The sequence below is a fragment of the Psychromonas sp. MME2 genome, assembly GCF_040566515.1.
GTDB lineage: Bacteria > Pseudomonadota > Gammaproteobacteria > Enterobacterales > Psychromonadaceae > Psychromonas.
The window spans coordinates 807401-991489 of sequence record NZ_JBEWXI010000002.1; the positions used below are offsets into that span (position 1 = coordinate 807401).

At 40.4% G+C, this 184089-nt stretch carries 161 protein-coding genes, 9 tRNA genes, 2 rRNA genes, 13 pseudogenes and 1 riboswitch; of the genes and pseudogenes, 121 read left to right on the forward strand and 64 right to left on the reverse strand.

Annotation, left to right across the window (positions count from 1 at the left end; genetic code table 11):
- Positions 1 to 4 precede the first annotated feature (4 nt).
- Positions 5 to 981: pseudogene (locus AB1A03_RS17310) on the forward strand (diguanylate cyclase).
- A 118-nt stretch (positions 982 to 1099) separates the two neighbouring features.
- A complete protein-coding gene (locus tag AB1A03_RS04045; RefSeq protein ID WP_354623287.1) occupies positions 1100 to 1468 on the forward strand; it encodes a PH domain-containing protein in 369 nt (122 codons plus the stop codon).
- A gap of 54 nt (positions 1469 to 1522) precedes the next feature.
- On the opposite strand, the gene mutS is transcribed toward AB1A03_RS04045, so the two are convergent.
- Complete coding sequence (gene mutS / locus AB1A03_RS04050) at positions 1523 to 4093, reverse strand: DNA mismatch repair protein MutS (RefSeq protein WP_354623288.1); 2571 nt, start codon at positions 4091 to 4093, stop codon at positions 1523 to 1525.
- A gap of 41 nt (positions 4094 to 4134) precedes the next feature.
- Here mutS and AB1A03_RS04055 point away from each other — a divergent pair, with 41 nt between their 5' ends.
- The 19 genes and pseudogenes from AB1A03_RS04055 (at position 4135) to luxS (ending at position 21114) form a co-directional block, all read left to right on the forward strand.
- Complete coding sequence (locus AB1A03_RS04055) at positions 4135 to 4623, forward strand: CinA family protein (protein WP_354623289.1); 489 nt, start codon at positions 4135 to 4137, stop codon at positions 4621 to 4623.
- An 88-nt stretch (positions 4624 to 4711) separates the two neighbouring features.
- Positions 4712 to 5758: a recombinase RecA gene (gene recA / locus AB1A03_RS04060; RefSeq protein WP_354623290.1), complete on the forward strand. Its 1047-nt coding sequence runs from the start codon at positions 4712 to 4714 to the stop codon at positions 5756 to 5758.
- Positions 5759 to 5976: 218 nt separating this feature from the next.
- Positions 5977 to 7590, forward strand: a complete 1614-nt coding sequence (locus AB1A03_RS04065; protein ID WP_354623291.1) for a mechanosensitive ion channel family protein — start codon at positions 5977 to 5979, stop codon at positions 7588 to 7590.
- A 243-nt stretch (positions 7591 to 7833) separates the two neighbouring features.
- Positions 7834 to 10435: pseudogene (gene alaS / locus AB1A03_RS04070) on the forward strand (alanine--tRNA ligase).
- 55 nt (positions 10436 to 10490) lie between these two features.
- Positions 10491 to 11723, forward strand: a complete 1233-nt coding sequence (locus AB1A03_RS04075; protein WP_354623292.1) for an aspartate kinase — start codon at positions 10491 to 10493, stop codon at positions 11721 to 11723.
- Between the two features lie 93 nt (positions 11724 to 11816).
- Positions 11817 to 12005 (forward strand): carbon storage regulator CsrA, encoded by a 189-nt coding sequence (csrA, locus tag AB1A03_RS04080; protein ID WP_354623293.1) that lies wholly within the window; start codon positions 11817 to 11819, stop codon positions 12003 to 12005.
- 226 nt (positions 12006 to 12231) lie between these two features.
- Positions 12232 to 12324 (forward strand) — tRNA-Ser (locus AB1A03_RS04085).
- 18 nt (positions 12325 to 12342) lie between these two features.
- Positions 12343 to 12419: transfer RNA gene (locus AB1A03_RS04090), tRNA-Arg, on the forward strand.
- A gap of 65 nt (positions 12420 to 12484) precedes the next feature.
- Positions 12485 to 12561, forward strand: a tRNA-Arg gene (locus AB1A03_RS04095).
- A gap of 65 nt (positions 12562 to 12626) precedes the next feature.
- Positions 12627 to 12703 (forward strand) — tRNA-Arg (locus tag AB1A03_RS04100).
- Positions 12704 to 12780: 77 nt separating this feature from the next.
- A tRNA-Arg gene (locus AB1A03_RS04105) sits at positions 12781 to 12857 on the forward strand.
- A gap of 358 nt (positions 12858 to 13215) precedes the next feature.
- Positions 13216 to 13947 (forward strand): sugar phosphate isomerase/epimerase family protein, encoded by a 732-nt coding sequence (locus tag AB1A03_RS04110; RefSeq protein ID WP_354623294.1) that lies wholly within the window; start codon positions 13216 to 13218, stop codon positions 13945 to 13947.
- A gap of 649 nt (positions 13948 to 14596) precedes the next feature.
- Positions 14597 to 14848, forward strand: a complete 252-nt coding sequence (locus AB1A03_RS04115) for an oxaloacetate decarboxylase subunit gamma (RefSeq protein ID WP_354623295.1) — start codon at positions 14597 to 14599, stop codon at positions 14846 to 14848.
- 28 nt (positions 14849 to 14876) lie between these two features.
- Positions 14877 to 16655: a sodium-extruding oxaloacetate decarboxylase subunit alpha gene (gene oadA / locus AB1A03_RS04120; protein ID WP_354623479.1), complete on the forward strand. Its 1779-nt coding sequence runs from the start codon at positions 14877 to 14879 to the stop codon at positions 16653 to 16655.
- 12 nt (positions 16656 to 16667) lie between these two features.
- Positions 16668 to 17797: pseudogene (locus tag AB1A03_RS04125) on the forward strand (sodium ion-translocating decarboxylase subunit beta).
- A gap of 145 nt (positions 17798 to 17942) precedes the next feature.
- Entirely contained in the window at positions 17943 to 18281 is a 339-nt protein-coding gene (locus tag AB1A03_RS04130) for a YqaA family protein (RefSeq protein WP_354623296.1), read from the forward strand.
- A 120-nt stretch (positions 18282 to 18401) separates the two neighbouring features.
- Positions 18402 to 19927 (forward strand): annotated as a pseudogene (gene gshA, locus AB1A03_RS04135) (glutamate--cysteine ligase).
- A 23-nt stretch (positions 19928 to 19950) separates the two neighbouring features.
- Positions 19951 to 20565 carry a transglycosylase SLT domain-containing protein gene (locus AB1A03_RS04140; protein ID WP_354623297.1) on the forward strand — a complete coding sequence of 205 codons (615 nt, stop codon included), beginning with the start codon at positions 19951 to 19953 and terminating at the stop codon, positions 20563 to 20565.
- Between the two features lie 39 nt (positions 20566 to 20604).
- A complete protein-coding gene (gene luxS, locus AB1A03_RS04145) occupies positions 20605 to 21114 on the forward strand; it encodes an S-ribosylhomocysteine lyase (RefSeq protein ID WP_354623298.1) in 510 nt (169 codons plus the stop codon).
- A 238-nt stretch (positions 21115 to 21352) separates the two neighbouring features.
- Here luxS and AB1A03_RS04150 read toward each other — a convergent pair whose 3' ends face one another.
- The 5 genes from AB1A03_RS04150 to AB1A03_RS04165 form a co-directional block, all read right to left on the reverse strand.
- On the reverse strand, positions 21353 to 22627 hold the full coding sequence (locus AB1A03_RS04150) for an HlyC/CorC family transporter (RefSeq protein WP_354623299.1): 1275 nt from the start codon (positions 22625 to 22627) through the stop codon (positions 21353 to 21355).
- Positions 22628 to 22905: 278 nt separating this feature from the next.
- On the reverse strand, positions 22906 to 23304 hold the full coding sequence (locus AB1A03_RS17315) for an efflux RND transporter permease subunit (RefSeq protein WP_502945913.1): 399 nt from the start codon (positions 23302 to 23304) through the stop codon (positions 22906 to 22908).
- Complete coding sequence (locus AB1A03_RS04155) at positions 23301 to 26051, reverse strand: efflux RND transporter permease subunit (RefSeq protein WP_502945914.1); 2751 nt, start codon at positions 26049 to 26051, stop codon at positions 23301 to 23303. The genes AB1A03_RS17315 and AB1A03_RS04155 overlap by 4 nt, the downstream gene beginning before the upstream one ends.
- Positions 26052 to 26059: 8 nt before the next feature.
- Positions 26060 to 27181, reverse strand: a complete 1122-nt coding sequence (locus tag AB1A03_RS04160; RefSeq protein ID WP_354623300.1) for an efflux RND transporter periplasmic adaptor subunit — start codon at positions 27179 to 27181, stop codon at positions 26060 to 26062.
- Between the two features lie 12 nt (positions 27182 to 27193).
- Positions 27194 to 27766 carry a TetR/AcrR family transcriptional regulator gene (locus tag AB1A03_RS04165; protein WP_354623301.1) on the reverse strand — a complete coding sequence of 191 codons (573 nt, stop codon included), beginning with the start codon at positions 27764 to 27766 and terminating at the stop codon, positions 27194 to 27196.
- A gap of 216 nt (positions 27767 to 27982) precedes the next feature.
- Between AB1A03_RS04165 and rep the strand changes: the two genes are divergently transcribed.
- Positions 27983 to 29992: a DNA helicase Rep gene (rep, locus tag AB1A03_RS04170; protein WP_354623302.1), complete on the forward strand. Its 2010-nt coding sequence runs from the start codon at positions 27983 to 27985 to the stop codon at positions 29990 to 29992.
- A 107-nt stretch (positions 29993 to 30099) separates the two neighbouring features.
- On the opposite strand, the gene AB1A03_RS04175 is transcribed toward rep, so the two are convergent.
- Positions 30100 to 31626, reverse strand: coding sequence for a diguanylate cyclase domain-containing protein (locus AB1A03_RS04175; protein WP_354623303.1), 1527 nt, complete (start codon positions 31624 to 31626; stop codon positions 30100 to 30102).
- Between the two features lie 158 nt (positions 31627 to 31784).
- Positions 31785 to 33140 carry an outer membrane channel protein TolC gene (gene tolC, locus AB1A03_RS04180; RefSeq protein WP_354623304.1) on the reverse strand — a complete coding sequence of 452 codons (1356 nt, stop codon included), beginning with the start codon at positions 33138 to 33140 and terminating at the stop codon, positions 31785 to 31787.
- 109 nt (positions 33141 to 33249) lie between these two features.
- Between tolC and nudF the strand changes: the two genes are divergently transcribed.
- From nudF to AB1A03_RS04205, 5 genes are all read left to right on the forward strand, one after another.
- Entirely contained in the window at positions 33250 to 33870 is a 621-nt protein-coding gene (gene nudF / locus AB1A03_RS04185) for an ADP-ribose diphosphatase (protein WP_354623305.1), read from the forward strand.
- Positions 33871 to 34059: 189 nt separating this feature from the next.
- A complete protein-coding gene (cpdA, locus tag AB1A03_RS04190; protein ID WP_354623306.1) occupies positions 34060 to 34887 on the forward strand; it encodes a 3',5'-cyclic-AMP phosphodiesterase in 828 nt (275 codons plus the stop codon).
- A 158-nt stretch (positions 34888 to 35045) separates the two neighbouring features.
- The gene (locus AB1A03_RS04195; protein ID WP_354623307.1) at positions 35046 to 35615 is read left to right on the forward strand and encodes a YqiA/YcfP family alpha/beta fold hydrolase; all 570 of its coding nucleotides are present in this window, start codon (positions 35046 to 35048) and stop codon (positions 35613 to 35615) included.
- A 44-nt stretch (positions 35616 to 35659) separates the two neighbouring features.
- Entirely contained in the window at positions 35660 to 37549 is a 1890-nt protein-coding gene (gene parE / locus AB1A03_RS04200; RefSeq protein WP_354623308.1) for a DNA topoisomerase IV subunit B, read from the forward strand.
- 44 nt (positions 37550 to 37593) lie between these two features.
- Positions 37594 to 38742 carry an ABC transporter substrate-binding protein gene (locus tag AB1A03_RS04205; RefSeq protein ID WP_354623309.1) on the forward strand — a complete coding sequence of 383 codons (1149 nt, stop codon included), beginning with the start codon at positions 37594 to 37596 and terminating at the stop codon, positions 38740 to 38742.
- A gap of 181 nt (positions 38743 to 38923) precedes the next feature.
- Here AB1A03_RS04205 and AB1A03_RS04210 read toward each other — a convergent pair whose 3' ends face one another.
- The 15 genes from AB1A03_RS04210 to mutY form a co-directional block, all read right to left on the reverse strand.
- Entirely contained in the window at positions 38924 to 40084 is a 1161-nt protein-coding gene (locus AB1A03_RS04210) for an energy transducer TonB (protein WP_354623310.1), read from the reverse strand.
- 15 nt (positions 40085 to 40099) lie between these two features.
- On the reverse strand, positions 40100 to 40504 hold the full coding sequence (locus AB1A03_RS04215) for an ExbD/TolR family protein (RefSeq protein WP_354623311.1): 405 nt from the start codon (positions 40502 to 40504) through the stop codon (positions 40100 to 40102).
- Complete coding sequence (locus AB1A03_RS04220) at positions 40501 to 41409, reverse strand: MotA/TolQ/ExbB proton channel family protein (protein ID WP_354623312.1); 909 nt, start codon at positions 41407 to 41409, stop codon at positions 40501 to 40503. The genes AB1A03_RS04215 and AB1A03_RS04220 overlap by 4 nt, the downstream gene beginning before the upstream one ends.
- A gap of 230 nt (positions 41410 to 41639) precedes the next feature.
- Positions 41640 to 42434, reverse strand: coding sequence for an ABC transporter ATP-binding protein (locus AB1A03_RS04225; RefSeq protein ID WP_354623313.1), 795 nt, complete (start codon positions 42432 to 42434; stop codon positions 41640 to 41642).
- An 11-nt stretch (positions 42435 to 42445) separates the two neighbouring features.
- On the reverse strand, positions 42446 to 43483 hold the full coding sequence (locus AB1A03_RS04230) for a FecCD family ABC transporter permease (RefSeq protein ID WP_354623314.1): 1038 nt from the start codon (positions 43481 to 43483) through the stop codon (positions 42446 to 42448).
- Positions 43476 to 44480 carry an ABC transporter substrate-binding protein gene (locus AB1A03_RS04235; protein ID WP_354623315.1) on the reverse strand — a complete coding sequence of 335 codons (1005 nt, stop codon included), beginning with the start codon at positions 44478 to 44480 and terminating at the stop codon, positions 43476 to 43478. Before AB1A03_RS04235 ends, AB1A03_RS04230 begins: the two co-directional genes overlap by 8 nt.
- A 27-nt stretch (positions 44481 to 44507) precedes the next feature.
- On the reverse strand, positions 44508 to 46439 hold the full coding sequence (locus AB1A03_RS04240) for a TonB-dependent receptor plug domain-containing protein (RefSeq protein WP_354623316.1): 1932 nt from the start codon (positions 46437 to 46439) through the stop codon (positions 44508 to 44510).
- A gap of 219 nt (positions 46440 to 46658) precedes the next feature.
- A riboswitch (cobalamin riboswitch) is annotated at positions 46659 to 46962 on the reverse strand.
- A gap of 116 nt (positions 46963 to 47078) precedes the next feature.
- The gene (locus AB1A03_RS04245; protein ID WP_354623317.1) at positions 47079 to 49160 is read right to left on the reverse strand and encodes a GGDEF domain-containing protein; all 2082 of its coding nucleotides are present in this window, start codon (positions 49158 to 49160) and stop codon (positions 47079 to 47081) included.
- A 25-nt stretch (positions 49161 to 49185) separates the two neighbouring features.
- On the reverse strand, positions 49186 to 50391 hold the full coding sequence (locus tag AB1A03_RS04250) for a sugar ABC transporter substrate-binding protein (protein WP_354623318.1): 1206 nt from the start codon (positions 50389 to 50391) through the stop codon (positions 49186 to 49188).
- Positions 50392 to 50588: 197 nt separating this feature from the next.
- Complete coding sequence (locus AB1A03_RS04255) at positions 50589 to 53102, reverse strand: TIM-barrel domain-containing protein (RefSeq protein WP_354623319.1); 2514 nt, start codon at positions 53100 to 53102, stop codon at positions 50589 to 50591.
- 153 nt (positions 53103 to 53255) lie between these two features.
- Positions 53256 to 53331, reverse strand: a tRNA-Phe gene (locus AB1A03_RS04260).
- 23 nt (positions 53332 to 53354) lie between these two features.
- Positions 53355 to 53430: transfer RNA gene (locus AB1A03_RS04265), tRNA-Thr, on the reverse strand.
- 81 nt (positions 53431 to 53511) lie between these two features.
- Positions 53512 to 53587, reverse strand: a tRNA-Phe gene (locus AB1A03_RS04270).
- 231 nt (positions 53588 to 53818) lie between these two features.
- Complete coding sequence (locus AB1A03_RS04275) at positions 53819 to 54097, reverse strand: oxidative damage protection protein (protein WP_354623320.1); 279 nt, start codon at positions 54095 to 54097, stop codon at positions 53819 to 53821.
- The gene (mutY, locus tag AB1A03_RS04280) at positions 54090 to 55172 is read right to left on the reverse strand and encodes an A/G-specific adenine glycosylase (RefSeq protein ID WP_354623321.1); all 1083 of its coding nucleotides are present in this window, start codon (positions 55170 to 55172) and stop codon (positions 54090 to 54092) included. Before mutY ends, AB1A03_RS04275 begins: the two co-directional genes overlap by 8 nt.
- Before the next feature lie 206 nt (positions 55173 to 55378).
- On the opposite strand from mutY, the gene trmB reads away from it, so the two are divergent.
- A complete protein-coding gene (trmB, locus tag AB1A03_RS04285) occupies positions 55379 to 56110 on the forward strand; it encodes a tRNA (guanosine(46)-N7)-methyltransferase TrmB (protein WP_354623322.1) in 732 nt (243 codons plus the stop codon).
- 129 nt (positions 56111 to 56239) lie between these two features.
- Here trmB and AB1A03_RS04290 read toward each other — a convergent pair whose 3' ends face one another.
- Positions 56240 to 57610, reverse strand: a complete 1371-nt coding sequence (locus AB1A03_RS04290; RefSeq protein WP_354623323.1) for an NCS2 family permease — start codon at positions 57608 to 57610, stop codon at positions 56240 to 56242.
- A gap of 25 nt (positions 57611 to 57635) precedes the next feature.
- Here AB1A03_RS04290 and AB1A03_RS04295 point away from each other — a divergent pair, with 25 nt between their 5' ends.
- The gene (locus AB1A03_RS04295) at positions 57636 to 58508 is read left to right on the forward strand and encodes a carbon-nitrogen hydrolase family protein (protein ID WP_354623324.1); all 873 of its coding nucleotides are present in this window, start codon (positions 57636 to 57638) and stop codon (positions 58506 to 58508) included.
- 9 nt (positions 58509 to 58517) lie between these two features.
- Positions 58518 to 59261 (forward strand): metallophosphoesterase family protein, encoded by a 744-nt coding sequence (locus tag AB1A03_RS04300; protein WP_354623325.1) that lies wholly within the window; start codon positions 58518 to 58520, stop codon positions 59259 to 59261.
- A 46-nt stretch (positions 59262 to 59307) separates the two neighbouring features.
- Here AB1A03_RS04300 and AB1A03_RS04305 read toward each other — a convergent pair whose 3' ends face one another.
- Positions 59308 to 60402, reverse strand: a complete 1095-nt coding sequence (locus tag AB1A03_RS04305; protein ID WP_354623326.1) for a peptidase C39 family protein — start codon at positions 60400 to 60402, stop codon at positions 59308 to 59310.
- A 74-nt stretch (positions 60403 to 60476) separates the two neighbouring features.
- On the opposite strand from AB1A03_RS04305, the gene AB1A03_RS04310 reads away from it, so the two are divergent.
- From AB1A03_RS04310 to AB1A03_RS04335, 6 genes are all read left to right on the forward strand, one after another.
- Positions 60477 to 61928, forward strand: a complete 1452-nt coding sequence (locus AB1A03_RS04310; RefSeq protein ID WP_354623327.1) for a RimK family ATP-grasp domain-containing protein — start codon at positions 60477 to 60479, stop codon at positions 61926 to 61928.
- Positions 61929 to 62261: 333 nt separating this feature from the next.
- Entirely contained in the window at positions 62262 to 62879 is a 618-nt protein-coding gene (locus tag AB1A03_RS04315; protein WP_354623328.1) for a PEP-CTERM sorting domain-containing protein, read from the forward strand.
- Between the two features lie 277 nt (positions 62880 to 63156).
- Positions 63157 to 63660, forward strand: a complete 504-nt coding sequence (locus AB1A03_RS04320) for a PEP-CTERM sorting domain-containing protein (RefSeq protein ID WP_354623329.1) — start codon at positions 63157 to 63159, stop codon at positions 63658 to 63660.
- A gap of 379 nt (positions 63661 to 64039) precedes the next feature.
- A complete protein-coding gene (locus AB1A03_RS04325) occupies positions 64040 to 64294 on the forward strand; it encodes a hypothetical protein (protein WP_354623330.1) in 255 nt (84 codons plus the stop codon).
- A 237-nt stretch (positions 64295 to 64531) separates the two neighbouring features.
- A complete protein-coding gene (greB, locus tag AB1A03_RS04330; protein ID WP_354623331.1) occupies positions 64532 to 65023 on the forward strand; it encodes a transcription elongation factor GreB in 492 nt (163 codons plus the stop codon).
- A 137-nt stretch (positions 65024 to 65160) separates the two neighbouring features.
- Positions 65161 to 65544 carry a DUF3461 family protein gene (locus tag AB1A03_RS04335; protein WP_354623332.1) on the forward strand — a complete coding sequence of 128 codons (384 nt, stop codon included), beginning with the start codon at positions 65161 to 65163 and terminating at the stop codon, positions 65542 to 65544.
- Between the two features lie 349 nt (positions 65545 to 65893).
- Here AB1A03_RS04335 and AB1A03_RS04340 read toward each other — a convergent pair whose 3' ends face one another.
- Together AB1A03_RS04340 and AB1A03_RS04345 are read right to left on the reverse strand one after the other, a co-directional pair.
- Complete coding sequence (locus AB1A03_RS04340; protein ID WP_354623333.1) at positions 65894 to 66265, reverse strand: PilZ domain-containing protein; 372 nt, start codon at positions 66263 to 66265, stop codon at positions 65894 to 65896.
- Complete coding sequence (locus AB1A03_RS04345; RefSeq protein WP_354623334.1) at positions 66228 to 66647, reverse strand: flagellar brake protein; 420 nt, start codon at positions 66645 to 66647, stop codon at positions 66228 to 66230. Before AB1A03_RS04345 ends, AB1A03_RS04340 begins: the two co-directional genes overlap by 38 nt.
- Before the next feature lie 560 nt (positions 66648 to 67207).
- Here AB1A03_RS04345 and AB1A03_RS17320 point away from each other — a divergent pair.
- A pseudogene (locus AB1A03_RS17320) lies at positions 67208 to 67556 on the forward strand (DUF5610 domain-containing protein).
- A gap of 72 nt (positions 67557 to 67628) precedes the next feature.
- On the opposite strand, the gene AB1A03_RS04355 reads toward AB1A03_RS17320, so the two are convergent.
- Complete coding sequence (locus AB1A03_RS04355; RefSeq protein ID WP_354623335.1) at positions 67629 to 67946, reverse strand: hypothetical protein; 318 nt, start codon at positions 67944 to 67946, stop codon at positions 67629 to 67631.
- A gap of 41 nt (positions 67947 to 67987) precedes the next feature.
- Positions 67988 to 68995 carry an EF-P beta-lysylation protein EpmB gene (epmB, locus tag AB1A03_RS04360; RefSeq protein ID WP_502945921.1) on the reverse strand — a complete coding sequence of 336 codons (1008 nt, stop codon included), beginning with the start codon at positions 68993 to 68995 and terminating at the stop codon, positions 67988 to 67990.
- A 37-nt stretch (positions 68996 to 69032) separates the two neighbouring features.
- Here epmB and efp point away from each other — a divergent pair, with 37 nt between their 5' ends.
- Positions 69033 to 69602 carry an elongation factor P gene (efp, locus tag AB1A03_RS04365; RefSeq protein ID WP_354623337.1) on the forward strand — a complete coding sequence of 190 codons (570 nt, stop codon included), beginning with the start codon at positions 69033 to 69035 and terminating at the stop codon, positions 69600 to 69602.
- 181 nt (positions 69603 to 69783) lie between these two features.
- On the opposite strand, the gene frdD is transcribed toward efp, so the two are convergent.
- The 4 genes from frdD to frdA are packed head-to-tail and all read right to left on the reverse strand — an operon-like array spanning position 69784 to position 73086.
- Positions 69784 to 70161 (reverse strand): fumarate reductase subunit FrdD, encoded by a 378-nt coding sequence (gene frdD, locus AB1A03_RS04370; RefSeq protein ID WP_354623338.1) that lies wholly within the window; start codon positions 70159 to 70161, stop codon positions 69784 to 69786.
- Positions 70162 to 70173: 12 nt separating this feature from the next.
- A complete protein-coding gene (locus AB1A03_RS04375) occupies positions 70174 to 70563 on the reverse strand; it encodes a fumarate reductase subunit C (protein WP_354623339.1) in 390 nt (129 codons plus the stop codon).
- A gap of 10 nt (positions 70564 to 70573) precedes the next feature.
- A complete protein-coding gene (locus AB1A03_RS04380) occupies positions 70574 to 71311 on the reverse strand; it encodes a succinate dehydrogenase/fumarate reductase iron-sulfur subunit (protein ID WP_354623340.1) in 738 nt (245 codons plus the stop codon).
- Positions 71311 to 73086 carry a fumarate reductase (quinol) flavoprotein subunit gene (gene frdA, locus AB1A03_RS04385; protein ID WP_354623341.1) on the reverse strand — a complete coding sequence of 592 codons (1776 nt, stop codon included), beginning with the start codon at positions 73084 to 73086 and terminating at the stop codon, positions 71311 to 71313. The genes AB1A03_RS04380 and frdA overlap by 1 nt, the downstream gene beginning before the upstream one ends.
- A gap of 315 nt (positions 73087 to 73401) precedes the next feature.
- Here frdA and AB1A03_RS04390 point away from each other — a divergent pair, with 315 nt between their 5' ends.
- From AB1A03_RS04390 to AB1A03_RS04415, 6 genes and pseudogenes are all read left to right on the forward strand, one after another.
- Positions 73402 to 74682: an alpha/beta hydrolase family protein gene (locus AB1A03_RS04390; RefSeq protein WP_354623342.1), complete on the forward strand. Its 1281-nt coding sequence runs from the start codon at positions 73402 to 73404 to the stop codon at positions 74680 to 74682.
- Positions 74683 to 74695: 13 nt separating this feature from the next.
- Entirely contained in the window at positions 74696 to 75469 is a 774-nt protein-coding gene (locus AB1A03_RS04395) for an MlaA family lipoprotein (RefSeq protein ID WP_354623343.1), read from the forward strand.
- Positions 75470 to 75481: 12 nt separating this feature from the next.
- Positions 75482 to 76675 carry an amino acid ABC transporter substrate-binding protein gene (locus tag AB1A03_RS04400; protein ID WP_354623344.1) on the forward strand — a complete coding sequence of 398 codons (1194 nt, stop codon included), beginning with the start codon at positions 75482 to 75484 and terminating at the stop codon, positions 76673 to 76675.
- A gap of 94 nt (positions 76676 to 76769) precedes the next feature.
- A pseudogene (gene epmA, locus AB1A03_RS04405) lies at positions 76770 to 77749 on the forward strand (elongation factor P--(R)-beta-lysine ligase).
- 1 nt (position 77750) lies between these two features.
- Entirely contained in the window at positions 77751 to 77975 is a 225-nt protein-coding gene (locus AB1A03_RS04410; RefSeq protein ID WP_354623345.1) for a hypothetical protein, read from the forward strand.
- A 54-nt stretch (positions 77976 to 78029) separates the two neighbouring features.
- On the forward strand, positions 78030 to 78290 hold the full coding sequence (locus AB1A03_RS04415) for a DUF4404 family protein (protein WP_354623346.1): 261 nt from the start codon (positions 78030 to 78032) through the stop codon (positions 78288 to 78290).
- Positions 78291 to 78386: 96 nt separating this feature from the next.
- Here the strand turns inward: AB1A03_RS04415 and rpsT are convergent, their stop codons facing one another.
- Positions 78387 to 78647, reverse strand: a complete 261-nt coding sequence (gene rpsT / locus AB1A03_RS04420) for a 30S ribosomal protein S20 (RefSeq protein ID WP_354623347.1) — start codon at positions 78645 to 78647, stop codon at positions 78387 to 78389.
- A gap of 306 nt (positions 78648 to 78953) precedes the next feature.
- On the opposite strand from rpsT, the gene murJ reads away from it, so the two are divergent.
- The 13 genes and pseudogenes from murJ (at position 78954) to AB1A03_RS04485 (ending at position 93023) form a co-directional block, all read left to right on the forward strand.
- Positions 78954 to 80534, forward strand: coding sequence for a murein biosynthesis integral membrane protein MurJ (murJ, locus tag AB1A03_RS04425; RefSeq protein ID WP_354623348.1), 1581 nt, complete (start codon positions 78954 to 78956; stop codon positions 80532 to 80534).
- 65 nt (positions 80535 to 80599) lie between these two features.
- Positions 80600 to 81541, forward strand: coding sequence for a bifunctional riboflavin kinase/FAD synthetase (ribF, locus tag AB1A03_RS04430; RefSeq protein ID WP_354623349.1), 942 nt, complete (start codon positions 80600 to 80602; stop codon positions 81539 to 81541).
- Between the two features lie 28 nt (positions 81542 to 81569).
- Positions 81570 to 84403, forward strand: a pseudogene (ileS, locus tag AB1A03_RS04435) (isoleucine--tRNA ligase).
- A gap of 68 nt (positions 84404 to 84471) precedes the next feature.
- On the forward strand, positions 84472 to 84993 hold the full coding sequence (lspA, locus tag AB1A03_RS04440; RefSeq protein WP_354623351.1) for a signal peptidase II: 522 nt from the start codon (positions 84472 to 84474) through the stop codon (positions 84991 to 84993).
- Positions 84994 to 85003: 10 nt separating this feature from the next.
- Entirely contained in the window at positions 85004 to 85441 is a 438-nt protein-coding gene (gene fkpB / locus AB1A03_RS04445; protein ID WP_354623352.1) for an FKBP-type peptidyl-prolyl cis-trans isomerase, read from the forward strand.
- Between the two features lie 9 nt (positions 85442 to 85450).
- Complete coding sequence (ispH, locus tag AB1A03_RS04450) at positions 85451 to 86395, forward strand: 4-hydroxy-3-methylbut-2-enyl diphosphate reductase (RefSeq protein WP_354623480.1); 945 nt, start codon at positions 85451 to 85453, stop codon at positions 86393 to 86395.
- Between the two features lie 337 nt (positions 86396 to 86732).
- Positions 86733 to 87305 carry a type IV pilus modification protein PilV gene (pilV, locus tag AB1A03_RS04455; protein WP_354623353.1) on the forward strand — a complete coding sequence of 191 codons (573 nt, stop codon included), beginning with the start codon at positions 86733 to 86735 and terminating at the stop codon, positions 87303 to 87305.
- The gene (locus AB1A03_RS04460) at positions 87302 to 88309 is read left to right on the forward strand and encodes a PilW family protein (RefSeq protein WP_354623355.1); all 1008 of its coding nucleotides are present in this window, start codon (positions 87302 to 87304) and stop codon (positions 88307 to 88309) included. Before pilV (AB1A03_RS04455) ends, AB1A03_RS04460 begins: the two co-directional genes overlap by 4 nt.
- 18 nt (positions 88310 to 88327) lie before the next feature.
- Complete coding sequence (locus AB1A03_RS04465; RefSeq protein WP_354623356.1) at positions 88328 to 88750, forward strand: hypothetical protein; 423 nt, start codon at positions 88328 to 88330, stop codon at positions 88748 to 88750.
- A 54-nt stretch (positions 88751 to 88804) separates the two neighbouring features.
- Positions 88805 to 90925: a pilus assembly protein gene (locus AB1A03_RS04470; RefSeq protein WP_354623357.1), complete on the forward strand. Its 2121-nt coding sequence runs from the start codon at positions 88805 to 88807 to the stop codon at positions 90923 to 90925.
- Positions 90913 to 92241, forward strand: a complete 1329-nt coding sequence (locus AB1A03_RS04475) for a pilus assembly protein (RefSeq protein ID WP_354623358.1) — start codon at positions 90913 to 90915, stop codon at positions 92239 to 92241. The genes AB1A03_RS04470 and AB1A03_RS04475 overlap by 13 nt, the downstream gene beginning before the upstream one ends.
- Before the next feature lie 45 nt (positions 92242 to 92286).
- Positions 92287 to 92694: a type IV pilin protein gene (locus tag AB1A03_RS04480; protein ID WP_354623359.1), complete on the forward strand. Its 408-nt coding sequence runs from the start codon at positions 92287 to 92289 to the stop codon at positions 92692 to 92694.
- Positions 92695 to 92705: 11 nt separating this feature from the next.
- Entirely contained in the window at positions 92706 to 93023 is a 318-nt protein-coding gene (locus AB1A03_RS04485) for a TapY2 family type IVa secretion system protein (RefSeq protein ID WP_354623361.1), read from the forward strand.
- 106 nt (positions 93024 to 93129) lie between these two features.
- On the opposite strand, the gene AB1A03_RS04490 is transcribed toward AB1A03_RS04485, so the two are convergent.
- Positions 93130 to 93624 carry a GspH/FimT family pseudopilin gene (locus AB1A03_RS04490; RefSeq protein WP_354623362.1) on the reverse strand — a complete coding sequence of 165 codons (495 nt, stop codon included), beginning with the start codon at positions 93622 to 93624 and terminating at the stop codon, positions 93130 to 93132.
- A gap of 128 nt (positions 93625 to 93752) precedes the next feature.
- On the opposite strand from AB1A03_RS04490, the gene AB1A03_RS04495 reads away from it, so the two are divergent.
- Positions 93753 to 94091, forward strand: a complete 339-nt coding sequence (locus AB1A03_RS04495) for a P-II family nitrogen regulator (RefSeq protein WP_354623363.1) — start codon at positions 93753 to 93755, stop codon at positions 94089 to 94091.
- A gap of 72 nt (positions 94092 to 94163) precedes the next feature.
- Here the strand turns inward: AB1A03_RS04495 and AB1A03_RS04500 are convergent, their stop codons facing one another.
- A complete protein-coding gene (locus tag AB1A03_RS04500; protein WP_354623364.1) occupies positions 94164 to 94934 on the reverse strand; it encodes an outer membrane protein assembly factor BamD in 771 nt (256 codons plus the stop codon).
- Between the two features lie 153 nt (positions 94935 to 95087).
- Between AB1A03_RS04500 and rluD the strand changes: the two are divergent.
- The 4 genes and pseudogenes from rluD to AB1A03_RS04520 all read left to right on the forward strand — a co-directional run bounded on the left by rluD (position 95088) and on the right by AB1A03_RS04520 (position 100450).
- Positions 95088 to 96052 (forward strand): annotated as a pseudogene (gene rluD / locus AB1A03_RS04505) (23S rRNA pseudouridine(1911/1915/1917) synthase RluD).
- A gap of 2 nt (positions 96053 to 96054) precedes the next feature.
- Complete coding sequence (pgeF, locus tag AB1A03_RS04510) at positions 96055 to 96795, forward strand: peptidoglycan editing factor PgeF (RefSeq protein WP_354623365.1); 741 nt, start codon at positions 96055 to 96057, stop codon at positions 96793 to 96795.
- 143 nt (positions 96796 to 96938) lie between these two features.
- Positions 96939 to 99512, forward strand: a complete 2574-nt coding sequence (clpB, locus tag AB1A03_RS04515; RefSeq protein WP_354623366.1) for an ATP-dependent chaperone ClpB — start codon at positions 96939 to 96941, stop codon at positions 99510 to 99512.
- 65 nt (positions 99513 to 99577) lie between these two features.
- The gene (locus AB1A03_RS04520; RefSeq protein WP_354623367.1) at positions 99578 to 100450 is read left to right on the forward strand and encodes a hypothetical protein; all 873 of its coding nucleotides are present in this window, start codon (positions 99578 to 99580) and stop codon (positions 100448 to 100450) included.
- Between the two features lie 48 nt (positions 100451 to 100498).
- Here AB1A03_RS04520 and AB1A03_RS04525 read toward each other — a convergent pair.
- Positions 100499 to 102095 (reverse strand): annotated as a pseudogene (locus AB1A03_RS04525) (ABC-F family ATPase).
- 404 nt (positions 102096 to 102499) lie between these two features.
- On the opposite strand from AB1A03_RS04525, the gene AB1A03_RS04530 reads away from it, so the two are divergent.
- The 11 genes and pseudogenes from AB1A03_RS04530 to AB1A03_RS04580 all read left to right on the forward strand — a co-directional run bounded on the left by AB1A03_RS04530 (position 102500) and on the right by AB1A03_RS04580 (position 110906).
- Complete coding sequence (locus AB1A03_RS04530; protein ID WP_354623369.1) at positions 102500 to 102934, forward strand: GspH/FimT family pseudopilin; 435 nt, start codon at positions 102500 to 102502, stop codon at positions 102932 to 102934.
- Positions 102935 to 102967: 33 nt separating this feature from the next.
- The gene (pilV, locus tag AB1A03_RS04535; RefSeq protein ID WP_354623370.1) at positions 102968 to 103450 is read left to right on the forward strand and encodes a type IV pilus modification protein PilV; all 483 of its coding nucleotides are present in this window, start codon (positions 102968 to 102970) and stop codon (positions 103448 to 103450) included.
- Positions 103451 to 103524: 74 nt separating this feature from the next.
- A complete protein-coding gene (locus AB1A03_RS04540) occupies positions 103525 to 104520 on the forward strand; it encodes a PilW family protein (RefSeq protein ID WP_354623371.1) in 996 nt (331 codons plus the stop codon).
- Positions 104521 to 104529: 9 nt separating this feature from the next.
- Complete coding sequence (locus AB1A03_RS04545) at positions 104530 to 104829, forward strand: pilus assembly PilX family protein (RefSeq protein ID WP_354623372.1); 300 nt, start codon at positions 104530 to 104532, stop codon at positions 104827 to 104829.
- A 29-nt stretch (positions 104830 to 104858) separates the two neighbouring features.
- A complete protein-coding gene (locus AB1A03_RS04550) occupies positions 104859 to 105053 on the forward strand; it encodes a hypothetical protein (RefSeq protein WP_354623373.1) in 195 nt (64 codons plus the stop codon).
- A gap of 28 nt (positions 105054 to 105081) precedes the next feature.
- Positions 105082 to 106200, forward strand: coding sequence for a vWA domain-containing protein (locus tag AB1A03_RS04555; RefSeq protein ID WP_354623374.1), 1119 nt, complete (start codon positions 105082 to 105084; stop codon positions 106198 to 106200).
- Positions 106169 to 106840, forward strand: coding sequence for a pilus assembly protein (locus AB1A03_RS04560; RefSeq protein ID WP_354623375.1), 672 nt, complete (start codon positions 106169 to 106171; stop codon positions 106838 to 106840). Before AB1A03_RS04555 ends, AB1A03_RS04560 begins: the two co-directional genes overlap by 32 nt.
- A gap of 59 nt (positions 106841 to 106899) precedes the next feature.
- Positions 106900 to 108450 (forward strand): annotated as a pseudogene (locus tag AB1A03_RS04565) (pilus assembly protein); the annotation flags it as partial.
- Positions 108451 to 108472: 22 nt separating this feature from the next.
- Positions 108473 to 108958 (forward strand): type IV pilin protein, encoded by a 486-nt coding sequence (locus tag AB1A03_RS04570; RefSeq protein WP_354623376.1) that lies wholly within the window; start codon positions 108473 to 108475, stop codon positions 108956 to 108958.
- 179 nt (positions 108959 to 109137) lie between these two features.
- On the forward strand, positions 109138 to 110424 hold the full coding sequence (locus AB1A03_RS04575) for a DEAD/DEAH box helicase (protein ID WP_354623377.1): 1287 nt from the start codon (positions 109138 to 109140) through the stop codon (positions 110422 to 110424).
- An 8-nt stretch (positions 110425 to 110432) separates the two neighbouring features.
- On the forward strand, positions 110433 to 110906 hold the full coding sequence (locus tag AB1A03_RS04580) for a LabA-like NYN domain-containing protein (RefSeq protein ID WP_354623378.1): 474 nt from the start codon (positions 110433 to 110435) through the stop codon (positions 110904 to 110906).
- Here AB1A03_RS04580 and AB1A03_RS17325 read toward each other — a convergent pair.
- Together AB1A03_RS17325 and udk are read right to left on the reverse strand one after the other, a co-directional pair.
- Positions 110903 to 111022 (reverse strand): hypothetical protein, encoded by a 120-nt coding sequence (locus AB1A03_RS17325; protein WP_502945915.1) that lies wholly within the window; start codon positions 111020 to 111022, stop codon positions 110903 to 110905. The two genes, AB1A03_RS04580 and AB1A03_RS17325, sit on opposite strands and share 4 nt — an antisense overlap.
- Complete coding sequence (gene udk / locus AB1A03_RS04585; RefSeq protein ID WP_502945922.1) at positions 110977 to 111540, reverse strand: uridine kinase; 564 nt, start codon at positions 111538 to 111540, stop codon at positions 110977 to 110979. The genes AB1A03_RS17325 and udk overlap by 46 nt, the downstream gene beginning before the upstream one ends.
- A gap of 195 nt (positions 111541 to 111735) precedes the next feature.
- Between udk and bamJ the strand changes: the two genes are divergently transcribed.
- Positions 111736 to 112182 carry a BamJ family beta-barrel-assembly machinery protein gene (gene bamJ / locus AB1A03_RS04590; protein ID WP_502945923.1) on the forward strand — a complete coding sequence of 149 codons (447 nt, stop codon included), beginning with the start codon at positions 111736 to 111738 and terminating at the stop codon, positions 112180 to 112182.
- A 21-nt stretch (positions 112183 to 112203) separates the two neighbouring features.
- Here bamJ and AB1A03_RS04595 read toward each other — a convergent pair whose 3' ends face one another.
- The 6 genes from AB1A03_RS04595 to queG form a co-directional block, all read right to left on the reverse strand.
- The gene (locus AB1A03_RS04595; protein WP_354623380.1) at positions 112204 to 113577 is read right to left on the reverse strand and encodes an L-serine ammonia-lyase; all 1374 of its coding nucleotides are present in this window, start codon (positions 113575 to 113577) and stop codon (positions 112204 to 112206) included.
- A gap of 22 nt (positions 113578 to 113599) precedes the next feature.
- Positions 113600 to 114226: a LysR substrate-binding domain-containing protein gene (locus AB1A03_RS04600; RefSeq protein ID WP_354623481.1), complete on the reverse strand. Its 627-nt coding sequence runs from the start codon at positions 114224 to 114226 to the stop codon at positions 113600 to 113602.
- Positions 114211 to 114504 carry a LysR family transcriptional regulator gene (locus AB1A03_RS04605; protein ID WP_354623381.1) on the reverse strand — a complete coding sequence of 98 codons (294 nt, stop codon included), beginning with the start codon at positions 114502 to 114504 and terminating at the stop codon, positions 114211 to 114213. The genes AB1A03_RS04600 and AB1A03_RS04605 overlap by 16 nt, the downstream gene beginning before the upstream one ends.
- Before the next feature lie 26 nt (positions 114505 to 114530).
- A complete protein-coding gene (locus AB1A03_RS04610; protein ID WP_354623382.1) occupies positions 114531 to 114932 on the reverse strand; it encodes a DUF2750 domain-containing protein in 402 nt (133 codons plus the stop codon).
- Between the two features lie 68 nt (positions 114933 to 115000).
- Positions 115001 to 115330, reverse strand: a complete 330-nt coding sequence (locus AB1A03_RS04615; protein ID WP_354623383.1) for an antibiotic biosynthesis monooxygenase family protein — start codon at positions 115328 to 115330, stop codon at positions 115001 to 115003.
- 71 nt (positions 115331 to 115401) lie between these two features.
- Positions 115402 to 116586 (reverse strand): tRNA epoxyqueuosine(34) reductase QueG, encoded by a 1185-nt coding sequence (gene queG, locus AB1A03_RS04620; protein WP_354623384.1) that lies wholly within the window; start codon positions 116584 to 116586, stop codon positions 115402 to 115404.
- Positions 116587 to 116610: 24 nt separating this feature from the next.
- Between queG and AB1A03_RS04625 the strand changes: the two genes are divergently transcribed.
- The 18 genes and pseudogenes from AB1A03_RS04625 to AB1A03_RS04710 all read left to right on the forward strand — a co-directional run bounded on the left by AB1A03_RS04625 (position 116611) and on the right by AB1A03_RS04710 (position 136181).
- Positions 116611 to 118167 carry an NAD(P)H-hydrate dehydratase gene (locus tag AB1A03_RS04625; protein WP_354623386.1) on the forward strand — a complete coding sequence of 519 codons (1557 nt, stop codon included), beginning with the start codon at positions 116611 to 116613 and terminating at the stop codon, positions 118165 to 118167.
- Positions 118101 to 118559, forward strand: coding sequence for a tRNA (adenosine(37)-N6)-threonylcarbamoyltransferase complex ATPase subunit type 1 TsaE (gene tsaE, locus AB1A03_RS04630; protein ID WP_354623387.1), 459 nt, complete (start codon positions 118101 to 118103; stop codon positions 118557 to 118559). The genes AB1A03_RS04625 and tsaE overlap by 67 nt, the downstream gene beginning before the upstream one ends.
- Positions 118556 to 121438 (forward strand): LysM peptidoglycan-binding domain-containing protein, encoded by a 2883-nt coding sequence (locus AB1A03_RS04635; RefSeq protein WP_354623388.1) that lies wholly within the window; start codon positions 118556 to 118558, stop codon positions 121436 to 121438. The genes tsaE and AB1A03_RS04635 overlap by 4 nt, the downstream gene beginning before the upstream one ends.
- A gap of 23 nt (positions 121439 to 121461) precedes the next feature.
- Positions 121462 to 123327 (forward strand): DNA mismatch repair endonuclease MutL, encoded by a 1866-nt coding sequence (mutL, locus tag AB1A03_RS04640; protein ID WP_354623389.1) that lies wholly within the window; start codon positions 121462 to 121464, stop codon positions 123325 to 123327.
- Positions 123320 to 124237, forward strand: a complete 918-nt coding sequence (gene miaA, locus AB1A03_RS04645; RefSeq protein ID WP_354623390.1) for a tRNA (adenosine(37)-N6)-dimethylallyltransferase MiaA — start codon at positions 123320 to 123322, stop codon at positions 124235 to 124237. Before mutL ends, miaA begins: the two co-directional genes overlap by 8 nt.
- Positions 124238 to 124462: 225 nt before the next feature.
- Positions 124463 to 124690: an RNA chaperone Hfq gene (hfq, locus tag AB1A03_RS04650; protein ID WP_354623391.1), complete on the forward strand. Its 228-nt coding sequence runs from the start codon at positions 124463 to 124465 to the stop codon at positions 124688 to 124690.
- A gap of 139 nt (positions 124691 to 124829) precedes the next feature.
- A pseudogene (gene hflX / locus AB1A03_RS04655) lies at positions 124830 to 126121 on the forward strand (ribosome rescue GTPase HflX).
- A gap of 101 nt (positions 126122 to 126222) precedes the next feature.
- On the forward strand, positions 126223 to 127398 hold the full coding sequence (gene hflK, locus AB1A03_RS04660) for an FtsH protease activity modulator HflK (RefSeq protein ID WP_354623392.1): 1176 nt from the start codon (positions 126223 to 126225) through the stop codon (positions 127396 to 127398).
- Complete coding sequence (gene hflC / locus AB1A03_RS04665) at positions 127398 to 128264, forward strand: protease modulator HflC (protein ID WP_354623393.1); 867 nt, start codon at positions 127398 to 127400, stop codon at positions 128262 to 128264. Before hflK ends, hflC begins: the two co-directional genes overlap by 1 nt.
- 738 nt (positions 128265 to 129002) lie before the next feature.
- Positions 129003 to 129437, forward strand: coding sequence for a carbohydrate porin (locus AB1A03_RS04670; RefSeq protein ID WP_354623394.1), 435 nt, complete (start codon positions 129003 to 129005; stop codon positions 129435 to 129437).
- Positions 129385 to 130260, forward strand: a complete 876-nt coding sequence (locus AB1A03_RS04675) for a carbohydrate porin (protein ID WP_354623395.1) — start codon at positions 129385 to 129387, stop codon at positions 130258 to 130260. The genes AB1A03_RS04670 and AB1A03_RS04675 overlap by 53 nt, the downstream gene beginning before the upstream one ends.
- An 88-nt stretch (positions 130261 to 130348) precedes the next feature.
- Positions 130349 to 130516 (forward strand): hypothetical protein, encoded by a 168-nt coding sequence (locus AB1A03_RS04680; RefSeq protein ID WP_354623396.1) that lies wholly within the window; start codon positions 130349 to 130351, stop codon positions 130514 to 130516.
- Positions 130513 to 131325: a MalM family protein gene (locus AB1A03_RS04685; protein WP_354623397.1), complete on the forward strand. Its 813-nt coding sequence runs from the start codon at positions 130513 to 130515 to the stop codon at positions 131323 to 131325. The genes AB1A03_RS04680 and AB1A03_RS04685 overlap by 4 nt, the downstream gene beginning before the upstream one ends.
- 294 nt (positions 131326 to 131619) lie before the next feature.
- On the forward strand, positions 131620 to 133014 hold the full coding sequence (locus AB1A03_RS04690) for a sodium-dependent transporter (RefSeq protein WP_354623398.1): 1395 nt from the start codon (positions 131620 to 131622) through the stop codon (positions 133012 to 133014).
- Between the two features lie 81 nt (positions 133015 to 133095).
- Positions 133096 to 133707, forward strand: coding sequence for a DUF6198 family protein (locus tag AB1A03_RS04695; RefSeq protein WP_354623399.1), 612 nt, complete (start codon positions 133096 to 133098; stop codon positions 133705 to 133707).
- A 135-nt stretch (positions 133708 to 133842) separates the two neighbouring features.
- Complete coding sequence (locus AB1A03_RS04700; RefSeq protein ID WP_354623400.1) at positions 133843 to 135189, forward strand: magnesium transporter; 1347 nt, start codon at positions 133843 to 133845, stop codon at positions 135187 to 135189.
- 30 nt (positions 135190 to 135219) lie between these two features.
- Positions 135220 to 135627 (forward strand): CorA family divalent cation transporter, encoded by a 408-nt coding sequence (locus tag AB1A03_RS04705; protein WP_354623401.1) that lies wholly within the window; start codon positions 135220 to 135222, stop codon positions 135625 to 135627.
- Between the two features lie 29 nt (positions 135628 to 135656).
- Entirely contained in the window at positions 135657 to 136181 is a 525-nt protein-coding gene (locus AB1A03_RS04710; RefSeq protein WP_354623402.1) for a CorA family divalent cation transporter, read from the forward strand.
- 13 nt (positions 136182 to 136194) lie between these two features.
- On the opposite strand, the gene AB1A03_RS04715 is transcribed toward AB1A03_RS04710, so the two are convergent.
- A complete protein-coding gene (locus tag AB1A03_RS04715) occupies positions 136195 to 137046 on the reverse strand; it encodes a LysR family transcriptional regulator (protein ID WP_354623403.1) in 852 nt (283 codons plus the stop codon).
- 147 nt (positions 137047 to 137193) lie between these two features.
- Between AB1A03_RS04715 and rimK the strand changes: the two genes are divergently transcribed.
- From rimK to AB1A03_RS04730, 3 genes are read left to right on the forward strand one after another with little or no spacing between them, the layout of a single operon-like run.
- Positions 137194 to 138099: a 30S ribosomal protein S6--L-glutamate ligase gene (rimK, locus tag AB1A03_RS04720; protein WP_354623404.1), complete on the forward strand. Its 906-nt coding sequence runs from the start codon at positions 137194 to 137196 to the stop codon at positions 138097 to 138099.
- Positions 138100 to 138105: 6 nt separating this feature from the next.
- Complete coding sequence (locus AB1A03_RS04725; protein ID WP_354623406.1) at positions 138106 to 139134, forward strand: succinylglutamate desuccinylase/aspartoacylase family protein; 1029 nt, start codon at positions 138106 to 138108, stop codon at positions 139132 to 139134.
- Between the two features lie 26 nt (positions 139135 to 139160).
- Positions 139161 to 139505 (forward strand): ATP-dependent zinc protease family protein, encoded by a 345-nt coding sequence (locus tag AB1A03_RS04730; RefSeq protein WP_354623407.1) that lies wholly within the window; start codon positions 139161 to 139163, stop codon positions 139503 to 139505.
- A gap of 190 nt (positions 139506 to 139695) precedes the next feature.
- On the opposite strand, the gene AB1A03_RS04735 is transcribed toward AB1A03_RS04730, so the two are convergent.
- Positions 139696 to 140079: a hypothetical protein gene (locus AB1A03_RS04735; protein WP_354623409.1), complete on the reverse strand. Its 384-nt coding sequence runs from the start codon at positions 140077 to 140079 to the stop codon at positions 139696 to 139698.
- Complete coding sequence (locus tag AB1A03_RS04740) at positions 140061 to 140552, reverse strand: mechanosensitive ion channel domain-containing protein (RefSeq protein WP_354623410.1); 492 nt, start codon at positions 140550 to 140552, stop codon at positions 140061 to 140063. Before AB1A03_RS04740 ends, AB1A03_RS04735 begins: the two co-directional genes overlap by 19 nt.
- Positions 140553 to 140767: 215 nt before the next feature.
- On the opposite strand from AB1A03_RS04740, the gene AB1A03_RS04745 reads away from it, so the two are divergent.
- On the forward strand, positions 140768 to 141013 hold the full coding sequence (locus AB1A03_RS04745; RefSeq protein ID WP_354623411.1) for a DUF2960 domain-containing protein: 246 nt from the start codon (positions 140768 to 140770) through the stop codon (positions 141011 to 141013).
- A 73-nt stretch (positions 141014 to 141086) separates the two neighbouring features.
- Here AB1A03_RS04745 and ovoA read toward each other — a convergent pair whose 3' ends face one another.
- Both ovoA and leuA read right to left on the reverse strand, forming a co-directional pair.
- Positions 141087 to 143204 (reverse strand): 5-histidylcysteine sulfoxide synthase, encoded by a 2118-nt coding sequence (gene ovoA, locus AB1A03_RS04750; protein ID WP_354623482.1) that lies wholly within the window; start codon positions 143202 to 143204, stop codon positions 141087 to 141089.
- A 204-nt stretch (positions 143205 to 143408) separates the two neighbouring features.
- Entirely contained in the window at positions 143409 to 145154 is a 1746-nt protein-coding gene (gene leuA / locus AB1A03_RS04755) for a 2-isopropylmalate synthase (RefSeq protein WP_354623412.1), read from the reverse strand.
- Between the two features lie 248 nt (positions 145155 to 145402).
- Between leuA and AB1A03_RS04760 the strand changes: the two genes are divergently transcribed.
- Together AB1A03_RS04760 and AB1A03_RS04765 are read left to right on the forward strand one after the other, a co-directional pair.
- A complete protein-coding gene (locus tag AB1A03_RS04760; protein ID WP_354623413.1) occupies positions 145403 to 145879 on the forward strand; it encodes an Lrp/AsnC family transcriptional regulator in 477 nt (158 codons plus the stop codon).
- A gap of 135 nt (positions 145880 to 146014) precedes the next feature.
- Positions 146015 to 146347 carry a rhodanese-like domain-containing protein gene (locus AB1A03_RS04765; RefSeq protein ID WP_354623414.1) on the forward strand — a complete coding sequence of 111 codons (333 nt, stop codon included), beginning with the start codon at positions 146015 to 146017 and terminating at the stop codon, positions 146345 to 146347.
- 23 nt (positions 146348 to 146370) lie between these two features.
- On the opposite strand, the gene AB1A03_RS04770 is transcribed toward AB1A03_RS04765, so the two are convergent.
- The 5 genes and pseudogenes from AB1A03_RS04770 to AB1A03_RS04790 all read right to left on the reverse strand — a co-directional run bounded on the left by AB1A03_RS04770 (position 146371) and on the right by AB1A03_RS04790 (position 150603).
- Positions 146371 to 146580, reverse strand: a complete 210-nt coding sequence (locus AB1A03_RS04770; protein ID WP_354623415.1) for a hypothetical protein — start codon at positions 146578 to 146580, stop codon at positions 146371 to 146373.
- 21 nt (positions 146581 to 146601) lie between these two features.
- The gene (locus tag AB1A03_RS04775) at positions 146602 to 146895 is read right to left on the reverse strand and encodes a hypothetical protein (RefSeq protein ID WP_354623416.1); all 294 of its coding nucleotides are present in this window, start codon (positions 146893 to 146895) and stop codon (positions 146602 to 146604) included.
- A 22-nt stretch (positions 146896 to 146917) separates the two neighbouring features.
- Positions 146918 to 148031: pseudogene (locus tag AB1A03_RS04780) on the reverse strand (SO_0444 family Cu/Zn efflux transporter).
- Positions 148032 to 148091: 60 nt separating this feature from the next.
- Positions 148092 to 148871 (reverse strand): phosphatase, encoded by a 780-nt coding sequence (locus AB1A03_RS04785; RefSeq protein ID WP_354623417.1) that lies wholly within the window; start codon positions 148869 to 148871, stop codon positions 148092 to 148094.
- A 136-nt stretch (positions 148872 to 149007) separates the two neighbouring features.
- Positions 149008 to 150603 (reverse strand): alkaline phosphatase, encoded by a 1596-nt coding sequence (locus tag AB1A03_RS04790; protein WP_354623418.1) that lies wholly within the window; start codon positions 150601 to 150603, stop codon positions 149008 to 149010.
- A gap of 427 nt (positions 150604 to 151030) precedes the next feature.
- Between AB1A03_RS04790 and glgC the strand changes: the two genes are divergently transcribed.
- Positions 151031 to 152323 (forward strand): glucose-1-phosphate adenylyltransferase, encoded by a 1293-nt coding sequence (gene glgC, locus AB1A03_RS04795; protein WP_354623420.1) that lies wholly within the window; start codon positions 151031 to 151033, stop codon positions 152321 to 152323.
- 60 nt (positions 152324 to 152383) lie between these two features.
- On the opposite strand, the gene AB1A03_RS04800 is transcribed toward glgC, so the two are convergent.
- Positions 152384 to 152644 carry a DUF2999 family protein gene (locus tag AB1A03_RS04800; protein WP_354623421.1) on the reverse strand — a complete coding sequence of 87 codons (261 nt, stop codon included), beginning with the start codon at positions 152642 to 152644 and terminating at the stop codon, positions 152384 to 152386.
- A 242-nt stretch (positions 152645 to 152886) separates the two neighbouring features.
- Between AB1A03_RS04800 and ltaE the strand changes: the two genes are divergently transcribed.
- Together ltaE and speG are read left to right on the forward strand one after the other, a co-directional pair.
- Positions 152887 to 153900, forward strand: coding sequence for a low-specificity L-threonine aldolase (ltaE, locus tag AB1A03_RS04805; RefSeq protein WP_354623423.1), 1014 nt, complete (start codon positions 152887 to 152889; stop codon positions 153898 to 153900).
- 2 nt (positions 153901 to 153902) lie between these two features.
- Complete coding sequence (speG, locus tag AB1A03_RS04810) at positions 153903 to 154412, forward strand: spermidine N1-acetyltransferase (RefSeq protein ID WP_354623425.1); 510 nt, start codon at positions 153903 to 153905, stop codon at positions 154410 to 154412.
- 61 nt (positions 154413 to 154473) lie between these two features.
- Here the strand turns inward: speG and AB1A03_RS04815 are convergent, their stop codons facing one another.
- The 7 genes from AB1A03_RS04815 to AB1A03_RS04845 all read right to left on the reverse strand — a co-directional run bounded on the left by AB1A03_RS04815 (position 154474) and on the right by AB1A03_RS04845 (position 158345).
- Positions 154474 to 154971 (reverse strand): CreA family protein, encoded by a 498-nt coding sequence (locus AB1A03_RS04815; RefSeq protein ID WP_354623426.1) that lies wholly within the window; start codon positions 154969 to 154971, stop codon positions 154474 to 154476.
- A gap of 23 nt (positions 154972 to 154994) precedes the next feature.
- Positions 154995 to 155771: a Zn-ribbon-containing protein gene (locus AB1A03_RS04820; RefSeq protein WP_354623427.1), complete on the reverse strand. Its 777-nt coding sequence runs from the start codon at positions 155769 to 155771 to the stop codon at positions 154995 to 154997.
- A 2-nt stretch (positions 155772 to 155773) separates the two neighbouring features.
- A complete protein-coding gene (locus tag AB1A03_RS04825) occupies positions 155774 to 156103 on the reverse strand; it encodes a hypothetical protein (RefSeq protein WP_354623429.1) in 330 nt (109 codons plus the stop codon).
- A 35-nt stretch (positions 156104 to 156138) separates the two neighbouring features.
- Entirely contained in the window at positions 156139 to 156453 is a 315-nt protein-coding gene (locus AB1A03_RS04830) for a DUF3301 domain-containing protein (protein ID WP_354623430.1), read from the reverse strand.
- Positions 156454 to 156469: 16 nt separating this feature from the next.
- A complete protein-coding gene (locus AB1A03_RS04835; RefSeq protein WP_354623432.1) occupies positions 156470 to 157510 on the reverse strand; it encodes a DUF3549 family protein in 1041 nt (346 codons plus the stop codon).
- 290 nt (positions 157511 to 157800) lie between these two features.
- Positions 157801 to 157935 carry a PEP-CTERM sorting domain-containing protein gene (locus tag AB1A03_RS04840; protein ID WP_354623483.1) on the reverse strand — a complete coding sequence of 45 codons (135 nt, stop codon included), beginning with the start codon at positions 157933 to 157935 and terminating at the stop codon, positions 157801 to 157803.
- Complete coding sequence (locus tag AB1A03_RS04845; protein ID WP_354623434.1) at positions 157914 to 158345, reverse strand: hypothetical protein; 432 nt, start codon at positions 158343 to 158345, stop codon at positions 157914 to 157916. Before AB1A03_RS04845 ends, AB1A03_RS04840 begins: the two co-directional genes overlap by 22 nt.
- Positions 158346 to 158901: 556 nt before the next feature.
- Here AB1A03_RS04845 and AB1A03_RS04850 point away from each other — a divergent pair.
- Genes AB1A03_RS04850 through AB1A03_RS04875 form a run of 6 tightly spaced genes read left to right on the forward strand, consistent with a single transcriptional unit; the run spans position 158902 to position 163213 of the window.
- Positions 158902 to 159252, forward strand: a complete 351-nt coding sequence (locus AB1A03_RS04850) for a YqcC family protein (RefSeq protein WP_354623435.1) — start codon at positions 158902 to 158904, stop codon at positions 159250 to 159252.
- Between the two features lie 34 nt (positions 159253 to 159286).
- Entirely contained in the window at positions 159287 to 160018 is a 732-nt protein-coding gene (truC, locus tag AB1A03_RS04855; RefSeq protein WP_354623485.1) for a tRNA pseudouridine(65) synthase TruC, read from the forward strand.
- A 1-nt stretch (position 160019) separates the two neighbouring features.
- Complete coding sequence (locus AB1A03_RS04860) at positions 160020 to 160814, forward strand: hypothetical protein (protein ID WP_354623436.1); 795 nt, start codon at positions 160020 to 160022, stop codon at positions 160812 to 160814.
- Between the two features lie 8 nt (positions 160815 to 160822).
- The gene (locus tag AB1A03_RS04865) at positions 160823 to 161557 is read left to right on the forward strand and encodes a 5-oxoprolinase subunit PxpA (protein WP_354623437.1); all 735 of its coding nucleotides are present in this window, start codon (positions 160823 to 160825) and stop codon (positions 161555 to 161557) included.
- A gap of 8 nt (positions 161558 to 161565) precedes the next feature.
- Positions 161566 to 162261, forward strand: a complete 696-nt coding sequence (gene pxpB / locus AB1A03_RS04870) for a 5-oxoprolinase subunit PxpB (RefSeq protein WP_354623439.1) — start codon at positions 161566 to 161568, stop codon at positions 162259 to 162261.
- Entirely contained in the window at positions 162254 to 163213 is a 960-nt protein-coding gene (locus AB1A03_RS04875) for a 5-oxoprolinase subunit C family protein (protein WP_354623441.1), read from the forward strand. The genes pxpB and AB1A03_RS04875 overlap by 8 nt, the downstream gene beginning before the upstream one ends.
- A 63-nt stretch (positions 163214 to 163276) precedes the next feature.
- Here AB1A03_RS04875 and AB1A03_RS04880 read toward each other — a convergent pair whose 3' ends face one another.
- Positions 163277 to 164344 carry a DUF4382 domain-containing protein gene (locus AB1A03_RS04880; protein WP_354623443.1) on the reverse strand — a complete coding sequence of 356 codons (1068 nt, stop codon included), beginning with the start codon at positions 164342 to 164344 and terminating at the stop codon, positions 163277 to 163279.
- A 126-nt stretch (positions 164345 to 164470) separates the two neighbouring features.
- Between AB1A03_RS04880 and AB1A03_RS04885 the strand changes: the two genes are divergently transcribed.
- The 14 genes and pseudogenes from AB1A03_RS04885 to AB1A03_RS04950 form a co-directional block, all read left to right on the forward strand.
- The gene (locus tag AB1A03_RS04885) at positions 164471 to 164926 is read left to right on the forward strand and encodes a GNAT family N-acetyltransferase (RefSeq protein WP_354623444.1); all 456 of its coding nucleotides are present in this window, start codon (positions 164471 to 164473) and stop codon (positions 164924 to 164926) included.
- Between the two features lie 40 nt (positions 164927 to 164966).
- Positions 164967 to 165488: a thermonuclease family protein gene (locus tag AB1A03_RS04890; RefSeq protein ID WP_354623446.1), complete on the forward strand. Its 522-nt coding sequence runs from the start codon at positions 164967 to 164969 to the stop codon at positions 165486 to 165488.
- 374 nt (positions 165489 to 165862) lie between these two features.
- Positions 165863 to 167104 carry a malic enzyme-like NAD(P)-binding protein gene (locus AB1A03_RS04895; protein ID WP_354623447.1) on the forward strand — a complete coding sequence of 414 codons (1242 nt, stop codon included), beginning with the start codon at positions 165863 to 165865 and terminating at the stop codon, positions 167102 to 167104.
- A 209-nt stretch (positions 167105 to 167313) separates the two neighbouring features.
- Positions 167314 to 171873: pseudogene (locus AB1A03_RS04900) on the forward strand (ATP-binding protein).
- Positions 171874 to 171953: 80 nt separating this feature from the next.
- Positions 171954 to 172718, forward strand: a complete 765-nt coding sequence (locus AB1A03_RS04905) for a class I SAM-dependent methyltransferase (RefSeq protein ID WP_354623448.1) — start codon at positions 171954 to 171956, stop codon at positions 172716 to 172718.
- A 377-nt stretch (positions 172719 to 173095) separates the two neighbouring features.
- Entirely contained in the window at positions 173096 to 175084 is a 1989-nt protein-coding gene (locus AB1A03_RS04910) for a methyl-accepting chemotaxis protein (protein WP_354623449.1), read from the forward strand.
- A gap of 409 nt (positions 175085 to 175493) precedes the next feature.
- On the forward strand, positions 175494 to 175829 hold the full coding sequence (locus tag AB1A03_RS04915; protein ID WP_354623451.1) for a hypothetical protein: 336 nt from the start codon (positions 175494 to 175496) through the stop codon (positions 175827 to 175829).
- Positions 175830 to 175912: 83 nt separating this feature from the next.
- Positions 175913 to 176557, forward strand: a complete 645-nt coding sequence (locus AB1A03_RS04920) for a DHH family phosphoesterase (protein WP_354623453.1) — start codon at positions 175913 to 175915, stop codon at positions 176555 to 176557.
- Positions 176497 to 176829: a DHHA2 domain-containing protein gene (locus tag AB1A03_RS04925; RefSeq protein WP_354623486.1), complete on the forward strand. Its 333-nt coding sequence runs from the start codon at positions 176497 to 176499 to the stop codon at positions 176827 to 176829. Before AB1A03_RS04920 ends, AB1A03_RS04925 begins: the two co-directional genes overlap by 61 nt.
- 103 nt (positions 176830 to 176932) lie before the next feature.
- Positions 176933 to 178282, forward strand: a complete 1350-nt coding sequence (gene mpl / locus AB1A03_RS04930) for a UDP-N-acetylmuramate:L-alanyl-gamma-D-glutamyl-meso-diaminopimelate ligase (protein WP_354623454.1) — start codon at positions 176933 to 176935, stop codon at positions 178280 to 178282.
- Complete coding sequence (locus AB1A03_RS04935; protein WP_354623456.1) at positions 178282 to 178896, forward strand: flavin prenyltransferase UbiX; 615 nt, start codon at positions 178282 to 178284, stop codon at positions 178894 to 178896. The genes mpl and AB1A03_RS04935 overlap by 1 nt, the downstream gene beginning before the upstream one ends.
- 568 nt (positions 178897 to 179464) lie before the next feature.
- Positions 179465 to 181009 (forward strand): 16S ribosomal RNA (locus AB1A03_RS04940).
- A gap of 142 nt (positions 181010 to 181151) precedes the next feature.
- A tRNA-Glu gene (locus AB1A03_RS04945) sits at positions 181152 to 181227 on the forward strand.
- A 527-nt stretch (positions 181228 to 181754) separates the two neighbouring features.
- A 23S ribosomal RNA gene (locus AB1A03_RS04950) occupies positions 181755 to 184089 on the forward strand; the annotation flags it as partial.

The window sequence follows — 184089 nt, forward strand, 5'->3', positions numbered from 1 at the left end:
GACCATTCAATTTTTTTATGATTTGGTGTTAGAGGAAAAATTGGATAGCCTTACCGCGAAGGAGTATGCCAAGGATGTTTTACACGATATTCGCTTTGGTAAAATGGGATATATCTGGATAAATAGCGGTGAAGGGGTGCTATTAATGCAACCTAATACCCCTCAATTAGTTGGTCTTAATCAACTAGACCGGACGGATATTAAAGGAAACTTTATTTTCAAACAATTTATAACGGAGGCTAAAAAAGGCGGCGGCTGGGTTAATTATTATTGGCCTAAACCGGGGGGGAAACCGACTATTTAAAAATTTCCTATGTTGCTTATTTTGAGCCGTGGGATTGGGTAGTTGGGACGGGGGAGTATCTTGATGAAATGCAAGGCAATATATTAAGTGTTGTTTTTAATGCCTCTGCTTGGTTGTTGTCTGCTTTTATTGCTTTTGTCGTTATTCTATTTTTGGCTATTAATTATTACATTAGACAGTTAAGGGAAAACTCCTGTCATGACGGCCTAACCCTATTATATAACAAGCGCTTTCTGACGGAAATGCTCCCTAGAATATTAAAAAAACAGTTACGTCTTAGCGACCAACAGCTTGTTGTAACCTTCATTGATATTGACCATTTTAAGCAGATTAATGACGCCTATGGACATGATTATGGCGATAGGGTTTTAAAAAATTTGGCTGCATTGATAACGAATAAGACAAGGCCCGATGATTACTGCATTAGATATGGGGGCGAAGAGTTTGTTATTGTCGGTTTTTATCAGAACAAAGAATCGGCCTTTCATGCAATGGAACGACTGCGGAAGGCTGTCTCTCGGATGGTGTGCTTTACTAAGAAAAAAAAATTCTCGATTACCATTAGTGCCGGTATTGCAATTCATGATAATAAAAATGACTTTGATGTCACGATGAAACAGGCTGATGAAATGCTTTATCTTTCTAAAAAATCGGGACGAAACTGCACTTCATTATAATGTAATAATTATTAAGTGGTTAATTGCAAATGGTTAATGTATTAATCTGCTGTCGTTGCTATAAATGCCAAGCGCTTATATTGATAAGCTTCTACTCATTCATTAAAAAGGATACGCCATGATTGATTTTGACAATAAAGGTTTTTTTAAATTAAAACAAAAGTCTGAATATGCTGAAAAGGTACAAGAGCTATTATTAGAAGATGAGCGAATCATTGATGCGTACAAATCGATGCGAGATGGGGTGGTCTTCACCAGTAAACGTATTATTGCGATTAATGTACAAGGAATAACGGGCAGTAAAAAAGATTTTACCTCTTTACCCTACAAAAATATTGTTGCTTATTCCGTGGAAACATCGGGAACATTTGACATTGATGCTGAATTAGAAATATATTTTTCTGCAATTGGTAAGGTGAAATTTGAATTTACCGGCAAAACATCCATTTTGGAAATTTCTAAAGTCATATCGGGTTACGTATTGTAATCGTTGACCATTTTAATGCGTTGGGGGAGATATGACTCTCCCCCATTTGCAACATTACAGCATATCCCGTAATTGATAGATTAATGCCAATGCTTTTTTCGGCGTTAATTCATCGGGATCAATCTCTCCAAGCGTTGTTAACACAGGGTTTTTTGCTGCCTCTGTAAAGTTCATAACCGTTTGTTCTGGTATGGCTGGATGGTTTGCCATTACGGGGGCACCTAACTCCAATTGTTGCAGCTTACGTTTAGCATTGTTGACTACCTCTTTCGGGACGCCCGCTAATGAGGCAACCTGTAAACCATAACTTTTATTTGCCGCTCCTTCCTGTACAGCATGTAAAAAGGCAATGTTATCATCATGCTCTACGGCATCCAGGTGGACATTAACGAGCTCGGGAATGGTCTCTGGTAGTTTGGTTAGTTCAAAGTAGTGGGTTGCAAAAAGTGTATAGGCTTGGATCTTTTTGGCTAACTGTTCCGCACATGCCCATGCCAGTGATAAACCATCAAAGGTGCTGGTACCACGCCCGATCTCATCCATTAAGACTAAACTATTGCTCGTTGCATTATGAAGAATATTAGCGGTTTCCGTCATCTCAACCATAAAAGTTGATCGCCCGCTAGCAAGGTCATCGGATGCTCCAATACGGGTAAATATTCTATCCACTGGGCCAATTTTTGCACTTTGGGCTGGGATGTAACTGCCGATGTGTGCCATCAATACCATCAGCGCGACTTGGCGCATATAGGTCGATTTCCCCCCCATATTGGGTCCCGTTATGATAAGCATGCGACGCTGTTCATTAAGGCTAATAGGGTTCGCAATAAAGGGGGTTTTACTGACTTGCTCTACCACTGGGTGGCGTCCCTCTTCAATATAGATACCGTTTTCGGCTTGCAAGGATGGACGAACATAATTAAGTGTTAATGCACGTTCAGCAAGATTATTTAATACATCTAATTCAGCTAATGCTTGTGCAGTGAATTGCAATTTTTGTAGATGCGGTAAAAGTAGATCAAGTAACTCTTCGTAGAGTTTTTTCTCAAGTGCGAGTGCTTTACCTTGGCTCGATAGGACTTTATCTTCGTGCTCTTTAAGCTCAGGAATAATAAAACGTTCGGTATTTTTTAAGGTTTGTCGACGCACATAGTGGATCGGTACGATATCCGATTGTGCGCGACTTGTTTCAATATAATAACCGTGGACGCGGTTATAGCCGACTTTTAAGGTCGCAATACCCGTGGCTTGCCGCTCTCTTATTTCTAATTGTTCCAGGTAATCGGTCGCCCCTTCTGCGAGGTTACGCCATTGATCTAGTTCGGCATTATAGCCCTGTGCGATAACACCGCCATCACGAATGATAACGGGAGGATTATCAATAATCGCTTTTTCTAATAGCTCTAAGAGTTCTGGATAGGTGCCCATCTCTTTACTTAATTTCACGACCAATTCAGAGGGCATATCGGCGATTAAGTGTTGCAGTTCTGGTAGTAATGCAAAGGCACAGCGTAAACGTGTTAAATCACGCGGGCGTGCCGTGCGCAGTGCTAAGCGTGCAATAACGCGTTCCACATCCCCAATCTGTTTTAATGGTGCAGCTAAATCGTCAGTTAACTCTAAATCAATTAAGGTTTGAATCATCGTTTGGCGATAATTCAAGGTATTAAAGTTACGGATGGGCTGGTGGATCCAACGTTTTAATAAACGGCTACCCATAGGAGTTACTGTCTGATCAAGTACCTGAGCGAGGGTATTATCAAAACCACCAGAAAGATTTTGCGTTAACTCTAAATTTTTACGTGTTGCCGCATCTAAAATGACACTATCAATATTTTGTTCAAGTTTAATGGACTGGATATGCGGTAGTGCGGTGCGTTGCGTATCTTTGATATATTGGAGTAATGCGCCTGCTGCGCATAGCGCGACTTCCGCTTTTTCAACGCCGAAACCGATGAGATCTTTAGTTGAAAATTGTTGTGTTAATATTTTTTTGCTAGTGGCTAATTCAAATTCCCATTCTGGACGACGGCGAATTGTCGTGAGATGGTCAATTAATGCTATTTCGGTAAAATTTTCAGGATAAAGTAATTCTGCCGGGTTCAGTCGTTGTAACTCAGCCTGTAATGTTTCTCGCTGTTCAAATTGATTGATAATGAAGCGTCCACTGCCAATATCCAAAGAGGCGATGGCAAAGGTTTCTTGATGTTGGTAAACCGCACATAACAAATTGTCTTGGCGGTCATCAAGCAGCGCTTCATCGGTGATTGTGCCGGGGGTGATAATGCGGACAATTTTGCGCTCAACGGGTCCTTTAGAGGTCGCTGGATCACCTATTTGCTCACAAATTGCAATTGATTCACCCATGGCAATTAATTTTGCTAAATAACCTTCTACACTATGATATGGAACGCCTGCCATTGGTATAGCGTTACCGCCTGTTTTACCACGTTGTGTTAGGGATATTCCTAATAGTTGTGAAGCCTTGCGTGCATCATCAAAAAAAAGTTCATAAAAGTCGCCCATCCGATAAAATAGAAGAGTGTCGGGCACTTCACTTTTGATGGTTAAAAATTGTTGCATCATCGGGGTATGTTGTTGTAACTCTTGTGCCGTTAGCTTCATAATGAATACACTTAATCAAAATTAATTGGTGGAGAAAAACTATGCTTACTGAAAAAACCGTGCAAGAACTTGCGCAAGTATTAGGTGAAAAACTTACCCAAGCAGGGTTTGTTGTCGCCACTGCTGAATCCTGTACCGGTGGAGGCGTAGCATACGCTATTACGGAAATTTCTGGAAGTTCGTTATGGTTTGATCGCAGCTTTGTTACCTATAGTAATGCAGCTAAAACAGAGATGCTTGGTGTAGATTATGATTTGATCCATGAAGTTGGCGCAGTATCTGAACAGGTTGTAGAGCAGATGGCTATCGGTGCAGTGCAACATTCCGATGCCGATATAGCCGTCGCTATTAGCGGTATTGCAGGGCCTGATGGTGGTAGTTTAGAAAAACCGGTTGGCACTGTCTGCATCTCTTGGTATAACGCTCATTCCGGTAGCAAAACGGCAAGTTATCTGTTTGTCGGAGATCGTTCCGATATACGAGTTCAGGCGATACGTCTTGCATTACATGGTCTGATCGAAATTATTTAAAAGAAATGCAAAAAAAACTTGATACTGTATAGTTGGACAGTATACTGTTTGGTTATACAGTAAGGCACCTATTTTATTTGGAGAACACATGAGTCAGGATACAAACAAAGATAAAGCATTAGCTGCAGCACTTGGTCAGATTGAAAAGCAATTTGGTAAAGGATCAATTATGCGTTTAGGCGATGGTTCAGCGGCAATGATGGAGATTGAATCTGTTTCAACTGGCTCACTCGGTTTAGATGTCGCATTGGGTATAGGCGGATTACCATTTGGACGTGTTGTGGAAATTTATGGCCCAGAAAGTTCAGGTAAAACTACATTAACATTACAAGTGATTGCCGAAGCGCAAAAAATGGGTAAAACCTGTGCCTTTATTGACGCGGAACATGCACTTGACCCTATCTATGCTAAAAAATTAGGTGTCGATACTGATAGTTTACTTATTTCTCAGCCAGATACCGGCGAGCAAGCACTCGAAATTTGTGACATGTTAGTCCGTTCGGGCGCGGTCAACGTGGTGATTATTGACTCCGTTGCAGCTTTGACACCCAAAGCTGAAATAGAAGGGGATATGGGTGATTCACACATGGGCCTACAGGCTCGTTTGATGTCACAAGCATTACGTAAATTAACGGGTAATATTAAGCAAACAAACTGCTTGGTTATCTTTATCAACCAGATTCGTATGAAAATAGGTGTGATGTTTGGTAACCCTGAAACAACAACCGGTGGTAATGCACTTAAATTTTATGCCTCGGTGCGCTTAGATATTCGTCGTATTGGCGCAATTAAAGATGGTGATGAAATAACTGGTAATGAAACTCGCGTTAAGGTTGTTAAGAATAAAGTATCTCCACCGTTTAAAGAGGCTAATTTTCAAATTCTATATGGCGAGGGTATTAATCATACCGGTGAACTTGTTGACCTTGGTGTTAAACTTGATTTTGTCGAAAAATCAGGATCTTGGTATGCTTATAATGGGACTAAAATTGGTCAAGGTAAGAATAATGCCTGTAATTATTTGCGAGAAAATCCGGAAATTGCTAAAGAACTTGATACGAGAATACGTGAAGCGTTAATGCCGAAGGTTGAGAAAACGGAAAAAGCGCCAGGAAAAGAGGCCATCACAGAGTAATAACTGTTTTAAACATAGGCGTGATAGGTCACGCCTATGTTGTATATAAATTTGCTATTCATTGCTCTAAGCCGCATAACCTTCTTATTACCACACACTCTTTTTTACGCTTTATAAAAATCAGTCATGCCCCTCATAAATTGTAAATGGTTTGCACATTTTCTACGATCTAGCCTAAAATTGTTATCTATGCGATTCTTAATAGTTGATGGAAGACGATGAAAAATAGCCACTTTTACCTAATATTAACCCTCTTTTTTTGTTCCTTTTCGCTGTTTGCAGAAGATTCTGACCTCTTCTATGAAACACAATCTTCATTATCGTTACAGCTTGCCGAAATTGAAAGAGCAGATGATGCCGATAAATCATTTTTAGAGGATGTGTTAAGGCGCAAAAACAGTGCCTTTAGGGAGCAAATTGCCCCGCTAGTTAAAACTGAATTGCATGATCAACAGTTAAATAAGATTGTTATGATGCAATTGAAGCTGCTAGAGGCGTTATTATCGCAGGGGCATCATCAGTTAACGGATTTGATGAAAAAAAGCCGTCAAGTAAGTGGTGATGATCGGCTTGAATATATACTGCAGGCACAAAAACGTAGTAATACGATGGACATTGACTATCAGCAGCTCGCACAGACCTTGCAGTGGGCTGATCTGCGTAAAATGGAAGTCGTTGATGATGCAAAGATGATGCATGATGAGCTGGTAAAAAGAGCTGATTTTTTAACCAATACTATTTTATATATCCGTTCACAACAAGAGTACATCGAACGTCGCTTAAAACTTGTTAGTCAGGAAGACGCCGCAGAGTTACACCTGGATATGGCTCGTTATAGAGAGCGTATTGGTATGCTTGTGGTCAGTTTAAGTAAAAGTGTTGAGCTGATGGGTGCGTTGGATATTGATAGTACCGAATATAAGCAGTTACTGCTTTCTGTCACTGGGGATATCAATGCCGATGTATTAGATTATGATGTGGCATTAGGGATCTTTGATGAGTGGGTAACTAACTTTAAAGCGTGGCTTTTTGATAATTCGCCTTCCATTGTCGTTAAATCATTTATTTTTGTTTTTATCTTGTATATCGCGCATTTATTTTCAAAAACGTTGAAAAAAATTGTGCGTAAAAGCATCGTACATTCGAAGATGGATATCAGTGTCTTGATGCAGGACTTTTTCTCTTCGATTATATCTAAAATGATCATGTTCATCGGCCTGCTGGTGGCTTTATCGCAATTGGGTATCGAATTGGCCCCCTTGTTAACTGGCTTCGGTGTCGCGGGGTTAATCATCGGTTTTGCATTACAGGATACGCTATCAAATTTCGCTTCTGGGTTGATGATCTTAATTTATCGTCCCTATGATGTTGGTGATATGGTTAAAGTCGCTGGGTTTCAGGGCATAGTGAAAAATATGAGCTTGGTCTCTACTACAATTCAAACTGTTGATAATCAACGTTTAATTATTCCAAATAATAAAATTTGGGGAGATGTGATTAATAATATTACCGTTGAGAAAGTGCGTCGTATCGATCTGGTGTTTGGGATTGGTTATTCAGACGATATTGATAAAGCTAAAAAAGTATTAACAGAGATATTAACTGAACATGAAAAAGTGCTGGATACGCCAGCAGCGGTGGTTAAATTGCATACATTAAACACCTCTTCAGTCGATTTTGTGGTTCGTCCTTGGGTGAAAACGGATGATTACTGGAATGTTTACTGGGATATTACAGAAAGTGTGAAGAAGCGTTTTGATCAGGAAAATATTTCCATCCCATTCCCACAACAGGATGTACATTTGTATAAGCATGAAATTAGCGAGTTATGATTATCCTTTGTCGATAGAGTTCCTCGAAAGCCTTGCCTAGGAATTTATCTAGGTAAGGCATACAGCCCGTTATAATTTTTACTTCGTCGTAACAATTACTTGAAATTAAATAAAAGTGATGTAGATCGATACTTTCCACTCTTCTAGCTCCGTGTTATATTGGCAGCCTTTAAAATTTAACCCATTTGCTGTTTTATTGAACGCTTGTAAAGTAGCGAACTAGATTTGGAATCACTCATGACCATGATTAAATCGACGTCTGAAATTCGCCAAGGATTTTTAGATTTCTTTGCTAAAAAAGGCCATCAAACTGTCAGCAGTAGCTCACTAGTGCCAGATAATGATCCTACCTTGTTATTTACCAATGCAGGTATGAATCAATTCAAAGATGTATTCTTAGGTACTGATAAACGTAGCTATACCCGTGCAACATCAAGCCAACGTTGTGTGCGTGCTGGTGGTAAGCATAATGACTTAGACAACGTCGGCTACACGGCACGCCACCATACTTTTTTTGAAATGCTAGGAAACTTTAGCTTTGGTGATTATTTTAAACGTGATGCGATTAAATTTTCATGGGAATTTCTAACAGAAGAGTTGAAGTTACCTGTGGAAAAATTATGGGTGACGGTATTTGATGAAGATTTAGAAGCAGAAAAAATTTGGATCGATGAAATTGGTGTTGATCCTGCGCGTTTATCTCGTATCGGCGCAAAGGATAATTTCTGGTCAATGGGCGATACCGGGCCCTGTGGCCCATGTAGCGAAATATTTTATGATCATGGTGAACATATTTGGGGAGGGCCTCCAGGTACACCAGAAGAAGATGGCGATCGCTACATTGAAATTTGGAATTTAGTTTTCATGCAATTTAATCGTCACTCAGATGGGACGATGGAAAATTTACCTAAGCCTTCCGTTGATACTGGCATGGGCCTTGAGCGTATTTCTGCAATTTTGCAAAATGGGCACTCCAATTATGATATCGACCTATTCCAAGGTTTAATTAAAAAAGTAGCGGAAGTGACTGGAGCAAAGGATTTACAGGATAAATCATTACGCGTTGTTGCCGATCATATTCGCTCCTGTGGTTTTTTGATCGCCGACGGTGTGATGCCTTCGAATGAAGGGCGCGGATATGTATTGCGTCGTATTATTCGCAGAGCGGTACGTCACGGTCATAAATTGGGCGCGCCAGACGTTTTCTTTTTCAAAATATACGAAGAACTTATTACGCAAATGGGTGATGCCTACCCAGAGTTAAGTAAGCAACGTGTTTTTGTTGAAAAAATATTACGTTTAGAAGAAGAACAGTTTGCTAAAACGTTGGATCGTGGCCTGCAGATCTTAGACAACGCGTTAGAAAACCTTGAAGGTAATGTGATCCCCGGTGATGTGGTGTTCAAACTTTATGATACCTATGGTTTTCCTGCTGATTTAACCGCAGATATTGCCCGTGAACGCGAGCTTACCATCGATCAAGCTGGTTTTGATAAAGCGATGGATGAACAACGAACTCGTGCACAACAGGCTAATAATTTTGGCACTGATTATAACAATGTGTTAAAGATTGAAGAGCAAACTGAGTTTGTTGGTTATCAAACTTTAGCAATATCAGGACGAGTAATTAAACTGCTTAAGGATGGCGAAGTTGTTAATGCCATAGCAGCAGGAGATAACGCGCAAGTCATTCTTGATAACACCTCTTTTTATGGAGAGTCGGGTGGTCAATCGGGAGATATGGGCGAGCTTATTTTTGATAATGGGGTCTTCGTTGTTACGGATTGTAAGAAAGCGGCTGATGCAGTATTACACATCGGTTATTTAAGCAGGTTCATTAACTGTGCAGGATACGGTTAATGCGCAGGTTGACCAAGAAAGACGAAAATTGATTGCCCTTCACCATTCAGCGACTCACCTATTACATGCTGCATTACGCCGTGCTTTGGGTGAGCACGTGACACAGAAAGGCTCTCTCGTTGAAGCAGATAAACTGCGTTTTGATTTCTCGCATTTCGAAGCATTAAGCGAAGGGACTTTAGCGCAGGTAAGCTTTTTAGTGAATGAAGCGATTCGTAATAACTTTGACATTGTTACTCAATCGATGGATATCGAAGAGGCGAAAAAAACCGGAGCAATGGCGTTATTTGGTGAAAAATACGATGACTTGGTTCGCGTAGTACAGATGGGTGATTTTTCAACAGAGCTTTGCGGCGGTACACATGCTCAGCGTACAGGTGATATGGGCATGTTTTTAATTCGCTCGGAATCTGGTATCGCAGCGGGTGTTCGTCGTATTGAAGCTTCTGTTGGTGCTCCTGCTGGTGAGGTTGTTGCCGACATTTTAAATGAAGTAAGTAAAGCCTGTAGCTTAGTGAAGGGTGATCATTTTACATTGGGCGAAAAAATCACTCAGGTATTAGACCGTAGTAAACTACTTGAAAAAGAGATTGCTCAGTTAAAAGCTAAAATAGCGAGCTCTGCCGGTGCTAATTTGACTGATAACGCATTAGAAATTAATGGCGTGAAAGTGGTGGTCGCCAATATGGAAGGTATTGATCCCAAATCGTTACGTGATAGTGTCGATGAGATAAAGAATAAATTACAATCTGTTATCGTATTGTTAGCGACAGCAGTCGGTGAAGATAAAGTCAGTATCGTTGCCGGAGTGACAAAAGATTTGACTGCAAAAGTCAAAGCTGGTGACTTGGTTAATTTAGTTGCCACTTGCGTTGGTGGTAAAGGGGGCGGTCGCCCAGACATGGCTATGGCGGGTGGTACTAACCCACAAGCGCTCAATGATGCATTAGCATTAGTTGAACCTTGGTTAGCAGAACGTTTATAGCAAAATAGCTGCCTTTAACCGGGCAGTTAACTAGTAGAAAGGCTGAGAAATAATCATGGCGTTAATAGTTCAAAAATACGGCGGCACTTCAGTTGGTAATGTCGAAAGAATAAAAATAGTTGCTGAAAAAGTAAAAGCAATGAAAGAAGCGGGTAATGATCTCGTTGTTGTATTGTCCGCAATGTCAGGTGAAACCAATCGTATGATTGCATTAGCTAAAGAGTTGCACCATACACCAAGCGCAAGAGAGATGGATGTGCTACTGACTACGGGTGAACAAACCACCATTGCGTTATTGTCAATGGCATTGCATAGCATCGGTGTTGATGCGGTATCGATGACGGGTGATCAAGTTCGCCTAAAAACCGATAGTAGCTTCAGTAAGGCACGTATTTTAGATGTTGAAACCAAGAATATCGAGGGGCATTTAAAGCAAGGGCGTGTCGTTGTAGTTGCTGGTTTTCAGGGGCGTAACGAAGATAACCATATAACAACATTAGGACGTGGTGGTTCTGACACTTCTGCGGTGGCTATTGCTGCTGCTCTTAAAGCAGATGAATGCCAAATATATACGGATGTGGATGGTGTTTATACAACCGACCCTCGTGTTGAACCTAATGCACGTCGTCTAGATAGAATAACATTTGAAGAGATGTTAGAGATGTCTAGTTTGGGCGCGAAAGTATTACAGATTCGTTCAGTGGAGTTTGCTGGTAAATACAATGTGCCATTGCGTGTTTTATCCAGTTTTAAAGATGGTGGCGGCACATTAATTAGTTATGAGGAAAATAAAATGGAATCTCCAGTAATTTCAGGCATTGCCTTTAATAGAGATGAGGCGCGTTTAACACTATCTGGTGTGCCAGATCAACCGACGGTAGCGGCACAAATTCTTTCACCAATTGGTGAAGCGAATATCGATATCGATATGATTGTTCAAAATACCGTCGGTAACGGTAAAACAGATTTCACATTTACTGTGCATCGTGATGATTATCAACAAGCTAAGGAACTTTTAGAAGCTGTGTGTGTCTCATTAAAAGCAAATGCAGTGCAAGGCAATAATGAGATAGCAAAAGTGTCTATTGTTGGCGTTGGAATGTGGAACCACCCTGGCGTTGCGAAAACAATGTTTGAGACCCTAGGTCAAGAGGGAATTAATATTCACCAAATAGCAACCTCTGAAATTAAAATATCAGTACTTGTTGATAGTAAATATTTAGAGTTAGCTGTTCGTGCGTTACACAATGCATTTAATTTGGCCAACGAACCAATTGAAGAGAAATAATTTAATTTTCTCCGCAAATAAATATGAATTTTAGAATAGATTAGTCCATACTAAAAAGCTATTTAGATGGATAATATAATATAGGAGCAGGATATGCTGATATTAACTCGTCGAGTTGGTGAAACTTTGATGATTGGGGATAATGTTACCGTTACCGTTTTAGGTGTAAAAGGTAATCAGGTACGCGTCGGTGTAAATGCGCCAAAAGAAGTATCTGTTCACCGTGAAGAGATCTATATGCGTATACAAGCTGAAAAAAATGCGAGTTCATATAGCGAATAACACGCTGTGAATTAAATATTCTAAGAGCCTACGGGCTCTTTTTTTTTGCCTAGAGAATGGTTTTACCGTTCGCTCTAATTGGCTGTTGCGATTGAATACAGTGCAATTACAAAAAAAATGGTTTAATAGTAGCTTATTTGTTTATTTAACCATCAAACGGAAAAGAGTCATTAAAAAAAGTTTGACTTGTTTTCATAAGACAGTAATATGTGCGCCACAAGACGACGGTGGGGTGGCCGAGTGGCCGAAGGCGCTCCCCTGCTAAGGGAGTAACGGGTTTATAGCCTGTTCGAGGGTTCGAATCCCTCCTCCACCGCCATTCTTGTAGATTCTTAAAGCGGGTGTAGCTCAGCTGGATAGAGTACCTGGCTACGAACCAGGCGGTCAGGGGTTCGAATCCCTTCACCCGCACCATCTCTTTTGCAGGATATGGTTAGCGCTAAGAATCGAATGTAAAACAAAAAATAAAGAATATCGCGGCGGGTGTAGCTCAGCTGGATAGAGTACCTGGCTACGAACCAGGCGGTCAGGGGTTCGAATCCCTTCACCCGCACCATCTCTTTTGCAGGATATGGTTAGCGCTAAGAATCGAATGTAAAACAAAAAATAAAGAATATCGCGGCGGGTGTAGCTCAGCTGGATAGAGTACCTGGCTACGAACCAGGCGGTCAGGGGTTCGAATCCCTTCACCCGCACCATTCTTATAAGCTTACTTCGGTAAGTTTTTTTGTTTACAGAGCTCAATAATATTAATCCCATTAATATTATGCACCATGCGGGTGTAGCTCAGCTGGATAGAGTACCTGGCTACGAACCAGGCGGTCAGGGGTTCGAATCCCTTCACCCGCACCATATTTTCTTTTGCCACACCAACCCCTATTAATCCCCTTTGCTAACATTTCAATTTGCTACACGTAATGGCGCATCCTATAATAATACCAATCGGAATAAATAGCTGATCTATTTTACTGGTTAAAATAACTTACTTTTTTGTTGTAAGTTTCGCAAAGGGAACAACCATTTGTGTCAACTTACGCCTCAAATTAAGCCATTTTTCCTGCGCAAAATTTAGATCACATACTTAATTATTCAATGATGCGCCTTGCTCTCCATCCTTTTTCCCTGCAAGCCATGACCATCCTATTATGCGAATAGGTATGAGTCATTCATCGGTTTGGCGCAAATGGTTCTCTTTTGATAAGGAAATTTAATGAATTTAGGTGCGCAGTTATATGGCTTTAAAGAAGAAGAGTTGAAAATGAGGCCGGAAAAAGTGTTTAAGGCTATTGCTGATATCGGTTATCAAGCTGTGGAAATGCCTTTTGTACTTGAAGCTTCTTCATTATTAAATGAGTACGATTTAACATGTTCTGCCTTGCATATCGGCTCAGAGGGGCTGTTAAACTATGTTGAACTTCTCGACTATTTGGACCGCCATGATTGTGCTAATTTATGCGTTTCTGGTCCATTAGGTTGGCATGATTGTAGTTTAGAAAATTTTAGCGCGACATGCTCCATTATTAACAAGGCGGCAGAAGAATTTAAGGTTGCGGGTGTTAAGGTGCATTATCATAATCATGACTTTGAATTTTTAAAGTCGACGCGTAATGATATCACCCCCTTTGATATTCTTAATAAGGAGTTAGATATTACCAATGTGGGATTATGTGTCGATATCGGTTGGTTGCATTTAACGGGAATCGATCCCGTTCTCTTTTTAAAAGAGCATGCGAGTAGGATTTCATATTTACACCTAAGAGATTTTGCTCAGGGGCGATCTGTTGCGTTAGGTGAGGGGGAGGTTAAGCTTCTTCAGATAATGAAGACTTTTGACTTACTGAGCGATTTGCAGTGGTTGATGGTCGAGTTTGAACCAACGGATAATGCTTATCAATATTTTGCAAGGAGTGAGCGTTTTTTACGTGCGAATCATATTTGTTAATATCAATTAGTGGATATATTGCACGAGGGGAATTACCACGCAGAACTGGTTTTGAGCTAGCACCCCGTAGGTGAAGAAAAATAGCACCAATCTGCTTTGTTATAAAATCTCGATGTAGAATAACTATGCTGCAAATTTTTGCCTCGCATCTCGGCACTATTTTTCCTTTTATAGATTATTAGTAAAATTGAATGGTGAATATTTATTTGTTTTTATTGCATACTTGTTTTGTTTTTTTGTGTCTCAATAATATTCTCCATGTCTACTAATGTCTGATCTTTATTCGTGACAATCATCACCTAATTACAACATAAATTTGCTTTTTTCAAAGTAATCATTAGCTTTAAAAAAGCTTGTAATTGTTAATGTTTTAAGCTCTTTGAGGCTGTTTTATCTATACTTCCAATTTAATAGAAAATCCCGTATGATAATTTGTTTTTGAAACTCAGTTTAATTTCTTAATTCTTATTTTTTATAGGGTTATTAAGAGGTTAAGGTATGTTTATTAGGCTTTTTTAGCCTAAAAGTGGTGAGTTAGCTTTTTTATTCACCCTTTATTGCAGGTGATATTGTAGAGGAAGTGTGAATAATTATTCATTCACCTCTGTTTGTTAACAGGCATTTATTATGTACAAAAAGGATAATTACTATGGATGTTACTGAGTCATTATTAGAAGCATTAGTGTTAATGGGCTTAGGTATGGGCTTTGTGTTTCTGTTTTTAGGTTTATTGATGGTTGTCGTTAGCTTGATGGCAAAATATACGCCCGCAGATCTGCCCGTGACGAAAAAGGCCGTGCAAGGTGGTAACAATACCGCTGCCAATACGCAAATTAGCCCTCAATTAATTGCAGCAATGACTACGGCTGTGCAGCAATATCGCAAATCAACTGCACAATAAAGGAATATGAACTATGGAGAACGTGAAAATGGCGAAGCCTTTAGCAATAACAGAAGTGGTGCTGCGTGATGCGCACCAATCATTGTTTGCAACCCGAATGCGTATCGATGATATGCTACCGATTGCAGAAAAATTAGACAAAATGGGGTACTGGTCTTTAGAGACTTGGGGCGGTGCAACATTTGATTCGTGTATTCGTTATTTAGGTGAAGATCCATGGGATCGTATCCGCGCATTAAAAGCGGCCATGCCAAACACGCCACAGCAAATGTTATTACGCGGTCAAAATCTATTAGGTTACCGTCACTATGCCGATGATGTTGTTGAAAAATTTGTCGAACGAGCACATAAAAATGGCGTCGATGTGTTTCGTATCTTTGACGCGATGAATGATGTTCGTAATTTTGAAACTGCGATTAAGTCTGCCGTTAAAATTGGCGCGCATGCACAAGGTACAATTTCTTACACAACCAGCCCTGTTCATACTATTGATAACTGGGTTGATATGGCGAAACGCCTTGAAGATATGGGCAGCCATTCTATATGTATTAAAGATATGGCGGGTCTGTTAAAGCCATATGAAGCAGAAGAGCTAATTACAAAAATTAAAGCGAGTACCAATATACCACTGGCGTTGCATTGTCATGCAACGACGGGATTAAGTCTTGCTACACAGCAAAAAGCGATTGATGCGGGTATTGATATTATCGATTCTGCAATTTCTTCAATGAGTATGACCTATGGCCATTCGCCAACGGAAACACTTGTTTCAATTGTTGAAGGGACAGAGCGAGATACCGGACTTAACCTTCCTCAATTAGCTGAAATATCATCATATTTCCGAGAAGTACGTAAAAAATATGTGAAATTTGAAGGGGAATTAAAAGGCGTTGACCCACGTATTTTAATCGCTCAAGTTCCTGGCGGTATGCTGACAAATATGGAAAGCCAACTTAAGCAGCAAGGTGCTGCAGATAAGATGGATGACGTATTAAAAGAGATCACCGTTGTACGTAAAGATCTGGGTTATATTCCCTTGGTTACACCAACATCACAAATTGTTGGCACACAGGCGGTTATTAACGTTTTAATGGGTGAGCGCTATAAAAATATCACTAAAGAGACTGCTGGTGTATTAAAAGGCGAATATGGTGCCGCTCCTGCTCCATTTAATGCCGAGCTTCAAGCTAAAGTACTTGACGGTGCCAAGGCAATCACTTGTCGTCCTGCTGATAATCTTGCACCAGAGATGGATCACCTTGTTAGTGAGCTCAAAAAAGTGGCTGCTGAAAAAGGTATTACATTAGCGAAAGAAGAGATTGATGACACGCTAATTTATGCTTTATTCCCTGAAATCGGCCTCAAATTCCTAGAAAATCGTAATAACCCAGATGCTTTTGAACCTGTACCAAGCGCGGATGATCTATTACCAGCTGCGCCAGTGAAGAAAGGTAAAGCGGAAACTTACTCCGTTGCTGTTGATGGTCAATTATACACCGTACAGGTTGGCCCTGAAGGTAGCATTAGCGGTATCACTGCTTCAGCTGCACCAGCACCTGTTACTAATGTTGCATCTGCATCAACGAGCGGTACAGGTGAAGATCTTCCTGCACCACTTGCGGGTAATATTTTCAAACTACTTGTTAAGCAAGGCGAACAAGTTAATGAAGGTGATACGCTGCTCGTTATGGAAGCGATGAAAATGGAAACAGAAATTCGAGCAACTAAATCAGGCATAGTACAAGCCATTTTAGTTAAAGAAGGTGATTCTGTTGCAGTGGGTGAAGCCCTCTTTACAATAGGTTAAGGAAGTAATTAAGTGGATGGATTAACGACACTTTGGAATGATACGGGCATTGCTCACTTTGAGTGGCCCGGATTAGTTATGATGGCAGTTGGTGCTTTACTGTTATATTTAGCAATCGTGCGGAAGTTTGAGCCTTTATTATTATTACCTATTGGTTTTGGCGCAGTATTAGCCAATATTCCCAATGCCGGTTTTACTGAAGAAGGTGGTATGCTTTATTACATTTATCATGTGGGTATTGAAACGGGTGTATTTCCGTTAATTATCTTCATGGGTGTTGGGGCATTAACTGATTTTGGCGCTTTGATTGCTAACCCTAAAACTTTGCTATTGGGTGCTGCTGCGCAGTTTGGTATCTTTGCGACCCTGTTTGGCGCGATTTTACTTAATCTTGTACCAGGTTTTAATTTTAGCATGGCTGATGCGTCGGCTATTGCAATTATTGGTGGTGCCGATGGCCCTACGGCGATATTCTTAGCTTCAAGACTTGCACCCGATTTACTCGGTGCGATTGCGGTTGCTGCTTATTCCTATATGGCATTGGTACCAATCATTCAGCCCCCTATCATGCGTGCATTAACGACACCAGCGGAGCGTGAAATAAAAATGGAACAGTTGCGTCCAGTAAGTAAAAAGAGAAGATCATTTTCCCACTTGCTGTACTTTTTTTAACTATTCTATTTTTACCCGCAGCAACGCCATTAGTCGGTATGTTCTGTCTTGGTAATTTAATGCGAGAATCAGGGGTTGTGGATTGTTTAAGTTCCACCGCTCAGAATGAGTTAATTAATATTGTAACCATTTTCCTAGGCTTAGGCGTGGGCTCTAAACTATCTGCAGATAAGTTTTTAAACTTAGAGACCTTAGGTATTTTGGGATTAGGTGCAATAGCCTTCTCTATTGGTACGGCTTCTGGCGTGTTAATGGCGAAAGCGATGGGGCGCTTTTCAAAAAGTCCTATCAATCCTTTAATCGGTGCGGCAGGTGTTTCTGCTGTGCCTATGGCTGCGCGTGTAGCTAATAAAGTTGGATTAGAAGCTAATCCCCATAACTTTTTGTTAATGCATGCAATGGGGCCTAATGTAGCAGGGGTGCTTGGTAGTGCCGTTGCTGCTGGTGTATTGCTAGCGCTAGTTGGCTAAACGACTATTAAATATCGGTTAGTGTAAAAGGCCACTTAATAAAGTGGCCTTTTTTATTGGAGTTTGAATGTGTGGTCTGAATATATCACTCTCTTTTTTAGTGGTTTAATTTCATCAACACTCTTTCCGGTGGTTGGAGCTATTGTTGATTTATTATGTAAAAAACGCACCACAGCATGCCTTTGGATATTTATTAGCGGGAAGTATTGGTAATACATTGGGGGCGGTTATTACCTATTTTATGGGGTATTATTTTTATTGGGGGCGGGATAAAGCTCAACATAAATATATAAGATTAACGGCATTTTGTCGACGTTATGGTGCTCCTGCGCTATTACTTAGTTGGTTACCCGTTATTGGCGATCTATTACCCTTAATTGCAGGGTGGTTTAAGCTGCGGATAATGCCCTGTTTGATATTTATTTTTCTTGGCAAAGCGCTACGATACGGCATAATTATAGTTTCGACACTATATTTTCTATAAAATTGCATATTAGCTGCTTTTTAAAGTATGCTGAGATTTATTTTAACCACCTGAAAGGGGTTTACCTTGTCTCTTGATTTTCAGCAAAAATTAGCTTTTCTAGCTCAACAACCAGAAGCATTGAGTCAATTTGGTCGCGGTATTGAGCGTGAAGCATTACGTATCAAATCTGATGGCAAATTATCTTCAGATAAACATCCCGATGCCTTTGGTAGCGCCCTTTGCCATGAATCAATCACCACTGATTTTGCCGAAAGTTTAATGGAATTTATCACGCCTGTTGCCAAAGATGTCCCGCAACTATTTAATTACTTAAATGATATTCACCATTACAGTGCTAAAAATTTAGCGGCAGATGAGATGCTCTGGCCTATTAGCATGCCCTGTTATGTTGAAAAGGAAGATAACATTGAGCTTGCCCAATACGGTAGCTCTAATGTAGGTTTAATGAAGACAGCCTATCGGCAAGGGTTGAAAAATCGTTATGGCTGCATGATGCAAGTGATTGCAGGTGTGCATTATAATTTTTCATTACCGAGCGCATTTTGGCCTGTTTGGTCACAGATGCATGGCGCTGATTTAACGCCGCAAGAGGCGCAGTCAGCGGGGTATTTTGCTTTAATCCGTAATTATATGCGTTTTGGTTGGATCATTCCTTATCTGTTTGGTGCATCACCTGCGATTTGCAGTTCTTTTATTCAAGGCAAAGAAACACCTTTACAGTTTAAAAAGTTGGCTAAAGGGACTATCTATTTACCCTATGCAACCTCTCTACGTTTGAGTGATTTAGGTTATACCAATAGTTCGCAATCTTCTTTAAATATTTGTTATAACAGTTTAGAAAATTATCTTGCTAGTGTTTCCGAAGCTTTACATAAAAAGTCCCCTGAATTTAAAGCATTAGGAATTAAGAAAAATGGCAAATACATTCAGCTAAATGACAATGTACTGCAAATAGAAAATGAGCTGTATGCATCGATTCGTCCTAAAAGGGTGCAAAAAAAGGTGAAACACCATCACAGGCTTTGCATGCTCGTGGTGTCGAATATGTTGAAATTCGCTCTTTAGATGTCAATCCATTTTCTAAAGTAGGGATCACCGAAGAGCAAGTGAACTTTTTGGATTTATTTTTAACTTGGTGTGCGATTACCCCTTCTGATGAGATAAACGAGGCGCAATCAACCCATTTACGCACTAATTTCAGTCAAATAGTGACTGAGGGGCGTCAACCCGATTTACGGCTTGCCATTAATGGAAAAGAGCAAAGTGTATCGGCGTGGGGCGCGGAGATAATGGCGCAATTAATGGATCTGGCCAGCGTTTTTGATAAGCAGCAAAATGTCAGCCACTACGAGCAAGCCATTGCGCATATCGCAGAGTACTTCCGTCAGCCAGAATTAACTAATTCCGCGCGAGTATTAGATAAACTGCTAGCGGCTAATGTTGATAATGGTATCTTAGCTTTGTCGCTGGCAAAAGAATATAAAATAGCGTTATGCGAGCAGGGGTATCAGCTATGGTCGGATCAATATTTTGAGCAACAGCGTTTGGCTTCGCTTGAAAAACAGCAACATATCGAGCAGCAGGATACGCTTAGTTTTGATCACTATTTGCAACAATATTTTACGAATGCAGAAACATATTAATTGATAATAGAATAGGTTTAAATATGGTAAATAAAAAGATCCTTTTATCTTTACTCTTGACCCTCTTTGTGACGGCATGTGCAACGCCGCCACCGAAAAATCCGGATAATATTTGCCATATATTTTTTGAAAATCGCGATTGGTATGAAGCCTCCAAGGATATGAATAAAAAGTGGGGGACACCGATCCACGTACCGATTGCGATGATGTACCAAGAGAGTAGTTTCAAGCATGATGCTGCACCTCCCATGCAATATTTTTGGTTTATTCCAATTGGTAGAGCAAGTGATGCCTATGGTTATGCGCAGGCTAAAACGATGACTTGGGATGATTATAAACGTGAAACGGGGAGTTCATGGGCAAGCCGTGATGATTTTGCCGATGCCGTTGATTTTATGGGCTGGTTTACCAGTAAAACGCATAAAGTTAATGGTATTTCAAAGTGGGATGCCTATCGCCAGTATCTTAATTACCATGAAGGCTGGGGAGGTTATAAAAAGCAAAGTTATAACAAGAAACCTTGGTTAATTAAAGTAGCTCGTAAAGTAGATAATCGTGCAAAACAGTACTCAAGCCAATTAAAGGGTTGCCAAGAGAACTTAGATTCAAGCTGGTTATGGCGACTGTTTTTTGCCTAACCCGTGACGGATATTCATTCATTAAAAGAAGGAAATGAGATGCCATTACTCGATAGTTTTACTGTTGATCATACAATTATGAACGCTCCAGCAGTACGCATTGCTAAAAAAATGCAAACACCTGGAAAAGATACTATCACTGTCTTTGATTTACGTTTTACAACGCCCAATAAAGAGATGCTTTCTGAAAAAGGTATTCATACACTTGAGCATCTATATGCGGGCTTTATGCGTGATCATTTAAATGGTGAGCACGTTGAAATTATTGATATTTCGCCAATGGGATGTCGTACAGGTTTTTATATGAGCTTGATTGGTTCGCCTAGTGAGGCTGATGTTGCTTCTGCATGGTTAGCCTCTATGCAGGATGTGTTGAAGGTGCAAGATCAAAAAGATATTCCTGAGTTAAATGAATACCAATGTGGTACCTATTTAATGCACTCGCTCGAGGAGGCGCAAGCAATCGCTCGCGCTATTATTGAAGCGGGTATTGGTACTAATAAGAATGAAGATATTGCCTTAAGTGAAGCGCAGTTACAGCAGCTATAATTTCATTAATCGTACTTATACCAATCCCTATTATTGTCTGATTGCGTAATAAGTACGATTTTCATCTCAGGTGAAGTAGCTTTAAGTATGAGATCTAAATTTTGCGCAGGAAAAGTGACTTAATTTGAGGCGTAAGTTGACGCAAATGGTTGTTCCCTTTGCGAAACTTACAACAAAAAAGTAAGTTATTTTAACCAGTAAAATAGATCAGCTATTTATTCCGATTATATGGTATTACTTATTCATCATCCTTATATAGATGCGGGAGCACTTTGACTAACTTCACCATATTATTTTCTACTTCTAAAATTTCCATCGGATAGCCGCAAATACGGGCACTAATTTTCTCGGTAGGAATCTCTTCTAAATGTTCTAAAATCAAGCCATTGAGTGTGCGAGGGCCATCGGTAGGTAAAGTCCAACCCATCTCTTTGTTGATGTCTCGTAAACCTAAGCTACCTTCGATAATATAAGAGTTATCGTGTTGCTTATAGATCTCTTTAGAATTAACAGGAAGATGTGTTGTCGTAAAGTCGCCAACGATTTCTTCTAAAATATCAGCGAGCGTGACTAACCCTTGAATATCACCATATTCGTCTACCACTAGGCCTATGCGCTCTTTATTTTGTTGGAATTTTATGAGCTGTGTATTTAGAGGCGTACCTTCTGGGATAAAATAGAGCTCTCTCACACTACGTAATAGTGTTGTTTTAGTGAAATCTTCCCTTAATAAAATCAGCAAACAATCACGTGCATGGATAAAGCCTATCGCATCATCGATGGTGTCGCGATAAAGCAAAGTCATGGTATGTGTACGGTGCTTTAATTGCTTAAGAATGACATCCCACTCTTGGTTGATATCGATTGCAGCAATTTCATTACGTGGGATCATAATTTCATCGACGGTCACTTTTTCAAGCTCAAGAATACTTAGCAGCATCTCTTGGTGGTGAACCGGTATCATTCCGGCAGCCTCTCTCACAACAGAGCGCAACTCATCGCTCGAAAGAGCATGGTCACTATTGTGAGTAACGTTCACACCAAAGATACGTAATAAGCCGTTGGAGATACCGTTAATCAACCATACACAAGGGCTAAGTAACACTTGTAATGGGCGTAACAAAAAGGAACTTGGAAAAGCAATTTTTTCAGGGTAGAGAACAGCTAATGTCTTTGGTGTTACTTCTGCAAAAATTAAAATAACAAAGGTTAATACCCCTGTTGCAATGGCAATGCCGGCATCCCCGTAAATTCGTTGGCCAATGATAGTGGCTAATGCTGAAGCGAGGATATTAACAAGATTGTTACCAATCAAAATAAGGCCGATCAGTTTATCTGGCTTATTAAGTAGTTTTTCAACACGTAATGCTACTTTATTCTTGTCCTGTGCAAGATGGCGTAGGCGATAACGGTTGAGAGACATCATGCTCGTTTCTGAACTCGAAAAATAAGCAGAGATTAGAATTAAAATAACAAGCGTAATTAGTAAAGCACTGGTTGGAATGTCGTTCAATGTATTCTCTTTTGTATGGGTTACTATTTATTAATGAATGATACTAACGAAGAAAATGTATAAAAAAAAGTTAATTAGTCGATTATATTTAGTAATTATCAATAAATTGTACTCAATTAAAGACGTTAAGGGGGTAGATTAACGTTTTTACATATAAAACTCAATGCTAGTTAGTTTGTATATAAAATATACATTAAATTAATTTAACATGAATAAAAAAAGACCTTAGCAATATTCGCTAAGGTCTTAATTAACTAATACAACAAAATGGATGTTTCTTAGCTGTTGTAATTAATCTCTTTGGCTTTGAGTTTTAATGTTTCATCAAACTCTTTGATCGGTTTATGAGTACTGGCGACAAAAGAGTAGATGACGGGTAAAATAAATAGCGTAAATAGAGTGCCTAAGGATAAGCCTGCCACGATCACAACCCCAATACCAAAACGACTAACAGCGCCTGCGCCACTCGCAAAAAGTAATGGAATAAGACCAGCAACCATTGCCGCAGTGGTCATCAAAATAGGGCGTAAACGAATGGTTGCTGCTTTTTGTACCGCTTCGATACGATTTAAACCATGGTGTAATTGCTCCTCTTTGGCAACTTCAGCAATCAAAATACCATGCTTAGTGATTAATCCTACGAGCGTTATTAGACCGACTTGCGTGTATATATTCATCGTAGGGGGGTGCAGAATCCTCCCGTAAACCCAAGCATCATTGCGCCGATATTAATCAGCGGGCCTGAGGCCATCACCACCAGAGCGCCACTGATAGCAAGCGGAACGGTCATTAAGATAACTAATGGATCGCGAACACTTTCGAATTGACTAGCCAGCACTAAAAAGATGATCAAAATAGCCAAGATAAAGGTCATGTAAAGCGCATCGCCTTCGCTAACGAACTGTCGTGCCTCCCCAAGATAGTCATGGCGGTAACCTAAAGGTAATTTACTAGTCGCGAGCTCTTCAAAGAAGGTAATGGCATCGCCCATCGCAAAACCGGGGGCTAAAACAGCACCGATAGATGCACTATTTAACTGGTTAAAGTGTGGTAATGAACGTGGCTCAGCAACCACATCAATAGTGATTAAATTGCTCAGTGGTAACATGTCTCCATTTTTAGCGCGTACGTAAAAATTACCTAATTTATCTGGCGATAAACGGTATTTCCGTTCTACTTGTGCGATTACTTCATAACTACGCCCATGGAGGTCGATGCGATTTAGGTAGCCATCACTTAATAGAGTTCCCAAGGTGATACCTATATCTTGCATGGTAACGCCATACGCACCTGCTTTATCGCGATCTATTTTGATTTTCATTGTCGCTGAATCAAAGGCAAGATCAAGTTCAGAATAGACAAAGTTAGGGTTTGCCTGTGTCGCTGCGAGTACATCACTGGCGATACTAACTAAGCTCTCAAATGGATTTGCTGTTGATATAACAAACTGTACCGGTAAGCCACCTGATGAACCCGGTAACTCAGGCATTTGGAAAGCCGTGGTCGCGACCGCGGGAAAATCATTAAATAACGGTGCTAAGGCCGTCGCAAGCTGTTTAGGATCTTTATCGCGCTGACTCCAAGGCTTCATGATTGCAATACCAAAGGCTTGATTGGCATTTGGTCTGCCAGAAATACCGAGGGTACTTTGTACCTCGGGTTGCTTCGCTATTTCAGCGGTTATCTTACCTATGCTGTTTTCAATGTAGTCGAGATTGGCATTGGCTGGCGCCTTAGCCATCATCATTAATGCCCCTTTATCTTCTTTGGGAGCTAGTTCCGCAGGAATAAATTTAAATAGGAAAGGCAAAGAGATAAAAACTAAAATTGAAAAAAGGATCACAGCTGGACGACGAACCATCAACTTTTCAAGCAGGCGCGAATAGCGTGAGGTAACACCTGAAAGCGTGTTTTCAACGGCTTGTTCGAAACGATTTGCCTGATGGTTGCTTTTAAGCATTTTACTACACATCATCGGCGATAGTGTTAATGCAATAATACCGGAAACAAACACTGAGCCTGCCAAAGTTAATGCAAATTCAGTAAATAGTGATCCCGTTATTCCCCCCATTAAGGCAATAGGCGCATAAACAGCTGCCAGTGTTATCGTCATCGAAATAACGGGGACGGCAATCTCCCGGGTTCCTATAATGGCCGCGCGGTAGGGATCTTCTCCGGCTTTAATATGGCGATCAATATTTTCTACCACAACAATTGCATCATCGACTACTAAACCTATTGCTAATACCATTGCCAGTAATGTCATTAAGTTAAGGGTAAAGCCAAATAGTTGCATCACAACGAGCACGCCAATCAGTGACAATGGAATGGTAATGATAGGGATAATCACCGCACGCCATGAGCCTAAAAATAGCACCATCACCACTAATACGATTAAACCGGCTTCAGCGATGGTTTTAATGACTTCTGAAATCGACTCTTCAATGGCGATAGTTGAGTCATACAACACCTCCATTTGTATTGAACTTGGATTGTTTTTAGCTAAATCGGGTAAAATGGCATTGATTCCCGCGGTAATATCGAGCGGATTTGCCGTTGGTGCCGCATCAATTGCGACAACCACCGCTTCATTACCGTTAGCCATGGTGCGAGTGGTATCATGACTTTTTTCCAATGAAACGCGAGCGATATCCTGTAGGCGGATCACCTTGCCATTTTCACGCGTCGCTATGATCAGGTTTTCTAACTCAGCCGCTGTTTTCACTTGCGTTTCACTACTACCATTAAAAAGGGTGTAATAGCTGTTGGCTTGCCCCGTTGCCGATTGGATATTGTTGGCTTGTAAAATTTGTACAACATCTTGTGTGGTTAGTGAAAAACCAGCCATTCGCTCAGGATCGATCCAAATTCTTAGCGCAAATGGCGTTCCACCATATAAGTTCACTTTAGCTACACCATTGATGCTAAATAACTGCGGTTTAATAACGCGCTCTAGATAATCGGTGATTTGACTAGCGTTCAGTTCTGCGCTTGAAAATGAGATATAAATAACCGATGTTGTTGAACCGGTGCTCATATCGATAGTCGGATCTTCAGCTTCACTCGGCAGTTGTGAGCGCACACTATTTACTTTAGCAAGGATATCAGCAACCGCGCCATTGGGATCGGTATTGAGTTTCATGAAGACTGTAATTGTTGAGTTGCCCATAAAACTTTGCGACGTAATAAAATCAATGTTATCTGCTTGGGCAATGGCTTGCTCGATGGGTTGAGTTATAAACCCTTGAATCAGATTCGCATTGGCACCGTAATAACTCGTCGACACCGTCACTACGGTATTTGTCATGCTCGGATACTCGCGTACTTGCATCGTGCTAAGGGCTTGTAGTCCTAATAGCACTATCAATAAACTCAGCGATATCGCAAGTATCGGGCGGCGTATAAAAATATCAGTAAATTTCATCTGCTCACCTATAGTGCTGGAGTGGTCGAGGGGATGTCTAACGCGTCAGACTCTGTGATTTTTACATGTGCGCCATTGCTTAAACGGACTTGACCACTGGTAACTATCTGTTCGCCTTCCTTGAGCCCATCGAGTATGCGGATCATGCCATTTTTACTTTTACCTAGTTTAACAATACGTTGCTCGACTTGTAAGAAGGTTGAATCATCACTATTTTTTTGCTCCGAGATCACATACACGGTTTCACCATATAGTGTGTAGTTAATCGCGGTTTCCGGAATAATAACCTGTTGATGTAATGTTGGTAGGATAATACTTGCTTTAGCAAACATGCCTGAACGTAGCTTTTGCTCTTGATTAGGAATGTCTGCTTGCACTTGAATGACGCCACTTTGGTAATTTACTGCAGGTTCAATCGCTGAAATAGTCCCTGTAAAGGCAACCCCAGGCTCAGCATCCACGGCGATATTCATTGCTTGGCCAATAAAAATTTTATTAAGATCATTTTGTGGCACAATAAAACGGATTTGCATTTTGCTAACATCTTCTAAGCGAACGATATCGTGACCCGCTTCTAAATAATCGCCTAAGAAGATATTTTTAATACCAGCAATGCCATCAAAGGGAGCGCGAATAATACGGCGACTAATAGTTGCTTGATAGCTTTCTATTTGCCCCTGTAATGCCAAATATTCAGCCTCTGCATCATCTACCTGCCCCTGTGAAACAGAACCTTTAGTTAACAGAGAACGCATCCGTTGATAGTTACTTTTTACTGACGGCATGCGCCCCTGCGCCGCTTTTAAATTGGCTTCTTCGATTTCTGAGTCAAGGTAAACGAGTGCTTCACCTTCGGTTAATTTTTGCCCTGATTTGAAATTTATTTTAACCACTTTACCGGCGACTTCATTGGCAATATCAACGCCTTGAATAGGTTCAATAAAGCCAATAGCTCGAAGGTGTGGGGTCCAATCGTTAAGTGTAATGTTGCTGCTAGTAACGGCAAATTCAGGAATTGGGCGATTGGCTAAGAACTCCTTCACCTTTGCAGCTTTCATTATGTTAAAGGCAATAACAGTACCAAAAATTAGTATTGCTAATACTATTGCCGAAGCGATCCATTTTTTCATTTTATTACCTTATTATTTTAATGATGATTGTTGAATAATTAACCAAGAAGCATCTCTTACTTGATTTATTTGTTGTTCACTCGTTTCAAAACGTTGCCTTAACTGTTTTTTGGCCAATTCAATGGAAGTGTCAAAACTTAGAGTGATCAGCATTGGTATTTGCCATGGCAAGAAACGTCCTTCATCTATACCCTGTTGATAAAAGTCGATTAAAGGAGCAAAAGCGACATCTTCAAAAAGTGTTATCTCTGCTTGTTGTTCATTAGGGATAAAATAGAGCATATCGATCACCGTTAAACGTTGCGGATTGCTCAGTACGGCATCGAAGGCGTTACGCCAAAGTAGATCATATTTTTGTTTCGGTGTTTGCTTGTTAGACCAGCCTTTAAATATTGTTTCCGCGGCCTCCTTACGAATATGCTGATGCAATTGCGACATTAGCATATCTTTGCTATCAAAATAGCGATAGATGGTGCCTGCGGCAACACCCGCTGTTTTTGCCAACATTTTCATGGATAATCCATAAAAACCATGAACGGCGAGCAATTTTTCAGCAGCAGCCAATATCCTTATACGCTTGTCCATAATAGTCCCGTAAAATGAATGAACGTTCATTATCGTTTATTGTCTCTATAAAATACAACAATAATTGGAATAAATTCATTAGCTGTGAATATTCTTTATTTATTAGCTATGAATAACTTTTATTCATACGTTATGAATGACCATATAGATTGGTATTCAACTAAAACTACCGTAAAATTGAGATGCAAGTCATCATTATTATCAATTAGGAAAAACATGAAGCTAAATCCCGGTCAAGATGCCGCTGTAAAAATGATTTCAGGCCCCTGCCTTGTGTTAGCGGGTGCGGGCAGTGGTAAAACGAGGGTGATCACCAATAAAATCGCTCATTTAGTGCAAAATTGTGATTATTTAGCTAAACATATCGCCGCCGTCACATTTACCAATAAAGCCGCTCGAGAGATGAAGGAGCGTGTTAGCCAAACCCTTGGCCGTAAAGAGGCGCGTGGCTTAATGGTCTCCACATTTCACTCCTTGGGATTGGATATCATTAAACGCGAATATAAAGTATTAGGTATGAAGGCGGGATTTAGTCTGTTTGATGATCAAGATACCTTAGCCTTGCTAAAAGAGTTGACTGCTAAGCAACTGCAAGAAGATATGGATTTGTTAAAGGCGTTAATCACACAAATATCGAATTGGAAAAATGCCCTGATACTACCAGCACAAGCGATAAAACAGGCGCGTGGTGAGCGCGATGTGCTATTTGCCCACTGTTATGACCTTTATCAGCGCCAATTAAAAGCTTACAACGCACTCGATTTTGATGATTTAATTGTGTTGCCAACTCTGCTTCTAACGCTGAAAGAAGAGGTGCGTTTGCGTTGGCAGAAAAAAATACAGTATTTATTGGTAGATGAATATCAAGATACCAATACGAGCCAATATGAGTTAATTAAAGCGTTAGTGGGCGAACGTGCACGATTTACAGTGGTAGGGGATGATGATCAGTCTATTTACTCATGGCGAGGAGCGCGTCCAGAAAACTTAGTCTTGTTACAAAACGACTTTCCGCAGTTAAAAGTGATTAAACTTGAGCAGAACTATCGCTCTAGTCAACGTGTTTTAAAGGCGGCGAATGTACTGATTGCTAATAATCCCCATGAATTTGATAAACGCCTGTTTAGTGAATTGGCCTATGGTGAGTCAATCAAAGTGTTGTTTGCCAAAAATGAACAACATGAAGCAGAGCGTGTGGTAATGGAGCTTTCAGGCCATAAATTTATGAATGGGGCTTCCTTTAGCGATTATGCGGTACTTTACCGTGGTAATCATCAAAGTCGCTTGTTAGAAAAGGTGATGATGGAAAATCGCATCCCCTATCGCATTAGTGGTGGAACCTCTTTTTTTGCACGCAGTGAAGTGAAAGATATCATGGCTTATCTTAAGCTATTGGTGAATCAAGACGATGACAATGCCTTTTTACGTGTTGTTAATACACCGCGTCGTGGTATTGGTCCGGGGACATTAGAAAAACTCGGTAGTTATGCCAATATGCGCCATACGACATTGTTTGCTGCCAGTTTTGAATTGGGATTAGAACAAACCTTGTCAGGTAAAGGGTTACTTTCCTTACAAGCGTTTACGCGCTGGTTAGTAGAGCTCAATGATCGCCTAAAACGAGAGGATAATATCGATGTGGTGCGCGATCTGATCCGTGATATTGGTTACGAAGATTGGTTATATGAAAGCAGCCCAAGTCCGAAAGCTGCGGAAATGCGCATGAAAAATGTGTCGATGCTGTTTAAATGGGTGACGGAAATGCTCAAGGGCGATGACCTTGATGAAGAGATGACGCTTGAGCAAGTTGTTGCACGTTTAACCCTGCGCGATATGCTTTCTCGTAATGAAGAAGAAGAGGAGCTTGACCAAGTACAGTTAATGACCCTGCATGCATCTAAGGGGCTTGAGTTTCCCTATGTTTATATGATTGGTATGGAAGAGGGGATTTTGCCGCACCAAGTGAGTATTGATGAGGATAATGTTGAAGAAGAGCGCCGCCTTGCCTATGTTGGGATTACTCGTGCACAAAAAGAGTTAACCTTTACGCTTGCTAAGGAGCGCAATCAATACGGTGAAACCATCAAACCCACTCCGAGTCGTTTTTTATTTGAGTTACCTCAAGATGATCTCGATTGGGAGAGTGGGCCGAAAAAGAAAAGCGAAGAACAAAAGAAACAACTTGCAGAAAAGGGGATCGCTAATTTGCGTGCTCTGTTTGACTAACAAAATAGCGATGCCTCGTTAGCATCTATTTATTCCTACACTTAAATAGACTTCATAATTACAGGAGTTGCTATAAAAGCAATCTTTGCAAGGGAAGGATATCAGTTTCACTGTTTTGCAAAGGTGTAGTTATTTTTCCCTTGTTTTTTGACCTTATACATCGCTTTGTCGGCTAATTTAATTAACTCGACAGAGTTATCTCCATGGTCTGGATATATCGCGATACCAATGCTAGCGCCAATGTTTATCTGGGTATCTTCGACGTCATAGGCGAGCGTAATTGTTTTAATTATTTTGTCAGCGATTACCGAAATAGCCTTTGAGTCTGCGATGTCTGTTAAAAAAATCCAAAATTCGTCACCACCAATACGTGCAACGGTGTCAACTTCACGAACCGTTGAGCAAAGCCGAGCCGCTGTCTCCTTAAGAACAAAATCCCCTGCATCGTGCCCTAGGGTGTCATTGACGTTTTTAAAACCATCGAGATCTACAAACATCACCGCGACTTTTGTTTTATTGCGTTTAGCCGTGGCTATATATTTTTCGAGACGATCCATTGAAAGTCGACGGGTCGGCAATCCGGTCAATGCATCGTGATTTGCCATTTCAAAGATACGTTGTTTAGCATTTTTTAGCGCGGTAATATCTTCTTTTATAGCAATATAATTACTAATGTAGCCATTTTGTTGTTTAACGGGGGTGATTGAGGCGATTTCCCAGTATAGCTCACCATTTTTTTTACGGTTATGGAGCTCTCCTCGCCAAGTATCTCCGGCTGTTAGGGTCTCCCATAGCCCTTTGTATATCTCCGTATTTATTTCACCTGATTTTAAAATACGTGGATTTTTCCCTATCAATTCATCTTTTGTATATCCCGACTTTTCTATAAAAGCGCGGTTAACATACTCAATTGCCCCTGTTGTATCGGTAATAATGATTGAAGATGCCGATTGTTTTACCGCCATAGAAAATAGTTGTAACTCAGCTTTTAACGCAGCTTGGCTAAAAAGGGTCAGGGTTATGGCGCTGCCGCCAATGGTAAGGATTCCTGCTATGAAGACTAATGTTGTCGAAGTACTTGTGGACATGAACGTATTGTCATAGGGGGTGAGTAAAGCAACCGTTGCTCGTATTGCGTAGGCTAGCGCGAAAAAGCCAAAGATAATTGCAACGGGCGTTCCAGCGTGTCTCCAGGCCGTATAATTATTATGAATCAATGTAATGACAATCGCGGAACAGATCATGACTAATGCGATGGAGAATAGGGTGATTCTTATCGTTAAATCATTTTCAAAGTAAGTAAAGTAGTAAAAAGTGAGTGCGACTATTGCTGGGAGAATGAAGTCAAAAAATAGTAGTGTAGGGCGTTTTATAAAAATGCATATACCGCGCAAGATTTGTGAAAATCCAATAATCATCACTGTATTGGCAATAATAATAGAGATAAAATCAGGAATCGAGCCGCGGCCAGACAGCAAAAAACTGGCAAAAGTGATAAGGGTCATACCCGACGCCCAGAAGCCTGCTCCATTATGTCGAGGTTGCGTACGCCATAGAGAAAAGAGTGCGATAGTTGAGCCGATAGAAATAATGGCGGTGACGACCAGTAGTGTACGGGTATCTAATATAAGCATGTTAGAGATACTCTAATCTCAAATAATTCGCCATCGCTAAAATTCCTTTTTCTTTAACGTTTTAACTCTAATGTTAATGGAATAAAAAAGGAAAGCTAGTTACTTTCCTTTTTTTGGGGAAAAACAGAGAGAATACTACTGGATTTCACATTGTTTGCTTAGATATCTGGTGAAGTATCATCAGGTTGTTTTGCTGGATTCGGATCTTTTTCGACCAAGCCTGCTGATATATCGATAACATCTTGCTCCGATAAAGTACCTGCTGAATATTTTAGTTGTAGCACACTGACAATGTAATCGTAGCGTGCATTGGCGAGTTGATTCTCTGCGGAATACAATTTTCGTGTTGAATCCAGTACATCAACGATTGTACGAGTGCCGACTTCAAAACCTGCTTCGGTTGCCTTAAGGGCGCTTTGTGAGGAGACAACGGTCTGTTCGTAAGCTCTAATGGAGCTAATTGAAGCGCCTACATCATTATAGCCTCGGCTAACTTGTGACTCGATTAAGCGGAAGGATTCAACTAACTCTTCGCTCATATAGACATAGTTATATTGCGCTTGTTTCACTTGTGAAGTGAGTTTGCCACCAGTATAGAGTGGCACGCTAAATTTTAGTCCGATCGAGCCTGTGCTTGCATCACCGCTACGAAAATCATCTTTATCATAATCAATATCACGATAGCCTACATCGGCCACTAAATCTAAGGTGGGATTATGTCCTTTTTCAGCTAAATCAATTTGCATTTTTGCTATTTCTTTAGCGATCCGCTTGCTATGTAAATCTAAATTTTTATCAATGGATGTATTGCGCCATACTTGTGCATCACCATTCAGTGGTTGTGTCGAAAATGTTTTAGTATTTAAAAATGAAATATTGCGAATATCTTCGCCAGTGATTTCACGTAGCGCATAATAGGAGTTATCCAGATCATTCTGGGCAATAATCTCACTAGCGACGGTTCTATCATATTCCGCTTGAGCTTCGTGAACATCGGTAATGGCAATCAAACCCACCTCAAAGCGTTGCTTGGTTTGTTCTAGTTGACGCGACACCGCGCGTTTATTGGCTTGCACAGATTTCACCGCTTCATCGGCACGCAATATTGCAAAATAAGCTATGGATGTTCTTAGTATTAAATCCTGTGCGGCATTACCGTAGATAGCAGCAAATTGCATTGCCTGTTTCTCAGCAATATCAAACTGTTGCCAATAGTTTCCATTATAAATTGATTGGCTTAAGGAAATATTTCCGCCATAGTTGGTGTTGTCTGTTGCATTTTGGCTGCTGTCTACATAATTGCTATCTAAACCAAATCCTATTTGTGGTAATAATGCAGCCTTGGCATCGGTGATTTGCTCAACTGCATTATCATAACGTGCCTTGCTCTTCAAAATAACAGGGTCTTTGAGTTTAGCTGATTGATAAACTTCTAATAGTGAATCGGCATTCACGGAGTAGCTAGATAGTGATAGTGCCACTAATGAAGCGATCATGCTGTATTTTATGGTCATGGGTAGAAATCCTATTGAAATTGCAGAATGCATAGTCACCTAAGTGTATTATAAAATAATTGTATATATAAATTTATTTTGATAATTGTGCAAAAATAAGGATGATTCAATGAAGAGTGATAGTGAAATAGTTAGTTATCAACAGCATGACGTAGAGGTGCTGAACAAAGAAGTATTATATAAAGGTTTTTTTAGTTGTAGTAAATACACACTAAGACACAAGCTTTTTTCAGGGCAGTGGAGTTCAGAATTGCAACGCGAATTTTTTGAACGTGGGCATGCGGCTGCGTTATTGCCCTATGATGCAGCAAAAGATTGTGTCATTTTGCTCGAGCAGTTTCGTTTTGGTGCTATGCATACCGATCAATCTCCCTGGTTACTTGAGTTGGTTGCTGGAATCATTGAAGAAAATGAGAGTGCAGAAGAGGTTGCTAAGCGAGAGGCGACTGAGGAAGCGGGATTAACCGTTAGTAAATGTCATTTTATCAATAAGTTTTTAGTCAGCCCTGGGGGAACGACGGAGCAAATTTCGTTGTTTGCTGCCGATATTGACAGTAGCGGTATTGGTGGTGTGTATGGTTTAGCCGATGAAGGCGAAGATATTCGTGTGCATGTAGTACCTAGAGAAGTTGCTTATCAATGGGTTGTTGATGGCCGTATTAATAATGCGACAACAATTATCGCCTTACAATGGTTGCAGTTAAACTGGAACAATGCGCTGTACTTTTAATCTTTTTGATTATTTATAAGGCTGTTACCGCAGTTTAAAAAAATAAATTGAGGCATTTGCAGCATTTTTTGCTTTTAATTGTTAATTTTGGCCATGTAATTGTTAAAATAGCAGTGTCTGTAGGCTAATAAATTTTTGCTTTATTTATAATTACCAACGCCTGCTAAAAATATTAAATGAATGGGTATTATGAATAGAGACGTTGCACAATTGAAAGCAAATAATCAGGGAGATTTACCCCTGTTACAGATTACCGACATGCATCTATTTGCTGACGGTGGAAAAGATTTGCTGGGCATTAAAACAGTCAATAGCTTTCAAGCTGTTGTTAAGCATGCCATGCGTTATTCTCAAGAGTGCCTTTCTGTATTATGCACGGGTGACCTATCTCAGGATCATTCGGCGCAATCTTATATTGATTTTACTACCCATATCAAAACATTAAATATGCCCTGTTACTGGTTACCCGGCAATCATGATATTCAGGCTATTATGTTACCGAGTTTATTGAAACAAGGATTAGCGCAAACCAGACAGATAGTCAGTGAATATTGGCAAATTATTATGCTTGATTCACAGGTTGAAGGGGTACCCTACGGAAGTTTAAGTGAAAGCCAGTTACATTTTTTAGAGAGTGCATTAAATCAATATCCCGATAAACATACTCTAATTTGTGTTCACCATCATGTTTTACCCGTTGGTTCAAAGTGGCTTGATCAGCACATTTTAAAGAATAATCAGCAATTATTAGCGTTAATCTCTGAATTTGATAATGTTCGTGCTGTTTTGTCTGGCCATGTTCATCAGGCTGGGGATACCATGAAAAATGGTGTTTATTTTATGACGACACCATCAACCTGTGTGCAATTCAAACCTAATTCAGATGATTTTGCATTGGATTCCGAAGCACCAGGCTATCGTTATTTGTCACTCAACAAAGAAGGGGATATTAGCACCCATATTGAGCGTATTGAAAAAGGGGAGTTTACCGTCGATGCTAATGCGACAGGTTATTAATTAAGTTATATCCCTTTATTCTACATAGAGATTTTATGACAACGCAGATGGGATCTATTTTTCTGCACTGATATCCGACTAGTCCCTGACAATGCATTTGAGGTAACCGGGATATACGTTCTCCTTTATTGTGATGCACAGTTTTATTCGGGGTTATAATGAGACAAATATTATTAGCGTTGCATGGATTCCACAGTTCACCTGCTTCTTTGAAAGCGCAACAAATGTCAGAGTATGTTGCTCTGTATCATCCAGAAATAACATTCATCTGTCCGCAACTCCCTTGTTTTCCCGAGCAAATGTGGGCATCTATAACCTCTATTTTTGCACAGAATGAAGGTGCGGAAATTGCTGTGATGGGCAGTTCGTTGGGGGGATTCTTAGCAACAAAAATTGCCCAACAATATCAAGTTAAAGTCCTATTAATTAACCCCGCGGTTCACCCCGATCGTCTGCTTTCGCATGCGGGTGTGCAAAAACATCCCTATACGCTGGATGAGTATGTCATTGACGAGCACTATTTACAGCAATTATTAACATTAAAGGTTGATTTTAAAGGTAGTCCAGAGCAATGTTGGGTACTATTACAGGAAGCTGATGATGTGTTAGATTATCGTCAGGCGCTGCAGCAATATAAACATTGTAAAATAACCTGCGAAGAGGGGGGCGATCATAGCTTTATTGGCTTTGAACGCTATCTTCAAGATATTATTAAATTTTTATTTTAAAACAATGCGTGTTTTAAATTATCCCATTTTAAATAGGTGTAAGCATGAGTAACCAATACAATTCCGATTCCATTGAAGTATTAAATGGTCTTGATCCTGTACGTCATCGTCCGGGGATGTATACCGAAACCTCACGCCCGAACCACCTTGGCCAAGAAGTCATCGATAACAGTGTCGATGAAGCTTTAGCTGGGCATGCAACCTCAATTCAAGTTATCCTGCATGAAGATCAATCACTAGAAGTGATCGATGATGGTCGCGGTATGCCCGTTGACATTCATGCTGAAGAAGGGATTTCTGGCGTCGAACTTATTTTTTGTAAACTCCATGCAGGGGGGAAATTCTCCGGTAAAAACTACGAAATATCTGGTGGTTTACATGGTGTTGGTATTTCCGTGGTCAATGCCTTATCGAAACGGGTTAACGTGACGATTCGCCGCGATGCACAAATTTATGAAATCGCCTTTGAAAATGGTAATAAAGTTGAAGAATTGCATGTAACTGGTAGCTGTGGAAAGCGAAATACGGGGACTAGTGTCCACTTTTACCCTGATCCAAAGTATTTCGATAGCCCGCGTTTTTCCGTCTCTCGTCTGCTGCATTTATTAAAAGCTAAGGCGGTTTTATGTCCCGGCTTAACGATCAAATTCAAAGATAAAGTAAATAAAAATGAGTATAACTGGTGCTATCAAGATGGCTTAAATGATTACTTGTTGGAAACGGTAGGCGAAAACGAACTATTACCAAGCAAACCCTTTGTCGGCACATTTACGGCGAATAGAGAAATGGCCGACTGGGCGATAGTTTGGTTGCCTGAAGGCGGTAATTCCATTTCTGAAAGCTATGTGAACTTAATTCCGACCGTGCAAGGTGGTACGCATGTTAATGGTTTTAGGCAAGGTTTACTCGATGCGATGCGTGATTTTTGTGATATTCGTAATTTGTTGCCGCGTGGCTTAAAGTTAACCCCCGAAGATATCTGGGATAAATGTGCTTATGTACTCTCTGTGAAAATCAAAGAGCCGCAGTTTGCTGGGCAGACTAAAGAGCGTTTATCCTCGAGAGAGTGTGCAACCTTTGTCTCCGGTGTGGTCAAAGATGCCTTTAGTTTATGGCTTAATGCGCATGTCCAAGAGGCGGAATTGCTTGCCGATTTTTGTATTAACAATGCACAAACGCGAACAAGAAAAAGTAAAAAAGTCGCGCGGAAAAAGATCACGCAAGGGCCAGCATTACCTGGTAAGTTGACCGATTGTTCGACGCAGGAGCCCGAGCGAGGTGAACTATTCTTAGTCGAGGGGGATTCTGCTGGTGGTTCGGCAAAACAGGCGCGAGACAGAGAATTTCAAGCGATCATGCCACTGCGCGGCAAAATCAAAAACACTTGGGAAGATGAATCCGATATTATTTTAAGCTCCGAAGAGATACATAATATATCCGTGGCGATTGGTATTGATCCGGCTTCCAAGGATCTTTCTGGTTTGCGTTACGGAAAAATTTGTATTCTTGCCGATGCTGACTCCGATGGATTACATATCGCCACCTTGATTTGTGCTCTATTTGTACAGCATTTCCGCCCCGTTGTTGAAGCAGGCCACTTTTTCGTTGCTATGCCACCATTGTATCGTATTGATATTGGGAAAGAAGTTTATTACGCCCTCGATGAAGCTGAAAAAGACGGTATATTAGATCGTATTGAAGCAGAGAAAAAGCGCGGCAAAGTCAATGTACAGCGCTTTAAAGGTTTGGGTGAAATGAACCCATTACAACTGCGTGAAACAACCATGGACCCTAACACTCGTCGGTTAGTGCAATTAACTATCGATGATGCCGATAACATGTTTGCTGTGATGGATATGCTGCTTGCGAAAAAGAGAGCGGGTGATCGTAAAGATTGGCTAGAAGCTCGGGGTAATATGGCATCTATCGACTAATACTAATAAAACAGTCAACAGATAAATAAAGCAAGGCGTTTACTATGAACAAATTTGTTCAACATGTAGCACTTCAATTTATTCCTAAGAGGAATAACAACTCTTGCTTACTTTTTTTTAAGGACTATTTGTTCAAAACGATATTTTTATTGAGTTGTTTATTGGCCGCTGTTTCAGTACAAGCGGTGACTAATCCATTATATATAGACTTGATGTTTTCCAGTGGTAAACAGAAAACCATCTTTCACAATCTAAGTAAACAATTCGCTAATGAACATCCTGATATTACCGTTATAACACGCTTACATGAGCAGGAAAAGTATAAAGAAAAGGTTATTTCACTCTTAATGTCGGGCAGCTCTGATGTTTTATTTGGCTTTGTCGGCGCTCAGTTTACGAGTTTGGTGGCATTAGGTGAGATAGCGGCGATTGACGACCTATGGCAACAGCAACAGTGGGACAACGATTTTAGTCAAGCGGTTAAATCGGCTGTGATGGTGGATATGAAACACTATGCACTGCCACTTTCCTACTATCAGTGGGGCTTTTATTACCGTAAATCTATTTTTAATAAATACAACCTTCTTCCACCGACCACTTGGCAGGAATTTTTACAAGTCGGACGGGTGCTTAAAGCAAATGGCATTACCCCCATCGTATTAGGTTCAAAAGATTTATGGACGGTAGCTGGGTGGTTTGACTATTTAAACCTGAGAATTAATGGGTTGCAGTTTCACCGTCGTTTATTACTTGGTAAAGTCCCTTACAATGATGAACGTGTAAAACGTGTATTTAGTTATTGGCAAGAACTTTTACAATTAGGGTTCTTTGCAGATAGACACGATCAATACGACTGGCGGCAATCCTTGCCTTATTTATATCGAGGCAAAGGGGGGATGTTGTTAATGGGCAATTTTGTTGTGCCACAACTACCTGAGAAAATAATTGAGGATATAGGTTTTTTCCGTTTTCCTAAAATTAACGAAAAAATCCCTTTCTACGAAGAGGCACCTTTAGATGTGCTAGCTATCCCACAGCGCGCAAAAAACAAAGCTGCAGCAAAAAAATTTCTAGCCTTTATGGCCCGTAAAGATATTCAAGAAAAAATGAATCAACAGATGGGGATGATCTCGCTAATAAGCACGCAGCGCAAGGTGAGGATGTTTTTATTCAAGCTGGTGCCGATATTTTAGCGCAAGCTGATGGGATTTCTCAGTTTTATGATCGCGATACACCACCAGAAATGTTTGTACCCGGTATGAGTGCAATGAGTGAGTTTATGAAAAACCCTGATGATATTGATAACATCCTCGATAGGTTAGAAACCGAGCGTCAGCGCGTTTTTAAATAGAACACGCTGATATTTATTCATTATCATTTTAACTGAAAGCGGAATGAAAATATTTGCTCTGAGGTTATTTTCTCTTCTCCCTGCAGTGCGGGCATAAACTGTTCGTTATTAATAAACGCTAGCACCGCGTTATCTAAAATATCATGCCCACTCGAGGTTGTTATTTTTGCATCTTTAGGCTTTCCTTTTCTGGTCACCGTTAAAGTAACGACGACGCGTCCTTCTTTGTTACGCAAGATAGCCTGTTTGGGATAAATGGGCTTATTACCAGAAACCACGATAGCCTCTTGCAGCGCACCCGGATTTTCACTGCTTGGAAGGCCGTTTTCAGTCGCGCTGTTTAGCGCTTTTTTAAATACTGGTTTATTCACTTTCTTTGTTTCAGGGAGCTTGCTTTTACTGCTATTCTTGTTTGTTTTCTGTTGTGTCTTTTGTGATTCGGCTGCGCTGGTTGATTCTAGTTTGACTCGCTCATCAAATAGCGCTCCTTTGATGGTGGCATCATTAATAGCAGGGGTTTCTTGAATACTTTTTTGTAGTTTCTGATTGGCATCTTGTATCTCTTTTGCCGCTTTATTGGTCTCCTGTTGTGCAGTTGTGGCTGCCGCAGCTGGTTCGCTACTCGCTATTTCTGGCGATGCTGATTGCGCCTCTGTTTCATTTTTAACAACTTGGCTAACGGGAGTGGCTGCTGACGACTCAGGTGGCGTTTTTACTTCGACCTTGTTAACTGACTCATTTGTTGTTAGCGGGTCATTACTGGTCGGTTTTTTCGGGGTTATTTTTATTTTTGCACTGCTTATTTCTGCTGCTTGTTCTGTTTTAGTTGGCTCTGTTTGTACTGGCGTGCTGGCTGGTGCATCGCTTGCTAATTGATCCGCTGCCGGTTTCTCTGCAACATCCTCTTTGATAAGTTCTTCAGTAACAGTTATCTCGGTCTCTTTAATGACTTCTTGGCTCTGTGCGTCGTCGGATTCAGCTGTTTTAATCGGCTCTATGGCATTTTCGGTCGCTATTGGATGGTCCGTTGAGGGGAGTTCCATGAAGTCGACTTGTACAGCTTGCTGACCGGAGTTAATTAATGGTTTTTCTATAATAGTTGCCTCTTTATGTTTAGAAAAGAGTAAACCATAGAGAAATAGGGTAATTAGAATGAAAGGCAAATAGTTACTGATATATCTCATAATGCGTTGTTATCCTTATGCATTTTTTTCTGTTGCGAAAATGACATGGTCAAATCCTGCTGACCGCAACTTATCCAAAATTGTCAATGCGACGCCTAAGTCGGAGCGCTTATCTCCTCGTATTAAAATGGCTAACTTATGGGCTTTTTGTAATTCAATCACGCGTGCTATTAATTGGTCTTGATTGCTTGGCTGGTCATTAATATAAATAGCATTATTCGCATCAATACTAATGGTTAGCATCTCTTGGGTTTGCTGCTGTTGCTCGACTAACTGAGGTAAATCCACTTTTATGCCGCTGCGCATGGTCATGGTTAACATCACAAAGATAAAGAATATGAGCAGTAAAAAAATGACATCAATAAGTGGTAGTAGCTCAATACGTGCAGCTTGTTGAGTTCGCGAATTTTTTAATTTCACTCTTTGCTCCCAGTGGAAAAGAAATCTTTCTTTTCTGGCTCTGGAGAATATAACTCTTGTACCGCAGCACGACTTGCTTCACGCATGTCTTCCCTATTATCACGTTTACTTTCCTTAGATTTATTCTGATTTTTAGCAAAGGGATAACGGTAAAATGGTTGACTACTATTTTCTTCCATCGCAAATGGAGATGTGTGTTGGTTCGCGCTGTTTTGTACTTCCCAAGTGGGGTTGCGAAATAGGCTTTTTTGCTGGCAAATATGGTTAAAATCACTGCCGATATTTTCTAGGCGCAGTATTAATTTATTAATAAATGAGCGAAATAAATTGTAAGGTAGCAATGCCATTAGTGCAACGCTGAGCCCCATTGCCGTTGAAATTAGTGCTTGTGCTATTCCCCCTACGACGGCGGTAGGGTTATCAACACCCTGTAAGCTTAAAATATTAAATGATTCAATAATACCCAATACGGTACCTAGAATGCCTAACATAGGAGAAAGGGTGATGACCGTATCGAGCAAGGCTTGACCGCGAGACATCTGATTAATTTGCTGCTCTGCGTAGGATTGCATTTTATCCGTAGCGGGAAAGGGTAATGATAAAATGCCATGCTCTAGCATTTTTGTCGCAGGAGTATTGAGCTGCTGGACAAAGTATATTGCGTTATTAGTCTGTTTTTGCTGCAATGCATTAAAGCATTTTGTAATGGCAACATCATCACTTTTTAAGGCGTAGTAAGCCCACATAAAAAGCCGTTCAAGAGTCACCGTTGTGGTTAAAAAAGAGGCTAGTAATAATAACCACATAACGATACCACCTTGCTGAAACCATGTTGGCATTGCCTGTTGGATATCTGTAAAAATTGATATAGTAGCAAAGCTGTTTGATACACTATCCATCGCCATTTATCTGTTATTCCTATCGTTTTATGAGGGGCACAGTTTACCGTTTTACCCAGAACCAATCAAAAATGATTGCAGGGTAAGCACTCATTGTGTGCTCTGAGTGACATTAATGAGCGATCCTATCAAGATCGCCCCATTAATGGTTGTTATTTATTTTGCAATTCGAGTGACTGCAATCAATGTCTCGCTATTATCCAATTGAATAGATCATATAATTAAAGGCGTTGCTATTACGATTTCAAGGGGGTGATATTAACTAAATTTATGCCATTCTCCGATTTAATTATATCCGCTTCAATAGAAAAACAGTGGCGTAAATTTTCCGCGTTAAGGACCTCTTGGGCACTGCCATCGGCAATGACAGAGGTTGTATTGTGGGCATCTTTGCCGAGTAAAATAATACGGTCACAATAACGTGCAGCGAAGTTTAGATCATGAAGCGCAGTGATCGCTAACTTACCATTTTTGCTGAGTGACTCTATTAATTGTAATGTTTCGATTTGATGGCAAATATCTAAACTGGCGATGGGTTCATCGAGTAAAATAGTGGGTGATTGCTGTGCGAGGGCTCGGGCAATAATAACGCGTTGTTTTTCACCACCGGAGAGGGTGTTAACAATTCGATTACGAAGGTGAATAATATCTGTTTTATGTAAAGCTTGTTCGATCAACCTAAGATCTTCTTTGTTGAGTAATTCAAAGGCGCCTAAATAGGGATTTCGTCCCATAGCCACGATCTCTTCAACGCTAAAGGCGTAGGGTAGCTCCGTTGATTGTGGTACAAATGCGATCTTTTTGGCTATATCTCGACGTTTCTGTGCTTGCAGGTCAATATCATCGACCATGACAACTCCCGATTGCGGCTTCAACAGTCCGAGTAAAAGTTTTAGTAGTGTGCTCTTACCCGCGCCATTTGCACCGATTAAGCCAACAAACTGCCCCGATTGAAAGGTCAGGTTAATATTTTTTAGCACTGCTTGTTTGTTATAGGAAAAGGTTAAATTACGACAAGATATAGGTGACATAGCCATCTCCACTAATTGATAACAAAACGTTGCTTGATCAATAGGAATAAAAAGAACGGCGCACCGCATGCGGCCGTGACGACTCCTAGTGGAATAGCTTGTTCAGTGAAAAAGAGGGTTAATAAAAGGTCAGCACCGAGTAAAGCTATAGCACCGGAAAAAAGGCAAGCTGGTAATAGGTAGCGGTGTGCTGGCCCTAATAATAGACGTAAGATATGTGGCACCACTAAGCCAATGAAGGCAATCCCCCCCACGACAGAGACTGCCGCAGCAACCATTGCTGAACTAATAATTAATAGATTACGCCTTGTTCTTTTTACATCGACCCCGACAGACATTGCATGTTGTTCACCGAGTAATAAGAGGTCTAACTGTTTAGCGTAAAAAAGTAATAGGATGAACCCGCTTGTGACAATGGGAACAATGATCAATACGTGATCCCATGTGCGCCCATCAAGCCCGCCCATGGTCCAATAAATAATCATTCGTGCAACATCCCAATTATTAAGTGATAAGGCGAGTAGCAATGAAATCAGCGATACGTTTAATGCACCAATGGCTACGCCTGAAAGAAGTAAAGTTGCCACACTTATTTGTCCGCGACGGACAGAAATTCGATAGACGAGGGCAAGTGAAATAATCGCCCCAATAAAGCCGAAAAAGGGGATAGCCCATGCACTGAATAGTGATGCACCGAGATAGATAGCGATAACCGCGCCCAATGATGCGCCTGAAGAGACGCCCAAAATAGACGGGGAGGCGAGTGGATTACGAAACATACCTTGCATGACTAAGCCACATAAAGCCAAACTTGCGCCTGCAAAAACAGCGATCAACATACGTGGTAAGCGAACATCCAAAATAATACTACTTTGCCATGCTGGTACATCGCTGTGTTGATTTAAGAGCAGAGCTTGTTTAAATATAGTTGTAATTTGAGTCAGGGATATATGCACCGGACCTTGTAAAATTGCTAATATAATCAATGCGATAAATAACGCGATTAAGAAGCTAAATAGGGGCTTTTTAGGTAGTAAATGATCACTCATTGAGTGCCTCGTTATCTGTTTTTATTTCAGGGTGCAGGTATTTCGCCACTGCTTCAACGCCATGAATTCGGTGCTGTGATACGCTGCGCAACCATTTAGCCGGAATAGCGTAAACTTGCTTTTTCTTTATCGCGGGTACGTTAGCCCACGCTTTTTTATTGAGTAAAATATCAATTGCGGAGGCATTTTCTGACGGCTGATCGAGCTCCGATTGATTGATAATAATGACATCAGGTTGTAGCGAAATAGCTTGCTCTACACTGATTTTATTTTCACCATCGGGGAGAATTTCCGCTGCGACATTAATGCCTCCGGCTAAACGTATGGTTTCATCCATCAGTGAGTGAGCCCCGGTGCTATAACCATCTAAATTATAATAGAGCACTCGGAGTTTAGGTTTTCCCTGTATGGCCTTTTGTATGTTATGTAGTCGTTTTTTTATATTGGTAATAATAACCTGTGCGCGTTCTTTGCTGTCCGTTACCTGTGCAATCATATTAATATTATTAAAAATATCCGCGAATGAATTTAATGCACCAAGGCGAACCACCGCAATCTCGCTGCGTAGTAAATAACGCACCGTTTCAGGGTTGCTATAGGAAGCGATAAATACCAAATCCGGTTGCAGAGCAAGCATTGATTCAATTTCCCCCTGTGTGCGGGCAATATTGCTATCGTACAAACCGATAACATTAGACATATTTGGATAATCGACATAGCTGCTGACGGCAACTAGGCGTTTGGGATCGATTAAACCAGCCAGCATGTGATCCGTTGCCAAGGTCGCTGAAAGAATTCGTTGCGGTGGATTATCGATGACAAATTCAATCCCAGTGGGATCATGAAGGGTTTTAGGGAACGCTTGTCCTGATATTTCTGTGCTCAGATTTTTTTTACTGGGTTCAAGAAGGAGAAATAAAGGGCCCTTATTAAAGTTAATGAAAATAATAAAGATGATTAAAATAAGGGTAAAAAAGAATAATTTACGATTGTTCATTTTTACCCTTAGTCTGTTGTCGCAAAATTAGTGAATGGTAAAGCCGATATAGAGCGTAGCAGAATCGGTACCATAGTCGCTGATTTCAACGTAATCTTTATCGAATAAATTATCAATACGCGCGTTAAGCGCTAAGTTATCATTTACTTGATATGCTGCAGCAAGATTGACGATGGTGTGGCTTGGTAACTCTCGGTCCCCGTAGTCTGAACGTTCGCCAACATAACGCAGCGCTAAATTGCTACTGAAAGCCGGACTGAACATATAGTTCATATTAACACTGGCACTATGTTTGGGACGGCGTAATAACTCATTTTTTTGTGCCGTACCATCGTGCGTTTTCATATAGGTATATTGGCTATTGATACGCAGTGCCGAGGTTAAATTTGCAAATGTACTGACTTCAATACCTTTACTATCTTCATCTTGATTGACATATTCCCCCCAAGCACCAGCGGTTGGATCCCAACGGATGGCATCTTCATAGTTGGCATCAAAATAAGTGACATCAATATAACCATCCATGCTAGCGAAGTTATATTCTAACCCCGTATCCCAACTTTTACTTTTTTCTGGATTTAAATTTGGTGTTGAATAAGCACCATAAAGTTGGCTAAAAGTGGGGTTTCTCACACCACTACCTTGGCTCGCGTGGAAACGAAAGCCATCACTTAACCATGCTGTTAATGCTACTTTATGAGTATCGGTATCATCAAAATCACTATTAAAGTCATGGCGTAATGAGGTAACTAAAAAGATATTTTTTGCCCAATCAATTGCATATTCGCCGACGATTGCTGAGCTATCCATCGTCTGTTTGTCGTCAACGGACCAAGGTCTAAATGTAGAGTGTTCCGTTTCACCTAACACAGTGATTCGATGGTTTAAATCATGACTAGTTGCAAAAAAGTAGTCGCTTTGCATATCAATGGTAATATCGTCCCCAGAATTTTTAGTATAGGGGCCATAGTATCCCTGAGGCTCAAAATTTTCTGAATGGGTATCGGAATAGGCGATAGAGAGACGATTTTTCCAGCGCGCATCTAACAAATTTAAGTAGGCGTTTACTTTCCCTGAGCGCTCCCGTTTCTTTGAGTAATTGTTGTCGTTGTTAATGCCAGAATCAACGGGAAATAAGTTAACATCATATTCAGATTTCACCTGTGTGTAACGAAGCGCCATATCAAGTGAAAATTGTTTCGTGAGCTGCTGACCGCCACGAAAGGTCACATTCTGATTTTTATAGCTATCATCGTCGGGATCATCCCATCTGCCCGTTTTGCTGCTGATACCATCGGTTGAAACATTATAAGCGGAAAGTGAGTAATTATTTGTAGAGGTAGCACCATTAACATTAAAGCTTTGCTTATTGTAATTATGTGCGCCAAACTCGATATGGGCGCGGCCATTTAAATCACCACGCCCTTGTTTGGTGATAATATTAATGACACCACCCATTGCATCGCTGCCCCAAATTGCACTTTGAGGGCCGCGCAGTACCTCGATTTGCTCAATATCATCACTGAGTAGATTGGCAAAATCAAACCCGCCATTGGACGATGATAAATCACTGACTTTGACGCCATCAATAATGACGACGGTGTTTTGTGAGCTCGCACCACGAAGAAATACAGAGGTTTGTTTGCCGAATCCGCCCGTCCTATTAACACTCACTCCTGGGACATCATGAAGAATCTCCGCTACACTACGTGCTTGATTTTGTTGCAGGTATTTAGCGTCTATAATCGTCACTGAGCTGCCACTTTCAATCCGTTTTGTCGGCACTCGGCTTGCGGAAATAATGATGTCTTCTTTTCTGTTGTTATGTTCATTTAGCGTTTTTGTTGCGCTATTTTCTGTCTCGCTACTCTCACCGTTGGTTGTTTCTGCTGCATTAGCATAGAGACTAAATAGGCTGGTAAAAATCAAAGCATTAACTGCTGTGTGTAAACGTGGCATGGTTCTTCCTTGTTATATAAATATCAATATAATAAGAAAGCCTTATTTGAGCTCATTTGTATTAGGTAGATACCTAGCATAATTAGCGACGCTGTGAAGGCTTTCTCTGGCTCGCCACCATTACGATAGTATGCTACCCAAGACACTCAACTCTATTTTGCAGAGATTATCTAACTAAGTGCAGAGGTATTCCGTTCCATTAAGCCGACCCGCGGAATGGACAGTGACGTTTTTTATGCTGGTATCTGACTTATTTCGTACGTAATACCAATCGTATTAAGGATGTGATCTAAATTTTGCGCAGGAAAAATGGCTTAATTTGAGGCGTAAGTTGACGCAAATGTTGTTCTATTTGCGAAACTTACAACAAAAAAGTAAGTTATTTTAACCAGTAAAATAGATCAGCTATTTATTCCGATTGGTATAATTGTACAAGTTCACAGTTGCGGGGGCAGTGCATGCTTACATGCTTCCCATTTAATTCTCTGTGGGTAACAGAGAAACATAAAGAGGGCGATTATAGATAAATGTTATTGGCTGTCAATAAGTGTTTAAAATCAACGGAGAGCGTTTTTAATGTTGAACGAATAAATTGCCTTTATTTTTGATCCCGTTACTGCTGAGGGGGTAAACAAAGTTTTATTTTCGTCTATCTCTGTTATTTCGATAGTAACTTTTTTTGTCTAGGTACATACGCTTGTCAGCGACGCTATAAAGAAGTGCTATGCTGCATTCATCACTCGATGCGCATCCAAAGGAGAAGCTCACATTATATTCACCACTATTGGTGCTTTTTTGTTTGATGAGAATTTCGGTTAATTTTTGTTGTGCTATGCATTCATTTTCATTAAGAATGATGGCAAATTCATCACCGCCGACACGAAAAACGTGCTCTGTAATTCCCTCTGTTGACTCGTATAAAACCTTCCCCATCCTTTGTATCAGGGCATCACCTTGTTCGTGTCCTTGTTCATCATTAATCGTTTTTAATCCATTTACATCAATGACATATAAAACACAGGTGGCATTTTTCTGTAACTCCAAATTTGTTAAGAATTGGTCAAAGGACTTTCGGTTTTTTAATCCAGTTAAAGAGTCAGTCGAAGCAAGATAGGCTAAATTTTCATTCAAATGGCGCATCATTAAATAGCTTTGTAGCTCGGCGATAAATAATTTAATCCAGTTGCTATTCTCTTGGCTATTATTACTTTCTTTGAGTATCACCCAGCCTAATAAGTTATTACCCACATTAAATGTACAGAGATGATGTTGATGGTTTTCAAACATGATGCAGTGGATAGATGTGGGTGATTTCCCCAATGTTAGGACAATATCATTAATAGCCGATGGTATAATATAGGCCATGTTATCTTCAATAAAGGTACTTTTATGCTGATATTGTTCAGGAAGATAGAGGGCTATTGATGAGTTATCTTGGCATTTGTTGATACTGTCTATAAAAATGTTAGCGATAGCTCGATTGCTTTTGCGCGTTTCTAGGGTGCGTCTGAAATGGGTTAGTTCCTCTAGTATAAAATGACTATGTGCTAATGTGTCGAGTGTTTCTTTTAGCTCAATGGTACGTGAACCGACTTTTTCTTCTAATTGTGAATTTAACTCTCTCACTTCAACCAAATATTTTTCTCGTTGTTGATCGACTTTCGCTAATTCGTTGTTTTTGCTTTTTAAGGAATTTACCTGTTGGGTGATCGTTGTACTTAATTCATGCAGCAATTTGCTAACATCATTAAACTCACTGATTAAGAAGCCCTTCGATAGAATATCGCCATTAAATTTGAAGGTTTTGATTAATGTATTGAGTTGATTAAAGGAATTAGCCAAAATATTTGCCACGAACAGGGAGATTATGAGCAATATAATCAACAAAATCGCACCCGTGGTTAATATTGGAGATAAAACATGATTAATCGTATGGGTGATCTCTTCTGTTGGTTCTGCGATATTCAAATCAAGTTGAAAATGTACCCGCTCTGGATCTCTTAGTAAGCTAAATGCGTCATTTTTATTGATGAAATGTTCACTGATAACAGGCTGTTTTCCATAAATGACTTTGCCATTCATGGCAAAACTGACATCGCTTGTAGGGCTTTTAAAGCTATTTGCGATGGCCATAATATTGCGCATGGGAATGACCGCGACTAAGGCACCCTGTACATGTGTTTTGGTAATTGTGCGTACTCTTTTTACTGGAATGGTTAAGGCAAAACCATGCGCTTCACCCTCGCTATTAAGCAGGAATGAATTATCAAAATAGTCGATCCAAAGTGCTGGAACGGGGCGATTTTCATCACTGTTTTTAGTTAAAAATCGCTGCACAATTTCGGACTCTTCTAGAGCTGGAATATTTCCTGAATAGGATTCAATGACAAAGCCATCACTATCAATCAGGTATAAAGATTCAACTAATGAAGAGTTCATCGCAAACTCAGCAAGTGCATCAGATGCTAAGCGAGAGTAATGAAGATCGCTAATTGCGGAAACTAATATATCCTGCTGTGAAAATTGTGTAATACGAGTAGATAACAGTTCAACCTGATGAATAATATGCTCCTCTATTTGTTGGGTCATCCTCTCTATTTTTTGATATACAGAAAACTCAGTCATTTGATATGCTTTTTGATAAATAGCCACAGACAAGCTCAAGCTTGGGACTAGGACAAGCAGTACCGATAGGGTTAAAATGAGTTTTCTTAATGTCACAACGGTTTCTCGCCCATATTAAATATTATTTATCGATCGTTTTATTTTGGCGAGACAACTCTTTGCTAGCCGTGCGTTGCATGAATAAAGCGGTTTGTTCCGGCGTATAGTTGTGTTCCATTAAGCGAACAAAGCCTCTTTTCATTGCAAACCATGCTACGGACATGTTTGGACTCGTCGGGAGTGGGTGAGTAAAATTAATCTGTTCCATTACCGCTTTTTCATTGCTGTTCATACGTGTATAGGCATCCGCTAATATTTTATCATTAACGGGCATTAAACCACCTTCATCTAACACCAATTGCTGGGCTTCGAGGCCTTGTGTATATAGTGCGAATTTTTCGAGGATTTTATATTTTTCGCTATCTTCTTGTAAGTTAGGGAAAGCGAGTACATAACTGCCAAACATCGGATACATAGTTTGCCCTTCGACTTTAGGTAGAGTGGCAATACCCAGTTTATTACCCATCTCTTTTTCTAAAGTATGAATGATCCAATCGCCATCAATTAAGTAAGGTGATTGACCATTTTTAAAGTTGGCAACACTACAGGTATGGTCACAGTTAGGATCAACTAGCTTATCTTTAGCTAGGTTTTGGTAGAAACGCAGTGCTTTGACCATTCCAGGGGTATTTAGGGTGACATTGTCGCCAACCATCGGCCAGCTTTGATAAGCTGAAATAAAGGGAATTAACCAGTACATTTCACTGTAATGCCAGGTAATTGGAAAGGTTACCTGATCGCTAAAAGAACGGCTCTGTTCCTTTAACTGCTGCCAATCCGTTATTGGGGTTGTAACCATCTCGCGATTATAAAAGAGCATCAGATGATTACCTTGAAAGACGGGAATACCGTAGCTTGTTTCATTAATTTTGCTAATGGAACGTATTTTCATACTGAGATGTTGTGAAAACCACGAACTAGGGATGGGGGATAGCTTGATTTCATTGTGCATACCCACGAAGTCTGAGGGGATATAAAGCATATCCGGTAGTTCTGCTGTACGTGCTAATGTAACGACTTCATCGCGTAAATCTTCAGCAAGGAATTGGTGTAGCTCTATCTCTATTCCATGATTTTTTTCAAAATTGCTAATAATATTATCTAAATAGTCGTTATGTTGTTGAGTTGTCCAAAAGACTATCTTAGACGCTGCGATTAAGTGCGTAGAAAAGAGAAGCATAAACAGTGGAAGGGCCATTAGTTTCAGTAATCGCACTATGTTTTGCATCGATATAGACTCCTAATTGGGGATATGATGAATAAATTTAATCGAAACAACTATCCATAATAACATTTTCAATTATTTAGCATACTTTTACTGCCTGACTTAGGTCACTTTTTTTGATAATAGTGACCGTTATCTCCATGCGCGATATAAGCTTATCCTTGATAGCCTCTCTTTACGAGAGGCGAGGTGGATAATGATTAAAATTTAAGTTTTATATTCAGCTCATCATCAATGCTAGGTAGTGTGATCGTGACAACGTTACCCTGCTGTGAAAAGGTTAAATCACCACTGTTTGAGCTAACTGATTTAATCTTCATTTGCTTGGGTAATAGCCAAACTAAGCGATCAATATTCAAGGTGCTTCCGTTCACTCTAGATAACGCCACTTCTTGCTGTTTGCTTTGTAATTGGATTTTTTGATAATCGCCCTGCAGATATGCGGTGCTGGCACCATCATCGTCATACCAAGCAAATTGTTGTTCACCGAATCCGAACACTTTTAGTATATTTAAGTTATCGACATGTTCAGGGATTAATGAACCTTGTTGTGCAAATAGCGGTAGAGTTAACCGTTCATTAACATACAGATCTTGTGTTATCCACTGCCCTTTAGAGTCGATGCGCTGTGCCGTTCTAAAATCAAACCAAACGCCTTTAGGTAAGTAAATTTTTGCCAATTTTTGTTCGGCTTTGGCAACACCTGAGCCTACTAAAAAGGGGCCAATCATTTTAACTTGCCCTAAGTTTTTAGCTTGCATGTCATTATCATAGTAATATTCTAAGGATGGAAACATCGGCTCGCCATCTAAAGTCGCTCGATGGGCGAGTGAATAGTAGTAAGGTAATAACTGATAGCGTAAATTAATATTGGCGCGATTACTTGCTAGATCACCGACTCTATCGGGTGCTGTTTCTTTGCAGTTACAAAGGTTTTCCGTGTGTGCGCGCACGGGTACTTCAAATAGGCTTGCATAAGCAAACCATTGCGTGAACAACTCGTCCATCGCTTGCTCTTTAGTTTGTTCTGTACCAATGTGCTGAAGCGCCTTACGATGGAAGCCACCGACATCTGAGCTGTAATAGTCTATTCCTGACCACATCATGTGTGCTTGCTGCGGCATTTGTGAAGCGAGAGAGGCAAAATCACTGGCGATATCTCCAGACCAAATAACCGCACCTAAAGCTTGCATGCCCATGCCGCCTGAGCGAGACATCATGAAGGGACGTTTTTCTGGCGTATTGCGTAAGTAGCCGTCATAAATACCCTGTAACCACTCAATATTATAAGAGTTATGTATCATTTCATGGTCTAACTCTTTGGAATATTTAAAGTAGGGATTATGCATTTCTGGTTCACCTAAATCAGTCCAGTGCCCTACTATGCCTGCATCAATGAGTGCTTGACGGCGATAATCATGCCAAAAATCACGTCCTTTTTTATTCGTCCAATCAAACATGCCTCCATGCCCCCACCAGGCTGGATCTTCCGTGGTATCTAAGCTTTTTCCATTTTCATCGTGAGCAAGGAACCCTTTTTGATCAAGGAGTTGATACTCTTCTAAGCCTTTACTTATATAGGACTCTTCAATGACGATCATATCGATATTTTGTTTTTTGTAGTCGGCAATTTTTGCAACGGGATCTGGGAAGTTTTGCACATCCCATGTAAGGCTACCCATTTTGCTTTTTTCATCTTCACTGATGCCACCAAACCACTGCAGATCCATCACAACACCACTTAGTGGAAATTTATTTTTCTTTAGTGTGGTAATTTTGTCGTCCAATTCAGACCAATTATCAAATCCATATTCAGATAACCATAAACCAAAGGCTGATTTTGGTGGTAATAGCGGTGTTCCTACTAACTGCATATATTGGCGACGAATCGTGGCTAAGTCCTTGCCAGTTAATACATGTAATTTAAAGTCACCGCCTGCGGTGTGAAGCGTGTAAGGTGTGCTGCTAAAATCCCAGTTTTGTGGATAGCGGTTATCGAGAATAAGGGCAAAAGGCGGTTTATTTTTATTGTTAGGAAACTCAAAATAGGCTATTGGAAATAGGGTGTTACCATTAAACCCTTTATTAAATGGGGACATAGTATTTTTCCCTTCACGTACTTCACCAAATCGGTTTGCCTTGGTCTCTCCGGGATTTTTAAATTCTTGTCCTAAGCCCAAGATAGATTGGGCTTCAGTTTTTAGTAGCGCACTGGTTTGCTGCCCGCTTTTATTTCCTGCACATAGCTCAAATAATGCATGTTTGCTTGCAGATACTTGTAGGCATTTATCATTAAACTTGACACTGAGTTGTTCAGAGGGGGCAAGCTCGGGTAACGTTAACCAACTTCTTTGCGTAAATTTATTTTCATCTTGGTGATGCTCTGCATCACTAATGATTAAGCTTAATAACGATTTTCTCGATTCAGCCCCATAACTAATGGCTGGTTGTTTTGCTTTTTCGATAAGTGATGCGGTGAGCGCCTGATCATCTCCAATATTGTTACTGAGTGCTTTTTTAAAATCATTGAGATTATCAAAGGGGACATTACGTATGTTGGATAGTTGTTGTCGTTGTTCTTTGCTTAACTCTTTGCGCATTTTAAAGAGGCTTGCTGCACTTAAGTTATACTCCTGTTCATCAGCGAGCCATTGTATTTCAGCCCATAAATGGCTAGAAAATATGAGAGAAAAAAATAATAGCAAACCACGCATTACACTGTCCTTATGTTTTAAATGATAAGCAAAGATAATATTTTTGCTAATAGAGTGCAACTATTGATAGTTAAGCGAGTCTGTAGGTCACGTTTGTGGGGAACAATATAAACAAAAAAGCCACAACTAAAGATTTAGTTGTGGCTTAAATGATGGTGCTTCGTCTCGGAATTGAACCAAGGACACGAGGATTTTCAATCCTCTGCTCTACCGACTGAGCTAACGAAGCAAAACTGGTACTACAATAATAAATGGTGCCGACTACCGGAATCGAACTGGTGACCTACTGATTACAAGTCAGTTGCTCTACCGACTGAGCTAAGTCGGCACACGAAACCGTGTGCTGTTATAGCTGGCATTTTTGCTATAACTTTTGTTTTAGTGAATTACTATTCATTAAAACTAAATATGGTGCTTCGTCTCGGAATTGAACCAAGGACACGAGGATTTTCAATCCTCTGCTCTACCGACTGAGCTAACGAAGCGGAACGAGGCGTATTAAATAGATTTTCCTACACTACGTCAACCTGTTTTTATTATTTTATTGTTATTTAATACTGTTCGCTTAAGCTTTGTGCGTAATTTGACTTATTTTTATTCGCTTAATCTGATTTGCCTAGATTTATCTCTTATTGTTGAGCTGCAAAGAAAATCATATGGCTTATTTGCTGCAATATTAAGCTTAACTTATCAGTCTTAAAAAAGAACATAACAGGTTATTTATCTTCTTTTTTCGGGGTGTAACCTTCAATTTCCAAACCTTTATTTTCAAATAGATAGCCAATCATTACTTTTTCGATATATTTTCTATCTTCAAGTTGCATTAGGTTTAATTTTTTTTCATTGATAAGCATGGTTTGTTTTTGTTGCCATTCCGTCCATGCCTCTTGACTGATGTTATCAAAAATACGTTTGCCCAATTCCCCTGGAATAATTTGAAAGGCAAGACCGGGGGCTTCTTTTTTTAAAAAACTACAAAATACAGTTCTAGGCATTATTTGTTTCCTTTTTATCGATTTTACTAACAGCGTTTAATATTTTTTTTGTTGCTGTTGCAAGTCCCACTTTTTGTGGGGTGTTGAGATTATACCAGAGTGTATTTTCTTCTCTGATTTGTTGGTATTCGATACTACCTACTTTAATTAACACAGGAGAAATATCAAAATGGTAATGGCTAAAAGTATGACGGAAGCTAGGTAATAAAATTTGTTTGTATTGCGTTACTCCCATATCTTGCAATAATTCTTGACTGGACTCAAGTTTGCTTAGTTCTGGGAAGCACCACAGCCCCCCCCAAATACCCGCTGGTGGACGTTTTGTGAGCTGCACGGATATCTGTTGATCGGTTACGGTGTAAAGCACTAACATAAAAGCATGTTTAACTGGAATTTTCTTTTTTGCCTTTGCCGTTGGGTAACAACTCATCGTATTACTTTGGTAGGCTTTACAATCACTATTAACCGGGCAGGTGGTGCATTTCGGTTTGCTGCGAGTGCAAATCATCGCCCCCATATCCATCATTGCTTGATTGAATATATGGCATTGTTCGCTCGGTGTTACTTTTTCTGCAAGCGTCCAAAGTTGATTTTCAACGCGTTTTTCACCCGTCCAACCTTCAATCGCTTGGTGGCGTGTTAGTACCCGTTTAACATTACCATCTAAAATTGCAAAATGTTTACCTAGCGTTAACGACAAGATAGCCCCAGCGGTAGAGCGGCCTATTCCCGGAAGTGCTAACACTTGTTGGAAATCTTGCGGAAACTCTCCGTTAAAGTTATCGCGAATGAATTGTGCAGCCTTGTGTAAATTGCGTGCTCTAGCGTAATAACCGAGCCCCGTCCAATGGTGTAATACTTCATCAATCGGAGCATTGGCAAGATAACTGATAGTCGGGAAAGCGCGCATAAATTTTTTAAAGTAGGGAATGACCGTCGCCACTTGTGTTTGTTGCAACATCACTTCACTGATCCATGTTTTATACAGACTTTTATCTTGCTGCCATGGTAAATGATGGCGGCCATGTTGCTGCTGCCATTGAATGATGCGCTGGCTAAAATCTTCGTTACTCAAAACCGACCCTCTATCACTAAAAATGGTCAGCATAGCAGAGTTATTTAAAAAAATAACATTACAAATATTACGCGATTGTTGTCTGCTAAGCGGTGACACTCAAAGACCAGGCTGATTAATGGACACGTTCACAGAGGGAATGATATTAGCTTGTTTTGCGTATATAATGCGCCAGTAAAATACCTAAACACAAGCAAAGGTCAAACATGACAGAACAACAAAACAGTAATGCCTCCGAAAGTGCACAGCCCGAAGGTAAAGAAAAATATATGCGTAAAATCCGTTCTTTTGTAAAACGAGAAGGGCGCATGACCAATAGGCAGCAACATGCTATTGATAGCCTGTGGGCGACAATGGGGGTTGATTACCAAGAGAAAATGATCGACTTCACCGAGTTATTTGGTCGCGATGCACCGGTGGTGCTTGAAATTGGTTTTGGTATGGGTAAGTCATTAATCGAGATGGCGCAACGCTCTCCGGAAAAAAACTTTTTAGGTATTGAAGTACATGGCCCGGGTGTTGGTGCATGTCTAGCCGATGTCGGTGAAGCTGGGGTAACTAACTTACGTGTCATGAATCATGATGCGGTGGAAGTCTTAGAGCATATGATCCCGAATCAAAGTTTGGCCACTTTCCAACTTTATTTTCCTGATCCTTGGCATAAAGCGCGTCATCATAAACGTCGCATCGTACAGCCTGAATTTATTGAAAATATGCGTCCGAAATTGGCGATTGGTGGCGTTATCCATATGGCAACCGATTGGGAAAACTACGCAGAGCACATGTTAGAAGTATTAAACGCAGCAACAAATTTCAAAAATTGCAGTGGTACAGGTTATGCCCCTCGCCCAGAATGGCGACCTCTGACGAAATTTGAAAACCGTGGTAATAACTTAGGTCACGGTGTATGGGATCTACTATTTGAGCGCATTAGTTAAACATTATTTGATTAATGAATGGTCACGGTCATTTTAGTTGGAAACCGCCAATCTAGTTGGAAACTCTTAAAGCAAAAAGCGAACCATAATAGGTTCGCTTTTTTATTTAATGGAGGTTATCTGCTGGAGTTAAATCGCCCACCCACCAACGTAAAATACGATCAGTGCAATCGTAATCGAAATGATACCCATATTTAATTTCTTCAACTCGCCTGCAAAAATACGTCCCACTAAGAGTGTGGTAAAACCAATCATGATCCCCGTTACGATGTTTGCTGAGAGTATAATAAACACCGCGCAGACAAGCCCAGACAGTGCATCCACAGAATCATCAAAATCAAGTTTAGAGACATTACCTAACATCAATAAGCCAACGTACATTAGTGCAGGCGCCGTTGCGTAAGCGGGGACTAAATAGCTCACCGGTGAAAAGAAAATCATCACTAAGAAAAGTAAGCCGACAATAGTGGCAGTTAAGCCTGTTTTGCCGCCAGCAGCTGTACCCGTTGCCGATTCAATATAAACTGCGGCAGGTGCCCCACCGACGGCTCCAGCAACGATCGAGCTTACCGAGTCAGCTGTTAACGCTTTACCACCGTTAATGATTTGTCCATCATTATCTAATAAATTTGCTTGCCCTGCTAGTGCGCGAATGGTGCCCGTTGCATCAAAAACTGCCGTCATTACTAATGCAATGACCACGGGGAGAATAGTGGGGGTTAAGGCGCCCATTATATCCATTGAACCTATTAGTGTGTCACCCTGTGCGGTTTCTAAGCTAGGTAACGCGAAAAATCCATTATAGGTGACATTGGGGTCAAAAAGTAAGCCAATGATAGAAATAGCAATAATGACTAATAAAATACCGCCTGGTATACGTTTTTTCTCCAAGCCGAAAATAGCCGCAAGGCCAAGTACAGACATCACCGTAGAAAAGGAGTTAATATCACCAAGGGCGATGGGTAAACCTGCATGACTATTTTTAACAATAAGCCCAGAGCTATCGGCAGCAATGAGTAATAGGAATAAACCGATACCAATCCCTGTTTCGTGGGCGATGCCAAGGGGTAAATTAGTTAATATCCACTGGCGAATGCCCGTAACTGTGATTAATGTAAAGACAACGCCCATGATAAATACCGCGCCCAGTGCAACTTCAACACTGACCCCTTGGCCTATCACTAAACTGAATGCAGTAAATGCCGTTAATGATATTGCACAGCCGATAGCCATTGGTAGGTTTACCCATAGCCCCATTAATAATGAACCAAATGCTGCGATTAAACAGGTGGCGATAAACACCGCACCGGCATCAAAACCTGCGGCGCTGAGCATACTTGGTACAACAATCACCGAGTAAACCATTGCCAAAAAGGTCGTTAAGCCAGCGATTAATTCTGTTTTTATGGAACTACCTCGCGCTTTTATTTTGAAAAAATTATCGAGTTTATCCTCTAAGCTTGTTGTTTTTTTTATCTGTGCTGGATTGTCCTGAGACATTGAAATATTCCTTAATTGGCTTATATTGACTGAGAAGTTTTTGTGCGCGCATTCTCACATAAATAGAGTTAAATATAAATACGCTACCGATAGCAGAGCGCATTTTGCTCAAAGCGATGAAATTTTAAGGATAAATGTTGGAATGTTGAAATCAATGGTTACGATTAGCTTGGCTCAGGTTCCTGTGATTAAGGGTAATTTGGTCGAAAACCTTGCCAATCATCTTGAAATGATTGAGTTATCATCAAATCTTAGGGCTAATGTTGTCGTCTTTCCTGAGTTATCATTGACAGGTTACGAGCTTGAATTAGCTCAACAGCTTGCTTTTAGTCAGTCTAGAGATAGCTTTGTGGAACTATCGTGCGCTGCTATTGAACATAATATTATTATTGTTGTTGGTTGCCCTCTCGTAGCTAAAAAAAATGCTAAACCAACGATAGGTTCGGTAATTTGCTTCCCAGATGGCAATGTTGAGTTTTATTCGAAACAATATCTGCATGACTCGGAGGGGGAATATTGCTCTTCAGGCAGTGTTGATTACCTGTTTAATATTAATGGTTATCGAATTGGATTAGCTGTGTGCGCTGATTTTTCATCTCCTCAGCATTCGAGCCACGCTGCCAATGGTGGCGCTGATATCTACATTGTGAGTGCGTTAATTTCCGAATCAGGTTATCAGTGCGATGCTGAAATATTAGCTAATATAGCCACAATGTATAGGTTTCCTGTGTTATTGAGTAATCATATTTCTCAAACAGGTGGCTGGCAGGCTTGTGGTAACAATACGGTTTGGGATGCAAATGGTCAGATTGTATTTAATTCTGATTCAAAAGATCCCTGTTTAGTGTTAACGACTTTGCTTGGTAATGAAGTAAGTGCGGTGAAAGTTAGTATATAAGGAGATGGTATGCGGATAGCCGTTTTATCTGATATTCATAGTAATGTTTATGCGCTCGGAGCTGTTTTATCGGATGTTCGCCGCCGTGGTGTGGATTTTTCCGTTAATTTAGGAGATATTCTATATGGTCCGATCGCACCGCGGGCAACCTTTGATCTTCTCATGGAAAACGAACTCATCACCATCAGGGGGAATCAGGAACGGCAAATTTATGAGGCCAAAGAGAGTGATATAGCATCGAACCCTACGCTGCAGTTTATTCTAAATGAGCTGGGTAATCAGCCGCTAAAATGGATGAAACAACTACCTTTTAACTATCAATTAAACGAAAGCATCTTTCTTTGTCATGGAACGCCCGTTGATGATTTGATCTACCTGTTAGAAAATGTCGATAGCGGTTATGCCAAGGTGCGTTCCGATCAAGAAATAGTCGCACTGCTTAATGGGCAGAGTTCAGAAGTTATTCTTTGTGGGCATACACATACAGCCAGAACTTTATTCACCAGTACGCAGCAATTAATAGTCAATCCTGGCAGTGTTGGATTACCCGCATATCGTGATGATCAACCCGTTAAACATGTAATGGAAAGTTTTACTCCTCATGCTACTTATGCGATTGTGGAATGTTACAAAAATAGGTGGTCAGTACAGCATATTAAAATAGCCTATGATTACGAAAAAGCGGCAAATGAAGCGCTAAAGCGAAACCGAAATGACTGGGCTTATTGTTTAACAACTGGCAGATCTTTATAAAGTTAACCGTACCAGTTGTCGATAGCTCTTTTTTTAAATTATTGACTTATTCCTGCTGTGATTTAATGACAAGGCAGGAGACCTGTTTTTGTTTGCCGTATTGTATAACTTGTATTAATTCCGACTGACTAATGGGCACATAGACGGAGTTGATAGCATCTTTTTGTACTTCGACAAAGGGATCGTGAATAAACATGAACTGTTCGTTATAGCCGTTTAATATAATCCAATGTGGCCCTTTTTCGCCATCAAAACGGTAGGTACTGATCATCAGTAGCACCGCATAGTCTTGATCTATCCAATCGCGTAACTGTGTAAGGGTAGGGATGCAGTTATTAATCTGCACGCCCTGCTCGGTAAGTTGCTGGCAAAAATCGTTGTGCACGATGCTGATCACCTCTTTTTTATTGCCATCGCGTACACTATCGATAAAGGGGATTGAATTTGAACGACTGTACATTTCAATGTGTAAACCGCGTTTTATCGCTGCGAGTGCGAGGCCATGTACGCTGCAACCCCCATGACCGCTGGTCATAAATATAGTGGTCGCTTCACGCCAAATACGTAATTCATCAATGCGGCTCGGTTGATAGCTTGGATTGACTGCGCTGATGCCCATCATGACGCACGCAGCCCCACAGGTAAAGGGGGTTGTCTGTACGTATAATGGCATCTTAATCACTTTACTCGGTCCGGGGGGATCTAAGCGTTTATGCATACGCACACCATCGGCGAGGTCATCATAGTAATGTACGAGTGTTTTCAGTACTTTATAGCCCATTTTTAGATAAAGATTTTTGCCTGCTATATTGTCGTTTCGCACTTCTAGGCGTAAGATAATAAAGCCTCGTTCGACCACGATTTGTTCACATTTTTTTATCAGTTCAAAGGCGAAATTACGCCCCCTGAATTCGGTACTAACGGCAAGTGAATAGAGTCGTGCTAGACGCGTTCCTCGATGAAACAAGACTAGGGCATAGCCTGCCAGTATTCCATCCACCTCGACCACTAATAAGTAGTCCAGTGGTGAGTTGATAAAACGTTTCATTTGTCGAGGGCTGATTTTATCACCGCTAAAAGCGTTGTGTTCGATCAGGTTAAGTTGAGGCAAATCGCTTGATATAGCTTGACGAAGTAGCATGAGTAGGCTCTAGTTGGCAATCATAACAGTAGGTTAATTTACACGCTAAACCCCACAAGAGGCAATAGATATTTATGGCTCAGTTTTTAATTGTTACCGATGATGTTAATGATTGGCGACCTTATTTACCCAGTGACAAGATGGTTACCGTTCATGACTATTTAGAGATGGGTGCTTTTTCCGAAAAAAATGCCATGCAAGTGGTCAATTTGTGCCGCAGTTATGATTATTTAAGCACAGGTTATTACTGCTCTTTGATGGCTGAAGCCCGTGGTCATCGGGTTATTCCACGAGTGATGACGATTAATGATTTATCTCACGACCATTTCTTTAGTTTGCCACAAGCGGGATTAAATAAACTTTCCGATGAAGTTCATGAAATATCAATGAAGCTTTATTTTGGATTTTGTGACAATCCATTGCTGGAACGCCTTGCTCGTAAAATATTTGAACGTTTTTCAGTGCCAATTTTACAAGTTCGTTTGTTAAAAATTTCTGATAAATGGCAAGTGGATCTGATTGAACCTGCTGCGTTTCAGGATTTAACCGATTCAGAACAAGATTTATTTGCTAAATACCTTGAGGTGTTTTCACAAAAGGTCTGGCGTTTACCTAAACCCTCTAAACGTTATCGTTATGAAATAGCGATGTTGGTGGATGAAAATGAAAAAATGCCGCCATCGGATAAAGGTGCTTTAAAGCTATTTACCAAAGCGGCTAACCGTATCGGTATGGACTTAGTACAAATAGGTGCTCATGATCTCGGTCGTTTAGGTGAGTTTGATGGGTTGTTTATCCGTTCCACCACTAATATCAGTAATTTTACCTACCGTTTTGCTAAAACGGCGGAAAAACTGGGGTTAGTGGTCATGGATGATCCCGAATCTATTATGAAGTGTACGAATAAGGTGTTTTTAACTGAGTTATTGAATAAGCATAATGTACCCGTGCCAAAGAGCTTGATATTTAAAGCTTCTGATCAAAACTGGGTTGATAATGTTATTGATAGTATCGGATTACCTGTGGTGCTTAAAGTACCCGATGGTGCATTTTCACTCGGGGTTGTGAAAGTTAAGGATCGACAGACCTTAATCGAACAAGCTGAAAAAATATTCTTGCATAGTGCCCTTATTTTGGCGCAAGCCTTTATGCCTACCGACTATGATTGGCGTATTGGTGTGTTAAACCGCCAACCCATTTTTGCTTGCCGTTACTTTATGAGTCGTGGTCATTGGCAGATTTACCAACATCATCAAAGTGGTCGCGTTAGCAGTGGGGATTTTGATTGTGTAGATTTAAAAATGGTGCCACAAAATATAGTGGATGCAGCGGTTAAAGCTTCTAATTTAATCGGTGCTGGTTTGTATGGTGTCGATTTAAAAGAGATCGACGCTAAAGCTTACGTCATCGAAGTCAATGATAATCCGAGTATCGACCATGGTGTCGAGGATCTATTTTTAGGTGATTTAGTTTACGATCGTGTTATGACTGAATTTTTAAGAAGGATCCAGCTTCGCGGCTTGTAGTACATCAAGAGGTTGCGCTATTGATTATCCATCTTAATTGTTATGGTTAGCGCAACTCTTTTGTTAAAGTGTAAATCAGACCTACCGTACAAATTAATCTTTAATAGAAAGGTGCTTGTTGGTAGGGATGAGCCAGTCATCAATGTATCGATATTTTCGATTGTGCTCCTCTATGCCTAATTTGTACTCATCACCTAATTAGGCTAAGTGTCAGTAATTTTTACATTGTTATTTTTGTTTTTATAAAAATTCATTTCAAAACAATTACTTATTTTGTTGGTGTGATTTTTGCTATGCGCTTGGTGTATGTCAAACTTAATCCAAGGAACGGAAATGAAAAAAACAGTAATATTAGTGACAATGCTTTTCGCAGCAGGGAGTGCAAATGCGGGGGTAATCGATTTTAATAGCAATTCAGATTATAACTATTGGCAAACAGCTATCGTTTCTAATGGTTTTACCTTTACCGATGTTACAGGTCAGGGATCTCTTGGAACGGCAAGGAATCTTGATAGCGAAAGCGTTGATAATGGTAGCGTTCATTTAATGGACTGGGTTAATGGTGGGAGTTTATCCTCTGTTAAAATGGAACAAACAGATGGGGTACTTTTTGATTTGAATAGCTTTGATTTTACCAGTGGTTACTTAAATGGTGGAAATATTGCGTCAGAGTTATCTGTGAATGGTTTTGATGCCGGTGGGAATCTTATCGCAAACTCATTGTTTACCGTTGCTGATTATAACCAATTCTCATTTACTACGTTAAACCTATCACAGGCTTTTCAAGCGCTAAGTTATGTCGTATTTGATGCGCTAGGTTACCGTAACCGCGTTGGATATGATAATATTGTTGTCAATGAAAGCGTCCCTGTTCCAGAGCCTTCTACATTGTTAGTGCTTGGTCTTGGCTTAGCTGGCGTTGCTTTTTCAAGAAAGAAAAAGTCTCGTTAATCAAATTAAAAGTTAATCTAATTGATAAGTAATAGCTGCATTACATTTAATTGCAATGGACAGCTATTACTCGATCATACGCCTTGCTTTACTTCATTTTTCTTCAACAAGTTATGGTCACAATATTCGAATTTTCCTGTCAGTTTTTTTTACAGTTGTGAGTTATATATAAATTGGTTGTTTTGTAAGTGTTTGTTTTTGGTTGGTTATTTGTGGTTGGCATAAATTGTGCTTTATTAAAAATACCTTTTGTGGTTAATAGTAATAGGGAAATACTATGTTAAAAAATATTAAAATGCTTTCTACTGCTGTTGTAATTTCTACAGCGCTAATGGCGAACACAGCACAGGCCACGCTTATTGATTTGACGACAGCGACTACTTCAGGGGTCACGTCAATATCTAGTAATAATGCGTTGTTGAATGCAACCTCTTGGATGTCTGTTGACGTTACCGATGCGTTATCATTTGAGTGGTATTTTAAAGCAAATGATTATCTTCCTTATGATGATTATGGTTATTTTGGTTTAGATGGGGTAAAAACAACATTGGCTTCGGTGAGTAGTGTGGGTGATTATGGAAATTCAGGTTGGATGACTTATCAGTTTGACTCTGCTTTCACTGGCGCACTTACCTTTGGCGTGCAAAATGTTCTTGATAATGGTTTTAATAGTCAACTTACTGTGAAGAATGTGACTGTTCCAGAGCCTGCTACATTGGCTATTTTGGGGTTAGGTTTGGCTGGTTTGGGCTTTAGCCGTCGCAAACGTTCTGCCAAATAAAAATTTCATTTTTATAATTTGAAATGATGAACTTGAGTTTTTTAAGTTCATCATTTTTTGCTTTTCTGCGTTACTGAAGTAATACTAATCCGCATAAGTAGACGAGCTATTTTGCTGGTTAAAATAACTTACTTTTTTGTTGTAAGTTTCGTAAAGGGAGTAACCATTTACGTCAACTTACGCCTCAAATTAAGACATTTTTCCTGCGCAAAATTTAGATCACATACTCAATCATGCGCCTTGCTATTCCTCATTTTTCCTCAACAAACTATGATCATAATATTATGCGGATTGGTATAATAATATTTATTAAATAGTTAAGAATATCTTACACGTGCCGATACACTAACTAAGCGTATTAATAATATAAGGAGGTAATATGAGTCAGCATTTAATCGTCGATTTTATAAACCGTGCTTATGTGTTTAAGCCTTCTAATGATGCGAAACTTGTTATTCATAAAGTGAAAGAGTATCAAGCATCTAACCGTAAAAATAATTTTTCTCCCGAAATGGCTGAAGAAAGCACCCATTCTCTTCACTCGATTAAAGTAAAAAAAATACAACCGGCCAGCGATAATCAGCAAGAGTCACAAGATGTTAAGCCTGATGGGCATATTGATATTACTATTTAACACTTTTAAAAGTGTAGGGTAAGGGAGGTGACTACCAGTAGCTAGTAGTAACATGCTTATTTAATGTAATACCAATCAAGTGACACATATCCTCTCCTCTATTATCCAGATATATTCGCTGCCATTTTATTCCTCGTGGAAGTGCACATTTATATTCTTAATAATTTACTACACCAGCACATACCCGTTATCATTGACTGACTTAAAATAACATTGTTAATGAGATGGAAAGCGATTTTGAGAACTAATTTGATCACCCCTGAAGGGTTTAAAAAGTTACAGAGTGAATTGGATTATTTATGGAAAGAATACCGTCCTGAAATTACACAGAAGGTCACCTGGGCTGCTAGCTTAGGAGATAGATCTGAAAATGCAGATTATAAGGAAAATAAACGAATTTTAAGGCAGATAGATTCGCGTATTCGTTTTTTAACTAAGCGCCTTGAACAATTGCAAGTGATTACGCCACAGTTAGCGCAACAAGGTAAAGTGTTTTTTGGTGCATGGGTTGAAATCGAGAATGAAAATGGTGAACAGAAGCGCTTTAAGATTGTAGGGCCAGATGAAATTTATCAGCGTGGGGAGTTGCAGCAGCGTAAAGATTATATTTCAGTTGATAGCCCGATGGCTCGTGCACTATTAAAATGTGAAGTTGATGATGAGGCGATAGTTATAACACCCGCCGGTCGTGCTTGCTGGTATGTTAATAAAATTGAATATGATTTTTAAACGTTTTTAATTGTAAATTATTTGAACTGTCCGCTTACTATTTTTATCGGCATAACTTATTTCCTAATAACATAGGCTAAGCTTATGTTATTGCTAAGCTGAACTGGCTTGACTGGAATCCATGATAAGGATCTATTATGTATCAAAATTTACAAAGTATTGGCATAACAAATGTTGATGAAATTGAGCGTTATAGTATTCGTCAGGAAGGTGATAACGATATTTTAAAGATCTATTTTAAAAAAGATAAAGGAGCACATCAATTTTTCTCTCGTAGCGTTAAATTTAAATTTCCTAGGCAGCACAAAAAAATAAGCGCAGATCATGGGGGGCGTGGTTTTCGTAATGTATATGAAATAAATAGTTCACTACGTTACATTACTCAAGAGCTTGATACATTAACGGTACAGGTAAAAAGTGAAAAAGAGTTGAAACAACAAATATTAAACGATTTAAAACATTTACAGGCGGTTGTCGCAAGCAAAATAGCTGAGATAGAATCAAAACTCGATAAGTTATAATATTGATACAATGAAAGTATCACTTATACCAACTCCGGTAAGTATGTGATCTAAATTTTGCGTAGGAAAAACAGCTTAATTCAAGGCGTAATTTGACGTAAATGGTTATTCCCTTTGCGAAAATTACAACGCAGCAGTAAGTTGTTTTAACCAGTAAAATAGATCAGCTATTTATTGGAATTGGTATTATACCCATGCTACTTCAAGATGCAAAATCAACAGAAAAAGGGTGCCGAGATGTGAGGCATCAAATTTAAGTGTAGTTATTCTACATAGAGATTTTATAACAACGCAGATGGCTATAGTTATAGCCCTGACTTTATAGTTGATTGCTTATCAGGGCTGTAATTTACGGTGCAATTTCACTTTTCAATACGAATTTAGTGCCATTAAACTTCATATTACTAAGTAATATTTTCACGTGATCTTGGCCTGCTAGGTCGAATCTTAAACCGTATTTGGAGTAGTGAAGCGAGCTCTGTAAATTACATAGACGACCACTGAGCGATAGCTGATTTTGTTTTTTCTTCGGATCAGTAAAAATATCAATCGTGACTTCTTCACCAATCTCGATGTTTTTGGCTAAGGCTGAAATAATAAAACGACAGCCACCCTTAGATAGATCGCGTATTTCGGTTTCCACTTTTTTCCCGTTAACTGTTGCATACCCCGTTAAACTCACCTCATATCTCGGCTCTTTTCTTAATTGACGAAGTTTCATTACCCCTGAAGTTAGAGATAATTATCATTGGAATAACACCACTGAGTATATGCATTATTTGGCTGCGAAATTGAATGATTCCCCCTTCGCCTTTTTGAGAAATTGCACGGACATTCATCAAAAATCCTTCTTGAAAAAAAGCATTTTTTTTGTCTTCAGAAATATTGGGAACTTCAAGTAGTATGAGGTTGTTAGAGTGATAACCTATAAATTTAGTTTTACTCATCAATTTCATGCCAACAGGTGTCATGATATTGATTGTAAATTCGCTACCATGGCTTATCATATCAATGCCATCGCTACTGTTAATGGTCGTTTCAACTCCTTTTTTAGGAGAAAGTGTGGAAACTAGCTGACTATCTAGCTGACTATCCTTGTCCAATGGTTGCTCCATTTATTCGCTCAATAACGATATTGTAGTTGTAAAAATTGCCATTAATAGTTGTTATTAGGATTAGTAACAGAGAATAGGTTGTTTGGCAAACGAAGATTAATGCCGTTATTTTTTTGTATGGTATAAAATATAAAGATGCAGATTAAAGTTTTGCTTAATTTGGTCGATATATAAACAAAATAGGTATTGTATTAATTTATCATCGAAGTGCTCTATTTTGTTGGGCATTACTTATTATTCAATCGTTATAAAGAGGGCGTGTTATGGTTTCTTCAATCAATTCTAATGCTTCTTTCGGCCAAGCGGTAAGTACCCTGGCGAAAGAAAATGGTAATAAAGATCACGCTTCCCTCGATAAACATGTATCAGAGAATGCTAAGTCTGATAAAGCGCAAAAAATAGATCCATCTGCAATTGCGATTAATAAAAAACAGCTCAATGCCGCTATTTTGCAATCATCTTTGCAATTTAATGAGACTATCGCCAATAGACCCAATACCTTAGTTTTAAAAGCGGCTTTGCAGGGTATTAACGACGTATTGAAAAATATGGGGGTCGAGAATACGGTTGAAGATACCTATCAAAAATCTGACATTGATTTTAGTCCCGAAGCGACCGCGGAGCGTATCCTTTCGTTTAGTACGCAGTTTTTCTCGGCTTACCAAGGGCAGCATCCTGAAATGGATGAGCAGGAAGCGAAACGTTCTTTTGTTGAGCTTATTGGGGGGGATAGATCAAGGTTTTTCTGAAGCCCGGGATGTCCTAGGGGGGTTAAAAGTATTAGAAGGAGAAATTGCCGATAATATTGACAAAACTTACGAGATTATTCAAAAGGGATTAGAGGATTTTCTTAAAGGCCCCGATGATGCAGAGCAGGTTGAGGAAAAAGCCGAGTAGTAGCTATATTGACGGTGGTTTGTTGACCCGTTACTTGCAGTAACGGGATTCGTTTAAAATGGGAACGAGCGATTAAGCTTTTAGATTCTCTTTAAATGCATTGAGAGTTTTAAAAAGTAACTCAATTTTGACCACAATTGCAGGGAGCAGTGTTTTAAAATGGTCTTCATTATCTGTTTGAATCTCCTGTAGATTTGCCGCTAACTCCTCGACATAGGGGAGAAAGGTGGTGGAATGATTTTTAAAATCACTATCCGCACTAAAAATTTGTGCAAAAGCGGCTTTATCTTGCTTGCGCAGCAATTCAAGTTGTTTATCGGCATCAACGGCTTTGTGATAAATTATTTTTATATTCTCTTTTAACTGCTCAAGTACGCGTTTTTTAGACATTTTTGATCCTATTGATGGTTATTTACTCGGAAATGATTTCATTATAGCGAATCAATAACCGTTTTACTTGGCTGACCTGCAATTTCTCGACTTAGTCTAGGTACTAAATAACCTGGCAAGGCGATACTCATCTCTTTCATTAAATGTTGTGCACTTTTTTCTTCTATATCAAAATGGCTAGCACCCTGTACTTTATCTAATAAAAAGAGGTAGTAAGGGAGGATGTTGGCTTCATTGAGTTTCTCACTGAGCGCAATCAAAGCTTGGCCATTATCATTAACCCCTTTTAATAGCACACTTTGATTTAATAGTTGAATACCAGCTTGATGGAGTTTAAGCAGTGCTATTTTTAACGCATTATCTATCTCATTGGCATGGTTAATGTGTAATACCATGATCACCTTTAACCTTGTATTCTGTAACATGCTTATAAGCGAGGCAGTGATTCGGTTAGGAATAACAACTGGTAAACGGGTATGAATTCGTAAGCGACGTAATTGTGGTAACTGTTCAAGTTGCGTAATGACATGTTGTAAAAATTCATCTTTACTCATTAAGGGATCGCCACCGCTTAAAATGACTTCATTAACTTCTGGGTGCGCTTTTATGTAGGTAATAATTTCCTGTAGCTGCTGCTTATTAATATTATTGTCTTGATAGGGAAAGTGTCGTCTAAAACAGTAACGACAATTAACCGCACAACCCGATTTTAAAATAAGTAATACACGGCTTTGGTATTTGTGTAATAAGCCTGACAAACCATTGTCATGCTCCTGTAAAGGGTCAATTGAATAACCGTCAGCAATGAACTCTTCATCAGTGATTGGCAACACCTGTTTAAGTAGCGGATCGTTAATATCTCCCTTTACCATTTTTTTAACAAAGGGCATTGGCACTAACATGGGGAATGCTTTCTTCGCTTTTAGACTAAATGGTGCGATTTCACTGGAAATATCTAATAATTGTAGGAGTTGAAGCGGGTTTTTTACTGCATTAGCGAGTTCCTTTTGCCAAGACGCTAACTCATCGGTATTATTCACGGTAATTATTTGTGCCATTTTTAAAATAAATTATATAGAGGTTAATATGGGAACGTATAGTACCAGTGAATTTAAAGCAGGGCTAAAAATCATGCAAGATAATGAGCCTTGTGCAATTATCGAGAATGAATTTGTTAAACCGGGTAAAGGTCAGGCATTTAGCCGTGTTAAAATTCGTAAATTACTGTCAGGAAAAGTAATCGAAAAAACATTTAAGTCAGGCGAATCGGTTGATTCTGCGGATGTGATGGAGATTGACCTTGCTTACCTCTATAACGATGGTGAATTCTTTCATTTCATGAATAATGATACATTTGAGCAAATTTCGGCGGATCAGAAAGCCGTTGGTGATAATGCGAAATGGTTAATCGAGCAAGACATGTGCACAATCATTACTTGGAATGATAATCCAATTGCGGTTACTCCACCTAACTTTGTTGAAATTGAAGTGACTGAAACAGATCCTGGTCTAAAAGGTGATACGGCTGGAACGGGCGGTAAGCCTGCGACATTAGCAACGGGGGCAGTGGTTCGTGTGCCGTTGTTTATTCAGATTGGTGAAGTCGTTAAGGTTGATACACGTAGTGGCGAATATGTTGGTCGTGTGAAGAAATAAGCATTATATACCCATGCCCTATGGGCTTTAGCTCGAAAATCAGTCCGGCGTTGTAACAGTTGAAAAGTGAATAACAATTACTTCATGTTGCGCCTTGCTCTGTTATCCGAGCTACTGCCTGACAAAGCATATTGAGGTAAAAAAATCCCCCTGTTTAGTTTGGCTAAACAGGGGGATTTTTTTATGACATCTGCAATAGTATGGTAAATACAAAGACACTCACCGCAAATGCAAAGCCATAGCTGATAACCTGTTGCCAATCACGTCCCCGTTTAATGCCCAGGTCATGTAACGCGTGAAAAATGCGATGTAAGGTATGCCATAACGGTAATGCGACTAAAATGAATACAATTACTGCCCCATACCAAGTCGTGGCAAAACCGTGTAATTTTTCGTAGCTTAGATTTTCTTGATTGATAATGCCTAGTGGCACCAATATACCTGTAATTAAGATCATAATCGGTGTTATAAATGCGGTCAACATGCCGCCAGCACCAAATAACCCCCAAAAAATGGGCTCATGGGAGCGTATATATTGCTTTTCTCTGTTATCTGTCATTTGTGCCTCCAATTATAGGGTGATCACCAATAAGAAAAATACCGTTGTGATAGCGAATATTGCATAGTGTGCAGCAACAATGGTTTGATCTTCAAGCTTCTTGCCTTTAATCCATAAATCTGCGGCCTTGGGCGCTAAAGAGAACCAAGTCACCGTATGGTAGAGCGCAAAAACAAGCATGATCAGATGCAGCAAAATAGCAAAGGGGTTGTGCAGGGCTTCTAACCACGCATTGAAGGCTGCTTCACCTTGGCTAAGACGTAACACGCCCCAAGCTAAAATAAGTGAATATATGGTGATTAACACACTGGTGCCCTCACGAATCATATATTTAGTGTAAAAGAGTTGCTTCATCCACCAATCATTGGGGAGCTCTCGTACATAGGGTTTACGTTTACTCATTATTTTCTCCTTAATCGGGTTTGAACATGCCAATTAAATAATCTTTACTGCTTTCAACTTTTAAGAGTTGGATTGCAGCAGCAGGATCAACATCTTTAGGGCAAACAACAGAACAATAACCGACAAAGGTACAGCCCCAAACCCCTTCTTCTTGATTAACTATTTTCATGCGCTGCGCTTCGCCATTATCACGACTATCACGATTGTATCTTGCCAGTAATGCTAAGGCTGCGGGACCTGTAAATTTATTGTCTAACGCATATTGTGGACAGGCTGCGTAACAGAGACCGCAATTAATGCACATTGAGAATTGTTTGTATTTGTCCATCTGCTCAGGTGTTTGTTGGTAAGCTCCTTCCGATAAGCATTTATCATTTTCAGGGATAATATAGGGCTTAACCGACTCTAATTTGGCAATAAAATCATCCATGACGACAACTAAGTCGCGTTCAATCGGAAAGTTAGCTAGAGGTTCTAAACTCACTGTATTGGGATAATAGTCGCGTAAAAAAGCCTTGCAGCCTAATTTAGGAGTGCCATTGACCATCATTCCACAACTGCCACAAATCGCCATTCGGCACGACCAGCGGAAACTAATGCTGCTATCGAGATGATCTTTGATGTATTGCAATGCCTCTAGTACTGATAAGTCTGCACTGTAGGGGATTTCAAAGCGTTGTTTAAAGGGCTCGTTATCCATTTCAGGACGATAGCGAAGCACTTCAATTTCAATAGTTTGTTCACTCATTAAGCTTTCTCCTGCGCTTTGTCACCTGCTGCACCGTAGGCTCTTTCTGCCGGTTGACTGGTGGTGATTGTGACCGATGAATAGTCTATTTTAGGGGCCTTGTCAGCTTGATAATAGGCTAGTGAATGTTTTAAGAAATTAACATCATCGCGTTTTTCAAAGCCATCAATGCGTTGATGAGAGCCACGCGACTCTTCGCGTAAAATCGCACTATGAGCCATCGCTTCAGCGGTATCAAGTAGATAACCGAGTTCAATTGCATACAAAAACTCAGTATTAAAGACACTGGATTTATCGTTGATTTGAATATTTTTATAACGCTGCTTCAGTTCTGCTAGTTTTTCTATGGTTGCTTGCATCGATTCTTTGGTGCGGTAAATACCAACGCCTTGCTCCATGCTATCCCCCATTTCTTTGCGAATGTCGGCCATTTTTTCGCTACCATTGCTGTGCAGCAGCGCTTCTGTCTTGGCTAGGATATCTTCAGCTTGTTTACGCAGAGGTGTTATTTTTTCATGTTTAGCTTCACGTGCATAGTTAGCTGCTTGCTCTCCAGCAAGTTGACCAAACACCGCTAATTCAGTTAACGAGTTTGAACCTAAGCGGTTTGCACCGTGTAAGCCGACGGAAGCACATTCACCAATCGCATATAAGCCTGCTAATTTGGTCGCGGTTTTGGCATCGGTTTCAATTCCACCCATGGTGTAATGTACAGTAGGCCTAACTGGAATTGGTTCATTGACAGGATCTACGCCAACATAGGCTTTTGCTAATTCACGAATAAAGGGGAGACGTTCATTAATTTTGGCTTCCCCTAAATGACGTAAATCGAGGTAGACAACATCACCGCGTGGGGTATTGACGACATTGCCTTTTTGTTGCTCTTGCCAAAAACATTGGCTGAGTTTATCGCGTGGGCCTAATTCCATGTATTTATTTTTAGTTTGCCCAACCGGAACTTCAGGTCCGAGACCATAATCTTGTAAATAGCGATAGCCGTCTTTATTGGTTAAAATACCCCCTTCGCCACGACATCCTTCTGTCATCAGAATACCGCTTCCGGGCAATCCGGTTGGATGATACTGCACAAACTCCATATCACGTAGTGCAACACCATGACGATACGCAAGTGCCATACCATCACCAGTTACAATGCCCCCATTGGTGTTAAAGGTATAAACTCGACCAGCCCCACCGGTTGCCATAATCACAGATTTCGCTTGGATAAGTTTGGCTTCACCTTCGGCAATATCAAGGATAAGTACACCTTGTATCTTGCCATCATCAACGAGTAGGTCTAAACAAAAATGTTCATCATAACGGGTGATTTTAGGGTGCTGTAGAGACGTCTGAAAGAGAGTATGGAGAATATGAAAACCACTTTTATCGGCAGCGAACCAGGTGCGTTCTATTTTCATCCCACCAAAAGCGCGAACGTTAATGGATCCATCCTCTTTGCGACTCCAAGGGCAACCCCAGTGCTCTAATTGGGTTAATTGTTTGGCTGCATTTTCGACAAAATATTGCACAACATCCTGTTCACAAAGCCAATCACCACCAGAAACGGTATCATGAAAGTGGTTTTCAAGAGAGTCATGATCTTGGGCAACGCCTGCAGCCCCTCCCTCCGCTGCAACCGTATGACTGCGCATTGGGTAAACCTTCGAAATTAAGGCTACTTCAAGATCTGGATGATTTTCTGCAATTTCAATTGCAGCCCGTAATCCTGAACCACCCGCACCTATAATAGCTACATCAGTTTTAATTATCTGCACACCTTACCTCCCATCAAATTTTTATGATAATTGAGTGTATCACCACACCTGCTATTTTCCGTGAGAAATGTAAGGTTTTCAATAAGTAGGTTTAAATAGGAGTTATTTTGCTGAAAAAATATAAATATCTGTTCATATTGAAAAATAAATTTAATATATAATTATTGCATAATATACCCATGCTGCTTCAAGTTGCAAAGTCAGGAAGTGATCGATGTAATTCACTTCCATAGTGGTTATAGCTTACAATTAATGACGCAAATAGGATTTTTTGCTGAAGGTGCTGAGGCATTAAATATAAAAAGGATTATATCAATGAACAAGGTAGTTACATTATTGTTACTCGGATTGTTTTCAACAATCTGTTACTCGAATCAGGATAGCTATTATTTTCCTACATTGGGTGCGCAATACAGTGCCTATGAAGCGACGGTAGTCGGTACGCTACCAGAGGTGCAGGCTGATCTTGCAAAAGAAAGCCCATTGGTAAACCAACGCATTACGATATTTCCCGAGAGAGAGGTTCCCGAACCGTTTTTTTTCGATGATCAGTTAAATTACTCTACGGCTTGGCAAAAAAATCCCGCTCCATTAGTTTTTCTGATTGCAGGTACTGGCGCCTCCCATAATGGTAGAAAAAATATCGATATGGCACGAGCCTTTTATCATGCAGGCTTTCATGTGGTATCACTCTCGTCTCCAACCTACATGAATTTTATTGTTGCGGCATCTAAAAACGGTGTCCCAGGCAACGCCTATGAAGATGCGAAAGATTTGTACCGTGTTATGGAAGCTATTTGGAGTCAAGCCAAGCAGGATATTAAAGTCTCTGATTTTTATCTGACTGGTTACAGTTTAGGTGGTTTTAATAGCGCTTTTGTTAGTAAACTTGATGAAGAACGTCGGATTTTTAATTTTCGCAAGGTCCTATTAATTAACCCACCAGTTTCATTGTATAACTCGATTTCACTGCTTGATCGAATGAGTCAAAACATTCCCGGAGGACCTGATAATTTCAATAAATTCTTCGAAGGTTTGTTGCAGGAAATTGGTCATGTTTATAAAAAAAATGATGGTGTTGAGATGGATAGTGAATTTCTATTTCAAGCATATAAAGCGGTTGACCCTACTAATGAAGAGCTTGCCGCGCTAATTGGCGTATCATTTAGAGTTTCCTCGGCTAACTTAATTTACACCTCTGATATTATGACTAAAAGTGGTTTTATAGTGCCTAAGAATGTCACTATGGGGATAAATAGCTCGCCGGGACATTACGCAATTGTTTCCTATCAACTTGGCTTTACGGATTATTTCCATGGTTATTTTTATCCTTATTATAAAGCTCAATATCCACAGTTAAATAGGGATGGTTTTACGGCGTTAATGAATTTACATGCACTGGAATCTTATTTTAAAAATAGTAGCAAAATAGAGGTAATGCACAACGTTGACGATATTATTCTCGAGCCAGGGGAAATAGATTTTTTCATACGGGTTTTTGGTGATAGAGCAAAAATTTACCCTAAAGGGGGGCATTGCGGCAATATGGCGCATAAAGATAATGTCGCGCACATGGTTAGTGTGTTTAAGCAGTAAAAGGATGATACAGATGAATGGAAACACAATAACTCGGTCATACATACATTTTATTTTAGCGCTACTGACGCTGTTATTTATTTCTGCTTGCAGCAGTGTGCCGCAAGTAGAAGGGGATAAACCTGAGCCAGCCTATTTTGACTCAGCCAGAACAGTGAGCGATGATCACGATTTCGTCTTAGCTGATGTATACGATCCATGGGAAGGATTCAACCGCACAATGTATCGCTTTAATTATCGGGCTGACCGTTATGTGCTGCTACCCGTTATTGAAGGGTATCAATATGTTACACCAGAGCTGATGCAAGATGGCATTCATAATTTCTTTGAAAATATCAGAGAAATCACCACTTTTATCAATAGTCTATTGCAATTGGAGCTAACCAAAAGTTACCAAACTGCAGGGCGATTTTTAACTAATTCAACGGTAGGTCTTCTTGGCACGATTGACGTGGCCAGCTATTGGGGAATACCGAAGCACAGGGAAGATTTTGGACAAACCATGGGATATTGGGGCTCAGGCTCTGGTCCTTATTTAGTATTGCCATTATTAGGCCCTTCATCTGTGCGTGATAGTATCGGGCTTGGTGTAGATTCTATTGTGATGAGTAATCTTCGCGACCAATTAAATATGAAATGGGAAGAGGAGCTGATTTGGGATGCACTTAACGCGGTTGATACGCGCTCTAATATTACCTTTCGTTATTATCAGACAGGATCTCCGTTTGAGTATGAGTTAGTACGCAAATTATGGACCGCTAAACGTCAGCTTGATGTTGAAAAATAAGGAATAAGCAGAATGATATTTATCTATAGAAACACCATAAAATTTATCATCTTTGCGGCGTTAACAGTGACTGTATTCGCGATGACGGCAAGTGCGGCACCTAATAATAAACTGATAAAAGTCGGTGTGACCGCATCGCTCTCTGGCGTGTATCAAGAGCAAGGAGAAAATTTGCTCAGAGGCATAAAAATGTGGGCGAATGATGTTAATGCTAGAGGTGCTTTACTTGGCAAAGATATCGAAATAATCCATTATGATGATCAATCCGATCCAGAACAAAGTGCTAAATTATACGAGCGCTTGATTAATGTCGATGGCGTTGATTTATTGATTGGTCCCTACTCATCCGATGTCACGCTCAGAGCAAGTGATGTTGCCGAGAAATATAAAATGCCGATGGTATCAGGGACGGCTGCAGCATCGCAAATTTGGAATAGAGGCTATCAAAATATATTTCAGGTGGATTTACCTGCTGAACAGTATTTAGTTGATGGTTTACGTGTGGCAAAAGCCCGTGGCTTAAAAACACTAGCGATCGTTTTTCAGGATAGTGTTTTTACCAGTGAGGTCGCAATGGGGGCGAAGAAAGCGGCAGAAAAAATGGACATTGAACTACTTGTTTTTGAACAATATTCAAGTCTGCGTAGTGATTTTTCAGAACTGATTAAAAAACTTGTCCAGAAAAAACCGCAACTTGTCTTAGGAGCAACTTACTTTGACGATGCCATTGCGATTGTTCGCGAGAGTAAAAAACAACATTTTAGTCCACTGGCATTTGGCTTTACTTCAGGTCCGTCTCTCGCTGCATTTGGTGAAGCGTTAGGAGATGATGCAGAAAATATTATTGGCTTTACACCATGGATACACGCGGTAAGGGTTCCGTTGGCATTTGATTTTGACTTTCGTTATCGACATATTTATGGCCACGCTGCGGATAGCAATGCCGCTGGTGGTTACGCCGCAGGGGAAGTCCTCGAGGCGGCTGTACGTTTAGCCGGAACACTTGATCAAGATAAAATGCGCAAACAGTTACAAAGTATGAGTTTTCTCTCTATTGTTGGTCGTTATCGCGTTGATTCAACGGGCAAGCAAATAGGTAAAGCAATGTATGCGTTACAGTGGCAGAATAATCAAAGACGTTTAGTGCTGCCCTATATTTTTGCGGAAGCGCAAATTAATTTTTTACTTCCATGGGAGGAACGTTAATTCGTTCTTTCTTATACAAGTAACTGAAACGCTATCTGTTTTTATTTCCGAAACATTCGTTATTGAGTAAACTAGGGCGAACAAAGGAGATAAAATGAATTGGTTACCGAGCGCAACTATAGAACAGCTGCAACAGCGTGCAAAAATAGTACAAGCCATCCGCTATTTTTTTGTGGAACGAGGCTTATTAGAAGTAGAAACTCCCGTATTAAGCCAAGCGGGGGTGACGGACATTCATCTATCTTGTTTTAAAACGCTATTTAATGGCCCAGCTATCTCTGATGGTCAAAGCCATTCCTTAGGCGTACCGCTGTACATGCAAACATCGCCAGAATTCCACATGAAAAGGCTGTTGTCAGCTGGCAGTGGCTCTATCTTTCAAATTAGTAAGGTATTTCGTAATGAGGAATCGGGGCGCTTCCATAATCCAGAGTTTACATTACTGGAATGGTATCGAGTCGGGTTTGACCACTTTTTATTAATGGATGAAATGGATCAGTTATTGCAATTATTGCTCAATTGTCGATCTGCACGCCGCTGTACCTATCAAGATGCTTTTCTTGAAGTATTAAATGTTGACCCATTAGCAGCTACGATTCCTCAACTAATTGAGGCTGGGCAATGTCTCGAATTAGGAGATGTATTAAATAATGAACGCGATCGCGATACTATTTTACAGTTGCTATTCTGTGTTGCGATAGAGCCCGTTATTGCACAAGAACAGCCTTGTTTTGTTTATAATTTTCCAGCTTCTCAAGCGGCGTTAGCAAGAATATCTGAGCATGATTGCCGTGTTGCTGAACGTTTTGAAGTCTATTACCAAGGTATCGAACTGGCTAATGGTTTTCATGAGCTTAGTGATGCCTGGAACAGCTCAAACGGTTCCAAGTTGATAACCGTTTACGTAGCGAAAAAGGGCTCGATACGATGCCGATAGACCATCACTTCATTGACTCTTTAGCGAATTTACCAAATTGTGCGGGCGTAGCGTTGGGGGTGGATCGATTAATTATGTTAGCAACGGACAGTAAACACATTAAAGATGTGGTCAGTTTTACCATTAGTGGAGCATAAAATGGGTAAATTATGGTTAACCGATAGACGTTATCATCTACTGGGCTATTTGCTGCGCATTGTTTACTGGCTAGTCGCTATTTATATCTCTTCTCTCTATTTGCAACATTATGCTGCCGATGAATGGTTTAAATTGGGTTTGATGTTACTCAGTTTATTTTTTGTCGTAGGATTTTTAGTTTTAGCACGTTTGTTGGATCATGTTTTTAAAATAGTAAAAAATTAATCTGTTATTTCAAGCTACACTATTGATAAGTCCTAGTAATTAATCGAGGTTTTTATGGCAATAAACAAAGTAAAATCTGAATTTGAAAAGTTATCTGCAATTTTAGATGAAGGTTTGATTGCGGATGAGTGTACTGCAGGTGAATTAAAACAGGTACATGATCAATTGCAAAAGGCTATAGCGGCTAGAGACCCTGCTCAGCATATTAGAGATAAAAAAATAGCGCAGCAGTTAGTGCTGTTTGAAGAGAGTAATCCTATTGTAGGTAAGGTCGTTAAAGATTTATTAAACGCATTATCGGGAATGGGGATTTAGTTTTTAATAAAAATAAAAAAACCGACATTAAGTCGGTTTTTTATTAAAAAGCTTTATTTTACTTACTTCAATAGAGGCTTAAAAACCTACTATTAATTAAAGTGCTTTAATTTTTGCAGCAAGACGGCTTTTCTTACGAGCAGCTGTGTTTTTGCTAATTAAGCCTTTAGTTGCATAGCTATCTAAAACTGATTGCAATTTTACAAATGCAGAAGTAGCTACTTCTTTATCTGCAGCTTCAATTGCAGTAACAACTTTCTTAATGAAAGTACGCATCATTGTACGACGACTTGCGTTGTGTTTACGGTTATTTTCAGCTTGTAAAGCACGTTTTTTAGCAGACTTGATATTAGCCAAGACCTTAACTCCTAAATTCTGTATAACAAGGGATAATCAAAGGTCGAGGAATATGCCTTGTAACACGTATATTGTCAAATGGTTTCTTTTTAACCGCTGAAAAAACTGGTAAGAAACCGATCAGATGGTTAAACTGCGCACATTTTATACCCAAAGCCCCCACAGATGCAAATTTGATAATGTTTTAAAAGGCAGTTAATTACTTTTTAACTTTCCATTAAAGTAATATGTCATTGTTATTTATTTTATTAATTTTGCAAAGGTAGCCGATTCGGGCGGTTTCTATTCAATTTTAGGGATGATAGTGTGAGCAAAAAATTATTGAGATCTGGTTTGATAGTCAGCTCTATGACGTTGATCTCGCGTGTATTAGGCTTAGTTCGAGATGTTGTTATTGCGCACTTAATGGGGGCAGGGGCCGCCGCTGACCTTTTCTTCTTCGCAAATAAAATTCCCAATTTTTTACGTCGTCTATTTGCCGAAGGCGCTTTTGCTCAAGCTTTCGTGCCAGTGCTGACTGAATATGAAAAAACTAAATCACCGGATCAAGTAAAAGCACTTATCGCTAGTGTCTCGGGAACATTAGGTACAATTATCACTGTTGTTACTATTCTGGGGGTGTTAGGTTCATCGGTTATTACGGCCTTATTCGGCTTTGGTTGGTTTCTTGAATGGTGGAATGGTGGTGAACAGGGCTATAAATTCGAACTGGCCTCTTTGCTACTTAAAATTACCTTCCCCTATTTGTGGTTTATTACATTTACAGCATTATCGGGCGCTATCTTAAATACCTTGGGTAAATTTGCCGTGGCAGCATTTACACCGGTGTTCCTCAATATTGCTATTATTAGCTGTGCATTATGGCTTGCACCAAATTTACAGCAACCTGAAATAGGATTAGCGATCGGCGTCTTTTTAGGTGGGGCTTTGCAGTTTTTATTTCAGATTCCATTTTTACATAAAGAGAAATTGTTAGTGCGACCTACCTGGAATTGGTCTGATCCCGGTGTGGTCAAAATTAGAACATTGATGATTCCCGCTTTATTCGGTGTTTCAGTTAGTCAAATTAATTTGCTATTAGATACTTTCATTGCCAGTTTTCTACAAACAGGATCTATTAGTTGGTTATATTATTCTGATCGTTTGTTAGAATTTCCATTAGGCCTATTTGGTATTGCAATTGCGACGGTGATCTTGCCAAGTTTATCCTCCTCCCATGTCACTAAAGATAATCACTATTTTGCTAAAACCTTAGACTGGGGGATGCGCATGGTATTCCTGTTAGGTTTTCCAGCAATGGTTGGATTGATTGTGCTGGCTGAGCCTATGTTACGTGTTTTATTCATGCGTGGTGAGTTTGATATACAAGATGTATCAATGGCTGGAATGAGCTTATGGGCCTATGCCAGCGGTTTACTAAGCTTTATGTTAGTGAAAATACTTGCCCCAGGCTATTATTCTCGACAGGATACTAAGACGCCCGTTAAATATGGGATGATTGCGATGCTTAGTAACATGCTACTTAATATCATTTTTGCGATCCCCTATGGCTATGTTGGACTGGCTATTGCGACGTCGATATCGGCCACGCTGAATGCATTTTTACTCTGGTTTGGTTTATATCGTAGTGGTGTTTATAAAATACAAAAAGAGAGCATATCCGTCTACTTGCGTATTATTTTCTCCGGAATATTGATGGCGGTGGCGTTGGCACTATTCACTCCGACATTGCAGGAATGGGCACAGTTTTCTTTATTTAAATCAGCGCTTACCTTGTTGCTATTAATCGCGGGTGCCGTGATCACCTATTTTATTATGTTGTTATTGAGTGGCATCCGGGTACATCATTTTAAGGTTTCCACGGATAATGATAAAAATGAGGGCTGATAAGTTGCGCTGCTTACTATATAATCCACTTTTTGCATTTTCATAACTTATCTAAAAGTAAAATAATGGAACTAATACGGGGTATTCATAATCTACAACCTCAGCATCAAGGCTGCGTGTTAAGTATTGGAAATTTCGACGGCATTCATCTTGGCCATAAAGTTGTGTTGGCAAGATTGTTAGTTGAAGCTGAACGTTTACAAGTTCCGGCAACGGTGATGACCTTTGAGCCGCAGCCCGCTGAATTATTTGCCGGAAATAATGCGCCTGCGCGTTTAAGCCGATTACGTGATAAGTTTGTGCAATTAGAAAAACAAGGCATCAATCGCCTGTTATGCGTCTCTTTTACGCATCAATTTGCTAATTTGAGTGCACAAGATTTTATTACTGAGTTATTAATCAAGAAGCTCGGAGTGCAATTTCTCGTGGTGGGTGATGACTTTCATTTTGGCTATCAGCGCCAAGGTGATTTTGAATTATTGAAAGCTGCGGGTAAAAAGTACGGTTTTGTCGTGGTCGATACGAAAAGTTTATTGCAACAGGATAAGCGTATCAGTAGCAGCCGTATTCGTGACTTTTTAGCGGTAGGTGATTTAGCGCAAGCGGAGCAGATGCTGGGAAGAAAATACAGCATTACAGGGCGTGTTGGCCATGGCCGTAAATTAGGGCGAACCATTGGTGTACCAACGGCTAATCTACTATTAAAACGCCGTGTCTCACCTGTTTCAGGGGTTTTCGTTGTGTCCATATTAGGCCTTGATGAAAAAGTGTATCAAGGGGTTGCTAATATTGGAAAGCGTCCAACCGTGCATGGTGTTCGTCAACAGTTAGAAGTACACCTCTTTGATTTTAATCGCGACTTATATGGTGTGCAATTAGAGGTGGTGTTACTAGCTAAGTTACGCGATGAGGTACGCTTTGACTCATTTGCACAATTAAAGATACAAATTGATAAAGATATAAAGCAAGCCAAACAGTGGCATCAACTGAATTCAGATAAATCGTAATTAAACATTATGTTAATGGAAAATAGAAATGAGTGACTATAAAGATACGTTAAACTTACCTAAAACAGGTTTTCCGATGCGTGCAAATTTAGCAAATCGTGAACCTAATATGTTGAAAAATTGGTATAGCAAAGATCTTTACCAACAGATTCGTAGCGCTAAAAAAGGTAAAAAGACATTTATTCTGCACGATGGCCCTCCCTATGCGAATGGTGATATTCACATAGGTCACTCCGTTAATAAAATTATTAAAGATATTATTATTAAGTCTAAAACATTATCTGATTTTGATGCGCCTTACATCCCAGGCTGGGATTGCCATGGGCTACCAATTGAATTAAAAGTAGAGCAGAAGCATGGCAAACCTGGGGCGAAATTGACTGCCGCTGAGTTTCGTATTAAATGCCGTGAATATGCTGCGCGTCAAGTTGACGGTCAACGTAACGACTTTAAACGTTTAGGTATCTTGGGTGAGTGGGATAAGCCCTATCTCACGATGGACTTTAAGACCGAAGCCAATATTGTCCGTGCCTTGGCAAAAATCATTAAAAATGGGCATCTTCATAAAGGTTCTAAACCTGTTCACTGGTGTACTGATTGTGGTAGTGCCTTAGCAGAAGCTGAAGTGGAATACGAAGATAAAAAATCACCTGCAATCGATGTCGCATTTACTGCCGTTGACGATGCAAAAATATTAAGCAGCTTCAACCTTGTTGGTGATGATGAAGGTCATGGTGCGATTGCTGTGGTTATTTGGACAACCACACCTTGGACACTGCCTGCTAACCGTGCGGTTGCTTTGGCGGCTGCCGTTGAGTACTCATTAGTGCAAGCCGATGATCGCCGCTTTATTTTAGCTACTCACCTCGTGCCTGATTGTATGGCGCGTTATGGCGTGAGTGAATTTAAAACCCTCGCTATCTGTTCCGGACTGGATTTAGAAAATCAACTTTTTAATCATCCTTTCTTAACAATAGAAGTGCCAGCGATTGTCGCCGATCACGTGACCACTGAAGCTGGTACGGGTATTGTTCATACTGCTCCAGGACACGGTCAAGACGATTACTCAGTCGGGCTGCGTTATAATCTAGAGGTTGCTAACCCCGTTGGTGATAATGGTGTATTTAGGGAAGATACAGAATTTTTTGCTGGCTTACATGTATTCAAAGCGAATGATCGTGTTGTTGAAGTGTTACAGGAACGAAATGCACTATTATGTCATAAGCCATTGCTACATAGTTACCCACATTGTTGGCGCCATAAAACCCCGATTATTTTCCGTGCAACGCCACAATGGTTTATCGCGATGGATCAGAAAGGACTGCGTGATAATGCATTAAAAGGTATTAAAGAAGTGCAATGGATCCCAAGCTGGGGACAAAATCGTATTGAGAAAATGATCGAAAACCGTCCTGATTGGTGTATCTCTCGTCAACGCACTTGGGGTGTTCCATTACTTTGTTTGTTAATAAAGAAACGGATGAACTGCATGAAAATAGCGTTGAGATGATGGAGCTTATCGCGCGTAAGATTGAAAAAGAGGGCATTCAAGCTTGGTGGGATCTTGAGCCAGAGACGCTGCTTGGTTTTGAAGCCGAAGAGTTCCGTAAAGTGACGGATACCCTCGATGTTTGGTTTGATTCTGGTACAACGCACTCTGCTGTAGCGGCGGTACGTGAAGAGTACAGACAGGAAAATGGTGAGCAAGCACCGGTTGATATGTATCTTGAAGGTTCAGATCAACATCGTGGTTGGTTCCAATCATCGCTAATGACTGGCATGGCCATTAATAATGTCGCACCATATAAAGAAGTATTAACACACGGGTTCGTGGTTGATGGTCAAGGCAAAAAAATGTCTAAATCAGTGGGGAATGTTTTATCCCCACAAACGGTCATTAACAACCTAGGGGCAGATGTGCTGCGTTTATGGGTTGCCTCTACGGATTATACGGGTGAAATCACTGTCTCTGATGAAATCTTAAATCGTAGTGCCGATAGCTACCGTCGTATTCGTAATACCTCTCGCTTTTTACTGGCAAACCTTAATGGTTTTGAGCCAGCTACAGATATGGTTGCACCTGAAGAGATGGTGGCGTTAGACCGTTGGATTGTCGCGCAAACATTAACCTTGCAAAATGAAGTGGTTGAAGCTTATGAAAGCTATAATTTACATGTGGTTTATCAAAAATTAATGCATTTTTGTTCCATTGAATTAGGTAGCTTTTACTTAGATATCATTAAAGATTGTCAATACACAGCCAAAGCTGAAAGTAATGCACGTCGTAGCTGTCAAACTGCTTTATACCATATTGCCGAATCATTAGTGCGCTTAATGGCTCCGATTCTAAGCTTCACTGCCGATGAAATATGGGCTCGTATGCCAGGTCAACGTAGTGAATTTGTCTTTTCTGAAGTGTGGTATGAAGGTTTATTTGCCTTATCTGATTATGAAGCACTTAGCAATGAAGCGTGGGCTAGCTTAATTTCTGTGCGTGCGGAAGTGAACCGTGCTTTAGAGTTGGCACGTAAAGATAATGTTATTGGTGGTGGATTGGAAGCACAGGTAACACTGTATGCCGATGCAGCTTTAAGTGAGCTGTTAACAAGTTTAGAAGATGAGTTACGTTTTGTCTTAATTACTTCATCTGCCACTGTTAAAGCGTTGGCTGATGCTCCTGAAAATGCACTGGCAACTGAGCTTAAAGGGTTATCGGTTGTCGTTGAGAAAAGCTCCGCAGAAAAATGTTCACGTTGTTGGCACCATAGCGCTGATATCGGACAACATGAAGCGCATCCTGAGTTATGTGGGCGTTGTGTTACCAATATTGATGGTGCTGGCGAAATACGTAAATTCGCTTAGTTTTTTCAGTCCGTTTTATCGCAATGTTAACGCCTTAATTATTTAAGGCGTTTTTTTAGGATCATAAAATGCAAAATATAGAGACCAAAGAAAACTCTGGAATACGTTGGTTATGGTTAACGGCGATCGTTTTTATTATCGATCAAGTCACTAAATATTGGACAGTACAGGCATTAGAGTTACACGAATCTTATCAAGTGTTCTCTTTTTTTCATTTCACCTATGCGCGTAATTACGGTGCTGCATTTAGCTTCTTGAGTGATGCAGGGGGGTGGCAAAAGTACCTATTTACGGGCATCGCAGTGGTTGTTTCTGCCTATTTAATTTATGCATTGAAAAAAAATAGTGCCACACAACGTTGGTCAAATATTGCCTTCGCTCTCATTTTGTCTGGAGCGATTGGTAATGTAACGGATCGATTACTGTTTGGTTACGTGGTTGATTTTTTAGATTTCGATTTAGGTTTTTACCGTTGGCCAACCTTTAATGTGGCTGATATTTCTATTTTTATTGGGGCGGCAATGATGATTTTAGAATCTTTATTCACTGATAATAATAAAAAAGAGTCCTCAGAGAGCGACGAGTCGTAGGAATTGAATTATGGCTAAAATGATTAATGGGCAAAGTGAAGTATTGATGCATTTTTCTATCTGTCTAGCGGATGGATCTGCCGTTGATAGTAGCAAGGTAAATAATAAACCTGCTAAATTTGTGATGGGAGATGGCAGCCTGACGCCCGGTTTTGAAGCTTGTTTGCTCGGTTTAAAAGAGGGACAATCGGAAACATTTACCCTTGCCCCTGAATCGGCTTTTGGATTACCCGATCCTGATAATATCCATTATCTTGAGTTAACGAAATTTAGCGCGGATGTACCAGCAGAAATCGGCTCGATTATTACCTTTACACAACCCGATGGCAGCGATATTCCTGGTATTATTCGCGACGTGGTGGGGGATAGTGTCACGGTTGATTTTAACCATCCATTAGCTGGACAAACGTTAACCTTCTCCGTTGATGTTTTAGAAGTTTTAAATTAGAGGTCAATGATGAAAATTATTCTAGCTAATCCGCGTGGTTTTTGTGCTGGTGTGCATCGCGCTATTGCAATTGTGGAACGTGCTTTAGAGCTTTTTCCTGCGCCCATTTATGTTCGCCATGAAGTTGTTCATAATCAGTATGTGGTTGATGATTTAAAGGCGCGTGGTGCTATTTTTGTCGAAGAGCTAGATGAAGTGCCAGATCATAACATCGTTATTTTTAGTGCCCATGGTGTAGCACAGAGTGTACGTAATGAAGCGAAGCGTCGTACTTTAAAGGTGTTTGATGCAACTTGCCCGCTAGTAACGAAAGTGCATATGGAGGTGACGCGTGCTAGTCGTCGTAATCAAGAGTGCATATTAATTGGTCATCATGGTCACCCTGAAGTGATTGGTACGATGGGGCAATACGACAGCATTGAAGGGGGCATCTATCTCGTTGAATCTCCTGAAGACGTTGCTAATTTACAGGTCAAAAACCCGAATAGTCTCTGTTATAGCTCACAAACCACCTTATCCGTTGATGATACCGCGAATGTCATTACTGCCTTGCGTAACAAATTTCCGCAAATTGAAGGCCCTCGTAAAGACGATATTTGCTATGCCACGCAAAATCGCCAAGATGCCGTTAAAGATTTAGCCCAAAAGAGCGATTTAGTGCTAGTGGTGGGATCGCCTAATTCATCTAATTCGAATCGTTTACGTGAAAAGGCAAGTAGCGTTGGTGTGACTGCCTATTTGATTAATAATGAAGCCGATATTGACTGTGCTTGGTTTGACAAAGTCCAGACCGTGGGGGTTACTGCTGGCGCATCCGCGCCCGATATTTTAGTGCAGGCGGTTATAGACAAGCTACAGTCATTCGGTGGCTCTATGGTCATCGAAAATCCGGGTGTAGAAGAAAACACGGTTTTTGAAGTGCCAGCTGAATTACGCGTTAAGGCAATAGATTAATTGCGGAATAACCATCGTTTTTAGATAAAATGGTAAATGTCACGCATTTATCATTTTTTAATTTTTTTTGATACCCTTCAATAATGCTCAATAAATACTCTTTTGCTTACTGTAGATATGCACCTTTACAGCTATACTTTTAAGTTAGGTTAGCGGGTATGTAGCATATGTTACTAAGTTATATGGATTGATGTCAGCTAGGTAATTGTTATTTATAACCTTATTGTTTGATATGGCAATGACTTTGGTATTCCTCTCATTTTTTCGCCTATTGCTTCTATGTTTATCGCATACCTGATTGATTTCCTTTTATTGAATATATTGTCGGATGACTTGTATGAAAATGGATGGTTTTAGTTTAATCGAAATAATGATTAGTAGCTTTATTTTAGCTTTAGGGCTTTTAGGGCTAGCTGGTATGCAATCGACAGCCCTTAAATCAACCATTGAAATTCAGCAGCGTACCCTTGCCAACTCACTGATTGCAGACATCAGTGAACGAATGCAGTTAAACCGACAGTGGTTAAAAGAGCCCTCCAATAGTTACGCCATCGCCAGCTTAATGAATACCGACTTATCTGCCCCTAGTTGCGTCTCTTCAACAGGAGTCTTTACTAATTGTAGTGGGGAAGATATTAAGAAAAATGATCTCTTTGAATGGAAAAATAAATTTATCGGAGCCAATGTCAGCAGCAGTAATGGGCTAAATCATGGGTTAGTGGAAGCTGATGCCTGTATTGAAGTCGATAGTGATGGACGAAGTGTGATTGTGGTGAGTTGGTATTCAACGCTAAAAAGTAAAGATGCGGCGGCAGGAAAGGCGCTCACAGATTTGGCTGCTAAATGTGGCACTTCAGGGGCCTCTCGTCGGCAAATTGTAATGAAAACATTGGCAGGGAAGTCGCTATGAAAAGATCCCCTCATCATCCCCCGTTAAGTATGATGCAGCGCGGCTATTCCATCGTGGAATGGATGATAGTAATTTTTCTAACGCTTTTTCTGACCGCAGGTCTGTTGACTGTATTTGTCTCGAGTAAGCGGGCGACGGATGATTCATTAAATAGTAGTGAACGGCTAGAAAATGGCAGCTTTGCCTTGCAGTTATTAAGCGAAGATTTAAAGCAAGCCTATTTTTTTGCGCAAGCAACCGGTGAAAATAAAAATTTATGGGATTTAAACGGTGCAATTATTGCTAATAGTGCCGACTGTTTAGATGACGAAAATAGTGCGACTTTTCCTAACTCGGGGAATTACAGGCAGCTTTGGGCTGCGACTATTCCTACTAGTATTGCTAATTTAAAAATGGACTGTATTAACGACAATGATAGTAACACTACGCTAATTGCCAATAGTGGTTACATAGATATTAAACGGGTTAAGGGGTTGGCGCAGGTTAATAATTTTCGTGACGACCGCTATTATTTAGATATTAATCCATCAGGCATTAGCGTTTATCAAGGGGATGCCAGCGCGCTACTTGATGGTAGCGTATCGCCAGTGTGGGAATATATACGCCATGTTTACTATTTAGATGAGCAGGACGATATTCCTCGTTTGCGCCGATTGAGCTTAGAAAAAAATGGTATGAAGCGAGAAGATGTACTCGTTGAGGGGATTGAAAATATGCAATTTATGTTTGCCCTAGATAAATTAATTGCCAGTGAACGAGATGGTTCTATTCATGCTTTTGTTGGTACATCACAGGTTACTGCAAATGATTGGAATACTGGGCGAGTTATTGGTATCAAAATTCTTTTGTTGGCGAGGTCTTTAAAAAATACCCCAGGATATGAAAATACCGACACTTATCAATTAGGAGATTTCTCTTTTACAGCGCCAGGTGATGGCTATAAAAGAGAATTAGTTTCCCATGTATTAACATTCCAAAATAGCGTGGTATTAGTCGATGATTAGTTTAAAAAACAACGAGGAATGAGCCTATTTATTGCCATGCTACTGTTACCCCTATTGTTGGTATTGGGGATGTTGGTGATGAATAGCTCTTTCTTGGGGTTAAAAATTATTGATACTCGGGTTATGCAGGGAGAATCTAATCTAATTTTAAATAGTGCTGCACAACATATATTAGATCAAAAAGATAACGCTCAGCACTTTGCTGCGGCAGTCTCCTCTAGCACGTTTACTTCAAGTTTATTCACTGATGTTGATGGTAGTGTCACTTTAAATGGTGAGTTAACTTGCCGACGCAGAATGCAAGCAAGTGGTAGTAACTTTAAGTGCAAATATATACAACTAGATTTAAAACACGCCTATGGTCGAGAAACGGCGGGCGGTGCTAAATGGGCGCTTAACTCAATGGGGGTTGGTGTTGAGCAACCCATTATTGTTGAGTAGTGATTCGCTCTGATAATCGATGGATGATTATCCTAAAAGTGATGGAGAAAGGTTATGTTTGTAAAACGTTATGCAATTTTATTGCTTATTTTATTAAGCACTTTAGCAAAGGCTGCTGATACTGAACTTTATGTGGCCGATGTGAGTGCTCAAAATGGTATTCGTCCACAGGTACTGATTGTTTTTGATACATCGGGGAGTATGACGAGTTCTGAGCAGATTGTGCTAGATGCTTTTGATCCAAGCCATGATTATGGGGCGGGTAGCAAAGAAAATAGAATTTATTGGACAAAAGAAGGGGGAGATGTGCCAAGTACGGGGAGTAGTCAATATTTCCTCGTTAGCCAAAATAACTGTCAGGCTTCTTTAGCTAAATTAAGCTCAACGGGCGTTTACAATGGTAACGTGCGCCGTTGGGAAGTAAATGATAAGAAGAGTTCTCGCTCTCGTTGGAAAACATTATCGGGTAATAGTGGTGTTTATTTTGAGTGTAAAGAAGATATCTTAAATGCAGATCCAAGTAACCCCGCCTCTGCTGGCTTACAAGGTTTTCCTATTGATGGTCGTCCCGGACCTTACATTAGCAGCGTCAATAACGTCTTTGCAGGTAACGATGCCGTCACCCTGTACAGTGCTAATTATGTCCATTGGTACAGTAGCAGTGGCACGACCTATAAAAGCCGTTTGTTAATTGCTAAAGAGGCGATTGAAAGCTTAATAAAAAGCACCCCTTCGGTGGATTTTGGCTTACAAGTTTTTAATTATAATAGTGGTGATGCGAGTAGTGCAAAAAACGGTGGTCGCATAGTTAATAAAGTGGCCACTCGAGATGTAGCTGAATCGCAAATCTTGATAAATCAAATCAAAGGGTTGAATGCAAACGGTTGGACGCCGTTGTGTGAAAGTATGTATGAAGCCTATCGTTATTATGCAGGACTCTCTGTTTATTACGGTGATGATGATAGCGACTCAAATCCATATCGTGATAGTACCGCTGAAGAAGATGGGAAATATATTACTCCATTTAAAAATTGCCAAGAGCGCGCCTATGTTATTTTAATGACCGACGGTGAACCAACCAATGATGGTGCGGCTAATTCATTAATTTCCACATTGACGGAAAAATCGGCTATTGAAGGGAGTTATATGCCCACATTAGCGGAATGGATGAATCACTTTGATATTGATGGTGATGTCGATAATGGTGAGCAACATATCACCACCTATACCATTGGTTTTGGGCAAAGCGCTGTGGATGATGCTGGACGATTATTAACGGAAACGGCACAACGAGGTGGCGGTGAGTATTATCCTGCCGCAGACTCTTTAGCGCTGCAAAAAGCTTTTCAGGCAACGATTCTAGATATTTTAAATAGTTCATCCAGTTTGTCCTCTCCTGCTATTGCCAATAATAATTTTGATAGAACGCGCAGCTTAGACTCCGTTTATTACTCCATGTTTATGCCGAGTAATAAATCGGTATGGCAAGGTAACATTAAAAAACTAACGATGAATAGTGCGGGTATCTTGGTGGATCGGTTAGGTAAGCCTGCTATTAATTCCGATGGCAATATTAAAGATAGTGCATCGACCTATTGGGGGGGCGATCAAGATGGTAATGCCGTTGCAGAAGGAGGGGTTGCCGCGATGTTAGGTGATGCCACTAACCGTAAAATATTAACTAATCTTAATACTGATATTAATGCTAAATCAGTCACTTTACAGGAACCAACGCTTAGTAACTTAAAAACTTATTATAGTGTCGCAAGTGATGACCTTCTGGCTGATGAGCTTGGGGTCGCTGCTTTGGAGTTAACGGATTCATTAAGTTGGTTAAAAGGATTGGATGTAGATGATCAAAATCTAAACGGGGAAACCAGTGATTATCGTAGTGATATTTTTGCCGATCCGCTTCATTCAAAGCCCCTTGCCATTACCTATGTTGAAGGGGGTAAACAAGTCGTTCGTTTATTGGTGGGCACTAATGCCGGTTTTTTACACATGTTTACCGATAATGGCGATACAGTCTTAGAGAATTGGGCGTTTATTCCCTCGCAATTATTGCCCTATGGTTTATCGCTAAGAGATGCGCCTGATTCTAGCGAACATCAATATGGTCTAGATTGTCGCCGATCGCAATCAAGGTTATTGAATCTGATTCAGTGCAAAAAATAATTGCTATCGTCGGCATGCGTCGCGGTGGAAGCAGTTATTTCGCCTTAGATATCACCGATCCGAATGCGCCGAAATTGGCTTGGACTATTGATGCTAGCATGAGTGATTTTACTGAACTAGGGGAAACCTGGTCGATGCCAACGGTAGGCATGTTTTCATATATGAAAGGCGCAAATTTAACCGTTAGCCCTGGGGTGGTGATGGGGGCTGGTTATGATATTAATAAAGATAGCTGTATTCCTTCTAGCAGCGAGTCTTGTCATGATAGTGTTGGGCGTGGAGTCTATGTGGTTAATGCCATAACAGGTGATAAGATATGGTCCGTCAGTGGTGCCATTTGTGCCAGTAATATTAGTGATGCTCATTGTATTCGCGATAGCATTCCTAGCCAAGTCGGTCTTTTAGATAGTGATGATGATGGCTTTATTGACCGTATTTATACGGGGGATACTGGCGGGAATTTGTGGCGAATGGATTTAATCGGTAGTGATACGACTAAGTGGTCAACGATCAAGTTAGCGAGTTTAGGTGGTAATACGCAGGCGACACAGAGGCGTTTTTTTACCGCACCTGTTATTGTTCGTACCTTTGAAAATCATGTGACTAAAAATGAGGAACAGTTCACCTATAATAAAGTCCCCTATGATGGCATTTTATTAGGTTCAGGAGACCGTACCCATCCCGCTTCAAATGTCGCTGTTGAGGATGCTTTTTATAAAATTCATGATTACAACATTAATCCTACACTCTTCGCACAATTAGGTTTCCCTGATAAGCCCACCCCGATTAACGTTAATAATCTCTATGATATTACAGCAGATCCTATTAGCTCCTATACGGGTGAGCAAGTATTAAATGTCTTTGCAGAAATGAGTGCCTTTTCAGGTTGGCAATACCGTTTTACCTCACTAGGTGAAAAATCATTAGGGCAAGGTGCCGTGCTTGAAGGGAGTGTTTACTTTACCTCCTTTGTCCCGAACTCCACGGTGAATATTGGCTGTGGTGTTGGTGATTTGGGTACAGGGTGGCTCTATGCGGTTGATTTACATTCAGGGCAAAAACGTCTGCAGGATGAGAAAGGTGAGTTAGTCGCTAAAAAAGATATTGGTTCGCGCGTACCTGACTCATTAGTTATCCATGCAGGAGAAGACGAAGAGGGCAATAGTGTGATCCGTTTACTGGGGGTTGGACAGGGAGATCAAATTACGGTAATTGATGAGGAAACCGCGAAGGAAGAGGTTGTGCATACCGGGACGGTTGACACACAAACGGATATGATGCCAAGGCGTATTTATAGCTTTTTTGAAGAGAAATAGAGTGTCTAATGCGTAGTATCGCAAATGTTTTTAAGGATTAGATGAATGAAAAAGAGCGGATTTACATTAATTGAATTATTGATTAGCATCGCCATTATTGCGATTCTAGCAGGTGTCGCCTATCCAAGTTATATGCAGCATGTGTTGAAATCGAAACGGAGTGAGGCACAATCAGCACTCGTTGATATCGCTAATCGTCAAGAGATGTATTATCTTGACCATCATCAATATGCGACCAACCTCGCTACTGATCTTGGTTTGTCAGCTAATCCTTTTATTACTGATAATGGTTACTATCGTATCGTCACAAGTTCAGCGAAAGCGACGGTTGATTTTACATTAACTGCAACTGCGATTGGTACCCAGGCCGCTGATAGTGAATGTGCAACGCTTACTATTACGCAAAGCTTAGCTAAGAGTGCATCCACAGGTGGCGATGCCTGTTGGAAATAAAGGGGATAGGGATGAATATTAAATCAACTATATTATTGTTAACACTGTTTATTAGCCCGATTGTTGCTGCAAAAGATGGCACACAAAGCGAATTGCGTGTCCGTTATAAGTGTTATCTTAATTTAAGCAATGACAGCGTGGTTGTGCACCATTTTGTCAGTGATAAAAATAAACGGCAAGAATTTGAAAAAAGTTTATCTTCACGTGTTGTATTTGCCGCAGATGGCATAACATCTTGGCAAATTAAGGATATCTATGAATGTGTACCTGCAAAGCAAGTCTTTGCAAATAAAAAGGCTAGAGAACTTGAAGCCAAAACACCTTTTTAACTATCCGCATTGGCTATTTTATTAAATAACCTTAGGTCGGGATAATTAGCTATGCAGTATCTATTTGCTTATCGCGAGTTAAGCTTAAATAAGTAATGTGACTCTTTTATTCACAATCACTTACTTCTACGATTTTTGCGCGCCCACTGTAAGCGACCTTTATACCGATGGCTTTATCACCACTACAATAGCGAAATAGCGCAGAACTCCCGTTTAGGTGGCCATCGGGTGCAAATGTGATACCTTGGTTTTGTGAAAAAAGTAATTTATCTGCGCTATTAAATTTGTGCCCAGATTTGAGTAATTGATCACCGCTGTCGTAAATTTTGTTTTTATTATGATCAATAAATATATCAAGGCCATTTATCCAATTATTGGTGCAATTATTATTGACTAACGGGCAGATCGTCACGAAGTTAATTAGGCTTATCGACTGACTTCTTGCAAAAGATAGTTGGTTTTGTATATTGCTGGCGGTGCTACTTAAACGATTATTTTGTATTAAAGTGTTAAATCCAGGGATCCCAATAGTGATCAGTAGCATGCTAATGATTAATACAATGATTAATTCTAAAAGTGTAAAACCTCGTTTAGCCTGCATTTTTATCTCCCACTGGTAACATGGGTATAAGTGTAATATTATTTTATAAATTCTACCTGTATATTTTTCTCAATTGTATTACAGTAGACAGTTATTATTCTTCGTTTAAAATCATATAAAGGATCAAGATGAAAAAAATAGAAGCGATTATTAAACCATTTAAAATGGATGATGTTCGAGAAGCGCTTGCTGATATCGATATCACAGGGATGACGGTTTCCGAAGTGAAAGGTTTTGGGCGTCAAAAAGGGCATACCGAGTTATACCGTGGTGCTGAATATATGGTCGATTTTTTACCTAAAGTAAAAATTGAGTTGGTTGTTAAGAAAGAAGATGTTGATCGTTGTATTGAAGCGATCATGGCAACGGCGCAAACAGGTAAAATCGGTGACGGTAAAATATTTGTCACACCGGTGGAACGAGTTATTCGTATTCGTACTGGTGAAGAGGATGGCGAGGCCGTTTAGTAGACGAATAGCAGAATTAAAAAAAGGAGAGTTGCGTGTTACAGCGAGCTCTCCTTTTTATTTGTTGGGTGATTAATTGCTTGAATAAAGCAAATAATTATTGGGAAAATTAAGTTTTAATACGGCCAATGCGTTTTGTTTTGGCTCTTCAAGTTTTAGCGCTTTATAGCCTTCAATCATTATTTCTAACGCATTTTCAACAGAGTCCGTATCTGAATAGTTATTTAATACTATTTTGCTTCGATTAATTGCAGCGATAAATGCTTCTCGTTTTATATACCACTGTGCTATGGATATTTCGTAACGTGCTAATCTATTTTTTATATAGATTAGTCGTTGCAAAGCATCGACTGCATATACACTGGTCGGATAGTATTGTATTAAATAGTTAAAATCTTTAAAGGCTTTATAGGAGTTGGTTGGGTCGCGGTTAAAGCGATTGACTCCGAATAGGTCTTGGAAAAATTGCGCATCACTTTCCATGTAGGTTAAACCGCGCATGTAATAAAGATAGTCAAGATTTTTATGGGTTGGATTCAGGCGCATGAAACGATCTATATGAGCTAAAGCTAATGGCGTTGCTGTGCGTTTGTAGTAAGCATAAATAAGGTCTAACTGTACTTGATCCGATTGCGGGCCGAATGGATAACGGCTGTCAATCGCTTCTAAGATTTCACTGGCTTTTTCAAAACTTCCTGTGCTTAGTAGTGCTTTGGCATCGGCATAAAGCAGTTCCGGTGCTTTATCTGCAACTTTGGGTTTTTCACTTTTTTTAGAAGAGCAGCCCGTCGTCAATAAAACAATAAAAAGAGAAGTAATTATTAGTCTGAGGATTTTATTCATAAGTGTTATAATGCCAATGCAGATAAAAAGCACAGTATCTTCTATCGGTTAAAAAAAGAAAAGTTAATTAAGAGAAAATGTGACAATATTGTAGCTTAAAGCAAAAAATTTAGTTTATTTATCCGTAATCGGACAGAGAAAGAGAAAAATTATATGAGTCAACAGTTAAAGCTCAGTGCAGAAGTTACTGATGAACAATTAGGCTTCCGTTTAGATCAGGCACTCGCTTCATTATTTCCTGACTATTCACGAACACGTATTAAAGAGTGGATTTTGTCGGAGATGGTCAAAATTGACGGTGAAGTCATGACTCGCCCTCGAGAAAAAGTGTATACCGGGCAACTGCTTGATGTCGATGCTGTTTTAGAAGATGAAGTGGTATATAAAGCAGAAAATATTAAATTAGATATTGTGTATGAAGATGACCATATTCTCGTGATTAATAAACGGCAAAGTTACGTTGTCCATCCAGGAGCGGGGAATGCCGATGGTACGGTGTTAAATGCATTATTACACCATTATCCTGCGATTGTAGAAGTACCTAGAGCGGGTATTGTGCATCGTTTAGATAAAGATACGGCTTAATGGTGGTGGCTAAAACGATTCCTGCGCAAACCCACTTAGTGGCGAGTTTGCAAGCGCGTGAAATTACGCGTGAGTATGAGGCAATTGCGATGGGCTGCTTCACGGCGGGTGGTCGAGTAGATGCGCCTATTGGTCGTGATAAAGTTAATCGAGTCAAAATGGCGGTGACTCCAACCGGAGGCAAGCAAGCCGTGACGCATTATCGTGTTGCTGAAAAGTATCGAGCTCACACCCGTTTGCGCCTACGTTTAGAAACAGGGCGAACGCATCAAATACGTGTCCATATGGCTCATATTGGGCATGTTTTGGCTGGCGATCCTGTTTATGGTGGACGACCTCGTCCCCCTAAAGGAGCTTCGGAAGAGCTGGTTAATGTACTGCGCAAATTTAAACGTCAGGCATTGCATGCAACGATGCTTCGTTTAGTGCACCCTGTGATAGGTGAAACAATGGAATGGCATGCGCCAGTGCCAGATGATATGGCTGAGTTAGCGCGTGTTTTACGTGCCGATACACTTTTTTATGCAAAATAATCATGCTCAATTTGCTTAAACCTAATTGGTCTGCACCTAGCTCGATTCATGCCTATTCAACAACACGTTTGGGTGGTGTGAGTACGGGTGTTTACCAAGGTTTAAATTTAGGTATGCATGTTGATGATATGCCAGCGAATGTCCTGGAAAATCGTCAGATATTGAATAATGTATTAAAGCTGTCTTCACCTTTATACTGGTTAACGCAAACGCATAGTACGCGATTGTTAAAGCTTGAAGATAATCCACAATGCAACGAAGCAGATGCCGTTTGGACTTCGCTGCAACGGCGTGCTTGTGTGGTGATGACCGCTGACTGTTTACCGATTTTAGTGACGGATACAAAGGGCTGTTTTGTCTGTGCAATTCATGCTGGTTGGCGTGGGCTTTGTGACGGTATTATTGAAAAATCACTGCATGCAATTTGTACTGATCTTGCTATTCCTAGCTCACAACTATTGGTTTGGTTAGGCCCTTGTATTAGTTCACAAGCGTTTGTTGTAGGCAGTGAGGTGCGCAGTCAATTTATTGCTGAAAATAGACTCGCAGAATCAGCGTTTACTGCACATCAAGATCGTTATTTGGCCGATCTACATCAACTAGCTCGTTTACGTTTAGCGCCATTCAACGTGGCAGAAATAACCGCCAGTGAACACTGCACCTTTAGTGAACCAGAACGCTTCTATTCCTACCGTCGAGATGCAAAAACGGGCCGTATGGCTAGTTTAATTTGGATCGATTAAATTATTGATCTGTTGTGATAAATAACCACTAACTCAAAAATATATCTCCTTTGTATTATAGTTTTAGCGCATGATCCTCAATCTTTTTAAAATGGCACCATCTTATACTTATAGATAGATATAGGTATTTTTAAGGTGGCGTTATGCGTTTAGATAAATTAACCAGTAAATTTCAATTAGCAATCTCTGATGCGCAATCTTTAGCTTTAGGGCGTGACCATCAATATATAGAGCCAACGCATCTGATGTTGGCGATGTTAAACCAAGATGGTGGTTCAATTAGGCCTATTTTAGCTGATTTGGAAGTTAATCTAAATGTGCTGCGTTCGCAGCTCTCTGCTGCACTTGATAAAATAGCCAAAGTCTCTGGTATCGGCGGAGATGTGCAATTCTCTTCCTCGTTAGGGATGCTGTTTAATCTGTGCGATAAATATGCGCAAAAATCAAAAGATAAGTTTATCTCCTGTGAGCTATTCTTGCTTGCTGCCTGTGAAGATAAAGGCGCATTAGGGGAAATATTAAAGCAACTGGGGTTAAATAAAGAAAAAGTACGTAAGTCCATTGATAAAATCCGTGATGGACAAAAAGTCGATGATCAAAACGTTGATGGTCAAGAGCAGGTGTTAGCCAAATATACTGTCGATCTTACCGAGCGCGCTGAGCAAGGAAAATTAGATCCTGTCATTGGGCGTGATGATGAAGTGCGCCGTATGATTCAAGTATTGCAACGTCGCACCAAAAATAACCCGGTCATTATTGGTGAACCGGGAGTCGGGAAAACGGCGATTGTAGAAGGTCTTGCGCAGCGAATCATTGATGGTGAAGTGCCGGAAGGATTAAAAAACAAGCGAGTATTATCCCTTGATATGGGCTCCTTAATTGCAGGAGCTAAATACCGCGGAGAATTTGAAGAGCGTTTAAAAGCGGTGTTAGCTGAACTTGCGAAGGAAGAGGGGCAAGTTATTTTATTCATCGATGAATTACACACCATGGTTGGCGCAGGAAAAACTGATGGGGCGATGGATGCGGGGAATATGTTAAAACCCGCACTTGCGCGAGGTGAACTGCATTGTGTTGGCGCAACCACGCTCGATGAATATCGTCAATATATTGAAAAAGATGCCGCTCTTGAGCGTCGTTTTCAAAAAGTGCAAGTCGATGAACCGACCGTTGAAGATACGATTGCTATTTTACGTGGTCTAAAAGAACGCTATGAATTACATCATAAAGTGGAGATAACCGATCCCGCTATCGTTGCCGCTGCATCCTTATCTCACCGTTATATAGCGGATCGACAACTGCCCGATAAAGCGATTGATCTTATTGATGAAGCAGCCTCGAGTATACGTCTGCAAATGGATTCCAAACCGGAAGAGTTAGATAAACTAGAGCGTAAAATTATTCAACTTAAGTTGGAACAAAAAGCGTTACAAAATGAGCACGATGAAGCGAGTGTTAAACGACTTGCGGATCTAGAAGAAACGCTGGATGAAAGAAATAAAGCTTATCAACTGTTAGATGAAGTGTGGAAAACAGAAAAGGCGGCGTTATCTGGCACACAAAATATTAAGCAAGCACTAGAGCAAGCGCGTTTAGATTTTGATGTGGCTAGTCGCGCAGCCGATTTAACGCGCATGTCTGAATTACAATACGGTAAAATTCCAGAACTAGAGAAACAGTTAGATTTAGCTACTCAAGCTGAAATGCAAGATATGTCACTGCTAAAACATTGTGTGACAGAAAATGAGATAGCAGAAATATTGGCGCATTGGACGGGGATTCCCGTTGCAAAAATGCTAGAAGGTGAAAAAGATAAACTGCTGAAAATGGAAGAGCACCTTCATACTCGTGTGATAGGGCAAAATGAAGCGATTGATGCCATTGCGAATGCCATTCGTCGCAGTCGAGCAGGGCTTAGTGATCCCGGTAAACCGATTGGCTCCTTCCTATTTTTAGGTCCAACAGGGGTTGGTAAAACAGAATCCTGTAAAGGGTTGGCTAACTTTTTATTCGATAGCGAAGATAATATGGTGCGTATTGATATGTCTGAGTTTATGGAAAAACATTCTGTCTCGCGTTTAGTGGGCGCACCTCCGGGCTATGTCGGCTATGAAGAGGGTGGCTATCTCACCGAAGCGGTACGTCGTAAACCCTACTCGGTGATTTTATTGGATGAAATTGAAAAAGCGCACCCCGATGTCTTTAATATTTTACTACAGGTGTTAGATGATGGGCGTTTAACCGATGGTCAAGGGCGCACGGTTGATTTTAAAAATGCCGTTATCATTATGACATCGAATATTGGCTCCGATATTATTCATGACTCCTTTGATAAATTAAGCTACGAAGAGATTAAGTCGCAATTATTTGATGTGTTAAGCGGACACTTTAAGCCTGAATTTTTAAATCGTATTGATGAAACAGTGGTCTTCCATCCACTGGGTAGAGAGCATATTCAATCAATTGCTAAGATCCAACTTGAAGCATTACAAAAACGCCTTAAAGCGCGCGATTATCTCATGACCTTTAGTGAACAGGCGATTCAGTTACTGGTGCAAGCGGGATACGATCCTGTCTATGGCGCAAGGCCTTTAAAACGGGCCATTCAACAATTGCTTGAAAACTCGTTAGCGCAAGAGATGTTATCTGGTCGATTACTACCCGGTAAAGAGATTGTGGTCGATGTTGAAAATGAAAAAATTCATTTTACCCAGTAAGTGGGTTTCATAGTGCTGTTAATCAAAGAGCCCGTTTAGTCGGGTTCTTTTTTAAGGAATGGTAGATGCTTGATGCTATCTGTAATTTTGATCCAGACAATATTAAAATTTACTCTATTTTTGAGTTTAAACGGCTACCTGAGTCAGAGGTAGATAAATTACGCTATCACTTGCTTTGTCCTGTCTGTCAACAACGCGCTTATTTCCGTCGGGCATCAAAGGATGGTAAACAAGCCTGCTTTGGCTCTCGTTATCATCACCAAGATTGTTCGGAATTTAATCCCTCTAGCACTAAAACTGAAGAAGAACGTACAGTGACTGAGGTCGAAGAGATAGTGCATCAATCGGATGCATTGCTGATTGATTTTAGTAAAGTGATGACGGCCAAAAAAAGCATCAAAGCAAGTGATAGCGATAGCCAAGATACGATTGCTACCATTAAGAAACAGAGTGCATTAACGAGGGGGGGGGGGGCTGTAAAACCTGACGATGCTGATATCAAAGCACAGCCTCTCCTTGCCAAACAAGGTTTAGCGGCATTACTCACGACTCTATTGCGTGGTAGTTCACTTGCTAGCTCAGACCTTTGGATCTACACCAGTGCGACTCATAAATGGCGTGCGAAAAATCTATTTGTTAATGTGGCTGATGCCAAGCCGACCGAAAATGGAGCACCGCGAATGTACTGGGGAACACTTTCCCATGCCGATAAAGAGTTACTCTGGTTTAATCCTGCAGAAGAGGTGAATACTGGTATTCCCATTGCGAAGTATCAGCAAAAGTTATTCAGTCGTTTCAATATTGAATGTGGCGCAGATATAGAGGGGGCGGGATTTATTATGTTTGCAAAGTGCATTGCGAGTCGTGATAAAAAACGTCAATACTTGCAGTTGTGGGATAACGACCTGCAATATATCCATCTGAGTAAAGCGAAGTAGCAATCGAGAGCAGCGTATCGCTACCGCTGCTCTCTTTGATTGCAATGATTAACCTTCAGTAATACCTTGGCTTTTTAGGTATTCACTGTATGGTCCATGGAAATCAACGACTTCATTCTCTTTGATTTCAATAATACGAGTTGCTAGTGAAGATACAAATTCACGGTCATGGCTGACAAAGAGTAGAGTACCTTCGTAGTTTTCCAGTGCTAAGTTTAATGATTCAATGGATTCCATATCTAAGTGGTTAGTGGGTTCATCCATTAATAGAATATTTGGCTAATCCATCATTAATTTACCAAATAACATACGACCCTGTTCACCACCCGAGATGATTTTAACGGATTTGCCGATATCATTTGAACCAAATAATAGGCGGCCTAATGTACCACGTACGAATTGCTCGTCATCACCAGGTTTCATCCATTGTCCCATCCACTCCATGAGCGTTTGCTCTTTTTCAAAGGCGTAGGCATGATCCTGTGCATAGTAACCAAGGTTTGCATTTTCAGACCATTTAAATTCACCGGAATCAAGAGCGACTTCGCCCATTAAAGTACGCAAGAGTGTTGTTTTACCAACACCATTTTGTCCAATAATAGCAATGCGTTCACCGACTTCAACCATTAGGTTAAGATCTTTAAATAGCGGTTTGTCAAACGATTTACTTGCACCCGTCACTTCTAGTGCATTACGGAATAATTTTTTCTCTTGTTTGAATACAATATAAGGATTAACTCGACTTGATGGTTTTACTTCATCAAGCACGATTTTATCCATCTGTTTAGCACGCGAGGTTGCTTGTTTAGCCTTTGATGCATTGGCAGAGAAACGGCTTACGAAGCTTTGTAACTCTGAAAGCTGCGCTTTTTTCTTGGCATTATCAGCCAATAAACGTTCACGAACCTGTGTTGCTGCGGTCATATACTCATCGTAGTTACCTGGGTATAAACGTAATTCACCGTAATCGATATCGGCCATGTGAGTACAAACAGAATTTAAGAAATGACGGTCATGGGAAATAATTACCATGGTACATTGACGTGCTTTTAATTCATTTTCTAACCAACGAATGGTATCGATATCCAAGTTATTGGTTGGTTCATCAAGTAACATAATCTCAGGGTTAGAAAATAGTACCTGTGCCAATAGCACACGGAGTTTCCAGCCGGGGGCAACTTCAGACATTAAGCCGTAATGTTGTTCTAATGGAATACCAACGCTCAGTAGTAACTCCCCTGCGCGCGAGTCTGCTGTGTAGCCATCCATTTCTGCAAATTCAGTTTCTAAATCGGCAACCTTCATGCCATCTTCTTCACTCATCTCAGGCAGGCTATAGATACGGTTACGTTCCGCCATTACTTGCCACATCTCTTTGTGGCCCATTAATACCGTATCAAGTACCGTGAACTCTTCGAATGCGAACTGATCTTGATTCAATTTAGCGATACGCTCATTAGGATCTTTGGCAACATTACCCGCACTCGGTTCTAAGATCCCCCGTTAAAATTTTCATAAAAGTGGATTTGCCGCAGCCATTAGCGCCGATCAGACCATAACGGTTACCATTGCCAAATTTCACTGAAATATTTTCAAATAGGGGTTTTGCACCAAACTGCATGGTGATGTTGTTAGTTTGTAGCACTCGCGATACCTTTATTAAATTGCTGACTGAAAATTTGAGGTGGAATATAACATGTGAGATATGTCACGTCACTGTTGAATTATCGAACAATTGTTTTTTCATTACGGATTTGCCTGTACAGCGGGGAAAATCCGTAGCTATTGTATATTTCAAGTGAGGATCACATTTGGTGTAAAAAAATGCTTATGAATATAACTGGGAAAAGTAAAATCTTGCTGTTAAAAAAAAATACGGTAAAGTATGCTATCGCGGTTGTTTTGTGTGCAATTTCGCTTAATTAAGCCGTTCGTACAATTAAATAGTATCTTTTTGTATAACAAGTCTAAACCTTGTTTACACTCATATTTAAAGAATTGAAATCTAACTTAGGTTATTTCGGGATTGAATAAATTTAAGAGCATTTTATGAAAAAGTCAGGTTTTACTATTACCGAAATGGTAGTGACATTGTCTATATTGGCAATATTATTAGCCATCGGTGCCCCCAATTTTAAAGAATTCATTAGTAACGGCAATATGGTCTCTAATACCAATGGTATGATCGGAGCCTTTAACTATGCGCGGATGGAGGCAATTAAACGTGGTACTACTGTGCATTTAGGGCAGCTTGATGGCAGCTGGGCCAGTGGTGTAGTTGTCTGGGCGGATAGTGATGGAGACGTTACTCGAGATGCTGGAGAAGAGCTGCGTTTATGGCCCGCCTTTGATAGCGAAAGTACGGTAACTAGTGGGCGTACTGCTTTCACTTTTCGTGCTAGTGGTGAAGTTGATAACGATGGTCAATTAACCATTTGTGATAATCGCACTGGAGAGCAGGGAATGAAATATTTCTTATTCTAATCTCCGGTGCCGTGATTGCTGAGAAGGTGACCTGTGCATAATAACAACTTACTTAAACGCTGCCAGAAAGGTAGCTCATTAATCGAAATATTAGTAGCGATCTTTATTCTTGCTGCAGGTTTATTAGGGCTTGTATCTGTACAGATGTTCAGCCTTAAAAACGTCAACAATGCTCAGTTTCAATCCATCGCAACGACCTATGCCTATGATATGGCGGAGCGTATGCGATCTAACCGAGACGCCGTATCCAACGGTGCCTATAACAATATTTTATCGACTATCACCGACCCCAACTGCTCTCCCTGTACATCGACACACATAGCACAGCTTGATGGATTTCAATGGAACCAACAAATCCAAGCCAATGTTAATGCGGGAGGTTTACCAGGAGGTAAAGGGACTGTCACTAAAACTGGCAATATTTACAAAATAACCGTAGCTTGGAAAGAGCAGCAACGCAGCAGCGCAGGTGGTAGCGTTGGTGATGCAAGTTTCACATTAGATATACAAATTTAAAACGACCAAAACGTTAAAGCAACTAACAAAGAGGATTAAGGGGCTGATTATATAGCTACCTAATAGAGGGAACTATGCAGGTATTAAGTAAAAAAAGTGGCTCTTTGTCATTACAACGTGGCTTCTCATTAATCGAGATGATGATCGCTATTCCCCTTGGCTTATTGGTGATGTTAGCTGTACTGCAAATTTTCACTAGCAGTCTGCAAGGCGTACATCTGCAAAATGGCTTCGCGAGGGTGCAAGAGAGTGGGCGCATGGCCACCGAATTAATGATTCGTGATATTCGCGGTGCCGATTACTGGGGCTGTGCAGGTGATGTGAGTCAAATAACCAACCATTTGGATACCACGGATGCTAATTATAACCAATCAATTCTACCGACAGCGGGGGCTGGTCTTGCAGGAAGTAATAATGTCACTTCAGCAACCATCGGTGGGATCAGTGTTAAAGATGCAACCGATACCCTTACCCTTCGCGGTGCAGGTAGTTTATCTGGTGTCAAAGTTACCCCCCCCTTTATGCCAACAGTAGCTGCTGTCATTCATGTTGATACCACTACGACTATCCCTAAGGGGCAGGTTATTTTGATCAGTGATTGTCGGGAAGCAGATCTGTTTAGCAATAGCCAAGAGACCAAGGCAAATGACGGAGCAAATAGCAATATTGCCCATGCAACAGGTAATATTGTGGTTAGTGGCGCAATAGATAATGCCACAAAAGATCTTTCACATACCTACGATGGTAGCGCGCAAATTCTAAGCCCATTCGCCAAAGTCTATTTTATTGGAGTGAACGCTTCTGGTACTCATTCACTTTATCGCAGCGATAATGGGGTTGCCAAGGAGTTGGTGAGAGGAATTAATGATTTGCAGATAATGTATGGTGAAGATACCTCGGATAATGGTTCTGCCGACACCTTTGCCGACGCAGCTTCCGTGACGAATATGGATAACGTTCGCTCTGTCCGTGTCGCCCTAACGGCTGAAAGTGGTGAGAGTGCATCGGGTACAGCGCTAGAAAAAACTTACCAAGTCACAGCTAACATACGCAATAGAACATTGCCATAGGTACATAACATGATATTAAAAAAACAGTCTGGAGCCGTTCTTGTCATCAGCTTGATTATTGTCATTACTTTAACGCTGTTAGTGCTTTCTGGTACTCAGTCCACACTTATGCAAGAGAAAATGACATCAGCGATGCGTGAAGCCCATGTTTCACTAGAAGTAGCTGAATCCGGTGTCAAAGATGCAGAGAGTATGATTGAAAACCTGACTGGTGTTAGCGGATTTAGCGACACAGGTGCGGGGGGAAATATAGCGAAGGGAATGGACCCGCGGATCTTTTTGACGATGCGATTTGGGGGGGGAATTTAACCAGTGCGGGAGTAACCTCAGTATCTGGTATGGTATCCCGTTATTTTGTTGAATATTTAGGTGAGTTGGCTCTCGAAGAGGACTTATCTGGTTTGAATATGACGGGCTATGGTGAAACAACTGGCGGTGGCGATATTCATGGATTTAAAATTGTCGCGCGTGCAGCCGGTAAAGATGGCAATACAGAACGTGTCATAGTGAGTTATTACGGCAAACGTTTTTAGTGCGAAAAATAATTAAAGGAATATGATAATGAACAAGTTATTTACTCGGCAATTGGTTGCTGATTTGGTTATTTTTACGATTGCAGCTTACTCAATTGCGCCGGTTGTTAGTGCAGCAGAGCTCACCTTGCCAACAGCGCCGTTAATCACCACTAAATCCGTTAAGCCGAATATGATGCTATTGCTAGATAGCTCAAGCTCAATGTACAGTATTGTACCGGAAGCCCCTTATGATGAGTCTGCGACTTATTATAGTTGCCCATCTGATAAGGAGTTGACAGATAATCAGTATTCGATGCGTATACAATCCGATGGTGTAGTTTATTTAAATAAAAATAATAATTCTGGTAATCCTAAGTATTATTTTGGAAAGGGAAGTGGTCAGCGCTGTTTCAGGGATAGTAAAACTTATACTGTGCGCCTGTATACCGATATTGAAAATAATGATGGTTTAAAAACAACGAGTAGCTATGGCGCTGCACAATATAGTGGCCATTATTTAAACTGGTATTTTTCTGAGGGGAGTTTTGATACCTATCGTAAGGCGGGAACGCGTAGCCGTATTGAAATGGCGCAGGATGCAGCCGTTGATTTAATCACTGGGTTGGAAAATATACGTGTTGGTTTAGCAATTTATGATAACTCCAATGATAGTGATGGAACCCAACAAGGCGCTGGAGCTAAGGTGTTGGTTAATATTGCAGATATTGGTAAGGTAGCTGATACTGGCGCTACCGCGACACAACGTGCAAATGTTATCAGCGAAATTGAAGCTATTGTTGCTGTTGGCTTTACTCCCTTGGGGGAGTCGTTAATGGATATGGGGAAATACTTCACGTTAAAAAATGGGGATGAAAATAACTTAATACTTCACCCCGATGGTGCATCGCAAAGTAGAGCTGCATCGGAGATATTTATCAATGGTCCAGTTTATAAAAATGGCATTTCCGCCCCTGAAGAGGTGGTGGAAAATTGGTGTCAAGATAGTTTTGTTGTCGCCATGACCGATGGTCTCCCTTCAAACGGGCGAGATAATAACATCAGTACTTACTTGCAAAATTATGCCAGTGATGATGGAACCAGCGAATTTGCTGATGATGTTGTTAAGGGCATGTTTGATATGGATCTTACCCGACCTAACAAATAGTGATGCCGTGTATAAAAATAACATTACGACCTATATGGTTGGCTTTTCTGAACCGCAAGTAATGAATTCATCCTTAATAAATAATATGGCGGATTTCGGTGTAGGGGCTGATGCAGATACTGGACACCTTCTAACTGCATCGAGTGGTGAGGAGCTAGAAAGTGCATTTGCAACCGCAACCAATAACATTTTTGCTAAAGTAGCTGCTGGATCAGGGCTCGCCTTTAATACGAGTAGACTCAGTGCGGAGAGTTCTGTGTATGCAGCCAGCTTTAATAGCGCCAAATGGTCAGGCAGCTTGCAGGCATTTGAATTGTCCGATACCGGTGATGTTGCTAAAACGGCTAGTTGGGATGCGGCAATTAAACTCGATGCGATGGATTACACCGCTAGAAATGTCTTTAGTTATAATGGGGCAACGAAAAAAGGGATTGTATTCGAGAAAGGTTCTCTAAGTCCAACGCAATCAGCGGATCTTCAGGCTGGGCCTAAAGGTAGTGCTGGAGTTGATAGTCTCATTAATTACATTAAAGGGGATCGTAGTAATGAAGGTGTCGCTGCGACAGATTATCGAACCCGTGCTAGCGCACTTGGTGATATTGTTAATTCAACGGTGATTTATGTTGGTAAGCCTAGTTAAATTGGCCGAGTTATGATGCTGCTGCTGAGGTTAAATTTGGAAGCTCTACGGCGAGTTATGCGACATTTAAAAGTAATTATAGTGATAGAAAATCGATGCTTTATGCTGGGGCCAATGATGGCATGTTACATGGATTTATTGCCGATAAAACCGATGCGAACGTTGGCCAAGAAAAATTTGCTTATATACCCGGAATAATCGCATCAACGGAAGAGGGGAAAGGGCTTCACTATTTGGCAGAGTCTGACTATGCACACCAATTTTATGTTGATTTATCGCCGACCGTTAGCGATGTTTTCGTCAATGATGCGTGGCGTACGATACTCATTGGTGGCCTACGTAGTGGTGGTAAGGGCTTATTTGCACTTGATATAACAAATCCAGCTAATTTCACTTCATTGGCTGCTAATGCTCAAAAGCTTGCCTTATGGGAATTTAGTAGTGCTGATAATGCTGACTTTGGTTACAGCTATAGCAAACCAACGGTTGCGATGATGGCCAATGGCAAATGGGCAGTGATTGTTGGCAATGGCTATAATAATAGCGGCGATGGCAAGGCTAAATTGTTCATATTATACATTGATCAAGGCACCGATGGGACTTGGACCGTTGATACCGATTACAAGGTGATAGATACCAAGGTCGGTAGTACTGGAACACCAAATGGACTATCTACACCTCGTGCCGTCGATATTGATGGCGATAGTGTCGTGGATCGCATTTATGCCGGTGATTTACAAGGTAACATGTGGGCGTTTGATGTTGGTGATAAGAATGCTACAAAATGGGAGGTTGCTTATGGCAGTAAGAGCACTCCAGCGCCTCTTTTTACCGCGAAAGATAGATTGGGCAATGCTCAGCCTATTACCACTGCACCTATTATTGCTAAAAATGTTAATACACCGACAGGTAATAGCAATGAGCCGAATCTATTGGTCTTTTTTGGTACGGGGAAATATATAGAGCAAACAGACAAATCGTCGCTTAGTGAAATGAGTTATTATGGCATATGGGATAACCAGTCTGGGTCAAAAACACGTACAGATTTAGCTGAAAGAAAATTAATAACTAGCGGCAATAGACGAGTTATCAGTGGTGCAAGTATTGACTGGACTGATAAAGAGGGGTGGTATTTTGATTTGGTTAATCGCACCACGCTATCTAATACTAATGGCTCAGCAATAGGCGAGCGAATTATTTCTGATTCGCTGATTCGTAATGGTGTGCTGCTATTCAGTACCGCTATTCCAAATGTTGTCAATTCAGATCCCTGTGTTTCTAATAGTGAAAGCTGGCTAATGGCTGTCAATATCAATACAGGTAAAGCACCTTTATATGTTGTTTTTGACACTAATAGCGATGGAGAAATGGATTCAGGTGATACCACTTCTAGTTACGACAGTAATGGTGATGGTGTGATAGATGCAAAGGATAATGTCAGTTATGGTGGCACAAAATCCGAAGGTTCGATGATTGTCGGGGATGTCTCTATTCTAGGTGATAATGTTTATAGTAATGATGTTGATGGCAAGCTAAATAAAGAAGAAATCAATATTGAAGGGACTGATAAACAGGGGCGCTTATCCTGGGAAGAGCTGATTAGACCATAAAAATAAGAACTAGGAAGTTATCATGAATAAAGAGAAAGGATTCACCCTCATTGAGTTGCTCATTGTGGTCGCTATTATTGGTATTTTGTCGATGGTGGTTTATCCATCCTATCAGGATAGTATGAAAAGCTCGCGTCGCGCCGATGTTCAGGGGGCACTACAGGGATTAGCGCAAGCGATGGAGCGACATTATACAACCAATGGCAGTTACGCAGGTGCTGCTACTGGCGGAGGCAATACAGGGGCTCCCGCGATATTTTCAAGCAAGTCTCCCATTGATGGTTCAACGACGTACTATAATTTGAAAATTGTTTCAGCGGGCGTATCGAGCTATTTAATCGGTGCAGAGCCTGTTGGCGCTCAAGCGGGGGATGGGGTGTTTATTTTGAAATCAACGGGCGCACGTGGTTGGGATGCGAACAATACAGCTGCAGGGGTGCTTGCTAATTTAGGCGCTTCACCCAATGAGGTTGCCGCTACGGAATGGTGTTGGAAAAAGGGATGTTAGATAAAAGGTTTTTCTTTTCTAATATTATTGAAATTAAATGGCGCTATAGTTGATGTAATACTAGTGCCATTACCCGATGTAGTTGATTCTTAAAAATGTGATATAGCGCAAATCTCTTTGTTGCTGTAAGCTACGCGCCTATTTTATCCTTTTTCACCCATTATATAAGAGACCCCGTTATGAGCTTTGATTCCTTAGGTTTACCCGACTCGCTCGTTAAGGCCGTTGCCGAACAGGGCTATACCGAACCTTCGCCGATTCAACGGCAGGCGATTCCTGCAGTATTGGCGGGTAAAGATGTGATGGCTGCGGCCCAGACGGGAACGGGAAAAACGGCAGGATTTACTCTGCCCCTGCTCGCGTTACTAGAAAAAGGTAATCGTCCTAAATCAAATCAAGTTCGCGCCTTGGTGTTAACACCCACCCGCGAGTTAGCGGCACAGGTGCATGCTAGCGTACAAACCTATGGTAAAAATATGCCATTGCGTAGTGTGGTGGTTTTTGGTGGGGTGAAAATCAATCCACAAATGCAAAACTTACGTCAAGGTGTGGATATATTAGTGGCAACGCCTGGCCGTTTATTGGATCTTTATAATCAAAATGCAGTGAACTTCAAACAATTAGAAGTGCTGATTTTAGATGAAGCGGATCGCATGCTGGATATGGGCTTTATTCACGATATCAAACGTATATTGACTCTATTACCAAAAAAACGTCAGAACTTACTCTTCTCCGCGACCTTTTCCGATGATATCAGGCAATTAGCCAAAGGGTTGGTGAATAATCCCGTGGAGATATCGGTTAGCCCGCGTAATACGACCGCTGAGAGTATCACTCAGTTTATTTATGAAGTCGATAAAAGCAAAAAAACGGTGGTGTTGAGTACCTTAATAAAAGAGAACGATTGGAAACAGGTATTAGTGTTTGTGAAAACAAAGCATGGTGCTAACCGTTTAGTGAAAAGTCTGCAGGGGCGCGGTATTAGTAGTGCGGCAATTCACGGTAATAAAAGCCAAGGGGCGCGTACTAGAGCCTTGGCTGAATTTAAGGAGGGAGTGATTACTGTCCTAGTGGCGACGGATATTGCTGCTCGTGGTATTGATATCGACCAGTTACCGCAGGTGGTTAATTTTGATTTACCACATGTGAGCGAAGATTATGTGCATCGTATTGGTCGTACAGGTCGAGCAGGTAAAGATGGCCAAGCGTTGTCATTAGTCTGTAATGAAGAGTTTAAACTGCTAAAAGATATTGAAAAGTTGATTAAAACTGTTATTCCACGCAAGACACTTGCTGGTTTTGAGCCGGGAGAGCCTCTGCCAATATCGGTATTAGATACGCGTGAAGCGAAACCGAAAAAGCCGAAAAAACCACGTGAAGGACATCGCGATGGGCAGCGTTCAGGTCCAATGAGCGGTAGCAATAAAAAACAGCGCTCCGTGAGAAATAACTTTGTTGGCGGTTAACGCTAAATATGAAAAAAATAGCGATCTTTGTCGATGTTCAGAATATTTATTACACCACTCGTCAAGCCTATGGTAAACAGTTCAATTACCGTAAATTATGGCAAAGAATAGCTGCACAGGGGGAGATCGTGCAGGCCTTTGCCTACGCGATTGACAGGGGCGATAAACAGCAACAGAAATTCCAAACAGTCCTGCAACATATTGGTTTCGAAGTGAAACTAAAACCCTATATAGAACGCTGTGATGGCAGTGCCAAAGGTGATTGGGATGTCGGTATTACCATTGACATAATGGAAATATCTCGCCAAGTGGATACGATTATTTTACTCTCTGGGGATGGTGATTTTGCTATCTTGTTGGATAAAGTAAAACAGCGTTATGGTGTGGCCACAGAGGCCTATGGTGTGCCTAAATTAACGGCAAAAGCCCTTATTGACTCTTGCAGTCTGTTTAATCCTATTGAGCGAAATCTTCTACTCTAATTGAGCAATTGACGGATTTTTGCTTTTAACATATCTATTGCAATACGGTTTTTACCACCACGCGGCACGATTAAATCGGCGTGTTGTTTGGATGGTTCAATAAACTGGATATACATCGGCGAACGGTCTCTTGATACTGTTTCAATACTGATTCCATGGTACGTCCACGTTCGGCTACATCTCTTTTCAAACGACGTAATAAACAGATATCCAGCGGCGTATCCATAAAAATACTAGCATGTAATTGGTCGCGCAATTTTGGCGAGCTAAGCAGTAGAATTCCCTCTAAAATAATAATTTTCTTAGGGGCTATATGTGTGGTCTCTGGAAGACGGTTATGCGTGTTGTAGCAATACTGTGGGATATCGACGGCTTTACCATTGATTAAACTTTTTAAATGGGAGATAAGTAGTTGATGGTCTAGCGAGTTAGGATGATTGTAGTTGGTTTTGATACGTTCATCCATCGGTATATCGCTTTGATCTTTATAGTAGCTATCTTCGGATATGATGGCGATTTTTTCTGCCCCTAAATCTGCTTTTAATTCTTTAAAAATGGTGTTGGCAATTAAGCTTTTTCCTGATGCAGAAGCGCCTGCAATAGCGATGATTAAGCAGTCAGATTTGTGGGGCATAAATAGAAACCTTGTTTGATTTATTAATCTGTTTATTATCGTGCAAAACTAGCCGATAGTAACCCTCTTTTTTATCTAAAGCGGATTATATTTACCTCTTTAACATGTCACTGAGCGTATAAATTTAGTAAAGTGTTGTTATTCATAACTACTTTTAAGGTATCTATCGTGTTAAAAATTATTATTATCGCACTTATATTAGTTGTTCTATTTTTTATATTTAAAGGCATCGGAACGAATAAAAATGCGGCACAAAATATTCAAATTGGTGCTGATTTTCTCGCTGAAAACGGTCAAAAAGAGGGGGTGATTAGCCTTGACTCTGGTTTGCAGTACAAAGTGTTACAGCAAGGTAATGGAGAAGTTCACCCTAAAGCAGGCAGTAATGTAAAAGTCCATTATCATGGTATGCTCATTGATGGCACAGTGTTTGACAGCTCGGTTGATCGCGGAGAGCCAATCTCTTTTGGTCTGAATCAAGTAATTCCAGGCTGGACTGAAGGCGTGCAATTGATGGTTGAGGGAGATAAATACCGCTTTTATATCCCCAGCAATCTGGCCTATGGCGAGCGTGGTATTGGTAAAATACCCGCTGGCTCATTGTTGATTTTTGATGTGCAATTACTGGCTATAAATAATTAATGTTATTGCCCTCTGTTTTGTTTATTCACAGGGGGCAGCAAGGTGAATAAGGGCAAGACCACCGAGGGATGTTTCACGATATTTTTGATTCATGTCTTTGCCCGTTTGCAGCATGGTGGCAATGACTTTATCTAAAGAGATGATCGATTTACTGTTTCTTTTCAACGCCATGCGAGAGGCATTGATCGCTTTTATCGCTCCCATTGCATTGCGTTCAATGCAGGGAACTTGTACCAAACCTCCAACCGGGTCACAGGTCATCCCTAAGGAGTGTTCCATCGCTATTTCGGCGGCAATACAAATTTGCTCATTACTGCCACCGCGTATTGCAGTTAAGCCTGCTGCAGCCATCGATGAGGAAACACCTATCTCACCTTGACAGCCTACTTCGGCACCCGAAATAGAGGCGTTTTCTTTGTAGAGCATGCCGATGCCTGCGGAAACCGCTAAAAAATCTCTCAGCTGCTTATTATCTAATTCATGGATAAAACGATGGTAATACATTAAAACAGCGGGGATAACGCCAGCCGCTCCATTGGTTGGCGATGTTACTACCTGCCCTCCTGCGGCATTTTCTTCGCTAACAGCAAAGGCGTATAAGTTGATCCAATCCAATATTGTCATGGGATCGCTATCAATGGATTGGTTTGCCTCGAGGGTTTTTAATAATGCTGGTGCTCTACGGGTGACATTTAGCCCTCCCGCTAATACACCTTCAGTTTGTAAACCACGTTGTAAACACAAAGAGATGACCTTCCAAATTTGATCCGTTCTTGTTGCCAGCTCTTTTTCACTTCGTAATTGTAATTCATTTTTTTGTACTAAGGTGCCAATACTTAAGCCAGCTTGTTCAGCTTGTTTAAGTAGTTGTTCTGCTGAGTGAAAGGGGTATGGAAAAACAATTTTATTGTTGGAATCTGGCTGTTTGTCGAGTTGTGATGCGATTTTGATAAAACCACCCCCCACGGAGTAGTAGGTTTCGCTAAAAAGTTGCTCGTTATGTTTATCAAAGGCACTGATAGACATGCCATTTTCATGGTACGGTAACGTTTCGCAATGAAAATGCATATCCTGTTGCATATCAAAATGAATTTTTTGCCGACCTAAAATAGTTAAAGTGTGGGTCGCGAGGCTATTTGCTAATAGTTGTTTTGCAGATTTAACTTTAATGGTATCAGGTTGAGTGCCTAGCAGTCCTAATATGATAGCTTGATCAGTATGATGTCCTTTTCCCGTTAGTGATAGTGAGCCATATAAGTCAATTTTTATTTTGTGGACTTTAGCTAGTTGCCCCTTAATGGCAAGGGCAAACTGGTAGCCGGCAATCATTGGGCCATTGGTATGCGAGCTTGAAGGGCCAATGCCTATTTTGTATATATCAAAAATAGATAACATAGAATTCTCGAAATAGAGTAGGTTAACAGGTTATTTGTACTTTATTCGCGATTAACATATCGCGTATTGTGGTTAATGCTTTACCACGATTAACAACCTTCCATGCTAAGTAAAGAGGGATGGGATTAGTGATATGCTCGATTTGCAATTCGACTAATTCACCGCTATTTAGATAGTGATTAATACGTGATCTTGGTAAAAATCCGTAACCAATTCCAGCCAGTTGTGCTTTGATTTTATATTCGATATTGGGTACATAAAAATAGTGATTATTATTGAGTACCGCATGGGTATTCGCTATCCATTGCCGCGCGCTATCATGCACTACAACCGCGCGGTATTTAGCAAGGGTTTCATTGCTGATTGGTTGTGAAAGCTTAGCAAGCGGATGGTGTTGGCTAACAACAAAAGTGGGCTTGAAGTCGCAAAGATGCACGGTTTGAATGCCTTTTTGTTTGGGAATGGGCCCGGATGCGCCGATGATCATGTCGATACGGTCATCAACTAGGGCTTCCCATGCGCCATTCATGACCTCTTCACTGATATCCATTTCGACACTGGGGTGTTGTGATAAAAAATTGTTGCAGATAGAGAAAATTTGCTCACAGGATAATATTGAATCAATGGCAATATTTATTTTGGTTCCCAGCCATTACTAATTGTTTGTGTGGTGATGCGTAGGCGCTCCACTGCTTGTAGAATTAAACGCCCTTCGTGCAGTAAATTTTTGCCTGCAGGCGTTAATACTGCCCGGCGTCCTTGTTTTTGGAAAATGGTTACCTGCAGCTGATCTTCTAATTTTTGTACTATATAGGAGAGGGCAGAAGGGACTTTATCGAGTAGCTCTGCTGCAGCGGCATAACTGCCCCGTTTATGGATGGCGTCAATCACGGCAATAGCTTCAAGTGTAATCGGAAATGCAGACATGGGAGCTCTCTTTTAGTGGCAACTGGTTAACGTTTATTGCTTTTTTTCCTCTCCTCTTTCTGTAGCTCATAATCAAATTCATCGGGGAAAAAAACAGTGCCCTCACTGTTTTGATCTGGGAAGACAACAATCGCAAGTTCATCATCTGCTAAGCCGTTAGTCCAGCGGCTATGCCACTTTGCGAGTGAAATAGATTCCGCAGTACAATGCTGCCATTCATCAGTTGCCCATGCTTCAGCAAACTCTTTATTAGGCCAAACAGGCACGCAATCCTCTTCATCACTATTGAGCATGACACAACCATGTTCATCTACCAAAAGCCAGATTGCTCTATTTTTAACAACCTCTTTAATGAGATAGTTATGGCGTTGTTTGGCATTGTAGTGCTGAATAGTGTTAATTTGTTGCTCGCTTAATGGTTCGCTCATGGCCTTGACCTCTGTAGAGAATAGTCTGTAAAGAGTAATCGAAAATGGCGTAGTCGTCTTTCTATTTTTTAACTGAGCTGATTTATGTGTGTGGTCTCCGTGGCCATTAGGTGGTCAATAACGGGGATCATAACAATGGGATCATAAGCGCGAATAATTGCTTGAGCCATTTTTATGCGCGCTTGTTCCGTGTTATCGAGTGACTTACGGGCATTGTAAAAGTGATCTTCGCTTATCCATTTACTATAGGATATCCATTCGCCATCTTTGCTCTTAAACAGCCGAGAACCGAGCGCACCGTGTTTTTCAATATTAAGGTGAACAATCTCTGACCATCCTTCTTTGAAAAGCTGTTCGCTGCCAGCTTTAATGTCCCAGCGAAAAAGTACTGCAATCATAAAAACTCCTCATGTTAGATACCTCTTAAGTCTTTGCGACAATAGCGACTATGTCAAGTTAACGGGAGCGATTAAGCATCGCGTGGAAGACCTTTTTCGATGGCTTTGATTAAGCGTAAGTTCAGTCTATCATTGTCCGTTGCAATATTTTTTTGTTGTTCCTTTAAAGCCCATTCAATGTGTTCATTAAGTAGCGCGGAATGGTTTTCGGCAAGTCTATTTTTTAATGCTGCAATTATCTCATTGCTAGCGGGGGCATTGCCTAATGCTACAGCTATATTACGTAACCAACGTTGATAACCGATACGACGGATTGGGGACCCTTCGGTATTGGTTAAAAATTCATTTTCACGCCAACTAAATAGATTCAATAAGGATTGTTTTTGTAGTTGTTCTCTCGCTTGGTAGTCTGCTTCTTGAGTAGTTTGCGCAAAGCGATTCCATGGGCAGATTAATTGACAATCATCGCAGCCATAAATACGATTACCGATAGCTTTTCTAAATTCAATAGGAATTGCCCCCTGTAATTCAATGGTTAGATAGGAAATACAACGGCGTCCATCAATGATGTAGGGGGCAACAATCGCTTGCGTGGGACAAATTTTAAGGCAAGCAACACATTGTCCGCATTTATTTTCCTGCGTTTTATCTATTGGCAAGGGCAGATCAATAAGTAACTCGCCGATAAAGAACCAAGAACCCGCTTTTGCATCAATTAATAGCGAATGTTTTCCAACCCAACCAAGGCCCGCTTTTTCGGCCAGTGGTCTTTCTAATATGGGGGCGCTATCAACAAAGGGGCGATAGCCGAGTTGCCCGACCTGTTGCTCTATCTGTTGACCAAGTTGTTTGAGTTTTTTACGTACCACCTTGTGGTAATCTCGGCCCAATGCATAACGGCTAATGTAGGCGTTATTTTTATTTTTTAGGGTTTGCGCGAATTGAGCGTGTTCAGGGAGATAATCCATGCGTACGGAAATAACACGCAGTGTGCCAGGGTGAAGTTCAGCGGGGCGCGCACGTTTCATCCCATGTTTTTGCATATAATCCATCTCGCCGTGGTATTGATTATCCAACCACTGTTGCAGGTGCTGCTCTTGCTCGGTTAGGTCAATATTGGTAATACCAACTTTTTGTAATCCTAATGCTTTCCCCCACGCTTTAATATTGTCAGCTAATCTTTTTAAACTTAGATCCGTGAAAGCACTGTTTTGTTCGTTTATGCTTTTTTCAGCTATATTTTTAGAAGTTGTCATAGGTATTCTCAATAGGACGATAAAATGTATTCAGAGCAGATAAAAACGCGAGCTAGTTTACCACAGACATTATATCACTCTCAGCAGATTAAGATCTTTGAAAGTAAAGCAGCGATGTTATCGGGAGTTACACTTTATGGCCTAATGCAACGGGCAGGAGAAGCTTGTTTGGCGGTGTTAAAAATGCATTTTTGTGATGCTAAACAGATTCTCATCTTCACGGGTAAGGGCAATAACGGTGGTGATGGATATATATTGGCGCAGCTTGCGAAGCAGGCTGGATTGTCGGTGCAATTATGTCAAATGGGCTCAAGTTATGATCTTCGTGGTGATGCAGCAATCGCTCGAGATAGTTGGCTTGCTGCTGGTGGTTGCATAGAGTCGGTAACAGAAGCCGATTTTTCGCGTGCCGATCTGCTGGTCGATGCATTATTGGGGACGGGCTTTACTGGTGAGCTTCGTCCTGAATACCAAATCTTGATTGAGCAAATTAATGAGAGTTCCATCGCGGTGTTGAGTGTTGATCTTCCCTCTGGTTTAGATGCTAATTGTGGAACACTGCATAGCCATGCCGTCAAGGCGCAGGCAACGGTCAGTTTTGTGGGATTAAAACAGGGGCTCTTTACTGGCCATGCAAATGATTACTGTGGGCAAATTTATTTCACTGGATTGGGTATTTCTGCTCAATTTAGTAAGTTGGCGAGCAGTGAGGTGAGTCGTATTGGTTATCAAGAGTTATGTGTTCATTTATTACCTAGAAGCCGTTATTGTCATAAGGGAATGTTTGGACGAGTATTGCTGGTTGGTGGAAATTTAGGTATGTCTGGCGCAGTACGACTAGCGGGTGAAGCGGCATTGCGAAGCGGTGCTGGCTTGGTTAAAATATTAACGCGAGTGGAAAATCAAGGCTACATTAATATTGGCTGCCCTGAATTAATGGTAATAATCCAAGAACAACAAAAAAATTTCATGGATTGGCCAACACACCTCGTTATTGGTCCCGGTTTGGGGCAAGATGTATGGGCGCAACAGCTGTTTAAATTAATCACAATGTCTGAGTTACCCTGTGTGGTCGATGCCGATGCCTTAAATTTATTAGCCGAAAATAACCTTTATAAAAATAATTGGGTGTTAACTCCCCATCCTGGCGAAGCGGCTAAATTACTTGCCTGTACGGTGCAGGATATTGAAGCGGATCGCTTTGCCGCTGTGCGTAAAATACAGCGTCGTTTTGGCGGCATTGTTATTTTAAAAGGTGCGGGTAGTCTAATTTGTGACCATCAGCATATCTATGTGGCTAATGTAGGCAATCCGGGGATGGCAAGTGGTGGCATGGGAGACTTACTTTCTGGTATTATAGTTGCTCTGTTAGCACAAGGTTTGAATCCGTTAGTTGCCGTACAGTTAGCCGTATGTCTTCATGGTGAAGCGGGCGATTTAGCTGCACGTTATGAACAACGTGGTTTATTAGCCAGTGACCTATTCCCTTATATTAAGAAGTTAGTTAATCCAAAATGTCTGAATTATTTACAGAAAAATTACAAGATGCAGAGCAGACCGTCGTATTTGGCAGACGATTAAGTGCCGCCTGTCATGAACCAATATGCATCTATTTACATGGTGATTTAGGTGCGGGTAAAACCACCTTAACACGTGGCTTTATTCAAGGGCTTGGGCATAAGGGGAATGTAAAAAGTCCAACTTATACATTGGTTGAGCCCTATCAATTAGAGAATTGGAACGTTTATCATTTTGATTTATATAGACTCGGCGATCCTGAAGAGCTTGAATTTATGGGGATCCGTGACTATTTTGCTGATAACAGCCATTGTTTAGTTGAATGGTCTGAGCGCGGAGAAGGCATTTTGCCTCAAGCAGATATCGATTTAACACTTACTTATGTTGGTCAGCAACGCATTGTTGAGTTACGTGCAAATAATGCCAAGGGCGATCAGGTGTTAAATAAATTATGAGATCTCATACCGCTCTCTTGCTGCGTTTCGCATTGCTATTGTTTATCTCTCTACAGGGCATAAATAACCTCGCCAACGCTGCGCAAGAAAATCAATTAAAGGGCGTTCGTTCATGGCCTTCTCCGGATAATACGCGTGTTGTTTTAGACCTCACGGCGAAACCTGACTATGATATTCATTATTTAACAAAACCAGATCGTGTCGTTATTGATATTAACAATGCACGTAGTCAGGTTAATTTAAAGAAAATAGTAAATAAAGGCCCGCTAATTAACAATGTGCGAGAAAGTGCCAGTGGTAAAAAGGGTACCTACCGTTTAGTGATTGACCTTAATAAAGAGAGTCGCGCGAAAGTATTCACCCTACCTCCTGCTAAACCTTACGGACACCGTTTGGTCCTGGATTTACCACACCAAGCTGATGCAAATAAAAGCAAACCCGCTGTCGCAGAAAATAAAGCTGTTGCACCACCAGCTGTTATAGGGCGTGATATTATAATTGCTATTGATGCAGGGCATGGTGGTGATGATCCCGGTGCGCTAGGCAAATCGACCTATGAAAAAAAAATTACCCTAGAAATATCCAAACGTTTACAAGCTCATATTAACCGTCAAAAGGGGATGAGCGCATTTTTGATTCGCACGGGGGACTATTTTGTTGATTTGAATAAACGTTCTGCGATAGCGAGGAAAGGAAAAGCGGATTTTCTCGTTTCTATTCATGCCGATGGATTTACTTCTAGTAGTCCTCGGGGGGCTTCGGTTTGGGTTTTATCAAACCGTCGAGCGAATACTGAACTTGGTCGTTGGATGGAAAAACATGAAGCTCATTCAGAATTGTTAGGCGGTACAGGTGGGTTGATTGAAGAATCTAGTAGTGTTCCATTTTTAACGGAGATGTTCTTAGATATGTCTATGGGAAATGCCATGGATGTAGGTTATAAAGTTGGTGATTTGGTTGTTACTGAGCTTAAAAAAGTGACCAAGTTACATAAGGGGAAACCTGTTCATGCGAGCCTTGCAGTCCTTAAATCACCAGATATACCTTCCATTCTAGTGGAAGCTGGGTTTATAACGAACCGAACCGAAGAGCGCTTACTTAACCAAGCTGAACACCAAAATAAGATTGCCAGTGCCGTGTTCCAAGGTATTTATAAACACTTTAAAGAGTCTCCACCCCAGGGCACCTTATTCGCTCAGAAAAAGCGCGCAATTAAACATACCGTTCGTAGTGGGGAATCATTATCGCTGCTTGCACAACGCTACGGTGTTTCAAGTACAAGTTTACAGAGCTATAACGGTTTGAAGTCAACTTCGTTGCGTATTGGTCAAGTCATAAAAATTCCACCCAACTACCACCTGATAATAGAAGAGCTACCTGTTACTGTTGCCAGTACTCCTGTGCAAAAAGAGCAAGTTCACCAAGTGCAGCGTGGTGAGTCACTTTCTGTTATTGCCGCAAAATATGATAGCAGTGTCGAGACGCTAAAAAATCATAATGATTTGCGTTCAACCTCCCTGCGTATTGGTCAAAAAATCAAGATCCCAGCAGGCTCAGCAGCCGTGACAACCGTGCAGCTTGTTGCGCCCGTGGTAATCAAAGAGCAAGTTCACCAAGTGCAGCGTGGTGAGTCTCTGTCTGTCATTGCCGCGAAATATGATAGCAGTGTCGAGACGCTAAAAAATCATAATGATTTGCGTTCAACCTCCCTGCGCATTGGTCAAAAAATTAAGATCCCAGCAGGCTCAGCAGCCGTGACAACCGTGCAGCCTGTGGCGCCCGTGGTAATCAAAGAGCAAGTTCACCAAGTGCAACGAGGTGAGTCTCTGTCTGTCATTGCCGCGAAATATGATAGCAGTGTCGAGACGCTAAAAAATCATAATGATTTGCGTTCAACCTCCCTGCGCATTGGCCAAAAAATTAAGATCCCTGCAGGCTCGGTAGCCGTGACAACCGTGCAGCCTGTTGCGCCCGTGGTAATCAAAGAGCAAGTTCACCAAGTGCAGCGTGGTGAGTCACTTTCTGTTATTGCCGCGAAATATGATAGCAGTGTCGAGACGCTAAAAAATCATAATGATTTGCGTTCAACCTCCCTGCGTATTGGTCAAAAAATTAAGATCCCAGCAGGCTCGGTAGCCGTGACAACCGTGCAGCCTGTGACGCCCGTGGTAATCAAAGAGCAAGTTCACCAAGTGCAACGAGGTGAGTCTCTGTCTGTCATTGCCGCGAAATATGATAGCAGTGTCGAAACGCTAAAAAATCATAATGATTTGCGTTCAACCTCCCTGCGTATTGGTCAAAAAATTAAGATCCCTGCAGGCTCAGTAGCAGTGACAACCGTGCAGCCTGTTGCGCCCGTGGCAAAAGAGCAAATTCACCAAGTGCAGCGTGGTGAGTCACTTTCTGTTATTGCCGCGAAATATGATAGCAGTGTAGAGACGCTAAAAAATCATAATGATTTGCGTTCAACCTCCCTGCGTATTGGTCAAAAAATTAAGATCCCAGCAGGCTCGGTAGCCGTGACAACCGTGCAGCCTGTGGCGCCCGTGGTAATCAAAGAGCAAGTTCACCAAGTGCAGCGTGGTGAGTCTCTGTCTGTCATTGCCGCGAAATATGATAGCAGTGTAGAGACGTTAAAAAATCATAATGATTTGCGTTCAACTTCCCTGCGCATTGGTCAAAAAATAAAAATTCCAACGCCTGCTCAAGCCGCTAAAATTGCAAGTAAACAGATAAGTACCCATAAAGTACAGCCAGGTGAGTCTTTATCGGTTATTGCAAAACGTTATGGTACGACAACTCAAGCGTTAAAAATAACCAATAAACTAAGATCTAATTCACTGAAAATTGGACAAGTATTAACAATTCCAGTCACTTAAATTTTCTAGGGATAAGGTTACTGATGCCTATACAAATTTTACCTGCGCGATTGGCTAATCAAATAGCCGCTGGCGAAGTCGTTGAACGTCCTGCCTCTGTTGTTAAAGAGCTAGTTGAAAATAGTTTGGATGCTGGTGCGACAAGTATCGAAATTGAGATCGATAAGGGCGGTGCTAAATGCATTCGCGTTAAAGATAATGGCAATGGTGTTGATAAAGACCAGCTTACGCTAGCATTAAGTCGTCATGCGACAAGTAAAATTAGCCATTTAGATGATTTAGAGGCCATTGTCAGTCTTGGATTCCGTGGCGAGGCTTTAGCCAGTGTAAGTTCGGTTTCTCGTTTGACTTTTACCTCTAGGCCTGTAGAACAAGATCAGGCATGGCAAGCCGTAGCCGAAGGGCGAGATATGCAGGTGCATATTCAGCCTACTGCACATCCACAAGGGACAACCGTAGAAGTCTTAGATCTGTTTTTTAATACGCCTGCACGACGTCGATTTTTAAAAACAGAGAAGACAGAATTTCAGCATATTGATGAGGTTATTCGCCGTATTGCCTTAAGTTATTTTGATATTGCCTTTACCCTCAAGCATAACGGTAAGGTGGTTCGTCAGTATCGAGGCGCGCAAACTGATAGGCAAAAAGAGAAACGACTCGCTGCGATATGTAGTGAAAATTTTGTACAGAATGCATTATATTTTCAAAATAGTGACAACACCTTGAAAGTATCCGGTTGGATCTCAGATCCGAGCGCTGCTCGACTACTTAATGATGTACAATATTGCTATATTAATGGACGGATGATCCGTGATAAATTGATCACTCATGCCATCAAACAGTCCTATGCTACTCTTTTACCTGAAGGAAAATTTGCAGGATATGTTATTTATATTGAGTGCGATCCGAGTGAAGTCGACGTAAATGTTCATCCCGCTAAGCATGAAGTTCGTTTTCATCAAGCACGTTGGGTACATGATTTTATTGTTAGCACATTAGCTGACACGTTAACCCAGCCATTACTCAATAATAATGACGAATACGAACCGCGCGAAGAAAAAAGAGCGTCACATGACTATCACGATTCTTCATTTGATAATGAGGACAGCGAGCCAGCACAAATAGATACAGCGACATACTCTCCACGACAAAGCTCCGCTTATTCATCAAGTTATTCAAAACAACCACTGGATCGCAATCAGGTTGATGCTTACTGTAGTTTTGTTAGTGAAGCGCACCCCGTAATTTCTACCTCCTTCTCAGCTGGTCAACCATCTTCATCAGTGAAGGTGTTTAGCATCGTCACTCTGTTTGCTGGCGAATACCTATTAGTTAAATTGAATGCAAAGCAAGCATGGTTAGATAGCGATGCGCCATTACTGGTTTTGTCATTATCGCGTGCGCAGCGGATGGTGAAGCAGTCGCAATTATTTTCAGCCTGGAATAATGGAGAGGTGATTGCACAACCCCTGTTATTGCCCGTACGTATTGAACTTAATGAAAAGGATCGTCACATCATCGATAATTTTCAAATTTTGTTTCATCGTTTAGGTTTTACTTTTAAAGTTCAAGGTAAGAAATTAATAGTGAGTAAAGTCCCTGCACTGCTTAGGCAAGCTCCTATTGGTAAAATTTTACCGATTTTGTTTAGCCACCTTAATAGATATCAAGCAGCACTAAATGAGATAGAAGTTCATGAGTTTTGTTGTTTTTTAGTAGAGACATTAGAAAATAACCAGTTAAAAGAAAATATTTGGACAGAACAATCTGCTCAGCAACTACTTGATTTATTGGTCGACTCATTCACTGATGAACTTAATAATCAGCAAGCGAGGCTGTTTGTTGAACCCGATTTATCCCTCTTATTGCAAGGTTTTGCAAATGAATAAAAATCCGACCGCTATTTTTTTGATGGGGCCGACGGCCTCTGGAAAAACTGATTTAGCAATCAAACTTGCACAGCAGTGCCATTGTGAAATTATTAGTGTCGATTCAGCGCTAATTTATAAAGGTATGGATATTGGTACTGCCAAACCAACCGCTGCTGAGTTGCAACAAGCCCCCCATGCATTGGTTAATATTCTTGATCCACTTGAAGCTTATTCTGCGGGAGATTTCCGTGAAGATGCCTTGCGTTTAATGAAGGCTATTTGTGAACGTGGTAATACACCCTTATTAGTGGGGGGCACGATGCTTTACTATAAAGCATTACTTGATGGCTTATCACTTTTACCGAGTGCAGATCATGTTATTAGGGCTGAAATTGAAGCGCAAGCAGAGCAACAAGGTTGGCAAGCGATGCATGATCAGTTACGAGAAATCGACCCCGTTTCTGCTGCGCGCATTCATGTTAACGATCCACAACGTTTATCGCGAGCGCTTGAGGTGTACCGCATCTCCGGTAAAAGTCTAACCGCGTTAACGGCAATAAAAAATGACCCTATTCCTTATCAAATAAAGCAATTTGCGATAGCCCCAAGTGAAAAAATAGCGCTGCATCAACGTATTGAACAGCGTTTTCAAATGATGTTAGCGGCAGGATTTGAACAGGAGGTACGGGCATTATTTGATTGTGGAGACTTACATTTAGATCTACCATCGATGCGTTGTGTTGGTTATCGACAAATGTGGGAGTATATAGAAGGGAAGATGGATTATGAGGAGATGGTTTTCCGTGGTGTCGTGGCGACACGGCAGCTAGCTAAGAGGCAAATGACCTGGCTGCGGGGTTGGCAAGATGTTACTTGGTTAGAAAGTGGCAGCGAAGAAAATTTTGATATTATAAAAGCCGTGTTATAGGCGCAGCTAATTAAGCTTGTCGTTAATGGTTTATTAAAGGTGAAGAGGGCGGATTAATTGCATTTTTAAACAATCCTTAGAAAAGCGATGAACTATATAAAATTGAGTATCCTGATATTAGAAAGTGTTACAGATCAAAATTTTGGCTGATTAAATCAGTTTTTATTTGTTCATTGTTTATACTTCATCCACTAGCTAATTAATAACAATAATAGGGAATAAAAAATGGCTAAAGGGCAATCATTACAGGATCCGTTTTTAAATACTTTACGCAAAGAGCGTATTCCAGTTGCTATCTATTTGGTAAATGGTATTAAATTACAAGGGCAAATTGAATCTTTTGATCAGTTTGTTATATTGCTAAAAAATACCGTAAGTCAGATGGTTTATAAACATGCTATTTCAACGGTCGTGCCATCACGTCCCGTGCCACCCATTCCTCATGTTGAATAGCCATTTAATCTTTCTGCAATTATTCTGTTTTGGCTTGTCTTTGTGCAAGCCATTATAAACGCTATTTTTTCTGACCTTTCCTCTGCTTGTGGTAAGATGAAGACTTATTTTTTGTATTTTTCTTATTTTGGAGCTCCATTTGTTTGATCGTTACGAAGCCGGTGAACAGGCTATTTTGGTGCACATCACATTTTCCGATGATAATAAAAAAGAGGATATTGATGAGCTAAAGTTGTTAGCAAGTTCAGCTGGTGCTAATGCCGTTGCAACGGTAACTGGTGCGCGTAAATCTCCCCATGCACGTTTTTTTGTTGGAACAGGCAAAGCGCAAGAGATAGCCGATACAGTGAGGGCCTTAGAGGCCGATGTGGTTATTTTTAATCATGCTCTATCACCCGCTCAACAACGTAATTTAGAAGCACTTTGTGAATGTCTGGTACTTGATGAACGGCACTTATATTGGATATATTTGCTCAGCGTGCTCGGACTTATGAAGGTAAATTACAAGTTGAGCTTGCTCAATTAAGGCACCTTGCAACACGTCTTATTCGTGGTTGGACTCATCTTGAGCGGCAAAAAGGCGGAATAGGTTTGCGTGGGCCTGGTGAAACACAATTAGAAACCGATAGGCGCTTGTTACGTGCCAGAATTAGTACCATTAAGTTGCGTTTATCGAAGGTTGAAAAACAGCGCGATCAAGGTAGACGTGCACGGCAACGTAATGAAATTCCAACTATTTCTTTAGTTGGCTATACCAATGCAGGGAAATCCACGCTGTTCAATGAGATTACCGGTGCGACTGTTTATGCCGCGGATCAGTTATTTGCAACACTCGATCCAACACTACGTAAAATTGATGTTGAAGATGTGGGGAATTGTATTTTAGCCGATACCGTCGGTTTTATTCGCCATCTGCCACATGATTTGGTTGCAGCATTTAAAGCCACCCTACAAGAGACGCGTGAAGCAACATTGCTTTTACATGTGGTTGACTGTTCCGATGAAAATTATCGAGATAACATTGATGCCGTGCAGAGCGTTTTGGCCGATATTGATGCCGGTGAGGTGCCACAATTAATGATTATGAATAAAATTGATGCATTGGAAGATGTTCAACCGCATATCGATTTTGATGATCAAGAAAAACCGCTGCGTGTTTGGTTATCGGCACAAAGTGGAATTGGCACTGATTTACTCTTTGTCGCATTAAAAATGCTATTATCTAAGCAGATCCGCGTGCTTAAATTAGCTATTCCCCCTAAGCAGGGAAAATTACGAGCGCTATTTTATCAATTAGAATGTATTGTTAATGAATCCTATGCGGAAAATGGTGATTGCATTTTAGATATCCGTATCAATAATGTTGAGTGGTCTCGCTTGTTAAAACAGCAAGGTGATGACCTTGAAGCGTATATAATTGAGAGTAAATAAACGTGAATGTTACATAATATGTCATGTTTTCTTTATTATTTGATAGAACATTGTTACATTGGCTTAATAATTTGTTTGTGTTACTAAATCGGGAGCTAAATATGGCTTGGAACGAACCGGGAAAAGATAAATATCAAGACCCGTGGAAAAATGATGAGAAGAATAAAGATCAGGGTCCCCCTGACCTTGATGTGGTTTTCAAAAAGTTAGGTGATACTCTGGGGGGATTATTTGGTAAAAAACCACCGACTAGAGGTGGTCAAAGTGGTGGGGGTAAGTTTCTTGCTATTGCTATTGCCGCTGTACTGTCGGTCGTTTGGTTTGCTAGCGGCTGGTATACCATCCAAGAATCTGATCGAGGTGTTGTACTACGTTTTGGTGCTTATCATTCTCAAGTAGAGCCTGGTTTGCATTGGAACCCTAAATTTATTGATAACGTTATTCCCATTAATGTTGAAGCATTTCGTACCATGCCAACCAGCGGTTTCATGTTGACTGAAGACGAAAATATTGTACAAGTATCTATGGAAGTTCAATATCGCATCATCGCACCGGAAAAATACCTATTTAGTGTAACTAATGCGGATAATAGCTTATTGCAAGCACTTGATAGCGCATTACGTTTTGTTGTTGGTCATTCAAGCATGGATGATACATTAACGACAGGTCGTGAAGTGGTTCGTCAAGAGACTTGGGAAGGATTAGATAATATCATTGCTCCGTATGATATGGGCATTGAAATTGTTGATGTGAATTTGCAACAAACGCGTCCACCCGAGCAGGTTAAAGATGCCTTTGATGATGCGATTGCAGCACAAGAGGATGAAGAGCGTTTCATTCGTGAAGCTGAAGCTTACGAAAGAGAAAGGGAGCCTATCGCGCGTGGTCAAGTTAAACGTATTGAACAGCAAGCTGAGGCTTATAAACAGGGGATTATTTTAAAAGCGCAAGGTGATGTTGCTAAATTTAATAAATTATTACCTGAATATAAAATAAACCCACAGGTAACCCGTCAACGTTTATACCTTGAAGCAATGGAGTCCGTGTTGGAAAATAGCTCTAAAGTATTAATTGATAATAATTCAGGTGGCAATTTGACCTTTTTACCACTTGATAAATTAATGACTAATAGTGGTGCTAGCACAGTCAAACAAAAAGTCGTTTCAGAAATAGAAACTCGTTCTCGAGCAGATGAAAAAGCTGGCTTAGATGAGCGTTCTTCATCAAAAGATAGTCGCCTACATAACAGTAGCCGTAGCACGGGGAGAGAATACTAATGAATAAATTATTAATACTACCTGTTTTGCTCGTTTTAGGCTTTCTTAGTAGTGCGTTTGTTGTATCTGAAGGTCACCACGGTATCGTAATGCAATTTAGCAAAGTGAAACGTGATGCTGAAGGTGTGCCACTGGTTTTTGCACCTGGATTACATTTTAAAGTCCCTTTCATTGATTCAGTAAGAACTATGGATACGCGTATCCAAACACTTGACGATCAAGCTGACCGTTTTGTTACTTCTGAGAAAAAAGATCTGATTATTGACTCCTATGTAAAATGGCAAATTGAAGATCTTGCTGTTTATTACTTAGCAACAGGCGGCAATAAATTACAGGCAGAAGCATTGTTAAAACGTAAAATTAACAATGGATTGCGTAATGAAATTGGTTCTCATACCATTAAAGATATTGTCTCTGGTAAGCGTGGTGAAGTGATGGAAACAGCGCTTAAGCGCATGGCTCGCTCAAGTGAACTTGGTATTAAAGTTGTTGATGTACGAATTAAAAAAATCAACTTACCAGAAGAGGTAAGCTCGAGTATTTATAAACGTATGCGTGCTGAGCGACTCGCGGTGGCAAAAGAGCACCGTTCACAAGGACAAGAAAAATCTGAGGTGATCCGTGCTAATATTGACCGTAAAGTATCTGTCATGTTATCGCAGGCAAATAAAGAGGCGGCTGAAATACGGGGTAATGGAGATGCTATTTCTTCTAAAATTTACGCAGAATCTTACCAACAAGACGCAGAATTTTTTGCTTTTCTTCGTAGCATGGAAGCCTATAAAAAGAGTTTTGCTAGTAAAGATGACGTGATGGTGTTAAGTCCTGACTCTGACTTCTTTAAATATATGAATCAGCAGAAATAGAACCCATTTTTTGTTGATAAAAGGCCCTGTGTTATATCGATGACATGGGGCTTTTTTTTGATTCATAATTAGTTATTAAAATAACTGAAAGTTTATATTTCACTTGCAACTCTGATCACTGAGCTCAGCTATGTAGCCATCGTAATGGGGGAAAGGTGAAAGTGTCCTATTGCTTGGATCAAATTAACGATAATTACCATTGTTTATGATAAGTGAGATAATAGGCCTTATGATTGCTAAACTGTTGTATTTTTATTTGTGATCTATATGCCCATGATACTTCAAGATACAGAGTCAGCAAGGAAAAATAGTACCGAGATGCTAAGCAAATAATTGAAGTATAGTTATTCTACATCGAGATTTTGTATAAAAGGGTAAGCCTAAATAGAAAAAGGGCGCATTGATAGCAAAAGTTAATAAAAGTAGTCGTTATGTTAGATATCCATCCTATTGTATTTATCCTAAGTTTTAGCTTTATTTTAGCCTTACTTCGTATTGTTTTTTTGTAGGTAATTACTCTGCCTTTTATAATTTGTTAATATCGAACATGGTGTGTATAGGATTAAAAATGTGATCTTTGATGTAAGCGCTTTCTTATGTGTTGATTTACTTCACAGAAAAGTCAGTAATTAATCTATATTATCTTTGTTAATTATTGATAAATGGTAGTTTATTATTAATTAGTTTAACTAAAAAGTAACATTGACAATTATATTATATGGAAATTACACTATGAAAATGAAAGCGCTTACAATTGCTGTTGCACTTGCGTGTACTGCAACTTCTGTTACTTCCTTTGCAGGAACTCCAAATTTTTCAGGTTATGGTCGATATGCATCAGAAGCTTCTGACGATACTATCTATGGCATTCAAGCTGATAACTCAAAGATAAATGGTGTCGGCCGTTTAGGTAACGAAGGCAACTGGATGGAGTGGGCACTCTCCCAGGACTTCGTTGTAGATAAAGCAACATTTGACATGAAAGTCATGCTTGACACTCCTGGGTTTGCTACATCGACTACTGCGGAGCAAAATGAAGATGGCAGCATTAAAATCGATGAAGGCTGGCGTAGCGCAGATGTTCAAGTCAAACAATTCTATGGTGGTGGTAAAGGGATTTTTGAATCGCAACCAGAAGCATATGTATGGGGGGAAACGCTTCTATGGACGTGAACAAACTGGCTTAAACGATTACTTTATGATGAGTGGCGATGGTGCCGGTGCTGGTGTTGATAACCTTGATTTTGGTTGGGCTAAATTTGATGCAGGTTGGATCCAAGGTGGTAATGGTGCTCTTAGTTCAAATCAAAATGATGGTAATATCAGTGCAATTCTATTACATCTACATGATATTAAAGTCGGTGAGAGCGGCAAGTTGAAATTCCGTACTACCTTCGCTGGTTTATCTGGTAATATTGCTGACGATCAAGATATTAAAAATGATACAGCAATGCAATTCTATACGGGGTATCACCATAGTTTATCAAATGGTTGGTTCCAACTTTCTGCCCGTTATGAAACTGATTCTCTTGCGTTATCTGGTGCAAATGCAGCGGGTTGGACAATTGGGGGTAACGCAGATCACGAAGCGGCTGGTTATATGTTGTTCTTAAATGGTGCCGTTGACTTCACCGAAATGGCTTCAATGGAATATGCCGCTGCGTATCTATATACCGATTGTAAAGATGATGAAGGTTGTGGTGATGCAAAATTTGATGATCAAATGGAATATAACGCCACGGTACGCCCACAAATTAGTTGGAATGAATATATGGCAACTGCTTTAGAAGCTGGTTATCAATATTCCCAAGTTGATAACTCCGATAATGATAGTACTGCTTGGAAAGTGACATTATCACAAAATTTCCAACTAGGTCACTTTATGTGGTCTCGCCCTGTAGTACGCTTCTATGCTGTAACAGGTTCAACAAAACATGTTAATAACAAGTCTGATGACACTAATAAGGTTGGGGCAATGGTTGAAGCTTGGTGGTAAGTCGTTTTATCTTCCACTCTAGCTAAAACTTAAGCTTCAAGGGCAACGAATTTAATTCGCTGCCCTTTTTAATTTAAAGGATTATATTTTGAAAAAGTTAGGGTGTTTTCTCGCAGCAGCATTACTTGCTGGCTGCTCTTCTAGTGGCGGAGTGTTTGATGTCAATAACCCATTCCGTACTTGGGATTCTCAGTTTTCAGGTCAGCATGAAATTACTGCAAAATTAAGATTGGACAGGCACTTCCTGTTGCCTTGAAAAATTTACCATTTCAATTAGCGCCATTGGAAAATACTATTCAAGTTGATATTACAGAGAAGTCACCCGTAGTTAATTTTCCTGAGGGAAAATCCTATGTTGCTCCACTCATGTTATCATCGTCATTGAATCAATTTACCTTTGAATTAGAAAGTTTAATTGGACGAAGTGTATTTGTGCCTAGTGTACTGTTTTTAGATGAAAACTTGCAAAAAGTAGCCCAAATGAATAGTCATGAGTTAATTACTGATGAATACCTGCGGATGAAGCGTGAATTTTCAGAGGAATTGGCTACAAAAATCCGTTATATTGTGGTTTACACTCGCAATGAGCTACTGGATAGTAAAACTGAGCTACCAAATCCTCGTAATGATTATGACATTGCTTTAGGTATGCAACCTGAAGATATGAAAAAATTCTATGCAAAAAATTCCGCATTAGGTCATTTGAACGTTAAAATTAGCAATGTATTTTTTGCCGCTCCAGCTGTTTTGCCGACTACTGGTGAAAGTGGTATTAAAAGTGCGGAGCATGATAATGTAACTTTATCAGTGAAGAAAACAGCAATTGATCCTCTTCCTCAGACTGTTGGTACAAGTGTCGTTGAAAGTAAATCCGATATAGTTGCTCAGCCTACGGCTATACCGACAATATTGCCCGATACCGAAGCCTTTTATCTTAAGCAAATCACTATTGCAGTAAAAGAAGATAATCTAGCTCGCGCCTGGAGTTTAGTTGAAGAGGCACAAAGAGCTGGATCAACGAAGGCAAAAGAGCATTATAAGAAAGAGATTAAAAATTTAAATTAATCTTGTATGTGAATGTAATTTTGGCAATATAACGCGGTACTATTTATTACCGCGTTTTTCTTCTTCCTTTTATCCCTCAGTTTACAGATTAACCTGAATGCACCATATTTTTAATGTTTATGATCTTTTTTGGTGCGTTTCCTTTTGATAATGAATCTTAAATAGACTGTTTGTTACTTTAAAATCGTTGTAGGAAATGTTTTGTGCCTGTTGTCTATTTGTAAAATAAATAATTTTATTTCTGGCCTACAAATTGCTATTGTTATGTTTTACATTATAAATGGAATATTATAAATGCATACAGAAACACACGTTTCCAATCGCTGGTCAAGCAGATACGCATACATATTAGCAGCAACTGGCGCTGCGGTTGGTTTAGGCAATTTATGGAAGTTTCCCTATATTATGGGCGAAAATGGTGGTGGCGCATTCGTTCTCGTTTATCTACTTTGTATCCTCTTTATCGGTATCCCCGTGATGATGGCCGAAGTGGCTATTGGTAAACGTGGTCGCTCTACACCAGCCAATGCTGCTGCGATGGTGTCGGTTGAGTCAGGGCACTCTTCACACTGGTCTGTGATAGGCTCAATGGGCGTGTTAGCAGGCTTTTTAATTCTTAGCTTTTATGTGGTTATTGCGGGTTGGGCTGCTGCCTATGTTTTATATGCGGGTACTGGTGAATTTAGTGCCGCTGCTGCCAATAGCACGACACATGCAGAAGCTATCGGCACGCTTTTTGGTAATCTAGTTAGCAGTATTCCACAACTGCTTATTTGGACGACATTAACGGTGGTTGCCGTTGTTTATGTTATATCAAAAGGTGTTAAAGATGGTCTAGAAACAGCGGTAACTTACTTAATGCCTGCACTGTTAGTACTGCTTATTTGTATTATGTGCTATTCCGCGATTGTCGGTGATTTTGCATCTGCCTTTGCTTTTATGTTTGATGTCGACTTTTCTAAGCTAACGATCAAAGGTGTATTAGTCGCACTGGGACATGCATTTTTCACGTTAAGTTTGGCCTCAGGTATTATGATGGTTTATGGTGCATATTTACCCGAAGGTGTCTCTATCGCTAAAACATCAATTATGATAGCTATAGCAGATACGGTTGTGGCATTGATTGCTGGTCTCGCTATTTACCCAATTGTTTTTGCACATGGTCTAGAGCCAAGTGCCGGTGGGTCCATTGTTCAGTCGTTACCAATCGCGTTTGGCTCTATGCCAATGGGTGATTTTGTTGGAACATTATTCTTTATCATGGTGGTCTTCGCGGCCTTTACATCGGCAATTGCATTACTGGAGTCTGCTGCGGCATACTTAGTAGAGCGCCAAGGTTTAACACGTGTTAAAGCTGCGATTATTGCTGGTAGTGGCATTTGGCTATTGAGTTTGGGTACGATTGGCTCATTAGCAGGAAGTGAATGGGCGCAAATTAATTTTGGTTTCATGGGCGGTAATATTTTTGATGCCCTTGATTATTTAACGGCGAATATATTGTTACCGCTAGGTGGGTTATTGATATCGGTATTTGCGGGTTGGATAATTAAAACTGAAGTTGTTAAAAGCGAGTTTAGTTTAGCGCCGTGGCAATTTAGTCTAGTCATGGTATTACTGCGTTTTGTTGCACCATTAGGTATTTTATTTGTCTTTGCTAATTCAGTGGGTGTGCTAGATTTTATCAGCTAGCCTGTGGTAACCATTAGTTATGTAATGACAAAGCCGCTTCAATTGAAGCGGCTTTTTTAATAACAGGATAAATAGAAGTCAATGTCTAAACGAATAAATGCTGATCAGCATTCCTATTTTGAAGATTTTCAAGCGATTGTGATTGCGACTTTATTGGTTGCATTAGGGATTAATTTTTTTAATAGCGCCGGCTTACTCCTTGGTGGTACAGCAGGCCTTGCTTTTTTAGGGCAATACGCATCAGAGTATAGTTTCAGTGTCATATTCTTTGCGATTAACCTTCCCTTTTATTATCTTTCTTATTGTCAACTGGGAAGAAATTTTACAATAAAAACATTTATATCAGTTTTGTTACTCTCTATTTTTGTCGAGTTTACCTCTGCCATGTTACAGTTTACTTTATTAAATTCAGTATATGCTGCGATTATGGGCGGGTTGTTGATTGGTTCAGGCTTACTCATGTTATTCCGTCACCAAGCAAGTTTAGGCGGTTTGAATATATTGGCACAATACTTATCTGCGAAGTATGGAATTTCCATCGGTAAATTTCAAATGGGGGTAGATTGCATGGTGGTTTTTCTTGCCATTTTTATTGTTGATTGGATGTCGATACTCTTATCAATAGTCGCTGCTGTATCTTTGAATTTAATCTTACTTGTGAATCATAAACCAGGACGTTATAGCGGAAAATAATAAATTTCCCTAATTTTGCGGCTATATTCATAATAATGTAAAACCATTTTTTCATCTATATTTAACTGATTATTCGTTATATATTACAAAACTGTAACATTTAGCTTACTGATTATAATAAAAAAGGACTCATTTATGTCGATTGAATTAATATCAGTTTACCTTGATAAAATTAATATTAAATTAGAAGAAAATACTGATTTAAATGAGCTTATTCAAGAGATCACCGATGAACTGCAACCTGAACAGATTGCTGTTTTATTAGAATCATTTCCATTAGTAATACGAGAAAAAATTTGGCAATCCTTTAGTTTAGAAACTCGCCAAGATATTTTTGTGGAAATGAAAACTGAGTCTAGACAACTGCTTTTAAATAGCTTTGATGATGAGTATTGTTTTCCTTTATTTGAAAAACTAGATGCTACTTGCCTTTTGGATTTATCTGAAAGCCTTAATGATCGATTTATAAATTACGCTATTAAAAATATGACTGCAAAGCAACGCAGTTTATATAAAAAAGCACAGGATTACTCCGTTGACGAAGTTGGGCATTGGCAGAATTTTCAGGATATTCAAATCCCTAAAAAGTTGAAAGTCTCATCGGCAAGAAAAATTTGTTCAGTGAATTTACCTGTTTTAACAGAGGTTGCTTATATTGTCGACGCTGACTCTGTTTTAATTGGTGATATAGCGATTAATCAGCTACTCAGTGCAGATCCCGACAGTAACATAACGGATCTTATGAACAGTGATTTTGAGGTTCTTAAAAGTAGCGATGATATCGATGATGCTGTCGATAAAATTATTTTTTCAGGTAAATCGGCTTTAGCGGTGATAGATGAGAATGGTTGTTTAACTGGACGCTTAGATCTGCATTTTGCTTATAAATATAAAGAACAAAAGAATGAGGATCTGATCACGCAAGCTGCGGGTTTAAATAACGAGGAAGATCTTTTTGGTAGTATTTGGTTAAGTAGTAAAAACAGGGCGGTTTGGCTTGGCATTAATTTGGCAACTGCCTTTTTGGCTTCATGGTTTATCGGTTTATTTGAAGCTACGATTCAACAAGTTGTCGCGTTAGCTGTGCTTATGCCGATTGTGGCCTCGATGGGGGGGATCACCGGAAGTCAAACGATCACAATTATAATTCGAGGTTTAGCGTTAGGGCAGATCACAAACAGCAATCGAAAAGATATTGTTAATAAAGAGTTAAAAGTTGGTGCTATTAATGGCGTATTATGGGCAATGGTGATTGGTATTATTACCTATCTATGGTTCGATCAATTTCTACTTTCATTAACTATCTTTCTGGCGATTTTAGGCAATATCATCATCGCCTCTTTATCGGGGGTTTGGGTGCCTTGGGTGTTAGATAAATTCAAAATTGATCCCGCTTTATCGGGCGCCGTGATATTAACCACTATTACGGATGTGTTTGGTTTTATTGCATTTCTCGGTCTAGGTACATTATTTTTAATTTAATCGCTATCAGCATAAAATAGGTGAGTTGTCATGGATAAGAAAGGCTTGATATATGGTTTTTACTTTAATGATGATAATGTTCGTGAAGTAATTGATTCGAGTGATGCAATTGATATCACTCGAATCCATTGGCTGCATTTTGATTATAGCCTGCCTGCCACTCGAGAGTGGTTACAAAATCAGAGTCAGCTAAATCCAGTTGTTATCAGTGCGTTGCTTAATGAAGAGACTCGCCCAAGGGCAACGATGCTCAACCAAGGGGTGTTAATCGCTTTACGTGGTGTTAATCTTGCCCCAAATAGTAACCCTGAAGATATGGTATCAATTCGTATATGGGTTGAGAAAGGCCGGATCATTAGTACCCGAAAACGATCGATCATGTCTGTTCATGATTTGGTGGAAGCTGTTAACAGGGAGCTGGGCCTACATCCCCGGTAGAAGTCGTCGTGCAATTGGTGGAGCGGTTAATGGCAAGGATGACTGACACCATCAATGATATCGAAGAGAAAGTATCTGAAATTGAAGAGACTATTTTAACGACAAGTACCTATGGTTTGAGGAGTGAAATTGCTGATTTACGTCGTCAGGTTATTTCGCTGAGACGTTACCTGATGCCACAACGTGAAGCTATTCAGCAGTTACTAAGTGACAAATTCACTTTATTTTCTTCGCAAGATAAAATTCATTTACGTGAAAGCGCAGATCAATTAATTCGTTACATAGAAGAGCTAGAATCGATAAAAGATAGAGCTGCAGTTTCACAGGAGGAGCTTAATAATCGCATCAATGAGCAGTTAAATAATCGTATGTATGTATTATCAATCGTCGCAGCTATTTTTTTACCACTGGGTTTTTTTACGGGACTATTGGGCATCAATGTTGGTGGTATACCCGGCTCAGATAATGTGGATGCTTTTCTCTATTTCGTCTTCTTTTTAGTGGTTGTTGTTGCATTACAAGTTATTTTATTTAAGAAGAAAAAATGGTTTTAAAGGGAAAGATTGTTTATATATTTACATGGCTAAATAGTTTTAAAGTATCTTCAATAAGCTCAATTTTTTCATTTTTGGCTAGATAATTTGCGTAAATATCACGCGAGTAAACTGGCGCATTGTTAACTAAATAGAGTTGCTTACTCGCCAAGTAGTGTTCGGTTAGCTGTCTTGGCAGGTAGGCACTTCCTCCAACCCCTAATAGGAAGTTAAGCGCGACTATAGGCTGATTTATGCAGTGCTTAGCTGCTGGTGCATCGTGGTAATCTCGCATATATTGCGAATTTATCGATTCACCATAATCGACTTTAACATAATTACTCAGCGTAAAGGGATGATTAACATTTTGTTGTTCGCTGGTAACTAAATGTAACGGTACCGTTGCTATTTTTTCCGTGATTAGTTCTTCAGCAAAAGTAGGTTCGAATAAAAAGGCAATATCAACGATACGGTTTAAAATATTTTTGCGCAGCTCGACAGGGTTGTAGGTTGCTGTTAATAGGCTAATATCGTCTCTATTTTTATGAATTTTTTGCAACCACTCTTGTAGAACAATATCCCAAATTGACATCATGGAACCGATCGCTAACTGTTGTGAATTGTTGTCTGTGATGCTTATATCTTGTTTAGTTTTTTGCCACATCAAAATGATTTCATTGGCATGTTTAATCAAGCGCTCACCCTCTGCTGTTAACTTTAGGTGATTTTGACTGCGATCAAATAACAAGACACCGAGTTCATCTTCAAGCAACTTTATACGCGCACTTACGGCGGATTGAGTGATAAAAAGCGATTCAGATGCTAATCTAAAATGTAATGTTCTGCTCACTTCAAGGAACGTTTTTAGTAATTCTATTTTCATCATTTTATTCACTTCATATAAGTTACATAAATGTTAAATGGATTGTAGCGAAATAGTTTTATTATATGGAGTTTTGTGAGTAGAATCCAAATCACATTCAATGTCCATATTATATCGTTATTCTTGGGCATATTTACTATTGAGATTATTATGAAAATTGCTATTTTATCAAGGAATGCGAACTTATATTCAACTAAGCGTTTAAAAGAAGCTGGCGAATTGCGTGGCCACGAAGTTGACGTCATAGATACTTTACATTGCTATATGGATATAACGAGTAGCCGTCCAACCGTACGTTATTATGGTGAGGAATTGCCTAAGTATGACGCAATTATCCCACGTATTGGGGCCTCTGTCACTTTTTATGGTACTGCTGTAGCAAGGCAGTTTGAGATGATGGGAACCTTTAATGTTAATGAATCCGTTGCTATTAGCCGTTCTCGAGACAAATTACGTTCATTACAACTATTATCAAGAAAAGGCATTGGTCTACCAAGAACCGGATTTGCCTGTAAACCGGATAGCGTTAAAGATTTAATTAAAAATGTTGGTGGTGCGCCTGTCGTTATAAAGTTATTAGAAGGAACGCAGGGCATTGGTGTGGTACTGGCTGACACCGAGAAAGCCGCAGAAAGTATTATCGAAGCGTTTATGGGGCTTAAGGCTGATATCCTAGTACAGGAATTTGTAAAAGAAGCCGGTGGCGCTGATATTCGTTGTTTTGTGGTGGGCGGTAAAGTGGTTGCTGCAATGAAACGTCAGGGGGCCGAAGGTGAGTTTAGATCTAACTTGCATCGTGGTGGTTCTGCAAAAGTAATTCGTTTGTCTAAAGCTGAAAGAGAAACGGCAGTTAATGCCGCCAAAGTGATGGGATTGAACGTGTGTGGTGTTGACCTATTGCAATCGGCAAGTGGTCCAATGGTAATGGAAGTTAACTCTTCACCGGGACTAGAAGGGATTGAAACGGCAACAAAAAAAGATGTCGCAAGCATGATTATTGAGTTTATTGAGAAAAATGCTGGAAATAGTTTAAATAAAACACGTGGAAAAGGATGATAAAAAATGGCTAACGCATTACGTATTGGTGAATTTGATATTTTACCTGGAGAAAATCGTAAAATAAAAATACCCGTTGCCAAACTATATACTGATGCGGAGGTCTCTTTGCCCGTTCATATTATCAGGGCAAAAAAAGCTGGACCTATTGTTTTTATAAGTGCAGCTATACATGGTGATGAGCTTAATGGTATTGAGATTATAAGGCGCTTATTGGGACAACCTAATTTTAAACTAATCAGAGGAACCATTATCGCCGTTTCGATGGTTAATGTTTACGGTGTGGTTAACCAGAGCCGTTATATGCCAGACAGAAGAGACCTTAACCGCTCTTTTCCTGGTTCTGCGAAGGGAACCTTGGCTGGGCGAGTAGCGCATATATTTTTAAATGAAATTGTGAAACATTGTGATTATGGCATTGATTTGCATACCGGAGCGATTCATCGCTCCAATCTACCGCAAATTAGAGCAAATTTATCTGATTCTGAAACCAAAGAGCTTGCTCTGGTGTTTGGTGTGCCTGTTATTTTAAATTCAAACTTGGTTGATGGTTCTTTGCGAGAGGCCGCCGTTAAAATTGGTACTAAGGTTTTGTTATATGAAGCAGGAGAAGCCTTAAGATTTGATGAGTTTTCAATAAGAGCTGGAATAAAGGGAATTGAAAATGTTCTGCAGCATTTAAGTATGATGCGCAAACGATCAATAAAAAGGAAAAAGATAGAACCCTATATCGCCAATCATAGTAGTTGGTTAAGAGCTAATGCAAGTGGTATCGTTAATAATATAAGTAACCTAGGCGATCAAATCATGAAGGGAGATATTTTGGCTGAAATTGGCAGTCCCTATGGTGATGTGTTCGGTGTTGTACAGGCGGTTCGCTCGGGTATTGTGATTGGTAAGCAAAATATTCCTTTAGTACAAGAGGGGGAAGCGATGTTTCATATTGCTTATTTTTCTGAAGATGATGAAAAAATTGCCGATGATATTGAAACCGTGCAAGAGATGTTAGTTCAAAAAGATGATATTAAACGTTAATTTTCTAAAGAGAGTTTAATACGATAATGAAAAACAAGAAAATTGTTGGACGATTAGAGTCCATTGCCTTACCTGAATTAGAGATAGATGACTTACAAGTGCGGGTTGATACTGGGGCAAAGACCTCTTCTTTACATGTCGATAATATTGTTAAATATTTAGTTAAAGGGAAACCTTGGGTGAAATTTGATATTCACCCCGATATTCATAATGTTAATCGATTACTTGCTTGTAAAGCACCAATCAGTGACATTAGAAAAATAAAATCCTCTAATGGTACCGCTGAACAGCGCTATGTTATTGAGACTCCAATTACATTGGGCTGTGATACATGGCCTATTGAAATTACTTTAACCGATGATCTGATATGAATTATCTAATGTTGCTCGGACGTGAAGCGCTTGGCAAAAATTATTTAGTTGACCCAGCAAAGGTTTTTTTACAATCTAATGATATAAAAGAGTAGTTATCCCCATGATACTTCAGATGCAAGGTCTGCAAGAAAAAGCATCCTATGTTATTGAAGTCTCATGGGTAACAGCGAAATAATGAAAATTGGTATTAGATCTTATTTGCACATTTTTTCTCTGCAAACCACATGGACATAAAATCGGCTGTTAATTGTTGTTCTATTTCTAGCGCGCGAACCGTTGGGCAGAATATGGTAAATATTACTTGTGTATCTCCAGTCTCTGATGTAGCTATTTGGATGTGAGGCTCTGGGCCAGTTATATTAACATCCAATCGATTTTCAATGAGTTGATTATATCGAATGGCAACCTCTCTAAAATCGGCACAATATTCATTCGCTTTTACGTAGAGGGCATTAAGAAACGTAAATGGGTTGACGCTTTGATCTCGGGTGATTGTAAAGTGGTGCATTGCATAACGTTTTAAAAAATTTAAATTTTTAATGGATGAAGTAATTAACTGGCTATTAGGCAAATAGAGCGTTTTCCGGTAAATTCATAGGAATCTATATTTACTTCTAATAGTGTTAATTTGATCCAGTCTGTTGAGTGCACTTCACCATAATAGTTACCGACTTGAATCCAATCGCCAATGCGATAAGGGCGACTTGAGAGAATATACATAAAGCCGATAAAACATTGGATAAATTCCCGTGTTGCTAAAACAATAGCAACAATAAATGCGGCGATTGAAAATGCAAATTTTTGAATCTCTTCTGCCCAAATGTTAAATACAACGATTAACAGTACAACGGTGACGATGTTGTTGATCATGTTTATTTTTATTTTTTTATTGCTCTTATTCTTATTTTCGACCAAACGAATCAATAGCATTTTTATGATCATAATTGCGCTAAAAAAAACCAGTGCAATAACAAATTTGTTATCTATAATCGCCGATAAAATGGATAAATAATGATCGCTAGTTGAGGTTACTTTTTCTAACACGGTAAAACCTTATTGTTTTTTAGAGCTACTGATAGGCGTAAATAATAGAGGGAATTATACCTGACTTTTTATTTTTCTTATGATTATTACGACTCTTTTTTATCTGTTAGCTTATCACTGATTGTTTCGTATATCAGTGATAGCTGGCTATTTATTATTTTAATCAATAAGATAGATTAGATACTTATGCAGAATGGCATTATTAAGGTGAATTTATGGCAAGGCAAGTGAGTTACGTATTTAAAGGTGCAAGTAAAACAATGCAATTTTCTTATCACCGCTTTCATGATGTGTATGAAGCCGTTGCACAAGCAGAAGGCATTGACTTAACAAATTATTTTGAGATGAAAAAACAGCTGGAATTGAGTTGCAGAGGGCAAGGGATTATTAAAAATTTCCGTGATACAGAATTTGCACGGATGGGGTTCTCTGACATTAAAATTATTCGAGAGGAAAAGTAACTTTTCCAACCTGGCAGTTAGGGTCATTGCTATGCCGATTGCCATTAGTTGCATTACTGTCCCATTCAACGGGCTAAGTTTTTGTGCATTTCTGCCAGATGGTCATTTGCGTAACGGTATGTTGAAATTTGCGTGCCGTTTCTCTAATGACAAAAGGAATATCGGCGCAGTGAATTAAATTGAAATGGCTATCTAAGGCTGCATGCAGCCCATCTAAGGTGGAATAATTTTCACCATTCACCTTCACGCCGCCTAGCCATTTATCTTTTGCCGTGTAATCCTCTAACCATGTATAGGGCGAGGTGATCACAAGGTAGCCATGTTCATTTAACCGCGCTTGAATTGTATCCAAAAAAAGTTTCGGTTCGGAAAGTCGATCAATTAAATTAGCGGCATAAATTAGGTCATAGCCGGTATAGCTGGGTTTTAGGTTTGTTGCATCACCCTGCATAAAGCGAACTTTATCTGTTAATCCCTGATATCCCAGCTGCTTTAATGAGATGCTTTTATATTCAACTAAATCTCCTTCTTTGGGGATGCAATAACGTTTTTCTCCTCGTTCACATAATTGATAGGCTTGCTGAATGAATCGTGCAGAGAAATCAATGCCATCAACATGAGTAAAGGTTTTGGCTAATTCAAATGTCGCACGGCCTACCGAACAGCCAATATCTAACGCCTTGTCACACTGTGTTAATCTTATTGCTTGTAAAGCCTGTTTGACGGCATTGATAGAATAATTTTCTACAGCGAAGTATGTCGCTCCATAATGAAATTCTAGGTATTGTGCAATTAGTTGGTCTGATTCATAAATATTAACCTGTGTCGCATTATTTGAGTGATGATCCGATTGCACATAGCGAAACCCTGCATGTTGATAGAAGTGTCGACGAAAGGCGTAGCGGGATGAACGCAATGTTTCATTTCCCGTGGATATCCAAGAGCCTCCTTTGATGAGATTGTGTTTGCCATCAAAAGTAGGGGTAGAAAAATCATCATAAAGGGGGTCAATGGCAAAACCACTGAAACCATCCATCGCAGTTTCTGTCCATTGCCAAACATTGCCGACAATATCGAAGAGACCATTGTGTTTAAATATATTAATCGGACAGGAGGAGGCATAATAGGCAAGCTGCGTATTGCCAGGAACATGTTCGCCATAGGGAGCATCATAGGGGATATTTTCTCTTAAAAGATACCACTCTGCTTCTGTCATTAATCGGATAGAAGAATGGCATTTTTCTGCCTTCCAGTTACAAAATGCCTTTGCCTCAAGCTGATTTACTTCCACTGGCCAATTCAAAGGAAGGGGTATCTCTTCGCTAAGATTGCGCTGCATAATTTGTTGATTGCGTAAAAACCAAAAACGAGGCATTTGCGCCTTGGTATAGGCGAGCCAATTTTTTCCTTCTTGGGTCCAATATTGCGCTTTGTTGTAACCATCATCTTCGACAAAGGAGAGATACTCTTGATTGGAAACAAGGTATTTAGAGGCCTTAAAGTCGTCAACGGTAAATGTTTGCTGACCATATTCATTGTCCCAACCGTAACGGTCATCATCTTTGTTTTTGCCTAACGTAATTTTTTTTCCAGTAATGTTTATTAAGCAATTATCCGCGGCGCTGCCGGTATCAGGACAGGCTGACCAGTTTAATTGGCAAGTCACATCAGTAATGGGAAGTTGGCGAATGATAACCGATGAGGTTTCAAGGTGAATTCGTTCGTGTTCAATGGCCATTATAATCACCCAAGCGGCAGATGATTGTGCAATGGGTAAGGTTAATGGCATTGTATCAATAAATAGAGTAACACGCTGTTTAACTAGGGCTCGATAATGTCGTACCGCATCCACGCTTGGCCAGTTATAGTGCGTTTGATCAAGGTCATCCCATGACATTTCATCAACTCCGATGGCAAACATCGATTCGAAATTTTCATTGATCCGTGCATCTATAAATTTACCCAGTTTTAATTTATTAATAAAAAAAGTCGCGGTATGACCAAAATAGAATATTAGAGGGTGTCGTAGTGGTTCTGCTCTTTTAAAATAAGCGTCATCATTATTGATGAGGCTAAATAATGATTCATATAACGCCCAAGTCGTCTCAAAGTATGATTTTATTGCAGCGCGTTTCTGTTCTTTATCTTTTCCCGTTAGCAGGACTGTTTCACCGTTGCTTATTTTTATCATATCCATCGATTTAGCAGCCTCTTTAGTCAAACATTTTATTAATAATAGACACTATTCCTAGTTAATACGTAACCATGTGTCAGATAGATCTTTGTTGGGGAAAAATTCATTTTTCAGTTGATGCTGAGGAGCGTAATAGAATGAAGTAAAAAGAAATAATTTAATGATGGCGAGGCCGTGATTGCCTCGCCGTGAAAATGAAATTTATAGGGCGGCTGATTTTACGTTTTTGTGCTGGCAAATACGAATACCACTACGATTAACGGCATTGAGTACGGCTTGTAAAGAAGCGGTAACGATATCATCACATTTAGCGGCTGCGCAGTAACGTTGACCTTGAATACTCAGCTGTACATAGGCCATTGCTTCTGCTTGTTCATTTTCGGCGCCTTCTTTACTTGGCAGGGCATGTTCGCTGTAGTCGATTAAGACAACATCCGTGTTGATTGATTTACTTACTCCTTTTACAAAGGCATCTAATACACCTTTACCTTCTCCTTGAAGGGTTATCGCAGCATCAATTGAGGTTATTTCGGCATTCAGTATATCTTGATTATCTTGACGATTAAGTTGGTAGTTGTTTATTGTTGCGATACTTTGCGCGGCTAAATACGTATCGTTGAAAATGGTATAGATAGTGGTTGCCGATACTTCGCTTTCACTATTTTCTGCATGTAATTGCACATGCGGACTAAAATCAACTTGCATCCAACGAGGCATTTGAATGCCATAATCTAAATCCAGTACATAGGCGACCCCGCCTTTTCCTGATTGGCTATTGATACGGATCACTTGTTGGTAGGATCTCCCGAGATCTCGAGGATCGATGGGAAGATAAGCGACTTGCCAAGGCGTTTCGGGATCATGTTTACGTTGCTCTGTGTCAATCGCCATACATTTGTTAATGGCATCTTGATGACTACCTGAAAATGCGGCAAAGACTAATTCGCCAGCATAAGGGTGGCGAGGATGTACCGCGAGTTGTGTGCAACGTTCAACGGTGCTGATAATACGATCCATATCAGCAAAATTTAATTGCGGATCAATCCCTTGGCTATAGAGATTCATCGCCATGGTGACAACATCCATATTGCCAGTACGCTCACCATTACCAAGTAGTGTTCCCTCGATACGGTCTGCTCCAGCTAATACCCCTAATTCGGCGGCAGCAACACCACAACCTCGGTCGTTATGGGTATGTAAACTGATACTGATCGATTGACGATGGCTAATATTGTCTGAGAACCATTCAATTTGATCGGCATAAACATTTGGAGTAGAGACTTCCACTGTTTCTGGTAAATTGATAATGACCTTGTTATCTGGTGTTGGTTGCCAAACGTTAATCACGGCATCACATACGGCTAAGGCGTAATCCATCTCCGTGCCAGTAAAGCTCTCAGGAGAGTACTGAAATGACCAATTCGTTTCGGGAGCGGCGCTAGCAAAATCGCGTACCCATTGCGCTCCTTGTATCGCAATTGCGGTAATTTCATCGCGTGATTTTTTAAACACCTGTTCACGTTGCACTGTGGAGGTTGAATTATATAGATGTACTATTGCATTTTTAGCTCCTTTCAAGGCAGCAAAAGTGCGTGCAATTAACGGCTCGCGAGCCTGTGTTAACACTTGGATTGTTACATCATCGGGGATTAAATCCTGTTCAATTAATTGGCGTACAAATTCGAAATCAGGTGCCGATGCGGCAGGAAAGCCCACTTCAATTTCTTTAAAGCCCACATCAACTAATAATTTAAACAGCTCCATCTTTTGACTCGGCGTCATCGGCTCGATTAACGCCTGATTACCATCGCGTAAATCAACACTACACCATTGCGGTGCGGTTTCTATAACCCGATTCGGCCAGCGTCTATCTTTTTTCTGTATAGGTGCGTGAGCGCGATATTTTTTGTGATTAAAATGAGAGTGAGTATTAGCGATATTTGACACGAGTCATTTCCTTGCGAGTTGCGACTAGGGGAGATGTTTAGGCTGATGAATTAGCGAGTTGGCGCACCTTGATAAGGTTGTTGCCACCCGTTTCTGGTAAGAAACATCGCTCGCTATCCATGTGTAAACTATAAAAGAAAAAATGTAGTGAGTGGTTGCAAATTAACTATTTATTTATATTATTTATGCAATAAATCACTACTTAATTTGATATTATTAGTGAATGTTAACTATCGGGTGAAAAAACCATGCAGGAAGTCATTAAATTCGACCGTATTGATAAGAAAATTCTTACTCTCATGCAGAGTAATGCGCGTATTAGTAATTTGGAACTAGCCGATAGTGTCGGTTTGTCTGCGACACCTTGTTCTCGTCGAGTGAAAAGGTTGGAAGAGTCTGGAATAATTGATAAGCATGTAACGCTATTAAAACCCTCGGTACTTGGATTAAATCTAACCGTCATGATCGGCATTTCCATGGATCGCCATACGCCCGATCGTTTTGATAAATTTGAACAGGCTATTGCAGGGTTACCCGAGGTACTAGAATGCTTGATTGTCGCAGGGCAGAGTGCCGATTTTTTATTAAAGGTGGTGGTGCGTGATATGCAGCATTATGAAAAATTTCTATTAGGGCAGTTAACTAAGTTAGAGGGAGTGACCGGTGTCCATTCCAGTTTTGTTTTGCGAGAAGTTTTTAAAAAAACGGAATTGCCACTTGATTAGTAATCGTTAAAATATATCCAAATATATTGTGGATAAGCGTTTTCAAAGCACCTATATTTTTTACGTCACATTGTAGTATGTTATCTATTGCTGCTATTGTATTGCTTAACTTAATAATACTTGAAGGTGCCTACTATGAAACTGAGTTTTTCTCTTAAAATTATACTGCTAGTATTAGCAAGTAGTTTAAGCTCATTATCCTTTGCTGAAGTTGTTTGGATTGATGTACGCAGTCAACAAGAGCATGCTGCGAACCATATTGATGGAGACATATTGATTGTGCACACCGATATTGTTGCACAGACTATGAAATTATTCCCAGATAGGAATACAGAAATTCACCTCTATTGTCGCAGTGGCCGTAGAGCCAAAGAAGCAATGCAGGCTCTTAATGCCGTGGGATATACTAAGGTCTCGAATGCTGGTGGAATAGATGAGACGCGCAAAGCGAGAGGGCTACCTCATTAATCTCTGTATTGGATGAATATTGGTCATTTTATTAATTTACTGACAAAAGGTAAATTTCTATATTTATCTTGCCAAGGTAATCCGTAACCGATCAACATGTCGTCATTTGCCATTTCATAGGCAAAATATTGTTTGTTTAAGATTTTAACGCGACCTGGTTTAACGAATAGTGTTGCAATTGAAAGTGATTTGGGTTGAAAATTATCAGTAAAGAATTTAGCCACTCTTTTCATCGTTCTCCTGACTCGATGGCATCATCCACTAAAATAACATGCTGATTCTTTAATAGTGACATTCTCAAAGTAGATAATATCTGAGCTGTTATTACGATCACCGGGGGTATGTATACAGGAGATATAATCCATTTTCAGCTCAAACTGTAACTGTCTGACTAAATCTGCAGTGAATATTATGCCTCCGGGCACTATCGAAATAATAACGGCCGTTTGCCCTTTAAATTGACTATTAAGTTTTTCTGCAACGATATTAACGCCTTGCACTATTGTTTCTGTGCTGAGAACCATTTCACCGATATTTTTGCTGTCCATATTGAAAATTACCCTCGGAATCTTAAACGATTTTACGGAGCGATTTTACCCGTAGCATATCAAACAATACTTTACCCATTAATATTGCTAAAATGATACCCGCAATATTTATCATCCACTTGGGTAATAGACTGCTCTCAGCTCCTATCTGAGGAGTCACGACAAAACCGCACGTTGCCACCAAATAGTTAACAATGATTCCTGATAGTAATGCAACACCGATCACACCCGCTAGATACCCCCATAATGCACGTTTACCTAACTCACTGCTGACAACCCCTAAAGTCGCAATATTGGTTGCTGGGCCTGCCAACATAAAGACAAGTACGGCACCGGGAGATATTCCAGCAAGTAATAAACCTGCTGCGATGGGGGTTGATGCCGTGGCGCAGATGTACATGGGAATTGAAATGATGACCATGGCTAACATTGCTAAGATACCATCGCCCCATTTTGCTAAAAAGTCGATAGGCACATAAGTTTGTACTAGGGCTGCAAAAAAGAGACCTATTAATAACCAGCCGCTAGTATCTTTTAGCAAATCCGTTGCAGCAAAATGTAAGCCATCAGAAATTCGTGTTGTGATGGTTTTCTTTTGTGGCATTTTATCTGTTCCACAACAGCTTGATGTTGGCTTATTTCCATTTTTTGAGACGTTGCTAGAGGTGCATTTGTTGCTGGAGATCGCTTGGTTATTACTGCAACAGCTACTATTTTTAATTTGCGTTTGTGTGGAATCGGAATGATTCTCTTGGCCAACTAACAAACCAGCTGTAATGGCGCTGATAATTGCAGTAAGGGGTCTGACTATTGCCATAAAAGGGCCGAGTAAAACATAGGAAATCGCTATCGAATCTACCCCTGTTTCCGGTGTTGAAATCAAAAAGGAGGTGGTTGCCGCCTTTGATGCGCCCGAACGCCTTAGACCTACTGCCGCAGGTATAACACCGCATGAACACAAAGGGAGGGGGGCACCGAGTAAGGCTGCTTTTATTGTGCTTTTAAAGCCATGTCCACCAAGTTGCTTCTGCATCCATGACATAGGGACAAAAACCTTCAGCATGCCTGCTAATAAGCCCTAGGATCAACCAGGGGGCTGATTCTAAAAAGAGAGCAATAAAATTAGTGAATAGCAGCATCAAATTTCCTTATTTTGTTAACTTTACTTGAATGATAAGTGCTATGTAATTGATATTTCAAACGTTATTGAGTATTGTCAACCAAGGTGCTAACTCTTTCGCAACTGGTTTGCCATGTTCGCCTAAAAAGCTTACAAAGCGTTCAGGTGTTTTGCTTATAATATTTTTTTCATTGAAATTTAGCGCGATTAGTTTTTCTATTGCTTGATCGAAAATCCCGACTTGAAAGCTGATATGGGCATCGCTGCCTAGGCTAATTTTGCCGTTATGCTTATCAACGAGTTCAATTAATGAACTACAAAAGGGGGCTGAACCTTGTCGCGAATGGGTAAATGAGCTGTTATTAATCTCCAGTAGGACATTATTATCTTTAGCTGCGCGTACGATCTCTTCTTGATCAACGGGGTAATTAGGATTACCGGGATGACCAATAATTTGGATAACACCACTCTCCATCGATTTTATTAAAGCACGTGTATTTTCTTTTAAACTTGCTGGTGGAAAAACAGGTTCATGAAAGCTGGCAATGGCAAAATCAAGATGGGATAAAAGCGTATCTGTTAGGTCTACATTACGATTTTTGGCTTGTGTAAAAGGCGTTGTCAGGATATTCGCTTCAATGCCCCGTAATATGGCAATACCATCAACGACTCTAGGAATGACATGCATATTCCCAAAATGCCATGGGTGTGGGGCATCGGGCATCGTTGACGCGTGATCTGTGATAGAAAAAAGCTGTAAGCCATTTTTTTTAGCGGCAAAAATATAGTCGTGAACAGTGCTATAGGCATGGGTGCTTGCAATGGTGTGAGAATGCGTATCGCAAAGAATTTTCATGGCAGATGGCCTCGAATAGTGGCAGGATATAAGCCACTATATACCTGTTAGCAATGAAAATGCAAAATGCATTTTCATTGCTATATGAGGTTTTTTGATAAAATCAGTTGATTTTACTTGTGCCTGCAGCGAGTGATTATTTTGCACTCATTTTTACTGTTTTTATTAATAATTTACCAATATCAGTATGATGAGCAAGCTGCGAGAAAGGTGCTGTTACTTGTGTTGGTCCATAGGCAATAACAGCAACGGGCGTATCGGTGTGCGTCCCCGTACCCCAAACTATATTTTGCTGTTCAGCCATCGCTCGACCAATAAGGTCATTGCGGATCTCATCACCATAAACATAGAAGGCTTCAAAATCGTCAACCTTAGGAAAAGTTTCTGCTTTTAAATAACTGTTTTCGGGATCATGATAATGATTGGGTTCAGTCGTTAAAATCGCTTCAGCCTGTGCTAAGGTGATGTCAAACTCACTATTTTGGTTCACTATTTTTTGTAGTGTTTGTGGCGTTTTTTCGCTTTTATCGAATTCAGCCAACATCATCGCAAAGCTGTTTTTTTGTGCATATAATTTATCTAAAATAGTGATGCTACCGAAATTAAAATTAGGCTTGTAGTCTCTATCTTTAAAGGCAATGCCACTGCGTTTTTCCGCTTTTGGCGTATTGGAGCGTGAATAGCTAAAACCAAAGCCACCCGTTTCATGATCTGCGGTGATCACGACTAAGGTGTCTTGACGATCTTTTACCCATTCATAAACATATTGTATTGTTTCATCGAACTTAAGCATTTCATGGAGCATGGTTCCTGCATCATTGTTATGTCCTGCCCAGTCAATTTGCCCACCTTCAACCATTAAGAAAAAGCCGTCTGGATCTTGAGATAGAATATCTAATGCTTTTTCTGTCATCTCCTTGAGGCTCGGCTGCGTTCTTTTGGGATCATGCTTACTGTTGCTATATTCGATACCATCTTGCATACCTGAATAGGCAAATATGCCAAGCAATTTGCCATTATTTTTAGTTTTAGCAAGATCTTGACGTGTGAATGCCAAGTTATAGCCTGCATTTTTCGCCTCTGTTAATAGATTTTTTTCATCTTTGCGTTTCGATTTGATGGTGATCGAGCCACCCGTCTGTTGCACTATTTGTTGATATTGCTCCCCTTTGTCGTTTACTGATTTAGGTATCCAATAACGCAATCCACCAGAAAGCATGACATCGATATTGGCTGCAAGCATTTCTTGGGCAATTTCATTCTCTAATGAACGATGTGGTTGATGTGATGCAAAAGCGGCTGGTGTGGCATGAGTTAGACGTGTATCAGAGACTAACCCCGTTGCTTTACCCAAACGTTGCGCAATTTCCAGTACAGAATCAACGGGATTACCATCAACATCGAGGCCTAACGCTTCCGATGGGCTGTTTACACCTGAGGCGATTTGTGATGCTGAGCAAGCAGAGTCAACCACTAAGGCATCGGCGGGGCTATGTAGAGACATACCGAGGACACCATTATCAATCATGGTTTTAATGGCGGTATTTTTGCCCTTATAAATAGAGTGAGGGGCCTTACGTGCATACTCTTCTAGCAAACCCATTTGTCCCGGCCCCATGCCATCACCGATCATGACAATGACATTTTTAACGGGTGTTTGTGCAAAACTGTTATAGCTAGCCAGTGTCAGTGACACCGCAAGAAGCGATTTTTTCACTAAATTTAATGACATATTACTAATTTCCTTATGCTGGTCGGATAATAGCCAATTCCTTAATGAGCTATTTATTTTATTTAAATAGCGTGACTAATTTATGGTATTGGTATTGCTTTAGAGTGGTCATTGTAGTGCTGAATTATGACAGTAATATTAATTATTCCACTGTTCAAAAAAGAGCAAATCCATTAATTGTTTTTATTAGTAGATGGGAAAGTCATAAATCAAATAAGCGTTTAACAAACTAAATTTATTTATCAGCTATCATTATGTTTTGTGATATTGAACTTGTTAAATTTAGTTTTTTTTACACCGCAGCGTCTAATATTATAGGGTAAAAATAAATGTCGCCAAAAAACAATGCTATTTTAATGGTTAATTTTTTATTATTGTTTTATATTTCAGTGATTGTGCGTATCTTATAAATATAAAGAGGTGTTATGTGAATAACCATGATAGATATATAGATAATCTTACCAGAGATACATATGCAATAATTTTAGCAGGGGGGCGAGGTAGTCGTTTATTTGAGTTAACCAATCGTCGTGCTAAACCCGCGGTCTATTTTGGCGGTACATTTCGTATTATCGACTTTCCGTTGTCTAACTGCATTAATTCAGGCATTCATCGCGTTGGTGTGGCAACACAATATAAATCACATTCATTAATTCGCCATATTAATCGTGGCTGGGGAGCATTTAAAGCCGATGCATCTGAATTCGTGGAGATATTACCGGCTTCACAGCGCTTCGGCGAAAATTGGTATGTTGGAACGTCCGACGCGGTATATCAAAACTTAGATATTATTCAAAGTCACAATCCAAAGTATGTTTTGGTTTTATCTGGCGACCATGTGTATCGTATGGATTATGGCCTGCTCATTGCCCAGCATGTTCGAAGTAATGCTGACATGACCGTATGCTGTATTGAAACAACAGTTGAAGAGGCTGCTGGTAGTTTTGGTGTGATGACGGTGAATGATGAAAATAAGGTCATCTCCTTTGCAGAGAAGCCTGCAATACCTGATGAAATACCTGGTAAACCCGGCGTTTGTTTGGCCTCCATGGGAAATTATGTTTTTAATGCTGAATTTTTGTTTGAGCATTTACATAAAGACTTCATTAAGGAAGCCTCAAGTCGCGATTTTGGCAAGGATATAATCCCATCCATTATTAACGCTCATAAAATTTATGCCTATCCGATGCAAGATCCAAATATTAATAATCAACCCTATTGGCGTGATGTCGGTACATTAGATTCATTTTGGGAAGCCAATATGGAGTTGGTCGAACCTAAACCGCAATTTGATCTCTATGATAGAACATGGCCAATTTATACCTATCAAGAGCAGCTTCCTCCTGCTAAGTTTATCTTCGATAACGACCAACGACGTGGTACCGCCTATGATTCAACCGTTGCCAGTGGTTGTATTATTTCTGGCTCCACTATTCGAAAATCACTTTTATATTGTAGTGTACATACCCATTCATACAGCTTGATTGAACGTTCTGTATTGATGCCAAAATGTGATGTTGGTGAACACTGTAAGTTACATAAAGTGATTGTTGATACTAAATGCCGTATTCCCGCTGGGTTAGTTATTGGTTACGACAGAGAGCAAGATATAGCTAATGGTTTCCGTGTCTCTAAAAATGGCGTCACCTTAGTGACTCAAGATATGCTTGATAAATTAGCTGCTAAAAAAGCAACTGAAAAAGTCGTTGATATGGTGTAACTAGTTAACCTAGAAAGATGAGAGCCGCACTCTCATCTTTTTTGGGGGATTATTTTTATGTTATGCCTGATTTTCATTCAGTTTTGCTTTTGCTTCTTCTACCTTCGAAAAATCTAACCCTAACTCCTGCACAGCCTCTTTAATTAACTCGGGTTTAGTCATGACAGACATCATTATAGTTTGTAATTTATCAGCGGGTAAACCGAGTTGTTGTATGGCACCCATTGCCATTAATGGGTTTTCCGTTAAGGTTGTAAATAGTGTTTTAATTTGCTCATCGCTGATATTTAACTCTTTTAATGTTGCAATAATAGGATTCATTTTACTTTTGTCCATTCACTTGTTTATTGAGGTCGCGTAGCTATAAGTTGAGTGGGTACTCAATCGTTATAGATTAATGTGTGAGTATACTGCAATTTTCTCTTCTTTTAACGGTTAATGAAAGTATAAATAATAGTTGTGATGGTGAAGTATTGGCATAAGATAGTTTATTTTAACAAGCATTAATGAATAGATGATGATTAGATTTGTTATCATTAACACATTTGTACAAGGAACAAAATATGATTGATTTTCGTTCAGACACGGTGACTCGTCCCTCTCAAGCGATGCTACAGACAATGGTCGCGGCTCCCGTTGGCGACGATGTCTATGGTGATGATGAGAGCGTTAATGCACTTGAAAAATGGGCTGCTGAAAAGCATGGTTTCGCCGGCGCAATCTTTTGTAGCTCAGGTACACAGGCTAACCTGCTTGCATTAATGGCGCACTGCCAACGCGGTGACGAATACCTTTGTGGTCAACAGGCGCATAATTATAAATTTGAAGGGGGCGGCGCTGCAGTATTAGGCTCTATTCAACCGCAGCCCATTGAAAACGAAAAAGATGGTTCATTATCGTTGGTAAAATTACAGGCCGCGATTAAACCCATTGATCCACACTTTGCGCGTACTCAATTGTTAAGCTTAGAAAATACTATTAATGGTAAAGTGCTGCCACTCTCTTACTTAAAAGCGGCACGTGAATTTGTCGATCACAACGGCTTACAATTACACTTAGATGGCGCGCGTGTCTACAACGCTGCCATCGCATTACAGGTCGATATTAAAGCCATTAGCCAATATTTTGATTCCATGACCATCTGTTTATCAAAGGGGTTAGGCGCGCCCATTGGTTCCCTATTGTTAGGGTCAACAGCATTAATCGAGAGCGCTCGTCGTTGGCGTAAAGTATTAGGCGGCGGTATGCGTCAAGCAGGGTTAATTGCCGCAGCAGCGCATTATGCATTGACCCATAACGTACAACGTTTAGCGGAAGACCATGCAAATGCGCACTATTTAGCGGAGCAGCTAGCGACAATTCAAGGCGTGAGCGTTAATCCTGACCATGTGCAGACCAATATGGTGTTTGCCAAATTAGATACGCAGATTGATCAGCTGGCTTTGTGTGAAGCATTACAACAGCAAGAGATCATTGTGAGTCCCGGGGAGCCGATGCGCTTAGTCACCCACTTAGATATTAGTCGTACCGATATCGACACATTTATAAGTGCAATTAAACAGTTTATTAAGGTTTAAAAATGGAATTATCGCTAAGGGCACTTGAGCGAGGCGACTTACGCTTTGTTCATCGCTTAAACAATAATCGCAGTATTATGTCCTATTGGTTTGAAGAACCCTACGAATCCTTTGATGAGCTCGAAGAGCTCTATAATCGTCATATTCATGATAGCGCAGAGCGGCGCTTTGTTGTGGAAAATAAAGAAAAAGAGATTATAGGGTTAGTTGAGCTAATCGAAATTAATTACATTCATCGTAGTGCTGAATTTCAAATTATTATTGCCCCAGAATATCAAGGTAAAGGCTTTGCCAGATGGGTGATTAATAAAGCGATGGACTACTCCTTTACTATTTTGAACTTACATAAAGTTTATTTACTTGTCGCAACGGATAATCAGCGCGCAATTCATCTCTACGAATCATATGGTTTTATTGAAGAGGGCCATTTGGTCGGGGAGTTTTTCATTAATGGTGAATATCGAGACGTAAAACGTATGTATATGTTGCAGGACAATTATTTACAAATGTAGCGTTCGTTATAAAGCATCGATGCGCCCAGTCGCGATTTAAAAAACGCGACTGGGTTACCGTTTATTTGGCGTTGAGCACAGCCGCTTTCTGGTAGGCCTTCGTACCCCACAATGGTACCGTTGAAAGGCTATGTTTGAAACTGCCTGATATCTCTTTGGTGGAGTATGAAACATACATTATGGTTTGATTTTCAGGGTCATAAATTCGGCGAATTTTCATGTTTTTAAAGAAGATGCTTTTGGATTTTTTAAACACGACCTCACCGGATTTACTTTTATCAATTTGCGCTATCATGGCTGGCGTTATTTCACCCGTTTGACGACAAGCTATCGAGCTGTCGGAAGGATCTGACAAACTTAAGTTAGCTTCAATACTGGCGATGTGGCAGGTGACGCCTGTGACAATGGGATCAACCAAGGTATTTATTTTGATATCTTGCATGGTGAACATGCCCAAAGAGACATCCCCCACTTCATCCTGCGTACAGCTTTTGAGGATAAAAAAGCTGATCACTAATAGCAGTGCGATAGCCGCGAACAGTTTGATTTTTTTTAACATAACGATTTCCTTAATATGTGGGGCTATTTTTTAAAGTCCCATGACAGGTTTGATACTAACTGGCATGGATCGCATTTGAAATCAAAAATATCAAGTAAAGGCGAGGGTAATTTCCAATCACCGCCACAACTTGGGCATGGACGCGCTTGCTCCTCTTCGAGGCTACGTCCTGCAACGCGATATAGATAATAATAGGTTGGTACTTTGGTAATATATTCAATGCGTTTACATAAATTACTGCCACGGTAGAAGAGTTTACTCTCTACGTCGCCAATTTCCTTTAACGCCATGATTGAAACCGCTGAGCCGTTCATCTGTAACTCATCGCAGTTTATCCACTCTTCCTGCCATTTTATTGCGCTTTTTCTATCTCCATTGCTAATTGCCTCTGGCGTTCGATAAAGCGGAATGGGTGCCAATGTTTCACCACAGCGCAGTGGCGAGCAGGTATCTAAAAAAGTCGTGTATAAAATTTGCCAACTAGGCTGAAAGTTTTCCGCGCTGCATAAGGAGTTAAGATCTTCACCAATGCTTTTAATTTTCGGAGAGAGCAATCCAGCCTTGGTTAGCCCTGCCAAGGCGTGTGTCACCTGTGGACTATTAAATTGCTCATCTAAACTATTATTTTCTGGGCAAACGAGACGTGTGGTAAACCAGCCTTCAAACATGGCGATGGGAAATTCGCGTCCAAGAATTTGGCCGTTGTAACGTAGCATATCGAAATAGTTGTTGATGGCTCTTTCAACCGCTGCGTACTGGGTGTTTTGATAACACTCAAAGGTGAGCTCTTTAATAAACATGGTTATTGATTATCTTCTTTTATGGTGGTTTGCAATTCTGTTAGCGCTATTTTTAAACGGTTAATTTCATCACGTAAGGGCATCAGGGCTTGCTCAATTTTTTCTTCCAACAAAGCTTCTAATTCACGGCTAACTGTTGATTGCGGCGACGCTTCTTGTGACGCATTATTCTCTTCATTAAACGCTTGTTGTGGATTTTTTTGCCACATTCTAAGACCTTCAATAATAAGCGGTAAGGGAACATTCTTGGGTAAGCGTGCTTTTATCATTGCGACATTGGGGACTTTTCCCTGTTGGCTGATCTGTTCTGCAATAAGTAATATTTGCTGCATAAAAAATTCCTGATGATCTACATTAGCCTGCCCTGTTAATGAAGTGTGTTGGGATCTTCATAGGTACGGTACACCGGGAGTTTAAAACGTGCTGTACGTAGCCCAGTTAAAAAAAGCACACCTTGATAGTTGTTGTCGTTATCGCTGCTAAATTCAAAAACAAAACTCGCCTGTAAAAATTGTTCTCCAAGTTTGAAGTTAAAGCCTGAACGAGCCACTGAAAGTAGCTGTAAATCGAGTTTGTAGCAGTGTTGAGTGATAAGCTCTTTAGCATATTCCGATTGTTGACGTAGCTTCCAAATGAGTATGGCAATGATGATAGTCAAAACAATAAACAGTAAATCAGTCATGGTGACCCCTTTAATACTAGTCTTTTTTTACTGCACTAAACAGTCGCCCAATCGCTTGGGATAGTGCAGGTGAACGAGCCGTTAAGCGCAATTGTTGAAGTAATTTTTCACGCAAGAGAGGAATGGCAACTAAGTCGCTAAATAATTGTGGAAATAGTGCTGAGTGGTGATTAGCCAGCGACTCTAAAAAGCGATTAAGTAGGGTTTCATCTTCTAATAATGTCCATAGACGCCCCGCAATGCTGACGTACCAATACTCATTGTAAATCAGCGACGAGTTAAATTGTTCCAATATTAGTGCCTTGGTGATACCCACGCTTGGTGCGCTGGCGAGTGCACGTAAGAGTAAAATCGCATTATCTTGGCGGTCCGCCTGTAGCTCAATCTGTGCCTGTTTGGCAATGGCGCTTGCAAGGTCACTGCCTATCTCCGTTTGATGCTCTAAACAGACTGCTAATGATTGCAGTGGTTGCAGCGGTAATTTTGGCAGCGCTGATAGTAAATGTGTTTGATTGTTATCGTGGCCTAGGCGGGCGCAGATATCTGCAATGCCTTGCAGGCCAACTGTTTGCCAATCAGCCCAATCCCGTTGACCTGCAAAGTAAGCATGCGCTTCAGGATAAAAAGTAGAAGGGGGACGGATAAATGCAGCATTGAGTTTGGCATTAAAAATGGCCAGTTTTTCGGTATTCGGTTTAAAGATAAACGGGTTACTTGCGAGGTTATCCTGCTGCTCTTTACTGATCTCCGTGGTTAAATCATCGCCCATAGCGGCAATAACCATCTTAATAAAGCTTGTTTGAGCTGTTATTTTCATTAACCCTTGCTCATCTAATGGCATTTTTAAAAACCAGATGAAGTGGTCTTGTTGTTTGACCTGCCAAAAAGTGACCGCTATAAATGCATGTTGTTGAATCGGATAGGGGTAAGGCTGTTCACTATGCGCAATTTTTTTAAATTCACTATTGCCGATTTTCGTCACTTTTCGCCCAAGGTCATATATTCTAAATTGACATTGCGATTGCGTTAAAAAATCGGTTAGGGTATTCATATTCATGGCATTTATTCTATTATTAAGCAGGAATAGCGATTATACCCATGCTACATCAAGAAGCAAAGCCAGCAATAAAAGCGCACCGATTGCGAGTCATGAGATAGCAGTCTCGTTATTAATTCTACAGAGCGATTTTATCACAATGCAGATGGAGGTATTTCTCGCCTTTTGCTAAATAAGCCCTTTATTTCACTGCGATAGTTAGAGAAGGTAAAAGGGCAAAAAGCAAGATCAGGCCGCATGAGCCGTTTTTTTGTTATGTATTGATCTGACGAGCCTTACAAACATATGTCTTATTTTACTTTCTTGCGTAGAGCAAAAACAAATAAACCTAAACCCAACAATGAAATAGTAGCAGGTTCTGAAACTACTGCTATTGAGTCAATATCTATTCGCCACTCCTTAACTACTCCGAACCACCGAATGATAAAGACCCCATCAAGTCAAATGTAATACCGTGTTCACTAAAAGATGCACTAAAGTCAGGGTTGTTGCTAGGAAATAATCCTATTTTAGTCTGTATGGCATTTACTCCAATAATCAAGTCATCGAAGCCATTAATTACGAGCTGTTGTTCTCCCATACCTAAGCCGCCATTGAACGTATTGGTAATTCTAAATAAGGCATAAGTATCAAATAAATCAAGTTCAAATAATGCAAATGAATTATAGGTGTCAGTAAACTCTATATCATTGGTAACAATTTCGGATGAATTGAATAAAATTTGACCATTTGAAAATGAATTCTGTGCATAGACTTCATTTCCAATTAGAGAGGCATTTACCCCTGTTGATATTACTAATGTTATTACTGCCGATACTAGTTTCCATAATTTCATTTGTTTTTTTCCTTTATTTATTAATTAAAAGTATTGAACGTCAACTACTGCCATACACTATAAGCAGCCATTAATTTTTAAACATAACAGCTTATATAAATGGCATCATCTGATGCATCGCCACCTATCTTATTTGGAATTGTCACAACATTATCTATTAATTATCACTTAATCAATTGGTTCGCTAACTATTTGTACAGATTTTGATTTGAGATAGATATGACACTACAACCTATTACCTTTTGAATGGAAAGTCGGGGGGGGGGGGGGGGCTATACATTTACCCCCAACAAATTAACAGCTTAACCTTTTAAGGCGGTGGGTTTGATCAAGGTAAAATGTAACATTATTCACTTTTCGACTGTGACAACGCTGGGCTGGTTTGTGTGTTAGCCCCCGTAGGGCACGGAAAAAGCTGCAGTTATAAAATCTCTATTTAGCATAATAATTATTCAATTTTATCCCTAACATCTCGACACTCTTTTTATGACTGACTTTGCATCTTGAAGTATCATGGGTATATTAGTTGTTTACTCGTTAAAATTAGGCACGATTAATGATTGAAATTGAACCTGAGCGCCAAACGCGCCATTTACTCGCTGCACTTTTACATCAGTTAGAAAGTGAACTGCGTTTACAGGCTCTATGGCAACGTGACCCACCGAGCGAAGCGGCACTACAGAGTCGCGAGCCTTTTGCTATCGATACTTTAAATTTTGTGCAATGGCTGCAGTTTATTTTTTTACCTAAGATGATTAATTTACTGCGTTATTCTTTACCTTTACCAACAACAATCTGCGTTGCCCCTATGGCCAATGAATATTTTAAGGCGCTACCGCTAGATAGTCGTCAAATAGAGGATATTATTAGTCGTATTGACCATTTGCTAAGTGAGCCCCATGAATGAAATTGATGCCTTGATCGAAGATCAAGATTTACAGATGACGGTGACTAGCCCAGATCTTGATATTCTTTATCAGGATGATTTTTTAGTGGCGGTTAATAAACCCTCTGGTTTGTTAGTGCACCGAAGCTGGATTGATACGCACGCCACTGAGTTTGCCTTACAAAAAGTGCGTAATCAAATTGGCCAATATGTTTTTCCGATACACCGTTTAGATAAGCCGACTTCGGGCGTTCTCTTGTTTGCACTTGATAAAGAGAGTGCCAAACAGATTAGCGCTCAGTTTGCCGAACATTCCACCACCAAACGTTATTTAGCGGTAGTGCGCGGCTTTTTAGCTGATGGTGAGTTGGATTATGCGTTGCGTGAAGATCTCGATAAAATTGCCGATAAACAGGCGCAGCAAGACAAACCGCCGCAACCAGCGCAAACGCAATACCGTTGCTTAGCGCAAACCCAGTTACCTATTGCCGTTCGTCCCTATGATTCATCACGTTACAGCTTAATGGAGCTGACACCGAAAACGGGGCGCAAACATCAGTTGCGTCGTCACATGGCGCACTTACGTCACCCTATTATTGGTGATACTTCTCACGGCGATGGTAAACATAATGCCATGTTTAGAGAGAACTTTGCTTCCCATCGGCTATTACTGCATGCGGCTTATTTATCCTTTGTGCACCCACAGAGTAAGCAGTTGCTAGAAATTAATGCGCCATTAGATGCTGATTTTGTCTCTCTACTGGCTGCCTTAAAACTGGATTATTAATATGAATCAGGCCATTAAAGTCGTCATATTGTTGATTATTGCCTCACTGTTTAGCGGTTGGTTGTGGCATAGCCATCACGATTTAATTGATGAGTGTGGTCATAGTAAAACGCTTAATCAAGATCAGCGACAAAGTTGCAACCAACGTATCACTAAGCTGGTCAAAGAGGCGTTGAGTGGTAGTCATCCTGTCACCATTGATATTCCCGAACATGATGCAAAAGTGACCTTAAATAAAATGCAGTCCGTGCATCATCGCCTCTACTTAAGAGGAGATTATCAACTCATGTTAAGGGAGGCTACAGCGCAACAGGAAGCGTTATATGATAAAGGGGTAGGGCTATTAAACCTTGCTAAAGTAACCCTATTAAATAGGCAGCAAGGGCCTCTTCTCTATTTTGCCGCCCCTTTTGTTATTAATGTGGCAGGTAGTGGTGTCTTTTTTTATGTCGGGCTCTTTTCCTATGACTTAAACACGCAGTTGAGTGACCATGTTGACTCGCTGTTTTTGGGCGATCGTATTCTTGATGAACATATTGAGTTAATTCATGATGGGCTTCGCATTTCTTTTTTACAACATGGTGAGCATCAATCACTGAGTGAGTATCCTAATCACCGGATTGAAAAAAAACTACAGCTGCTCAATCTATTTCAAACGAATAGCAAGGCCAAATTTAACGAAGTTAAACCTATGCATCATCGCGTGGATACCGATCGCGATGGCAGCAATGATTGTAAAAATGATGGCAGTTGTGACCATAGTGTTGACGACAGCCAACCACATCCGGCGTCGTGAGGATAACTATGAAATTAAATTGTGATATGGGTGAAAGTTACGGTGCTTGGAATATGGGCGCAGATGCACAGGTGATGCCTTATATTGATCAAGCTAATATTGCCTGTGGATTTCATGCTGGCGATCCCGATGTGATGTCGGTTACTATCGCCTTGGCTAAACAGTATCAGGTACAAATTGGCGCTCATCCTGCTTATCACGATATGCAAGGCTTTGGGCGTCGTTCAATCGCCCATAGCCCCGCGCAAATTACGCGTTTAATCTGTTATCAAGTCGGAGCACTGGATGCGTTATGTGCATTGCATGGCACACAATTAGCCTATGTGAAGCCTCATGGTGCGTTATACAACGATATGATGGTTGATATAGGTCTCTTTAGTGCAATTATAGATGCGCTTGCTAGTTTTAAGCAGCCATTGGCTTTAATGATTTTGGCTCGACCTGATTTGCAGGCGTATCAAAAAATAGCTGCGAGTGCGGGGGTAACCTTGCTCTATGAAGCCTTTGCCGATCGCGCCTATGATGATCAAGGTTATCTGCTATCACGCAAAGAGCCCGGAGCGCTGTTGAGTGATCCCGCTTTAATAAAAAAACAGGTTCAGCTGCTGATTGATGAACAGCGTGTCATTAGTGTTAGTGGTGAGTCTATCAAATTGCCGGTTGATACTATCTGTGTTCATGGTGATAACCCCGTTGCAATTCATCTCATTAGCGAGTTGCGACAATTAATTATTAATCGCTGAGTGAACAAATGACAACTATCTCTCCTGTTAATGAAAATTGTTTTTTGATCCAATTAGCCCCACAAATTGACCTCTCTTTAATTGATCAAATTGCCTATTGGGTGACGCAAATAGAGTTACAATTGGGCGCTGCTTTACTCGATATAACCCCGTCTTACACCACCATTTTAGTTGAGTATGACCTGCTACAGGTAAGCCCGCTGGATGTCGCTAAACAGTTAGAGGCGATCATCGCGCTTGCCCCCTGCGAGGTTCAAGGAAAAGAAGAGACTCATTTAATCGAGCTGCCTGTATTTTATGATGTGAGTGTCGGTTGGGATCTCGATGCCTTATCACAACGGACAAACTTAACCGTTGCTGAAATTATTCAATTACACAGTGAGACTATTTATCGGGTTTGTGCCATTGGCTTTGCACCGGGATTTGCCTTTTTAGCAGAGGTGCCCGCCGCTATTCAAGCTCCCCGTCACGCTACACCTCGTCATTTTGTACCTGCTGGCAGTGTCGCTATTGCCGATGCACAAACTGCGGTTTATCCAAGCGATAGCCCCGGTGGCTGGCAAATTATAGGTAACTGCCCGATCACTTTGTTTGATCATCATCGCGATCCCATCACCCCTTTTAAGGTTGGTGATAGAGTCAAGTTTACTGCCATTTCAGCGACGCATTTTGCCGAATTAGGCGGAGTCGTTCGCCATGAATAATTCAATTGGCTTAGTGGTAAAACAGGCTGGCATGTTTAGCCAATTACAGGATGGCGGTCGCTATGGTGTTGCCAAACAGGGGTTAAGTCAGGGGGGATGCTGTGATGAAATAGCCGCTGGTTGGGCTAATTATCTACTTAAAAATAGATCGGATAGTTGCTTGCTTGAAATTACCTTTGGTCAATCTGAGTTTTTTGCTGAGTGTGATTGTCAATTGGCCTTAACGGGGGCTGATATGCAGGCGGTTATTCGTCACTCATCTGGACAAAAAACAGTGCAGCGTAATAACCGAAGCTTTATTGTTAAACGCGGCGAATCATTACAACTGGGATTTGCGCGTAGTGGTATGCGCGCTTATTTAGCGGTTCAAGGTGGCTTTCAAATTGCGCAACAGTACGCCAGTAATAGCACCGTAGCGCGTAATGCGATTGGGGGGCTCAATGGCGATGGTGGACAACTGCAAGCGGGTGACCGGTTAGCCATCTTGCCACAACGTATCGAACAGCATCAATTTGTAATGCCAAGTCAATATGTTCCCAATTATGAACAATCGGTTACGATTGGTGTGATTGAATCTTATCAGGTAGATACATTTACTGCAGCACAGAAAAAGCAGTTTTATAGTGGCGAATATTGCATTTCTGCACAAAGTGATCGCATGGGCATGCGCCTCACGGGGGAGCCATTAGCCGGAGATTTAAAGGGGATTATTTCCGAGGGCATTGCCTTGGGGAGTATTCAAATTGCCGCAGATGGATTGCCCATTATTCTATTACAGGATAGACAAACCCTAGGTGGGTATCCAAAAATAGGGTGTGTAGCACGCTCTGATTTAAGTTTATTAGCACAGCAATCGGTAGGAAAAAAAGTTCGTTTTAAACCCGTTTCATTAGATGCGGCGCAATTACGTTATCAACAGCGGCTCGCTTTTTTTAATGGAGATCGCTTTTAAACGCAGATAAAAAATGCCGCGGTTAAAGGTGCGGCATCAATAAATACAGCGTTATTTCTGCGCTTACTGCTGTTCGCTAATGGTCGCAGCGGTCACCGTTTCTCCTGCAATAACACTCACATTCACGGCTGGCGCATTTTGATAAATAAGGCTAGGCACAGGTGGCTCGGTGACGTTAGGATCGGCAACAACGGGCTCAGCAAGCTCGGTATCATCGCTGCTACAGGTGTAACCTATGCTGTAATCTCCCACTCGTACAAAACCAAACTCATATTCATAGAGGGTATCACTCTCTACTATACGTTCGTTTACTTTGGCAGCGGCAAGTGGCGCTAGCATTGGTTGCCCTAGGTAGCTGTATTGCGCTATTTCATCGTTTCTGAAGTCACCCATTAAACTATTTTCTGTTTGTGGGTAAAGATAAGCCATGGCAACACTACCAAGACAATTATTCACAACGTTACTATCAACAGATCCTTGAATTGTGCCTGCATCATCTGCATGGACCAATTCATAGCCAGTGGGTTTTAAGGTCCAATAATCTTTATTACCTACGGGGGATTTGAGTACTTTCATCAGGTTAAATTCAGCAACTAAATAATTATTGCCTGCATGAATGGTAAAGGTGTCTGTTTTTAAACGTCCGGTCATTGCTTCATCATCGGGTTTATAACCCGCACAGGAACCATTTGATGGTGTTTGTAATCCCTTAACGCTATTGTCTTCCTCGACAACGTAGGAGTCATCGGGGTTTCCGGATCCAGTTCCATCTACGATGTAAATACACATCTGATAATCGCCAGGGACAAGCGATATTCCGGTAAATAGTTGTGCGGCATCTTCGCCTTGAAATTGCAATAGATCTACTTGGCGATACTCTGTCTCTGCACCTTGTTCATCTTGCATAGCGATGATCTCTCCGGGTTGTCCGTCATTTTCATCATTATCAACGCGTTTTATAGATACATTTTTAAATGCAATGACCACATTTTGTACATTTTCTGGGCTGTCGGAGACGGCAAAAGTGAGTTGCGCACTTTTACTTTCAAGGCCATCACCGCTTCCACCACCGCAGGCGGTTAATGATATGGCTAATGCCGATAATAAACTCACTTTGTTTAATATGTGCATAAAAAATACTCCCTTATTATTGATACAGGTATAGGCTTTACTTAAAGGATACAATCATTATAGTCGCTATTACATTATCGCGTGTTTTAGTGGTTATGTTATCAGCTGCAACTAGGGAGTCATTCATTGAGTTATCAGATACAGGCAATAGGCGCAGAGCACGATCATGCACTACGTTTAATTATCGAGAGTGTGGGTGCTGAATATGGCGCAATCGGTGAAGGTTTTGGCCCCTCGGATGAGGAGGTTAAGTGTATGAGCAAACACTATCAAGAGGATAATAAAAGTCTCTACTTGGTAGCTATAATCAATGGTAAGGTTGTCGGTGGTTGTGGTATCGCCCCTTTCATTGAGCAGCAAGGCGTCTGTGAATTACGCAAGTTATTTCTTATACCTGAAAGTCGTGGCTTAGGTATTGGCAAGGCGCTCGCACAGGCTTGTCTTGATTTTGCTAAACATAACGGTTTTCAACGCTGCTATTTAGATACCCTAGCAACGATGCAATCCGCTATCGCGTTATATATGCAGCTTGGCTTTACCCATTTATCGCAACCGTTCGGGGACTATTCACGATGGCTGTGACGTTTGGATGATTAAAGATATTTAATGGAAAGGGGGCGGGATGCGTCTATTTATTATTTTATTTTCTGCCCTTTACATTTCTCTTTACATTTCCTATGCCGGTGCCGCTTGCCCTGCTGTTACGTGGCAGGAAACGGTCACCCTAAAAAAAATCAATGATGGCGATACGGTCACCCTTAGTGATGGTCGTTTAGTGCGCTTTATTGGTATTAATACACCAGAGATTAACCACCGAGAGCGGCATAAATCAGAACCCTTTGCGATTGATGCGAAAATACTATTAGAAAAGTATATTAATAAGGGGGATAAGTTACACCTTGTTTTTGATAAACAAAGACAGGACAAATATGGACGATTGCTCGCCTATGTCTATAGTAAGACGGGACGCAATCTAGCTTTGTTACAATTGCAAGCAGGATTAGCGGAACAATGGGTGGTTGCTGGTAACGACCGCTTTTGGTCATGTTTTCAAGGTGCGGAAAATCAAGCGCGGGCCGCTAAAAAAGGGATTTGGTCAAGTTTTACCCCCTTAAGTGCTACTGATTTAAAAAAGAGCTATTAAGGTTATCTCTATGTTACGGGGAAAATTAGCAATATCAGTGAAGATAGTAAAAATATCCTATTGACCTTAGATAACCATTTAATGGTGAAAATTAAGCGTGATTGCCTGCCATTATTTGCTGGAATTAATTTTTCACGACAACAATCTCTGCTGTTAAGGGGACGGTTGACTCTCTTTAAGGGGAAACCCTATTTAGCGCTTTATCACCCTGTACAAATATTGCACTAGTCGTTTGGATAGAGAATGAATTTTTATATTTTCGTTGCTAATTGCTGTAAATAAGTAGTTATATAAAAAATTAACACTGTAAATCTGTTTATATTTTGACTATCATCACACTCTTTTTTTGTCCTTTCATACAATGGAATTTAGAAATGTCAGATTTACGCCAACAAGCGCTTGATTATCATGCTTTTCCAAAACCCGGGAAAATTAGCATTGAAATAACGACGTCAGCTGAAACTGCTGATGATTTGTCGCTAGCATACAGCCCCGGTGTGGCAGAGCCCGTTCGTGAAATAGCGGCTAATCCAGATGACGTCTATAAATATACTGCAAAAGGTAATTTAGTGGCCGTTATTACGAATGGCACAGCTATTTTAGGCTTGGGTAACTTAGGGCCGCTTGCTTCAAAACCGGTAATGGAAGGCAAGGCGCTGTTGTTTAAACGTTTTGCGGGCCTTGATGCAATTGATATTGAAGTAAAGCATCGTACATCTGAAGAGTTTATTAATACCGTTGCTAATATTGCAGATACCTTTGGGGGGATTAACCTTGAAGATATTAAAGCGCCAGAATGTTTTGAAATTGAAAAAGCATTAAAGGCGCGCTGTAGTGTCCCTGTTTTTCACGATGATCAACACGGTACTGCGATTGTAACCGCCGCAGCGATGATCAATGCATTGGAAATTCAAGGTAAAAAAATTGAAGAAGCCAAAATCGTTTGTATGGGTGCTGGGGCCGCTGCAATTGCCTGTATGGAGCTTTTAATTAAATGTGGTGCGCTGCGTGAAAAGATTTATATGTTAGATCGCAAAGGGGTTATTCATACCTGTCGTGATGATATCAATGAATATAAAAGACGTTTTGCAAATAATACCGACCAACGTACATTGCAAGATGTGATGAACGGTGCAGATGTTTTTGTTGGTGTATCCGGGCCAAATGTTTTATCGGCTGAAGATGTTAAATTAATGGCTGCAAACCCAGTCATTTTTGCCTGTTCAAACCCTGATCCAGAAATCAATCCAGAACTAGCACACTCTGCACGTGCGGATCTTATTATGGCGACGGGGCGCAGTGATTATCCAAACCAAGTGAATAATGTTTTATGTTTTCCATTCATTTTCCGTGGTGCACTGGATGTACGTGCGACTGAAATTAACGATGCAATGAAAGTGGCTGCTGTCCATGCTATTCGTAAAATTGCAAAACAACCAGTACCAGAGTCGGTCCTAAAAGCGAGTGGTTATTCTTCGCTAAGTTTTGGAAAAGGTTATATAATTCCAAAACCGATGGACCCACGTCTACTAAAAGAAGTTGCAGGTGCCGTTGCACAGGCTGCTGTTGATACAGGTGTTGCACAAATTGCATTACCTGACAATTATTTAAATTAAGTGTTCTATATTTCTGCTATTTGTTGGGTGTTGTTAAACGAATAGCAGAAATTGCTATACTATTTATAATTAATTACTGTTCGAATCTCACAGAATACGATTTATTACCTGATGATTTCACTCCTTGCTATAATCAGTACTGGAATCATAAGTTAATAAGTTGTAAATTATTGCGTTTATTTTTTAATACTATTTTGTAAGGGTATTGTATGCTAGGGAAACCTTCATCTCAGTTTGAAGCAAACCATATTGCTGATCCACTATTTCTTCATGCTGAGCATATCGCTAAAGACTTCTCGCTATTTCCAGATAATTCATTACCATCAAATACAGAACATTTAGAAGGCTTGATTGATCGCAAGCGAATTAAATCAAATTTAAAGACAATTAAAAAGTTAGATGTTGATGCTTATATTGCGCGCACAGTTGAACCCGCGGAAGATAATAAACGCCCAGGCGTAAAAAGCATTGTTGCTGGCTTTAATGGTAAAATTGTTACCGAACAAGTCAATGGGGCATTTTATAGTGCAGAAATAGAACTGGATTTTGGTGGCTATAGTCGTCGAATTGGTGTTATTGGCCAAGAGCGTAGTTCTAATAATGGCGCTTGGATGCCTGAGCACCATTTAGCGGCCAGCAAAGCAATCCGAAAATTTGCCGATTTATCAATGCCGATTGTTTATCTGATAGATACCCCTGGAGCGGATGCTGGTGAAGTCGCTAATAGTCAAAACCAAGCGCATAGTATTTCTCAAATGATCACAGAAAGTGCGAATGTTGACGTCCCGACAGTGGGTATTATTGTTGGCGTTGGTTACTCTGGCGGCGCAATTCCATTGGCAACGGCTAATATTTTACTTTCGGTACGTGATGGTATATTTAATACGATTCAGCCTAAAGGCTTACAAAGTATCGCGCGTAAATATAATTTATCATGGCAAGAATGTGCTCAGTCAGTTGGCGTATCACCTGAAGAGTTATATGAAACAGGTTGTATTGATGGAATCATTGATTACTCTCCTGTGGACCAAGATGAGCGTCAACACAATCTTCAAAAAGCGGTGGTTTCAAGCATCTTATCGATTGAAACGACATCTGTTGAATTCGTGCGTAAATACCCTGATATTTTAGAACACTATAATCGCAGTTTAAGACGCTATTTAGAGCCATCAAGTAAATTGTTAGCGATTGAAAGTGCATCTGAAAATGCACGTCTTGTCGCTAAAAATCCGACAGTACATAATAATGCCTTTGGTACAACTTATCGTTACATGCGTTATTTAACATTACGTTCGCGTATTCGTGCTATTTATAAAGGTGAGTATGGTCGTTTATCTAAGTTAACCATTCCAGAAGGTGATCTTAAAGCTCGTGTAAAAGCAGATCGTAGAGAAGTGTTTGTTACGTGGTTAAATAGCCCTGATAAGCTTATTTACGATGATACCCTCAATAAAAACTGGAAATCATTCTTAGCAAAACGAGAAGATAAAAGTGTTGAACGTAATATCTTCACGAAATTAATTTTGGGTGAGCCACAAGCTAACTACGATAATGCACGTAGTGAATTGTTAATTAATTTAACGTGGTCTTTATATAATCGCTGGAAAAGTAGCGCTGAAAATAACTTTAGAGAATTGATTTCACATCTTGAAGATGAAGTTAATGTACCTGTTACAGACTCATGGCCAGATATCAGTCAGCTGACTACTCTTGATGTGGTTACACACCATGATACAAGAGAGTGTTTCTTGCTGCATTGTCGTCATATGCTTGTATTTAATGCCCTTTATGATAATACCATGGGGAATTTAGCTTCTATTGCAAAAGAAGCAATGGCAACTAAAGAGTTGTCTCGTGAGTCTGTTAGCTCTTTGGTGCGTAGTTCATTAAAAGTGGCTTTAAGTAAAGTGAGTGAAGATGACTATGAGCAGTTATCGTTGACCTTTAACGCATGGCTAAAGAACTTTTCAGAACAAAGTAATCGTGGTGAAACCTTAGCTAAAGTGGAAGAGTGGAAGAGTATTGGTGCTCCGCAAATGAACTCAAGTTTATTTGTTGTCTTAACCTATTTATTCGAAAAAATATTACCTTCTTACTATAAAAGTCGTGAAGATGCTTCGCAGTACAATGGGGCAATTAACCCTGTACGTATTGGTCGCCGCAAAGATTTCTGGAACCGTCTAACAATGGGGTATCAAGATTTTTTAATTCAAGCTGTCTTGCGTAATGAGAAAAATAAAAAGAATAACTCGCATGAAAAGATTATTGAGAAATTCTTTACCAATTTCCAAGAAGCTAATGCAGATTTGATGACCGCAAATTTACTTGAGTTTCCGGGATTCCGTTTATCTATTGAAGAAGCGCTTGATAAAAATATTAAGCCATGTGGGTTAGTAACGGGTATTGGTGAGTTTAAACTAGAAAGCGGTGCTAACCAAAGGGTGGGGATTGCTGTTTCTAACTTATCATTCCAAGCGGGTGCCTTTGATATGGCTAGCGCAGAAAAATTCTGTGCGTTATTGGTTAAATGTGCTGAGCAACACCTACCTGTTGTTGCGTTTATAAGTTCAGGTGGGATGCAGACCAAAGAAGGTGCTGCAGCGTTGTTCTCAATGTCTGTTGTTAATGACCGTATCACACGTTTTATTCGTGATAATGATTTACCTGTTGTTATGTTTGGCTACGGCGACTGTACGGGTGGTGCACAAGCGAGTTTTGTTACTCATCCCTTGGTACAAACCTATTATTTATCGGGTACCAATATGCCGTTTGCTGGACAAATGGTGGTACCTGCATATTTACCTTCAACCGCAACGTTATCGAACTACCTGTCTCGTGTACCAGGCGCAATGGATGGCTTAGTTATTAATCCATTCTCGGATGACCTCAACGATAAATTAATCGATATCGATGAAAATATGCCAGTGCCAGTGATAACCATTGAAGAAACGATTCAACGCGCATTAATGGGCTTTATACCTGTTTGTGATATCAACGTTGATGATTTTTCACAGGCAGATCCACGTGAATTAATGTCGCCAGTGAAGAAAGTTCTCGTCCATGCTCGTGGCTGTACTGCGGTTAAACTTATTCGTAAAGCACAAGATAACAATATTAATGTTGTCCTTGTTGCATCGGATCCGGATATGACATCCGTACCTGCAGATATGCTTGGTAAAGGCGATAAACTTGTCTGCTTAGGCGGTAATACTTCAGATGAGAGTTACTTGAATGCTAGCTCTGTATTGAAAGTTGCTGAATATGAAGAAGTGGATGCATTGCATCCTGGCATTGGGTTCCTATCTGAAAGTCCACAATTTGCCGATTTATGTGTAAGCCATGACATTAATTTTATTGGCCCAAGCATGAACAGTATGCTGACTATGGGGAATAAATCTAACGCAATTAAAACGGCACAAGAAAATGGAGTGCCTGTTGTTCCTGGTAGCCATGGTATCTTAACGGGTGCAGAACAAGCGCTTGATATTGCTAATAGCATAGGTTATCCCGTACTGCTTAAAGCAGTTAATGGCGGTGGTGGTAAAGGTATCTTGGTTATTGAAAAAGCTGAAGATATGTTTGCTGGCTTCAACCAAGTATCGGCCGAAGCGCGTGGGGCATTTGGTAATGGCGATTTATATTTAGAAAAATATATTACTTCATTACGCCACATCGAAGTACAACTGTTGCGTGATAAACACTGTAATACTAAAGTGCTTGGTATTCGAGATTGTTCTGTACAACGTAATAACCAAAAAGTTGTCGAAGAGTCTGCATCGACGATGTTGCCTGCTAAACTTGAAGCAGAAGCGTTAAAGCATACTGAAGCTTTAGCGGATGCTGTTGATTATATGGGTGCGGGTACGGTTGAATTCATTTATGACTTAGACCAAGATGCTATCTACTTTATGGAGATGAATACACGTCTACAAGTTGAGCATCCAGTAACAGAGGCAACGTCTGGTATTGATATTGTTAGTGCACAATATGCGATTGCTTCAGGTGAAAGTATTGCAGATATGCAACCAGGTAAAATAGGTTATGCCATCGAAGTGCGTGTAACGGCAGAGAAAGCGGCCCTTGATAATAATGGTGTGATGCAGTTATTACCTCATCCAGGTAAGGTCGTTGAATATGTAGTGCCTGAGCAAGATGATGTTGAAGTTATTTCCATGATTGCCGAGGGTAAAGAAGTATCGCCATATTACGACAGCTTAGTCGCACAGTTTATCTGTCACGGCAAGGATCGTAATGATACGGTTAAGAAGTTACTTAAATTCTTAGATAATATTGTCATCAAAGGGATTGCAACCAATATTCCTTTATTACAACGTATCTTAAAAGATGAGGCCTTCTTAAAAGGCGTTTACGATACCACTTATTTACCTAAATTTATGGCTAAACTAGACCAGCAAGTGATGATTGCCGAAATGGAAGCGTCAGCTTCTACGGGTGGTGAAGATTGATCTATCCGTGTTGATGGTAGTAATGAACTTAAAGTGATTGCACAAAGTGCCGGTATTTTCTACCGAGCATCTTCGCCTTCTGAGCCAGATTTTGTATTGGAAGGTGATATTGTGACTGTGACAAAAACATTAGGTTTAATGGAAGCGATGAAGATGTTCTCACCAGTAACATTAGATAGCTTTAATCGTCAAGATGCCGTTTTATATGATCCTGAAACTAAATTCCGTGTCGAGCGTATTATCAACGCCAACGGTCAGCAAGTTTCAAGTGGTGACTTGTTATATATAGTAACGCCCTTATAAGGTGTAGCTTATAATAAAAAAGCCAGTCGATTGACTGGTTTTTTTTTGAATAAAAAGTAATTTTCGCTGAGACGAATGTAATGAATATTGATATTCCTTTAATCTGTAATGATGCAATACTAAGCGCAAAAGCAAAGTTATTACGTGAAAAATGGGGCTTTTTAAGCACCCGTAATGACCATTTTCAATTACATCTTTTACCCGACCATCTTGCCCTAGAGCAAGTTGATGATGCTAAGCAAGGCTTAGTTTTTGTCGATTTTGTATCAGGGGCTGTTGCTCATCGCCGTAAATTTGGTGGTGGTAAAGGACAATCCATTGCCAAAGCCATTGGTTTAAAGGCGGGTGTGCAGCTTGATGTGATTGATGCGACGGCAGGACTTGGGCGAGATGCCTTTGTATTAGCATCTCTGGGCTGCAATGTCACCTTAGTTGAACGTTCTCCGGTGGCTGCTGCTTTGCTGGAAGATGGATTAGAGCGAGCTTATATGAATGTCGAAATTGGTAGTTGGATGCAACAACGCATGCGCTTGCATTTTGGCTCTGGCTATGAATATTTACAACAGCATGAAACGGATGTGGTTTATTTAGATCCGATGTTCCCACACAAAAAGAAATCGGCATTAGTTAAAAAAGAGATGCGCGTTTTTCAAGGTGTCGTCGGGGCGGATCTAGATGCGGATAATTTACTTGAAGTTGCGCTAAATGCAGCCCGTTATCGTGTCGTTGTAAAACGTCCCGATTACGCGCCCTATTTAAATGACAAAAAACCGACTATGACCATTAAAACTAAGAAAAACCGCTTTGATGTTTATGTGAAGAAGGCTATCCCTACTATTAAATAACCTAAACGGAGGATCATCAACATGTTGTACCCCTCCGTTGGTATTAGATGATTGAAAGTAGGCAATACATTGGTGATACTCTGCTAACGAAAATTTTATTGTCGATATTTAGATGTTTGATATCTATTTCCCTAAATTAGTTCTGCAGTTATTGAGTAGTTAAGCTAACATTAATCCATGTATTTTATTTATACCATTCCGCATAATATTGTGGTCAGGGCTTGTTAAGGAAAATGATGGAGAGCAAGGCGTATGATTGAGTAATAGCAGGCTATTACGATTGAATGCAACGCAGCTATCTATTATTTTAACCAACAAAATAGATCAGATACTTATACGGATTGGTATTAATTAATAGCGCTCAAAGGAACTGAAAAATGAAATGGATAGGTAATATAAGTATCATTCAAAAACTCGGCTTAGTCATCCTACCACCACTACTAGCCAGCCTGGTTTACGGTCTAATTTTACTTAATGATAAGTATCAGTATCGTGAAGATTTATCAAGGGTTCAGTCATTAAGCCTATTATCAGTTAAAAATAGTAATTTGGTTCATGAATTACAAAAAGAACGAGGAATGAGTGCAGGCTTTATTGGTTCTAAAGGTAAGGCATTTGCTGATAAGCTGCCAGCCCAACGAACATTGACGAACAAGGTCCGGGATTCATTTAATCAGTTTCTATCTACCCATATTTTACCTGTTGGTTTTCAATCTGAAATATCTCAGGTGCAAGAGCAGCTGGCGATATTGCCATCAGTGCGTCAACAAGTTGATGATTTATCTATATCGGTTGCAGATGAAGTTGCTTATTATACGAAGCTAAATGCTATTTTATTAAGCATTGTTGATTTGACTGCTAAAAGTGGTGCAGATCAATCTATCGCGATAAAAGCGGTTGCTTTTAGTGCATTTTTACAAATGAAAGAAAGGGCGGGTATTGAAAGAGCGGTTTTGAGCTCTACTTTTGGCCAAAATGGTTTTAAAGTAAACACCTTTACGCGCTTTGTCACATTAGTTGCTGAGCAAAATAGCTATCAAGAGCGCTTCTTAGCCCTTGTAGCTGATGAGTTAAAACGCGATTACCAAACATTGCTAAGCAGCGATGCAATGAATAAAGTAACAATGTTCCGTAAAATTGCGTTATCTCAGGATAGCGTGCAAATCGCAACACAAAATCCTGTGGATTGGTTTACTACATCGACTGATTGGATTGAGTTACTTCGCAAATTTGAAGGTCAATTAGCGGATGATTTAGTCGCTGTTACACTTGCTCAACTTGAATCCTCTACAAGCTCTATGATTTGGCTGGCAAGTTTGTTTTTCGTGATGTTTCTACTCGTTGTTATATTAAGTTTTTCGGTTGCAAGATATCTTCATCAAAACCTTTACTATGTCGCGAGTCGTATTAGTGATTCACGAAGAAAATTCGATTTAAGTGTACGCATAGACCATGAAGGAAATGATGAGTTTGGTGAGTTAGCTACTGCTTTTAACGATATGATGTCGGATTTTGAATCTGTCATTCAAAGTGTGCGTGCTAGTTCAAGTTTGATTATTGATTCGGTTAACCAACTTAATGGCTACACGGGCAAAATGCAAGACGATATTTCCATCGGTTATTCTGAGGCAGAGCAGGTGGCCTCTGCCATGACTGAAATGAGCGCTACTGTTGCCCAAATTGCTGCAAATGCGGTAGAAGCAGCGCAGGCATCATCAAGCGCTAGTCAAGAAGCCAGTGAGGGTCGTATTGAAGTCGACAAAACAAGTGAATCGATAAAATCATTGGCGGATGAAATGGCGCATGCATCTAATTCAATTAATGAATTGGACAAAGAAATACATTCCATTGTCAGTGTGCTCGATGTTATTTCTGGTATAGCGGAGCAAACCAATTTACTTGCTTTAAATGCCGCCATTGAAGCTGCCCGGGCTGGAGACTTGGGACGCGGTTTTGCGGTTGTAGCCGATGAGGTTCGTAATCTTGCGCAGCGAGCAAAGGAGTCAACGTCAGATATTAAAAATATGACTGAGCGATTAAAAACGGGAGCCTCTGTTGCGGTGAAATCAATGGAAGTCGGACAAGTAAAGGCTGAAGAAAGTGTTATAGAAGCAGAAAGGGCTGGAAATGAGTTGACGCGAATTGTCTCTCATGTTTGTGTTATTGATAGAATGAATGAGCAAATAGCAACGGCTACCCATCAACAGTCCGCAGTGGCAGATGATGTTAACCATAATGCACTTAAAATTAGCGATATTTATCAAAATACAAAAGAAATAGCCGATCAAATTAGTTTGCTTAATACTAAGCTTTTATCAGCTTCCAATACGATGTCACAGCAAGTGAGTAAATTTACGTTAAGTTAACCTGATATTGTACTCAGCGATATTTAAAATGTAAGTCTATTGCAGTATATAAATATATTGAAAAGGTGGTCTCCTGTTTCGATCTGAGTGTTGTTTTATAGATAATACTCAATGAAAGGCTTTGGCCTTATCTGACAACCGTTATATTTTGTGCCAAAATATAACGGTATAAATTTTTATTATTCTTCTATAAGTGTCTGTGTTTATACCAATCGGATTAAGTATGTGATCTAAATTTTACGCAGGAAAAATGGCTTAATTTGAGGCGTAAGTTGACGCAAATGGTTGTTCCCTTTGCGAAACTTACAACAAAAAAGTAAGTTATTTTAACCAGTAAAATAGATCAGCTATTTATTCCGATTGGTATTACTATTGCAATTAAAGAATAATTGCCAATGGGAGAGCTGTTATGTCATTGAAATTATTCGTTGTCTTAAGCCTTGTTTTATCATTGAGTTGCATTGCGGGTGAGATCACCATAGATAAAAGAGATTCTGTTATTCGTAACGATATCTTTGATGCCAAAAGGGAACGAGCTGCAGAGTATAAGCGTAATGAAGAACAGAGGCGGATTAATAATCAAGTCTGGTTTTATGAATTACCATTGGGGTGTGCTTTTTTTAAGCGTGCATACCTAATCTACCGCTGTACGGATGGGCGCTACCTTCGAGGTGATGACCTTAATAATAAACCGAGATATCGACAACTCTCACCTGCGGAAGTAGAAACGATTAATGAAAATTAAAAAAAACTTATTTTACGCTTAAATATTATTTGCAGATCGGTTATTCTGCATGCAATACCTTAATATCAAAATTGGAAAACGAGATGATTGTACTAGGACACCAGAACCCAGATTGTGATAGCTTATGTTCAGCTATCGGACTTGCTAGCTTATTTAATAAATTAGGTAAGGAAGCGACCCCTGCTTTACAAGGAGAGCCGAATCCTGAAGCGCTTTTCTTATTAGAACAGTCAGGTTTACCACAACCAGAGATTCGTACCTCTGTTGCAGGTGAAGAGATCTTTATTGTTGACTATTCTGATTGGGGACAGGGCACGGAAGATATGAAAAAAGCAACAATACTTGGTATTGTTGATCATCACAAATTGGGTGACATTACGACATCGACCCCATTAGAGTGCTGGATTTGGCCTGTTGGTTGTAGCGCAACGATAGTCTACAACATGTATAAATTTCATAATCAAACGCCAGATGCGACTGTGGCTAAAATGATGATGGGGGCTATCATCTCTGATACCGTTAATTTCCAAGGCCCAACAACAACGGATATTGACAAAATAGCAGCGCAAAATCAGCTAAAATTGCCGGTGTTGATGATATGCAAGCCTTTGCTGAAGCGCAATTTGAAGCTAAATCGGATATCAAACTTGTCCCTGCTGCAGAACTCATTCTACGCGATCAGAAAGTATTTGAAATGGGCGGTGAGAAGCTGGCGATCGGTCAATTAGAGTTAACTTCACTGGAAACTGCATTTTCAAAGAAATCAGATATGTTGATTGAAATGGGGCAGTTGCAAGCAGATAAAGGTTTCCATTCGACCATCGTGTTATTAACGGATATTAATAAATTAGATACAACCGCTTTGATTATTAGTAAAGATGCTAACAAGGTGGCAGCAGCACTCAATAGCAAAGTTGTTGATCATGCCATTGAATTACCCGGTGTCGTAAGTCGTAAGAAGCAAATCATTCCTTTCTTACAAGCGGCATTCGAAGCTTAATCATTATATAAAAAAGATAGGGCGAATATCTTCGGGTATTCGCCCTTTTTTATTGCTCTACTTTCAGTTACTCTCACTTTTCTATCTATCGTTTGAGGTTTTTATGCATATTCATATTCTTGGTATCTGTGGCACTTTTATGGGCGGTGTAGCGCTTCTTGCAAAATCATTGGGTTATAAAGTTACGGGCAGTGATAAAAATGTCTATCCACCGATGAGTACACAGCTTGAAGAGCAGGGGATAGAATTAATTCAGGGCTTTGATCCAAAACAGTTAGATATAAATCCAGATCTTGTTGTGATCGGTAATGCCATGAGTCGAGGTAATCCCTGTGTTGAAGCCGTATTAGATAAACAAATCCCCTATATCTCTGGCCCGCAATGGTTATTAGAACATGTTTTAAAAGATCGCTGGGTCTTAGCTGTTGCAGGTACCCACGGTAAAACATCTACGTCTAGCATGCTCGCATGGATCTTAGAGTATGCGCAGATGAAACCAGGCTTCTTAATCGGTGGGGTGCCTGAAAATTTTGGCCTCTCTGCAAGATTAGGTGAAACGCCTTTTTTTGTTATTGAAGCCGATGAATATGACAGTGCTTTTTTCGATAAACGATCTAAATTTGTACATTATCATCCTCGCACTTTAATACTTAATAACCTTGAATTTGACCATGCTGATATCTTTGAAGATTTAAATGCAATTAAAAAACAGTTTCATCATTTAGTGAGAACCGTGCCAAGCAGCGGTCGAATATTTATCCCCAATCAAGACCAAGCATTAATGGCTGTCAAACAGATGGGGTGTTGGAGTGAAGTCGAATATTTGGGGGAAGATTGGTCAACCCAAAAAATTAAACAAGATGGTAGCCTGTTTGCTGTTTATTTAGAGGGAAAAAAACAGGGAGAGGTAACATGGCATTTAATGGGCGACCATAATGTCGCTAATGCACTGGCGGCAATAGCTGCGGCGCGTCACGTTGGAGTAACTCCTGAAATCGCAATAGCTGCATTGACCGAATTTAAAAGTATTAAACGTCGCATGGAAGTAAAAGGTATTGTCAATAATATTACTGTTTATGATGATTTTGCCCATCATCCGACAGCTATTCAGACGACCATCGCTGGACTACGAGCCAAAGTGGGTAAAGAGCGAATTATTGCTGTATTAGAGCCGAGATCAAATACGATGAAAATGGGCGTTCATAAGGAAGCGTTAGTTAATTCATTAGCAATGGCGGATGTTGTCTATTGTTTTGAAGACGCCAATATTGACTGGTCTATCCAAGCTCTTTTTGCTGAGCAAGTACAACAAGTTACTGTAGAGCATGATATTGAAGCATTAATAAAGCGCTTGGTAGACACTACACAATCGGGCGATCACCTATTAATTATGAGTAATGGTGGCTTTGCTAACATCCATCAGAAGTTACTTGATCGATTAAAGGAGGAATAATGGAATATAAAGATACGGTGACATTAGCGGTGACAGGTGCGTCGGGTAGCGGTTATTTTTTACGTTTATTAGAGCAGTTGGTATGTGCAAAGGTTAAAGTTTATTTACTGCTCTCGGAAGCTGCCAAGATTGTATTAAAAACAGAAGTCGGTGAAGATTGGCCTGAAGGTGCTCCAGCAATAAACGACTTTTTAGTTGAACGGTTTAATAGTAAGGAGGGACAAATTACTTTCTTAACGGCTAAAGATTGGTTTTCACCCGTCGCATCCGGTTCATCCGCACCACATAAAATGGTGATATGCCCATGCAGTTGTGGCACATTGGCTTCTATCGCCAATGGTTTATCAAATAATCTTATAGAGAGAGCTGCGGATGTTATCTTTAAAGAGAAAGGGCAATTAATTGTAATGCCAAGGGAGACACCATTTTCTACATTACATTTAAAGAATATGCTTACCTTGTCAGAGTTAGGGGCTACCGTAATGCCATTAGCACCTGGATTTTACCATCAACCAAACTCAATTGAAGAATTACAAGATTTTATGGTCGCGCGAGTGATGGATCATCTTAAGATTGCCCATAGTGTTGCTAAGCGTTGGTGTGAAGAGCAATAAAAATCACAAAAGAGTAATATTAGTGTTATTTTTAACCATAAATATAACCTTTTAATAAATAGTGTTTTTATTTGTAATAAACGCTTGCCAATGTGATCTTAATCCCTATAATGCGCATCCACGGAAACGGGCTGGCTACTGTGCCAACACTGAATCCTAGAACAATCCAAGATGCTTTTTAATGACTCGTAGAGTTGATTGAAAAGAAATTAAAATCTTGACATTGTTTGCAGGTAGCGTAATATGCGCACCTCGCCGCAAGGCACGCTCTTTAACAATTTAATCAAACAATCTGTGTGGGCACTTATTGTTGATGTGATTTCAAATAATCAAAAAGTAACGCTTCTGCTTGCAGAAAGTTACACCTAACTTGTTTAGGTAACATCAATAGAAGTGACACACGAATTAATTCATTTACATTGAAAGATTTATCTTTCAATGATTAACAGGCCAAATATTTATATTTGGTGATTAATTCAGAATAACAAGTACTTCGGTACTTAGTTTTAGTCAGTAATATTGAGCTTGGTTAAATTCTACTTCGTAGAAAATAACCTAATTAAACTTTAAATTGAAGAGTTTGATCATGGCTCAGATTGAACGCTGGCGGCAGGCTTAACACATGCAAGTCGAACGGTAACAGAGAATAGCTTGCTATTTTGCTGACGAGTGGCGGACGGGTGAGTAATGCTTGGGAATTTACCTTGTTGTGGGGGACAACAGTTGGAAACGACTGCTAATACCGCATAATGTCTTTTGACCAAAGGTGGCCTCTATTTATAAGCTATCGCGACAAGATGAGCCCAAGTGGGATTAGCTAGTTGGTAGGGTAAAGGCCTACCAAGGCGACGATCCCTAGCTGGTCTTAGAGGATGACCAGCCACACTGGAACTGAGACACGGTCCAGACTCCTACGGGAGGCAGCAGTGGGGAATATTGCACAATGGGGGAAACCCTGATGCAGCCATGCCGCGTGTGTGAAGAAGGCTTTCGGGTTGTAAAGCACTTTCAGCGAGGAGGAAAGGGTGCAGGTTAATACCCTGTATCTGTGACGTTACTCGCAGAAGAAGCACCGGCTAACTCCGTGCCAGCAGCCGCGGTAATACGGAGGGTGCGAGCGTTAATCGGAATTACTGGGCGTAAAGCGCGCGTAGGTGGTTAATTAAGTCAGATGTGAAAGCCCAGGGCTCAACCTTGGAACTGCATTTGAAACTGGTTAACTAGAGTTTTGTAGAGGGTGGTAGAATTTCAGGTGTAGCGGTGAAATGCGTAGAGATCTGAAGGAATACCAGTGGCGAAGGCGGCCACCTGGACAGAGACTGACACTGAGGCGCGAAGGCGTGGGGAGCAAACGGGATTAGATACCCCGGTAGTCCACGCAGTAAACGATGTCTATTAGAAGTTTGTGGCTATATGCCGTGGGTTTCAAAGCTAACGCATTAAATAGACCGCCTGGGGAGTACGGCCGCAAGGTTAAAACTCAAATGAATTGACGGGGGCCCGCACAAGCGGTGGAGCATGTGGTTTAATTCGATGCAACGCGAAGAACCTTACCATCCCTTGACATCCAGAGAATCACCAAGAGATTGATGAGTGCCTTCGGGAGCTCTGAGACAGGTGCTGCATGGCTGTCGTCAGCTCGTGTTGTGAAATGTTGGGTTAAGTCCCGCAACGAGCGCAACCCCTATCCTTATTTGCCAGCGGGTCATGCCGGGAACTCTAGGGAGACTGCCGGTGATAAACCGGAGGAAGGTGGGGACGACGTCAAGTCATCATGGCCCTTACGGGATGGGCTACACACGTGCTACAATGGCAAATACAAAGGGTTGCTAACCTGCGAGGGTATGCGAATCTCATAAAGTTTGTCGTAGTCCGGATCGGAGTCTGCAACTCGACTCCGTGAAGTTGGAATCGCTAGTAATCGTGGATCAGAATGCCACGGTGAATACGTTCCCGGGCCTTGTACACACCGCCCGTCACACCATGGGAGTGGGCTGCACCAGAAGTCATTAGCTTAACCTTCGGGATGGCGATGACCACGGTGTGGTTCATGACTGGGGTGAAGTCGTAACAAGGTAGCCCTAGGGGAACCTGGGGCTGGATCACCTCCTTACGTAAAGAAACACATTAACGAGCCTTTCGGTGAATTTGCTTAGGCAAATAAACCTCCTGGCCACGCTAATTTGCTTAGGCAAATTACGTGTTAGTGTTCACACAGATTGTTTGATTAGACTGAAGAAGTGCAGAAGTTCTATGTCCCCATCGTCTAGAGGCCTAGGACACCGCCCTTTCACGGCGGTAACAGGGGTTCAAATCCCCTTGGGGATACCACCTACACTACGATAAAAAAAGATACTTAATCTTTTTTTACTGTTCTTTGTGAAACCAAAAGAATCACTTTATAAATGTTCTCTTTAGAATGCTTATAAAGTGTCTTTCTTTGAAATATAAGTAACACTGCTCTTTAACAATTAGGAAAGCTGATAAAGTTCTGTTTGAACGTATCGATATTAATATCAATATGTTTAAACGAAACGAAATTGTTCTCAATGATTAGAATTTATTCTAGTTATTGTAATCAAGCAAAAATAAAAAGTTCATTTTTCACGTAGTGAAATGTGAACAGTACGTATCTACTCAATCATATGATTGATAGGTGCACGAAAAACGAATGTTGTTTTTTGTATTGTAAAATATGAGAAATCGCAAGCGTCTTGGAAACGACATACAAAACAAAAATCAGTATTAAGTAGTGATGCCAAATGGTGTTGCCCACTCAGACATTGACAAAAAGACGTTAATCTCTTGGGAACAACACCTAAAACGCGTCACTGCGTGACACTTTTTAGGTGTTGTATGGTTAAGTGAATAAGCGTGCACGGTGGATGCCTAGGCAATTAGAGGCGATGAAGGACGTGGTAATCTGCGATAAGTCCAGGGGAGTTGATAACAAGCGTTATATCCTGGAATTTCCGAATGGGGCAACCCGGCACTTAGTGTCATCGTTAAGTGAATACATAGCTTAACGAAGCGAACGAGGGGAACTGAAACATCTAAGTACCCTTAGGAAAAGAAATCAACCGAGATTCCGAAAGTAGCGGCGAGCGAAATTGGAACAGCCCTTAAGCTGTTTAGAAGTTAGTAGAATGGTCTGGAAAGTCCGACGATACAGGGTGATAGTCCCGTATATGACAACTTCTTTGCAGTGAAAACGAGTAAGACGGGACACGAGAAATCCTGTTTGAATATGGGGGGACCATCCTCCAAGGCTAAATACTCCTAATTGACCGATAGTGAACCAGTACCGTGAGGGAAAGGCGAAAAGAACCCCTGTGAGGGGAGTGAAATAGAACCTGAAACCGTGTACGTACAAGCAGTAGGAGCCGACTTAGTTCGGTGACTGCGTACCTTTTGTATAATGGGTCAACGACTTAATTTCAGTAGCAAGGTTAACCGTATAGGGGAGCCGTAGGGAAACCGAGTCTTAACTGGGCGAATAGTTGCTGGGATTAGACCCGAAACTTGGTGATCTAGCCATGAGCAGGTTGAAGGTTGAGTAACATCAACTGGAGGACCGAACCCACTAATGTTGAAAAATTAGGGGATGACTTGTGGCTGGGGGTGAAAGGCCAATCAAACCAAGAGATAGCTGGTTCTCCTCGAAAGCTATTTAGGTAGCGCCTCGTGTATCACTGTTGGGGGTAGAGCACTGTTTGGGCTAGGGGGTCATCCCGACTTACCAACCCCATGCAAACTCCGAATACCAACAAGTGCAATCACGGGAGACACACGGCGGGTGCTAACGTCCGTCGTGGAAAGGGAAACAACCCAGACCGCCAGCTAAGGTCCCAAAGTATATGTTAAGTGGGAAACGATGTGGGAAGGCTTAGACAGCTAGGAAGTTGGCTTAGAAGCAGCCATCTTTTAAAGAAAGCGTAATAGCTCACTAGTCGAGTCGGCCTGCGCGGAAGATTTAACGGGGCTAAACATATCACCGAAGCTGCGGATGCTTATTTATAAGCATGGTAGAGGAGCGTTCTGTAAGCCGTCGAAGGGAAAGCTGTAAGGCATCCTGGAGGTATCAGAAGTGCGAATGTTGACATGAGTAACGATAAGGGGGGTGAAAAACCTCCCCGCCGGAAGACCAAGGGTTCCTGTCCAACGTTAATCGGGGCAGGGTGAGTCGACCCCTAAGGCGAGGCCGAAAGGCGTAGTCGATGGGAAACGGGTTAATATTCCCGTACCCTTATATTTTGCGATGGGAGGACGGAGAAGGCTAGGTGGGCCTGGCGATGGTTGTCCAGGTTCAAGTATGTAGGTGGAAGACTTAGGTAAATCCGGGTTTTCTTAACACTGAGATACGATGTCGAGTCACTAAGGTGATGAAGTCATTGATGCCATGCTTCCAGGAAAAGTCTCTAAGCTTCAGAAATATAAGGATCGTGCCCGAAACCGACACAGGTGGTCAGGTAGAGAATACCAAGGCGCTTGAGAGAACTCGGGTGAAGGAACTAGGCAAAATGGTACCGTAACTTCGGGAGAAGGTACGCCGCTGACGGTGAAGTCCCTTGCGGATGGAGCTATTGGCGGCCGAAGATACCAGATGGCTGCAACTGTTTATTAAAAACACAGCACTGTGCTAAATCGCAAGATGACGTATACGGTGTGACGCCTGCCCGGTGCCGGAAGGTTAATTGATGGGGTTAGACTTAGGTCGAAGCTCTTGATCGAAGCCCCGGTAAACGGCGGCCGTAACTATAACGGTCCTAAGGTAGCGAAATTCCTTGTCGGGTAAGTTCCGACCTGCACGAATGGCGTAATGATGGCCATGCTGTCTCCACCCGAGACTCAGTGAAGTTGAAATCGCTGTGAAGATGCAGTGTACCCGCGGCTAGACGGAAAGACCCCGTGAACCTTTACTACAGCTTAGCAGTGAACTTAGAGCCTACATGTGTAGGATAGGTGGGAGGCTATGAAGCGTTGTCGCCAGATGACGTGGAGCCGACCTTGAAATACCACCCTTGTATGTTTTGAGTTCTAACCATGGCCCCTGAATCGGGGTTTGGGACATTGTTTGGTGGGTAGTTTGACTGGGGCGGTCTCCTCCCAAAGAGTAACGGAGGAGTACGAAGGTTGGCTAATCACGGTCGGGCACTAGTGAGGTTAGTACAATGGTATAAGCCAGCTTAACTG

Coding starts and splice junctions, on each gene's coding strand:
- AB1A03_RS04045 (WP_354623287.1), top strand. CDS start 1,100: ATGATTGATTTTGACAATAAAGGTTTTTTTAAATTAAAACAAAAGTCT.
- mutS (WP_354623288.1), bottom strand. CDS start 4,093: ATGAAGCTAACGGCACAAGAGTTACAACAACATACCCCGATGATGCAA.
- AB1A03_RS04055 (WP_354623289.1), top strand. CDS start 4,135: ATGCTTACTGAAAAAACCGTGCAAGAACTTGCGCAAGTATTAGGTGAA.
- recA (WP_354623290.1), top strand. CDS start 4,712: ATGAGTCAGGATACAAACAAAGATAAAGCATTAGCTGCAGCACTTGGT.
- AB1A03_RS04065 (WP_354623291.1), top strand. CDS start 5,977: ATGAAAAATAGCCACTTTTACCTAATATTAACCCTCTTTTTTTGTTCC.
- AB1A03_RS04075 (WP_354623292.1), top strand. CDS start 10,491: ATGGCGTTAATAGTTCAAAAATACGGCGGCACTTCAGTTGGTAATGTC.
- csrA (WP_354623293.1), top strand. CDS start 11,817: ATGCTGATATTAACTCGTCGAGTTGGTGAAACTTTGATGATTGGGGAT.
- AB1A03_RS04110 (WP_354623294.1), top strand. CDS start 13,216: ATGAATTTAGGTGCGCAGTTATATGGCTTTAAAGAAGAAGAGTTGAAA.
- AB1A03_RS04115 (WP_354623295.1), top strand. CDS start 14,597: ATGGATGTTACTGAGTCATTATTAGAAGCATTAGTGTTAATGGGCTTA.
- oadA (WP_354623479.1), top strand. CDS start 14,877: ATGGCGAAGCCTTTAGCAATAACAGAAGTGGTGCTGCGTGATGCGCAC.
- AB1A03_RS04140 (WP_354623297.1), top strand. CDS start 19,951: ATGGTAAATAAAAAGATCCTTTTATCTTTACTCTTGACCCTCTTTGTG.
- luxS (WP_354623298.1), top strand. CDS start 20,605: ATGCCATTACTCGATAGTTTTACTGTTGATCATACAATTATGAACGCT.
- AB1A03_RS17315 (WP_502945913.1), bottom strand. CDS start 23,304: ATGAATATATACACGCAAGTCGGTCTAATAACGCTCGTAGGATTAATC.
- AB1A03_RS04155 (WP_502945914.1), bottom strand. CDS start 26,051: ATGAAATTTACTGATATTTTTATACGCCGCCCGATACTTGCGATATCG.
- AB1A03_RS04160 (WP_354623300.1), bottom strand. CDS start 27,181: ATGAAAAAATGGATCGCTTCGGCAATAGTATTAGCAATACTAATTTTT.
- AB1A03_RS04165 (WP_354623301.1), bottom strand. CDS start 27,766: ATGGACAAGCGTATAAGGATATTGGCTGCTGCTGAAAAATTGCTCGCC.
- rep (WP_354623302.1), top strand. CDS start 27,983: ATGAAGCTAAATCCCGGTCAAGATGCCGCTGTAAAAATGATTTCAGGC.
- AB1A03_RS04175 (WP_354623303.1), bottom strand. CDS start 31,626: ATGCTTATATTAGATACCCGTACACTACTGGTCGTCACCGCCATTATT.
- tolC (WP_354623304.1), bottom strand. CDS start 33,140: ATGACCATAAAATACAGCATGATCGCTTCATTAGTGGCACTATCACTA.
- nudF (WP_354623305.1), top strand. CDS start 33,250: ATGAAGAGTGATAGTGAAATAGTTAGTTATCAACAGCATGACGTAGAG.
- cpdA (WP_354623306.1), top strand. CDS start 34,060: ATGAATAGAGACGTTGCACAATTGAAAGCAAATAATCAGGGAGATTTA.
- AB1A03_RS04195 (WP_354623307.1), top strand. CDS start 35,046: ATGAGACAAATATTATTAGCGTTGCATGGATTCCACAGTTCACCTGCT.
- parE (WP_354623308.1), top strand. CDS start 35,660: ATGAGTAACCAATACAATTCCGATTCCATTGAAGTATTAAATGGTCTT.
- AB1A03_RS04205 (WP_354623309.1), top strand. CDS start 37,594: ATGAACAAATTTGTTCAACATGTAGCACTTCAATTTATTCCTAAGAGG.
- AB1A03_RS04210 (WP_354623310.1), bottom strand. CDS start 40,084: ATGAGATATATCAGTAACTATTTGCCTTTCATTCTAATTACCCTATTT.
- AB1A03_RS04220 (WP_354623312.1), bottom strand. CDS start 41,409: ATGGCGATGGATAGTGTATCAAACAGCTTTGCTACTATATCAATTTTT.
- AB1A03_RS04225 (WP_354623313.1), bottom strand. CDS start 42,434: ATGTCACCTATATCTTGTCGTAATTTAACCTTTTCCTATAACAAACAA.
- AB1A03_RS04230 (WP_354623314.1), bottom strand. CDS start 43,483: ATGAGTGATCATTTACTACCTAAAAAGCCCCTATTTAGCTTCTTAATC.
- AB1A03_RS04235 (WP_354623315.1), bottom strand. CDS start 44,480: ATGAACAATCGTAAATTATTCTTTTTTACCCTTATTTTAATCATCTTT.
- AB1A03_RS04240 (WP_354623316.1), bottom strand. CDS start 46,439: ATGCCACGTTTACACACAGCAGTTAATGCTTTGATTTTTACCAGCCTA.
- AB1A03_RS04250 (WP_354623318.1), bottom strand. CDS start 50,391: ATGCAAAACATAGTGCGATTACTGAAACTAATGGCCCTTCCACTGTTT.
- AB1A03_RS04255 (WP_354623319.1), bottom strand. CDS start 53,102: ATGCGTGGTTTGCTATTATTTTTTTCTCTCATATTTTCTAGCCATTTA.
- AB1A03_RS04275 (WP_354623320.1), bottom strand. CDS start 54,097: ATGCCTAGAACTGTATTTTGTAGTTTTTTAAAAAAAGAAGCCCCCGGT.
- trmB (WP_354623322.1), top strand. CDS start 55,379: ATGACAGAACAACAAAACAGTAATGCCTCCGAAAGTGCACAGCCCGAA.
- AB1A03_RS04290 (WP_354623323.1), bottom strand. CDS start 57,610: ATGTCTCAGGACAATCCAGCACAGATAAAAAAAACAACAAGCTTAGAG.
- AB1A03_RS04300 (WP_354623325.1), top strand. CDS start 58,518: ATGCGGATAGCCGTTTTATCTGATATTCATAGTAATGTTTATGCGCTC.
- AB1A03_RS04305 (WP_354623326.1), bottom strand. CDS start 60,402: ATGCTACTTCGTCAAGCTATATCAAGCGATTTGCCTCAACTTAACCTG.
- AB1A03_RS04310 (WP_354623327.1), top strand. CDS start 60,477: ATGGCTCAGTTTTTAATTGTTACCGATGATGTTAATGATTGGCGACCT.
- AB1A03_RS04315 (WP_354623328.1), top strand. CDS start 62,262: ATGAAAAAAACAGTAATATTAGTGACAATGCTTTTCGCAGCAGGGAGT.
- AB1A03_RS04320 (WP_354623329.1), top strand. CDS start 63,157: ATGTTAAAAAATATTAAAATGCTTTCTACTGCTGTTGTAATTTCTACA.
- AB1A03_RS04325 (WP_354623330.1), top strand. CDS start 64,040: ATGAGTCAGCATTTAATCGTCGATTTTATAAACCGTGCTTATGTGTTT.
- AB1A03_RS04335 (WP_354623332.1), top strand. CDS start 65,161: ATGTATCAAAATTTACAAAGTATTGGCATAACAAATGTTGATGAAATT.
- AB1A03_RS04340 (WP_354623333.1), bottom strand. CDS start 66,265: ATGAAACTTCGTCAATTAAGAAAAGAGCCGAGATATGAGGTGAGTTTA.
- AB1A03_RS04355 (WP_354623335.1), bottom strand. CDS start 67,946: ATGTCTAAAAAACGCGTACTTGAGCAGTTAAAAGAGAATATAAAAATA.
- efp (WP_354623337.1), top strand. CDS start 69,033: ATGGGAACGTATAGTACCAGTGAATTTAAAGCAGGGCTAAAAATCATG.
- frdD (WP_354623338.1), bottom strand. CDS start 70,161: ATGACAGATAACAGAGAAAAGCAATATATACGCTCCCATGAGCCCATT.
- AB1A03_RS04375 (WP_354623339.1), bottom strand. CDS start 70,563: ATGAGTAAACGTAAACCCTATGTACGAGAGCTCCCCAATGATTGGTGG.
- AB1A03_RS04380 (WP_354623340.1), bottom strand. CDS start 71,311: ATGAGTGAACAAACTATTGAAATTGAAGTGCTTCGCTATCGTCCTGAA.
- AB1A03_RS04390 (WP_354623342.1), top strand. CDS start 73,402: ATGAACAAGGTAGTTACATTATTGTTACTCGGATTGTTTTCAACAATC.
- AB1A03_RS04395 (WP_354623343.1), top strand. CDS start 74,696: ATGAATGGAAACACAATAACTCGGTCATACATACATTTTATTTTAGCG.
- AB1A03_RS04400 (WP_354623344.1), top strand. CDS start 75,482: ATGATATTTATCTATAGAAACACCATAAAATTTATCATCTTTGCGGCG.
- AB1A03_RS04410 (WP_354623345.1), top strand. CDS start 77,751: ATGGGTAAATTATGGTTAACCGATAGACGTTATCATCTACTGGGCTAT.
- AB1A03_RS04415 (WP_354623346.1), top strand. CDS start 78,030: ATGGCAATAAACAAAGTAAAATCTGAATTTGAAAAGTTATCTGCAATT.
- ribF (WP_354623349.1), top strand. CDS start 80,600: ATGGAACTAATACGGGGTATTCATAATCTACAACCTCAGCATCAAGGC.
- lspA (WP_354623351.1), top strand. CDS start 84,472: ATGCAAAATATAGAGACCAAAGAAAACTCTGGAATACGTTGGTTATGG.
- fkpB (WP_354623352.1), top strand. CDS start 85,004: ATGGCTAAAATGATTAATGGGCAAAGTGAAGTATTGATGCATTTTTCT.
- ispH (WP_354623480.1), top strand. CDS start 85,451: ATGAAAATTATTCTAGCTAATCCGCGTGGTTTTTGTGCTGGTGTGCAT.
- pilV (WP_354623353.1), top strand. CDS start 86,733: ATGAAAATGGATGGTTTTAGTTTAATCGAAATAATGATTAGTAGCTTT.
- AB1A03_RS04460 (WP_354623355.1), top strand. CDS start 87,302: ATGAAAAGATCCCCTCATCATCCCCCGTTAAGTATGATGCAGCGCGGC.
- AB1A03_RS04465 (WP_354623356.1), top strand. CDS start 88,328: ATGAGCCTATTTATTGCCATGCTACTGTTACCCCTATTGTTGGTATTG.
- AB1A03_RS04470 (WP_354623357.1), top strand. CDS start 88,805: ATGTTTGTAAAACGTTATGCAATTTTATTGCTTATTTTATTAAGCACT.
- AB1A03_RS04480 (WP_354623359.1), top strand. CDS start 92,287: ATGAAAAAGAGCGGATTTACATTAATTGAATTATTGATTAGCATCGCC.
- AB1A03_RS04485 (WP_354623361.1), top strand. CDS start 92,706: ATGAATATTAAATCAACTATATTATTGTTAACACTGTTTATTAGCCCG.
- AB1A03_RS04490 (WP_354623362.1), bottom strand. CDS start 93,624: ATGCAGGCTAAACGAGGTTTTACACTTTTAGAATTAATCATTGTATTA.
- AB1A03_RS04495 (WP_354623363.1), top strand. CDS start 93,753: ATGAAAAAAATAGAAGCGATTATTAAACCATTTAAAATGGATGATGTT.
- AB1A03_RS04500 (WP_354623364.1), bottom strand. CDS start 94,934: ATGAATAAAATCCTCAGACTAATAATTACTTCTCTTTTTATTGTTTTA.
- pgeF (WP_354623365.1), top strand. CDS start 96,055: ATGCTCAATTTGCTTAAACCTAATTGGTCTGCACCTAGCTCGATTCAT.
- clpB (WP_354623366.1), top strand. CDS start 96,939: ATGCGTTTAGATAAATTAACCAGTAAATTTCAATTAGCAATCTCTGAT.
- AB1A03_RS04520 (WP_354623367.1), top strand. CDS start 99,578: ATGCTTGATGCTATCTGTAATTTTGATCCAGACAATATTAAAATTTAC.
- AB1A03_RS04530 (WP_354623369.1), top strand. CDS start 102,500: ATGAAAAAGTCAGGTTTTACTATTACCGAAATGGTAGTGACATTGTCT.
- AB1A03_RS04540 (WP_354623371.1), top strand. CDS start 103,525: ATGCAGGTATTAAGTAAAAAAAGTGGCTCTTTGTCATTACAACGTGGC.
- AB1A03_RS04545 (WP_354623372.1), top strand. CDS start 104,530: ATGATATTAAAAAAACAGTCTGGAGCCGTTCTTGTCATCAGCTTGATT.
- AB1A03_RS04550 (WP_354623373.1), top strand. CDS start 104,859: ATGGTATCCCGTTATTTTGTTGAATATTTAGGTGAGTTGGCTCTCGAA.
- AB1A03_RS04555 (WP_354623374.1), top strand. CDS start 105,082: ATGAACAAGTTATTTACTCGGCAATTGGTTGCTGATTTGGTTATTTTT.
- AB1A03_RS04570 (WP_354623376.1), top strand. CDS start 108,473: ATGAATAAAGAGAAAGGATTCACCCTCATTGAGTTGCTCATTGTGGTC.
- AB1A03_RS04575 (WP_354623377.1), top strand. CDS start 109,138: ATGAGCTTTGATTCCTTAGGTTTACCCGACTCGCTCGTTAAGGCCGTT.
- AB1A03_RS04580 (WP_354623378.1), top strand. CDS start 110,433: ATGAAAAAAATAGCGATCTTTGTCGATGTTCAGAATATTTATTACACC.
- AB1A03_RS17325 (WP_502945915.1), bottom strand. CDS start 111,022: ATGTATATCCAGTTTATTGAACCATCCAAACAACACGCCGATTTAATC.
- udk (WP_502945922.1), bottom strand. CDS start 111,540: ATGCCCCACAAATCTGACTGCTTAATCATCGCTATTGCAGGCGCTTCT.
- AB1A03_RS04595 (WP_354623380.1), bottom strand. CDS start 113,577: ATGTTATCTATTTTTGATATATACAAAATAGGCATTGGCCCTTCAAGC.
- AB1A03_RS04605 (WP_354623381.1), bottom strand. CDS start 114,504: ATGTCTGCATTTCCGATTACACTTGAAGCTATTGCCGTGATTGACGCC.
- AB1A03_RS04610 (WP_354623382.1), bottom strand. CDS start 114,932: ATGAGCGAACCATTAAGCGAGCAACAAATTAACACTATTCAGCACTAC.
- AB1A03_RS04615 (WP_354623383.1), bottom strand. CDS start 115,330: ATGATTGCAGTACTTTTTCGCTGGGACATTAAAGCTGGCAGCGAACAG.
- queG (WP_354623384.1), bottom strand. CDS start 116,586: ATGACAACTTCTAAAAATATAGCTGAAAAAAGCATAAACGAACAAAAC.
- AB1A03_RS04625 (WP_354623386.1), top strand. CDS start 116,611: ATGTATTCAGAGCAGATAAAAACGCGAGCTAGTTTACCACAGACATTA.
- tsaE (WP_354623387.1), top strand. CDS start 118,101: ATGTCTGAATTATTTACAGAAAAATTACAAGATGCAGAGCAGACCGTC.
- AB1A03_RS04635 (WP_354623388.1), top strand. CDS start 118,556: ATGAGATCTCATACCGCTCTCTTGCTGCGTTTCGCATTGCTATTGTTT.
- mutL (WP_354623389.1), top strand. CDS start 121,462: ATGCCTATACAAATTTTACCTGCGCGATTGGCTAATCAAATAGCCGCT.
- miaA (WP_354623390.1), top strand. CDS start 123,320: ATGAATAAAAATCCGACCGCTATTTTTTTGATGGGGCCGACGGCCTCT.
- hfq (WP_354623391.1), top strand. CDS start 124,463: ATGGCTAAAGGGCAATCATTACAGGATCCGTTTTTAAATACTTTACGC.
- hflK (WP_354623392.1), top strand. CDS start 126,223: ATGGCTTGGAACGAACCGGGAAAAGATAAATATCAAGACCCGTGGAAA.
- hflC (WP_354623393.1), top strand. CDS start 127,398: ATGAATAAATTATTAATACTACCTGTTTTGCTCGTTTTAGGCTTTCTT.
- AB1A03_RS04670 (WP_354623394.1), top strand. CDS start 129,003: ATGAAAGCGCTTACAATTGCTGTTGCACTTGCGTGTACTGCAACTTCT.
- AB1A03_RS04690 (WP_354623398.1), top strand. CDS start 131,620: ATGCATACAGAAACACACGTTTCCAATCGCTGGTCAAGCAGATACGCA.
- AB1A03_RS04695 (WP_354623399.1), top strand. CDS start 133,096: ATGTCTAAACGAATAAATGCTGATCAGCATTCCTATTTTGAAGATTTT.
- AB1A03_RS04700 (WP_354623400.1), top strand. CDS start 133,843: ATGTCGATTGAATTAATATCAGTTTACCTTGATAAAATTAATATTAAA.
- AB1A03_RS04705 (WP_354623401.1), top strand. CDS start 135,220: ATGGATAAGAAAGGCTTGATATATGGTTTTTACTTTAATGATGATAAT.
- AB1A03_RS04710 (WP_354623402.1), top strand. CDS start 135,657: ATGGCAAGGATGACTGACACCATCAATGATATCGAAGAGAAAGTATCT.
- AB1A03_RS04715 (WP_354623403.1), bottom strand. CDS start 137,046: ATGATGAAAATAGAATTACTAAAAACGTTCCTTGAAGTGAGCAGAACA.
- rimK (WP_354623404.1), top strand. CDS start 137,194: ATGAAAATTGCTATTTTATCAAGGAATGCGAACTTATATTCAACTAAG.
- AB1A03_RS04725 (WP_354623406.1), top strand. CDS start 138,106: ATGGCTAACGCATTACGTATTGGTGAATTTGATATTTTACCTGGAGAA.
- AB1A03_RS04730 (WP_354623407.1), top strand. CDS start 139,161: ATGAAAAACAAGAAAATTGTTGGACGATTAGAGTCCATTGCCTTACCT.
- AB1A03_RS04745 (WP_354623411.1), top strand. CDS start 140,768: ATGGCAAGGCAAGTGAGTTACGTATTTAAAGGTGCAAGTAAAACAATG.
- ovoA (WP_354623482.1), bottom strand. CDS start 143,204: ATGATAAAAATAAGCAACGGTGAAACAGTCCTGCTAACGGGAAAAGAT.
- AB1A03_RS04760 (WP_354623413.1), top strand. CDS start 145,403: ATGCAGGAAGTCATTAAATTCGACCGTATTGATAAGAAAATTCTTACT.
- AB1A03_RS04765 (WP_354623414.1), top strand. CDS start 146,015: ATGAAACTGAGTTTTTCTCTTAAAATTATACTGCTAGTATTAGCAAGT.
- AB1A03_RS04770 (WP_354623415.1), bottom strand. CDS start 146,580: ATGAAAAGAGTGGCTAAATTCTTTACTGATAATTTTCAACCCAAATCA.
- AB1A03_RS04775 (WP_354623416.1), bottom strand. CDS start 146,895: ATGGACAGCAAAAATATCGGTGAAATGGTTCTCAGCACAGAAACAATA.
- AB1A03_RS04785 (WP_354623417.1), bottom strand. CDS start 148,871: ATGAAAATTCTTTGCGATACGCATTCTCACACCATTGCAAGCACCCAT.
- AB1A03_RS04790 (WP_354623418.1), bottom strand. CDS start 150,603: ATGTCATTAAATTTAGTGAAAAAATCGCTTCTTGCGGTGTCACTGACA.
- AB1A03_RS04800 (WP_354623421.1), bottom strand. CDS start 152,644: ATGAATCCTATTATTGCAACATTAAAAGAGTTAAATATCAGCGATGAG.
- ltaE (WP_354623423.1), top strand. CDS start 152,887: ATGATTGATTTTCGTTCAGACACGGTGACTCGTCCCTCTCAAGCGATG.
- speG (WP_354623425.1), top strand. CDS start 153,903: ATGGAATTATCGCTAAGGGCACTTGAGCGAGGCGACTTACGCTTTGTT.
- AB1A03_RS04815 (WP_354623426.1), bottom strand. CDS start 154,971: ATGTTAAAAAAAATCAAACTGTTCGCGGCTATCGCACTGCTATTAGTG.
- AB1A03_RS04820 (WP_354623427.1), bottom strand. CDS start 155,771: ATGTTTATTAAAGAGCTCACCTTTGAGTGTTATCAAAACACCCAGTAC.
- AB1A03_RS04825 (WP_354623429.1), bottom strand. CDS start 156,103: ATGCAGCAAATATTACTTATTGCAGAACAGATCAGCCAACAGGGAAAA.
- AB1A03_RS04830 (WP_354623430.1), bottom strand. CDS start 156,453: ATGACTGATTTACTGTTTATTGTTTTGACTATCATCATTGCCATACTC.
- AB1A03_RS04835 (WP_354623432.1), bottom strand. CDS start 157,510: ATGAATATGAATACCCTAACCGATTTTTTAACGCAATCGCAATGTCAA.
- AB1A03_RS04845 (WP_354623434.1), bottom strand. CDS start 158,345: ATGAAATTATGGAAACTAGTATCGGCAGTAATAACATTAGTAATATCA.
- AB1A03_RS04850 (WP_354623435.1), top strand. CDS start 158,902: ATGATTGAAATTGAACCTGAGCGCCAAACGCGCCATTTACTCGCTGCA.
- truC (WP_354623485.1), top strand. CDS start 159,287: ATGACGGTGACTAGCCCAGATCTTGATATTCTTTATCAGGATGATTTT.
- AB1A03_RS04860 (WP_354623436.1), top strand. CDS start 160,020: ATGAATCAGGCCATTAAAGTCGTCATATTGTTGATTATTGCCTCACTG.
- AB1A03_RS04865 (WP_354623437.1), top strand. CDS start 160,823: ATGAAATTAAATTGTGATATGGGTGAAAGTTACGGTGCTTGGAATATG.
- pxpB (WP_354623439.1), top strand. CDS start 161,566: ATGACAACTATCTCTCCTGTTAATGAAAATTGTTTTTTGATCCAATTA.
- AB1A03_RS04875 (WP_354623441.1), top strand. CDS start 162,254: ATGAATAATTCAATTGGCTTAGTGGTAAAACAGGCTGGCATGTTTAGC.
- AB1A03_RS04880 (WP_354623443.1), bottom strand. CDS start 164,344: ATGCACATATTAAACAAAGTGAGTTTATTATCGGCATTAGCCATATCA.
- AB1A03_RS04890 (WP_354623446.1), top strand. CDS start 164,967: ATGCGTCTATTTATTATTTTATTTTCTGCCCTTTACATTTCTCTTTAC.
- AB1A03_RS04895 (WP_354623447.1), top strand. CDS start 165,863: ATGTCAGATTTACGCCAACAAGCGCTTGATTATCATGCTTTTCCAAAA.
- AB1A03_RS04905 (WP_354623448.1), top strand. CDS start 171,954: ATGAATATTGATATTCCTTTAATCTGTAATGATGCAATACTAAGCGCA.
- AB1A03_RS04910 (WP_354623449.1), top strand. CDS start 173,096: ATGAAATGGATAGGTAATATAAGTATCATTCAAAAACTCGGCTTAGTC.
- AB1A03_RS04915 (WP_354623451.1), top strand. CDS start 175,494: ATGTCATTGAAATTATTCGTTGTCTTAAGCCTTGTTTTATCATTGAGT.
- AB1A03_RS04920 (WP_354623453.1), top strand. CDS start 175,913: ATGATTGTACTAGGACACCAGAACCCAGATTGTGATAGCTTATGTTCA.
- mpl (WP_354623454.1), top strand. CDS start 176,933: ATGCATATTCATATTCTTGGTATCTGTGGCACTTTTATGGGCGGTGTA.
- AB1A03_RS04935 (WP_354623456.1), top strand. CDS start 178,282: ATGGAATATAAAGATACGGTGACATTAGCGGTGACAGGTGCGTCGGGT.